The following is a 230,686-nucleotide window of genomic DNA, read 5'->3' as shown; positions in this document are numbered from 1 at the left end:
AATAAGTTTCAATGTTTTTTCCTCCTTGATTTCACTAATTGTGAATATAGTTCACTATTTATAAAAATTTTAATAGATTTTAAAAAGATTGTCAATATTATTTGTTTTCAGAAAAGATTTATTTCACAAAGACGTAATATTCTGAAATTTACATTGCGACGTTGAGAACGTATTGTCCAATAGAATGAGCGTTAAGTGTATCCCGATTTGTGCACCGATATTTATTCCAAAATCCGCACATAAAATATATGAAATGAGTGGAATTTTCTAAATTTTATATATTTTTTTATTGACGAAATAGTGAATAATGGGATAAAGTTTTCTTATCGGGAACAAAGTTCACTATTTGTAGAACGCGATAAAACATTTGGGAGGAATTTATAATGACTAATGTAAGCGACATCATTATCGTAGGTGGAGGAATCGGTGGTTTAGCTGTAGCTCTATCAATCCTAGAAACTGGTAAATCAGTAGCAATATTTGAGCAAGCGCCTGAATTTGGGGAAGTTGGTGCAGGGATTCAGTTAGCACCAAATGCAATAGAAGTTTTAGATCGTTTAGGGGTAAAGGAAGAAATTTTAAAGCATGCCGTACTACCAAAACGTCTTGTCCTAAAAGATGTTTATACAGCAAAAGAGTTAGCAACTCTTGATTTAGGGGAAGGGTTCCAAAAAGAATTCGGTCAGCCATATATCGTATTGCATCGCTCTGACTTACACCGAGTTCTTTATGAAGCATGTCAAAAACGTAGTAATGTCAAATTTTTTACCAACCAATCGATTCAAATGGCAGAACAAAAGGGTGATTCAGTAACAATAGTCAACCAACATGGTGAAACGTTTACTGCAGAAGCAGTGATTGGTGCGGACGGGGTAAAATCAAATATGCGTAAGCTATTTATCGAAGATGAACCAGTAAACTCTGCGTATGTAGCTTACCGTGGAACGATTCCAATTGAAGAAGTGGCGAATAACTCCAACTTAGACTTAGATGATGTGATCATGTGGATTGGGCCAAACCTGCACTTAGTACAATATCCAGTTCGTCGTGGTGAGCTTTACAACCAAGTAGTCGTATTTAAATCATATGATGCTACTGTAGAGGACTGGGGAAATCCAGAAGAAATGACACGCCGTTTTGAAAATACTCATCCAAAAGTGCAAAACGCTTTATCTTACATTAACCGTCAATTCCGTTGGCAAATGTATGACCGTGAACCCATCGATAATTGGACTAAAGGTAACATTACATTATTAGGGGATTCTGGTCATGCCATGCTTCAATATTTAGCTCAAGGCGGTGTTCAAGCTTTCGAAGATGCGTTTGTATTAGGTGAGAAATTAAAAGAACATAAATCTTATGAAGAAGCATTTACAGCATACCAAGAGTTGCGAATTCCACGTTCTGCCATGGTACAAAAAACTGCACGTAAATGGGGCGAAATTATTCACGCTGAAGATCCAACAACCATTTCACTTCGTAACTTTATTTTCGAACAACACAAACCAACTGACTACAAGATTGTCGATTTCTTATATGGGTATCTTAAAAAAAATTATGAACGTGTTGAGTGCTAATTAACTACTTGAATAAAAACGCGTTAGAGATAACTCTAGCGCATTTTTATTCTATTTCTTATAAAACTATTGATCATTTAGGTGAGGATTTGGGAGGATGTATGATTATGACTACAGCAGTACTGAATGAAAAATTGGAAACTTTTGAAAAGTGCATCGATGAGATTGTTACGGTAGTGAAAAATACGGAAGAGGCGGCGCTTTTCATGAAACCATCTGAAAATGAATGGTCCGTCATGCAAATTGTATCTCATATTTTAGAAGCGGTTGATTTTTGGGTGACAGATTTGGAAGCCTTGCTTGTGGTTCCAGGTGCCAAATGGGGACGTAATCATGAACATGTGCGTCGTTTAGCTGCAGTAGATGAAAACGTAGTATCTCGTATCAACAAAGGTGTAGCCATCACTACACTATTAAACTTAGTACCAAAAGTAGAGGCAGCACTTGCTAAAGTTAAAGAAGGGGATTTAGTAAAAACAGCTCCAAGTTATAATCCAAACTTTGACGGAAAACCGTTATCATTTTTAGTCGACCATTTAATCGTTAAGCACGTAACCGGTCATTACCAGCAAATTCTACGTCATTTAGAAAAAGTCCGTTAAACAAATCTAAATAATAACTTCCATTAAAACTCCTGGATTTTGCAGGAGTTTTATTTTGTCAAATCTTCCATGTACCGTACTAACCTCCAATTAAATAAATGGTATAATCTCCCTATGGTATTACAAATATCAACCAGGGCGTTATGGGAGATAAAAATCTTATAAATAATTGTTTGGGAGAGGAAAAAACGGATGCCATTAGAAATTGTTCGCCATGATATTACCAAGATGAAGGTGGATGCAATTGTCAATGCTGCAAATACATCACTGAGGATGGGTGGTGGCGTTTGTGGTGCTATCTTTCGTGCAGCAGGTGTTAATGAGTTACAAAAAGCATGCGATCAAATAGGAGAATGCAAGGTTGGAGAAGCTGTATTGACAGACGGCTTTAACTTAGAAGCAAAATATATCATACATACACCTGGACCGATTTGGCAAGGTGGCTCCAATCAAGAAGCATTACTGTTAAAGGAATCTTACTATAACTCCTTAGAGCAAGCCATGACCCATCAGTGTGAATCCATCGCATTCCCGTTGATTTCGACGGGTATTTATGGTTTCCCCAAGGAGGAAGCATTACAAATTGCGGTTTCTACTATCGGCTCATTTTTATTACAGCATGACATTCTCGTTTATCTAGTCGTTTTTGATAAAAGCTCTTTCGGTTTAAGCAAGAAATTATTTACATCGATTCATCAATATATTGATGAGCATTATGTGGAAGAAATAGAAAGTATCTTTGCCCGTAATAGAGAAGAACCATACATATGGGAAAGCCAGCAAGAAATCGAAAATGTTCAGCAGGATGTGTTTAAAGAAGCTGAGTATTCCTTAGTCAACCTTTTGGACGAACTTGATGAATCTTTTTCCGAGCGGCTGCTTCGTTTTATTGATGAAAAGGGAATGACGGATGTTGAGACGTATAAACGGGCGAATATTGACCGGCGATTATTCTCCAAAATTCGGAATGAAGATGATTATTCACCGAAAAAGAAAACCACGATTGCATTTGCCGTAGCGTTAAAGTTAAATGTGGACGAAACATTGGAGCTGCTGGCTGCGGCCGGGTATACCTTGTCACGGAGCAATAAATTTGATGTGATTATTGAGTACTTTATTCAGCATGCAAATTACAATATACATGAAATCAATGAGGCCTTATTTGCTTTTGACCAGCCATTACTTGGCGCCTAAAATGTCGCTTTAGAAGCGACCATTTCGTTTTGGATTCTTGTTATCCTTTATTTATCACAAAGCAAAGGATGATAACCATGAAAAGAAATCTAACAGAATATTACAATTTTATGAAAACTATTATTCGAAACTAGATTAACTGTATAGGAATGATATAATTTGGAGGCCACCAACCATTCCTTGTTTGATTTTCCTCGTTTTCTTCACGATTAATCCTACTGTTATTTGTTTCCTTTAGTTATTTTTCTAATTTATCCTTTCTACATTTTGATACCCGTTATTCTTTTGTAAAATCCCCCTTTTTCACTTCAAAAATAGGCGGTTTTACAATTAAGTGCCGTTGGTTTAAAGTGAATGTAATCGAAGAACGGAGGTTTTGTTTATGGAAAAAAAATTAGATAAAATTCTTTCAGAACTGCAGAACACAAATGAGCTTGTTAGTAATATGAGGATAAGCCAAAACGAAATGACTACTCGGATGGAAAATCTGGAGACCAGCCAAGAAACATTAATAAAGGGTCAGGCAGAATTAACAATTGGCCAAAGAGAAATCACTTCACGGATGGAAACTTTGGAGACGGGTCAAACAGAATTGACTTCTCGGATGGAAAATCTAGAGACGGGTCAAGTAGAATTAACAAATGGTCAGAGAGAAATCACTTCACGGATGGAAACCTTGGAGACGGGTCAAGTAGAATTAACAAATGGCCAGAGAGAAATCACTTCACGGATGGAAAACTTGGAGACGGGTCAAGTAGAATTAACAAATGGCCAGAGAGAAATCACTTCACGGATGGAAAACTTGGAGACGGGTCAAGTAGAATTAACAAATGGCCAGAGAGAAATCACTTCACGGATGGAAAACTTGGAGACGGGTCAAGCAGAAATAATAGATATTATTAAACATTCTACTACATTAATAACAGAAAATGTCACTTATGTTCGTAAAGATTTGAGAACCTTTCAATCAGATGTAAACGCAGATATTGAATTGCTTTTTAATGAAGTTGCAAGTGTGAAGCGAAAAGTGAATAAACTTGAGCAATCCAATAAGTAGAAGTGATAAAACTGGAGCATACGCTGCTTCGATATTATGATAATGAAAATCTGTCGTTACTTAAGGAATTTGTGGAGGAACATAACCCGAAGGAGGAGAAACAGCAAGGATTACTCGACAATTTGTTTTGGTGGCGGCTTATTTTTCCTGATTGTTGATTTTTATCATTTCGATTATGAGGCAAGAGAAGCAATAGCCAGCTGCATACACCATCATTATGAAAAACATTTAAAAACCTCAGAGATGAAAGAGGCATTTTTCCACGTAGTTTCCGTAATGTTGCAAATAGAAAGAATGATCTTCATGCAAAATCATGAAAAATCCACTTCAAAGTAAGACTCTCCCAAAAGACCATAAATCCACAACACATCACAATCAATAAATCCTTACATTTTAGCAGAAAAAATATAGTAGTTATAATTAGTATTAATAAATACAAAATTTAACATATCGTTCATAAATTGGTAACATCTCATGGACATCCTATCATCTGTAATACCCAAACCATTTTTTAGGAGGAAGTTACATGATGAGAAGGATGAAGATGACTTGTTTTTGTGCCATGGCTTTATTGTTTGGAACGCTAGGCTCTGCCCAAGCTTTTGCAGCAACCCAGGAAAAAGAACAAGTAAAAGCAAATGAGGTACATGGTCGAGGTCATTTTAGACACGATCCCGAGTTTATTAAAAAGCAGGCCGAATCGCTGGGAATTAAAACAGATGGCAAAGATACTGAGACAATTGCCAAAGAAGTTCGGAAAGCGATGATTAAAAAGAGGGCAGAGGAGCTGGGGATTGACACAAAAGGAAAGGAGCTAGATTCATTAGCGAAAGAAGTCCATGAAACAGAAATCAAAACAGAAGCGAAAGAGTTGGGAATTTCGACTGAAGGAAAAGAACTAGGGGATATTGCCAGTGAAGTTCGTGAAACCAGCATAAAAAAAGTGGCAAAGGATTTAGGAATTTCGACAAATGGCAAAGAATTAAAGGATTTAGTCCATGAAATCCGTGAAACTCAGATTAAAAAAGAAGCGAAAGAACTGGGTATTTCTACTGATAACAAGGACCTTCGCGAAGTAGCCCATGCTGTCCGAGAAAAGCGAATTCTCCAAGCTGCAGAGAAATTGGGGATAGAAACAAAAAATAAGTCTGCGAACGAACTTTTTAAAGAAATCATGACAAATCATGCAGATAAGGTTAAGGAGTTAAATCTCTTTCCACATAAAGAAGGGAAGTTATTTTTCTTTGACCGGTTAAAAAGAAATTAGTGCTAGTTCAGGGTCATATTTCTTGAGAAACCCTTTTTTTGGAAAAACAGGCAACATCCAATTTTCTAGATGTTGCCTGTTTTTTGATTCTTACTAAGACTTATTAAAATATTTTTAAGATAATATACTGAATCAAAGTTAAAAACGCTAATAAGGAAAAATTATAGATACTGAATTTGATTAAATATTTTTTACTTTCGGTTGGATTTTCCTGTATAAATAGTTTGTAAGAAATTACACTGGCCAATGAGGCAACAATAGTCCCGAGTCCTCCAATATTCACTCCTAATAATAAAGGTTTCCAATCAGTTGTGAATTCTGCCAATAGAATGGAGGCAGGAACATTACTGATAAATTGGCTTAAAAAAATTGAACTAAAATAGACAGATGTAGTGTCTTTCATGCTTGTATTGGCAAATGCTTGTAATGTACTCGAATTGGATATATTTCCAATAAAGATAAAAAAACAGATAAAGGTTAACAGTAGTAGATAATCAACCTTTATCAATAATTTTACATTTAATATGATCACAGTCAGCAATGTAACCACGAAGGCGACCTGGTAACTGACCACTCCAAAAATTGATGCAATAATAATTGCTAGTACCAATCCCCAAACAACTGGTTTTTTCCAATCATTTAATGGCACTGGAGTCAGAACTACTTTCAAATCTCTATTTTTCATTCTTTTTATTAGGAAATAAAGAGAACTAATCCCAAGGACAGCCATGAATAGGACCGACGAAAAAAAGGGAATTGGCTTGATTCCATAATGCGAATAGATGAACAAATTTTGCGGATTTCCCATTGGAGTTAAACTACTACCAATATTGGCTGCAATGGTTTGAAAGATAATTGTCTCCATCATGGGCATTTGGGTTTTCTTACAGACAACAAGAGTCAAAGGTACAAAAGTAATCAGCGCCACATCGTTCGTGACAAACATAGAGCTAAAGAAACATAACAAAATCAGTATCGCTGAAACGGAGCGGCTATTATTACATTTATTTATGATGGCAATAGCGAATTTGTCTAGGAATCTTAGTTCTTCGAACGACTTAATGGTCAGCATCAGGCTAAATAAAATAAATAGCACTTGAAAATTGATATACTCCAGTTTTGGCGGATAAATGAAACAGCTGGTTACTGCTAATATAAGTGAGACGGTAAAGACAATGTCTTTTTTTAGGAAACCAAACTTCAGTTTAAGTCTTTTGTTTTCTTGAATTAATACAGATTGTTTCACAGGACACCACCGGTAGATGATAGAATTTCACAACTATATGATTCTACCATGTCCATTTGTGGTTGGAAATAAGAAATGCCAAAGTAATGAACCCAAAAAGTGCCTGACACCCTCAAAGTTGAATGGTGTCAGGCACTTTCTAGTTATTACTATTTTTTATTCAAACCCATTAATTTTGCTTTGCCTTCATGTAAACCTCTTCGTAAGGCTGGATTACGACAAAGCCTTCTCCTTCGAACTTCATTTGAATTGACTCGCCGCTACCTCTTCCAAAGAAAGTTTTCAAACTGATATCGGTTTGAAATTTAGGCTGAAGACTGCCTGACCAAGCTACAGTTGCATTTGGATCGGTAATCACAGGATTTCCAGGTGATACCCTTAAGGTGAGTGGTTCGTAATGGGCAGTAAAAGCAATCAATCCGCTTCCTTCACATCGAACATTAAATAAGCCTCCTGCCATCATCCCTGCAATTTTCTTCATTAGTTTAATTTCCCATTTAATACTTGGTTCAAATGCAAGTAAATCATTTCCGTTAATGTAGATGGATTCGTTTTGTAAATTTAGAATGATAATCTTCTTACCATTATCAGCGAGATATAATTTTCCTTTTCCGTTGGCTTTCATTAATGAAGCACCTTCTCCGGTCAAGGCCTTTTTGAATGCGGTTCCAAAACCGTGTTCTAGCATTCCTTCGCGGACAAATTTCATTTCCCCTTGATAAGAAACCATCGATCCCGCTTTTGCCCATACTTGCCCGTCTAAGTTTACCTCCAATATTCGAGGGGTCTCTAATTCAAAAAATCCCTGCCCCTTATCAACCTGCTCCGATTGTTTAATAAATTCTTCCATTGAGTATCTGTTCAATGCTCCCACATCCTTCCTTCCCTTTATAATAAAACTTTAGCTTTTGTTTTTCTGTAATGTATCTTTATCTTTTATACATTGATAAATATTGATTGCTAAATGAATATTAAATAATGGTTGACTATCATTCAAGTCTGTTAATAGAATTTCCTCAATTCGCTTTAAACGGTAGCTTAAAGTATTGGTGTGAATATGTAAAGAATCAGCTGTTTTCTTTATGTTTTGATTTTGGTCTAAATAAACAATCAGAGTGCTTAACAATTCGCCTTTTCTAGATTTTTCATATTGAATAAGAGGACCTAATACTTCTTGAATAAAATCGTTCAATTCTTCCTTTGAGTTTTGTAAAATAAACCTCTGAACGCCAAGGTCTGTATAACTAAGTACTCTATAATCAAAAAGATAGTTTTTGAGAAACTTAATGCACTTTGTCGCTTCTACAAATGACTCATGGACAAAAGTAAGCCCTTGCTTAATTCTTCCAATGCCAATCGATACGTCTAACTCCCTATATTTATTTATAATCTCATGTTGTAAATTCTTTGCAAGTTCTTTTGTTTCTGCAACAATATTGGACGAAGAAACTCTTGAATGAAAGGATAGTAGAGCAACAATTTGATTTTCAACCCTTACTGCCATTACTTGAGAGTTCCTCCCAAGTAATGTCTTATTGGACATATGGAGTAAATTCTTTAAAACGTGTTCGCCTAAAACCTTTTGCTCGTTTAATTTATTTTCAAAATTAATAATCATGGCAACATAGGTACGGTTAGGGTCAAAATTTAAATTTTTTGCTTTCTGAATGAGTGCTTCATCCATCTGACCAGAAAATAGCTTCGTCACGAATTCCCCTCTTAAACGCTGCTGTGTTTCAAAAACGGCTTGTTCTTTTACCAGTTCAAGTGAAATGATCGTACATGCATGTTCAAGAGCAGCGATATCCACCTCACTCATTTTTTGTTTAGAAAGGATTATTAGCCCGCCTAGAGACTTTAGTTTAGACCCAAGTGATAATACAACTAATTGATATGTTTCATCATTTAATTTTATATCGGAAACGGTATGTGAATTTTCAAGTGTTAGGATAATTTGTTTGGTATATTGTGTAATATACTCGGTCATCTCAACAGAAAATGAGGAATGGCAGGCAGAAGCCTTAAGTTCTCCTATCTCATTAAAGAGAAACATATGCTGTCCAATTGTGTTATGTATAAAATTCATAATTGATTGAATTCCTTCTCCATTTACAACAAGATTGGCTAAGTTCCTATGTATTTCTATTGAATGGGAAAGCATCCGAACTGTTTTTTCCTTTTCATAATAAAGACTGGATTTTTCTAAGGCAATCGCTGCTTGGTGGCCAATCGCTTCCAATAGATTGATATCTTCTTGTTTAAACTGCAAAGATTGTTCAAAAGAGTCCAATGTAATCACGCCAATACATTTTCCCTTTTGTAAAATAGGTGAAGAAATGACAGATGTAAAATGAAAATTACTCGGAATAGCCCGATCCAATAAATCTCTGTTATATGGAGTTAATGTAGACAGTGCTTGTTTAATTTCTACCTCATCCCAAAAAATTAGACACTTTTTTGCAGCAAAAGAAATCCCAGTCATGGATTCACCGCTCACTAGTTTAATTTGCCTAAAAATATGTGGATAAAATAATCCTTGAGCGGATTTTGCGATTAGTCGATTCTGGTTTTTGTCAAAAATCCATATAGAGCCTCCTCCAGCTGCTTCAACGACAGATATTGTTTCATTCATGATAGAATCAAAGATGGTATCAATATCTAATTTGGAATTAATAACGTTGGACACTTGGATTAAGGACTTTAGTTGTCGATGAGTTAATGTATCTTGCAACTTTCATCATCCTTACACTATGAAATTTATTATTTTACATATCAATCTATTTTTGCATTTTTTGTGTAAAACACACAAATTTTTCATAATAATATTCATGGAAATGTACATAGTATTATATTTAATAAAAGTTATATTATTATTATAAGAAAGTTATGAAAATAATAAAAGGGGGGTCAGTACATAGAAATCTAGTGAAGGTTTGATATTTGTTACAAAAAAAAGGTTAATTATGTGGAATTTTGTTGTAAAACATGTTTTTGTCGAAAATAATCGAAATATTTAGAAAGGGGTTGTAGATAAATGAATTTTGATTTAACGAAAGAACAAGAGATGATACGCAAATTAGTTCGAGATTTTGCAGATGCAGAAGTTGCTCCTGGAGCAGATGAACGTGATCGAACTGGGGAATTCCCTAAAGAAATATTTTCTAAATTATCAGAGCTAGGGATTATGGGTCTGCCTTTCTCTGAACAATACGGTGGAGGTGAAGCCGACACTGTCAGCTTTGCAATTGTCGTTGAAGAACTTAGTCGTGTTTGCGCATCAACAGGAATTACATATTCAGCCCATATTTCATTAGGGGGGGCCCCTCTTAATTTATTTGGTACGCACGAACAAAAAGAGAAATACTTAACACCAATTTGTACTGGAGAGTCTTTCGGAGCATTTGGTTTGACTGAACCGAACGCAGGCTCCGATGCAGGGGGAACCCAAACAACAGCAGTTCTTGATGGCGATGAGTGGGTCATTAACGGCTCAAAATGTTTTATTACAAATGCAAGTTATGCTAATCACCTTGCAGTGACCGCCGTAACAGACCGCTCAAAAGGAATCAACGGAATCACAGCATTTATTGTTCCTACTAATGCTCCAGGATTCACTGTGGTCAACAACTACGAAAAAATGGGTCTTCATGCCTCAAATACCACAGAACTTATCTTGGAGAATGTAAGAGTTCCGAAAGAAAATCTGCTGGGCACGATTGGAAGCGGTTACAAGCAATTTTTAGCTACTCTTGATGGCGGAAGAATTGGAATTGGTGCCATGGCTGTAGGTATTGCTCAAGGAGCATTTGAAAAATCTCTTCAATATGCAAAAGAAAGAAAACAGTTTGGAAAGAGTTTATCCAACTTCCAGGCAATCCAATTTAAATTAGCTGACATGGCAATGAATATCGAATTAGCCCGGAATATGGTTTTCAAAGCAGCTTGGTTAAAGGATCAAGGACGAGCATTTAAAAAGGAAGCCGCATATGCGAAATTATTTGCTTCGGAAATCTGCATGCGTGCATGTGATCAAGCCGTTCAAATTCATGGCGGATATGGATATATGAAGGAATATCAAGTTGAACGTTTCTTCCGTGATGCGAAACTTTTGGAAATTGGTGAAGGAACATCTGAAGTTCAACGAATGGTCATTGCCAAGCAAATTGGATGTTAAAAAATTTTTTATAGGATTGGCCATGTTAAAGGTCAATTTTGATTTTAAATCAACAGCCAAGTTTAACAGATTTATAGGAATAAATAAAATTGTTAAAGGAGCCATAACATGGATATCAGTGGAATTTTACAAGTTGTTTCAAATAGCAAACTCGTTTATCCAGATCAAGAAAAAGTCCGTTCAACCTCCATTGGGAGCAGCGAAGCTTTTCAAGAACTTCTTAAACAATCCCAAGAAGATCCTGCTACATTTTGGGATCGTGCAGCCCGTGAACTTGTTTGGTATAAACCGTGGAATGAAACCATTAGTGGACAACTCCCTGATTTTCGCTTCTTTGCCGGCGGCATTAGTAACCCGAGTGTAAATTTACTTGATCGGCATATAGAAAATGGGGCAGGAAACCGGACCGCCCTCATTTGGGAGGGGGAAAACGGGGACACCAAATTTTATACGTATAATATGCTTCTTGCTGAAGTAAATCGATTTGCAAATGTTCTTAAATCATTTGGTGTAAACAAAGGTGATTGTGTAGCTATTTATCTTCCAAACCTGGCCGAAGCCTTTATTGCCGTTTTAGCTTGTTTTCGAATTGGTGCTATTTACAATACAATTTTCTCAGGTTATTCCGAAAAATCATTGACAGACCGACTGATCAGTTTTGAGCCAAAAGTATTGGTCACTGCAGATGGAACTGAACGACGGGGTAAAGTCATTCGATTAAAAGAAAAAGTTGATAATGTTGTACCATCTATTCCATCTGTCGAAGCAGTCATTGTGGTAGACCGATTAGGTTTAGAGGTTCAAATGAACGAAGGCCGGGATTACTGGTGGCATGAGCAGACAAAAGCGGCAAGTATCGTTTGTGAACCTGAGAGAATAGAAGCTAATGAGAGCGGTATTGTGTTTTATACAAGTGGTACGACAGGTAAACCAAAAGGCGTCGTCCATTCCGGTATGGCTTTTGTCACTCAAAATTACACATATGCCAAGTATCATATGGATCACCATAATGACGATGTTTTCTGGTGTACAGCGGATATAGGCTGGTTAACCATGCATATTTGGGGAATTACTGGTGCCTTAGCAAATGGTGTAACAACCGTTGTCTTCGAAGGGGCAGTTGATTATCCAACAAAAGATCGCTTTTATCAAATCATTGAAAAATACAGGGTGAATAAACTGTTTACAGCCCCAACAGCATTAAGAATGTTAAAAAGTATGGGAGAAAAGGCATTAGAGAAATTTGATTTATCTTGCCTCGATGTCATTTCTCTTGTTGGAGAACCATTCGATCCCGAAACCTGGCATTGGACATATGAAGTTTTAGGAAAGAAAAAGGTATATATCAATAATACTTGGGGTCAAACCGAAACAGCGGGATCGCCTATAGCTGGAGCAGCTTGGCTGACGCCAATGAAACCGGGTTCCTCAGGTACGCCCTTTTTAGGTGCGGTTATGGATATTGTGGATGAAGAAGGCAATCCAGTTGAACCTGGTAGGTTAGGAAATTTGGTTATTAGAAAACCATTTCCTATGCTATGCCGGACACTTTGGAAAGAACCAGAGCGATATTACGGATCCTATTTTAGCCAAGTGGATGGCTGCTACTATGCCAGCGACCTGGCATTAATAGATGCTGATGGATATTTATGGGTAGTTGGCCGTTCCGATGACGCGTTTAATGTAGCTGGACACCGCTTAAGTACAATGGAGATGGAAAGCGCTGTACTTGAATGTACGGGTGTCACTGAATGTGCAATCATTGGAATCCCTGATGAAATAAAAGGAGAAGTTCCGCTTGTATTTGTCCGTCTGGCTGATGGCTTTAAAGGAACTGAAGAATTAAAACAACAAATAAATAATCGGATCATACAACAAATTGGTAAGATTGCAGTTCCTAAATCAATCATTTTTACCGATATGTTGCCAAAAACAGTCAGCGGGAAAATCATGCGCCGCTTATTAAAGGAAATTGTTGTATCAGGAAAGGTTAACGGCGACATTACAGGACTTGAAGATCCGGAGACCGTTGCACAAATACAAAAAATAGTTGCTGAAAAATCTTCAGTTAAATAGTGATTAATGAGAGCGAGTCATTTGTCAGGAAAATAATCGGCAAATGACTGGTTCCATAAATAGATTAGAAGTTAAAGATAAACGTATAGAATGTTGCAAAATGAATGATTAGATTTTTACATATTTCCCTAACGATATAAGGATAAGCCTTGTAACAATGCCGATGAGTTTTGAACTAACTTAATTAGAAGATAGAAAGGGTGGAAGGGATGTTGAAAAAAGTTTTAATTGCTAATCGTGGCGAAATTGCTGTTCGTGTAATGCGTACATGCAAGGCCTTAGGGATTACAACGGTTGGAGTTTACTCAGAAGCTGATACGGATGCTCCTCATGTAAAAATGGCAGATGAGGCCTATTTAATCGGAGGTTCCCGCGTAGCAGAAAGCTATTTAAATATCAATAAAATTCTAGAGGTCGCTCGTTTAACAGAAGCGGACGCTATCCACCCGGGATATGGCTTGCTTTCTGAAAATACGGACTTTGCCCACCGTTGTGAGGAAGCAGGCCTTATATTCATCGGACCTTCTCCAGAGGTTATTTCTAAAATGGGAAGTAAGATTGAATCACGCAAAGCGATGGAGGAAGCAGGTGTTCCTGTCGTTCCAGGGATTACCTACCCACTGGCAGATGCAGAGGAAGCGGTAGAAGTGGCGAATCGCATCGGTTATCCCGTTATGCTAAAAGCCTCAGCTGGCGGGGGCGGAATTGGAATGCAGGTGGTCCATAACGGAGATGAAATCCGAAAGGCATTTGAGGGGAACCAAAAGCGGGCTACTGATTTCTTTGGCGATGGAGCCATGTATATTGAAAAATTTGTTGAAAATCCAAGACATATTGAGATACAAATCTTGGCAGACGGTTTTGGAAATACAGTATACCTTTGGGAACGTGAATGTTCGATCCAGCGCCGTCATCAAAAAGTCGTTGAGGAAGCCCCATCATCGTTTATTACTGAAATAACTCGTACCAAAATGGGGGAGGCTGCAGTAAAAGCGGCGAAATCAATCGGGTATAAAAATGCAGGAACAATTGAGTTCTTAGTTGATGAAAAGCAAAATTTCTATTTTCTTGAAATGAATACCCGTTTGCAAGTGGAGCATCCGGTGACAGAAGAAATTACAGGTTTGGACTTAGTTGAACAACAATTGCAAATTGCTGCAGGTGAAGTTCTGAAATTTTCTCAAGAAGACGTAAAACGTGAGGGGCATGCAATTGAGGTTAGAATCTATGCAGAAGACCCCAAAACATTTTTCCCATCACCTGGAAAAATAACAAAATTACAGTTGCCGAACGGACCTGGAGTTCGACATGAATTAGCCATTCACGGTCAATCCGTAGTCACTCCTTTTTATGATCCAATGATTGCAAAGCTGGTTGTCAAAGGCAGCAATCGTGGGGAGGCAATAATCCGTCTGCAAGATGCATTAGCTAATTATCATATTGAAGGTATTAAAACAAATATCCCAATGCTGCAAGAGGTTATTGCCCACTCGGCATTCCAATCAGGTGATACGACAACAGACTTTGTTAACAAGTATTTAAAAACTAAAAAAGCAAATAAAGCAAAATAGGAGGAATCATCATGAGTGAAGTAATTGCAGTTATGGCAGGAAATGTATGGAAGGTATTAGTTAAAGTAGGAGATGAGGTAGAAGAGGGTCAAGATGTAGTGATTTTAGAATCGATGAAAATGGAAATTCCGATTGCCGCTGAATTCGATGGCACCGTTAAAGAAGTGAAAGTGAATGAAGGCGACTTTGTTAATGAAGGCGACGTCATTGTAGAAATTGAATAAAGCCTGGATCAAGGTGGAAAGGAGATGGAACAATGAAGTGGCCGGAAGGTGTAACCATTAAAGAGGTTGGTCCTCGTGATGGATTACAAAACGAAAAAGCTTTTATTTCAACAGAAGATAAAATCGCTTGGATTAATCAATTGTCAGAAAGTGGACTAAAACATATTGAGATTACCTCTTTTGTTAATCCAAAATGGATTCCTGCACTTTCAGATGCAGTTGCCGTTGCTGCTGGCATTACTAAAGTGCCTGGTGTAACTTATACAGCACTCGTTCCGAACCTTCAAGGTTTGGAACGAGCATTTCATGCGAACATTGATGAAGCAGCAGTGTTTATGTCAGCAAGTGAAACACATAACCTAAAAAATATTAATAAAACGATTGGCGAGACTTTCCCTGTGTTAACTGAATTGGTCAGAGAAACCATTTCGGCAGGAAAATTAAGCAGAGGTTATGTTTCGACCGTTTTCGGCTGTCCGTATGAAGGTGATGTTGATATCGATGCGGTCATAAGAGTGTCCGAATCATTATTTGACATGGGGATTGCAGAGCTGTCTCTCGGGGATACAATCGGTGTGGCAAATCCAAAGCAAGTCCAAGAAGTTTTGGAAGTTTTATTAAAAAGATTTCCAGCAGATAAATTAGCGATGCATTTTCATGATACACGAGGAACAGCTTTGGCCAACATCTTAGTATCGTTAGAAATGGGAATTACCATATTTGATTCTTCCCTTGGGGGCTTAGGAGGATGTCCTTATGCGCCTGGAGCAGCTGGAAACGTGGCAACAGACGATTTACTCTATTTGCTTCACGGGATGGGAATTCACACTGGAGCTGATCAGCAAAAACTGCTTCATGCTTCCCAATTCATTCAGGAGAAGATTGGCAGACCTCTACCTAGTAAAAGTTTTCAAGCCGCCTGTTCTCAACTAGGTGGAAAGCTTGGAAATACTGTATGAGAAAGGTGAGATCATGAGTAAAACCATATTAGTTAATAAGTTGGAAAACGGAATCGTGATGATTACTTTAAATAGGCCGGAAGCTGCTAATGCTTTATCAGTACAGATGTTAGAGGGTCTCCGCGACGCAATTCTTACATGTAAATATGATCAATCGGTCCGCTGCATAGTAATAACAGGGGCTGGGGAGAAAGCTTTTTGTGCGGGAGCTGATTTAAAAGAACGAGCTGGAATGGATCCGGTTCAGGTGAGGAAGACAGTTTCTTTGATCCGCGATAATATCAACTCTTTAGAATTATTACCCCAACCGGTCATAGCAGCTGTAAATGGCGTAGCTTTTGGCGGTGGAACTGAACTGGCGCTTGCTTGTGATATCCGCATTGCTTCTGAAACTGCGAAACTTGGTCTGACGGAAACATCTCTGGGAATTATTCCTGGTGCGGGCGGAACGCAGCGTTTACCAAGATTAGTAGGAAAGGGACGTGCCAAAGAGCTGATTTTCACTGCTAGACGAATTGATGCAGAAGAAGCCCTGGAGATTGGATTAGTAGAGTATATGGTCCCTGTTGCAAGCTTAATTGATAAAGCATTAGAAATTGCAGAACAAATTGTTCGGAATGGCCCAATCGCCGTCGCACAAGCAAAGTTCGCAATCGATAAAGGCTATGATTTGGATATAAACACCGGTCTTGCCATTGAGCAAAATGCTTATGAAGTGACGATTCCGACAAAAGATCGTTTAGAAGGATTACAAGCTTTTAAGGAGAAACGCACCCCAATATACATTGGTGAATAAGAAAACTAGATTAATAGAGGAGGAAAAATAATGACAGTGGATATGAAACCTCTACAACAAACACTGCATGATAGAGTTGATCAGATTAAAAAGGGCGGAGCGGCTAAATATCATGAAAAAAACCAAGAACAGGGAAAAATGTTCGTCCGCGATCGTTTATCATTATTATTCGATCCTGGCTTTGAACTAGAGGATGCTCTATTTGCAAACTGCATGGCGGGGGATCTTCCTGCAGACGGTGTTGTGACAGGAATGGGCAAGATTAATGGCCAGCTTGTCTGTGTGATGGCCAACGATTCAACGATCAAAGCCGGTTCTTGGGGGGCTCGGACGGTTGAGAAAATCATTCGTATCCAAGAAACGGCTGAAAAACTTCGTGTGCCATTATTATACTTGGTGGATTCAGCTGGAGCGCGGATAACGGATCAGGTGGAAATGTTCCCGGGGCGTCGTGGTGCCGGAAGAATCTTTTACAATCAAGTAAAACTTTCAGGTAAAATTCCTCAAATCTGTATTCTGTTTGGACCATCTGCTGCTGGCGGAGCCTATATTCCTGCTTTTTGCGACATTGTCATTATGGTGGACAAAAATGCATCGATGTACCTGGGATCACCGAGAATGGCCGAAATGGTAATTGGTGAGAAAGTGACCTTGGAGGAAATGGGCGGCGCTCGCATGCACTGTTCTGTTTCAGGCTGCGGTGATGTTCTTGCGAAAAATGAAGAAGATGCCATTTCAATGGCTAGAAACTATCTTTCTTATTTTCCTTCAAATTTTTCAGAGAAACCGCCAGTCCGTGAGGCTGTGGCTCCTAAACAATTGAAGAAACCATTAGAAGAACTGATTCCAGCTAATCAGAATGCTCCATTTAATATGCAGGATTTAATTAATGGGATTATTGATGAAGGCTCCTTCTTTGAGATTAAAAAACTTTTTGCTGCAGAACTAATTACAGGACTTGCCCGTATGGATGGGAAACCGGTCGGAATCATTGCCAATCAGCCGCGAATGAAAGGCGGGGTATTATTCCATGATTCAGCAGATAAGGCGGCAAAATTTATTAATCTTTGTGATGCCTTCCATATTCCACTTTTGTTCCTAGTCGATGTCCCTGGATTTATGATCGGTACAAAGGTAGAGCGGGCAGGAATCATTCGTCATGGTGCGAAAATGATTTCAGCGATGTCTGAAGCAAGTGTTCCAAAAATCTCTGTTATCGTACGTAAAGCATACGGCGCTGGTCTTTATGCAATGTGTGGCCCTGCATTTGAACCGGATGCTTGTCTTGCCTTGCCTTCTGCACAAATTGCAGTTATGGGACCAGAAGCAGCAGTTAATGCAGTTTATGCTAATAAAATTGCTGCGCTGTCTGAAGAGGAGCGTCCCGCATTCATAGAACAAAAACGTGAGGAATATAAAGAGGACATTGATATTTACAGTTTAGCTTCCGAAATGGTGATTGACGGTATTATTCCAGCAAACTCATTACGCACGGAGCTTGTAAATCGTTTTGAGGCATATTCTTCAAAATATCTTATTTTCTCAGAACGAAAGCACTCTGTATATCCGGTCTAATTTTTATCAATCAATTTCGAATATAAAAGACGTAATCTTATTAAGGAGGCGGATCCTGTGAACAATGGAAAAATAGTGAACTCCTTCGTGGAAGCAATACAAGATATTTCAGATGGCGATACAATCATCGTCGGTGGTTTCGGATTGTGTGGAATTCCGGAAAAAGCAATTCTTGCCTTAAGAGATAAAGGAACGAAAGATTTAACAATCGTTAGTAATAACTGTGGCGTTGATGATTGGGGGCTTGGTCTGCTGCTTGCAAATAAGCAAATTAAGAAAATGGTTTCATCCTATGTCGGTGAAAATAAAATTTTTGAAAAGCAGTATTTAAGCGGTGAACTTGAGGTAGAACTAGTCCCTCAAGGAACGCTTGCTGAACGAATTCGTGCCGGTGGCGCCGGAATACCTGGTTTCTATACGGCTACTGGAGTGGGAACTCCGATTGCTGAAGGAAAAGAGCACAAGGAGTTTAACGGAAGAACTTATTTATTAGAAGAGGGAATTGTCGGCGATTTCGCTCTCGTGAAAGCCTGGAAGGCCGATCCGCTTGGAAACCTTGTTTTCAAAAAAACATCACGTAACTTTAATCCATTGGCTGCAATGGCAGGAAAAATTACGATTGCAGAAGTCGAGGAAATCGTTCCGGTAGGAGATTTAAATCCGGATGAAATCCATACGCCTGGAATCTTCGTTCAACGTGTTCTGCTCGGAACAAACTATGAAAAGCGGATTGAAAGACGTACAGTTGTACATGCCAAATAGTTGGTCAATAATTTCATCCTGTTGGACGAGCTTTTACCGTTTAATAGATAAAAATGAGTGACGGACGGTTTTTTATCAAAAGTATAAGAGACAAGGAGTGAGTAGATTGAAGGATGTGCGATTAGCCATAGTAAAACGTGCGGTTCAAGAAATTCAGGATGGAATGAACGTAAATTTAGGAATTGGTATTCCAACCCTTATTGCCAATGAAATTCCAATTGAATACAACGTCTTGCTTCAATCAGAAAATGGCTTATTGGGTATCGGTCCTTATCCGATTGAAGGTACAGAAGACCCCGATCTAATAAATGCGGGAAAAGAAACGGTAACTGCTGTACCTGGCGCTTCTTTTTTCAACAGTGCTGAATCATTTGCAATGATTCGCGGCGGTCATATCGACCTTGCTATCTTAGGGGGAATGGAAGTTTCTCAAACAGGAGATTTGGCTAATTGGATGATTCCAGGGAAGATGGTCAAAGGAATGGGCGGCGCCATGGACTTAGTAAACGGCGCAAAACGTGTCGTTGTCATTATGGAACATGTGAATAAGCTCGGAAAATCAAAGGTCAAAAAAGAGTGTACACTACCCCTTACTGGAAAAGAAGTGGTGCACCGTTTAATTACTGATTTAGCTGTATTTGATTTCACTCCGGAAGGAATGGTTCTCGTGGAAACTCAGGAGGGAGTATCGGTTGAGGAGGTTATTGAAAAAACGGAGGCTTCATTTAAAATTGCTGTAAAATTACCTTAAAAAAATAGTCTCCTTAAAGAAAAAGGTATATCACCTCATAAAACGAGGAAATTATACCTTCAGTTCTTTATTTATAGGGGATGTTTTATATGAAAGCGTTGTCATAAGGGGCTAATTGGATAGGAATAATTCGAGGAGGAAGAAGAATGAATATTTATGTTATCATGAAGCGCACTTTTGATACAGAAGAAAAGATTTCTATTAAAAACGGAAAAGTGTCTGAAAACGGTGCAGAATTCATTATTAATCCTTATGATGAATATGCAGTTGAAGAAGCGATTAAGTTGCGTGAAAAACATGGTGGAGAAGTAACCGTTGTTACGGTTGGCAACGAAGATACAGAAAAACAACTTCGAACTGCTCTGGCCATGGGTGCTGATAAAGCTGTACTTATTAACGATGAGGATGTCGAAGAGGGAGATCCATTCTCTACCGCAACGATATTAGCTACTTTCCTTAAAGAAAAAGATGCAGACATTATTTTAGCTGGAAATGTAACGGTAGATGGCAGTTCCGGACAAGTAGGTCCAAGACTTGCTGAGGAACTTGGAATTACTGTCGTTACAACCATAACAAAGCTAACCGTTGATGGTGATAAAGCAATGATCGAACGTGATGTCGAAGGGGATATCGAAATTGTTGAAGCCCAGCTTCCGCTGCTTGTGACTTGTCAACAAGGTTTAAATGAACCTCGCTATCCTTCTTTACCGGGAATCATGAAGGCTAAGAAGAAGCCTCTCGAAACATTAGATTTAGATGATTTAGAGTTAGATGAAGAAGATGTTGAAGCAAAATCTAAAACTATTGAGATTTTCTTGCCATCAGGTAAAGGGGCAGGGAAAATTCTTGATGGAGATCTGAAAAAGCAAGTACAAGAACTTATTTCTTTATTAAAAACAGAAGCAAAGGTAATTTAAGGAGGCGAAACAACATGGCGAAAAAAGTTTTGGTTTTTGGTGAGGTACGTGATGGTGAAATACGAAATGTATCCTTTGAAGCGATTGCTGCTGCAAAGCAAATTTCAGATGGTGGGGAAGTAGTCGGATTACTGCTTGGTAATGATGCGAACAACCTTGCAAATAATATGATTCAGTTTGGCGCAGACCGTGTAATAATCGCTCAACATCATGATTTAGAGACCTATACATCAGATGCTTATACTCAGGCCATTATGCAAGTCATTCAGTCAGAAAATCCTCAAGGCTTTATGTTAGGGCATACTTCTATCGGAAAAGACATTTCACCAAGAATTGCTGCAAAGTTAAAGTCAGGATTAATTTCTGACGCAATCAGTCTAGAAGTAATTGGAGATCAGGTTATATTTACTCGTCCAATCTATTCTGGAAAAGCTTTTGAAAAGAAAGTGATTACGGATGGATTGGTTTTTGCAACCATTCGTCCAAATAATATTCCAGTACTAGAAAAGGAAGAATCACGTTTTGGAGAAGTCACTTCAGTTAATGTTGAGATAAAAGATTTACGCACTATAATTAAAGATGTTGTTCGTAATGCAACAAGCGGGGTTGACCTTTCAGAAGCAAAAATTATTGTTTCTGGAGGAAGAGGCGTTAAAAGTAAAGACGGATTTAAGCCCTTGCAAGAGTTGGCAGAATTGTTAGGCGGCGCAGTTGGGGCATCTCGTGGTGCCTGTGATGCGGACTATTGTGATTACTCGCTTCAAATTGGTCAAACAGGTAAAGTGGTTACACCTGACCTTTATATTGCATGTGGAATATCAGGTGCTATTCAACACATAGCAGGTATGTCTAATGCGAAAGTGATTGTAGCTATTAATAAGGATCCAGAAGCAAATATTTTCAGCATCGCTGATTATGGAATAGTGGGAGACTTATTTGAAGTTGTACCATTATTAATAGAAGAGTTTAAGAGTGTAGCTGTTTACTAGCTTCAAAGAAGTCGATTGCCAGGTATTATAAGATACAAATGACCTCAACCCTGTCAAGGTGGTAAAGCGAATCAGACAATTACAGATATAGTTTGAAAACGTTGATTATATATGATTTATTTTTCTCCTTAAGTGATTTAAACAGATGTGGATGGTGGCAGGATGATGGATTTTGCCACCATCCTGCCACCATCCACCACCATTTTTCATGCTCACTTTCTGCCCTTTAGATTTAACATAACTTTAACAACTTAAGTATTTCCGTCACTTAATTGGAATAATTCAGCATACATTTCTCCTTTACTGACATCTCCCATATATTAAATAGCATTGACGTTTATTTAGTCCTTCCTTCTTCCATTATTTTTTAAAGATAAAAATCCTTGATTTTTTTAATGACCTTATTAGTTTAATATTTAAAAATTAATTGTATGAGGTAATGTCCCAATCATAAAAAAATTACACTATTTTCAAGACAGATTATTAGGAGAGACAGATACCTATTTTTTTTTTCTGGTATTTATCCCTAGAACTATTTTCTTTATAAATTAATAATATATATTAACCTACTTATTGGAGTGATAAATATGCCGCCCAAAGATCCTAAAGATCCTAAACACCCTAAAACCCCTAAACACCCTAAACACCCTAAACCCTTAAAGAATCTCATCAAAAATCTAAATGTATATGGAATTGGAAAATTGCTTCCTTTTTCTGAATGGTTTAAAAGACAAAGAGCAAATAATGTAACTGGAGAAACTGGTTCAACCGCTGTAACTGGAGAAACTGGTTCAACCGGAGTAATTGGAGAAACTGGTTTAACCGGACTAACTGGGATTACTGGGGTAACTGGGGTAACCGGACAAAATGGAGGAACTGAAGTAACTGGGACAACAAATAAAACAGACACGACTAGGTTATCAGAATCAGACTTAGATGTTTCTCAAAGTGATCAAGAATTAATTAACTGGGTAAAAGATTTGTACAAACATTACATTGATCCAAAAAGTTAATACTTCCAAACCTTGTCTGCACTTTAGCAGGATGCTGGTATTTTTATACGGAGGATAAGATGATTTCACTTAGTTTGTGTATGATTGTTAAAAATGAAGAAAATACCCTTGAGCGATGTTTGGCATCCGTAAAAGATGTTGTTGACGAAATTATTATTGTAGATACAGGATCCACTGACCGGACTCTAGAAATTGCCCAAAGGTATACAAGTAATATCCACCATTTTCAATGGGTTGATGATTTTTCTGCCGCCCGGAATTTTGCATTTCAACAAGCGAATGAAGATTATATTTTAACAATGGATGCAGACGACATATTTTGTTATGAGGATAGAGATAAATTATTTCAATTTAAAAAAACTCTCCCATCATCCATAGATGGAGTTACAATGAAATACCTCGCTGCATTTGATGAATCGGGTAATGTTATGGTAAGTCTAAGACAGGTGAGGCTTGTAAAACGCGAAAAACAATTTAAATGGCATGGGGCAGTCCATGAATACCTTGATGTATGCGGAAATATTATTCACAGTGACATATCGGTTACCCATAAAAGAATGCATCATAATCTTGAAAGAAACTTACTTATTTATGAAGGTCGATTAAAAAAGGGGATTCCCTTTACTCCACGGGATTTATTTTACTATGCAAATGAACTGTTTGATCATGAACACTATAAAAAAGCAATTCATATCTATTTGGAATTTTTAAACACTAAAAATCATTGGATTGAAGATGAAAGAACGGCTTATGGTAAAATCGCCGATTGTTATGGAAAGCTGACTGATATTGAGAATGCGATTCGATACGCTTTAAAATCGTTTCAATTTGGACCTCCACGCCCTGAATACTGTTGTCGCATCGGATTTTTCTTTCTACAAAATGGCGATCCAAAAGCTGCACTCCACTGGTTCCAATTTGCCACAATTCTCCCCGAAGTAGACAACGGCGGGATTATTCACCACGGCTGTTCAACATGGATTCCACACTTACAGCTATGTATTTGTTATTCTAGATTAGAAGAAATCAATGAAGCCTACAAACATATAGTTTTTGCTCACTCCTTTTATCCAAACCATGAATTAATTGTAAAAAATAAATCCGTACTGGAATCTCTTTTAAAAGAAAACTCCTCTAGTTAATTCCGAGGAGTTTTCTCTCCTTACTTTTATAATATAAACCTGATTTATTGGAATTTACCTTTTCATTAAAAATATTTTAATAATCACTATCCATATTTGAAATTATCCTAGTCTATTTCTATCAAAACAAACCCTACTCGTAATTTAGGCTTTGATGGAGCAAATAGGCAGAATGATTCAATAGAGTTAATTTGGAATGATTATAGATTAATGGATGCTGCTCTTGAGGGGTCACAACCCAGACGGAAGACAATATCCTAAGAATTAGAGTTTATTTCCAAATACATTAGGAGTTTATATTAACTGTTTATACTTATATTATTCCTAAGTTGTCCTACTTAACTATTTTAAACACTACTTTATTAAAGCTACCACCAAACTCCTTATTTAGTAGGGTCTTTGCACTTACTCAGATTGGACTTTCATCAATTAGCAATTAACGGCATGCTTGGCACGCACAAAACAATGACCATCTCTTAATGAGATGGTCATTTATATGATCAGATAGATAAATTGTAAAAAAAACTCATTTGCTTATTTATCCAGGAATGTTGAATTTGACTGTTTAAAGGGATTAATGTACTTGTTCTGCAGCTTTGTGCTGCTTCCGTATTTATTGCGTGCCTTGCTTTTAATTTTCTCGCCATTTACAAAATAGTCATAACTCCATGGTTCATTCGATACTACATCACGCCCGGCTTGCTGCACTTCTTCCAGATAAGTATCTTTTATTTGATAAGCAGGGTGCGTTTTATCTGGTAGATACCATTTCAAGACAGAGTCCAATCGATTGTTGTCAAGACCGGAAAAATGGAAGAACCTTAAAGGCTGTCCGTTTACAGTAAAGTTTCTATTGGAATCATATGCGAATCTTCTTTGTGGTAAATTCCAGCAGGCAACATTATAACCAGGGTGTTTAAACAAGTGAACATCAAAAAGGCAGAGTGATAGGTCCACCCATTTTTGATCCACAAACATGCCTTCATAGGTTTTTTCATAACAATATTTTTTAGTTCGATACGCCCACCAGCGAAGAAAGCGCTCTGCTTCGTCCGATCTTCTGATCGCAAGAAAGCCGGTATTGCAAATACCATAAATAAGAGTGGTTAGTTCATTGTCTATGATGCCGTCGTCTTCCGTAATATGAGGGGTTATAAGGATAGGGTATTTGTCTAGTGCACGCATTGCCTCATCAAACGGTCCAAAGATTTTTATATCTGAATCGAGAAAGATGAATTTTTCCTCTTCAGGAAATTGATCAAATAAATGAAGAAAAAGCTTTGCTTTCACAGAAGTCACTGCCTCGAGGGCCTTATATTTAAAAATTTGTTTATAAAAGTGTGTGAATCCTATATTTTTTGCTAAAATCACACGATCGAAATACGGGCAGCTGCTTGCCAAAGGGTGAATGTTTTCTTCCACTAAACAGACCACCACTTTTGAATTCGACATGTGTGCTTTAACGGATTTTGCCATTACAATCGCTTCGGGCAAGTACCGTGTGGTTGTGACATTACATATTATCATGTAATCCCTCCTTTGTTTGTAAAAAGTTGCTTTCGCAGTCGCTACCATTCGTGCCAATCATTCCTCATGGGAATCTGTAAGTACCTTGCAAAATTCAGCAACAAACGGTTCAATCTTGTCGCCGGGTTGATAGATATCTTTCAGATAGAGGCTGCTATAGGTGAATTCATCATGAAGCGATGGACCATCAGGGATGACAAGCTCAACTGATTTTTTTAGCTGTTTCTTTGTTACCCTTTGAATTAGTTTTGCAAAAGATCGAATGCTCATGGTATCCGGACCGGGAATATGGAGTAAAGGTACTTCGTGGCATTTAGAATAGCCGTGTTCGATTACCTTACAAATATCCAGTACGGATATAAAATTCCTTGATTGGTAACCAGGCGAACGCAAAACGATTTTTCCGGTGGTAACCGCCTCTTTGCAAAATGCCAACGGAACTAACGTCCAACGCTTGCAATGAGCGAGATCAGCGGGTATGCCAAAGAAATTGCTTGGCCGGATGACTAAACCATTAATTTTATTTAAACGGGTGTACATCCGAACATAATCTTCCGCTTGCAAATGGCTTAATCCGTAATCGTTCATCGGGCAGGGGGACGATTGTTCATTGATAGTTCCTTCAGGTGTTCCAAAAACATGAAAGGTGGATAAGTAAACGAAATTTTTAATGCCGTTTTTCACGCAGAAGTCCAGTGCGGCCTTTGTTCCAGCCACGTTTTGGAATATACTTTGATATGGATTCGATTGACAAGCTACCTCATGGGCTGCTGCTGCATGAATAAATAGGTCAACTTGTTTGTTGATCAAAAGGTTTGCAAAATCTCCCGGACGATCGAGATCCAAGTGCAAATGTGCATCCGTTTGACGACTCGCTGTTACTATATCCCAGTTTTTAGATTGAAAATATTGGCAGGCAATACTACCAAAATAACCATTGCTTCCGGAGATGATCGCTCGCATGTTGGTTGCACCTCAATTATGATCGATTGTGTCGCTAAAACGAAACGGACTTGAGAAATGGTCAAATAACGGTAACTGCTGATCTCTTTTTGAAATTATAGGGTTTGGATCTGACCATGGAATCGTAAGGGATTTCCAATGTATTCCGGCATCATGTTGAGGAGAGTGCACACGTGTTGACATATAAACCATAATTGCCGGGCCGGTTTCTACATAAAACCCATGAGCTACTCCTGACGGAATGTATATAATCCCGGGTTTTTCAGAGTCCAACTGAAATATTTCATATTTACCGTAGGTAGGGGATCCGGTTCTAAGATCCACCACAACATCCATCACTTTACCCTGGAGGCAATAAATTAATTTGATATTGTCCCATGGCGGAACTTGAAAATGTAAGCCCCGTAAAACACGCTGGTTCGATATTGAATAGTAACTTTCAACGAAGTTCGTTTCTAAACCGTTTTGTGCAAATTCCTGCTGATGGAAAGTCTTGATGAAACTGCCACGGTTGTCCGTGAAATGCAATGGAATTAACTGATAACAGCCAGGAATGCTTGTTTTCTGTACCTGCATCAAAACACCTCATCTTCATAAGATACATTTATTAAGGTTGGCGGGAGGTAAAAGGGCTTACGAGATCTGACAGTGCTGGCAGTTCACGATCCTTTTTCGAGAGAATGGGATTGTCATCCGGCCACGGGATGGAAAGAGAATTCCAGCGAATCCCGCTGTCGTGAGCAGGGGAGAAAACGGTGGTCATATGGCAAAGAACGATGGCTTGTTCACTTAATACATAAAAACCATGGGCTAAACCGTGTGGAATGTAGACCATATTGGCTTTATCGGATTCCAGTATGAAGGTACTATATTGGCCGTAAGTAGGGGACCCTTTCCTCACATCAACTACGACGTCCATAACCGTCCCCGATACACAGCAAACTAATTTTGTGTGTTCTTTGGGCGGTAGCTGAAAATGCAATCCTCTCAATACTCTTTTGGAAGAAATCGAGTAATATTGTTCTTTAAAGTTGTATTCAAGTTGATGTGCTTTAAAAAAAGAGGGAATCACTGTTTTGATGAAACTACCTTGCTCATCTTTAGTGTATGCCGGAATGATTTCATAACAACCCTCGATGCATGTTTTCTCAATACGCATGGAGTCTCCCCCCTTATATTAACTCAGAGAATTCTTCTATTTGCTTAAAACAAACTTCTCTGATGTCGTTTTTTTCATGGTACGCTCGTACCCAATCCATTACTTTTTCAATCGCTTGATCAATGGTCCATTTCGGGTGCCATCCTAATTTTTCCTTTGCTTTCGAATAATCCAGTTTCAAGTAACGAGCTTCGTGGGGATGATTCCTGCTGGCTACTTCGTAATAAGCTTGATATCCCCATTTTTCGCAAATTCGCTTCACGATCCATTCAACAGGTTTCGCATCGTCGTCCCTCGGACCAAAATTCCATGATTCCGCATATGCAGGTCCTTTGAGGTAAAGTCTTTCAGCCAATAGCAGGTAACCATGGAGCGGTTCCAAGACATGCTGCCAAGGGCGGATAGACTTTGGATTGCGAATCACGATCTTTTTTCCATTTAAAAGCGCCTGTGTACAATCAGGGATCAATCGCCCCGCCGCCCAGTCACCACCGCCTATTACATTGCCAGCTCTAGCAGTAGCTATACCTACTCCATGTTGGTGATAAGTGTTCGGGTTGAAAAAAGCCTTTCGGTAGGAATCTGTAATCAGTTCGCTGCACGCCTTGCTATTGGAATATGGATCGTAACCGCCGAGCCGATCATTTTCCCTGTAGCCCCAATGCCATTCCTTATTCTCGTAACATTTGTCCGTCGTTACGTTAACCAGTGCTTTGATCCTTTTTCCGTTGTTGACGGCCTTTCTGACTGCCTCCAGAAGATAGATCGTTCCCATCACGTTGATTTCATAGGTTTCCTTAGGATCTTCATAGGAATGCCCCACAAGCGGCTGAGCAGCCATATGAAAGATAATATCGGGTTCAGTTTGTAAAATAGTTTCATACAATTGATCAAAATTGCGAATATCGCCATGCACGGAATGAACTAAGTTTTCAATCGAGCATAAATGATACAAATTAGGTTCCGTTGGCGGATTTAAAGCGAAACCGGTAACTTTTGCACCCAGCTGATGCAACCATAAGCATAACCAAGAGCCTTTGAAGCCCGTATGTCCTGTGATAAGCACTTTTTTATTGCACCAGAAACTTTTATTCACTTTGATCGATCACCTTTCTCCAAGGCGCTTGATTGGAATTCCATAATTCAGATAAATGATTCTTATCCCGAAGAGTATCCATGGGTTGCCAAAAGCCAGAATGCTTGTACGCCACAAGCTGCCCATTCTCGGATAGGGTTTCAAGCGGTTCTTTCTCCAATACCACATCGTCACCGGCTAAATAATCAAAAAATTCTGGCTGCATCACGAAAAAACCTCCATTAACCCATTGCCCGTCACCTTTCGGTTTTTCCACAAATTCCGAGACCGAACCATCCTCCGAGATATTTAAATTGCCAAAACGGCCAGCTGGCTGAACGGCGGTTACCGTTGCTATTTTTTCATGGGTGCGATGAGTGTCCACTAATTGCTGGATATTAATATCAGAGAGACCGTCCCCGTATGTCACCATAAATGGATTATTTCCGATATATTTCTGTATCCTCTTGATCCTGCCGCCTGTCATCGTATGGAGGCCGGTATCTACAAGCGTAACATTCCAAGGCTCTACGTTTTGCTGATGAATCGATATTTTTTGTTCTTGAAGATGAAACGTAACATCCGCATGGGACAAAAAATAATCGGAGAAGTATTTCTTGATTTGATCCCCTTTATATCCCAAACAGATGATAAAATCATGAAAACCATAGGATGAATATAGGTTCATGATATGCCATAATATTGGTTTATCACCAATTTCAATCATTGGCTTTGGTTTTAGTATGGTTTCTTCGCTTATCCTTGTGCCGAAGCCCCCAGCCAATATGACAACCTTCATAAAAAACCTCCTAGCTGGGCATAAGAGACGCTATTCTAGGTTTCTCTAATCCCTTGCATGATTTTGATTAAATCTTGTTTAAACTTTTGCAGTTGAAACTCATTTTTGATATATTGCAAGCCATTTTCTCTTAGTCCCATCCACGTTTTCTCATCGGTATAACATTGAATAACTTTTTGGGCAAAATCCTCCGGATCTGCACCAATCAACAAAGTATTTTCATTTAGTTCAAGCTGATCGGCTATTAAGGGAGTCACCACGCTAGGCAGGCCATGGGCAAGACTTCCAATCAATTTCAGGGGGATTCCCGATGCGTATCTTGTTGGAACAACAAATACTTTAGAGCGGTTGTATACATCCCACAGGTCTTCCATTTTCCCGCCAACTACGATATTGTCGGAAGCCAATTTCTTGATCGAATGAATATTATCTGAACCAGTCCCCACAATCCATAACTTTGCGCCAAGTGCTTCATAAACTTTAGGATAAATCTCGTTTACAAAATAGAGGATTGAATCTTCATTTGGTGATGGTGAATCAAGAAACGCCCCAACAAAAAGAATATCCTCTCGCTCTTTAAAGGGACTTGAAGTTGGATTGGTATCCATCGAAAAACTGAGCGTTTTTACGGGCTTAATCCCAAAATTTTTGATCGTTTTTCTTTCCCGATCGGATACAGCCACAACCATATCGGCTTTGCTCATTAGATCCAGTTCCCATTGAATGATGGATTTTATCTTATCCTCGCTTAGGTTTTTTCCATACAATTTCCTCCGAAGGATTTCCCGGGCCGGAGAAAAGGTTTCTGAATCATAGATCACTTTTTGTGAAGGATTGACTTTCCTTATCATATCAATGGTTTGACTCATATTGAGGGGACGGCTGATCCAAATCACATCATAACGATCCTTTTTTTTGAGAAAAAATTGCTTTAAGTTGTTCCTGTCAGAAGTTTTAATTTTTATTCCCTTCTGTTGTAAAAGATCAGTATGTGGTTGTATTTTCTTGGGATTTTGCAAGGGTAATAGAGATACCTCACAACCCATGTCGACAAGGCAATCCAAGACAAGATTGCTTCTAGGATAACCCCATCCTAATTCAGGTGCCGGAATACAATCATCTATGACCAACACCCTTATATTTTCAAGTGAATTAAATCCCATGTAAAGAATTCCTCCTAACAATTAATTGATCGACGAACCTTTACTGGAAGAGGACAATGTTTGTTTTCTCACGGAAGTGCCCGCAGTGTTAGGTTCATGCTTGTATATAGTATGACAAAACCTGTAGAGAGGATATAATCTAAAAACCTATAAAATAAAATTGTGCTTTGGGTATACAGAAGTTTTTTTAATAGAAATAGATACCCATCCATGCGTTATCTTTATGATCTGCATATGAATATTTAAGGGATGGACATGCACATCGAGTAATTATCTTGAACATCTTTGTAAAACTACTAATGTAAAGGATGATTCTTAATAGATGAAGATTATTGTATTATCAGGGGGATCGGGAAAAAGATTATGGCCGTTATCAAATGATTCAAGATCCAAACAGTTCCTGAAGATACTTCGCAACCCTAAAAATGAGCTGCAATCTATGGCCCAAAGGATGTGGACACAATTAAAGTCTGTTAAATTAGCGGATTTGTGTTTTATTGCAGCCAGCAGAGCACAAGTGGATATTATTCAAAATCAATTAGGCCCCAATATTCCCTTAATTACCGAACCCAGCCGCCGCGATACATTTCCTGCCATTGCTTTAGCCTGCAGTTATTTGTATTCCAAAGTAAAGGTCGATTTAGAAGAAGTAATCTGTGTGATACCTGTGGATCAATTCGTGGAAGAGGAGTTCTTCCACCGCATTAAAGAACTTGAGTCAATAATCAATGAAACTGGCACGGACTTAGCCTTACTGGGTGTACGCCCGACACAACCGGATGAAAGATTCGGATATATCATACCGAAAAATCAAGGGAGGGCAGAAGTAAACTATCTGCATGTAGATCGTTTTATAGAAAAGCCCAATCTGAAACTGGCGGAAGAATTGATCGAACAAAATGCCTTGTGGAACTGTGGAGTGTTTGCTTTTAAGCTAAAGCATATGATTTCTGTCATCTCGAATGAAAAATGGCCGTTAGAGTACCATAAAATGATTGACATATTCGAGAAATTACCAAAGACCAGCTTTGATTATAAAGTAGTTGAGAAAACAGGGAGTTTGATCGTTGTTCCTTATACCGGCAAATGGAAGGATTTAGGCACTTGGAACTCATTAACGGAACAGCTCGATACAAACGTTTTAGGAAAGGGATTCATTAGTCAAGACTCAAAAAACACTCATTTAATAAATGAATTGAATCTTCCAATTACGATTTTAGGCCTATCAAATGTAGTGGTGGCCGCAAGCCCTGATGGTATCCTTGTGTCCGAGAAACAAGCAAGTCCAAGAATCAAACAATTCACAGAAAACAACAATGAAAGACCCATGTATGAAGAAAGGCGTTGGGGCTGGTACAAGGTATTGGATTACACTTCTTATGAAAAGGAAGATAGCGTACTTACCAAAAAAATTAGGATCCATTCAGGTAAAAATTTAAGTTATCAAACCCACAAAAAGAGAAGTGAAGTATGGACGATTATTTCAGGAGTAGGAGAATTCGCCTTGGATGGAGATATTATCCAAATAAAAGCCGGTGATGTTTTAAAGATACCGATGGGCGCGAAGCATGCCATTAAGGCCATTACTGATGTTGAATTAATTGAGGTTCAAAGAGGAAGAGAGCTCATTGAGGAAGACATTGATCGGCTTCTGTTAAGTTGGGAGGAGATAGAGAAACATTGTCGAAGAGTATAGCTGCTATCTTTTTACGCAAAGGTTAAGTTGGAATAAAATGAATGGCTAGAACACGCCTTTATTAAAATCCCAAGAAGTATAACTAACGTTCAGTTTGCGCAACAAGAAAAAGGGATCGCTGCATTTGTCAACATCCCCAACGAAGCGTTCCCCTTTTAAATTCAGATAGGTATGGGTTTGATGGACGATATTGTGATCTTTAACTTTATATGATCATACCAAAATATTTTATTGTATATTCTTTACAGTTAATTTGTCCCTTTCAAAACAACATTCTTTCGCATTACATGAAGTACAAGCACTTCATACTAATTTACTGGGGTTTTATTGGCGATATGTAGCATGCAGGTGCAAATTTTTTGGGGAGAGATGTAAGTGAAACTGGGGATTATGTGCGGGATGCCACTAAGCGGAAAATCAACATACGCTAAATTGTTTCAGAAGCAAGGATGGGTACGTGTATCTCTTGATGATATCAGGCTTGCTTTACATGGGCAAAATTATAAAGTAGAGGCTGAACCAGTCGTTTGGGGAACCGCTGAACTTATGGTCAGGTCATTACTTAAAAGTGGTCATAAAGTGATTGTTGATACGACAAACAGAACCAAAGAACGTCGTAAAAGATGGATACAGGTCGCTAAAGAATTTGGGCTTACTTTGGAAATTTACTATGTTGACACTGACTATGAAACTTGTAAAGAACGTAACAAAGCGCAAAATCGGCTATCTAAAAATTATCTAAAGCAAATATACAAAGAATTCGAGAAACCGACTTCTGATGAAGGAACCATTATTATGGTACGTTAGCCATAAAACTATCCAAGATGTGGATAGAATCAATAAATGGACCATACATTTTTATCAAAACGGTACCATTAAAATCATGTCCCTTATTACGATTAATGGATTTCAATTAAAGAAAGTATGAAATTAAGTTTTTACTAAAAAAAGCAACGCGTTACAAGGGGGAGTTAAATGAAAAAATATCTTTCTTTTGATATAGGTGGGTCAAAAATAAAGCATGGACTCTTATTAGAGAATGGAACTATTCTTTCCAAAGATAGCTACAAAACCATGAACAATGATCTAGATATATTTTTAAAAGATATGGTAGAGACCATTAAACTGTACAAAAAAAATAATGATTTAAGTGGTGTTGCTATTAGTTTACCAGGATTTATTAATCCCAAAACAGGTTATTCCGAACGAGGGGGTGCTATTACAGCATTAGATAACCAGAATCTTAAAAAATTTTTGGAAAAAAGGTTTTCCCTGCAAGTTGAAATTGAAAATGATGGGAACTGCGCTGCATTAGCAGAAAAAATAAGTGGTAACGCAAAAAATTGTACCGATTTTATTTGTGTAGTAATTGGCACTGGTATTGCTGGGGGAATCTTTGTTGACGGGAAAATTTTGAATGGTCACAGTTTTAGAGGCGGGGAAATTGGTTTTATAATTACCCAAACTGGAAAGGATTACTATGATTTATGGAATCACACAGGTTCTACTTCTGCTTTAATTCATTCTTATAAAAATCTGAAGGGTATTGGTGAATTCGAAAACATAAAAGGGGAGACAGTTTTTAAAGAAGCTGCTAAAAGCAATTTAGTACGAAAACTACTTGATGACTGGATTAAAATCAATAGTTATGGAATTTTTAACTTAGTTGCAACTTTAAACCCACAAAAAATTTTAATTGGTGGTGGAGTGAGCGCCCAACCAGGCCTGATCGATTCTATTAACGATGGACTTGACAAGATTTATCCTTGGAGAGACATTAAAGTTCCGGTTGAAAGTTGTAAATATCAAAATGACGCAGGGATGATTGGAGCCATGTACCATTTATTACAAAAACAAGGTCGGTTACGTTACTAAATGAATGACTCCCCTGTCTTTGCGGAACTAAATAATGACTTCGTGTTTAAAAAGAGAGCCTTTCACACAATCGAGATGAAAGGCTCTTTATATTTGACTATTTTCACTTTACGACCAACCCTTATTTTACACTTTTCCAACAAACTAGCCCTTCGCTTGTTCTACAAACAAGCAGGTATCTTTCATTCTCTTTTTGATGCAGCATAATCGGTACTGCATCCTCATCAGTAATAAGATAGGGTCCTTTCCACTGGTAATCTTTAGCTGTGTTTTTACGAATCCAATAGGCGATGCCACCAGTCTCTAAACTACAAACAGCCATAAAATTCTTATCCTTATTCTCTATGAAGAGTGGTGTTCCTTTAATTCCTTTCGCAAATTTTTCAGTCTTGTTCCAGACATCACGATCAGGGTCCTTCCAGTAATGCACTAAGGACCCCCCTATTCGAACGACGATTTCTTTATAGCCAAAACTGCTTTCAAGTAACAGGGATGGTGATATGTCAACTCCAAACCAAGGATAATCTTCTGTTCTATATTGCGTTGTATATTTAATTGTTAGATGCTGAATTAACTTTCTTACGGGGTCTTCCTTATCCAAGGTGATCGGGTGGCAAAGCCAGCTTTCTTTGATATTATTTATATAGTATATTATTTCATCCAGAGTAAAATAAGGTCGATAACGAATTAATTTTGAATCTGTCTGATTAGGATATCTTTTTACTCTTAATCCTAGTTTAACAGCCATGTTTACAAAGAGGAATTCATCTGTACCGAAAGAGATTGTTTCTTGAAGCGCCTTCTTAAGTTTTTCATTTGTATCGGATTGAAGCAATGCTCTTACAAATGATCTTCTCATGATTTGGCCTACATTAAAAATACCTAAAAAAGGATTAACATCAAATAATTCCTTCCATCTTGACAGGTCCTTTTTTAGTTCTTTTCCAATGTACCAATCACTCTCAGGTACCCTTAACTTCACGGCCATATAATCTATGCCCTGCATTTGTGCTTGGACGAATTCTTCATACCCATGTCTGAAAAAAAGGGAATCCGAGTCAAGATTAATAAAATATTCATATTCGATTCCCAGCTCTTCCATCCATTCCATTGTTTCAAGAAAATATATGGTGGTATATCCCCGCTCAAGTTTTCTGCTTGTTGGGCAAACCGGTACATCTAGACCGTCACACAAATGGGGGTCTTTTCCGCCGTTGAATAAAACAATGGAACTATTCGGACAGTAGTACTTTACATTGTCAATCAATTGCTTAACCAGGTCACGGTTTTTATGAACTAAAATAGAGAAACAAATTTTACTTTTTGGGTTTCTTGTTATTTCAGTTTGTTTGATAAGGCTTTGTTGCTGATATCGTTCACTAATAATTCTCATCGTTTCTTCCTTATTTCCACTAGCTTCAATATAACGGTTCAGCAAAGCAATGTTAGCTTTACTGTTCGGATTCGAATGATAGCTGGATGAAGGATGCCACAAGTGAAATATTGAGCCCTTATAATTAACGAAATAACCACAAATGGTATTAACTGCATGAGAAAAGGCATCATCTTCCCCTCCCCAACCTATAAATCGCTCATCAAACCCTCCTACTGCTTCAAAATTCTTTCTAGGAATGATGTTAATCTTTCCAGCAAACCCATTATATAGCCAATTTACTTTATTGCATTTTTCCTTGTTAATATCGATAGGTCCTGTTGGTTCTGTTTTCAACAGGTTTCTAGTCAATTCATAAGGAACATCATAGATCTTGGTAAACGGAACAACCCATGCTGCTTTATCAAGTAATTTAATTGATTCCTCTATAATTTCACGGGTAACAACAATATCAGCATCCAATATGACAAATATATCTCTGGTTGCTTTTTTTGCGGCCATGTTTACAGCTTTTGCTTTATTCACATCATTTTCATTAATTGTTCCTATGACTATTTCCGCTTTAGGCATAACAATCGAATAATACTTTACGAGCCATTTAAAAGCGGCCTCTCTTGGTCCATTGTCTGTTTGGAATGGAATAATAATAGAAACGTTTTCAAACATTCAGCATTATCCTTTCTTATTTTTTTCATTGCAAATCAGCAATTCAGGACTTTTAAATAGGAAGTTCTTCTAGCCGTTCATTTTTATACATTACTGCTACAACATCATTTGTTAGAAGCATTCCCAATCCTTTGAATTACTGGTCCTTCTTGTACTATATATGCAGAATTTCATTATAAGTAACTGACAACGACCTACCAACAGTATTAACTGTGTGAAAGTGATCAGGTTGCCGCTTTAAATAAAGAACAGAAAAGATTTTATATGTATTAATGGAAAAAATTTTGTTCGATCGTTGAAGATGCCTATATATGTTGTACAAGTTTTCATATTATATAAAGAATGGTTTATTAATTGAGGTGATTTATTTGAAAGGAATACTCCTATGTGCAGGACGAGGAAGTAGAATGCTTCCATTTACGTTAACAACGCCAAAGACACTTTTACCAGTAGTGAACCGCCCCATGCTGGACCATAGTATTGAAAAATTGAGGGATGCAGGTGTTAACGAGATTGGGGTGGTAATCAATCCATCACAAACTCAAATTATTGAACACTTAGACGCCATGTATCCCCGTCAAAATATAAAGGTTTTTGAGCAAACAGAGCCACTTGGTGTCGCACATGCAATTCGTTCTATTCAAAAGTTTGTTGAACAGGAACCATTTGTCCTGTTACTTGCTGACAACTTATTTGTTGAACCGCTAGATAATCTAATTAGGCTTTCCGAAGAAGGAAATACTACTGTTCTTTTAGGGGAAGTTTCTAATCCCCAAGATTTTGGAATTGCATTAATTGAAAAAGGGAAAATAGTAAATCTGGAAGAGAAACCAGCAAACCCTAAAAGTAATTTGGCTATTATGGGGGCATATGTCTTCCAACCGAGCATTTTTGAAGCTATTTATAAAATTCCCCCTTCAACACGTGGTGAATACGAAATTACAGATGCGATTCAATGGCTGATTGATCAAAAACAGACAGTATGTTACGAAAAAACAAAACTACCTATCTTTGATGTCGGTACTCTTGATCGATGGCTGGAAGCAAACTCATTTCTCTTGGCAGAAACGGATTCCAGAATGTTGAAAGTAGGCACTAACACCCGTATAGAAGGCTGTAAAATAATAGGGAATGTGATAATCGGAGATGGATGTGATCTTACGGATGCTGTTATTGGTCCAAATGTAGCAATAGAGGATGGATGTATTGTCCGTAATTGTAGTATTGAAAATAGCATTTTATTAAAAAATACGTTAGTTGATACCCCTTGTTCAATAATAAATAGCATTCTTGGAAGAGAATCCATTTTACAGGGAGGAAACATTGCACAAAAAATAGTTCGGTGTATCCTTGAGGATTATTCCATGTACAAGTTTAATTAACTGTGTCAGACGCTGATAAATCGGAGTGCAGTGCGCTGATAACGGTTTAATGGGCTGGTCCATGATTACTTCCATTAAGTCCAACTAGCTTAGAGTTAATTTTAATGAACCAATTCTTATAAAAAAACTAAGGCCCCTTGTGCTACAAGGAATCAGGCTATTCTTTAAAGTTAATTCAAAAGTGAGGTGGAATGAATTTGGGAGAAAAAGCGATGTTTTTGACTAGTAGTGATATAAAGTTTATTAAATTGTGGATAGAAGGAATAGGAAGTCAAACATTTAAAAGAAGGGCAAGGTGGAATTACAACCATTATATAGGACTTTCTTACAATATAATAGGCTTTGGAATGTCCCGAGTCGTATTTGATTTAAACAATGGTTTTGCTTTAAAGGTTGCCACTAATGCAGAAGGAATTAATTGCAATAAAGTAGAGGACGTAATATACAATTTTGCCCCCCCTTCCGTGAAAAAGTACCTTGCTGAAGTCAAAGAGCATGGATATGGGTGGATTATCATGGAGAAGATGAAAAATGTTCCTGATACCGAGGAAAATAGGGAGAAGGTACTCCGCATGAAAGAAAAGTTCAAAAAATACGGAATACATGCCGGTGATATAGTGGACGAAGAGAATAAGCCGAAATGGAAAAATATCGGTATAAACGAAGAAGGTAAAATCAAAGTGGTTGATTACGGCCATTTTAATATATTTCACAATTAGGGAGAACGGAACTAAGAAATATATATTGCTAGCGTTCCTTTCGCTTTGCCTTCCGCACGTTTAATCCCCTTAAACGTCTGAAATAATGAATCTAGATTGTCTGCAGATTTTTGAACTGTTCTTTCCTTTTTCATATGCTTTCCTGTTCGTTTATCAGCCAAAATAAAAACCCCTCCTGTCGGTTAAATTAACGGAACAATAGGCGCATAAACCGAGCGCTACCCTGCGATTAAAGCAAGGCATACGTCAACGGAAATAAAAAAGGTAGAAACTCCGTTATATCAACGTTTCTACCAACATGATGACCTGTACAGGGATCGAACCTGTGACCTCAACCCTGTCAAGGTTGTGAAGTGATTCAGATAAAAACATTTATAGAATACAGCATTAAAGGGCTTACTTCAAAATGGAGTAGCCCTTTTTGGTTTTTAAAGACTTAAAAGGTTTATTTAAATTCAAAAAAGATTTGAAGTAAAACAATAACCAATGAAACTTGGTAAAAAAATTTAAGAAAATCGTGAAAAACACAACAATAATGGTTTATCACCTTAAATTAGGAATAGTAAGAGTTTTAATAGAGATACTAAAACCTGTTTGATAATTATTTATTTGGAGGGATTTTTTATGATGGATAAAGAAAATCAGTATGTTGCCGCTTCACTATCACCTAATTTGATAAATGAAATTCAATCACTAGAAGAAAAAATAAGTGAGCAAGCACAAAAAAAAGTAGTGGTTATCGCGTATGAAAATGATAATAATTAGTTAGGTAGATATCTTCAGGAGAAATAGGATAGCTATTTCTTTTTTTCAAGGTTGGAATCAAATATTCGCATAAAAAAGCTAAAACCTTCATAAATTTTGAAGGTTTTTCTCTATCTTATTCTTTTTATTTAATAAGACAGTGGTTAATTGCTATTAAAGAAAAACTTAATTTCAAAAGTTTGGTTTATTCGTGAAAATAAAGACTAGGACTTCCGTTTTAGACGTCCTAGTTTAATGAAAATTATCACTTCAGATACAAATCAGTTGGATATGCACCACTAAAACAGGCGATACAACGGCTGCTAGTATCTGCCAGATCTACATCTACAGCCTCTAATAATCCATCGGTACTTAAAAAGGCTAATGAGTCTGCTCCAATCACACTTCCCATTGCTCGTTCATGTTCATGTTTGTTAGCAAAAAGTTCTTCTTTTGTTGGCATATCCACTCCATAAAAACAAGGATTTCTTACCATAGGAGAACTAATTCGTACATGGACCTCCTTGGCACCTGCTTGACGAATCAATTGAACAATTCGCTTGCTTGTCGTTCCACGGACAATCGAATCATCAACAAGCACGACCCGCTTATCCTCGAGAATCTCACGAACAGCACTTAATTTTAGACGAACGGCCAAGTCCCGTAATTCTTGGGTTGGTTCAATAAATGAACGACCGGCATAGGGATTTTTGATGATTCCCATTTCATATGGAATTCCTGATTGTTGGGCAAAACCCATAGCTGCAGGGACACTTGATTCAGGAACAGCAACGACAACATCAGCTGGTGTGGGATGTTCTTTTGCTAAAATTTGGCCTAATTCTTTTCGGATGGATAAAACACTTCTTCCATGAATCACACTATCTGGACGAGCAAAGTAAACAAATTCAAAGGAGCAAAGGGAAACGTCCCCTTTTGCAGCAAATCTGCCTGTTTTAATTCCCGTCTCGTCAACAAGAAGCCATTCTCCCGGTTCAACATCCCTCCAGAACTTAGCATCGACCGCATTAAGTCCACATGTTTCTGACGACGCGACAATGGATTCACCAATTTTTCCGAGGCTAAGGGGACGTAAGCCATGACGATCTAGGGCAATCAGCATTTGTTTATCTGTCATGATCAGCAAAGCAAAGGAACCGTCAATCCGCTTAAGAACTTCTGGTCCAGTTTCATTAAAATATTTTTTACTGGAACGAGCTATTAGGTGAGCAATAATTTCTGTATCAGTAGTTGTCTGAAAGATGGCACCCTGTTGCTGGAGAACCTTCCGTTCGATATTGGCATTCACTAGGTTTCCGTTATGGGCAACGGCCAAATCACCCTCACTGTACTTAAAAACAAGAGGTTGTGCGTTTTGTAGTAAACTTGCCCCAGAAGTAGAATATCGTACATGACCGATGGCCATATTTCCGCTTAGTCCATCAAGGATCTCACGTGAAAATACTTGGGTAACTAATCCCATTCCCCTGTGATGCCTGAATGATTTTCCATCACTAGCGACAATTCCTGCACTCTCCTGGCCGCGATGTTGAAGTGCATGAAGTCCATAATATGTTAAATGGGCTGCTTGGGGGTGATTAAAAACTCCAAATACACCGCATTTCTCCTGCATTTCTGAATCCATATGTGTACTCCTCCCCTTGATTTCATTTAATTATTTTTGGCGAAATCAGAATTTTTATCCTTGTGATTGTCTAGTTGAACTTATATTAGCTTTGTAAATTATAGAAATTTTTTTGATTAAAAAAGTATTTGAGTGCATTTCAGGAAAACCTAAAATTATGAAGAGCTTAAAAAAGGATGAAGGAGGAAAAGTACTTTGACCGTCATTAAACCCTGCTCAACGATTGGTATCTTAGGGGGAGGCCAGCTAGGAAGAATGATTTCAATTGCTGGTAGAAATATGGGATATCGCTTCATTACTCTGGATCCGACACCTAACTCACCATGTGGACAAGTGGCAGATTTTCAAATCACAGCTCCCTATACTGAGCTCAAAGCTGTTAAAGATCTTGCCGAATCCTCAGATGTGATTACTTATGAATTTGAAAATGTAGATTCTACTATAACCTCCATTTTAGAAACTACATCCTATGTACCTCAAGGAAGCGAACTACTCAAAATAACCCAAAATCGTATCCTGGAAAAATCCACCTTAAAGTCCTTTAATGTGAGAGTAGCTCCTTTCTTAGTTATACATTCGGATAATGACATCGAAACGGCTATAGATCGTATGGGATTTCCTTACATAATGAAAACAGCTACAGGGGGTTACGATGGGAAAGGGCAATGGGTTATAAAAAGCAGGGATGACATTCCAATTGCGATTGAGGCTTGGCAAAAGGCAGGACTGGACATGATCATCGAGCAATTTATCCCGTTTAGCAAAGAAATATCCGTGATTGTTGCCCGAAATACACAAGGTCAAACAAAGACTTTCCCTGTAGTTGAAAATATCCATATTAATAATATCCTGCATCAGTCCTTCGTTCCTGCAAGAATTACCGATGAGCAAAGGATTCAAGCGGAAACTGAAGCATTAAAAATAGCTGACTCCTTACAAGTAGTAGGATTAATTGCAATCGAAATGTTCCTTACGAATGATGGTGAAATTATCGTAAATGAGTTAGCACCAAGACCTCATAATTCCGGGCATTATTCAATGGATGCATGTATTACTTCTCAATTTGAGCAGCATATTCGGGCAATATGCGGACTGCCTTTAGGAGATACTACACTTTTAAGTCCGATTATCATGGTTAATATTTTAGGTCAGCATTTAAATAAAGTGCTAGATAAAATAGAGAAGTTACCACCAACAGCCAAACTACATTTATACGGCAAAAAGGAAAGCGTAGAAAATAGGAAAATGGGTCACATTAATTTTTTAGGTTCAAATCTCGAGCAAATAGACAAGCAAATTAAGGATCTTAGAATTTGGTCATAAGGGAACGTGGATTAGAGTCGTCCTGCTAAAATCATAACCAACGAGTGAAAAGAGTGAAAAAATAATGGAAAAATTAGAACAGCTTTATGAAGGAAAAGCGAAAAAAGTGTACAAAACATCAGAACCAGGAAAGTATTGGATTGAATATAAAGATGATGCTACTGCCTTCAATGGCGAGAAAAAAGGTCAAATTGCAGGAAAAGGAACTCTAAATAATGAGATTAGTGCGATCTTCCTAAGTTTGTTAAAAGAGAAAGGCGTGGAAAATCATTTTATTAAAAAGATTTCATTAACAGAGCAGATTGTTCATCAAGTAGAGATTATCCCGATTGAGGTTGTCGTTCGAAATATTGCGGCGGGCTCCCTTGCAAAAAGGCTAGGATGGGAGGAAGGGAAAGAACTACCGGGACCCATTGTGGAATTTTACTATAAGAATGATGAATTGGGGGACCCTTTGATTAACAATGATCATATTGCCATTCTTGGACTCGCTTCAGAGATAGAATTGGTTGAACTTCGAAAACAAGCTCTAAAAATCAATGAGATTTTAAAAGAGTACCTTTCAAACAAAGATATTATCTTAGTTGATTTTAAATTAGAGTTTGGAAAAACCCCAGCAGGCACTATTATCTTAGCGGATGAAATCTCACCGGATACGTGTCGCTTTTGGGATGCCCATTCAAAGGAAAAGTTAGATAAAGACCGGTTTAGGCGGGATTTAGGGAACGTTGAGGAAGCCTATCAAGAAATACAACGGAGAATTGGGGGTAATGTCAATGTTTAAAGCAACAGTATTTGTAACCTTAAGAGAAAGTGTACTAGATCCACAAGGGAATGCCGTTCATGAGTCGTTGCATTCTCTTGGATATGATGAAGTTGGAGATGTCCGAATAGGGAAATACATGGAGCTTGAAATTAATAGCGATGATCAAAAGGCGGTAGAAGAACGCGTAAAGGATATGTGTGAGAAACTGTTAGCCAATACCGTAATTGAAGACTTTCGGTTTGATCTTACCAAGCAGGAAGGATAGGAGGGGAATAAGATGAACTTTGCTGTACTGGTTTTTCCTGGTTCAAATTGTGATGTAGATATGTATAAAGCAGTGTTAGATACGATTGAACAGTCTGTCGAATATGTATGGCATCTTGAAACGGACCTATCAAAATATGATGCAATTCTAGTTCCAGGGGGGTTCTCCTACGGGGATTATTTGCGTCCAGGGGCTGTTGCGAGCTTGTCTCCTGTTATGGAGCAGGTGAAAATAGCCGCTGAAGAAGGGAAATTGATTCTTGGTGTCTGTAATGGGTTTCAAATTCTAACAGAAGCTAATCTTTTGCCAGGTGCTTTACGAAGAAATCAACGGTTAAAATTTCATTGTGACTTCATTGATTTAATAGTAGAAAACAACCAAACTCCGTTCACATTAGACTATCAGGAAGGCGAAACGATACGTATTCCGATTGCCCATGGCGATGGTAATTATTACTGTGATCAAGAGACATTGGATGAATTAGAAAAGAACAATCAAATCGTATTCAGGTATAAAGGGACGAATCCAAATGGGTCGATTTCTGAGATTGCAGGGGTCATCAATGAGAGAGGAAATGTTTTAGGATTAATGCCCCACCCGGAACGTGCGGTTCATAAATGGCTGGGAACAGATGACGGAAAACGTATGTTTTCATCTATTTTAAGTTACTGGAGGAAACAATATGGTACAGCATAAAGAACCAACTCCTGAGCAAATCGCCCACCAGAAGGTCTATCGGGAAATGGGATTAACTGATGATGAATTTGATAAAGTAATTGAAATCCTTGGGCGGAAACCCAATTATACGGAAACCGGCATATTTAGTGTCATGTGGTCCGAGCATTGCAGTTATAAAAATTCGAAGGTTGTTCTTAAACGATTTCCGACTTCCGGCCCGCACGTCTTGCAAGGCCCTGGAGAAGGGGCAGGTATTGTTGATATCGGTGATAATCAAGCCGTCGTGTTTAAAATTGAAAGCCACAATCATCCTTCCGCCATTGAGCCTTATCAAGGTGCGGCAACGGGGGTTGGCGGGATTATTCGTGATGTGTTTTCCATGGGTGCCCGCCCGATCGCTTTATTGAACTCGCTGCGTTTTGGCGAACTTGATAACCCAAAAACGAAATATATCTTTGAAAATGTGGTCGCGGGTATTGCCGGATATGGTAACTGTATGGGCATTCCAACGGTTGGTGGGGAAATTTACTTTGATGCTTCCTATGAAGGGAATCCCCTTGTGAATGCCATGTGTGTGGGTTTAATCAACCATGATGAAATTCAAAAAGGCGTCGCTAAAGGGATTGGTAATCCTGTCATTTATGTTGGAGCCGCTACCGGCAGGGATGGAATTCATGGAGCTACCTTCGCTTCAGAAGAGTTGAGTGAAAATTCCGAAGCGAAACGTCCAGCCGTCCAAGTGGGCGATCCTTTTATGGAAAAATTGTTGCTTGAGGCCACTCTTGAATTAATCGCCTCTGGTCATGTGGTTGGGATACAAGATATGGGGGCGGCAGGGTTAACCAGCTCAAGCTCTGAAATGGCCAGTAAAGCGGGAAATGGTGTTGAATTGGACCTTGATCTCGTTCCACAGCGCGAAAAAGGAATGAATGCCTACGAAATGATGCTCTCCGAATCACAAGAAAGAATGCTGGTCGTGGCGAAAAAAGGAAAAGAAGGGGAAGTAAAAAAGATATTTGATAAATGGGGACTCCACTCTTCTGTGATCGGCAAAGTGACGGATGATAACCAACTCCGTTTACTTCACAAGGGAGAGGTCGTGGCGGAAATCCCCGCGGACAAGCTTGCAGAAGATGCGCCAGTGTATTGTAAGCCATCGAAAGAGGCGCCGTATTATGAACAATATGCATCATTAGACATAACTGCATCCATCAAAGAGCCAAAGGATTATAACTCTGTTCTGCAGCAATTGCTAGCATCACCTACGATTGCCAGTAAAGAGTGGGTATATCAACAGTATGACTATATGGTTAGAACAAATACCGCTGTCATACCTGGATCGGATGCGGCTGTAGTTGCAATCCGTGGAACACGGAAAGCCTTGGCGATGACAACGGATTGCAACGGAAGGTATGTTTATCTTGATCCGTTTGTTGGAGGAGCTATTGCGGTAGCTGAAGCGGCCCGTAATGTGGTTTGTTCGGGCGCCGAGCCTTTAGCTATTACTGATAACTTGAACTTTGGAAGTCCGGAAAAGCCGGAAATTTTCTGGCAGTTTGAAAAGGCAGCAGATGGAATTAGTGAAGCATGCCGTCAACTCAATACTCCTGTAATTGGTGGGAATGTCAGCTTATATAACGAGACAAAAGGAGAAGCTATTTTTCCAACACCAACCATTGGCATGGTAGGGTTAATTAAGGATATCGAACATATTACTACCCAAGAATTTAAAAAAGAAGGAGATTTAATTTTTTTAATTGGGGAAACCAAAGCAGAAATAGGCGGGTCGGAATACCAAAAAATAATGACAGGTAAGATCGAAGGGCGCCCGCCGCAGTTAAACCTTGATTTGGAAAAGAAGATACAAGGTTTTACGCTTAAAATGATTCAAGAAGGATTGGTGCAGTCAGCTCATGATACAGCAGAAGGCGGTTTAGCAGTTGCTTTAGCTGAAAGCTGTATAAGTGGGAAGTTGGGTGCCGAAATTCAAGTAACCGAAGAACTTCGAACAGACTTTAGCCTTTTTAGTGAATCCCAATCTCGGATCATTCTTTCCGTTGCTCCGGAAAATGCTGAGAAGATTAAGAAAATGGCGCAACAGCTGGATGTGCCACTAAAAGAAATCGGTCATGTGAAAGGTCAGGAACTTTCAATTACACATAATGGTAAGACCGTCATTTCCGGGCCGATTACTAAATTGGCAGAAGCCTGGCGGAATGCTATTCCTAACATTATGCGTTCGGGATTATTAAAAAAGCTCAACATGCAGAAAATCTCTGCAAGTTTACCGTAAAGGAGAGAAACGAATGAGTGATGCTTACCGCCAAGCTGGAGTCAATATCGATGCGGGAAATGAAGCAGTTGAACGAATGAAAAAACATGTAAAAAAAACCTTCCGGCCAGAGGTTTTAACGGGACTAGGAGGCTTTGGGGCCCTTTATAAACCAAATTTGTCGAAGATGGAAGAGCCTGTTTTTGTTTCTGGAACGGATGGAGTAGGAACCAAATTGAAAATTGCTTTTGCCATGAACAAGCATGATACGATTGGAATCGATGCGGTTGCCATGTGTGTGAATGATGTCATTGTCCAAGGGGCCGAGCCTCTTTTTTTCCTAGACTATTTAGCATGTGGTAAGATCATTCCGGAAAAAATTGAAGCGATTGTTAAGGGGATTGCAGATGGCTGTGTTCAGGCGGGGTGTTCACTAATTGGCGGGGAAACTGCCGAGATGCCGGGAATGTACCAGGATGAGGAATATGATATTGCTGGATTCACGGTAGGTATGGTTGATCAAAAACATGTTATTGATGGAACAAAAGTAAAAGAAGGCCAAACACTCATTGGGTTAACTTCAAGTGGTATACATAGCAATGGGTTTTCACTTGTCCGAAAGATTCTATTGGAGGATGCTAAACTCTCATTAGATGATTTTGTGGAGGAATTGGGGACTGAATTGGGAAAAGTGTTGCTTGAACCCACCAAAATTTATGTGAAATCGGTCCTTTCAACGATACGGAAATTTAATGTCACTGGAATGGTACATGTAACAGGCGGGGGTTTTTATGATAACATTCCACGAATTTTACCAGAAGGTTTACAGGCTGAAATTAGGGATGGATCATGGAAGGTCCCGGGGATTTTTTCCTTTATCCAACAAAAAGGTAAAATATCTGATTATGATATGTTCCGAACTTTTAATATGGGAATTGGGATGATTTTAGTGGTCGATACTGAGGACTCTCGGGGCGTTTTGGATCACTTGGAAACGTTGGGTGAAGATGCGTTTGTAATCGGTACAGTTCAAAAAGGAAACGAAGAAGTCGTATTCAAGAAGGAGTAAGTATGAAGATTGCCGTTTTTGCTTCTGGTACGGGTTCTAATTTTGTTGCGATTCTAGAATCCATAAAATCAAAAAAAATCAATAACGTTGAAGTGGGTTTACTGGTCAGTGACCGTCCTGAAGCTCTTGCAGTCCGCACGGCTATTAATGAATCAATCCCGGTTTTTTCTTTTACTGCAAAAGATTATCCAAATAAACAAGCCTATGAAGAAGAGATCCTTGAAAAGTTAACTCAACTAGAGGTTGATTTTATCGTACTGGCTGGATATATGAGACTGTTAGGTCATGTTTTACTTCATGCATTCGATCGGAAAATAATCAATGTCCACCCGTCTCTATTACCAGCTTTCGCAGGAAAAGATGCCATTGGTCAAGCGCTCGATTATGGGGTAAAGGTAACCGGAGTCACGGTCCATTTTGTGGACGAAGGAATGGATACAGGAGCGATTATCGAGCAGCGAGCCGTAATAATTGATTCGGAAGAGACCAGAGAAACATTGATAAAAAAGATTCAGGAGCAGGAGCACAAATTATTACCAGAAGTGATCCAAAGGCTGGCGAATATGGAGGCTGCGGAATGACAAGAGCATTGATTTTTAAACACTAGGAGGTAAGACGAAATGAAGGTGTTAGTCATAGGGGGAGGCGGCCGAGAGCATGCGATTGTTTGGAAACTGTCTCAAAGTCCTAAAGTTACTCAAGTTTATTGTGCTCCTGGCAATCCTGGGATTGCAGAGTTAGCAGAATGTGTTTCAATCGCTGTTTCAGAAATAGAGATATTAGCTGATTTTGCTAAAAAGGAACAAATTGATCTTACCTTTGTTGGACCTGAAGAGCCGCTCTCATTGGGTATTGTCAATTATTTTAAAGAACAGGGTTTAGCGGTATATGGACCTACAAAGGAAGCGGCATTGATTGAGGGAAGTAAGGCGTTCGCTAAAGAAATAATGATGAAGTACCAGATTCCAACAGCTAAATATTCTTCTTTTACTAACTATGAGGATGCACTCTCCTTTGTCCGCGGTGAAGGGGCACCAATCGTGATCAAAGCGGATGGTTTAGCCGCAGGAAAAGGTGTGGTTGTGGCAAAAACATTAGAAGAAGCAGAAGAAGCACTTCAAAGTATGATGCAAGAAGTTTCCTTTGGCTCGGCGGGGGCGAGGGTGGTTGTAGAGGAATTTTTGGAAGGAGAAGAATTAACCCTGCTCGCTTTTGTAAATAGGACTACTGTAAAGGCAATGGTTCCGGCACAGGACCATAAGCCGGTATATGATTTTGACAAGGGTCCTAACACTGGTGGGATGGGAACTTATGCGCCCTTACCACATATTGATCCATCAATGGTTGAGCGGATTATTCATGAAATAGTCGAACCAACGGCAAAAGCTATGGTAGAGGAAGGTTCCCCATATGAGGGAATCCTCTATACTGGTTTGATGCTGACAAAATCTGGTCCAAAGGTAATTGAATATAATGCACGATTTGGCGATCCGGAAACACAGGTAGTTCTTCCATTGCTTGAAACAGATTTACTTGATATCTTGCTGGCAAGTCTTACCGGAGAATTAGAAAATGTAGAGGTGAAATGGAAAGACAAGTCTGCTGTTTGCGTGATTATGTCTTCAGCTGGCTATCCGGGACCATACGAAAAAGGACAAGTGATCAAAGGATTGGAACATATAACTTTTCCGACTATTGCATTCCATGCTGGCACCACCGCAAAGGATGGAGAAATTCTAACAAATGGCGGGCGAGTCCTGGGGATCACTGCCATTGGCGACCATTTGCAAGAAGCGAGAGATTTGGCCTACCAATCCGTAGAAAAGGTATCTTTTATAGGTGCTCATTACCGAACAGATATAGGATCTAAGGCATTTCGTTGACTATTATTAACGTGTCATAAGCGACCCTTATGAAGGACAAATCTCTTGATGCTGCAGTGGCTTTTGTCCCTCATACCGCTTATGAAGGACAAATCTCTTGATACTGCAGTGGTTTTTGTCCTTCATACCGCTTATGAAGGACAAATCTCTTGATGCTGCAGTGGCTTTTGTCCCTCATACCGCTTATGAAGGACAAATCTCTTGATGCTGCAGTGGTTTTTGTCCTTCATACCGCTTATGAAGGACAAATCTCTTGATACTGCAGTGGTTTTTGTCCTTCATACCGCTTATGAAGGACAAATCTTTTGATACTGCGGCTACTTTTGTCTTTCATATCGTTTATGATTGATAAATCTCTTGTCCCTGTTACCACAGAAAAAGGAAGAAGACTGTAATGTCCACCCCATATGGATAAATGTGCTAAAGTGTCTTTTAATGGTGCCTGACACCCAATCTATTGAAACTGCTCTAATACACGGAAGAAATCAATTGCAAATTGGTAGAAGAGGTTTTCGGATGGTGCCAGGTCTCTATATTTTGGTGTGATGAGGCCGACTGTTCTTTTTACTTGAGGGGAGTCAATTGGTATTTTTACCGTATATCGTGGCATGGAGTCATATACTGTGCTTTCTGGTAAGAGGCATACACCAATCCCCGCTGATACCAGTCCCTTTAAGGCATCCAAATCCTCTCCCTCAGAGGTGATATTTGGTACAAATCCTGCTTCTTTGCACGCCTCTATGGCAATTTTTTGAAGAATATACCCCTGTGGAAATGAAACGAAGGATTCGTTTCGTAATTGTTTTAGTTCTATTCTTTTTCGGTCGGCAAGGGCATGGTTGGAAGGAAGCAAAGCAGAAATGTTTTCTGTAAATAGTATCTTGGTTTCAATATCAGGATCCTTAGTAGGGACAGGCCCAATAAACGCTAGATCAATTTCGCCATTTTTAACGGCATCAATTAAGTATTGATAAGAGCCTTGCTTCAAATGAAACACAACGTTTGGTTGTTTTGTTCGAAAGGCTGAGATAACGGTTGGCAGCCAATAGCTTGCTAGACTTGTTGGATATCCAATTTTAATGGTGCCTGACTGAGGGTCTAAATACTCATCCACCTTTTCTTTTGCCTCATCAATTAATTTTACCGCTTTTTTTATATGGCTTAAAAAGATCATTCCAATTTGCGTTAACTTAATGTTCCTTCCGGTTCGTTCAAATAAACGAACACCGAGCTCATCTTCTAATTTAGCAATCTGAAAACTTACGGCGGACTGTGCGACATTGAGATTTTCGGCCGCCTCGGTTACATGTTCGCGCTCAGCAACCTCCATAAAATACCTTAATTGACGTAGTTCCACCTTAAAACCCTCCATTCATATAAAAATGAGATTGATTTAATCTTAATTATATATTGTTTATATGTATAATAAAACATAAAATTACTATCATACTGATTTATCGGAAAATTAAGAACGGGGGAGATAGTAATGACATTTCATCAACTACCAAAAGCACAAGGTCTCTACCGCCCAGAATATGAACATGATGCATGTGGGATTGGATTGTATGCCCACATTAAAGGGCTCGCATCTCACGAGATTGTAAAAAAAGGACTAAGCATGCTTTGTAAACTAGATCACCGCGGCGGACAAGGAAGTGATCCATTAACAGGAGATGGCGCCGGACTTATGGTCCAGATTCCAGATGAGTTTTTCCGTAATACCCTTCAGAACGTCCAATTACCTGAAAAAGGTCGATACGGAGTAGGGATGCTTTTTTTCTCAAATAATGATTTCGAAAGGAAAAAAATAGAATCCTATATCAATTATTTGGTTGAACAAGAAGGGCAGACGGTTCTTGGATGGAGGACTGTGCCTGTCAATGCTGAAACCATCGGAGAAACAGCTAAGCAAAGCCGCCCGTATATCCGCCAAGTATTTATCGGAGCAAACGAAGAGCTTTCGGATGAATTATCTTTTGAGCGTAAATTATATATCATTAGAAAACAATCTGAGCAATGGGCTATGGAATCTGAATTACGTTTTTATTTTGCCAGCCTATCAAGCAGAACGATTGTATATAAAGGGTTATTAACACCGGAACAAGTAGATAGATTTTATCTGGATTTACAGGATGAGAGTTTTGTTTCGGCTTTTGCTTTAGTGCACTCCCGCTTTAGTACAAATACGTTCCCTAGCTGGGAACGGGCTCATCCAAACCGCTACCTAATTCATAATGGAGAAATTAATACACTTCGCGGCAACGTCCATTGGATGAAGGCGCGTGAAAAGCAATTTGTGTCGGAAGCATTTGGAGAGGACTTGCAAAAGGTGCTTCCTATCTTGGATACCGATGGAAGTGATTCGTCGATATTAGATAATGCGCTTGAGTTCTTGGTACTGGCGGGTCGTAAACCTGCTCATGCTGCTATGATGCTGATTCCTGAGCCATGGTCAGAAAACCCACATATGAACAAAGATAAAAGAGCTTTTTACGAGTATCATAGCTGCTTAATGGAACCTTGGGATGGTCCAACGGCTATTTCTTTTACGGACGGTAAACAAATAGGGGCGATTTTAGACAGGAATGGCCTACGTCCAGCTCGTTATTACGTTACGGATGATGATTATATTATTTTTTCATCAGAGGTTGGCGTCATTGATGTTGAACCGGAAAAAGTATTATATAAGGATCGTTTAAGCCCAGGGAAAATGCTGTTGATTGATTTAGAAGAAGGACGGATTATTTCCGATGAAGAAGTAAAAACGGAGATGGCTGAAGCACTTCCTTATCAGCAATGGTTGGACGAACAGCTTGTTCGTTTAAATGAAGATACATCCAACGAAGAAGAGGTTCTATCGGATTTACTCATTCGCCAGAAAGCATTTGGCTATACCTACGAAGATATTTCAAAATACTTGGTTCCAGTAGTAAATGAAGGAAAAGATCCAATTGGGGCAATGGGGAATGACATGCCATTAGCGGTTTTATCGGAGCGTGCGCAATCATTGTTTAACTATTTCAAGCAATTATTTGCTCAAGTAACCAATCCGCCCATTGACTCACTTCGTGAAGAAATTGTCACATCAACGATGACGTTATTAGGCGCTGAAGGAAATATATTACAACCCTCACCCGTAAACTGCCGTCGAATTCAACTTGATACACCGGTCATTACCAATGGTGAATTAGAGCAGTTGAAATCATTGGATTCACCTGATTTTAAGAGTAAGGTCATTGATATTCTGTTCAATGAAAATCTGGAAGGCAGTCTTGCGAGGATTTGCAAAGAGGCAGATTCCGCCATCCATGATGGTGTAAGTCTACTAATCTTATCTGACCGTCAAATGAATAACAAAGAAGCAGCGATTCCGTCGTTATTGGCAGTAAGTGCTCTTCACCAACATTTGATTCGTGAGGGTAGCAGAACGAAGGTAAGCATTATTATTGAATCGGGTGAAGTACGTGAGGTCCATCATTTGGCTGCCCTAATTGGATATGGTGTAGATGCCATCAATCCGTATCTTGCATTCGCAACCTATAAGCATGCTATCTTAGATGGAAGTTTACCGTTCACCTATGAAGAAGCGGTAGGTAAGTATGTAAAAGCAATGACTGAAGGCGTCGTAAAAGTGATGTCCAAAATGGGGATTTCAACCGTCCAAAGTTATCGCGGTGCACAAATTTTTGAAGCGGTTGGCATTAGCGGAGAAGTCATTGAACGTTATTTTACAGGAACCGTTACGCAGCTTGGCGGTATTGGATTAGATACGATTGCCGAAGAAGCAAAAATGCTCCATACAATGGCATACGCAGATTCGTATGATCAAACATTAGATTCAGGAAGTAACTTCCAGTGGAGAAAAACAGGGGAACATCATGCCTTTAACCCTGGAACGATTCATACACTGCAATGGGCTTGCCGAAAGGGCGATTACGAATTATTTAAAAAGTATTCCAATCTTGCAAATGAGGAGAGAATTGGATTCTTACGGAATTTGTTCTCATTTGATGAAACTAGAAAGTCCTTATCCTTAGACGAGGTTGAATCTGTTGATTCCATTGTCCGCCGTTTCAAAACAGGGGCGATGTCGTTTGGATCAATTAGTAAGGAAGCGCATGAAACTTTGGCGATTGCGATGAATCGCTTAGGCGGTAAAAGCAACTCGGGTGAAGGCGGGGAAGATTCACGCCGCTTTACCTTGGATGAAAATGGCGATAACCGCCGCAGCGCAGTAAAGCAAATTGCTTCCGGACGGTTCGGAGTGAAAAGTCATTATCTTGTCCATGCGGATGAGCTCCAAATTAAAATGGCACAGGGAGCAAAGCCGGGGGAAGGCGGACAGCTTCCGGGCAACAAGGTTTATCCATGGGTTGCTGATGTTCGTGGTTCCACACCAGGCGTCGGGTTGATTTCACCACCGCCGCACCATGATATTTACTCGATTGAAGATTTGGCCCAGCTGATTCATGATTTGAAAAATGCCAACCGAGATGCGCGAATCAGCGTAAAGCTTGTTTCCAAAGGTGGAGTTGGTACGATTGCTGCCGGCGTGGCCAAAGGTGCCGCCGATGTCATTGTCATCAGTGGTTATGATGGTGGAACCGGAGCATCTCCAAAAACTAGTATCCAGCACACAGGATTACCATGGGAACTGGGGCTTGCCGAAGCGCACCAAACGTTAATGCTAAATGGTTTACGCGATCGTGTTGTCCTTGAGACAGATGGTAAATTAATGACTGGAAAAGATGTGGTAATGGCTGCATTATTTGGGGCAGAGGAGTTTGCTTTTGCGACTGCACCGCTCGTCGTACTTGGATGTGTGATGATGCGCGTTTGTCATTTAGATACGTGCCCAGTTGGAATCGCCACGCAAAATCCGCAGCTTCGCAAAAAGTTTACAGGAGAAGCAGATTATATTGTCAACTATATGCGTTTTATTGCTCAAGAAGTTCGAGAACTAATGGCGGAGCTTGGCTTTAGAACATTAGACGAAATGGTCGGCCGGACGGATGTATTGAAAATGAGTGACCGTGCAAAAGCACACTGGAAAGCAAAGGATTTAGACTTAACTCCATTGCTTCATCAGCCAGAGGGTGTTCGTACATTTACAACACCACAAAATCACAAAATTGACGAGTCGCTTGATATTCAAAAAATCTTGCCGGCAGTTCAAACAGCATTACAAGATCAAATTCCAGTCGATGTGAGTTTCCCGATTACAAACGTGAACCGTGTCGTAGGTACAATCGTCGGAAGTGAAGTATCAAAGCGTTATGGCGAAGCGGGTCTGCCTGAAGACACCATTACTATGAGGTTTACAGGTTCTGCAGGGCAGAGCTTTGGAGCTTTTGTTCCGAACGGAGTGACATTAGAGATTACGGGCGACGTCAACGATTTTCTAGGAAAAGGCTTATCAGGTGGAAAATTGATTGTTAAAGCAGACGAATCTTCTAAACTATTGGCTGGTGAAAATGTAATCGCTGGGAATGTTGCCTTATACGGTGCGACAAGTGGTGAAGCGTATATAAATGGCCGTGCCGGCGAACGATTTGCGGTCCGTAATAGCGGTGTGAACGTGGTTGTCGAAGGAATTGGTGATCATGGCTGTGAATATATGACAGGCGGACGCGTTGTTATTTTAGGTGATGTAGGCAAAAACTTTGCTGCGGGAATGTCCGGTGGAATTGCGTATGTATTAGCGGATGATCAAGATGCCTTTAAGAAGTTATGTAATCAAGAGATGATTGAAATTGAGTCGTTGACGAAAAACGATGAGATTGAACTGAAGCAAATGATTCAAACTCATTTCTATTATACAAATAGTGTGAAAGCAGGTTTTGTTCTAGAAAACTGGGAAAATCATGTCAGGAAATTTAACAAAGTCATTCCTAAGGACTATAAACGCATGTTGGAGCAAATTCAAAAGCAAAAGGATGCAGGTTTAACAGAAGAAGACGCGATTATGAATGCATTTTTAGCCAATTCTTCCAAACAGAAAAATACTACAACTAAACAGCCAGAAGCTGTACTACGCTAAGGAAGGGGAGAGGAAGATGGGAAAAACAACAGGATTTATGGATTACTATCGAGAAAAAGGTAAAGAACGAAGCCCCCTAACGCGTGTAAGCGACTGGAAAGAGTATTCCCTGCCTTTTTCGGACGAAACATTAAGCAGACAAGGAGCACGGTGCATGGATTGTGCCACTCCTTTCTGCCATATGGGGATGGAAATTCAAGGAGCAACATCAGGCTGTCCGATTCATAATCTCATTCCTGAATGGAATGACTTGGTTTATCGCGGCCGATGGAAAGAAGCTCTTGAACGTTTGCTTAAAACGAATAATTTCCCGGAATTCACCGGGCGGGTATGTCCAGCGCCGTGTGAAGGTTCATGTACTTTGGCAATAACAGATCCAGCAGTAACAATTAAAAACATTGAACAAGCGATTATCGATAAAGGGTTTGAAAATGGTTGGATTACTCCTCGGATTCCAGCAAGCAGAACGGGGAAAAAAGTGGCGATTATCGGTTCTGGTCCTGCTGGATTAGCCAGTGCTGATCAACTAAACCAAGCTGGTCACTCGGTAACGGTGTTTGAACGTTCAGACCGTGCTGGTGGATTACTCATGTATGGCATTCCAAACATGAAGCTTGATAAAGAAGTCGTGGAGCGTCGAATCAGCTTATTAACCCAAGAAGGTATCAAGTTTGTTACGAATACAGAGGTTGGAAAAGATATTACTGCTGAAGAACTGCAAGCACAATTCGATTCCGTGATTATTTGTACTGGTGCTCAAAAACAGCGAGACCTAGTAATTGAAGGGCGAGAGGCGAAAGGGATTCATTACGCCATGGAATACCTGACCAAGGCGACGAAGAGTTATTTGGATACGAATTTTGAGGATGGTCAGTTTATCAATGCGGAAGGCAAGGATGTTATCGTGATTGGCGGTGGTGATACGGGAGCGGATTGTGTGGCAACCGCTTTGCGTCAAAACTGCCGAAGTGTGGTTCAGTTTGGCAAACATCCACAATTACCTGAAGCGCGTACTTCAGGAAATATGTGGCCAGCCTATCCCAATGTTTTTACCATGGACTATGCGTATAAAGAGGCAGAAGCCAAGTTTGGTGAAGACCCCCGTCAGTATTCGATCCAAACGAAGAAAATGGTGGCGGATGAAAACGGCAACTTAAAGGAACTTCACACCATTCAAATGGAAAAATTAAGAGATGATAATGGCCGATTCTATTTTAAAGAAATTCCAGGTACTGAAAAAGTATGGCCGGCACAATTTGTTTTTATTGCAATTGGGTTTGAGGGCACAGAGCAGCCGCTTTTGAATCAATTGGGTGTTAGTGCAAACAACCAAAAGATTGAAGCAGCTTATGGTGAGTATCGTACAAACGTAGAAGGTGTATTTGCTGCAGGTGATGCCAGAAGAGGGCAAAGCCTAATCGTTTGGGCAATTAACGAGGGACGTCAGGTTGCACATGAAGTGGACCGCTATTTGATGGGAAATACCTTGCTGCCTAAATAAAATGAGCAGGAGAGAATACCAGGTTTTGAAATTTTACAGTTCCGTTTTCGGGTTCTATCTTTATAAATGACTTAAGAAATGACGTGTGAATGGACACACGTCATTTTCTATTTGCAAAAATTGCGTATAAATTAAAATAAGAAACACAACTTTTCGTTGTGTTTCAATTTATCTATCGAAGTCGATCTAATAAGAAACCGCCTTTAAATCGTCTTGGCTCATATGAAATAATAAACGCATTTGGTTCAAATTTTTCGACAGTAGCTATTAGTTCATTTTCTCTATTTCTCTTTGTTAATATTTCCATTCGATAACGTTCACTGTCTCGGCCTTCTCCCGTATATAAAGTAACGCCAAAGCCATTTTTTCGTAATGTGTCTATCAAACTACTATTTTTTTCTTGTGTATTAACCGTTACGTTTATATAACCAATCGCTATTTTTTGTTCCAATTTCGTCCCAAGTATAATTCCTAACCCGAATCCAACGGCATAAACAACCATTGATATAATACTTTGATCTCCACCAAATACGAGTGAAAGGCCAAAAACATAAATCAACATTTCTGCAATACCTAGAATCGATGCTAACACTGTTATATTTTTAACCAAAAAGATTGTTCGCAGCGTGTAAATAGGTACATAAATCAATTGTAACAGTAAAATCAAAAGAATCTCTTTCACTTTGGCACCTCTATCGTCAATTTTAAATTACTTTTTATTTTATCTTTTTTTATTTAAATATAATAGTGTTATTCTTACTATCTCTTCTTATAATCCGTTAATTTACCAATCTATTGTAATTTATTTTACCTTCATACAACAAGTAGATTTAAAAAAATCTAAGCAAGAAATGCTTAAAAAGATTGTGCTAAAATAAATGAAGTGACCATTTTTACAATAATGAGGGATTATATGTATAAAATAATGATGATTGAGGATGATGAGAAAATTAGACAGATCGTCGCTGATACGTTGAAAAAATGGCAGTATGATGTGGTAGAAGTGACTAAATTTGACCAAATTCTTATGGAATTTAAACAGTCAGAACCGCATCTTGTGCTATTGGATATCAATCTTCCGATTGTTGATGGTTTTTATTGGTGCCAGCAAATACGCTCCTTTTCCAAGGTGCCGATTATATTCCTTTCATCCAGAAATCAGAATATGGATATCATTATGGCGATAAATATGGGTGGGGATGATTTTATCCAGAAGCCATTTGATTTGGATATTCTTGTCGCAAAAATCAGCGCGCTCATCCGCCGGAAATATACGTATCAGGAAGAGGAGAACATTCGATTCATCCATCGGGGCTTGAAATTAAATGTCACCAATTCAACAATTGACTATAAAGGGCAAAGCAGTGAGTTAAGCCGGAACGAATTTATTCTTTTACAATTGATGATGAGGAATATCGGGAAAATTGTGTCGCGCGAGGACTTAATGCAGGCCCTATGGAATGAGGATCAGTTCGTTGACGATAACACACTGACCGTGAATGTGAACCGGATGCGCCGAAAAATTGCTGCGCTCGGCATGGAGGAATTTATCCTCACCCGGAAAGGAATGGGGTATTTGATCGAATGACCTTCCTGCGTTATCTAACTTATGAAAAGCCTTATATTTATTTATATCTGGCTAGTTTTCTGATTTCAGCCGCGGTATTTTTTACCGATAGTAATGGCAGCTTGGCATGGGAGACATTCTTCTATGCCTTCGCCCTATCTTCGACTGCGTTACTTGGATTTTTATTATTTCGCTACCAGCAAACTGTACGTGTGATCCGACAGATGAAAAGCGAGGATGATGAAAGTTTGTCGCTGGAAGGAGAATTCGCTAGAGTTCACATCGATGAGCTTAATAGGGCGCATATCCGTGAAATGAATCGGATTCAAGAAAGGCAAAAAGATCATTATGATTTTATCGTTTCGTGGTTCCATGAAATCAAAACACCAATTGCCGTTCTTCGCTTACTGCAGCAAACCGATATGGACGCAAATAGTTTAAGGGAAGAGATTGCAAAGATTGAAAATTACGTTGATCAAGCTCTCTATTATGCCAAACTTGATAGCTTTAACCAGGATTACGATATTCAAAATTGTGACGTTATCCAGATTTTAAAAGAGATCGTTAAGGCTCATTCGAAAACCTTTTTTTCAAAAAAAATCCGTATTGACATACAGGCAGATTCACTGAAGGTTCAAAGCGATCCGAAATGGCTGCATTTTATCGTCAATCAGTTAGTGACGAATAGCTTAAAATATACCGAACATGGCGGAAAAATTACCATTTCAGCATTCGAAACTCCAAAAGAAAAACAACTTCTTATTCGAGATAATGGTATTGGCATTAGTCAAAAAGATTTGCCACGAATTTACAATCGAGGTTTTACTGGAGAGACAGGACGGACATATACGAAGTCAACAGGAATGGGGTTATATTTAGCCCAACAGTTAAGTAACAAACTAGGACATTACATTAGTTGTACATCGGAAGTGGGGGAGTACACCCAATTTATTATTCACTTCCCGATAGATAGCGATCCGTATTTAAGACTATTAGAAAACTCGCCGATTGGCGAGCCCCTAAGGGCGAAGACAGAGGAGTAGTTCGTCGAAAGCAGAGCTTTCGACTGCGATGATTATGCTCACTAAGTATTCCTAAGTGCACTTATGCCTGATAGGAAAGTTATACCTTCCTATCGGACAAAAAACAAACGATTAGTAAAATATTAAATAGCCTTAACTAATAAGAGGATATTATGTTCAATATATGAGCATATATCCTCTTTTCTTATGCGTATTTGATTTGTTACTTAGAGGTACCAATTTTATAAACTGAACACATACCGTTTTTTGTGGTGGCTATATAGGTGTTAAACCAGTAGAGAATAACCTACTGGTTTTTTTCTTTCATAATAGGTTGCTTGTTTGTGTGTACTTATTAATTTTATTATCAAGTCTTAACAGAATCTTTACACCATCCTCCAGTATCTGAACACTATCTTTATTCCAAATTCAATAAAATCAATTCAAGAAGATAAATTGATTAATTTTCCGACCGATTAGTGAAATCTGATGAAGAGTAGATAACACCGGCAGAAGGCTTGAGGAGGTGATGAGAATATCCGTTATGTATTAAAATCTGGGCTATTCTCAGGAGTAAAATATTAAATTCATTCTCGTCAAAAGGGGAAGGAGAGCAAATATATGGATTTTATTTCGATTGGACTTATTATTCTTAGCTTTGCAGTGTTTTTTGGATTTATCAAGTTCTGTGAAATCGTCATAGAGAATCAAGGGAGCGGAAAATCATGATTCTATTAATGGTCATTGTTGGTGGATTAACGGTTTATTTAATCGATGCACTTATAAATCCTGAAAGATATTAAATTTTTTTACGCGGAGGAAAACAAAATGGATTTCATTCAAATAGCCTTAGTTCTGGCTTTGGTTGTGACCTTGGCCATTCTAATGGGGCGTTATATAGCAACGGCTTTCTCCTTAGAAACAACTAAATTGGACCGGGTTTTCGGGGGAGCTGAAAGAGCAATCTATAAGATCTCTGGTATTCAACAGACAGATATGAAATGGAAGCAATATGCGAAAGCACTCTTAGTAAGTAACCTTGTTATGTTTGGTATTGGATATATCATTGTGCGCTTTCAGCACATATTGCCAGGTAATCCAAGTGAAATCGCTGCAATGGGGCCGCTTTTATCTTTTAATACCATTTCCAGTTTTTTAACGAATACGAACCTGCAGCACTATAGCGGAGAATCAGGACTATCTTATTTATCCCAAATGATGGTGATCATGTACCTTATGTTTACAACTCCTGCCACTGGTTTAGCGCTATGTATTGCTTTTTTCAGAGGCATAACCGGTCAGAGAAGCATTGGTAACTTTTATGTTGATTTAGTTCGTGCCCATACTCGTATTCTTATTCCATTATCTTTCGTAGTCGCCTTGTTCCTTGTTGGCCAGGGAGTTCCGCAAACATTGGAACCGACAGTAACTGCCAAAACGATAGAGGGTTCAGAACAGCTGATCGCTCGGGGTCCTGTCGCTGCATTAGAATCTATTAAGCACTTAGGAACGAATGGAGGAGGTTTCTTCGGAGTAAACTCTGCCCATCCATTTGAAAATCCTACACCGTTATCAAACGTAATGGAAATACTGTCTATGTTTTTGATTCCAGCTGCTTTGCCGTTTGCCTATGGTCGAATGAGCGGAAACCGGAAGCAGGGAATCATCATATTCTCTGCGATGGGGATTATGTTCATTGGGTTCTTGACGCTCGCCTACTTTAGCGAAGCCAATGGAAATCCGGCTTTGGAGAACATCGGATTATCACAGGAACATGGCAGTATGGAAGGAAAAGAAGTCAGGTTTGGTATTGCACAATCTGCACTGTTTACTGCCGTAACCACCGCTGCTACGACAGGGACGGTAAACAACATGCATGATACGCTTACACCACTAGGGGGACTTGTTCCACTGGGAGAGATGATGCTTAACTGTGTGTTTGGCGGTGACGGTGTTGGAACGATTAATATTTTAATGTATGCCATTTTAGCTGTATTCTTGGCGGGATTAATGGTTGGACGTACACCAGAATTTTTAGGACGGAAAATCGAGGCAAAGGAAATGAAACTGATAGCGATCACCATCCTGATCCATCCGTTCATCATTTTAGTTCCTTCTGCTATTGCTTTAGCTACTGAAATGGGAACCGTTGCTATTTCTAATTCTGGATTCCATGGCATTTCACAGATAGTTTATGAATTCACTTCTTCAGCAGCCAATAATGGTTCCGGATTCGAGGGATTAGGGGACAATACTCCGTTCTGGAACATTTCAACAGGTCTGGTCATGTTGTTTGGCAGATATTTCTCGATGATTGCCATGATTGCCGTAGCAGGCTCCTTGATGGCGAAAAAACCTGTACCGGAAACGCTTGGAACCTTTAAAACCGATAACAGCACATTCCTTGTTATCTTGCTCGCAACCGTATTGATCGTCGGGGCCCTAACCTTCTTCCCAGTGATTGCACTCGGACCGGTGGCCGAATGGCTGACGATACGATAATGAAAGAATACAGAATGTAAAGGAGTATTCCTATATGAACACAACGCGTAAAACTGCGGTCAGTAATGATATTGTCAGAAATGCTATAAATGATTCGTTTATCAAACTGAATCCAATGGTCATGGTAAAAAATCCTGTCATGTTTGTAGTAGAAGTTGGTTTTGTTATTACACTCCTATTGTCGATTTTTCCATCCCTTTTCGGTGAAAAATCAGACCCTTTGTTTAATGGGATAGTTTGCGGAATTTTATTTATTACGATATTATTCGCTAATTTTGCTGAAGCATTAGCGGAAGGCAGGGGGAAAGCACAGGCAGACAGTTTGAAGAAAACGAAGCAGGATGCAAAAGCGAAACGATTCCAGAGAGACGGTTCTTATCATATCGTTGATTCCGCGGAATTGCGAAAAGGCGACATCGTCCTGGTTGAAGCCGGCGAAATGATACCTGGGGACGGAGAAGTGATTGAAGGTGTCGCATCAGTAGATGAATCAGCCATAACAGGTGAATCTGCTCCAGTTATTAAAGAATCTGGCGGTGACTTCAGTTCCGTTACTGGCGGTACAAGAGTAACCAGTGACAGGATTAAAGTGAAGATTACTGCCGATCCTGGTGAATCCTTCCTGGATAGGATGATTTGCCTGGTCGAAGGGGCTAAACGTCAAAAAACACCAAATGAAATCGCGTTAAACACGCTTTTAGTCAGTCTGACTTTAATATTTTTGATTGTTTGTACAACGATTGTTCCTTTATCTTCTTATGTCAATGCAAGTATTTCCATTGCAACCTTAATTGCTTTGCTTGTTTGTTTGATTCCGACCACGATTGGGGGACTTCTTTCGGCAATAGGAATTGCCGGTATGGACCGAGTAACCCAATTTAATGTCATCGCTATGTCAGGTAAAGCAGTAGAGGCAGCAGGAGATATTAATACGATCATTCTTGATAAAACGGGTACGATTACCCACGGTAACCGGATGGCAGCAGAATTTGTTACAGTGCAACATAGTACTCAGGATGAATTAAACCGTGCGGCGATGGCTAGCTCCATTCATGATGAAACGCCTGAAGGCCGGTCGATTATCGAATTGGGCAGAAAACTAAATGCTGACGTCCCTGAGATTCGCGGCTCAGAAGGGGTAGAATTTAAAGCGGAAACCAGAATGAGTGGAACGAATTTTCTAGGCGGCCATGAAGTTCGTAAAGGTGCCGTTGACGCGATCAAAGAATATGTGAAAAAGCAAGGCGGACATATTCCTGCCGACCTCGACGAAAAAACAAAGACCATTGCAATCGAAGGCGGTACACCTTTAGCGGTAGCAGAAGGCAAACGGATCCTAGGATTAATTTATTTAAAAGATACTGTGAAACCTGGTATGAGGGAACGATTTGATGAGTTGAGAAAAATGGGGATTAAGACCGTCATGTGTACGGGAGACAATCCATTGACGGCCGCAACGATTGCAAAAGAAGCAGGTGTGGATGATTTTATTGCAGAGGCAAAGCCGGAAGATAAGATTGCTGTTATCAAAAAAGAACAATCCGAGGGGAAACTGGTGGCGATGACAGGTGACGGTACGAATGATGCACCTGCTCTTGCACAAGCCGATGTCGGTCTTGCGATGAACAGCGGAACCATGGCGGCAAAGGAAGCAGCAAATATGGTTGACCTGGACTCAGATCCAACCAAAATAATCGAAGTCGTTTCGATCGGTAAGCAGCTGTTGATGACTCGGGGAGCACTGACGACTTTTAGTATCGCAAATGATGTGGCCAAATATTTTGCCATCATTCCTGCCATGTTCATGCTGGCAATACCGGAAATGGGTGCGCTGAATATCATGAACTTGAAAACTCCGGAAAGTGCGATTCTTTCAGCTCTGATTTTTAACGCTATCATCATTCCATTGCTCATTCCATTGGCTATGAGGGGCGTTAAATATATTCCGATGAGTGCAACCAAATTGTTGAATCGTAACCTGTTTATTTATGGCTTGGGCGGAGTAGTCGTGCCGTTTATAGGCATAAAATTGATAGATATTGCTTTAAGCCTGTTTATTTAATCATACTAAACTAAAGTGGTGAGTAATAATGTTAAAAAATTTACGAATCAGCCTTGTATTATTAATTATTTGTGGTCTAGCCTATCCTATGGCTGTTACGGGCCTTTCAGCCTTGACCATGCCGGCTAAGGCTGAAGGGAGCTTAATAGAAAGTAATGGAGAGGTAGTTGGTTCGAAATTAATCGGTCAGATGTTCAAGGATCCTAAATATTTCAGCGGACGAGTTTCTTCTATTGAATACAACGCAGCTGGATCCGGATCTGGGAATTACGCCCCTTCAAATAAAGATATGATTGAACGCACAAAAAAAGATATCGAGGCTTTTCTTGCAGCTAATCCGGATGTAAAGAAAGAAGATATACCTGCAGATTTATTGACAAATTCAGGATCGGGTCTTGACCCACACATTTCGCCTTTAGCAGCAGAAATCCAAGTTCCGCGAATTGCTAAGGAAAGAGGGATTGAAGAAGAAGATCTTTATCGATTAATAAAAGTAAAAACAGAAGGCCGCCAATTAGGAATCTTTGGTGAGCCTAGGGTGAACGTTTTGGAATTAAATATGGCTCTTGATCAATTATGATGGAAACTAGGTGAAACCCTTTGAAAACATTCAGTGATATTTTAGGGTTTATAACTCCATTTTTGGTACTTTTCATATTAATCTTTATAGACATATTAAAAAAGAAAAATGATGAGTGAGCTAAAATAGTTAGAATAAAGGAGAGAAGATATCTCTCCTTATTGTTTGTTAGGCATGGAGGTGCTGGAATGAGGGAAGAGGGATTCCGGAAAAAAACACCTGAGGAAATTTTATTATCCATACAAAAAATCCGAAGAGGCCATTTAAAAATAATCCTTGGAGCAGTAAGCGGTTCGGGCAAAACCTATCACATGCTGCAGGAAGGAAATGTCTTGAAAAAACGAGGAATCGATGTGGTCATTGGCATTGTAAGTACTTCCAATCGTCCCAAAACAATAGAACAAATTGGGTGTTTAGAAATCATACCTTCCATAGCATGTACAAACAAAGGGGAAGTGAGATATGACCTGGATGTGGATGCAATCATCGCACGAAATCCAGAAGTTGTATTAGTCGATGCATTAGCTCATCGCAATCGGCCAGATGCTCAGAGGCCAACGCGCTTTGACGACATTAACTATCTCTTAAATAGAAAAATAAGTGTGATTACCACGGTCAATATTTATGAGCTTGAGGGGATGAAGGGAATAGCAGACAAAATGACTGGGGGAAAGGTGAAAGTCCATTGCATTGTCCCTGAAGATACGCTAGCTCAAGCGGACGAAGTTAAGCTGTTAGATGTAACCCCCGAAGTGATTCTAACAAGGCTTCAAGAAGGAGACATCAAGGTAGATTATGAGGAAAAGCGAGGGAGAGATAAACTCTTTCATCGGAGCAATCTCACCGTCCTGCGTGAACTCGCTCTTCGTTTTTTTGCGGGCGAGGTCAATGATGCACTTGATGAATATAGAGAAAAGCATGGAATGATCGGTCCGTCTGGGGCATCGGAAAAAATTTTAGTGACAGTGCAGTACCATTGGAATGGATCGATCCTGATTAGACGCGGCCAGCAAATTGCGAAAAGATTAGGTGGAGAGCTGCTGGTTGTTTGTTTTGCAAATAAAAATTTATCCAAGGACGAACTCACTTTCAAAAGATCTATTATGAAATTGGTTGAAAAGGTTGGAGGAGAGTTTCAGGAACTACCGTTGGAACGCGAAGCGGTTTCAGATCAAATCGTGCAATTTGCAACAGAACATAATGTGACTCGGATTGTAATGGGACAATCGAAACGGACTCGCTGGGAAGAAATTGTATATGGGTCGATTATTAATAAAATACTTCGAAAGACGAGAAATATAGATGTGTTTATTGTGGCAGACCGGGCGGAAAAAGATGGTGAACGTGTTATCCCGACAAAACAAATGAAGGAAGAGGAAGGTGGATTAAATCCATATCGTCGCCTCACGTTTAAAGAATTGGAGGAGAAAATAAATAAAATTAATCGTGGTAAGTTAAAGGTGTATATTGGAGCCGCTCCAGGGGTTGGAAAAACTTACACCATGCTGCGGGAAGCCAATGAATTAAAGAAAAAGGGCATTGATATTATTATAGGCTTATTAGAAACCCATGGAAGGAAAGAAACGCTCGAACAAGTCGGCTCCCTAGAGATCATTCCTAGGAAAATCATTCCCTATAAAGGAACAAAATTAGAGCAAATGGACACCGAAGCGATTTTAAAGCGTAATCCTGAAGTCGTGTTAGTTGATGAGCTGGCTCATACCAATGTGCCTGGAAGTAAGTATTCCAAACGATATGTGGATGTAGAGGAGATTTTAAGAGCTGGTATTTCTGTAATATCTACCATGAATATTCAACATTTAGAAAGTTTGAATGACAGTGTGGAGCAAATTACAGGTGTAAGGGTTCGGGAAACCGTGCCAGATCACATTCTAAGAACAGCAGATGAAATTGAATTAATCGATATCTCTCCCAAGTCATTGCGCGAACGTATGAAAGAAGGTCGCATTTATGCAGCCGCTAAAGTGGAGCAGGCGCTGAATAACTTTTTTAAAACCGGTAATCTTATAGCACTAAGGGAACTGGCCTTACGAGAGGTAGCTGATGATGTGGATGAACGTCTCGAGGCATTTGAAAGGAAACGAAACTTAAGGGGACCATGGCGAAAGCAGGAAGTGATTTTTGTTTGTACCAACCTGAGACATGACAGTGAAAGGCTGATTCGGCGCGGGTTTCGGATTGCATACCGTTTGAAAGCCACCTGGTATGTTTCCTATGTGAAAGACCATCATCCATTATCCCCTGAAGAGGAGCAAGTGTTTATTAAGATCCGGCAGTTGACAGAACGGCTTGGAGGGATATTTGTAATGTATGAAACTAAGGGTCGGCGTCATGTCTTTAAAAAACTGGTTAGCGAAATGAATGAAAAACAAGCAACTCAAGTCATTATTGGCCAATCTGCACGAACTCGGTGGGAGGAGATTGTGAAAGGTTCTGTTTTTCAAAGATTGCTAAGACAGGTACGGCATATGGATGTATTGGTGGTAGCAGACCAGCAAAACCAGAGATTGTAATTACGGAAGGAAAGAACGAAGATGAACATTGCATTTTTTCTTTTACCTAAATCAGAAGTAGTCCATCTAAACTATAAATGCACAATGAGACAAGCATTAGAAAAGATGGAGTTTCATAGATATTCAGCCATTCCTTTAATAAATGATGATGGTAAATATGCAGGTACTTTAACAGAAGGTGATTTGCTTTGGAAGTTAAAAAATACTCCACATTTAGATTTTGAACATACCAATCACGTCAGGATTGAAGAAATCCCGCTCCATTTACAAAACAAAGCAATATCCATAAATGAAGAAATGGAGGCTATCATCTCTAGAGCGATGGAACAAAACTTTGTCCCTGTTGTTGATGACAAAGGTATTTTTATAGGGATCATTAGAAGGAGAGAAATTATTGAATATTGTGCAAGAAATTTTTTAATTAAGAACAATTAATGGATTTTTCTTGATAAAAATTTTTCATCAATTTTAAGAAAACGCTGTTGGAATCACTAACAGCGTTTTTCCCAGGTATTTAATTTTGTAAATTTCACAATGAGATATCGAAGGGATTATTCGACATCGTTGCAATCAAACTGATAGATATGATTCTGACCGTAAGCGGTCTTTTGTGAGGTGGTAGTGATGACTAACATATCAAAAACATTTAGACCAGCATTGTTTATTTTTATTACATTGACAATTCTTTGTTGAGTTGTGTATACGTGTGTAGTAACTGGAATTGCTCAACTAATATTCCCAAACCAATCAAATGGAAGCATTGTCACGGTTACATTAAAAGATGGAACAAAGAAAGACGTAGGTTCCGAATTAATTGCACAAAAATTTACTGAACCAAAATATTTAATTGGGAGATTAATGGGTACAACAAATCTTTCTAAAACTTGTCCAAGAGCGAATTGATTGGTGGCATAAATTTGATCCAGACAACAAATCTGATATCCCGATGGATATAGTTACAGCTTCAGGTAGTGGATGCGATCCATATATTTCACCTGCAGCAGCAGAATATCAGGTGTCAAGAATTGCAAAAACAAGAGGAATAAGTGAAGATAAAGTTAGAAAAATTATCAATCAATATACTACAGACAGATTTCTCGCATTTATTGGAGAACCTGGAATAAATGTTTTAAAGGTAAATATAGCGCTTGATGGTCTACTATAAAGGATTGTGATTTCGTATGATGCAAGAAGATAAACGTCCAAATCCGGATAAGCTTTTAGATGACATACTTGAACAACAAAAGAAAGTTGGTAAACTAAAAATCTTCTTTGGCTATGCAGCAGGTGTAGGAAAAACCTATTCGATGTTAGACGAGGCAAGAGAACATTTTGGCAATGGTGTTGATGTCTTAATAGGATATGTTGAACCGCATACGAGACCAGAGACCACGCAACTTCTTGAAGGTTTGTCAATGTTACCTTCGAAAAAGATTTCTTATAAAAACATAGAGCTCAAGGAGTTTGACTTAGATGCAGCTTTAATCAGGAAGCCTGAACTCATTTTAGTGGATGGGCTTGCTCATACTAATGCTAATGGTCTTCGTAACAAGAAACGATATCAGGACATTGAGGAACTTTTGAATGCTGGTATAAATGTATATACAACCGTAAATGTCCAACATATTGAAAGCTTGAACGATATTGTTCAAGATATAACAAAAATTACTGTAAGAGAAACTGTACCAGATACCTTTTTTGATCGCGCAGATTCCGTAAAACTAATTGATATTGATCCTGTAGAATTATTAAAACGATTTGAAGAAGGAAAAATATATAGCCCTGACAGAGTTGCAATAGCTATTAATAACTTTTTTACAGTGGAAAATCTTCGACTTTTACGTGAGATAGCCATGCGGAAAGTTGCGGATAGAATCAGCCATGAGAACCTGAATACACGACGTAGTTTCGCTAAAATGGCCAATACAAAACTTTTAGTTTGTATTGGTCCCTCTCCCTCGTCAGCGAAATGCATTAGATGGACTGCGAGGACGGCTGAAGCATTTCATGCACCTTGGGTAGCTGTTTATGTAGAAAATATGGATAGTGGTCGATTTACAGAACAGCAACAAAAAACGCTTAGGATGAATATGGATTTAGCAGAGAAATTAGGTGCTGAAATTGTAACAATTAATGGAGACAATATTGCAACAGCTGTTGCAGAATATGCAATGCTATCAGGTATCACGAATATTGTGATTGGTAAGAGTCGAAATAAGAAATCATTTAAGAACGTCTTTGAAATGGATTTTGAAGACCAGCTTATATCGCTTTTACCAAGTTTGGAGATTCATATCATTCCTGATAGTAACACACCCCGGACTTATAGAAAAACGAGAAGATTTCATCTTAGTAGTCAAGTACAGTTTTTTTGGAGAGATGCTCTTAAGTCTATTGTATTATTAATGTTAGCAACTATTGTTTCAATTGAACTTCGTGCGCTTGGAATCGGTGAACAAAATGTGATAATGGTTTATATACTGTCGGTACTCGTTATCTCTAGAATCACAATAGGGTATCTCTATGGTATAGTTTCTTCATTTTTAAGTGTTCTAGCATTTAATTTCTTTTTTACTGTACCTTATTACACATTTAATGCTATTCAAGCAGGATATCCAGTTACCTTTTTCATTATGTTGTTAGTCGCATTGTTTGCAAGTGCTTTGACGGTTCGTATTAAAACACAAGCAAGACTTGCTGTAGAAAGAGAGCGTCGGACAGAGGTTCTTTATGAAATAAACAAAAAGTTGTTAGCTGCCAGAGGGCTTGATAGTATTGTGAATCTGACAAATGAATATGTAGTTAAACTGTTTAAACGAACAGTAATTTTTTATACAGAAGATCCCGAAAACGGGACAATAGGATACTTGAAGCAATTTTCAGAAGAGATAAAGGACGATATTTTACAATCTGAGAGTGAAAAAGCAGTCGCACATTGGGTATTTGTCAACCACAAACCGGCTGGAGCTGGAACTGACACACTAATGGGAGCAAAAGCTTATTATTTTCCTGTTGTATCACAAAAAAAGATACTTGGTGTAATGGGAATATCCTGTAAAAAAAACTCTCTCGATCATGATGATCGTCTTTTTTTACAAATGATTACTGCACAAGTAGCAATGGCCTTAGAACGCCAGTATTTATCAGATGAACAGCGCATAATTCTGGTAGAATCTGAAAAAGAGAAAATGAGAAGTAATCTATTGCGCGCAATCTCACATGATTTAAGAACACCCCTAACAGCTATTCTAGGTGCGAGTTCTGCCATTCTCGAAAATCAAGCATCCTTTGATGAGTCTACAAAAAACAATTTGATTGCGAACATAATAGAAGATTCCCAATGGTTAATTCGAATGGTAGAAAACTTGTTGTCTGTAACACGAATCCATGAAGGAACAATGAATGTTTCCAAATCACCGGAGGCTGCTGAGGAAATTGTTGCAGAAGCAGTAAGTCGAATTAGAAAGAGATTTCCAGAGAGCGATATTTCTGTAAAGGTACCTAATGAACTTTTAATTGTTCCCATGGATGGCACATTAATTGCACAGGTCCTGATTAATCTTCTTGAAAATGCGGTCAAACATTCACAAAACAATACAGCAATTGATGTAAATGTGAAAAAGAATAAGAATTATGCAGTAATTGAGGTAATTGATAACGGAGAAGGAATTGCTGCTGAAGATTTACCATATTTATTTACAAGTTTTGTACCAAATGGAAAGAAAAGTGCCGATTCATCAAGAGGGATGGGAATAGGACTTTCCATCTGTATGTCGATTATTAAGGCACATCAAGGTAAAATGAGTGCAGAAAATCGAAAGTCAGGTGGAGCAGTATTCAGATTTTCTTTACCACTATCATAACAATTAAATCAGGTTCAGAAATAACAGGTAAGCTAAAGAAGGGCTGTGTAAAATGGTGTATAAAACTTTGATTTTAATCGTTGAAGATGAAGCAGGTATAAGCAATTTTATTTCTGCTATATTAACTTCTAATCATTATCAAATCATAAAAACTAAAAAGGGAAATGAAGCCATTTCAATGATGGCTTCTCATTCGCCTGATTTAATTTTGTTGGACTTAGGATTGCCAGATATTGATGGAATCGAGGTTTTAAGAGCTATTAGACAATGGAGCGAGGTGCCTATTATTGTTGTATCAGCTCGTGGTCATGAACGGGAAAAAGTAGAAGCGCTTGACCTAGGTGCGGATGATTATATTACAAAACCATTTGGCACTTCAGAGTTGCTTGCTCGAATTCGGACTGCTATTAGGCGAAATAAGAAAGCTATAGAAAGTGATGATCAAAGTCTCAAAAAGTTTTGCGTTGGAGAATTTGAAATCGATTTTGAGAAACGAAAAGTTCTTATCCAAGGGAAGGAAGTTCATTTTACTCCAATTGAATACAAAATCATTACTTTGCTTTCTGAGCATGCTGGCAAAGTGTTAACACATGACTTTATCATTAAAAAAATATGGGGACCCTACAACAATGAAACGCAAGCATTACGAGTCAATATGGCAAATATCCGCAGAAAATTAGAATCAAATCCTGCTGAGCCAAAATACATTCTAACTGAAATAGGTGTTGGGTATAGAATGATAGAAAGCATTTAAAACAAGCTATGAAAATAACTTGTTTTTTTGCTTTTGAAAAAATAACACAAAGAGGCTATCGGGAAATGGGAATAAACTATGAATTACAAATTTATTTAGATCTTCTTGAGAATAATCACATGTCTGGCTAAAGTCTAAGCTGTCAAATTTTATAAAAACACCTTTGAAGCCGTAAAAACGGGCTCTTTTGACGTAAAGTTTTATTGACAAAAGATACTATTTAGTAATACTATATACTAGTAGTAAGTAACACTGAATATAAGTAACACAAAATACCCGTGTTACAGAGTACTAAAAAAATATAAGTAAAATATAAATGGAGGTAAAAAATTGGAAAATATCACTGAAATGCTGAAAGGGGTGCTTGAGGGGTGTGTGCTTGAAATCATCAGCCGTGGCGAAACTTACGGATATGAAATCACTCAACAGCTGCGAGAACTTGGCTTCATTGATGTGGTTGAGGGCACAGTTTATACGATTACCATGCGGCTAGAGAAAAACAATCTGGTGGACATCGAGAAAAAGCCATCCACTATAGGACCGCCGAGAAAATTTTACACACTGAACTCAGATGGTCAAGAGCATCTTAAGATATTTTGGAAAAAATGGAATTTCGTTTCAAGTAAAATTAACGAACTCAAAACTAATAAAATCAAAAGGAGAGAAGTAAAATGAATATTTTTGAAAAAATTATCGGAAGTCTGGATGACAAGCGGGAATGGAGGGCGATGGAGGCGCGCGCGAAGGCACTTCCAAGTGAGTACCGCAAACCTTACAAAGCTATGCAAAAATATATGTGGACTGCTGGTGGTGGTCCCACCGACTGGAAGGACAGCAGCCGTATCTTTAACGGCATTCTCGATTTCTTCGAGGAAGGTGCAGCGGAAGGCAAGAAAGTCACTGACCTTACAGGCGAGGACGTTGCTGCTTTCTGCGACGACCTAGTGAAGGATGAGCAAACTTGGAAGGATAAGTATCGCAAGAAGTTGAACGATAACATCGGGATGCTTTAGTTGAAGAAGAAAGGACATAACATATTAGTCATATAAAATATGTTATGTCCTTTATTTTATTTAACTTTTTTTAATTTAGGACTTGATAACATACCACTCACCGTGTGTTTTTTTCGCTGATAATTTTGTAGTAAATCGATGTTGATGAGAGGTAAAAGATTAGATAAGTGAATACATATAATCCCATGACGGAAAAGATAATTGTCGTTAAGGAAGGTAAATCTTTTATAATTAGGATGACGGTATAGTATAAAAGATACCAACTGTGTACCAATCCAAGTATGAGTGGCGGTAAGAATACGAACAGTAATTGCTTCCGAATAATCTCTTTTATTTCTTTATTGTCAACTCCCATTTTTCGTAGAATTGCGTAGTGTTCTCGCTCCTCTGTAGCTTCGCGCAGCTGTTTAAAGTAAATGACACTTCCTAAAGCAAACAAGGCGATGACGGCAAAAAACGCAACGGAGAACAATACTAAAGACGACGACTCTGTATTAAGGGAATACGAATCTATATAGGCTGAATAATAGGCTCCTTCTGTTTTCATCACGATATCGTAAATGTTTCGTGATACGTCATTGGCTGTCTTCGGATCTTTGATTTGATAAATTTCATAGGAAGAAAGGGTTCGATTTTCTTTTAATGACGCAAATGATTCGTCTGAAATCACGAGAACAGAAGGTTGCGGACCGGTTGACTCTTCACTCGGACTCGTTGGGACACTTAATAACGGGTAGCGGATTTTTTCGACCACATGAAATGTATGTTCTTCTAAAACGGTTATTTCAGGCTGATGACTCTTATACTTTGTCGGTTCATCTAATCCTCTTGTTAAAAGAATGGCTTCTTCACCTTCTAAATCCACCTTTTCACCAACTCCGCGTAAATCAACAATTGCTTTTAATTGTGACTCAGGGAAAAGGTAAAACTCCTCTGTGTAATATTCAGGATAGCTAAAAAACGGTTTTCGATTTGGGATTTTTTCGGTTTGAATTCCCGTAATGGTTTCATGACCAATAATTGGATGTGAGTCATTCATCATTTCTTCCATTTGTTTTTGTGTTTCAGCATCTTGCGTCGAAAAGGCAAAATGGTTTGGATATTCTTTTTTTACCACGTCAGCTTTCACGGCATAATCTACTGCAATAAAACCAACCGCAAAGATAATAACAGCACTAATTAGTGAATTAAACGTAAAGTTTATTGTATTTCCTCGGATAGAAAAGCGAAGGGAGGAAATCCATAACATTTTGTTGCCAATCAAGTAATTTTTCCTATGACTCATTTTTTGTAAAACCCAACCGGAAAACTGGCGGAAAAATAAATAAGTCCCAACAATCAATGCTGCAGTTGTCGCAATTAATGTTTCCTTTTTATGCTCTTTCCATATGTCTGTATCTCCCGAAAGAGTAATCGTGTAATAGGATCCTACTATTAGTATGATTGACAATAGTGCCAAGCCAAAAGAAAATTTAAACGGTTTGTCCATTTTTTCTTTTGCATGAAATAATTCAACTAGCTGCACACGACGGACGTTAAAATAACTTTGAATTGTAATGATAACGACTAATAAAGCGAATAACAGAATAGTTGAGACGATTGCTTCCAGGGGAAAAGCAAAAGAAATGTCCTCATTGTAGTGCATTAAGTTCATTAATACTGCACCGAAAAATTTCGATAGTAATCCTCCGATTAAGATACCACAGGATACAGAAATGGCGCTCAAGAATAACGTTTCAAAAAAAATCATTGTTGCAACTTGTCTTTCTTTCATCCCGTAAAGTAAATACATGCCAAATTCTTTTTTTCGCTGCTTCATAAAAAAGGAGTTCGCGTACAAAATAAAGAACACAATAAACAAAAAGACGGTAACCGAGGCAATGGAAATAACCATTTTATAGTTTTCTTTATTTTGAATGGCTTCTACTACGTCCTTATTATACGTTAAACCGGAAAAGGTAAAGTAAATGACAACCCCGACAAGCATGGAAATGAAATAGATGATATACAAACGGAAGTTCCGCTTCATATTCCTCCATGATAAATCAATTAAGTTCATCGCTTGTCACTCCCTATAACACTTTGAATCATTAAGAGTTTATCGAAGAATTCTTTTTCCGATTGTTCTCCTTTAAACATTTCATTGACGATTTTTCCGTCACGAAGAAAAATTACACGCTGGCAATAACTCGCAGCATACGGATCGTGGCTAATCATCAGAACCGTTGTATTAAATGTTTGATTGAGTAATTGAATTTGTTCTAAAAGTTGAGTGGCAGATCGGGAATCAAGTGCACCCGTCGGCTCATCAGCAAAGACAATCGCTGGATTGGTAATAAGCGCCCGCGCTGCAGCCGTGCGCTGCTTTTGCCCGCCGGAAATTTCAGACGGATACTGATGTAAGATCGTTTCAATATTCAACGCTTCAATCAATTTTGCTAGTCGCTGCTCCATTTCCACAACAGGTGTTTTTTGTAACGAGAGCGGCAGCAGAATATTTTCTTTCACCGTTAATGTATCAAGTAAGTTGTAATCTTGAAAAATAAATCCCATTCGTTTTTGGCGGAATTCCCGTAAGGCTTTCTTTTTCAAATTTAACATTGATTTTCCCTCAATCCAAACATCCCCGCCGTTGAAGGTGTCAATTGTTGAGAGGGTATTCATTAATGTCGTCTTCCCAGAGCCGGATGGCCCCATAATCGCGGTGAATTCCCCTTTTTCAATTGTCAAATCAATATTTTTTAAGACTTGTGTCTTACCGTAAGATTTAGATAGGTTTTTTGTTTTTATAATCGTAGTCATTGTGTATTCCTCCTTCACCACCTTACTTTACTGGCTAATGTGTCCGCCCAACCATCGATTTATCAAATTCTAAAGTGACATTTTTGTCATGTTGAGTGAAGAACCGACCAATTTTATATTCGTTTTACGCTAAAACTCATTAAAAAGAAGGATTACCAAAAGGATTTAAAATGATGTGCTGTTATTAGGTATTGTAAGCGTGAATCACTTTGTGGTTAACGAATGATAAATATTTTATAATAAATAAATGTTCGTACTTTAATCTATTTTTCTATTGATATTCCGAAGGGATATACGTTATTATAGCTAAAAAGCAAACAATTAGGAGTGGATAAGATGTTTAGTTCCTCAAATTCTAGCAAACCGAAGAAAGTGATGTTACTTGGTTCGGGAGAGCTCGGAAAAGAGACGATTATCGAGGCTCAGCGACTGGGTATGGTGACGATTGCTGTTGACCGTTATGAAAATGCCCCAGCCATGCAGGTAGCCGATCATTCTTATGTAGTCGATATGCTCGATGGAGTAGAGCTGCGAAGAGTTATCGAACTAGAAAAGCCAGATTTGGTTGTTCCAGAAATTGAGGCAATCGCAACGGAAACATTAATTGATCTTGAGAACGAAGGTTTCTGCATTGTACCAACGGCCAAATCAACTAACCTGACGATGGATCGAGAAGGAATCCGAAGATTGGCAAGCGAAGAACTGGGAATTCCTACGGCGAAATACGCATTTGCAGACACGTTGGAGGAATTAAGGAGTGCTGTACAAGAAATCGGAATTCCATGTGTAATTAAACCGATTATGAGTTCATCTGGAAAAGGACAAACCATTTGTCGTTCCTTCGAGGATGTTGAAATATCGTGGAATGAGGCAATTTCGGGTGGTAGAGGCAAAAAAGCTCGAGTGATTGTTGAAGAATTTATTCACTTTGATTCCGAAATCACGCTCTTAACGGTTCGTTCTGTCTCAGGAACAACCTATTGTGCCCCAATCGGTCATGTGCAAAAAGATGGGGATTATATTGAATCCTGGCAGCCACATGCCATGTCAGAGGAACAAATAGCAGAAGCGCAGGACATCGCAAAAAAAATCACCGATGCCTTAGGTGGATACGGACTTTTTGGAGTTGAATTATTTCTTTCGGCAAAAGGTGTTTATTTTAGTGAAGTTTCTCCCCGACCACATGATACGGGGATGGTTACTATGGCTACGCAGGATCTTTCCGAGTTTGCCCTGCACATAAGAGCCATTTTGGGTTATCCGATTCCAGGTGTTCAGTTGTTAAAACCTGGCGCTAGTCGGACGATTAAAGCAGAGAAAGAGAGCAAGGAATACCACATTGATGGAGTTGCAGACAGCTTGTCTATCCCAAATACCCAGGTAAGAATCTTTGGAAAGCCTGAAACAAAGGTGGGCCGTCGGATGGCTGTGGTCCTAAGTTCGGGGGAGTCTGTTGAAGAGGCAAGGAGTCGGGCCGAACTAGCCGGGTCAAAAATAAGTATCACGCATAGCTAAATCGCATTTTTGAAAAAGCACATTCCAAAATAGTAGGTGCCTTGGTAGAACATGACCAAGGCATCTTCTTTTTGCCCAAAGTAATAATTTAAGCAAAAAAAATAACCTATGCTAGGTTTAGATATTCCTTAATTCAGCCTTAATAGATGAATACTAGTTGAAACATGAAACAGTTAATAAATATGTCTAACAGATGATAAACGGATGGAGAATAACATTTGTTTTTCATCTTTTAAAGAAAGCAATTGGTCTTTTAGATTGAGGCGATAAACGCGCCCTTTTAAGGTTTGCAAAGCTCCATTTTTATAGTAAACAATCGTAATTAAGCCATTTTGAGTTAATTTTTTTAAGAACATTCATATCCTCCTTTATTTAGTAATGAATTGTACAATACACATTATATAATTCGTATTTTAAGAGAGTATGTAGAAGATGTTAATAATATGTTAAGTCAAGGTGTTGAATTTATAATTTTGTGGAATTGAAATAAGTGAATTATAATGAACAATGAATGTATTAGAATATGGAGGAAAAACCAATGAAATTTCCAAATGATGCGGACGGAGAGGCTTTACAAAGTCTTTATAAAGATGGTGTGAATTTTAAGAAACCACAATCAGTCGAATTTTTTGTGGCCGTGCCTGATCAAGTGACAGGTGAAAAATTATCGCAAGTACTAAAAGGAGAAGGATTCAACTGTTTCCTTGAGCAAGACGACGAAACGGATGAGTGGGCATGTTCTTGCTCGAAAAGAATGCTATTAAATTATAGTGAAATAATTAAAATGCAGAATAAATTAAATGACTTAAGTAAACCACATGGCGGTTATTCTGATGGTTGGGGCGTTTATGTAGATTAAAAAAAATTGGTGGTTCTATTTTATTTTGTTTAGTGCCTATATTTGAATATGAAAGCCCTGGGCCTAATCAATTATTTTGGAAGGTCCTAGGGCTTTTTTGTATTCATTTATCCCAAAACGTTATAAAGTGTAGATCTTGTACAACATTGCGAGTATGCTTCCTTGTTTCTTAAATTCTATGTGGAGAATGCCGTAATGCTCTTATAGAAATGCTGCCTAAACGAATCACTATGATGATAGAAATTATCGTGAGAACTACAATCATGGAGACAACACCATACCAGCCAAAACTACTATAAAATGCACCACTCGCCGTTCCTCCGATACTAGATCCCGCATAATAGAAAAATAAATATAGGGATGATGCTTGGGCTTTGTCATGAGTAGCAATTTGTCCAACCCAACCACTCGCAATCGAATGTCCAGCAAAAAAACCGTACGTAAAAATGGCAATTCCAATTACTTTTAACCATAAAGACGAATTTAACGTCATACATGCCCCGAATAATACAATAATCAAGGACAACATTAATAGTTTTCTTTTGCCGTATTGATCAGCTAGCATACCCATCCAAGTAGAGCTAAATGTTCCAACAATATACACAATAAATATAGAGCCAACTAAGGTTTGACTTAATGAATAAGGTGGAGCCATTAGTTCAAAACCAATGTAGTTATATAACGATACAAAGCATCCCATTAATAGAAATCCAGTTAAAAATAAATAAACGAGACCTGGTTCTTTAAATTGGACAAACAAAGAAGTTGCTAACTTTTTTATTTCAAATTTTCGCGGTTTAAAATGTGTAGATTTCGGTAAAATAGACCAGAAAATAAGGCTAGCAAGTAAACTAATGATTCCAATAATGGCCAATGCTACATGCCAACTAGAATAATCGGTTAAAATTCCACTAATTATTCGACCGCCCATGCCGCCAATGGAGTTCCCGCTAATGTATAACCCCATTGCCAGTCCTAAACTTTTAGGATCAATCTCCTCACCTAAGTAGGCCATCGCAACAGCTGGCAATCCCGCTAATGAAATCCCTTGTAAAATTCTAAATAAGATTAATAGATGAAAATTTGGACTAAATGCTGTTAAAATCGATAGAATCGATGAAGCAAACAAAGAAATAGTCATGACTGGTTTCCGGCCAAATACTTCTGATAAAGAACCAGCAATCAACATACTAATGGCTAAAGCGATGGTAGTAGAGGACAAGCTTAAACTGGATACAGCTGGTGAAATATGAAATTCCTTCACGATTTCCGGTAGTAATGGTTGTGTCCCCCAAAGGATAGCGAATGTATTAAAACCACCGGCAAATAAAGCAATGTTTACCATTTTAAATGTGTGTGTCCCTCGCTGAATATAGTTCATTATTGAAAAATACTCCTTTAGTTGTTGGTTTTATTAATTATCTCTACCTCATCATACTCCTCTTTTTGCATAGGTTCTAATAAAATACATTTAAGAAACTCCAAGTGGTCCCCATTCTAAAAAATGTCAATTACTCCAACGATTGTAGAAAACGTATATAATGAATTTGGACGGTTCATGTGGTCGGACATTTACGGAAAAGGGGATAAAATCAATATGTTAAGTTTTACTTTCCTCCAAACGAAAAACCAGCGGAGGAATTAGTTGCTTACATGAATGATTCAGGTTATAGTATTGGTTTTCTCGAATTGTACGCCATCCAGCCTAAACAATTTCCTTTGGTGATACACGACCCGGATATAGAGGTACAAGGTGTGACGGATAAAAACCTTGAAACTTTTCTTGAATTGCAGTATAAGCATGATTTGGAGTTGGGTTCTGAATTTGCAAATCAAAAAAGAGAATTGGCTAAACGAATTTATGAAGATAAGAATATTCAACAGCTGCTTGCCTATTATAATGGAGTTCCGGCAGGATCAGTAGATGTGATTATTACAGAAGAAACCGCAGAAATTGATGGTTTGGTGGTTGATGAAAACTTTCAGAAAAAAGGAATAGGGAGCAGGCTGCAAAAATTTGTTATGGAGAAATTTTTTGATAAGACCATCATCTTAGTAGCAGATGGTGAAGACACTCCAAGAGAAATGTATAGAAAACAAAACTATCAATATCTTGGCTTTAAATATCATGCACATAAAGTTTATGAAGATTAATTGCAGAGATGAATGTAGTAATGGAGGATTCCTATGAAAATCAAGATTAGTGATTTAAAAAAACAGTTAAACGGATATGAGCAAAAGGAATTGATTGAACTGATCGTAGCTATGTTCAAGTCAAACAAAGAGGTTCAGAACTACTTATCCAGTAAATTTCTAGGGGATGAAGTAATAGAAGTTCTATTTCAACAAACCCAGAAAAAATTGAGAATGAATTTTTTCCGGAAAGAGAATTTGGGAAACTCCAACTCGCGGAGGCTAAAAATGAAATAACCGCTTTTAAAAAGGCAACGAATGATGAGAAACGGACAGTTGACTTAATGCTTTTTTATGTGGAAATGGGTGTGAAATTTACAAATTCATATGGCGATATAAATGAAGGGTTTTACTCTAGTTTAGTGAGAATGTTTGATCAAGTAGCCATGGAATGTGATCAGGATGAAGAATTATATAAAGCATTTTCTTCAAGATTACATAGGATTATCTCTAATGTTGACCGAATTGGTTGGGGGTTCCAGGAAGCTATAATGGAGTCGTATTATTCGATTAATTGGGTTCATGATGAAGATGAGTAGGTTTTTTTATATCTAGAAACAAAAAAGTAGGTTACATAAATGGTTAAGTGAAAGAAATCAACAGAAGTGCGACAATCATTGATGAATAGAGCGGGATGAGTAATGGCAAAAAGTAAGAATAAATCGTGTGGTCCTCCTACAAGGAATCGTTATAATCGCAATGCTAGACTTCAAAATGCGAAGAAATGGGCCGAACAATACAATGGCAAAAATATCGCAAAAGGATACAGCAAATGGTTTGGCGTTGACCTTTTGTGTGCAATTAAGGAACTGGAGATATTAGGATACAAGTTTAAACAATCCTATAAGGAACAGGTGAATCAGTCATTAATCGAAAGGCAAAAACAAAATGGGAGCAATAAACGCGAAAAAGAAATGGAAAAATTATATGATAATGGTTTTGGTTCCTTCTATTTTATTTCAGATTATACATCAAATGGTTTTCAGGATGGAATTTCCTTAGCTGAAATAGAGGGACAAGAGGATCAAGGAAGGAATTTAACGGGCCAGGGCAATATACTACATTTTATTAGTGATGAAGATTTACCTTTTTGAAATATAGTTTCTAGGTATACTAGAATGTTCTTAATTATAAATATAAATAATAAAATAATAGCTTTAATAGTTCCTCACTGCTTAATTGCTCGTTCTCTTTTCCTTTTTTATCATCCATTAAAGCCCATAGGTTTATATTGATTATTTCGTGGAGGCGGTCACATGGAAACAATCCGAAATATGTTTGAGCATTTACAATGGTCTAATCAACGAATTCTTGAAACCTTGCAAAATATGGAAAGGAAGAATGAACAAATAAACAGGCTATTCTCACATATCCTTCTAGCAGAACAGGTGTGGTTTACTCGGCTAAACGGATCAGACAGTTCAAACTTGCCTATATGGGCTGATGTTAGTATAGAATCATGTGTAGAATTGGCTAACCGAAATAATCAAAACTTCAAAGAATTCCTTTCGGGTTTAACTAACCCAGCTCTCGAACAAATCGTTTCGTACAGGAACAGTAAAGGCATAGAGTTTAAGAATTCGGTAAGGGACATCTTGACCCATGTTGCACTTCATGGACAATATCACCGAGGACAGATCAATCAACTTTTAAGAGCGAATGATACCGAGCCTGTTATTTTAGACTATATTATCTTTAGGAGATAGATGTTGGAAATAAAAAGGAGTGTTGCATCGGTGTCAGGCACCATGAAACACTCCTTTTTATTTCGCTCTTTTGTAAAAAATTGTTGCTTCTTAAAATACGCTCATAGAAACACGAGATTTGCTCAGGGAAGGGGTAACTCGTTTAAAAAATCATGAATGTTCAATATTTTAAGTGTAATTTTATACAAAATTTCATTTTTTGTGATCTGACTAGTTCCCATTGAGCTCCTATTTCAGCTTCAACGGTCATTTGTCACTTCCACTACTGCCCGTTGAGCTCCTATTTCAGCTTCAACGGTCATTAGTCGCTTCCACTAGTGACCGTTGAGCTCCTATTTCAGCTTCAACGGTCATTAGTCGCTTCCACTAGTGACCGTTGGGCTTCATTTTCACCCTCAAAGGGCATTAGTCCTCTCTTACTGCTCATTTATTTATAACCACATTATTTACGAAGTCAATCTTTTTAGTCTCCATTTCCATAAGTTTATTCTCCATTTCCATAAGTTTAGTCTTTATTTCTCTTAAAATAAGATAAAGCACCCAAGGGATACCGACTATTAGAAATCCAAATAGCGGTATGGGTTCCCATTCCAGAACGGCGGAGCCTTTTCCTGTTTTTGCATATACCACTTGCGCCACGGTCCAAGTCACGACCCCAAGATAGAGAAAAAGGAGTAAAGGCTGATTTGGTCTAATCGATTTTTCTCCTCTAATTTTTTCTTCAGACATAATGATATCATAGAGCTGGCAATCGTTAAGCGCTAATTTCACAGAGTTCATCACTCCGTCTGGGAATAATCCATCCCAAATATTATGGAGAAACATGATTACAATTCAAAAAGCATCATAAACAGTAAATTAATAGGTTTAATTCAAAACAGTTGTTAGGGATCTCTCTAGCAGCTGTTTTTCTATATTAACTAAAAAGCGATGGATTGCTTAGGTTATAAACTGAAAATAATATACATATTTTTGCATAAATATGAACACGAGATTTGCCAGATTTAATAAGAATATTAGATTTAATCAGGTATATTATGAAAACGCTTACTAAAATTTCGGAATAAATATTCAAAAAATTTATAAAAAACCATTGTCAAACTATTCTTTTTTTATTATAATCGGTTTATATTAATTGATGTAATAAAATATAACATGAAATTGCGAGGTAAAGTGACATGACAAAAACATTAATTACAAACGCTCCAGGAGCTGCCACTACACTTGAACAAATTAAAGCAACAATTAACGAAAAAAGTGTTGAACTATTACACTTGCAATTTGTCGATATCGAAGGGATCCTAAAGCACGTTACAGTAACAGTTGAGCAATTGGAAGATGTTGTAGAAGGAAAAATGATGTTTGATGGTTCTTCAATTAAAGGTTTCTCACCTATTAATAAATCAGATCTTTATTTACAACCAGATTTAGCTACCTTTGCAGTTCTTCCTTGGACAGTTGAAAACGGATATGCGGAAGCAAGATTCCTATGTTCTGTAAAGAACCCAGACGGAACATTGTTTGAAGGGGACACAAGAAATGTTTTAAAGAAAACGGTGGATCGTGCTGCTGATCAAGGATACACGATTTCAGTAGGTCCTGAGTTAGAATTTTTCCTTTTTAAAACAGATGATAACGGTTATGCAACACAAGAGCTTGGTGATAAAGCAGGATATTTCGAGCCATCTCCACATGACCTTGGCGAGCGTGTTCGTTTAGAAATTTACCGTGCCTTAAAAGCAATGGGCTTTACCATTGAAGCATCACACCACGAAGTAGCAGAAGGACAACATGAAATTAACTTTAAGTATGCAGATGTATTAACAGCGGCGGACCTTTCCACTACATATAAGTGGGTCGTGAAAACTGTTGCGAAGAAGTTCGGATTACACGCAACTTTCATGCCAAAGCCAGTATTTGGAATCAATGGATCAGGTATGCATGTCAATATGTCATTCTTTAAAGGAAACGAAAATGCCTTCTTCGATCCTTCCGATGAGCTACAATTATCGGAAAAAGCTTATCAGTTCATTGCGGGTGTCCTAGAAAGCGTGAAGAGCTTTACTGCAGTAACAAACCCACTAGTAAACTCTTATAAGCGATTAGTGCCTGGCTATGAAGCTCCTTGTTATATTGCTTGGTCTGCGTCTAACCGTTCAGCGTTAATTCGTATTCCAGCAAAAAAAGGTCTTGCGACACGGGTAGAATTACGTTGTCCAGATCCATCAGCAAACCCTTACTTAACGTTTGCGGTGATTGCCTCTGCAGGTCTTGATGGAATCGAAAAAGGACTAGAAGCACCAGCTCCAATTAATGAGGATATCTTCCATATGTCAGAGGAGGAAAGAGCCTTCCGTGGTATCGATAACCTTCCTGGAAGCCTGGCAGAGTCCATTAAAGAATTAGAAGCAGGGGAGATTGCGGCTAAAACACTGGGCGAGCACGTATACAACGAGTATGTATCGATGAAGAAGTCAGAATGGGACAGCTACCGTACAGCGGTTCATGCATGGGAAATCGATAACTATCATTCGAAATTCTAATTTAAAAAGCGGGACAACAGGGCAGATAACTGCTCTAGTTGCCCGCTTTTTTGTATAGAAGTAACTGATAAGGACAGCCTCTAATGGAGGCTGTCCTCACAAAATATATCAATCCAAGTTGGCTTAATCCTGCATGCTATTTCACTTACAGTGATGCCATGCCTTCTTAAATACGCATAATCCAAAGATAAGGAATGCAAGGAAGCCAATTAAAATGATAAGGAATTTTAGAACGGTAACAATTAAACCAACTAGGCCGATTACTCCAAGCAATTGAGTCACCCACAATAATCCAAACAATAACCAAATGGCACCTGTTAAAAATCCAAGAAAAATTCCAAAAATGCCACAGGAACAATGGTTAGAACCCATCTAAGTTCACCTCCTGTCCTTGTTTGTTCACCAACAGTGTATGCGGTTTCTATTGAAGATGTTTTATGAAAATAGAAAAAAAGGCGAAAGACCTAAACCTGCCTTTTGATAAAAACACGAACATTACTTTATGAATATATTTTATAATTCGTATTTTAAATAAAAATTTTGCTTGAAATACATAAATTTGTAGGTTAATATAGTCAAATAACAAACAATACACAATGAGTGGAAAGTATTTAAAAGATTAATCCGGATTTGATATTTAAAAAAATATTATGTGAAATGGGGATGAAGAATCAGATGAAGAATCGTTGGCTTATAGCTCTTTCAGCAGTGGGGATACATATTTCGATTGGATCGGTCTATGCATGGAGTGTATTTACAAACCCATTACAGCAGCAAATGGGCTGGGGACTAAAACAGATTTCCTTTACGTTTAGTTTAGCGATTTTGTTTCTAGGATTATCCGCGGCTTTTTTAGGCCATTTTGTTGAGAAATTCGGACCTAGAGTGTCTGGAACACTAAGTTCTGTATTTTTTGGAATCGGAGTAGCTGGGGCTGGGGCAGCTGTACACTTTGAATCGTTACCATTACTCTATTTATTTTATGGTGTCATTGCGGGTATCGGCTTAGGAGTTGGCTATATTACACCAGTTTCAACCTTGGTCAAATGGTTCCCGGATCGAAGAGGATTGGCTACGGGACTTGCTATCATGGGGTTTGGCTTTGCAGCCATGATTAGCAGTCCGATTATGAATCACTTAATCCAAACATATGGCATTTCCAACACTTTTTATATTCTTGGCGGTACATATTTTCTAGTCATTTTTTGTTCCGCTCAATACCTTGCTCCACCAGCAGCAGGTTGGGTACCTAAAGGTTTTGATTCAACAGTTGAAACTTCAGGGAATAAAAAGATAAAACAGGATCTTAGACAATTAACGGCAAATGAAGCGGTAAAAACAAGACAATTTTGGGCTTTATGGATCATGCTTTTCATCAATATTACTTGTGGGATTGCCATTCTTTCCGTTGCATCACCAATGGCACAAGAGTTAGTAGGTATGACAGCCGCATCTGCTGCGACAATGGTTGGAATTATGGGGCTATTTAATGGTTCCGGACGAATTCTTTGGGCGACTATTTCTGATTACATTGGCCGACCAAATGTGTATACACTATTTTTTGCCTTCCAAATCATTGCCTTCTTTGTTTTACCAAACCTTACAGTGGGCATCATGTTTTCAATTATTGTTTATATGATCATGACCTGTTATGGGGGAGGATTCTCCTCTATACCAGCCTATATAGGTGACTTATTTGGAACTAAGCAGTTGGGGGCTATTCACGGTTACATTTTGACAGCCTGGGCTGCCGCTGGTTTAGCGGGTCCGATATTTGTCTCGTGGATTCGTGAAACAACTGGTAGCTATCAAGGTACACTACTTGTATTTTCAGGGTTGTTTATCGTGGCATTAGCAATTTCACTTTTGATAAGAGTAGATATTAAAAAATTGCGGGCTTTGAGTGAAACTCCATTGCTTAATAAAATGGATAATTTGAAGAGTAGTTGATTAGAAGGAAAAAGGAGACCTGATTCTATTTATATAAAATCAGGTCTTTTTCTATGAAAGAGTTTTTTTCAATACACGTTTGATAATTCTTGGGTGCATCAGTATGGTCATAGGACGTACCAGGTTCATTACTTTAACAAACGAATTATATATATCTTGATTTTCGGATGATAGTAGAAAAATCTTTTTTGCGTACCATTGCTGAATGGAAAGACCTACAGGCTTTTCCCCAATGGTCTCGGGATAGCGAAAATCTTCTGTAATGACCATATTCCAAATAGGGGCGATAATTTTTGCTGCTTGTTTATGAAAATTCGATGTGATTTTTAGTAGATCATGTCTTTCGTTCTGAAAGAGTTCTTGCAGCTCTAGTGCCTCTAGTATAGCAATACTCATACCTTGTCCAAAGACGGGATTAATTCTGCAAACCGTATCACCAATCAATAAAAGTCCGTCAGGCAGGCTCTTTACTTTATCAAATCGTCTCCAAACGATATGCGGTACACGATAGATTGAGGTTCGAGATAGAGGGGCTGCATCCTTTATTTCATGGTAGATATCTAATTTAGGTAATTTTTTTGTTAGCTCCATAAAGCCGTTATCATTTTTTACTACCTCTTTTTCATTTACTTCATTATGATAGCCATTTAGTGTGACAATATAACGATTTCCCTCTACCTTTGAGATGGTCCCACCTATTTTTTCATGTGGAGGGTTTGGATAAACGATTTTTATTGCCCAATCTCTTTCATCGTTCTCGGGCAGTTGAAAAGATTTACTAATGTAACTTAACCCTATTTTCACCTTTTGTTCAGGGATAGTAACACCACGTTTTTTTAGCCAGCGACTGGAAAGACTGCTCACACCACTCGCATCTATAACAAGGTTTGCAGAGAAGTTTTTTTCAGAGCCACTATTATCGATAATATCGACTCCCATTATTCGATTCTCTTCTTCATTATAAACATAGTTTTGAACCGTGTGATTATAGAGAATTTTTACGTTCGAAATACCTTTTATGTATTGTTCGATATTCCACTCTAAATGTGGGCGCGTTTGAAGTGTTGTCGTGTAATCTCCATTAAAACGTAACTTCCAGACCCCATGGTGAAACCATGCAAGTTCTTGAGTTGAATTTATTTTTACTGCGCCACTTGAATGAAATTTCTTCGTAATTCCCGGAAACAGTGCTTCAAGACCATACTCGCCTGCAAAGAGGAGCGCATGTAAGTGCTCACCTTGTGGGGCACCTTCTCTTGGAAATGGTCCCTGTGGTTCATGATCACGTTCTATAATAATTACCTCTTTGAAAAAGTCTGACACAACACGTGCTGCTAATTTCCCAGAGATGCCTCCACCAATAATAATTGCTCGTTCAAATTGTGACAATGGTTGGAACGCCTCCACTTAGTAATTTTACTTGAATATGATAGCATACAATTTTTATAGATTGTATAGCCAGGAATCAAATTGTAGTAAAGAACAGCGTTTCTTCTAAACTATTCATAAGAAGAATTTTTTAATTCATTTGGCCTAGTATTAAATAGGGATAAATTATGTGATATATTTCACAAATTGTTCAATTATAAGATGGTTAGAGGAGGGAATAGTGTTGTATATTATCACTATATTCATGTTGTTTATATTTACTAGGGGGATTACAAATGAAAAAGATATTTCAGATACTATTAACATTAGGGCTTATTATGACACCAATTTTTGCAGAAGCTCATGTGAAGTGGTTCACAAATGTGGTGCCACATAAGGAGTCTATTGAAAATATATTATCACCAATGTTTTTACTTTTAACTCTTGTGGCTGCTGTTGTATTAGCTACATTAACACTGATCATTCCGAAAATGGCTGAATGGGGACCAGTGAAAAAAATGGAGGACCGTCTCTCCAGTTTAAGAAAGTATTCTAGATATTTATTAAAATATGGAACCGCTGTTGCGCTGATGATTCAAATGGTGAATGGTACTCTATTTGCTCCAGAGTTTCTTGTTGATAGTACGATCATTACAGTATTAGCATGGGTGACAATTGGTTTCTTATTGATTCCGCATCATATTTCTACAAAAATGGGTGCTTCGATATTATTAGGGTTATTTATATATGTAACCATCCATCATGGTGTTTTCTATATGTTAGATTACGGATTTTACGTAGCCATTATTGGTGTTTTATTGGTAGGAAATACAAAACTAGAGCAAGCCGGATTTCCATTTCTGTATTTAGGGACAGGATTATCGCTTAGCTGGGTAGCGGTTGAAAAATGGGTTTATCCAAGTATGGCTTTAGATATTGTCGCAAACCACCATGTGCCAACATTTGGCTTTGAACCGAGTTTGTTTGTTGTTATGGCAGCATTTATTGAATTTGTGGTAGGTTATTTATTAGTGGTCGGTGTTTTAAACCGAGTGTTAGGTTTTGTGGTCACTGTTATTTTCATCTCAACCACAATGCTCTTTGGAATGACAGAAGTCATCGGCCATTTCATGATTCATATTGTGTTGATTATCTTTATTATTGAAGGTGTGTCATTCTATAACCCGCCAATAAAAATGCATAAAACAAAAACAGATCAATTTATCTTTGTGTTCTTAAACTTCATTTTTGTTCTAGCAACCTTTTTATTGATTTACTATCGTTTCGCATAAAACTTTAAGTATACTTAATATAAACATTAAAACGGTACTTCTTAGATTGAAGTATCGTTTTTTTATACAATTAAAGGCAACAAGGTTTTGAAGAAAACCAATATTTGTTACTATTAAAATAAGTAATCAATTTCAGATTTACACATAACGAACAATAATAATAGAAGAAAAGAGGGTTTCTATGAAATTAAACACAAAACTATGTGCAATTCTAGATATAGATTATCCGATTATTCAAGCAGGGATGGCGGGAGGACCTACGACTGTGGATCTTGTTGCCAATGTATCGAACGCTGGAGCTTTAGGGACTTTAGGTGCGGCCTATATGAAACCAGAGGAAATTCGAGCGGCTATTAGAGTAATAAAGGAACGGACAACCAATCCATTTGCGGTTAACTTATTTTGTACCAATTTGACCGATCAATATAATGGAGTGGAAGAGTCACAGAAAGTGCTTAATGGCATTAGAGAAAAGCTAGGTATGGAAACTTTAGAACACCAAGTGAAAACAAACAACTTTTTTGAGGAACAGTTTGACGTTTTAATAGAAGAAAAAGTTCCAGTCATTTCCACAGCATTTGGGGTCCTTCCGGAGGATAAAAGGGCAATCGCCAAGCAACAGAACATCATCATTACTACCATGGTAACAACCGTTCAAGAAGCACTGCTCGCTGAGAAAAATGGAGTAGATATTATCATCGCACAGGGGAGTGACGCAGGTGGTCACCGGGGAACATTTGAAGTAGAAAAGAATTCTAACGGTGCAACGGTTGGGACCTTTTCGCTTGTCCCACAGATAGTCGATGCTGTTTCTGTGCCTGTTGTTGCTGCAGGAGGCATCATGGATAGCCGCGGTTTGGTGGCTGCCTTAGCTTTGGGTGCACAGGGAGTTCAAATGGGGACCGCTTTCCTAACAACGATTGAGTCAGGGGCACACCGTGTATATAAAGAGGCACTCATCAATAGCACGGAAGAAAGTACAGTGATTACGAAAGTCTTTTCTGGTCGTCCGGCAAGGGGAATAAAAAATGCTTTTATTCAATCTTACGATAATGCAAAGATTTCCCCAGCTGATTTCCCAACACAAAATACCATGACGAATGATATCCGAAGACAGGCAGCTATGCAAAATAATCCTGACTATTTAGCACTATGGGCAGGACAAGCGACAAGACTTTTACAAAACGAAATACCTGCAAGCAATATTATCCATGATGTAGTTACAGGTGCAAAACAGTTATTATCTTCTAATGAATAACTAGCCGCATTGCACATGAATTTGCGACCATTATGACAACAGCCCAATTAATGAAAAAAATAACTAATTCGGTCAGCTGATTCTAAAAAAGCATAAAGATTCCCGATTAAAAGTTACCTGTCCGGTGTATTTCCTACCACTATGTTGATTAATATAGTAAAATAAGTTGGATAGATAATTTTTGTAACAAAGTAGAAATTCAAATGTGTGGAGGATCTAAGGTGACTTATCAACAAAATAAACGATTTAAGCTGTTTTCATTGAATTCCAATCAAAAGCTAGCAACAGAGATGGCAGAGCTTTTGGGATGCGAGTTAGGAAAATCTTCTGTGTCTCATTTCAGTGATGGAGAGATTCAAATTCATATTGAAGAAAGTGTTCGCGGCAGTGAGGTCTATGTTGTTCAATCCACATCGTACCCTGTCAATGATAATATTTTAGAACTCCTTATCATGATTGATGCTCTAAAAAGAGCTTCAGCTGGTATCATTAATGTGGTCATTCCATACTATGGATATGGACGACAAGACAGAAAGGCACGTTCACGGGAGCCAATTACAGCGAAACTAGTGGCGAATCTTTTAGAAACGACTGGAGCAGGTCGAATTCTTACAATGGACCTCCATACTTCCCAAATTCAAGGTTTCTTTGATATCCCTGTTGAACATCTATATGGTGTTCCAATCCTTGGACAGTATTTTAAGGAACAAGGTTTAGAAGATATTGTGATTGTCGCGCCACATAATGGCAGTATTGGCCGAGCAAGAAAAGTGGCCAACCTATTACACGTTCCACTTGCCCTAATCGATAAAAGAAGATTTGAAGAAAATGGTCCCCAAACCATAAATGTTATTGGTAATGTTGAGGGCAAAAATGCCATTATTATTGATGATATGATTGACACCGGTGCAACCATTTCTTTAGCAGCTAAGGCTCTAGAAGAAAATGGGGCAAAAGCAATTTATGCCGGCTGTACGCATCCTGTTTTTACAGACCGAGCGATTGAAAAAATTGAATCGTCACCAATTAAAGAATTAGTCGTGACAAATACTATTGAATTGTCTGAAGATAAAATCAGTAGTAAAATTAAAACGATTTCTGTTGCGCCTCTTCTTGTTGAGGCAATCGACCGGATTCATAATGAAAAAGCAGTTAGTCCTTTATTTGAATAAGTCATGATTTGTATATAAAGTGAAGCGCACAACTCATTCTTGATAATGAATCATATTCTGCCCAGTCTTAAACTGGGCATAATATGATTTTTGTATAAAATTAGGAGTAAGTAGAATGATCATCGAATCCTTAGATTTAATTGCGATAAAGTGAAGCGAGAGGCTGTATTTTAAAATTTGAGAAAATTCATAAAAGAAACCGTTTACTTTATTGGGCGTCGGTGGTATTATTTATTTATAACTTGTAGGACATGTTACAAAAGAGGGTAGAAAATGAATTTAAATTCCATTGATAAACAAAATGTTGTCAATATTGTTTATGAGCAACTAAAAGAAAACATAGCTAACGGTACTTGGGCGCCTGGGAGTAAGATTCCTTCTGAAACAGAATTGACGAAATCGTTTAATGTAAGCCGGGTCAGTATTCGAAGTGCAATACAGAAACTTAGGGATTTAGGTATTGTTGTTACATATCAAGGTAAAGGAACCTTTGTTTCTGAAAATATTGGTAAAAACGGAATCAATGATTTTGGCATAATCATTCATCTTAGTGAGGAACAATTCTTAGACATGATGGTATTTCGGCAGACAATTGAATACAAATGCCTAGAGTTAGCTGTTGAAAAAGCAACAGATGAAGACATAAAGAACATTGAGGAAGCTTTGAATCAAATGATTCGTTATCGTGATGATTATAATAAATATTCTGTAGCGGATTTCAATTTTCATTTAGAAATTGCAAAGGCTTCTAAGAATCAAGTTTTTGTAAAAGTAATTGATTCCATTCGAGATATTTACTATAAGTATTTAGAAGAGCTCAATCGGGTCATAGGTGTAACATTGGAAAGCATTGAAGTACACATACAAATATACCGATCTATTCAGAATAGAGATGCAGACACAGCAAAAAAGCTTCTTAGTAACGCTATGAAAGATAATATTGCCAGCATAAAAAGTATTAAAGATTAAAGAAAGTAATTTACCTCTTAAAGAGGTAATCTTTTTTAAGCTAACATGTATGACAACTAACAAGTTATCGTTTTAAAGGTCCTACAAATAATTAAATTTAAACATAAGGGGTTATAAAATGAACAATTTAGAAATTCGCGATGTAAAAGTGATTTTAACAGCTCCAGGGGGAATCGATTTAGTGGTAGTAAAGGTCGAAACAAATGAACCTGGGTTATACGGATTAGGATGTGCTACCTTTACCCAACGAATTTTTGCGGTGAAATCAGCAATTGAGGATTATTTAAAACCGTTTCTTATCGGCAAGGACCCAAGAAGAATAGAAGATATTTGGCAGTCAGCGAATGTAAGCGGATACTGGAGAAATGGTCCGATCATGAATAATGCTTTATCAGGAATTGATATGGCACTTTGGGATATAAAGGGTAAAATCGCTAACTTACCTGTCTACGAACTATTAGGTGGGAAATGTAGAGATGGTATTCCTCTATATCGACATGCAGATGGTGCGGATGAAATTGCTGTAGAAGAAAATATTATAGCGCTAATGGAAGAAGGATATCAGTATGCGCGCTGTCAAATGGGGATGTATGGTGGAAGCGGAACTACAGATAGTAGATTAATAGCAACTATGTATGAAAAGTCTTCTAGAATTGTGCCAAAACGTTCGCCAAAAGGATCATTGGCGGGATGCTATTTTGATCCTGAAGCCTATGCTAAAAGTATAGACAAATTATTTGAACACCTTCGTTCAAAAATCGGTTTTAATATGGAATTTATCCATGATATCCATGAAAGAATTCCACCTATTGAAGCCGTAAGATTAGCAAAAAGATTAGATCCTTATCATCTTTTTTTCCTAGAGGATCCTGTAGCTCCTGAAAATATTGAATGGCTTCAAATGATTAGACAACAAACTTCCACACCAATTGGAATGGGAGAATTGTTTACCAATGTAAATGAATGGAAGAGCCTGATTGCGAATCAACAAATTGATTTTATAAGATGTCATGTAAGTTCTATCGGTGGAATAACGCCGGCAAAAAAATTAGCAACATTTAGTGAATTATACGGGGTTCGAACTGCTTGGCATGGACCAGGGGATATTTCACCTGTTGGGGTTGCTGCAAATCTTCATTTAGATTTAAGTTCACCAAATTTCGGAATTCAAGAATGGACTCCATTTAATGATGCATTACAGGAAGTTTTCCCTGGATGTCCTGTAGTTGAAGAAGGTTTTGCGTATGTAAATGATAGGTCAGGTTTAGGGGTAGAAATAAATGAAGAATTGGCTAAAAAGTTCCCAGTAGCAGGTGGAATTCCATCATGGACTTTAGCTCGAACTCCAGATGGGACAGCCGTCAGACCATAAAACAAGATGCTAGAAACTATTTTAAATGCGATGTTATGAGGGATAAAAAAGGAGTGGTTGGGATGAAGGTAGGAACGTACGTATCACCAATGCAGGTAGAAATGACCGAGAGAGAGTTTCCATCTCTAAAAGCAGATGAAGCATTAATCAAAGTATCCTATGCAGGAATATGCGGAACAGACATGATGATTTTTCATGGGTTGCATCCACGAGCAAAGGCTCCATTGATACTTGGTCATGAATTTAGCGGTGTAGTTATGGAAATAGGCAAGGATCAACAGGTTAAAAAGGGTGACAGGGTGGTTGTTGAACCACTACTAAACTGTGGTAAATGTGCAGCATGCCAGGCAGGGCAGATTCATGTTTGTGAGAATTTGAGATATATAGGTATTGATCAGGACGGTGGTTTTGCTGAGTATACAACCGTTCCTGTTCACAGACTTCGTGTACTGCCGGATTCTGTCACAGAGAAAGAGGCTGCTATGATTGAGCCATTAGCTGTTGCCATTCATACAGTTCGACGCTCAAAGCTGAAAGTTGGAGATACGGTAGCCATCCTAGGAGCAGGACCGATTGGTTTGTTAATTGGAATCATAGCCGAACGTGCTGGTGCAGGAAAAATATTCATTTCTGATGTAAGTTCTATGCGTCTTCAAGTTGCAAAGGATTTGGGTTTTGAAGCAATTGATGCTAAGACTATGAACATTTCCGAAGTTGTAAAAGAATACACAAACGGAGTCAGGGCTGATATTGTCTATGAAGTAGCGGGCAACCAATTTACAGCAGATCAAATGATTGACTGTATTAAGTTCCAGGGTGAAATTGCTGTTGTGAGTGTTTACAAAAAGCCTCCTGCCATTCAATTAGCTGCAATGCATTTTCGGGAGATATCCTTAATGACAACGCGTTGCTATAGTCAGGAAGATTTTACAAAAGCTATTGAATTATTAGCACAAAACAAAATCAACCTTGACCCACTGGTTTCGCACGTTCTTAAACTAGAAGATATTCAAACTGGTTTTGATTTAATGGGAAATCCTGACCAATCATTAAAAATATTATTTCAACCATAGGAGTGGTAATGATGAACCATACATTTAATTTAACGGGAAAAGTAGCGGTTGTTACTGGTGGAACACGTGGTATTGGCCAGGGGATTGCACTTGGTCTCGCAGAGGCTGGAGCAGATATTGTCCTATTACAACGTTCCACAGATACATTCACACAAGAGAGAATTAAGGAATTTGGTGTCCGTTGTGAGATTGTTCAGTGTGACCTAGAAAATCTAGATGAAGTGAAACAAGCTATCCCAAAGGCAATTGAGGCGATGGGTTCAGTTGATATTCTAGTTAATAACGCAGGTATTCAAAGACGCTCTCCAGCTGTTGATTTTTCGGAACAAGACTGGGATGATGTTCTAACAGTAAATTTAAAAGCTGTTTGGCTCCTTTGTCAACAAGCAGGAAGACATATGCTTGAGAAAAATAGCGGTAAAATTATTAATATTGCATCTCTTGTTTCGTTTCAAGGTGGTTTGTTTGTGCCAGCTTATGCTTCCGCAAAAGGTGCAGTGGGTCAGCTCACAAAGGCACTTGCAAATGAGTGGTCTTCACAAGGAATCAATGTCAATGCAATTGTTCCTGGTTACATCGCGACCGAAATGAACACAGCGTTAATCGATGATCCTGTTCGGAGCAGGCAGATATTAGAGAGAATTCCTACAGGACGCTGGGGTAATCCAGAAGACTTCAAAGGACCTGCCGTATTTCTAGCATCTGATGCATCAAATTATGTTCATGGTCATTTGCTGGCGGTTGATGGTGGATGGCTAGGGCGTTAATCATTAACGACGGGGAAATGCACATTTGAAGTGGTAGAATAAGTGCTAGTGAGTAGGTTACCGAATTGAAGGGGAATTATCTGACAAAGGGGAGAATATTTTGAGAGCAGAAAGAAGTGTAATGCCAAGAGGAGAAACTTATCCAGTACAAACTAAAAAGACTAACATTCGCTGGATCACTGTTATTATGTTGTTTTTTGTTACTACAATTAACTATGCGGATCGAGCAACAATTTCTGTTGCAGCGACACCTTTACAAACTGATTTGGGAATAAATGCTGTCACGATGGGATTTGTCTTTTCTGCTTTTAGCTGGTCATATGCCCTGGGACAAATTCCAGGCGGCTGGCTTTTGGATAAATTCGGAACAAAGAAAGTTCTTTTCTGGAGTCTTTTTGTTTGGTCTTTCTTCACTTTATTACAAGGGTTTGTTGGTTTTTTTAATGCAGGTACAGCCATTGTAATGTTATTTGTACTTAGATTTATCGTAGGTCTTGCGGAAGCACCTTCGTTTCCCGGCAATAGCCTAGTTTCAGCGTCGTGGTTCCCGAATGATGAGCGTGCAACAGCATCATCAATTTTTAGTGCATCAGCGTTTTTTGCTATCATTGTTTTTACACCATTTATGTCTTGGATTACACAATCCTTTGGATGGGAACAGGTTTTTATTATAATGGGTGCAATTGGCATCGTGATTTCGTTTACTTGGCTAAAAGTTATTTATAGTCCCAAAGATCATCCACGTGTTAACCGCGCTGAACTGGACTATATTGAGCAGGGGGGCGGCCAATTGGATATGATGGCTAAGGGTACTAATAAAAAAAGTGGGCCAAACTGGTCACATATTAAACAGTTACTTAAAAGTCGTATGTTAATTGGCGTTTATATTGGCCAGTATTGTATTTCAACACTTACCTATTTCTTTATGACATGGTTCCCTGTTTATCTTATTCAAGAACGAGGCATGTCCATTCTCCAAGCTGGTTTTATAGCTTCTTTGCCAGGACTTAGCGGGTTTTTAGGTGGAGTATTAGGCGGTTTGTATTCTGATTATCTTTTGAAAAAAGGAAAATCACTTACTTTTGCACGAAAAACCCCGATTATTATAGGTATGATTCTTTCCAGCAGTATGATTGCTTGTAATTATACCGATGCTGAATGGCTCGTAGTGGGTATCATGGCGCTTGCATTCTTTGGTAAAGGCTTTGGACAATTAGGGTGGGCTGTAATGGCTGATAGTTCTCCAAAAGAAATTGGCGGACTAAGCGGTGGTCTCTTCAATACATTTGGTAATATTGCTGGAATTACGACACCGATTATTATTGGTTTTATTATTAGTGGAACAGGTTCTTTTAATGGAGCGTTGGTGTTTGTAGGGGTTAATGCTATTGTTGCCATGCTTAGCTACCTGTTTATTGTTGGTGATATTAAACGGATTGAGTTAACAGTTCCTGCTAAAGAAGGGATTTAATAAGGTGAGGTTTTAGATTAAGCTATACTGCAAAGCCAACTATTTTTAATAGTTGGCTTATGTATTTTGTAGGGGTGGTAGGATAGGACTAAGACCAGTTAAAAGGGTTTAGTATTAGCTGAGAAATCAGAGTCTAAATAATTTACATTGAATTTTAAAGTGCTATTATTGTAAGAGTGAATATTTTTTTAGTATCTTATATTACAACCAGGTACTAATAATACAACTTAGTTATACGGGGAACTCAAATTAAAACTACCAAGAATGGAGATTGACAATTGTGGATTTGAAATCATTAATTGCACCAGAGCATTTTAATTTAGCAAGTGAAATTTCTAAACATAACTCCGAAAAAATCGCTTTACGCTGGCAAAATGAACTCGGAGAAACGAAAACGATCACTTATGCTCAGTTAATCACAAAAGCAAACAAACTTGCTAATGGGTTAACGAAACTAGGACTAGTGAAAGGTGACAGGGTTGTCGTCATGAGCACACGTCTCATTGAATCATATGTCATTTATTTAGCTTGTTTAAAAGCAGGATTAGTCATTAGCCCTTCTTCAGAACTTTTACGAGCAAAAGATTTACTGTATCGCTTAAATCATTCAGAAGCGAAAGCCGTCATTTCTTATTCTGAGTTAATTGAAGAATTTGAAAATATAAGTGAGGAAACACCTTTTTTACAATTTAAGATTGCCTTTGGTCAGGAAGTACCCAATTGGCTTTCCTTAGAAGCGTTAGCGGCTGAGGAATCAGAAATTTTCAACGATGTCGATACGCTGAGTGAGGATTTTGCCTTTTTAGCTTATACATCCGGGACAACCGGTCAGCCTAAAGGGGTCGTTCACAGCCATGGCTGGGGCTATGCTCATTTAAGAATTGCGGCTTCCAAATGGCTGAATATTAGTGAGGACGATCTGGTTTGGGCTACTGCTTCCCCGGGGTGGCAAAAATGGGTTTGGAGTCCATTCTTATCGATTCTTGGTTCAGGAGCCACAGGATTTATCTATCATGGAAGGTTCAATCCGCACAAATATTTACGTCTTCTTCAAGATCAACAGGTAAATGTTTTATGCTGTACACCTACTGAGTACCGGATGATGGCTAAATTAGATGATCTTTCCAACTTCGATTTATCCCATTTGCATACGGCTGTATCTGCAGGTGAAGCACTTAATCGTGAAGTCATCGATGTATTTAAAGAACAATTTAAGATCCTGATACGCGATGGCTACGGACAGACAGAAAGTACATTATTGATAGCGAATTTAAATGTTAATGAGAAGAAATTAGGTTCCATGGGGCAGCCGTTGTTAGATGAATTTATTGATGTCATTGATGAAAACGGCCATCCGGCACCAATCAACCAAGTCGGAACGATTGCGATTCGAAGCGATTTCCCTGCCTTGTTTAAACAGTATTATAAAAATCCGGAGACTACCGCTGCTTCTTATCAAGGTCAATACTTTCTAACAGGTGACCGTGCAATGAAAGACGAGGAAAATTATTATTGGTTCCAAGGCCGTAAAGATGATGTCATTATCAGTTCTGGATATACGATTGGACCTTTTGAAGTAGAAGATGCATTAATGAAACATAAATCGGTTAAGGAATGTGCGGTAGTCGCTTTACCGGACCCAATCAGAGGAAACGTTGTTAAAGCATTTGTTGTGTTGAAGGATGGGATCTTCGGAACAGCGGAGTTAACCAAGGAGTTACAGGGATTTGTTAAGAAATTAACGGCTCCTTATAAGTATCCAAGGGTGATCGAATATATCGAGGCACTGCCTAAAACGGACTCGGGGAAAATTCGTCGTGTAGAACTGCGAACGCAACGATAAATGGACATTTCTGACAGAAGATAAAAACCTTTACTCACTTCCAAATCGTGGTATAATAAGCCGTATTAAAATATGGTCGGTATCTATCCAAAAATTCCATTAAAGAAGTGTTGTATAATGAATAAATTAGAACTGAATATTAGGCACAGATCGGCTTCTTTGTTAGATAAGTATTTTTCTGGAGAATCCATAGGTTACAAGAAAATATTTGCCATTATTCTTCCCATTTTCGTAGACCAGGCCTTTTTAATTATCATGAGTTTATTAAACACTGCGATGATTAGTTCGGCTGGAGTGGCTGCAGTTAGTGCCGTGAGTATGGTAGATTCATTGAATATTTTCCTAGTCAATGTATTTATTGCTGTTGCAACAGGCGGGACCGTGATTGTAGCCCAATATAAAGGGAGCGGGAATAGGGAGATGGTGTCCAAAACGGCGACACAAGCAATCACTGCCGTAACCCTATTTTCAGTTCTAATCAGTACTTTAGTCATCATTTTTCATACGCCAACCTTAAACCTATTATTTGGTAAAGCAGAAGCGGATGTATTTCAAAACGCTCGAATTTATCTCATCGGCAGCTGTCTTTCTTATCCATTCATCGCGATCTTTCAAGCTGTGACTGGCGCGTTAAGAGGTGTGGGGGAGACGAAACCCTGCTTGAATTTATCGTTAGTAATGAATTTAACCAATACGATTCTAAATCTATTATTGATTACATTCTTTCACATGGGTGTGGAAGGTCTAGTGATTTCCACGCTTTTGGCTAGATTTTTAGGAATGGCCGCTGCCTTGGTTTATGTCTTAAAATACAATGAGACCATTCGCTTCAAGTTAAAAAATGCGGTTAGAATCGATCTTTCTATTTTAAAAAAGGTCATGTTTATCGGGCTGCCTTTCGCTGCAGAACAAATCTTTTTCAATGGTGGAAAGCTGCTTACGCAAACATTTATTGTCCAGTTAGGTACTCTTTCACTTACCGTTTTTGCAATTGCCAATGTGTTAATGATGGTATATCAAATCGGACCTAACTCTATTGGAATCGCCATCGTCACTATCGTTGGGCAATGTATTGGGCGAAGGAATATTGCAGACGCGAGGAAATTTATCTTCTCGTTAATTGGTCTTTCCTCAATTATTTTTATCATCGCGGATTTCTTGCTATTGCCATTGTTTCCGTTGTTGATAAAAATGTTCAATCCACCAGAAGAGATTGTCCCTACGATATTTACACTTGTGTTAATAGCTGCAATTGCTCAGCCACTTTTGTGGTCACCAAGCTTTATCATGCCATCAGCTTTACGGGCTGCGGGGGATTCGAACTTTACTTCAATCGCTTCGCTGCTGTCGATGTGGTTGCTACGGGTCATCTTAGGTTATGTTTTAGGAATTACCTTAGGTTTTGGAATTGTCGGTGTTTGGGTTGCAATGATTGTGGAATGGGGTACTCGCGGACTCATCTTTTGCTGGCGGTTTAAAGGGAAAAAGTGGTATGCGCATAAACTGGTTTAATATTGTAAACAGACCTCCTCAAACATTTTCAATTGAGGAGGTTTTTTCATATAATCATCATAGATACATCATTGGAGGAGGACCATCTTGGTGCAAAAAGGAGTTATTTCACTGGGTGAAGCATTTGTAGACTTTATTTCAATGGATCAAACGAATACCAAATACCAGCAGCTGCTGGGCGGAGCCACCGTAAATGTGGCAGTGGGGACTAAGAGACTCGGGATTCCTGCTTATTACTTATGTAAACTAGGGAACGATGAAGTGAGTCAATTTGTTGAACAAGAATTCCAGAAAGAGCAAATTGATACCACATTTTCTGTTCACACTTCGATTAAGAAAATTTGTGGTGTATATGTACATATAAATGAAAACGGTGAGCGTTATTTTCATTCTTACGTGAATCCTACTCCAGATGAAGTATTATCTGAAGATGAATTGCGAAGGGAAGTTTTTGAAAGGGCAAAGATTTTTTATTATGGTTCAGGAACTCTTTTTCATGAAAAAGCTAGGAAGACAACAGAAAAGGCCCTATCATATGCCAAGGGTGCTGGCAATATCATCGGCTTTGATGCCAACCTTCGTTTAAAGCGTTGGGAAAGTGAGGGGCATTGTCGCCAAACCGTTTCCTCCTTCCTTAAATATGCCCATATCGTGAAACTTGCTGAAGATGAGTTGCATTTCTTAACAGAAACAGATTCAACGGATGAAGGAATCGATCTACTATCTAAATGGAAGATTCCCTACCTGTTTATTACGATGGGAAGTAAGGGAGCTTGTGCAATTTTTAAAGGAAACAAAATTTTTGCTCCTGCCCCTAAAGTGGATGCCATCGATACAACTGGTGCAGGTGATGCATTTATGTCAGCCCTCTTGTATTGCTTTCATGAAAAAGGCCAGCCAACAGGTCTATCACAATTAAAAGAGTACCTTCAATTGGCAAATAAAGTTGGAGCTGCCGCGACAACCGAAAGGGGCTCATTGTCAGTTAATATGTTATCGCAAAAAAATATTGATTGATGTCATATTTTCCTTTTTCTATAAGGTGTTCGATCTTAAAATAGCTGCCTGAGTCTTATGTAAACATAGGCTCAGGTTTTTTATTTTGATAGATAGAATTAATATAGGGTTATGGACGAATGATAATGTGAAAAAATGAAAGAAACGTAGCCAATAGAGGGTATTGACGACTGTAGCCAGGAGAAAAATGAAAGAAAGGTAGTCAATAGGGGGTATTGACGACCGAATCCAGGAAAAAAATGAAAGAAAGGTAGCCAATAGGGGGTATTGACGACCGAATCCAGGAAAAAAATGAAAGAAAGGTAGCCAATAGGGGGTATTGGCGACCGAAACTAGGAAAAAAATGAAAGAAAAGTAACCAATAGAAATAAGGGACAGCATTATTTTTTATTTTGATCATGTGCCCGTAACCAATTTTGTTGATAGCGTATCCTAAATGTTTCCGCAGTTAGGAATTTTCAAAATAATGATTAACTAATGAGACCATCTAATGTATAATGTGTAAAACAACATTTAGAGAGGTTTTGTGGACATGAACGCCTTTATAAAAGATCAAATTGAACTATTTCAAGAAAAGAATAAGAATCGGGGTTGTCTATTAGTAAGTTGCCCTGACCAGCCTGGAATTGTTGCGGCGATTTCAAAATTTTTGTTTTCCTATAATGCAAATATTATTGAATCCAGCCAATACTCTACCAACCCTGAGGGCGGCACTTTTTTCATCCGAATCGAATTTGAATGTCCGAATTTAAAGGAAAAAGCAAAAGAGATGGAGAGCCAGTTTGCTGAAATTGGCAAAGAGTTTTCCATGGAATGGAACCTTACGCACGTTTATCATGTGAAAAAAGCGGCAATCTTTGTTTCAAAAGAACTTCATTGTTTGCTTGAACTTTTATGGGAATGGCAAAGCGGTGATTTAATGGCTGATATTGCCCTTGTGATTAGTAATCATGAAACGGCAAGAGAGGTTGTCGAAGGGCTGAACATCCCGTTTTATTTCGTACCGGCCAATAAAGATATTCGTGGACAAGCCGAAGCCACCCAGCTGAAACTTCTAGAAGAGTATGAGATTGATTTCGTGGTGTTGGCCCGCTACATGCAAATCTTATCTCCAACATTTGTCGTGGAAAATCCTAACAAAATTATCAATATTCACCATTCCTTTTTACCAGCTTTCGTTGGGGCAAGACCGTATGAACGAGCATTTGGCCGCGGTGTGAAATTGATTGGTGCCACTTCTCATTATGTAACAAATGACCTCGATGAAGGACCTATTATCGAACAAGATATCAGCCGGGTCGATCACCATGATAATGTCGATAGCCTTAAAAAGATCGGTCGTAGAATTGAGAGAAGCGTTTTAGCACGAGCTGTGAAATGGCATATCGAGGACCGCATTATTGTCCATCAAAATAAAACGATTGTTTTCTAAAAAATCCCTTTGAAAGGGATTTTTTTATTGGTCTTTGAAAAATGAATTTTTCCATTTATTCAATAAAAATCTTGAACTATTCGAAAGATTGCTGAATATACATTTAAGAAAGAGCAGGGAGGGGAGAGACCTGAGTTTTCAAGCCGAACATTTATCGGAGCCAAGAAGAAGAATCGTTCATGCGATTAAAACAAGTGGTGCTTCATCCATGAGCGAACTGGCCTCATTGCTAGATATGTCCGGTGAGGCTGTCCGTCAGCATCTCCTCCATTTAGAAAGGGATGGCTGGATTGTCAGGATTTCCGAAAAGCAAAATGGCATTGGCCGGCCTCATATCCGATACCGCTTAACCTCTGCAGGTGAACATCTCTTTGAAAAAAACTATGATCACTTAACGATTGAAGTTCTTGACACGTTGGTCAAACATCTCGGAATAAATGACCTTAAAGATGTGCTTGCTGCGATGGTTGAAGAAAGGGTTCGTGAATGGGAACCAAAATTGTCGGGGCTTAGTACCTCCGAAAGAATAAAAGTGCTTAAGGATTTTTATACAAAAAATGACTCTTATATGGAAGTAGTCAAAAAGGGTAAGGATTATTACCTAATTGAGCGGAATTGTCCCTTTCATAATGTTGCTCTCGAGCGTCCTATCTTGTGCAGTGTGACCGTTTCTGTTCTGACCCAGCTACTTGGATGCAAGGTGCATAGAGAACAACGTCTTCAGAATGGGGATGGCTGCTGCGCTTTTCGAGTTCAACAAAATGAGCAAGTGAATCATAAGACACCTAGTTTAATCATCGAGGATGAACCCTCCAATACCATGTCAAAGGAATGATGTGTAATGACAAGTGATCAATATCTTTTATTATCGGAGAAATTCCCGAGCTTGTTTAAACACCATGCACAGGAAAACCATCGAAATTTAATGGATGTAAATTTTTTCAACACGGCAATTAGACAATTAATTCAATTGTGTGGGGATGATCCTGATCGAGATGGACTACAAGAAACTCCATTTAGGGTACTCAATGCATTTCTCGAGTACACGGAAGGTTATCATGAGGACCCAAAACACCATCTCGAGAAGACGTTTGATATTGAACATAAGGGATTGATTTTAGTAAAGGATATTGAGTTCTTTTCGATGTGTGAACATCATTTTGCTCCTTTTTTTGGCGTTGCCCATGTAGGTTATATCCCAAATGAGAAAATCACTGGTTTATCAAAAATTGGTCGATTGGTGGATGGGTATGCGAAAAGATTTCAAGTGCAAGAACGGCTTACAACGCAGATTGCCGCCGCGATGGAAGAGGTTTTGGCGCCAGAAGGAACAATCGTTGTCATTGAAGCCAAACACATGTGTATGTGCAGCAGGGGAACAAAAAAATCCACTACGTCCACCACAACGTCAAGCATCCATGGGGTATTTGGCGCACAAGCTGATTTACGTTCTGAATTTTTTTCATTAATAAAAAACTGAGGAGATGTGATAATGATGGAAAATCAAATTAAGATTAGTAATAATGGACCATTGCAGGTAAGTGGTGATTTTCAGATCTTTGATTCTGAGGGCAAGGAATATCCAAAAAAGGCAAAAGTGTATCTCTGCCGTTGCGGCCTTTCCAATAAAAAGCCGTTCTGTGATGGTTCACATAAAAAAGGAGGATTTGAAAGCAGTCCACGGGCCACTGAATAAGGTGTCAGGCACCACTTGATTCAGCCAGGATGGGAAACCCAATCCTGGCTTTTTTGTTTTTTTGTGTTTCCTTTATCAAGACTAGTGATTGCGGTTACAAGGAAGAGTTGATAAGATATTATTAGGTTTGTGACAGCATGAAGGAATTCAATCTACATAATAAACTCACTATATGTTGAAAGGTGGAAATTCAAATGACAACAAGCAATTTTGAAAAAATTACTGTACAAACAAATGTTCATGCGCCAGTAGAAAAAGTGTGGGAAAATTGGACAGAGCCAAAACACATCACCCAATGGAACAATGCTTCAGAAGACTGGCATACGCCAGTTGCAGAAAATGATTTAACGGTTGGTGGAAAATTCCTAACAAGAATGGAAGCAAAGGATGGCAGTTTTGGCTTTGATTTTGGTGGGATTTATGATGAAGTGAAATTACATGAGGTTATCTCATATACCATGGGGGATGGAAGAAAAGTGACTATTACCTTTAAAGGTCACGAAAACGAAACCGAGGTAATCGAAACTTTCGATGCGGAAACGACCAATCCAATTGAGATGCAACAAGCAGGTTGGCAGGCGATTTTAGATAACTTTAAAAAATATTCTGAACAATAATTAATTTCGGAAAGGGGAAAATCAGTTAAAAGCTGATTTTCCCCCTTTTTTTATGGGAATTGGTATTTTCTGCATATCCCTTATCCTTCTGGAAATACTTACAAAGGTGATGAAAAGGAGGTTAATAATATGGGAAATCAAGTAAATGGAGAGAACGAGTATTCTGAAGAAATACTAACCAACCGACAGGGACACCCCGTAACAGATAACCAAAATGTTCGGACCGTAGGAAACCGTGGACCTATGACATTAGAGAATTATGATTTCTTAGAAAAAATCAGCCATTTTGACCGCGAAAAAATTCCAGAGCGTATCGTTCATGCGCGCGGTGCTGGTGCTCATGGATATTTTGAATCGTATGGAACCATAAATGGAGAACCGATTTCGAAATATACGAGGGCGAAGGTGTTTACGAATACTGAAAAACAAACACCTGTATTTGTACGTTTTTCGTCCGTCGTTCATGGCGGGCATTCACCAGAAACATTACGCGACCCAAGAGGATTTGCGATTAAATTTTATACTGAGGATGGGAATTGGGATTTAGTAGGGAATAACTTAAAGATATTTTTTATTAGAGATCCATTAAAATTTCCTGATATGGTCCATTCCTTTAAGCCTAGTCCGGTTACAAACCTGTCAGACCCGGAAAGGATGTTTGACTTCTTATGCCAAACACCGGAATCTATGCATATGGTAACCTTTGTCTTTTCTCCGTGGGGTATTCCTGCCAACTACCGGCAAATGCAAGGCTCAGGTGTGCATGCGTATAAGTGGGTGAATGAAGAAGGAAAAGCGGTACTTGTTAAATATCATTGGGAGCCAAAACAGGGAATAAAAAATCTAAGCCAACAAGAAGCAGATGAAATTCAAAGCATGAATTATAGTCATGCGACTCAAGACTTATATGAAGCAATTGAAAAAGGCGATTATCCAGAATGGGAACTTTATGTTCAAATCATGGAAGATGGTGAGCATCCGGAACTGGATTTCGATCCACTTGATCCAACCAAGCTATGGTATAAAGAAGATTTTCCATGGCATAAAGTTGGAAGAATGGTCTTAAATAAAAATCCAGAAAATTACTTTGCTGAAGTGGAACAAGTAGCTTTTGGCACTGGTGTGCTCGTAGATGGCCTTGATTTCTCTGATGATAAATTATTACAGGGGCGTACCTACTCTTATTCTGATACCCAGCGGTACCGGGTGGGCACCAACTACTTACAGCTGCCTATCAATCGACCAAAAACTCATGTTGCGACAAACCAAGACGGGGGCCAAATGGATTATAGACAGGATTTCGGTAAGTTAAAAAATCCTCATGTTAATTATGAACCATCCCTTATTGGCGGATTAAAAGAAGCGAAGAACCCTGGTAAAGAACATCAGCCGCATGTGGAAGGGAACCTAGTGAGAGAACGAATCTCACGCGACAATAACTTTGGTCAAGCGGGTGAAACCTACCGGCGATTGAACGACTGGGAGAAGAATGAATTAATTTCAAACTTATCGGGAGCACTTGCTGCTTGTCGAAAAGAAATTCAAGACCGAATGGTGGAAATGCTGACACAATGTGATCCAGATTATGGAAAGAGGATTGCAGAAGGGATAAAGAAAGCTGGAAAAACTGTAGATTCAAAAATGGAAGATGCTGTGAAAAAAGCTCAGGAAATGGGGGAACCTTCCGATCCGTATTAATAGTGGTCGAAATAACAAAAGGGGCAACCTCCTTTTGTTATTTTAACCCCAATTGTAGTCTTAACTCTCCATTAAGCTATATCTCTTAAATTCTAGTTTCTTTGTCGTTTCTAGTTGGATTAATTCTCCTTGTTCCAATTGAATTCTTTTTGAAAATAGAGGTCCATCATATACAAAAGTATGATATTCACCCGCTTCTCCCATGGGACAAATACTAGTCTTTTGTACATCTCGCAGAAAGGTCTCATCTACAATTCTACCAAGCCAGGTGTCATTTAGAACATCCTCCCGTACTCGAATCACAATTGCTTCATACCCCGATTGGACAAACTTCCCTAAAGATTGTAGGGCTTCTTCCTTTTTCATCCATAATGGGTACAATGAGTGGATATTTGCAGCAGCCGCTACTTTTTCTCCCCATTCTCGATGTTCATCTAGATACAAATCTCCGTATGCAATCCCCGTTACATTAAATTGATTTTTCAAGTGTTCTATTGCGTTGACAAATTGACTTGTATAGTTTTCGTATGTACATTCGATAAAATGAATTGGTATGTTTAACGATTCACCTTGTAGTTTAATCATTTCCGTTCGCTCGCCATGACCAAATGTTCGCCCTAATTCTTTAGGTACAGTCGTAACCAAGCAGACTACTTCAAATCCCTGCGATACTAGGGTATCTAAAGCCATACAACAATCCTTCCCGCCACTCCACGATAAAGCAATTCTTTTGTTCAAGATTCATCCACCCTCGTTTAAGATATTTTCATCGTTTGTCATATTGCTATTTTATCATAAAAAAAAAGACAACTGAGCCCAAACGGTCTAATCCAAAAAAGCAAAATGAGGATATGATGCCCATTACACCAAATTTTCGGTCTTATCGGTAACCATAGAGAGGGTATGATGCCCGTTACACCGAATTTTTGGTCTTGGCGGTAACCATAGAGAGGGTATGATGCCCATTACACCAAATTTTCGGTCTTATCGGTAACCATAGAGAGGGTATGATGCCCGTTACACCGAATTTTCGGCCTTAGCGGTAACCATAGAGGTCCTATGATCCCCGTTATATCAATTTATCGGTCTTAGCGGTAATCATAGCGTAATAGTATTTCTCTTATGAAGCTATCACTACGAATGTGAATCCACTACATACTTTTAATTCAGTACTTATTTTCTAATGCATTTCAGATGAAAGATTTTAATTATACAATATTGAATAAATTATTTAAAAAAGTATAAATTTTATTAATTATCTGATATAACTGTACTATCAAGAAGTTTACCTCGTTTTTTATTCAAAAATGAATAATAAATGGGGTGGTAAAATTCAAGAAGGGAGGGGAATTTGTGAGTGATGAAAAAAAAGTTTGGAATGAAAGTGAAGCCATTCTTCAATCATTACAAGACGATATTTTAGTCACCGATACAGATGGGATTATTTTAAAGGTAAGCGAAGCAACCGAAGGAATTTATAATATGAAGGCGAATGAAATGGTTGGTCGATCTGTTTATGAACTTGAAAAAGAAGGGGTTTTTACACCGATTTTGACGCCGTTGGTTATTAAAGAAAAAAAGAAAATAACCCTGGTCCAAACAACCAATAATGGGGAAAAGTTACTTGTAACCGGGATTCCTGTTTTCGATCATAACGATCATTTAGTGCGGATTGTCAGTTATTCGCATGATGTTACCGAGTTACTTAACATGAAAAAATACTTAATGGACATCGAAGACGAAATGGAACGAGTGAAAAGTGAACTGGAAATGCTAAGAAATCTTCATTTTGATTCAGACGGAATGATTGCAACGAGTACAGAAATGAAAAAAGTACTCCAGCTCGCCCTGCAAGTGGCTGAAATTGATGTCAATGTATTGCTGCTAGGCGAAACAGGGGTAGGCAAATCACATATTGCGAAATTCGTTCATAAAAAAAGTTCTCGGAAAGACGGCCCTTTTATCGAAGTAAACTGCGGCGCGATCCCAGAAGCGCTGTTTGAGGCGGAGTTTTTCGGATATGAGTCAGGGGCATTTACTGGAGCCCATTCAAAAGGCAAGATTGGGCTAGCGGAGCTTGCAGAAGGCGGGACCTTATTTTTAGATGAAATTGGTGAGTTATCGTTAGTCAATCAAGTGAAAATCCTCAAATTCATTCAGGAAAAGCAATTTTACCGTGTTGGTGGAACGAAGCTGCGAACCGTTGATTTCCGTATTCTTGCCGCAACAAATCGAGACTTAGAGAAAGCAGTGGAAGAAAAAATATTTAGACATGACCTCTACTTCCGTTTAAATGTTGTACCCATTACCATCCCGCCATTAAGAAAGCGCTCAACCGATATTATCCCGTTAATTGAATACTTTTTAACGTATTTTTCTAAAAAGTATCACCGTGAACGAAGCCTTGATGAAGGTGTTTTGCATTTGTTATTTACCCAAGAATGGAAAGGAAATGTTCGTGAATTAATCAATTTAATTGAAAGACTGGTAGTTACTTCCCCGAAACAATTGATTGAAATCGAAAACCTGCCACCTCATTTTCGAAGATCTTATCCTCATGAGACGTCTGTTGATTACAATAATCGTTCATTGAATGAGATTCTGGATAGTGTGGAAAAGCAAGTGTTACTTAAGGCTAGGAAACAATACAAAACAACGATAGACATGGCAAAAGCATTAGGGATAAGTCAACCTTCTGTGTTTAGAAAAATCAGAAAGTACGGAATAGATTAAAACTGGCACAAAACTTGCACTATTTTTAGATGTGAGACGTAAACGAAGCGACCAAATAAGCATCGAAATTTCAAGGCGAAAGAAAGGAGGTTAATTATATTTATTCAGAAATAATAAAAGAAAATATTTTTAAATAATATATTATGTGTATTTTTATAGTATTATTTGTATTTTTACTTGATAGTAGAATATTAAGAAAATATATTGACATAAAGTAGGTAAATATTTATATTTATAGAATATTATTCATTTTTAAACAATTTATAAGGGATTCGGGGTGTGATATGAAAGTAACGGTGGGACCAGCTCAATATATTAGAAATAATGGTTTACTAGAAGATGCGGGTAGGTACATAAAAAACTTTGGAAAAACAGCCGCTCTTATTGGAGGCCAGATTAGTAGAGGACTTGTAGAAGATTCATTAAGAAAGAGTTTGTCAGAACACGAGATTTTATTAAAACATTCGCTTTGGTATGGTGGTGAATCATCTCAGGCGAATATCGATCGATTAGTAGCCGACCTAAAGGATGAACAGATTGATGTTCTTATTGCGACGGGTGGAGGCAAATCCATTGATACAGTTAAAGCGGTTGCCTATCAACTTAATAAACCGTTAGTTGCCATTCCAACCATCGCAGCAACCTGTGCAGCAGCCACGCCTATCGCCATCCTATATAGCAATGATGGTGAATTTATTGGGATTGAAAGAAAGTCGAAGGCACCTGAATTAGTCTTAGTAGATTCGGAAATCATCATGAATGCACCCGTTCGTTTTCTAATCGCGGGTATTGGAGATACATTGGCTAAATGGTTTGAGACGAAATCCTCAGTGAAAAAAGCGGTACCTAACATATTAAATCAGACGGCTGTTGCAATAGCAGGACAGGTTTATCAAACGTTGCTTCAAATCGGGGAAAAAGCTGTCACATCTGTTCGAACCCAAACAGTGACAAAAGAGTTAGAAGATGTCATTGATACCATTATTTTGGTCAGTGGCAGTGTCAGTGGGTATGGCGGGGATGACTGCCGAACAGCAGGAGCCCATGCTATTTATTCTGGGTTAACAATTTTTCCTGAAGTACACCATACCTATCATGGTGAAATTGTTGCCTTCGGGATTCTTGCACAGTTATGTATGGAGAATACAGGCGAGGATGAACTGAAAAAGTTAATAAGTTATTACCAGGAAGTAGGACTTCCCTTTACCTTAAAACAAATGGGAATAACGAACTTAACAGAAAGTCAGTGGCAGAAGCTTGGTGAATTTACCATTACCATCGAGGATATGGCAAATATGCCATTTGAAGTCTCGCCTGAAATGGTAATTGACGCTGTTCGCCAAGCCGACGAAATAGGAAATGGAATGTTATCAGGTGTCCTTCATTCTTAATCGTTTAAAAGAGTAACAGATATAAATCGATATTTTTAAAAACAAGGGGGAATTTGGAGTGAAAAAGTGGTTATTGGTTATTTGTTCACTGGTGTTGTTATTCGCATTAGCAGCATGTGGTAAAAAGGATGCGGCAAGTAGTGCAAAGGATGGGAAGTCGTCTGAACCATTGAAGGTGACACTGCCAACTTGGACAGGGTACGGTCCGTTATTTTTAGCAAAAGAAAAGGGCTTTTTCGAAAAGAATGGGATTGATGTGGAACTTTCCATTGTCGAAGGATTAGGAGAACGTAAACAAGCATTAGCTAGTGGGAAAATCGATGGGATGGCAACTGCGTTGGATGTACAGGTTTCCTTAGCCGCTTCTGAAATTCCAGTTCAAGTGGTTTGGTTATTAGATGATTCTTACGGCGGAGATGGGATCCTCGTAAAAAAGGGAATTAATAGTGTCAAAGATTTAAAAGGGAAACAAGTAGCATTCGAAGTTGGTTCAACAAGCCATATGTTAGCATTACAAGCATTAAAACAAGGCGGATTAACAGAAAAAGATGTACAAGTGGTGCAAATGTCTGCCGGTGATGCAGGTGCTGCCTTTGCCGCGGGTAAAGTGGATGCAGCTGTTACATGGGAGCCATGGTTATCAAAAGGGGCAGAAGCAAACGGTAAAGTTTTGTTAACAACTAAAGATTTATCTGGAATCATCGTCGATACGGTCAGCTTTAAAGAAGATGTGATCAAGAACCGTCCGAAAGATGTGAAAGCTTTTGTTAAGGCGATGGGAGAAGCCATGACTTATTGGAAAGAACATGAAAAAGAAGCCAATGAAATTATGGCTAAAGGTTTAAATATTGATGTCAAGGAATTTGAAGGAACAGTTACTGGCTTGAAATTCTTCTCGAAAGAGGATAATGAAAAGTTATTTGGAACAGAAAGTGCAAAAGGTTCCATCTATCAATCAACTGAAAATGCGATTTCGTTCTATAAGGATCAAAAACTTCTTAAAACCGAGCCAAAAGCAGAAGATGTTATCAATCCAAGTTTCCAATAATGATAAGGTTTAAGTTAGTTTAAGGATTCTCTTTAAACAGCCTGACTTATGAGATGTTTTTTTTACCTCATCAGTTAGGCTTTTTTACAAAATAGACGCATAAGAAAATAGGTGAAAAAATTGATCGCAAAATTGTTTACTCCTAATAAGGAAATACCCAAAGTGTTTTATACCTCAGCGGGCTTTATAACATTTATTATTTTTCTATTAGTTTGGTCTGTACTTAGTTACGGACAGTTCGTCAATCCTTTATTCCTACCTACTCCTACTGCAGTATTGTCTACCGCGGTGGATATGTTTGTAAATGGTCAAATTCTTTCTGATATAGGGATCAGTTTTACAAGGGTCCTGTTTGGATTTCTTGCTGCAGCCATTATTGGCATACCACTTGGGATCTTAATGGGATCACTACGGATTATGGAGGGAGCTTTTGAACCAATTATTGGTTTCATTCGTTATATGCCAGCATCTGCTTTCATTCCCTTACTGATTCTTTGGATTGGTCTTGGTGAGACAGAAAAAATGAGTGTTATTTTCCTTGGAACGTTTTTTCAGCTGACATTGATGATTATGGACGTCACGAAGAATGTTCAAAATGATTTAGTCGATGTTTCCTATACATTAGGGGCAAAGAAGGCACAAGTGTTTACAAAAGTTATCCTCCCTGCTTCTCTACCGGGAATTGTTGATACCCTCCGGATTACGTTTGGCTGGGCCTGGACGTATTTAGTGGTTGCTGAAATTGTTGGTGCATCTAGTGGTTTAGGGTATATGATCATGCAGGCTTCTCGTTTTCTGCAGCCAGATAAAATCATCGTTGGAATCTTGATTATTGGTATCCTGGGGCTGATTACAGATATTCTCTTTAAAGCCATATACAAGGCTTCGTTTTCTTGGATGAGAAAGGATGGTTTTTAAATGGTCACACCTCAATTGAAAGTTAAAGAAAGAGAAAATATAGTTGAACCAAAACGCAGTGAATCAGTTATTTCAGTAACAGCCACCCCAAAGTTAGAAATTAAAGAGGTTGGAAAAGTTTTTAAAACGAAAAAAGGAGAAACAACCGCATTGGAAAAAACCTCCTTTTCGATTGAGGAAGGGGAATTCGTCACGATTTTAGGACCTTCGGGCTGCGGGAAGTCAACCGTATTAAGGATTGTCGCTGGGTTGGAAGAAGCAACTTCCGGTCAAGTGCTCCTTGATGGGCAGGAAATCCATGGTCCGGGGCCTGATCGCGGGATGGTATTTCAATCGTACACATTATTTCCATGGTTATCAGTGAAAGACAATATTACCTTTGGGTTAAAGCTAAAGGGTGTTTCTCAAAAAGAGAGAGACGATATCGCTAGACACTACTTGCAATTAATCGGTTTAGAAGGATTTGAAAATCATTTTCCGATTCAGTTATCTGGCGGGATGAAACAACGGGTAGCGATTGCTCGAGCGTTGGCAAACGATCCAAAAATTCTATTAATGGATGAACCGTTTGGGGCATTGGATGCCCAAACACGGAACATTATGCAAGAAGTGCTCTTGAAAGCATGGGAAGAGTCGAAAAAGACGATTCTATTTATCACTCATGATGTCGATGAGTCGATCTTTTTAGCAGATTCGGTATATGTTATGACCGCAAGACCAGGGCGTTTAAAGAAAAGGATTCCGATTGCATTGGAGCGGCCAAGGGATTTCAGTGTGAAAGCGTCCGCCCAGTTTGCCGAATACAAAGAAGAATTATTGTCGTTGATTCGAGATGAAACGTTAAAAGCGATTAAGTAAAACAGCAATTTTCAGGGATAAGTATTACGAATACGGGGGTTAATGTATGGAGAACAAATGGGATCACTTGGTGAAAAATATGCCAAATCGACTGGCACCTAGCATGGCAAAGGATCATCCAAATCTACCGGTGGTAAAAGAGGAAGGCTGCTATTATTTTGGGGTGGATGGAAAGAAATATCTTGATTTTACGTCTGGGATTGCGGTAACAAATGTCGGACACCGTCATCCTAAAGTGGTCCAAGCGATTAAAGATGCAGCTGATGGATTGATGCACGGTCCTTCTGGCGTAATTATGTATGAGTCCATTTTACGATTGGCCGATGAACTCGCTGAAATTTTACCAGGAGACCTTGATTGCTTTTTCTTTGCAAATAGTGGGACGGAAGCCATCGAGGGAGCTCTTAAACTAGCAAAATATGTAACGAAACGTCCGTATGTTATTTCCTTTACCGGTTGTTTTCATGGTCGTTCGTTAGGGGCATTAAGTGTAACTACCTCTAAAAGCAAATATCGAAAATTCATGCAGCCATCTGGTCTTACCTATCAAGTACCCTATGCTAATGTTAAGGAATGTCTAGAAGGGATGGATCCAGAGACCTATGTGATTGAGAAATTAGAAAAAGATTTTGCTTCATTATTTAGTCATCAAGTAACACCGGAAGAAGTGGCCTGTGTTATATTAGAGCCGGTACTCGGTGAAGGCGGATATGTTGTTCCGCCGAAGGGCTGGTTAAAGAGAGTTCGAGAAATTTGTGACCGTCATAATATTTTACTTATTTTTGATGAAGTTCAAACCGGATTTGGCCGTACAGGTCAATGGTTCGCTGCTCAAACCTTTGATGTTACCCCTGATATTATGGCCATCGCTAAAGGAATTGCCAATGGCCTGCCGCTTAGCGCAACGGTTGCTTCCGCTGAATTAATGAAACAATGGCCGCTCGGAAGCCACGGAACGACATTTGGGGGTAATCCGATTGCTTGTTCTGTTGCACTGGCTACCTTGGAAGTGATGAAAGAGGAAAACCTTCTTGAAAACACTAGGAATATGGGGAGTTATGCTGTTCAGGAACTAGAAAAAATCAAGGAACGACACCCTGTAATAGGAAGCATCCGCGCGGTGGGCTTAATGATTGGGATTGAAATCATTGATCCAGTGACAGGTGGACCGAATGGAGAAGGATTGTTAAAAATTCTTGATCTTGCTCTTGAAAAGGGTGTACTATTCTACCTTTGCGGAAATCATGGAGAAGTCATTCGAATGATTCCACCATTAGTCGTCACCAAGGAACAAATTGATGAAGGTCTCCGTATGCTTGATGAAGCATTAACGGAGTATGAAGCGTCATTGATGCAGCCAGTTAAATAATCAATAGTAAATTTGGTCGCCAATGCTTGTTGGCGACCTGTTTTAATTAAAAAACACCCCGTTGTGCATTGAAGTCATATAATAGTCGATGGCCTTGCTTCTTGCCCTATCTAATTTTTCAGGGTTGTGAAATGAAAAATATTTTAAGATGAAGTCACTGTAGCCAAGTTTGTTTATAAGGTACAAAACATTATTGGGGATCAACATTTCTTCTGGGTTTTCTAAGTTAATCACAAATGAATAAAAGTCATTACTTTTATTATCTTTGCTATAACAAAGGAAACAAGGGTGTTTCCTATCGGAAATCATATACTTTTCTAGAATGTAGGAAGTAATTCGACCTTGGAAATGAATCATTTCTTTGGGGATTAGCGGCAAGTTCTGCCTATTTAATTCTTCTTTGGTAAGAGCTAGATTTACATATTCATTGCAATACAAGTTATATCTTCTTAGGTTCTTGACCTGATTTAGACTAGGATGTAAGTTCTTCCGTCCATAGAATGTGGTAATTCTAAATACTTTTTCAGTGTTTTCATAAGTAAAGACTATATTATTATCTATGGAGCCAATGCCAGGGGCTAACTGGTCTATTCTATAAGAACAATTTCGAAAAATTATTTCCAAAGATTTTTGCAAGGGGTCTAGACTGATTATCGGGCCAACTCTTTCGTTCCATCGGTCGAGCGCATGATTGTCTATTAAAATCGGTTTGGAAGGACAAAGGATATTTTTTGTGTCTTTATAGGTGTTCATTTGTTCATAAAGTATGTTTATATTTTTTATCTGCATGGTAAATGGATACCCTTCAGCCTTCATGATTTTTATATATTTTGGTTTTAATAAGCGATTAATAATATAACTTCTCATTTCCGCCCTCCTTTTTTGATTTTTCAGTCTACTTTAGATACCTTTATTATATCAGACACAATTAACTAATATTGGAATGTAACAAAATAAAAATTTTTTTCATGTGATCTGAATCTAAATGGACAATTCCACTTTGATGATGTAGGTTTAGGTTTATATCGAAGTGTTAAGGAGTTTTCATATGGACAGTAAAACGAAATGGAATAATAAATATAAAGAACGTATGAATGACTTAAAAGAACCTGTACCAAATCCAAGACTTGAAAACCTTTCTGTGTATTTAAATGGGGGAGATGCACTTGACCTAGCGAGTGGACTTGGGGGGAACAGTTTCTTCCTTGCACGAATGAACTATCAAGTTCAGGCCGTTGATATTTCGGATGTTGCGATTAACTTTATTAGGGAATGTGCTGCACAGAATCAACTCAAGATTCAAGCCCAAGTTTGTGATCTAACCGATTTGAATAATCCTATCTGGGCTAGCCATCATTACGACGTAGTTGTCATTTCCTATTACCTCGATCGCAAACTTTTTCCAATCGTGAAGCGCTTGATTAAAGACGGAGGTTATTTTTTTATGGAAACCTTCTATCAATCACCGAGGACCAATAGTCAAGGGGTATCTAATCAATATAAACTCCAGTCTAATGAGTTGCTGGCTGAATTTGGAGATTGGAATGTTCTCTTTTTTGAAGAAAGTGAACAAGAGGGGCGACAAACTATATTTTGTCAGAGGAAATGTTAATTTGTTATATCTATATAGTTACCTATAAATTTATTATGTAAACTTGAGTTGCATATTTGGAGTGAAGAATCTTGAGCCGTTTGTTTGCTAGTTGGTATGATTTTTTTATGAAGCCGTTGGAGAAAAAGAAGTTTAAGAGGATTCGTAAGGAACTCCTTGCAAAGGCAACGGGAAGTGTTCTTGAATTAGGGTCGGGTACTGGGATTAATTTTTCTTTATATGAGGAACCTGTTATAGTAACTGCGATAGAGCCGAGTCAGCACATGATTGAGCGGTCATTAACTAAACATGGGCAAGCAGTTGTCCCCATTGAAATCGTACAGGCAAGTGCAGAAGAACTGCCATTTGCTGCAGATACTTTTGATACCGTTGTGGCAACACTGGTATTTTGTACCATTCCAAATCCGGAAAAAGCCATTATCGAAATGAAACGTGTTTGTAAACCAGGTGGAAAGATCCTTCTATTTGAGCATGTTAAAATGCAAAATCGGTACCTATCCTCACTTCAGAACTGGCTAACTCCAGCGTGGAAAAAAATTTGTGATGGCTGCCATTTAAACAGGAACACCTTAGAGTTACTAAGGAGTAAAGATATACCTATTATTCAAGTGCAACAATATTATCGTGATTTATTTGTTTTTGCAGAAGCAGTAAATAGGAAATAGGGTCTTAAATAAAGGCTGCTACAGGTTATTTATGGTAACCAAGTTGGAGCAGCCCGTTATTTTTTAAGCCGGTGGGTCCGTATACCCTATTTTTTTAATCCTTGATATCAACATTACCATTTTCATCAATCTCGATGGTTGTATAGCTTTTAAAGGTGTTAATATTGGTGATTTCATGCGGAACGACGCTTGCAAAGCTCTCCATGTATGGCTTGTACACTTCAGGATCTTTGACGAGATGATAGAAATTTACTCTTCTTCCATCTTTCACATCTGTCATTCTCAGTAAAAAACGATCGCCAAATTGCCCCTTAAACCACTCTCTTGCTTCATCATGACTTGTAAATTTAGGCATTTGGTTAGGATCAATGGAATAATTTTGATTCATTTACACATGCACCTCTTTCCAATAAATTGCCACTTTTAATATTCCCCAATGGCGTAGAAATTATTGTGTTGTAAAAGTTTATAGAAAAATACAACAGACCATCATTCCTATGGTAAATTTAAAGAGTGAATTTTCGGTATAGAATGACTTAAACAATTGTATGGAGGATAGGTTTATGGTAGTTGTAAAATCAGTCACAATCGATGGTGAGAGTATCCAAGTTTTTAGAAACGGGATTTACATCTTTGAATCGAGCTCTGGCTTTGCCCTAGAATTGGATCTGATTGTTAGTGAGATTGTTGTAAAAAAGTATAAGTTCGTCGAAAACGTCATTGTCGAGATAGAATTAGAGGATGGTAGAATTTTCAATTCCATCATGCACGTGAAAATATTAACTGGCGGATTGCCACAAATAAATTTATTCTGTGAAATCGATGATATTCAAGACTACCAAGGTTTCAATCGGGTCAGCGAAAATGATTCTTGGTTTCCTAATATAGAAGATGGCATTACGATAGAAGAAATAAGAAAAGTCGAAATGCCCAATGAGGATGTTAGTATCAAACTAAATTTACCAATCGACCAGGTTGAATGGATTAAAAAACAAAAAAAGAAAAATTTGAATGAAATTTTTCAAAAATTAATTTATGAATATTGGGAGAAACAAAATTAAAAATAGTATGATTCTTAAGGTTGGCATTGGGATGGTGATACCGCATGGAGGAAACCAAGAAGCTACAAGAAATAGATTTATATAAACCCATTCAGGCCTATTTTGTCCGTGAAGGATATGAGGTTTACGGTGAAGTGAAAGATTGTGATATTGTTGCGGTCAAGGATGAAGAGTTAATTGTAGTCGAATTAAAGCTCACTTTAAGTGTGGACTTACTAATCCAAGCAGCCAAAAGGCAGCGGATTACAGATAAAGTTTATGTGGCAATCCCGAAACCGAAACATCGTCAGAATTCCAAAAAGTGGACAGAGAAATGCCACTTAATTCGCAGGCTGGAGCTGGGATTAATCGTTGTTTCGAGCCCAGGGAAACGCGGAAAAGCAGAAATAATATTTGATCCTTCGCCATTTAAGCATAGAAAAAACAAACTCAAACGCGAGTCAATTCTGAAGGAAATTAAGGGCCGAAGTGCAGACTACAATGTAGGAGGAAGTACTCGGACTAAGATTATGACTGCTTATAAGGAAAATTGTATCCAAATTGCTTGTTATCTTGAATATTTGGGTCCCTTGTCACCCAGGAGGTTAATTCAATTAGGAACGGGGAAAAATACCTCATCCATTCTTACGAAAAACTATTATGGTTGGTTTGAAAGAATCAAACGAGGAACCTATGTGATAACGGAAAAGGGGAAAGCAGAGTTAAAAGAATACCCGGAGTTAGTAAATTATTATTTAACTAGACTAGGTGACGAGAAAGTTACGTAAGAACATAGGACTGCCCCAAGATTTCTTGGGACAGTCTTTTACTTATTCAATACATTTAAAGCCTCATTCGTTCTTGGTCGGGTTCCCTTGAACCATTGGTAACAAAGGATAATAATCAGAATCAAATCAATGGCATCGCCTCCATAATACATTAGTAATCCGCCCGTTTTGGCTTGGTCAATCGGAACTCCCATTGGGGGAAGAGCATAAATATATTTTGAAAGGATGCCATGACATGCCCTTTCCTTTTATCTAGTCGTTTAAGTTGATGGCTAAACTTGTTGATAAAAATCTTATTTTTAATTTCTCTGCAAATTGTCAAGACTGATAAGCAGAGGGTGATTAAGATAAGGAAGGAGACATATGTATGAATAAACCTTTTGAATACCCGGAAATTTACTATAACGAAGTCATCTATTTTTTAGAAACGAAATGGAAGCGTCGACTAAGTGATCATGAGAGGCATGTTCTCATTGAAGGATATCGATTCGGCAGGCTGGTTGAGGCAGAAAATGAAATTAGAATCCTCTCAGTGAAATAATTTTTTCTGTACGATAGCTTCAAATGGCAGCTATTGCTGCCATAACGCTTAATTTATATGATTTTAAATAAACTTTGCTCACTGCAAGGTTTTTTCTCGTTTTAAGTATTGTATAATAAAGGAAGCGTTTCATTTTTTTAGATTAAATGTAACTGTGTCCGTGGTAAGCAAGTGAAGGGAGGGCAGGTGTTAAAACAGCAAAGAGATTCGCAGATTCAAAGGTTTTGAACCGATGTAAAAGTTTAAGATACATAAGGGGGAAATGGAAAGATGTCAAACTATGTGAAAATAGGTAATCTTCAAGTAGCGGATGTACTTTATCATTTTATAAACGACAACGCCCTTCCAGGAACGGGTTTGGACCGTGAGCAGTTCTGGATTGATTTTGAAGCACTCTTTGCTGATTTAACACCGATTAATAACCAACTACTGGCTCAACGAGATGACCTCCAGAATAAAATCAATGCCTGGCATAGAAGCAATAAATCCTTCCATTTTGAAAATTATCAATCTTTTTTGAAAGAAATCGGCTATTTAGAACCGGAGATGGCTGATTTTCAGATTAGCACGGAAAATGTAGATGAAGAAGTAGCCTTAAAAGCAGGGCCGCAGCTTGTCGTTCCCGTCGATAATGCCCGCTATGCCCTAAATGCAGCTAATGCTCGTTGGGGAAGCCTTTACGACGCCTTATATGGTACGGATGCGATTAGTGAAGAAGGGGGCGCTAATCGTGCAGGAGCTTACAATCCGATTCGCGGAGATAAAGTTATTGCTTTTGCAAGAGAGTTCCTTGATCAAGCCATCCCGCTCAAGCAGTTTTCCCATAAGGATGCTGTCAAATATTCGATTGTCAATGGAAGATTAGCAGTTTTACTTGGTAATGGCGCGACCGTTGGGCTTCAAGATGAATCCAAACTCTGTGGCTACCAAGGGAATTCAGGAGAGCCTTCCGCCATTTTACTGAAAAATAATGGTCTCTATTTTGAAATTCAAATCGATTCAGGCCATCCAATTGGGAATACCGATTTAGCTGGCGTTAAAGATATTTTCATAGAATCGGCTTTGACCACAATTATGGATTGTGAGGATTCCGTTGCCGCCGTGGATGCTGCGGATAAAGTGCTTGTATACTCCAATTGGCTCGGGTTGATGAAAGGTGACTTAACAGCTGCTTTTTCTAAAAATAATAAGACGGTGACACGCTCACTTCAGTCTGACCGATCTTATTTCACTCCTACTGGAGAGGAATTTGCCTTAAAAGGGCGTTCCCTCATGTTTGTCCGTATTGTCGGCCATTTAATGAAGAGTTCTGCAATCCTAGATAAGGATGGAAACGAGGTGCCAGAAGGGTTAATGGATACTGTCGTTACTAGTTTAATTGCCAAGCATTCTCTTTTGGCAAATGGTCCATATCAGAACTCTGCAAAGGGCTCGATTTATATTGTTAAACCAAAAATGCATGGGTCTAACGAAGTCGCTTTCGCCAACGAGACGTTTAATCGCGTGGAAGATATGCTTGGACTAGAGCGGAATACGCTAAAGATTGGGGTCATGGACGAAGAGCGCCGAACTTCTTTGAACTTGAAAAATTGTATTCGTGAAGTAAAGAATCGAATTGTGTTCATTAATACGGGTTTCTTGGACCGGACTGGAGATGAAATCCATACGTCGATGGAAATCGGGGCTGTTATTCGGAAAAATGAAATGAAATTTTCAACATGGCTGCAAAGCTATGAAAAATCCAATGTGTTTGTCGGACTGGCAACTGGTCTAAAGGGCCGGGCCCAGATTGGGAAAGGAATGTGGGCAATGCCGGAACTAATGGCCGAAATGCTTAAGCAAAAAATCGGTCATCTGCAAGCAGGCGGCACAACGGCATGGGTTCCTTCACCAACTGCAGCAGCCCTGCATGCGCTACATTATCATCAAATAGATGTTTCAAAGGTGCAGGCTGAGTTAGCAAAGGATATTCGGGATCTAAGAGAACAGATTTTAGCCATTCCTGTTGCTGAAAATACAAACTGGACAGCCGAGGAAATTCAGCAAGAGCTTGATAACAATGCACAGGGAATCCTAGGTTATGTTGTTCGCTGGGTAGAAATGGGGGTTGGCTGTTCGAAGGTACCGGATATTAATCATGTTGGATTGATGGAAGACCGTGCGACACTCCGTATTTCGAGCCAGCATATCGCCAACTGGCTCCACCATGGAATTTGTTCGAAGGAACAGGTACTTGGAACCTTAAAGAGAATGGCCAGGGTAGTCGACGAACAAAATGCAGGGGAGCCTGCGTACCGCCCAATGTCGGTCGATTATGATCAATCTATCGCCTTCCAAGCAGCCTGTGATTTAGTATTTAAAGGATACGATCAGCCAAACGGTTACACCGAGCCAATCTTACATCAGCGCCGTATAGAAGCAAAAGCAAAATAGGTGTCAGGCACCGCGATTAAAAGCACGAGCAACTACAAGTAACAGATGTAGTTGCTTTTTTTGATGAATGAACCTGTAAACTTATGAGAAAATTGCTTTGATACTCCGCTTAATTGATTTAGCTTATTCCAGGCTTGAGTCAATTTTCTAACGCCACGTCGATTAAGAAGATTTCCCCATCAGACTGCAGTGCATCCTTAAAGATGTTTTCAAATTCATTAAGTGTTCTCGCCCGCATACCTTTAATTCCGAAACTGGTGGCCAATTGGACAAAGTCCGGGTTTTGGAACGTTACTCCGTAGTTTTCTCCGAACTTTTTGTTCATTTGCTGCACTTCAAGTTTTAACAATGAGTCATTTAATACAATAATAATGAACGAAAGTCCGAGTCGTTTAGCTGTCTCTATTTCCGCAAAATTCATTAAAGCACCACCATCGCCGGTAATGCAAATAACTAGGTCATCTGGACAAGCAAGCTTCGCCCCAATCCCACCTGGAATGGCGATACCCATGGCAGCAAGTCCATTTGAAATGATTAACCCATTTGGCTTTTTCGGCTGATAGGTTCTCGCAATGGAAACCTTATGTGCACCGACATCCGATATCACGATCGTATCCTCTGTTGTATGAGAATCAACACAGTGGAGAACATTCTCAATCGTAAAGGAAAGAGTGCCTGACACCGGCTGATCAATTTGATATGCAGTTTTAATTTGGTCCTTTAGCTCACCGGAGGGAAGCCATGATTTCGTTGGAAGGTTGGATTGATTTATAAGTTGCAAGGTGTTTCTCATGTTTCCGACCAGCTCCACCTCAACAGGATAATATTCATTGATTTCTGCTGGTAAAGAATCGATATGTAAGACAGGGAGTTTCTTCTCATTCCAATCCTTTGGCAGTTTTTCAACAAAGTCAAAGCCGATGACAATCAGCAAATCTGCCTCTTTTAAAACAGGTAAAACTGCATCGTTCTCCTTAAATCCAAAAGTATAATAATTAAGTGGGTGTTCTTTAGGGAGCACTCCTTTTGCCATAAAACTATGGATAACAGGGGATTGAAGGGTTTCGACAAAGGCCAGAAGTTCAGGGACAGACTCTTGTCTGTTGCCCCCGTTCCCTACAATGACTAAGGGCTTTTGATGTTTATTAATCAGGGTAATGGCAGCTTCGAGTGACTTGTTAACAGGAACACATTCAGGCAAGGATGTAACGGGTAAGGGACTACCGCCGATCATTTGACTTGAAAAGTTTTCTGGTAAGGTAATGGCAACAGAACCCGGTTTCTCCATTTTTGCCATCCTAAATGCTTTTCGAATCTTCGCCGGAACTGTTTGGGATTCATTGATTTGTGTGCTCCATTTTGTTGCGGGTTCAAACATCTTCACAAGATCAATGTATTGATGGGATTCCATATGATGACGCTCCACACCTGCCTGACCAATGATAGCCACCACAGGAGAATGGTCGAGCTGGGCGCTGGCCATCCCCGTTATTAAGTTGGTGGCGCCAGGTCCAAGTGTTGACAAGCATACACCAACTTTGTTTGACAATCTTCCATACACATCGGCCATAAATGCCGCTCCTTGCTCGTGCCTGACATTTATGTATTGAATTTGTGTTGATTTGGAAAGGGAATCAACTAGGTCTAGGACCTCCGTGCCGACGATTCCAAACACATATTCTACTCCTTCGTTTTCTAAACAATGGACAAGTACATCTGTTACTTTCATCATATCCTCCTCGACAATTTGGTTGCCTATGTTTAAGTTGCCCCGATTTTTACCACTTCAACAAAACGGGTAATAATCGTTTCTTAATCAATATTCTTTCCTAAATTCCTATTTATTTTTGGCTCTGTTAATGAAATCTCCTGATATCCTATTAAAAATCACAAACGAAAAATTATATCAAAATAATTTTGTAATGATATTGTAATATTGCTGAGATGTCACTGTTACACCTATCTAGTATATTTGAACTACCAAATCACACTAGGAGGTAACAATTATGCTTAAGAAATTCATCGTAGCGTTTGTCATTATCGTTTCTTGTGGCTCTTTGTTTGCTAACATGGGTGATAAAGCGGAAGCGGCTTATTATCATACAAAAGCAATTTCGGTTGCGAAGTCTAATATTGGAATACCATATCAATGGGGCGGAATGTCACCCGGAGGATTTGATTGTTCAGGTCTTATTAAGTATTCCTATGCAAGGGCTGGAAAAAACCTAAATCGAACTGCAGCACAAATGTTCTATGGAAACGGATATCGTATTTATTCTTATATCCAACCAGGTGATTTAATGTTTTATGCTCCAACTAAGGCGAGTAAACCAACACATGTAGCGATGTATATCGGGAATGGTAAAATGATTATGGCTTCATCATCAAAAGGAGTCATGATTACCAGCACAAACAACCCATATTGGCATACAAGATACGTTGGAACAAAACGCGTTTAAAGACCATCCCTCCTAGATGGTCTTTTTTGTATACATAATTTTTATATGAAAAATTAAATCATATACTTTGTATTCTTTTCCAATCGTTTGTTATCATCAAATTAGAAAAATAAGGGAGTGAACGCTTATGACCAAACATACTCGAATTGGGAAAACAGATTTATTTGTCAATCCAATTGGTCTTGGTACTAATGCCGTTGGGGGCCATAATCTTTTTCCAAACTTGGATGAAGAAGCAGGGAGGGAGTTAGTTCGAACCGGTTTGGCTCATGGGATTAATTTCCTTGACACAGCCTATGTCTATGGTTTAGGACGATCGGAAGAAATCATCGGGGAAGTCGTGAAGGAAAGTGGGAATCGTTCAGAAATAGTCATCGCCTCCAAAGCAGCACACAAATTGATTGGGAATGAAATGGTTCTTGATAATTCACCGGCTTTTTTAAAACAAGCTGTCGAAGAGAGTTTAAAAAAGCTTCAAACCGATTACATCGATTTATTTTATATCCATTTTCCAGACCAAGATACACCGAAGGACGAAGCGGTTGGGGCATTAAAACAATTGAAGGATGAAGGAAAGATTAGAGCCATCGGGGTGTCTAATTTTTCAATTGATCAACTAAAAGAAGCTAATAAAGATGGTTATGTTGATGTCTATCAAGGGGAATATAACCTACTAAGCCGAGGTGTAGAGAGGGAATTATTTCCATACGTTACTGAACAGCAGATTTCCTTCGTTCCATTTTACCCTTTAGCATCTGGATTATTAACTGGTAAGTATTCTCGTGATACAAAAATTAATGAAAAGAACCGTAAAAGGCCGCAGTTTAAAGAAGGCGTTTTCGAACAAAATTTGGAAAAGATTGAGCGGGTTCGTAATATTGCATCGGTAAAAGGGGCGGAAGTTGCCCAAGTGATTCTTGCGTGGTATCTGTCCCGTCCATGCATTGATGTGATAATTCCTGGTGCAAAGCGAGCAGACCAAGTGCTTCATAATCTAAAAACCTTACAGATACAATTATCAGTTGAAGAGATTCAAGAAATTGATCGAATCTTCCCATCCTAAAGGAAACAAATAAAGCCGTGAACTGTGATTTTTTATCACCTTTTCACGGCTTATTTTTATTAAGAAAGGAATAATAAGAATCATTCCTTTTTTTATTGAAGCCACCGATAGGTATGTGGAAAAATTATCCTTGGTAATTTATGAGTTCGCTTACAATTATCTTAATTTTTCTTTATTTAGTGTTATGATAATAGTAATAGTTATATCGCCCTAAACACGAAGCTATTTAGTCACGAAAATCTGATATAAAAAGGAAGTCTTCGTATGAACATTAAACACAAAAAGTATCCTTTTTTTAAGCGAATTGGACGAGCATTTAAGTTGAATTTTATCAAACTGCTTCGTTCTCCAGGAGGAGCCAAAAAAGTATCGTTGGGCTTTGCGGTTGGTTTTGGCTTAGAAATGATTGTTCTTTCAACTGCTTCCCTTGTTTATATCGTATTTTTACCAATAGTTCGAATGGCAAGAGGTTCTTTGCCAGCGGCGATTATTGGAAATGTCATTGGAAAACTATCCTTCCTGCCAGTTTTACTCCTGCCGTTAGCCAAAACTATCGGTAAACTGATTTATCCAATAAACGAGAGAATCGGGCATAAGTCACCTTTTTCGTTTGAACAATTAATGCAAGGGGATTTACGCAGTGTAGTCAGTTTACTTCACGGTGGGGTCCATGTGTTAATTGGGATGACGATTTTTGGCATCATCCTTGGTATTATTTCTTACTTCTTTGTTCATTATTTTTATGAAAAAGAAAAAACGAAAAGACTTGCAAGGATTCGTGATAAACAAGCCCTTCGTAAAAATAACCTAGTTACGATTGAAGCGACGAATAATTAAGGTTTAAGTCGCTTGAGAATAATTGCTTCTAAAAGTTTCCACGGCAGCAAATTTTTTAGCTTCAGCATCGTCTTTACACCAGCACCGATGGGATACCTAAGGCTTGGTGATTGCGACTGAGAAGCAATTTTTGCTGCCAATTTTGCAACCTCGATGGGATTGCCATGCTTGGCCTTTCCGCCTTCAATTTCATGAAGTAAACTTTCCATATAGGATAGGTATGGAGACTCAGGATTGACTTCCATCCCGTCCACACTCGCCCAAATATTGGTTTGATAGGAACCAGGCTCAATTAAGGAAACGTCGATCCCAAAAGGCTTCAGCTCGAGGCGCAAGCTTTCGCTATAGCCCTCAAGTGCATGTTTGGATGCGACATATGCTGATAAGCCAGGGAATCCTAGTCTCCCACTAATGCTGCTGATGTTGATAATTCTGCCTTGTTTCCTTGCCCGCATCAATGGCAGAATCGCCTGGGTGACAGCAATCACTCCGAACAGGTTGGTTTCGAATTGACTCCTATACTCTTCAATTGAAAGCTCCTCGCTAAAACCTCCAAGGGCAAACCCGGCATTGTTTATTAATACGTCGACAGCGGGGTACTCACGGAGAATATCTTGAAAATGTTGAATGGATTCACTAGAAGTGACATCAAGCGGATGAACATGAATGAAATCCTCGACATTGTTTTCTTTAGCAAGTGTTAATAAAGGCTTTGATTTATTGATATCCCTCATGGTTGCGAGCACTGTAAAGCCTTTTACTGCTAATTCAATCACGGTTAGCACCCCGAAGCCGCTTGAAGACCCAGTTACAATCGCTGTTCGTTGTTTCATGATTTCCTCCTTGACTTTCCTTTTCTTCTATTTAATCGTAAAATGGCGAAGTTTGTATACCCAAAATCGAAAAAGGCTGTCCCAAAATCCGTGGGACAGCCTACGATTGAAATCATCCGTTATTGATTTTGATGATTTCTGAGGGTTTGTTCAGCATAAGCGACAAGACGTTTCGTCATTTCGCCGCCGACTGAACCGTTTGCTCGTGCGGTCGTATCAGCACCAAGTTGAACTCCAAACTCGTTGGCAATCTCTTCTTTCATTTGATCTAAAGCATTGTCTGCTCCAGGAACCAATAGTTTGTTTCTAGCCATGATACATCACTCCCGACGAAGTTTTTTGAGCAATGAGAAATTGCTCGTCTATAATTTAACCATCTTTGGTTCATTTCATTAACTTGGGGGATATTATTCATGAAAAGTTGTTTAAACAATATTTGAAAAGTGAGTGGTGTTTGATATGATTGAATTCCCTAAGAATCTATATTGTGAAAAATGCGGCAAGGAAACAGAGCATATGGTACGCGAAGATGCTCTAGAGATTGAATATATTTGTTCCGAATGTAACAATGAACAAGAAATTATTAAATCCTTTTTTTAAAAATAATGAAACAGGTGTGTTATGCAGAAAATAATCGTGGTTGGAGCAGGAATTCTGGGTGCATCGACAGCGTATCATCTTGCGAAATTAGGCGCAAAGGTAACAATGGTCGATCGAGCGGACCTGGGACAGGCGACTGATGCCGCAGCTGGGATTGTTTGTCCTTGGCTTTCACAGCGGCGTAACAAAGCATGGTATCAGTTAGCCAAAGGAGGAGCTCGTTATTATCCAGAATTAATTGCTCAACTAGAAGCAGATGGCGAGCAAGAGACAGGCTATCAACGGGTTGGAGCCATCAGTCTACATACAGAACTGAATAAACTAGAACAAATGGCGGAACGAGCGAGAAAACGTCGCGATGATGCACCGGAAATCGGAGAGATTACTATTCTATCACCGTCAAAAACAAAGTGTTTATTCCCACCATTAGCTGAGGAATATGGGGCTGTTCATGTGAGTGGGGGAGCACGGGTTAATGGAAGGGCATTGCGTGAGTCATTAATACGCGCCGCCACAAAATATGGAGTTACATTTCACCACGGGAATGCTTCCCTCGAGATGCTGGGGAATCAAGTAGTCGGGATTAAGATTGCAGATAAAATGCATCCTGCAGATCAGGTAATTCTAACTGCAGGTGCATGGTCTAACGAGCTTTTGAAGCCATTAGGTGTAGAGTTTTTAGTCAAACCTCAAAAAGCACAAATCATTCATCTAGAATTACCAAAGACGGATACAAGCCAATGGCCTGTAGTTATGCCGCCTCAAAATCATTACATCCTAACGTTTGAAAACGGCCGAGTTGTTGTTGGGTCGACCCATGAAAACGAGGCTGGATTTGACACGCGTGTAACAGCTGGTGGAATTCATGAGATATTAAGCAAAGCGTTAGAAACAGCGCCTGGTCTTGCAGCATGCTCGTATCTTGAAACAAGGGTTGGTTTTCGGCCGTTCACCCCAGGTTTTTTGCCTGTGATTGGGGCGTTGCCGCGATTTGAAGGAATCTATTTAGCCAATGGTCTTGGGGCTTCAGGGTTAACAAGTGGGCCGTATCTTGGTGCAGAACTAGCTAAACTAGTCGTAGGTAAACAAACAGAAATTGACCCAAAAAACTATGATGTGGATGGAGCACTTGCACCTCCTAAATAAAAATCAAAAACAGCACCCATTTGGGTGCTGAGCCTTTAATCGAACTAACCGAGACTATAATGAATAAAGCGTTTTCAAAAAACTAAGTGATGATTCCTCTGCGGAATAGTTCGCCAATCGCATGGGAACGATTTTGAACGCCAAGTTTTTTAATCGCTGTTTTTACATATTGTTTGACTGTTAATTCGCTAATTTTCATTAGATCTGCCATTTCCTTTGTGCTTTCTCCCCAAGCAATTCTGCGCATCACTTCAAGTTCTCTCTTACTTAAAAATTGTGGATCCTCCACACTATCGGATTTCTCCAGAAACCTTCCAACTTCTTTTCCATAATGAGTTAAGGAGGAGAGAAGAATTTCATCTATCCTAGAGCCTTTTATAAATTCATTCGAGCAAATATAACCGATAATTACCGAACGAAAACAGATAGGGACAACCACAACCGAATGTACACTCGAGGATGTTATGTATTTACTGCTTGTTTGCTTTAAATACTCAATTCCTGAACAATACTTCGCTTTCTTTTCATGAATCGCTGAGTAAATAATCGGCAGGGAACGGACATCATCCCGAATATCCCCAATATGTACCATACCATCAACGGTCAATAAGATAATGCCTTCACCAAGAAAGCCTAACGGGGAAAATCTAAATAAATAGGCATTCCTGACGGGATAAAGCTCCATGTAGACATCAAGAATTTTAAATAATCGTTCTTCATGGCACGTTGCTTCCTCTAATTTTTGAATTTGTTGCTGAAAGGTATACTGAGATGTCAAATTATCATCTCCTTTTTGGGGATATAACACGTCTAAAATTAGGAATATTCAAATTATACAAAAAATTGTAATCTTTAGATAGACTTTTAGGAAAATCTTTTTCTATGAAAGTTAAAAAAATCCTCATTAGGAAAGGAAGATGTTCTTTGGCCAATTTAGATCCGCAAGCAAAAGTTTATTTAGAAATGTTCAGTCAGATGCCATTGATCCAGACATTAGATGCACAAACCGTTAGAGAAATGTTTGCTTTAGCTCCTCCTGTTGAGGTAGAATTGGCGCCGCTTGCGAAGGTAGAGGACCGAATGATTCCTGTAGGCGATAATGCGGAAATCAAGGTCAGGATCTACACACCGGAAGGTCAAGGACCATTTCCACTGTTTGTCTATTACCATGGCGGCGGCTGGGTAATAGGTGATCTTGAGACGGCTGATCCAAGTTGCCGAATGATTGCCAATCAAACAGAAAGAGTAGTAGTTTCTGTGGATTATAGGCTTGCACCTGAATATAAATTCCCTATCCCCGTAGAAGACTCTTATGCTGCATTAAAGTGGGTTTGTGAAAATGCTGCGGCATTAAATGGAAACGCTTCCAACTTAGTAGTTGGCGGTGATAGTGCTGGTGGGAATCTTTCTGCAGTCGTTTCGTTAATTGCCAAGGAACAAAACGGACCAGACGTTGCGGCCCAAGTTCTTATTTATCCAGTAACAGCATTAGGCTATGACACCAAATCATATGAAGAGTTTCAACAGGGCTTTGGGTTGGATCGAGACTTAATGAAATGGTTTGGCAACTACTATATTAACAATGAAGAAGATACAAAAAATAAATACATCGCGCCATTATTGGCAGACGATTTAAGCAATCTTCCGCCGGCATACGTCATTACTGCTGAAAACGATGTCCTAAGGGATGAAGGTTTAGCCTATGCTGAACGCCTAAAGCAAGCAGGGATCAAGGTTGAATCAATCATTGAAGAGGGACTTGTGCATGGTTATTTTACGAATATGGCGGTATTTCCAGAGCGGATTAAAGGATCCATTTCTAAATTCGCCAAGTTTCTAAGTGAAATTGACCAAAAGGTTGGCAGGGTTTAACGATTAATTTAGATGCTGGAGGAGGAGTATGATGAAATCTATGAAACAATCGAATCATGTTGCTAATTACGACGCTGTTGTTGTTGGGGCAGGTTTTTCAGGGTTGTATACGCTTCATCGCTTACGTGAGGCTGGTTTCTCTACCCGTGTTTTTGAGGCGGGTGATGGTGTTGGCGGTACATGGTATTGGAACCGCTATCCTGGAGCACGCTGTGACTCGGAAAGCATCTATTATAACTATACTTTTTCAGAAGAGTTATATAAGGAATGGACATGGACCTCTAGATATCCTGAGCAGCCAGAAATCCTACGATACTTAAACTTTGTTGCGACCAAGTTTGACCTCCGTCGTGATATCCAATTTAAAACACGGATTAACGCAGCACATTATAACGAAGAGTCGAATAGATGGCTGATCTATCTAAATGATGGGACGAGTGTAACTGCCAAGTTTTTTATCACGGGTGTTGGTTGTCTATCAGCCGCCAATATTCCAAACTTTAAAGGAATCCAAAATTTCAAGGGCGACTGGTACCACACTGGGCATTGGCCGCATGAAAAAGTTGATTTCAAGGGGAAGCGGGTAGGGATTATTGGAACGGGGTCGACTGGTGTGCAGGCCATCCCAGTCATCGCGCAAGAGGCCAAGCACCTTACCGTCTTTCAGCGGACACCACAGTACTGCGCTCCAGCGCGAAATCATCCTTATGACCCAGAGTACATCCGGAAGACGAAGGAAAATTTCAGCGAGATCAAACGTCAAATGCGTGAATCTCAGGGCGGCCAGCCAGTGCCAGTACCTACGAAATCAGCATTAGAAGTCACCGCCGAGGAGCGGGAGCGGGTCTACGAAGAGGCATGGGAGAAAGGTGGATTAGGACTGTTTAGCGCTTATTATGATATTACGATTAATGAAGCAGCGAACGAAACGGTGGCCGAATTTATCCGGAACAAAATCTGTCAAATCGTCGAAGACCCTAATGTAGCCGAAAAACTCCTGCCAAGCTATTTTTATGGGACAAAGCGGCCGATTATTGACACGAATTATTATGAAACGTATAACCGTGACAACGTCACATTGGTAGACGTAAAGAAGGCACCTATTGAGGAAATTATTTCTAATGGGCTCCGGACCACGGACGGGGAGTATGAACTGGACGCTCTTGTTTTTGCGACTGGATACGATGGAATGACAGGGCCATTATTGAAAATTGATATCCGCGGGAAAGACGGAGTGACACTGAAGGAGAAATGGGCAGGGGGAGCACAGACAAGAACCTATCTTGGAATTGCCAACGCTGGTTTTCCGAATATGTTCATGATTACCGGTCCAGAAAGTCCTTCTGTTCTAAGTAACATGCCTGTCTCGATTGAGCAGCATGTTGAATGGATTACTGACTGTATTGAGTATATGCAAACCCAAGGTGTGGAAACAATTGAGGCGAATGTCGACGCGGAGGAAGCATGGAGTAAGCATTGCCGGGAAGTGGCTGAATCAACGCTCTTTACGAAAACTGACTCATGGTACACCGGTGCTAATATTCCTGGGAAGCCGCGTGGATTCCTGATTTATTTAGGCGGAGTCGGCGCTTATCGCCAAAAATGTGCCGAGATTGCCGCAAATGGATATGAAGGTTTTTCATTATTGTCGTCATCACAGATGGCATCCCGTTGATTAGTCGTTACAGGAATAAAATTATCTTGAAAAAAGGGTCTTCGGACTCTTTTTTTTTGTCCCAAAATGGCAGGGAAACAATTTTATGAATCATTTGTCCATTTTTTTTAGAAAATTCAAAGACATCAGAAATAATTTATTGATTAATGGAGTGGAGAGCGGTATAATAGTCAACATATTAAATTATTCCTACCTGAATAGTGTGAATTGAAGCTGGAACGAGAATTTAGTTTACCAGTTTTATAGATTGTGGACATAAGGAGAGATTCTACATGGTTTGGACGTCTATTGCTTTTATAATTGCTTTTTTCTTTGCGATGAATATTGGAGCAAGCGGGACGGCAGCATCGATGGGGTCAGCCTATGGTGCAGACGCCATAAAGAGTAAGCGCCTGGCCATGGTGTTAGTGGCACTAGCTGCTTTTCTAGGGGCAGTGCTGGGCGGCGGAGAGGTAGTTAAAACGATTGGCGAGGGAATTATTCCTTCCAATCTCCTAACGATTAAATTAGTCGTTCTAATCCTTGCTGGAGCTACATTGACATTATTTATTGCAAATATTATTGGAATTCCCCTATCGACAAGTGAGGTTACCGTTGGATCGATCGTAGGAGCTGGGGTAGCTTTTAAAAGTTTGTACATAAATAATCTGTTGGTGATTGTTTTATTTTGGGTGGTTGTTCCGATTGTTTCTTTTCTAATTACGTTTTTTCTTGGAAAAATCATTTCCGCGGCTGAGAAACGCTGGATTGGTCTAACGAGAAACGGCAAATGGAAAAAATGGCTGGCAATTTTACTTGTCGCGGGGGGCTGTTTAGAGGCTTTTTCGGCTGGGATGAATAATGTCGCTAATGCTGTTGGGCCATTGGTTGGGGCAGGGATGATTTCCACCACTAAAGGAATCTGGATTGGCGGGCTCTTCGTTTCAATCGGAGCTATTTTACTAGGTAACAGGGTTCTTGAAACGAATGGGAAGAAGATTACTAGACTGTCTTTACTGGAAGGAAGTGCGGTTTCCTTTACAGGAGGAACCTTGGTTATAGTGTCATCCTTATTTGGACTCCCGATACCGTTGACACAAGTAACGACTTGTGGAATTTTGGGTGTTGGAGCTTCCCAAAAGGGGTTTGGCATTTGGCAGAAATCTATTATTCAGAGAATTCTTAAAGTCTGGCTTATTTCACCTCTTGCTTCGCTTGTAATTTCTTATATTCTGGTGAATTTGTTAGTAGAGATTAATATTTATAATATCATTATCATTTTAAGCACATTGATCGCAACCGTGGGAGCGTTCAGTCTTTCAGCCAACATCCGCAAGGAGAACAGTACCATTCATGATGATGGTGGTGGAATATAAATGATCGATTTTTAGAAAACTCTGTTGGTATCCATTCAACAGAGTTTTTATATTTTTTTTAATAAATAAGTTGAGATAAAATACTAGTATAAAAATAGTTGTGTAAACGAACTGAACCATTTAGAAAATTTTTTTACATACAGTAACAATTATGGGGAAAGGAATGAAATTCGTTATGGAGATAAAAAAGGTTTCTATCATTGGTTTAGGGGCATTAGGAATTCTATATGGACATCATTTATCAAAGAAAATGCCAAAAGCAGATATATGTATCATCGCAGATCAGGAGCGTATCCATCGATATGAATATGAACATGTTTTCTGTAATGGGGAACGCTGCGATTTCACTTACCTGACACCCGATGAATCATGCGAGGCGGCAGATTTGCTGATTTTCACGGTGAAATTTGATGGTTTAAAAGATGCGATTCAATCGGTTATGCATCATGTGGGTGAGCAGACGATTATATTATCTGCGTTAAATGGAATTTCCAGCGAGGCTTTGATTGGAGAAATCTATGGGGATGAACATATTTTATATTGTGTTGCCCAAGGAATGGATGCCGTTAAAGTGGGAAATCAGCTCACCTATGACCATATGGGTATCCTTTGTTTTGGAGAACGAGAACCTGGGGTAATTTCTGATAAAGTAAAGCGTGTTTCCGCATTTTTTGATAAAGTAGAACTTCCCTATGAGATTGAAACGAATATGGTGAAGCGTCAATGGGGTAAGTTTATGTTAAATGTAGGGGTCAATCAAACGGTGGCCGTCTATGAGAGTAATTATGGAGAGATTCAGCGTGATGGAGAAGCACGAAAGATAATGATTGGAGCGATGAGAGAGGTCATCAAGCTTTCTGAAAACGCAGGAATTCATCTAACAGAAGCTGATTTAGACTATTGGCTAAGTGTATTGGCCACCTTAAGTCCAGACGGAAAACCGTCAATGGCCCAAGATATCGAGGCTAAACGCCACAGCGAAGTAGAATTATTTGCTGGTACAGTCCTGCACCTAGCCCATCAATACGGTCTATCAACACCCATAAATCAGCAACTGTATGACCGAATTCGTATCATAGAAAGTCAATACGATGAAAATGGTGCCTGACACCCGTTTCTCAAAAATAATGGTGTCAGGCACTATTTGTTACAGAAATGTGAACTAGTCTGAATTTTTTTTGTAATTTTTATTAGCGTGGGTATGGAAGGTTTTATTCATGCTATCATAAAATATATGTAGATGCGTTAAATTCTCGAGAGAAGTGTAGGGGTCATGATGGTGGGCAAATGGACAGAAATAGGAAACTACAACTTGAGAAGAGGGTTGATGCTAATGTGGCCTTTTGACGGCAAGAAAAAGACGATGGATAAGTCAGCAAGGTCATGCTATTTTTCCGTAAAAGAGACCACAGAGGGAAATGAGTTTAAGGAATTTGTAAATAGACTGAAGGAAGTCATAAACAATACCTCTAGAGAAGTCATTTTCTTATGTGTGGGTTCCGACCGTTCAACAGGAGACTCACTAGGTCCGATAGTGGGAACGATGCTGAAAGAAACGGACCTTCCCTTCCCTGTATATGGCACCTTAGAAAAACCAGTTCATGCCTTAAATATTAACAAGATTTTGAAAGAAATTATTCAAACGCACAATGATCCGTTTATTTTGGGTATAGATGCTTGTTTGGGAGATGAGAGGCAAATTGGGTTTATTTTTTTAAAAGAAGGTTCATTAATTCCTGGAATGGCTGTCAATAAAAAGCTGCCACATGTGGGTGAATACCATATGAAGGCAGTGGTTAATTACCTAGACCCACTATCGCCCGTCAAATCTTTAAATAATACCAGATTATTTACGGTCATGACGATTGCTGAAGTGATGACAAAGATTATTACGCAAGCCGTTGTAGGAGAGGCTTCATTTGGTCATAAACCAGCTGAAAATCTTCGTAGATAGTAAAGTGCTTACAAACTATTTTTATATTGGAAATTCCGACCAAAGAATTTGATGTTTATAAATAGAGTGAGTTATAATTGGTTCAATGTATACCTAGAAAGAGGGAGAAACTGTGGGGAATAATTGGGCCGAGGAAGATTTAATATCCTTACGCGAAAGGGTCTTTATTCATATCAAGGACCTTATTTTAGAGGGTGAATTTAAGACAGGTGATCGTTTAGTGGAACGGGAATTAGCTGAACGATTAAATATTAGCAGGACACCTATTCGTGAAGCGTTATTTAGATTAGAATCTCAAGGGTTTGTCAAAACTGTTCCAAGAAAAGGTGTTATTGTAGCTGATATTTCTGAAAAGGAAATTATTGAAGTATTTACAATTCTTTCATCGCTTGAAGTTTTGGCAGCCAAATTAGCTGTTCAGAAGTTGGACGATGAAACCAAAAGTAAGTTCGTCGAGTACAGTAAAAGGGTGGAAGATTGTTTACAGCATAAAAATGATCAAGATTTCTCCAATTTACATGGTGATTTGAATCATCTCTTATACAGCTCGGCAAAAAATGCCAAGCTCTATGAAATATTAAGCGGCTTATCGGATTATATTCGCGCCTTTGCCAAGACAGGGTATAAAAATCCGGGCCGTCCAGTACAGTCGATGGAAGAACACTTACGAATTATGGAGGCTATTATTAATCAAGAACAAGAAATGGCCGAGTATTTGACGAAAATTCATATTGAAAATTCCCGAAAAGCGTATATTGAGGCAGTCACTCAAGGAAAAGAGAAGAAATAAAAAGAGAAACTCCATCCCTTTCAGGGTGGAGTTTCTCTTTTTGTCGTCAAGGTATTATACACCGATCACCACAGATGTCGTTAGGTTTTGCAACACTTTTGCAACACTCATGGCGACAATCGGGCTCGATTTAGGATTTTCCGTATATGGATTGTTTTGTATAGTGGTTTCCATTTGCCCAAAATAGCCTTTGGCTACTATGGTATGAGTGTTCATTTGAATGGTCGGGTCTACATACACTTCAACCTTCGTTTCATCAAAGCCCACACCTGCAAGGCTTAGCGCAGCGGATACATTTACATTTTGAGGAAATAATTTTGCTGCATTTCTGGCAGTGCCTTCGAAGATACAAAAAGGATCTGTAATTGTTTCTAAATCAACTTTTTCCTCCGCAATCGTTCCATACCAACTTTTAGGAGGCTTCCTTGTAATCAGAGTAATTTCATCGATTTCACCTAACACCCCAGCAGCAATACGATCCAAACCTGCGATGGCTCCTGATGGGATAATCATTTGTTTTTTGTATTTTCTAGCTGCCTCCTGTAAGGACTCATAAAAATCTCTATCTGCTAATGCACCGACGGAAAGGATAATTAAATGACTTCCCGTGGAAATGGCCTTTTCCCCATATAGTTGAAGGGCATGGTGCCCGGCTGCTTCAATGATAATATCTAAATCTTGGTTAAAAAAAACATCTTCATTCATAGTGACAGTACACTGATCTGGTGATTTGTCCAAAGCACCTAGCGGAGTTCTAACTAAAATGGATTGAAGGACGACATTTCCAGCTTGTCCTGACTCAATTAATTCGCTAACACCTTTTCCAAGTGTTCCATATCCAATGATTCCAACTTTAAGCATATTTGTTCACCTCGGGATTATATTATTTAGCTGCTATTCAAGAAAACTATCAAACTATGTATAAAAAAAATTTATTGTATACCGTATACCGATAATTTAATATATTTTAGCCGATTAAACCAATAAAATCAATAGTAATCTGATGAATATAAATAAACTTCTAAATTTTCAAAATAGTTTGCAATGGGTAGAGAATAATGGTATATTATTTTCAACCTTATAATAAACAAGGTGTACATAGTGTAAAGGGGTTGGTATTTAGTATTCCTAAAATAACATTCTACTAAAAATTAGAACATAATCTGTAAGCGCATTCAAAACGTTATGTAGAGTGATTGTTTTTAGGAAGTAGAAAAAAGGATGTTAATGAAGGTTTCTTTCATTTAGTATTCAGTTTTAAGCAGTCATTTGAAAAATCTTTTATAAAAACATGGTATACAATCTACAGTATTCAAAATATAATCTCTCGAAAATTTTTTTAATGAATCATGCCATTTTTTATCTTTTTAGGGATTAAGAAAAGAACACCAGAAGTAGAGGATATACACCATGATAAAAATCCTATTTTAACGTTTATTCCTCTCCTACGATCTTTTCCCATATTTAAAGGAAATCTTTCGCGACACGGTTTTAAACTATTTTAAAACAACGGAGGGGAAATATGGAATTAACAGCAGCCCATTGGGTCTATCTAGTTGTCACTGTAGCCGTTATTATTATCATGCTTTTTAGAAAAGGTGTTGTTTTACCACTTATAGTTGGTACCTTTATAGTAGCAGCCGTGTATAAAGGGAGCTTGATTGGCGGTTTTCAAGCCGTTTTTAATGCCAATCTCGTTGCCGCTAAGGAACTATTTAGTATTTTCCTAATCATTTCCATCATGATCGGTCTTCTTAATTCCTTGAAAGATTTAGGTGCAGATAAAAGGATGGTCGTGCCGATTCAAAAAATAATGGTAAATGGACACGTTTCTTATTTAGTGTTAATGGTTACGACGTTTGTGATTTCACTCTTTTTCTGGCCAACCCCAGCTGTTCCATTAATTTGTGCTTTATTAGTACCTGCTGCAGTAAGTGCCGGATTGCCAGTCATGACCTCAGCAATGGTTATTGTTATTGCTGGACAGGGTATGGCCCTTTCATCAGATTATATTATGCAGGTAGCCCCAATGTTAAGTGCGAAAGCAGCCGGAATTGATAAAGCCTTAGTTTCAGATAAGGCTTTCATTCTTTCTCTCATTACTGGTATTAGTGCTCTTGCGATTGTGTATGCCACACATAGAAAAGCGATTACCAAAAAATCTGTTAGTGAAAACAATAATGAAAAAGCATTCTTCCAAGTTACCGAGGAGCTTGCTGCTACAGTAGAAGAAACTGCTGAAGTAATCAAGGTAAAAGAAAAATGGGGAAAAATCTTTGCTATCATAGTGCCTTTAGCAATGCTAGGTGTAATGATTTTTATGGTCCAATCCAAAATTGGCGGTGGAGCTGGATTCGAGGGAGGCGATGGTGCTGCCTTTATCGGTGGGGTTGCTACGATTCTCTTAGTATTAGCGACGATCGCTTTTAACCGAATTCATGCACTTGATAAAATCAGCGAACATATTACGGAAGGTTTTGTATTCGCTTTCAGAGCCATGGCTCCAGTTATTCCGATTGCAGGTTACTTCTTTATGGGAAGTGGAGACTTTTCTGCGCAGATTCTTTCCTTAGGTGAAGATGCAGCTAAACCAGGCTTTCTATTTGATTTAATCCAAGCGGGTCAAAATTATATTCCTCACAGCCCAATTATTGCAGCATTTAGTATCTTAATCGTTGGTATCATTACCGGATTAGATGGTTCTGGGTTTGCTGGACTTCCGTTAACGGGTGCTCTATCTGGTGCCATTGGACCTGGAAGTCACATCGATCCTTCCGTACTTGCAGCTATTGGTCAAATGGGTGCAGTGTGGAGCGGCGGAGGTACATTGATTGCCTGGTCGTCACTTGTTGCGGTTGCAGGCTTCTTACAGATTTCACCGTTAGAGCTGGCGAGGAAGAATTTCTTCCCAGTTATTACCGGACTTTTCCTTGCAACGATCTTGGCGGTTATTATCTGGTAAATAAACTGTATTCTTCAAATTACCTTAACATTAGACTAGATAGAATTAGGGGTCGCTAATAAATAAAGGGCTATCTTAAAAGTCAGCAGCAAACTGATTTTTTAAGATAGCCTTATTATTTGTCGTTTAATTAATCGTTATCTTAAAATGACTGCCGACATAGGATGAGAGGGAGAGGGGATAGAAAATGAAACAACAAAGGATTGGTTTAGTAGGGCTCGGTAAATTAGGGACAGCCATGATGACCCATTGGGATAAAAAACAGATTGCAATTGGAGTTTATCATCCGGTGCAAAAGAAAGCAGAAAACTTTCTGAAAACGTTTCAAGGTGGCTTCAATCTAACAGAAAGTGAATTGAAGGATGTCGATATCTTAATCTTAGCATTACCCGCGACGGAGGTTATTCCATTTATCACCTCGTTAAAATTGGAAAGCCATACTTCTCATACACCTATTATCATTAATATGGCAACGAACCTTCCTACCAATCAAATAATGGTCCAGTTTCCCCACTTAAAGATCCATGGGGTCAAGTATATGGGACATTCAAAGGATTTATTGGAACATGGAAATGGATTATTTATTACAGAATCAGCGTTACCAAAAACAGTTGGAGAACTTTTTCACGAATTTGGTAAGGTAATGGTCGATAGTGAAAGTTGTTTAACGGAAGTAAACAAATTAGCGACGTATTTTGCAATAAAGGCAGCACTAACGATTGAGGCTGAATTTGTGAACAGAGGATTATCACCAGAATACCTAAAGAGAGCATTAACATCGTTAGCACCTGAAGTGATACGATCGTATAGTGAGGGAAGTCTTGGTCACTTTGCGAAAGAAATTGTAAAGGAAGTTAAAGCAGAAAAATCTACTGAAATTGCTGATCGTAAAGCCACTTAAATGGCTAAAGGTGTCAATCCATCGATTGACACCTTTTCTTCTGCACTATTATTAAGATAAAAATAATTGTAAAACAAATAGATACAACATAACACAACCGATATATATGCTTGCGAAGGAAAGATTCCAGTTCGACACCTTATAGGAGCTTTCCTTAACGATACTTGACATTAGCCCTAACGTGGCATTATATGGACCAACTAGAAAAGCAGAGACAGCCCCTGCTAACATCGCCACTGTCAAGATATGTGGAGAAATCCCAACAACCTCTGGGTTCAACCCTTCGGTCATTAATGCTAGTGATACAGCAGGATGCAGGCCTAAAAAGGCTAAAGCCAGCGGGATTAATGGCAGTAAAATCAAAAAGATCTCAACACCAGCAAAATTGATAAACTTATTGACCCAGGCATCAAGCCAGACATTTGCATGTGATATGTTAATGGTTGAGATGAAAAACCCTGCTGATAAGTAGATGAAGAATTGATCCTTCATACTTACAGAGAAGGTTTTTAAATGATTGAGCAAATGGACACCGAACTCTTTACCCTTTTTTAAGAAGAGGGACCAGGTGAACGAAAATGGGATAACCATTAATGATACTAATATTAAAAATGGATAAGGAAACTTTGATTCTACTAAAGAAATTACAACATTAAAAATGACGATCGCCAGTAGTATTTGTAAGACTCTCCTCGAACGATTGGCTGGATCGTTTGTTTCTAAGGTAGCAGCGGTTTCGTGGACGGATAGGTCCTGTTTGTTATGGATCATAATATTTGCTCTACGTGAGCCAATATACCAATCCACACCTACTCCCATGATGCTTAAAGGAATAACATATGGAAGAATCGATACCCAGCTGACTCCTGTCATCGTGATCACAATCCCGACAATCGGGGTAACAGGGGCCCAAAGTAATGGCATCGCAAATCCGCGTGTAATCGCTCTGCTCATAAACCGCTCTTTATTCTCAACGGGAATCACATCTAATGCAGGCCTAATCGAGTAATATGTCATTGGTAAGGTAGCCAGATTCATAAAAATACTAAAAAAATACGAAATGCCAGACGTGATCATATACAGTTGCCCTGAGGTTTTTACTCTCTTTGTAATCATACTTTGTATGCCGCCGCTATACCCGCCTAATTTTATAGGAATCCCTAATATCGGAATCAGCGTAAACATGGTAAGCAAGTCCAGCATCGGTCCGAAAGAGAGGATGTATTGCTGCCAAGAGGCTCCGCTAGTCGATAGTAAGACCACTCCAAATAGTAAAAATGTACCTCCTAAAACTTGAACAAATCGCTTCGCTTGAATTATGGTAACAAGGACAATCAAAAGACTTAGCGAGGAAATCAGGATACCAAGATGGAGCCCGGGTAAAAGTACAGAGAATAAATACATTAAAATAACGATAAAAAACATATATCTCAGCATATCAACACCCTATCTCTTTAAAATGGTATACCAAATATATCTTAAAAACTTGAAAATGTCACAAATTCGCCATGAATAAAGAATTAATTTGGTATTTGGTATACAAAATACTTGTTTTTTTGTTCTTGCCATTATAAAATTACAGTATCAAATAACTCATTAATAGGGGGCTTATCCATGTTTAAGTTTCTATTTAGTTCTAAAAGTGCAGCAGAAAAAGCTGAGAGAAAATTAGCTTCACTAAGAAAAACGCTTAAATTTTAACCTTACACATTCAACCGCTACGACCATGTGGCGGTTTTTTGTTTGTAGGAAATTATATAATAATCTATGGTGAATAAATTGAAATAGGTTCTCTGAATCCAGCTCCAGCGCCCAGCGGCTAGTGTACTTCGCTCTCCGCCCTACGATAAGTCAACATCGAATCGACTTGAGCTCCGTGTTTCCTTTATCTCGGTTGGAGCGCTCCAGTCCATACGCCGCTAAACGGGCGCTTGCGCTTTTTGTTTTTAAAAGTATAAAATCCGGAGAGAAATCGGTGTCTCTCCGGATTTTAACTTTATGGAGCCAGCAAATACCACGTAATTTTTTTATACGGCTGCTTCAGTTGATTTTACCAATTTGGAGTTTACAGAATCTTGACTGTTTCCAGAAGCTTTGACAATCTCATTTAATTCCTCACGAGCAGCTTCAAGAGTATCAAACTTTTCAAAAAACTTGACAGCAATCTGATTGACATATTCCTTTCCTTCATAACTCTCGAATAATTGGATTTTAATCGTTTCGTCTATAACTTCAGCAATTGTATATTTCGCCTTTAAACTATCAAAGAAATAGAAATGGTAGGTTTCAACTGGTTTTAACCCGTCGTTTTCAAGAATCGTTTGGAAAGTATCCTTATTTGTTAGTACTATATATTTCCCCATTTAGAACACTCCTTAAAGTAATTTATTTGTCCTATTCAAAACATAAATCAAGTAAGTATGCGTTTTTGTTTCCCTAAGTATCGGAACCAATGAGATTAAGTTTTTTCTGTACCCACCTCCGCGGAATATTGTATACCAAACTCTTAAGAGTATTTTATCGTATGGAATTAAAATGTTCAAGGGCATATTCTAAATATTTAAATAATTCCTTGTGTAGTTGCTAGAATAAGAGCCTAACTTCAAAAAGATTTATCTTTTTTAAAATTCTAGTTTGCTTCTCTATCCAAAAAATTGTATACTTCAGAAAAGTATCAAAATTTTTAGAAAAAACAGAAAGGGGTAACAATATGCCTAAAGTAATCCTTCATGTGGATGGAACGACAATCGAACAAGAGGTTAAAGATAATGCCAATTTAGTTGTTTTGGCTGGTACACGCCAACTTCCAAAACTAAAGTATGGCTGTGGAATGGGGCGCTGCACGAAATGTACATGTATCGTAGTGAATGGATCTGAAGGGCTGGCACCGCCGAATTGGAAAGAAGAAAAAATGCTTGGTGATAAGGTGAAAGAGGGATACCGGTTAACGTGCCAAATGACCATTAAAGAGGATATTGAAATTTCGCAAGAAAATATTTCAGTTCAGCCCCCGAAGAAGCAATCAGTTATCCAATCTTAATAGGGAATGTGTTTTTATTTTTTAAAACGGTATACAAAATACAATAAGCTTAAGTAGGTGAGTACTCATGGATTGTTATGATTTAACCAGTATGACATGGAAAGAAGTAGAAGAAGCATTGAAGACGGTTCAATTAGCTATCATACCAATCGGCGCTCATGAACAGCACGGCCCGCATATGGTTGAAAGCTGTGATGCTGTTTTAGCTGAAAGGATGGCCAAGAAACTAGGACAAAAAATGTTTCCATATGCATTGGTGACACCAACTGTTAATATGGGTGTTTCTCAGCATCATTTGAATTTTCCGGGAACGATCTCCTTGGAGCCGACCACATTAATTGCGGTGTTAAAGGATATAGTTTCATCATTGAAGCATCACGGGATTGAAAAGTTTTTATTTTTAAATTCACATGGTGGCAATCAGTCGACGCTAAATGTGGCCTCGATGATGTTATCAAAAGAACTGGATGTAGAAATCTATTATGCAAAAACGACTGCCTCTGCTAAAAAGGCAATTAAGGAAAATGTTACTTCTACCTTATTTGGTCATAGTTGTGAACGCGAAGTTTCGGAAGCGCTTTATTTAGCTCCTGAACTTGTCCGTCTCGAAAAACTAGAGAAAGGTGATATACAAGAAGAGGGTAGATGGAAGCAGCTTCGGCCTGGTAAAGCGATTCAAGGATTTTATTATTATGAAGAAATGACGAATAATGGATGCATTGGCGATGGCACAAAAGCTAGCTGGGAAATTGGCCAGCAAATCGTAGAAGAAGCATTAGATAATCTATCAAAAGAACTATACACATTGTTAGATTTGAAAGTGAATGTCTAGTAATAATCTTAGTTTTTTAAAAAAGAAAAATAATCTTTAAAAAATTCTAAAAATTATATTTACAAATAAACAATATCTTGGTAGTATAAACGTAAGGTATACCAAATCAATAGTTTCACAAAAAAAGAGAGCACTGGAAAGGGAAAAAATCCACAATCTTTTTATTTTTAAACTAACTTGGTATACAAAATATCAAATACCAATATAAGATTGGATACCTACATAAAATTAGAGGAGGAATTTCAGTTGACAGAATTATTATCTAAAGATGAATTTCGCAGACAATTAGAGGAAGCAATTAAAGGTAACCATAGCCAGAAGGCTGCATTTACAGTAGCTTGGGCAGAGGGCAAACTAGAAAGAAAACACTTTGCTAGTTGGGCTGAAAACCACTACCATTATGTAGGGCCATTCGCTGATTACTTAGCGTATATTTACCACAATACTCCACAAGATCCAAAGTTTGCAGCTGCAAAAGATTTCACTCTTCAAAATATGTATGAGGAAGAAATCGCAGCAGATCGTCACACTGATTTATTGATTCGATTTGCGGAAGCATGCGGTACGACTGCAGAAAGAATTATTGATCCTAACAATATGGCTCCAACAACATTAGGTCTTCAAAGCTGGTGTTTTGCGGTGGCAGCACGTGAGAATTTTGTTGTAGCAACTGCAGCTCTTGTTGTTGGATTAGAATCACAAGTTCCTGATATTTACCGGAAGCAAACTCCTGCTTTACGTGAAAAATACGGATTTACAGATGAAGAAATTGAATTCTTTGACTTACACATCGTTTCAGATGAGATCCATGGTGAGCGCGGATACAAAATTGTTCTTGACCACGCTGACACCCCAGAATTACAACAACGCTGCTTAGAAGTTGTTCGTACAGGAGCAAAAATGCGCCGTATGTACATGGATGGACTTTGGAAAGAGTATATTGAAAAAGATTTAGGTGCTCTTGTAGAAACAAAGTAAATAGAAAAATGGAAGCGCTATTATCGGCCGTCATATTAATCTTGTAATCTAAGGTTTAAGTGACGGCCATTTTTATAGGATCATATTTTCTAATAATTGTTGGGAACTTAATAAATGAAAAAAGGTGATAGTAGTGATTACTACAAAAGTAGAGACATTCAATAATTATATCAATGGAGAATGGCAGGAATCGGTTAGTAATAAAACATTTTTTAGTGTGAACCCGGCAAATACCGAAGATCTTGTAGGTGAATTCCAAGCTTCAAATGAACAGGATGTAAAACTAGCGATTGAAGCGGCCAAGAATGCGTTTCCTAGCTGGTCCCAAACAGCTCCATCCAAACGTGCAGCGATCTTAAATCAAGCTGCCAGTATTCTCGAGCAAAATGTTGCCTCTTTGGCAGAAGAGTTAACAAGGGAAGAAGGCAAGCATGTCGATGATGCTAAGAATGAGGTATTACGTTCTGCGCAAACCCTCCGTTATTATGCAGTAGAAGGGCAAAGTTTTACAGGGGAAACCTTTCCAAATGATGATGCAAACATGAAAGTTTCAACGGAAAGAGAACCACTCGGAGTTGTCAGTGTCATTACTCCATGGAACTTTCCGCTTTCTATTCCGGCCCGAAAAATCGCTCCCGCTTTAATCACGGGGAATACGGTTGTTTTTAAACCTTCCTCTGATACTCCATTGATTGCTTTTCGTCTAGTTGAAGCACTAGATAAGGCTGGCATTCCTAAAGGCGTGATTAACTTTGTTACGGGAAAAGCATCAGATGTCGGCGATCTATTGGTCACTCATCCAGCTGTTAGAGCTGTCACATTTACAGGTTCAACTGCGGCAGGTGAAGACATTCATAAAAAGGCAGGCTTTACAACCCGGACGCAAATGGAACTGGGCGGGAAGAACCCCCTTATTGTTATGGGTGATGCCGATCTCGACCTTGCCGCCACTTTGACGGTAAACGGGGGCTTTTCATTAACAGGGCAGGCATGTACAGGAACAAGTCGTGTTATTGTCTTGAACAGCGTAAAAGAGGCATTTGTTCAAAAACTCGTTGAAAAGACTAGCGCACTAAAAGTTGGGAATGGTTTTGAAACTGGTGTGAAAATTGGGCCGCTTGCCAACGAAAAACAATTGAAAAATGTCTTAAAGTATATTGAATTCGGTAAGGAAGATGGCGCTGAATTGGTCTATGGCGGTGAGCAAATATTATCTGGAGATTTCGAAAAAGGATACTATGTTCAGCCGGCTATTTTTACGAATGTAAAAGCGAATTCACGGATTGCAAAAGAAGAAATCTTTGGCCCGGTGGTGGCTGTGATTGAAGTAGATACATATGAAGAGGCCATCGCTGTTGCGAATGATGTCGAGTATGGTTTGTCTGCTTCGATTGTGACCAATAATCTTAAAATCGCTAATCAATTTACCAAAGATATCCAAGCGGGGACAGTTAAGGTTAATCGTACCACGACTGGAAACTTAATGAATGCACCATTTGGAGGTTTGAAAAAATCAAGTACCTCTACCTTCCGTGAATCAGGAAGAGTGGGCTTAGAGTTCTTTACGCAATTAAAAACGGTCTATATGGGCTATTAATTATAATACGATATATAAAGGAGAACCGGATATGAAGTCTGTATTAAAAATTGAACTAGAAGAAGCAAAGTTGATGATTGAGGCAGCGAAGAAAAAATCAGAAGAGATTAATGTCTTTGAAACAATCGCCATTGTTGATGATGGTGGAAACCTAATTGCGCTTGAGCGCATGAATGGCGCGCGTATTACTGGTCCAGAAATCTCGATCGCGAAAGCTTACACAGCTGCTGGCCACAAACGCTCCACCCATTTGTTTAACAAGGAACCTAATGGACCAGCGCTTCCTGGAAATGAAGCCTTCGGAATTCAACAAATGCTGCCAGGGAAGTTTGCCATTTTTGTTGGCGGGTTCCCAATTGTCGTCAATGGTGAAGTGGTAGGTGGAATTGGTGTAAGTGGCGGAAACGGAGAGCAAGATACTGCCGTGGGTACCGCAGCACTTCAAGCATTGCAAACCTATCTAGAAAGCGATGGTCTGGAAGTAATTACTGCAGCCGATATAAAAAAATAAGAAAAACCGGACCTCATTCATGTATGTTTTTCGCAGAATGAGGTCTATCTTAATCTATGCTTCTATTAAAAAAGGGGTAAAAATGTTATATTGGTATAAAAAAGGGGGAGAATCAACTGAAAACATATCTGGAGTTAGCTATTGGATTTGCCCGCACCGGTGTGACTGGGTATGGGGGCGGACCCTCGACTATACCGTTGATTGAATTTGAAGCTGTGAAAAAATACAAGTGGATGAACGAACAAGAATTTGTAGAAACCCTTGCATTAGCTAATACCTTGCCAGGACCGATTGCCACAAAAATGGCTGCATATATCGGTTACAAGGTGAAGGGGTATTTAGGGGCAACCGTGGCCATTCTTACCCACATTCTGCCTTCCATTGTTGCAATGATTGCCTTATTGGGTGTGCTTTATTCCTTTAAGGAATCACCGATTGTCAGCGGAATGGTTCAAGGGGTTACACCCGTGATTGGATTTATGTTGGTGGAGATGGCCTACCGATTTTTTCAAAATGGCCGCAAAGGCCTAGGTTTTCCAATCATGCTCACGCTTTCGATCGTTACATTAGTTATTGTTCAGTTCCTTGGAGTACATCCAGGTATCCTAATTGCGGTATTTCTCATCGCTGCCTTTATCATAGCTGATCGAAAGGAAAAAGCGGCAAAAGCTTCAGCTGAGATGCTTCTTCGGAGAAAGGAAAAAAGTTCATGATTTATTTGCATATTTTTTGGTCTTTTTTTATTGCTAATTTATTGGGATACGGCGGTGGTCCAGCAACGATACCATTAATTCAAAACGAAGTAGTCAACCATTACCATTGGATGAAGCTCTCCGAGTTTGGGGATGTCTTAGCGATCGCAAATGCCCTGCCAGGACCGATTGCCACAAAAATGGGGGGCTATATTGGTTATCAACTGGGGGGAGTTCTTGGTGCAACGATTGCTCTAATTGCAACCATCCTACCTTCTGCACTGGCCGTTATTTTACTTTTTAAATTTATCAATCTATTTAAAGGCTCTCCAAAAGTTGCGCTTATGACAAAGTCTGTTCAGCCGATTATTTTCATTTTACTTGCTGTGATGGCGTATCAATTCTTTTTAACAGCTTATGAAAAAAGTGGTCTTTTTCACTTAGTCTTATTAACTGTAGTTAGTTATTTTGCCTTAATAAAAATAAAAATGCACCCATCCCTGTTAATTGTTTGCTGCTTAGTTTATGGTGGAGTTTTTCTTTCGTAAGACGGAAAGTTTAAAAATAAATAAAATGAGCGGGTGGAAGTTATGGATTTAAGATGGGAGGAAAACAATCTTTTATCGATTCGTGAGCATGCATATAACTATTTAAAGGAAATGATTCTTGAGGGCGAATTAAAAGCGGGCGACCGGTTAATTGAACGAGAACTGGCTGGGAAATTAGGCATCAGCCGGACACCGATTCGAGAAGCCATGTTCCGCTTGGAATCCCAAGGTTTTGTAAAAACAGTTCCCAGAAAAGGTGTCGTGGTCTCGAATATATCCGAGAATGAAGTCATCGAGGTATTTACAATCCTTGCCTCATTAGAAGTCCTTGCCGTTAAATTGGCCGCGGGGCGGATGGATAAAGAAACACAACTAGAATTAGATCAAAAGATCAAAGAACTAATGATGTTAAGAGATCAAGCAGAAGAAAATTTTAATCTTGAACATATCGAAATGAATCGTCTCATTAATAAAGCATCAAAAAGCCCTAAATTATATGAGATTCTCTCAGGTCTGATTGACTATATACATATGGCTGCAAATATGGGATATGAGACACCAGGCAGAAGAAAAGAATCATTAAAAGAACATATAGATATCATGAAAGCCTTGCGAGATAAAGAAGCGGAAATGGCTGAATATTTAATGAGGATTCATATTGAAAACTCGAAAAAAGCTTATATCACTTATATTGAAAATATAAAACAAAAGCTTAACAAAAAGGAAAAGTTGATGTCCACTTGATCCATTCTAGAAAAGATTTCGGGGCGTGCTTTCATCAATGTTAATGACCACACCGTCTCCTCGATGTGGTCTAAAATTTACCTTTTTTAAAAAATGAAAAAATTTAAAATATTTATATTGTCTGATAATTTTAAATATGGTACATTGTATACCAAGAAGATAAAATAAAGGGAGGATACGAGGCATGCCAAAAATAAATTTCATTAACAGCAATAAACAATTAGAGGTACCAGAGGATTCGAATATTTTAAGGATGTCCCTTCGTTATGATGGAGAACTCCCAAATCGATGTGGTGGAGGAATTTGCGGCAACTGCGTCTTTAAAACAGAAGAAGGTGCCGAATTCCTAGATAAAGTTAAAGTTCAGGAAAGAAGAAAATTAGGGGAAGAATGGTTAAATGAAGGGTATCGTCTCGGCTGTCAAACCTTCGTAACAAACGGTGACATTTCGATTTCTTGGGATGATGCTTTTACAGAAGTGGTCAAAAAAAGAAAGCCAGATAAAATTCAAAAAGAAGTTTCAACTATTTAGTAAGCGAAGAAATAAAAATTCCTATTCGGGGTGAGATCATGTGGGCCTGTGATAAACATATGAAAGAAATTCTAACCTTCTTAGAAACTCCCCATATTAGTAAAGCTTCTTATAAAATTAAATGTTCACTATGTGATAATCACGCACTTGCAAAAATCTATTACACACATAAACCATTACATTTGAAAAAAAATAAAAAGTTACGTGCGTTTGCGTAGCATCTATAATGCCTGCCCCCCAGTACTTTAAAATTATGTAAGGTAGTGGGGAGCAGGCACGAAATCAAAAAGCGATGAGTTTATGACTCATCGTTTTTCTATGTAGTAAAATAATATAAATTAGATTCATTAACATGTTTGAGAAACACAAAAAAAGGAGAGGTGACCTGATGGAAAATAATCAGTTCGATATATGTGTGGCCCTAATCAAAAATGCAAAGAACATTGTTGTGCTTACTGGTGCCGGAGTAAGTACAGAATCAGGCATTAAGGATTTTCGTTCAAGGACTGGAGTTTATCAATTGGCACCTGAATATATTCTTTCGCTTGATTATTTTTATCAAAATCCAAAAGAGTTCTACCAATTTGCATTCGACAATCTTTATCATCCGGACGCTATGCCAAATGCAGGACATGAAATCTTGTCAAAGTGGGAAAGAGAAGGGAAAGTTTCTCATATTATTACCCAAAATATTGATGGACTTCATCAAAAAGCAGGAAGTAAAAGCGTGATTGAATTTCATGGAACAATGAAAACAGCCACTTGCTTACATTGCAATAAAAGTTACACGACCGAAGAAATGCTAAATCGTTTTCAGAACATGAATGAATTTTATATGTGTGACCATTGCGATACCCGTCAAAAGAGAGAACGTTTCATAAAACCGGATGTTGTTTTATTTGGTGGTACAGGTAAATGGTTTACGGTTGAAGGGTTTAATAAGATTTTACATACGATTGAGGAGGCAGATTGTCTATTGGTGTTAGGAACGAGTCTTAAGGTCACACCATTTTCAACATTCCCTCAATATAGAAGGAAAAGCACTCCATTGATTATAATTAATATAGGTGATACTCCATATGACACGGATCGAAATACATTCGTCATTCCTGAGTCGATTGGGAAGTCCTTGTCCCTATTGGATGAACAACTAAGCACCTGAGTTAAAAAATTAACAAAAAAAGTTGGTGGGAATGGTGAGTGAAAGTAAGCAGTATGTGTGGTATGCAAGTTATGGTTCAAATCTTAATAAGGATCGGTTCTTATGCTATATCAAGGGCGGGAGTCCAGCGGGGTCCTCAAGAGTGGAGACAGGCTGTAAAGATCAATCACTGCCGATTGCAGAGTCTTCTTTTATATTCAATTATCCGCTTTACTTTGCAAAAGAGGCAGCTGGGTGGCAATCTCAAGGTGTGGCCTTTATAGGATTAAAGCAAGGAGAGGATTCTCTCACTTATAGTAAAAAATATTTAATCACCAGCGAACAGTTTTTAGATGTGGTGAAACAGGAGAATAGTGGGAAAATCTTCGAAATAGATTTAAACGAGGTAAAAGAGAAAGGGTCAAGAATATTTCGCCACCATGCTTGGTATGGAAATATTATTTATCTTGGTGAGGGTAAGGGGTATCCCATTTTCACCTTCACTGCCCCTTGGGAACAAGATGAAGTAGAAATGAAGAAGCCATCCCATAATTATTTAGCCACTATTATTAAAGGGTTAAAAACAGACTATACGAACGAAGAAATCATTCAATATCTTCAAAATAAACCAGGTATACGAGGTTTCTATTCGGATGAAGAATTAACTAGAGTTATTGCAGACACGGAATCTTAATAGCTTACTAACGACAAAACCTTCCTAAGTGACTAGGAAGGTTTTGTGTTTATCATTATTTTGCAAAGAAATTTTCCGTATAGTAGGGTTGTGATTCATTATTAAATGCAACGCCCACCCCTAAATACTCATAACCTTTACGCAAGATATTTTCCCGGTGCCCAAGTGAGTTCATTAATCCTTCATGGGCGAAAATGCTGCTAAATTGGCCATAGGCCAGGTTTTCGCCTGCCAAATGAAAGGTGATATCGTCTTCTTTCATCCGATCAAACGGAGATTGTCCTTTAAGGTTGGTGTGATCAAAGTACTGATGGACCGCCATATCGGTGCTATGCTTGCGTGCCGTTTCGCGAACATGCTCATCCCATGTCAAAACAGGCAGTTGATGATTGACCCGTGCGGCATTTGTCAAATCAAATAACTGATATTCAAAGCCTTCTTTTAAAGCTGAATTCCCTTTTGTGTAGAAATCCGTTTTTCCCTCTTCAAAGTCTTTGTTGATCAATTGAATGGCGGTAACAGTATTATTTTCATGCTTATCATAAAAGACGGTTACATAGGTTCCCTTTACTAAAAACAAATCATTATCGCTATTTTCCTGCAGCTGATAAACGGTGAATCCTTTTTGAATTTTGGTTAAGGGCTCCCCAAGTTTTTCTCGGACGATTTTCTTCGAGCTTCCGAGTTTAATCCCGTTCGTTGAAGCAATTAAATCTTGGTTGGTATACAAACCGGCAGCTTTGTTATTTTTGTCATACATGACCATAAAGAAATCATGATAATTCTGGTGATAGCTATACCAATCCGTCCCGTATTCATTAAAGGATTTTCGGTTTGCATTTCCTAAATCATGTTCAATATCTTCTTTTAGATTGCCAATTTCAACATTATGAATTGAAAATACTTGTTCAGTAGGAATGGTCAACTCAACTTTTTCTTTCTGCTGTTGAGGTTGTTGTTTAGGAAGTGGACTATCTTTCAATTGAAAGCCTAGCTGTTTCCCTAGTTGTTGAACTTTTTCGGAAAAACTATTAAGTGTCTCTGCTATTGCAGTGTTGTCTTTGATATTTATTACAGACTGAACGGAATCAACGGTCTTTTCGATATCGCCTTTTTCCAATTTTTCGTCTATGACAGGGAGTGAAAATTTAAATAAAAGAATAAATGAGATGATTGCCAGAAATCGTACCATGTTCGTTTCCTCCATTTCTATTAGAATTGTAGCCAATTTAAAGAAAATGTATAAGTAATATGCTTGAGGGGAATGATATTTGGGTTTATTTGGAGGTTTACTGGCGGATAGGCAGTGGTTACTAGCGGATAAGTGGAAATTACTGTCGGATACGCTGTGTTTACTGGCGGATAAGCACCATTTACTGGCGATAGCATTGTTTACATCATTTAACAATCAAAAACCCCCCTACTTGTTAAGAAGGGGGCAAACTTATTTCTGTTTCCTTCGATATAAATCCATTGTTTTATAGTCTTCACCCAGCACTGTTTCCATTTCCAGCAATCGTTTTTCATGGGTTTCTTTCCGTTTTGCACTGAAAACATAACGGGCCCAATCCTTTTGATAGCCAAACGTTAATTGATTAAAGGACGCCAGCAACTCTTCATTCCGGTGTAAATACTGCTTAATATCGTCGACATGAACAATATAGTCGTCCACACATTGACTAGATTTGCTGCTAGCGGCTTTTTCCGCCTTCTTTGGAGTTGATTTCAACCCAACAACGGTAAACACATCATTTAGACTAACCATTCTGGAAAACTTAATGTCACTTCCAAGTGTATAGCCCTCTTCATCCATCGCTACTACCTCAAACAAACTGTCTCGTTCGATGTATTCTTGATATTTTGGATTTTTCTTTTTGGGATAGGCAAAGAATACATATCCATTTTTTTCGAGTAATTGATTGTTAATCACTGACTGAAGTTGCTGGGAAAATTCCTCTAAACTAAAAACGAAATTAAAGATTAGATCATATTTTTCTTTATTAGGTGATGAATCATAATCTAATCCATTCAATTCATCTAAATCTTCAGGTTTGTTAAGAACCAGTTTTCGATCATACTTATTTAAATTTAGTTTTTCAACAATCGTTTTTGGTGAGTTCATGGGTCTATCTCCTTTGTGAAATTAATCCAATACCTCAGGATTAACAAGATTTTTCGGTCGTTTCCCCGTTAGTCCTGCTTCTAAATTCTCAACAGCAAGTTTGGCCATTTTAAGTTCCGTTTCGTGGGTTGATGATCCAATATGCGGGGTCGTTACCACATTGTGAAACTGCAGCAAAGGATGATCCGTTCTGACTGGTTCAATTTGGAATACGTCTAATGCTGCTCCATGGATTTCGTTGGTTCGTAACGCTTCAATTAATGCATTTTCATCCACTGTTTTTCCGCGCGAACCGTTTACGAAAATTGCTGAATTTTTCATCAATTTAAATTCGCGTTCTCCCATTATATTTTCAGTTTCAGGTGTGAGCGGAGTCATTAAACAAACAAAATCGGATTCCATAAGTAAGGTATCAAATGAAGAGTAAACAGCGTTGTATTTTTCTTCAGCTTCAAGGTTCCGAGTGCGGTTGTAGTATAGAACGTTCATGTCAAAGCCAAAATGCCCGCGTTTTGCAATTAATGAGCCGATTTTCCCCATCCCAATAATACCTAATGTTTTATGATGAACATCAACGGCATATTCTTTCCTAGTTAGATGTTGATTCCACTTTCCTTTCTTCACGAATTGGTCTAATTCGGGGATGCGTCTTGCTGCTGCAATGAGGATGCCGAAAATCGCATCAGCCGTAGTGTCCTCAAGTACGCCTGGTGTGTTTGTGCCCATAATACCGCGCTTGGTCATCTCTTCGAGGGATAGATTATTAAAACCTGTCGAGTTATTAGAAACAATTTTTAAATTTGGAGCTCGGTCCAATAATTCTTTATCGACTGGGAGCGCGAGTCCCACAATTCCTTCAGCATTCTTAAGAGCATGCGCAAAAGCGAGGTCTGTTTTGGGATTGATCCGTTCAAAAATTTCTACGTCGAAATGATCTCTTAAACGATCTAGCGTTTCAGAGAATTCAAAGTTATAAGCAAGTATTTTTCTTTTCATAAGGAATGTGTCCTTCTCCTTCTGTATGTAGGAATATATTTCTAAAGTGACATAGAATTTTTAACGAGTCAACTATTTATATTGCTGCTTCTAATTTTTATTATGGTAAAAATTTATATAAAAAGGAATTTATTGTTTCACTTTATAACATCCTGTGTTAGAATATGTAACATTAGAATTGTTAAACAATTCACATTTTTAAAAATAAACAAAATAGGCAGGTGGTATCTTGGAAAATGAAAACCAATCCTATCGTGAACAAAAGGTTATCACGATAGGAATTGTGACAGAATTGACGGGTCTAACAAGCAGACAAATCCATTATTATGAAACACGAAAGCTTATTTTTCCAGACAGGACCCCAAATGGGACACGGAAATACTCATTTGCGGATATTGAAAGACTAATAGAAATTGCAGAAAAAATTGAAGAAGGGGTCCAAACGATGGAAATTCGCAGAGATTTCTCCAAAAAGGAAAAGCGTAAGATGATTATTGGTCAAATCAATTCCCATTTTAATCGGAACGGGCCAATAAAATAAAATTTGTAATTTGCAGGAATGAGCAGTGCTAACGGAGGCCTGCTCTTTTTTGTGTCATCGCAGATATTAATAAAAAATTTATCCTTCCAGATTTTTAATCACTTCTTTTTATCGCTATAATTAGAGTAATCAATGGAAATTTTTATAAGTGAATCATTTAAAGAAATGAAAAATAGAAGGGTGTATGTAAATGAAGTATAACTTTGATGAAGTTGTTAACCGAAGAGGAACCTATTCAATTAAATGGGATGGAGGGGAGCTTCTTAAACAGATTGGGCTGACAGAACGATATGATGAAGAAACGATTCCATTATTTACAGCGGATATGGATTTACCAGTACCCCAGCCCTTAGTAGATGCTTTACATAAGACAGTCGATCACCGAATTTTCGGCTATACTATTTTTCCAAAAGAGTATTATGAAGCCATTCAGCATTGGTTTAAAAAGAGACATGATTGGGAGATTCCGCAGGAGGAAATCAGTTTTAGTCCTGGAACCGTCCATGCCTTAAATGTGGCTGTCAAAGCTTTAACCAATCCAGGAGATGGCATCATTATCCAACGTCCCGTGTATCCACCGTTTACTTCCGCAATAGAAGCCAACGGTCGAAAAGTAGTGAATAATGCCCTTAAAGCAAATAGTGAAGGGTACTTTCAAATTGATTTTGCTGATTTTGAAGCGAAAGCAAAAGAAGAAACAACCAAAATGTTCATCTTATGCAACCCGCATAATCCAACAGGAAGAGTGTTTACTCAGGATGAATTAAGGAAATTAGCCGATATTTGTGCGGAACATGATGTCCTCATTGTTGCCGATGAAATTCATGGCGATTTAGTTCGTCGAAATCAGACGTTTATTCCAATCGCCAAGGCTTCTGAACATCGTGATCGGATTATTACTTTTACAGCAATCAATAAAACATTCAATGTCGCCGGACTTCATTGTACGAATGTGATTATCTCGAATCCAGAACTTAGAAATACTTTTAATAAGGTTATGGGTATGCACTTACCATCTCCTTTTACTGTTTCAGCTTTGATTGCTGTCTATAATGAAGGAGAAGACTGGTTAGAACAGTTGAAGGACTATATTGATGGGACCATGGAATGGGCTGTTACGTTTTTAGCGGAGAAAATGCCGAAAGTTAAGGTGAGAATTCCAGAAGGAACCTATATTTTGTGGATGGATTTTAGCGATTATGGCCTCTCTCCTGAAGAAATCCATGATCGCATTTATAACAAAGCGAATGTACTGCTTGAAGATGGAAAGATGTTTGGTGAGGAAGGGTTACAGTGGCAAAGAATTTGTATCCCGTCACCAAGACCACTTATACAGGAAGCGTTTGAAAGAATTGCAAGAGAGTTTGAAGACCTAAGATGATGGAGTAGGAAGGGAATTAGTAAGATTCTATTGAATGGTCCCCAAGTGAGAAGCAGAAGGTAACATGCTCCATAGTAGGAAGTCTGGAATATTCCAGGCTTCTTTTTATCTTTCCGCTAATTTAAAATTCTGTAGGTTTTTATATTATTTGAAAGAGAAACTTTTTGTCCTAATTTTTTTGGTGAGGAAATATATATTAGGGCGGGACAAAATATTGACATGGAGGACATCTTTTTTTGGAAATCCATTGTTTATCGCAATGGAAAAATTTTTTATCTTTTTTGTAAGCGGTTACAATAAATAGAAGGGAGGATTGTTATGAACATCCTATTATGCTGTGCTGCAGGCATGTCAACTAGCTTATTAGTAACGAAAATGGAAGCAGCAGCAAAAGCAGAAGGAATTTCTGCAAAGATATGGGCAGTAAGTGCGAATGAAGTGAATAACCATCTAGATCAAGCGGATGTGTTATTAGTAGGTCCGCAGGTTCGATATCTGCTTCCCAAATTGAAAAAAGCAGGATTAGAAAAAGGGATACCCGTTGATTTAATCAATTCGGTGCATTATGGGATGTGTAATGGGGCGGAAGTATTAAAATTTGCCAAAAATCTACTAGATTCATAACTTCACATAGGGGTGAAAAGATATGAGCAAATTTAATCAGATGTTAGAAGAGAAGGTAATGCCCGTCGCAGGCAGGATTGCAGGTCAGCGACACTTACAAGCATTGCGTGATGGAATCATTTTAACCATGCCGCTCCTCATCATTGGATCCATTTTTTTAATTTTGGGATTTTTACCTATTGATGGATATCCGGAATTTATGGCCCGCACATTCGGAGACGCCTGGTTAACTAAACTTCTATATCCTGTCAGCGCAACTTTTGACATTATGGCGCTGATTGCAGCGTTCGGTATAGCCTACCGTCTGGCTGAACAATACAAAGTCGATCCTTTGAGTGCAGGTGCCATATCTGTCGCTGCTTTTATTCTTGCCACTCCCTATTTCACGATGTTTACCCCAGAAGGAACAACAGCAGCTGTACAAGTAGGCGGCGTATTGCCAATGGCTCTCTTAGGTAGTAAAGGTTTGTTTGTTGCTATGATCCTAGCTATGTTTTCAACTGAAATTTATCGATATATTATTCAAAAAAATATTGTTATAAAAATGCCGGATGGTGTACCGCCAAGTGTCAGTAAATCATTTGTCGCTTTATTCCCAGGATTTTTAGTTATTCTTTGCGTGTGGATTATCCGTTTACTCATTGAAAACACTTCGTTTGAAAGTTTGCACAATGTTGTTGGGCAGTTGTTACAAGAACCACTTGGTGCGCTTGGTGGGACACTGATTGGTGCACTAATTGCCGTCTTCTTTGTTCAACTCTTATGGTCCACTGGATTGCATGGCGCGAGTATTGTCGGCGGCGTTATGGCACCAATTTGGTTAGCCCAAACGGACGCGAACCGCTTGGCGCTTCAAGCAGGAGATGAAATTCCAAATATCATTTCCCAACAATTCTTTGATATTTTCATTTATATGGGCGGTTCAGGTGCAACATTTGTTTTTGCTATCATGATGTTATTTATGGCGAAGAGTCAGCAATCCAAGCAATTAGGCCGTCTGGCAATCGGACCAGGAATATTCAATATTAATGAACCGATTACTTTCGGAGCCCCAATCGTTTTAAATCCACTGCTCATTATTCCATTTATTTTAACACCGTTGGCACTGACCATTACGACTTATATTGGGATGAGTACTGGTTTTGCTCCGAAGACCGCTGGTGTTGCTGTACCTTGGACGACTCCTCCTATTATCGGTGGATATCTAGCAACGGGCGGAAATATTAGAGGGGCTTTAATGCAAGTGATAAATTTAGTCGTTGCCTTTGCGATTTACTATCCATTTTTTAGAATGTGGGATAAACAAAACTTCAATGTTGAAAAAGGGTCTAGTAATTAACAATAGAATAAAAAAGGGCTTGCCATCTGGCAAGCTCTTGGCATGTATCTTAGGTGAGGGGGACAAAGATGACAAAGGAAGAATTGTACCAACTCTCATTTCAATTAATTTTGCACAGTGGAAATGCCAGAAGTCTCGCCATGGAAGCGATTTTTACTGCCAAAGAAAAAAGCTTCACTTCTGCACTGGAAAAACTATCAGAGGCTGACAGTGAAATCATTCATGCCCATCGCTTTCAAACACAATTGATTCAAGCGGAAGCGGAGGGCAAGGATTTCGACATCCCCATTATCCTAGTCCATGCGCAAGACCATTTAATGACGGCCATCACATTAATAGATTTAGCAAGAGAGATTGTTGAGATTCGCCAAGAAATGAATACTCAATAAAGTGGGAGGTTCATAGAAATTGACTAAATCGATTAAAATTACCACCATTGGCGGCGGTTCGAGTTATACTCCCGAGCTGGTGGAAGGATTGATCAAACGATACGATGAACTACCATTACGCGAACTCTGGCTTGTGGATGTCGAGGAAGGGAAAGAGAAATTAGAAATAGTTGGAAACTTAGCAAAACGTATGTTTCAAAAAGCAGGACTTCCTGTCGAAGTGCACTTAACACTCAATCGGAGAGAAGCATTAAGGGATGCTGATTTTGTGACCACACAATTCCGGGTGGGTCTCCTCGACGCGAGGGCAAAGGATGAGAGAATCCCGTTAAAGTATGGGGTACTTGGGCAAGAAACCAACGGACCGGGTGGCCTTTTTAAAGGTCTTCGCACGATTCCAGTTATTTTGGATATTGTCAAAGATATGAAGGAACTTTGTCCTGATGCGTGGCTCGTTAACTTTACCAATCCAGCAGGGATGGTGACGGAAGCGGTTCTCCGCTATAGTGACCATCGCAAGGTAGTCGGACTCTGTAATGTACCGATTGGGATGGAAATGGGTATTGCAAAACTACTAAAAGTTGAACATTCCCGTGTCCGCATTGACTTTGCCGGGTTAAATCATATGGTATACGGTCTAGATGTTTTTGTAGATGGCGTTAGTAAAAAAGACCAAGTCATCGAATTTTTAACCAACCCAGAAAATTCAAGTTTCGTAAAGAATATTCAAGGGCAGGGCTGGGAGCCTGAATTTATTAGGGCCTTAGGAGTACTGCCATGTCCTTATCACAATTATTATTATAAAAGTCGTGAAATGGTCGAAAAAGACATCAAAAATGCAGAAACGGTTGGAACACGTGCGGAAGTAGTGAAAAAGTTAGAAGAGGATCTTTTTGAACTTTATAAGGATCCTAATCTATCAATTAAACCTCCACAACTTGAAAAACGGGGTGGCGCTTATTACAGTGATGCTGCGGTCCGTTTAATTTCTTCAATTTATAATGACAAAGGGGATATTCAACCGGTTAATACTTTAAATAATGGTTCAATCGCGAGCATTCCTAATGATTCGGCTGTTGAGGTTAGCTGTATCATTACAAAAGAGGGCCCAAAGCCACTTGTGATGGGCGATCTCCCTGTTCCGGTCCGAGGCCTTGTTCAACAAATTAAATCATTTGAACGGGTCGCAGCCGAAGCTGCAGTAACGGGCGATTATAATCTAGCAATCCTTGCTTTAACAATCAATCCATTGGTTGCCTCAGATACCATTGCGAAACAAATCGTCGACGAAATGTTAGAAGCGCATAAGAAGTATTTACCTCAGTTTTTTAAAAATTAACAAAAGGCAGCGGATCTGCAGCCTTTTCGCTGGTAAAGAGGAGGGTATAACCGCTTGATTAAGTTAATTGTAAATGCAGATGATTTCGGGTACTCAAGAGGAATTAATTATGGGATTATCGATGCCCATAAAAATGGCATAGTTAATTCCACCACGATGATGATGAACATGCCTGGTGTGACACATGCTGTGGAGCTCGCGAAAGCAAATCCAAAACTTCAAGTTGGGATTCATCTGGTCCTAACGTGTGGAAAGCCACTTTTAACAGACGTTCCGTCACTAGTTAATGAGAATGGCAGTTTTAAACGACTTTCTGAATTCAAAGAGAAAACGGAGATTTCCCTTGACGAACTGACAAGAGAGTGGAGTGCGCAAATCGATAAGTTTCTAGAAACAGGGCTTACACCAACTCATTTTGATAGCCATCATCATGTTCATACGATTCCAGCATTTTTACCGGTGGTGCAAATGCTGGCAAATAAATACGATTTAAGTGCTAGACGTTTTTCAATGGATGCAGTAGAGGGAGTAGCTGCTTTTTCCGATGTGTTTTTACATGATTTTTATGGAGAGGGAGCGACCTGCGATTACTTTGAGAAACTGGTTACACGTGTTCATGACGGGCAAACGGTCGAAGTGATGTGTCATCCCGGATACCTGGATCATGAGATTTTGAGTGGTTCTTCTTATGCAGAGGATCGTGTGAGGGAGGCGGACATTCTGACTTCTATTAATCTTCCTGAAGGAATTGTGTTGATGTAGAAGTTGGTTAATACTCGAAACACGTTTAAAAACGGTTACGGTTAAAAGCGGAATGACCGTAACCCCTATTTATAAAGTGTAAAATCTATAATTTAAAAATGATTCACACTTTGTTCAATACTTCACAAACTTTTGTCGTAAATTCATGTTATGATGTATCCATAAACAAACAAGGAGTGATAAGACATGATGGTTTGTGAATGGAAAGTATTTTCTACCGATTCTGAAACTTATACCTTAGAGACATTTGAAGAAGCCGTTGGTGATGAATTTGAGGCAATGTTTTTTAAAGAAAATGAAGAAATTCCCTCCTATATTTGGACCGTAAATTACGTGATTATTGTTAAAAAGTATTCTAAGGTCCTAACCGACATTTTATTTGAAAAAATTCCCCGGAATCCAGTGTGTGAATAACCAGCTGTAGGATTAAGTGTAAAAACTTTTTTTTTAACCAATTATGTGAAAATATTCACAAACAAACACTCACCCAAGAAAATACCCGCTAAATAGATTATTTTTTTAATATAATTTGTGAAAAATTTCACAAGTAATTAATCAAATGGAGGTATTACGATGGCAGTTGTAGAAAAGGCAGTTAAAGAAAAGCAAAATGTAAAAAATATGGTGGACGTACTGGTCGAGTATGGTCTAAAAGCATTGGCTGAGTTCCGCAGCTTTGACCAAGAAACGATAAATGAAATTGTCAAAGAAATGGCTTTGGCAGGCCTTGACCAGCATATGCCGCTTGCGAAATTAGCGGTTGAAGAAACTGGAAGAGGCGTATACGAAGATAAAATCATCAAAAATATGTTTGCTACCGAATATGTCTATCATAATATCAAATACGATAAAACCGTAGGAATCATTAACGAAAATGAACATGAAGGTATGATTGAAATTGCGGAACCAGTCGGGGTTATTGCGGGAGTAACACCAGTAACCAATCCAACATCGACTACCATGTTTAAAGCACTTATTTCGATAAAAACGAGAAATCCAATTATTTTTGCCTTCCATCCATCCGCACAAAAATGCAGCAGTGAAGCGGCAAGAGTCCTAAGAGATGCAGCAATTAAGGCAGGAGCACCAGAAAATTGTATTCAATGGATTGAAACACCATCGCTCGAAGCTACTCAAGCCCTGATGAATCATACCAGAATTTCATTAATTCTTGCCACAGGCGGAGCGGGGATGGTGAAATCTGCATACAGTTCAGGTAAGCCTGCACTGGGTGTTGGGCCAGGAAATGTCCCTTGCTATATTGAAAAAACAGCGAATCTTCAACAAGCGGTAAATGACTTAATTTTATCAAAGACCTTTGACAATGGGATGATTTGTGCCTCGGAACAAGCGGTTATTGTTGATAAAGAAATTTACGATGGTGTAAAACAAGAAATGATTTCAAATAATTGTTACTTTTTAACTGAGGAAGAAAAAGCGAAGGTTGAAAAATTAGTTATAAACGAACATTCTTGTGCTGTTAACCCTGATATTGTTGGAATGGCGGCGGCTAAAATAGCTGAGATGGCTGGAGTGAAGGTTCCTAACGAAACAAAGATTCTTGTCGCAGAATTAACTAGAGTTGGCCCTGAATTCCCACTTTCAAGGGAAAAATTAAGCCCAGTTCTTGCATGCTATAAGGTAAGTAGTCTTGAAGAAGGATTAAAACGGGCCGAGGAAATGCTGGAGTTTGGCGGTTTAGGGCACTCCGCTGTTATTCATACTACCGATCAAACAGTTATTAAGGAGTTTGGACTGCGAATGAGAGCCGGACGTATTATTGTCAACGCCCCATCATCTCAAGGTGCAATTGGTGATATTTACAATGCCTATATGCCGTCATTGACCCTGGGGTGCGGTACGTATGGCGGAAATTCTGTCTCAACAAACGTGGGTACCGTTCATTTGATGAATATAAAAAAAGTGGCGAAAAGGAATATAAATATGCAGTGGTTTAAAGTACCGTCTAAAATTTATTTTGAAAAAAACTCTACACAGTACTTAGCAAAAATGCCGAAAATTTCAAAAGCCTTTATTGTCACTGACCCTGGAATGGTGAAATTAGGATATGTTGATAAAGTTCTATATTATTTAAGAAAACGTCCTGATTATGTGCATTGTGAAATCTTTTCAGAAGTAGAACCGGATCCGTCCATTGAAACAGTGATGAAGGGTGCAGAAATGATGGCAAATTTCCAACCTGATGTGATCATTGCTCTTGGCGGCGGTTCAGCAATGGATGCGGCCAAAGGAATGTGGCTGTTCTATGAACATCCAGATACCGAATTCTTTGGCTTAAAACAAAAATTCTTAGATATTCGAAAACGGATTGTCAAATATCCTAATCTTGGCCAAAGAGCGCAATTTGTTGCCATTCCTACCACATCTGGAACAGGCTCCGAGGTAACATCGTTCTCGGTAATTACTGATAAAGAAGCAAATATTAAATATCCTCTTGCGGATTATGAATTGACACCTGACGTCGCTATTATCGATCCACAGTTCGTGATGACGGTCCCTAAACACATTACGGCTGATACCGGTTTGGACGTCTTGACACACGCAATTGAAGCTTATGTGTCCTGTATGGCGAATGATTTTACAGATGGTCTCGCGATAAAAGCCATCCAACTAGTATTTGAGTACCTGCCAAGAGCCTACAAAAACGGACAGGATGAAGAAGCTCGTGAAAAGGTTCATAATGCATCAACCATTGCAGGCATGGCGTTCGCTAACGCATTTTTAGGTATTAACCATAGTCTTGCCCATAAATTGGGAGCAGAGTTCCATATTGCACACGGCCGGGCAAATGCAGTACTTATGCCGCATGTTATTCGTTATAATGCTGCAAAGCCAAAGAAATTCACTGCTTTTCCGAAGTACAACCATTTCAAAGCTGACAAACGTTATGCTGAAATCGCTAGAATACTAGGATTACCTGCAAGTACCACAGAGGAAGGTGTAGAGAGCCTGGTTCTAGCCATTATTAAATTGACACAGGAATTGGAAGTGCCAATGAGCCTTGAAGCAAATCATATAAATAAAGCTGAGTTTGAAAGCAAAGTTAACTATCTAGCAGATCGGGCTTTCGAAGACCAATGCACCACAGCAAATCCTAAGCTTCCATTAGTAACCGAATTAGCAGAAATTTACCGACAAGCCTATAAAGGAGTATAACAATCGACGCCAATGCGAAAAATCAAACTAGATGATTTTTCGTATTGGCATTTTTAATTATTGGCTGTGTTAAGGGATAATGTTGATTTTGGCACTCTGTTGATTGGAGTGGAAGGCACGAAGACTCCTGCGGGAGTACGGGGCAGGGGAGACCCCGCAGGAGCAAAGCGACGAGGAGGCTCTCCGGCACGCCCGCGGAAAGCGAAGTGCCTGAAACGGAAGTCGACAGACAAGTTTAACACAGCCAAATTTTTAGAATGAGGTGGAATTTGTGGGTTATCGAATTAAAGATGTGATGATTTCTGAAACAGAAATTAAAGCCAGAGTGAAGCTGTTAGCTGAACAAATTGAAAGTGACTTTAATCATGAGGACATTATTCTAATCGTCGTCTTAAAAGGTTCGTTTATCTTCGCTGCTGATTTGATTCGTGAGATGAAGGGGAATATTAATATTGATTTTATTTCCGTTTCTAGCTATGGGGACGAAACAGAGTCAACAGGGAAAGTAAGATTACTGAAGGACCTTGATGCCAATATTACCAATCAGAATGTCCTTGTGGTTGAGGATATTATTGACAGCGGTCTGACTTTGCATTTCTTGCGCGGCCATTTAAAAGCGCATAATCCAAAACAAATTAAAATTTGTACGCTCTTAGACAAGCCTGAAAGAAGGCGAGTAGACCTGCCCGTTGATTATGTAGGCTTTGTCATCCCAGATGAATTCATTGTCGGCTATGGGATTGACTACGCGCAAATGTACCGAAACCTACCATATATTTCAACTGTAGAGGAGTATTAGACATATTTTTATGTGGGAAATTTTGCTGATATTGGCAAGAATGATATACTACTACTGTTAAATTTATTAAAGATGGAGGCTAAAATTATGTATACTTCTATATCTGAATTTATCCAAGAATGGAATCAAGAAGCATCCTCTACGCAAAAGGTGTTAGATGTTTTAACGGACCAATCACTTCAACAAGAAGTTTCTCCAGAAGACCGAACACTAGGGAGAATTGCTTGGCACGTGGTTGCGAGCACACCTGGAATGCTTACCGAGTTTGGCATCACTGTTGAAAATGTGGAGAATGGAGATGCGGTACCGACCTCAGCGAAAACCATTGCTGACACTTTTCGAAAGGTTACTGCTGACACAATCGACGCAGTAAAGCAGCAATGGACGGATGCATCCTTAACCGAAATGAAAAACGTGTTTGGTATGGATATGCCAAAAGGAGTGACACTCTCTCTTTTAATTAAACACATCATTCATCATCGTGGCCAAATGACAGTTCTAATGCGCCAAGCTGGTTTAAGCGTACCTGGAGTATATGGACCAGCACGGGAAGAATGGAGTCACATGGGGATGGAAGCTCCAGCCTTATAAAAGTACATACTGTTCCGCTTAAACACAAGTTAAAACGCAAATCATCAAAAATACCCTTAATGCCGCCATTTTGCTGCCGCATTAAGGGTATTTTTTTCATAGAAGCAAGCTAGTTTAACTCTATCATCATGCTAGCAGGATGATAGTTCGTTGTTGACTGCATCTAGCAGTGGCAAAATATCTATCGATGGATGTATTTCAAAAGAACTACTAAACAAAATGGTTTAATAAATTTAACAAATTTACTAGTATTTTCTACAAAATTCATCAAATTTATCTGAATTGAGCGTTAGCTTACTATATTAAATCTGCTATTATTTTGGTAAAATACGAATAAGAAAAAAAATATACATACGACAAAAGATTATTTGTAACTAATCGATTGCTAGATGATAAAAATCTATGATTTTTTTTAATAGTGAGGCAAATAATAATTAACGGATGATAAGTAGGAGGAATAATATGTGGGATTTTGACATGGATATAGATCAAGTAGCTAGAATAAAAGTAATTGGTGTTGGCGGCGGCGGGAATAATGCTGTCAATCGGATGATTGAAGGCGGAGTTCAAGGTGTCGAATTTATTGCTGTCAATACAGATGCCCAAGCTCTAAATCTATCAAAAGCAGAAATTAAAATGCAAATTGGGGCACAATTGACAAGAGGATTAGGTGCTGGCGCTAATCCTGAAGTCGGCAGAAAAGCGGTTGAAGAAAGCAGAAGGCAGCTGGAGGACGTATTAAAAGGAGCCGACATGGTGTTCGTCACTGCTGGGATGGGTGGAGGTACTGGAACTGGTGCTGCACCTGCGATTGCAGAAATCTCTCGTGCCCTTGGTGCTTTGACAATTGGCGTTGTGACCCGTCCGTTTGGATTTGAGGGACGTAAACGTGCCTCAAATGCAGCAAGTGGAATTGAATTAATGAGTCAAGCAGTTGATACGTTAATCATAGTTCCAAATGATCGCCTATTGCAAATTGTTGATAAAAGAACGCCGATGATTGAAGCGTTCAGAGAAGCGGATAATGTTCTTCGTCAAGGTGTTCAAGGGATTTCTGACTTAATAGCTGTTCCTGGATTAATAAATCTGGATTTTGCTGATGTTAAGACCATTATGAGTAATCAAGGGACAGCTTTAATGGGTATTGGTGTTGCAAAAGGTGATGGACGCGCGGTAGAGGCAGCCAAAAAGGCAATTTCCAGTCCATTATTAGAAACGTCGATTGACGGAGCACAAGGGATTCTTATGAATATAACTGGTGGGAAAGATTTAAGTCTATATGAAGTGCAAGAGGCAGCGGACCTTGTCGCTTCAGCAGCAGATAAAGATTTAAATATGATTTTTGGTTCGATTATTAACGAAAATTTTAAAAATGAAATCATGATCACAGTCATTGCTACTGGGTTTGTTGATAAATTGGCACGAACCACTAGGCCTTCTTCTCCTATTCAAAAAGAAGGACCATCAAGAAGTCAGGTCCAATCCCAGCCAAAACAAGAACAAGTGAATCATGAAGAGCCTTCGCATGATTATGGAAGTTATGGACAGGATACAGAGGAGTCTATTGACATTCCGACGTTTTTGCGTAACCGAAACAGAAGAAATAGATAACATTTCCTAAAATTCTGGCGCAATGAGGACAGTGTGTCGTGACAAAAAGCCAAGCTTTGGAAGAGTGTCGCGGTATGCTGTATCATTGCGCCATATATTTTATTTAAATGGTGGAGTTACCATGCATTCATTGGGAAAAATCAGAATTTTAACAGATTTTAATGGGTTAAATCATTAAAACCGACTTGACTTATAGGAATAGTAAAACTATTATTATATTAATCATTTTTTGACTGAAAATTGTGTACTGTAAGAATTGTTATAACAAGTCATGATAAATAAATGATCACGATAAGTTAATAATCCTTTGTGAGGTGGATTTTAGTGCAACTTCAAGTATTGAATAGTCCTTTTAATCAGGAACAAGCAGAGCTCCTAAACCGAATACTGCCTACGTTGACAGAATCACAAAAAGTCTGGTTGAGCGGTTTTTTGGCAGCAGCCCAATTTTCTTCGATTTCGGGGTCTGGAAATGTCCAAGTATCTGAACAAACGGGAGCAATCACAGCTCCGGCCATTTCAAAAGATGTAACCATCCTTTTTGGTTCACAGTCGGGTAACGCTCAGGGGCTTGCTAAGAAAGCAGGAAAGACGCTTGAAGCAGCTGGTTTCCAAGTAACTGTTATATCAATGAGTGATTTTAAACCTAACAATTTGAAAAAGGTTGAAAATCTGCTGATTGTTGCTAGTACCCATGGCGAGGGCACTCCGCCAGATAATGCCATTGCTTTTCATGAGTTTCTGCATGGAAAACGGGCCCCGAAACTAGAGCATCTTCGCTTCTCGGTTTTGGCACTGGGTGACAGTTCGTATGAATTTTTCTGTCAAACAGGAAAAGACTTTGATGCACGCATGGAAGAACTAGGCGGTACAAGACTTTACCCGCGTTTTGACTGCGACCTTGATTACGATGAACCAGCATCTGAATGGCTTGCAGGTGTGCTTAGTAATTTAAAAGAAGCAGACGCCGGCAGCCAAGTTCCAGTTCATGAACAGGTATCTCAAGTAGTAGAATCAACGTATTCAAGATCAAATCCGTTTAAAGCCGAAGTACTAGAAAACATCAATCTGAACGGGCGAGGTTCAAATAAAGAAACACACCACCTTGAGTTGTCGCTTGAAGGATCCGGACTCACCTTTGAACCAGGGGATAGTCTAGGAATCTATCCGGAAAATGACCCCGCTCTTGTAAACTTATTATTGGAGGAAATGAACTGGGATCCAGAACAACAGGTGACTGTAAATAAAAAGGGAGAAAGCCTCCCTCTTAAAGTTGCACTTTCCTCACATTTTGAAATTACAACGTTAACGAAACCGTTGATTGAGAAGGCAGCCCGCCTTACTGGAAATGAAAATTTACAGGAACTGCTCTCACCAGGTAATGAAGAGAAATTAAAAACTTATTTGGATGGACGTGACTTGCTTGACTTAGTAAGGGATTTTACTCCTTGGATTGGATCGGCACAAGAGTTTGTCTCCATACTTCGGAAAATGCCATCCCGACTGTATTCGATTTCGAGCAGCTTAACGGCAAACCCAGATGAGGTCCATTTGACTATCGGTGCTGTCCGTTATGAGGCACACGGCCGAAAACGAAATGGGGTTTGTTCCATCCAGACAGCGGAACGTTTGCAGCCAGGCGATACCGTGCCAGTATATATCCAACATAATGAAAACTTCAAGCTGCCAAATAATCCAGATGCCCCAATCATCATGGTTGGGCCAGGGACTGGTGCAGCACCATTTCGTTCCTTTATGCAAGAGCGTGAAGAAATCGGAGCTGAAGGTAAATCATGGCTATTCTTCGGGGATCAGCATTTTGTGACGGATTTCCTTTATCAAACAGAATGGCAAAAATGGCTGAAAGACGGCGTATTGTCGAAATTGGATGTAGCCTTTTCACGTGATACGGCTGAAAAAGTGTATGTACAACATCGTATGCTTGAAAACAGTAAAGAATTATTTGTATGGCTTGAAGAAGGTGCTCATCTGTACATTTGTGGGGATGAAAAACATATGGCCCATGATGTTCATAATACGTTAATTGACATTATTGAAAAAGAAGGCGGCTTGAGCCGTGAAAAAGCAGAAGAATATGTAGCCGGAATGCAGCAGCAAAAACGTTATCAGCGTGACGTATACTGATTTGGGATAGAAAGGAGTTTCACCATGGTTAATCAAATTTTAAAAGCGCCTGAAGGACCTCCAAGTGATGTGGAAGGTATTAAAGAAAGAAGTAATTATTTACGCGGGACACTAAAAGAAGTAATGCTAGACCGGATAAGTGCAGGAATTCCTGATGATGATAACCGTTTAATGAAACATCATGGCAGTTATTTGCAGGATGACCGGGACCTCCGCAATGAACGTGCCAAACAAAAACTTGAACCAGCATACCAGTTTATGCTTCGTGTTCGACTTCCTGGCGGGGTTGCTTCACCTGATCAATGGCTCGTAATGGATGACCTGGCTGATAAATATGGTAATGGAACTTTGAAACTGACTACCCGTGAAACGTTCCAAATGCATGGGATATTAAAGTGGAATATGAAAAGTACGATTCAGGGAATTCATAATGCACTTATGGATACCATTGCGGCTTGCGGTGACGTGAACCGAAACGTAATGTGTTCTTCGAATCCGTACCAATCTGAGATTCATGCCGAAATATATGAATGGTCGAAAAAATTGAGCAACGATTTACTGCCACGCACAAGAGCGTATCACGAAATTTGGCTGGACGAAGAAAAAGTAGCCGGAACACCTGAAATTGAAGAAGTGGAACCAATGTATGGTCCACTTTACTTACCTCGGAAGTTTAAAATTGGAATTGCTGTGCCACCTGGTAATGATATTGATGTTTTTTCACAGGACCTTGGTTTTATTGCGATTGTTGAGGATGGAAAATTAATTGGGTTTAACGTGGCGATTGGCGGCGGAATGGGAATGTCGCACGGGGACACAGCCACTTATCCTCAACTTGCAAAGGTTATTGGTTTCTGTAAACCTGATCAATTATACGATATTGCTGAAAAAACAATTACCATTCAAAGGGACTACGGTAACCGTTCCGTCCGAAAAAATGCTCGTTTCAAGTATACAGTAGATCGACTTGGTCTAGAAAATGTTAAAGCAGAATTGGAACATCGTCTTGGTTGGAGTTTAGATGAAGCAAAACCATACCAGTTTGACCATAACGGCGACCGTTATGGATGGGTTAAGGGCGTTAAGGGAAAATGGCATTTTACTCTGTTTATTGAGAATGGTCGTGTCGCTGACTTTAATGATTACAAGCTTAAGACAGGGTTGCGTGAAATTGCCAAAATCCATACCGGTGATTTCCACCTAACGGGTAATCAGAACGTAATTATCGCTAATGTCTCCACTCAGAATAAGAAAAAAATTAACGAACTTATTGAGCAATATGGTTTAACTGATGGTGAGCATTATTCAGCATTGCGCCGTAGCTCAATGGCATGCGTAGCTCTTCCTACATGCGGTTTAGCTATGGCAGAGGCAGAGCGCTATTTACCAACGTTAATTAATAAAATTGAAAACATTGTCGATGAAAATGGTCTTCGCGACAAGGAAATTACCATCCGAATGACGGGTTGTCCGAATGGCTGTGCCCGACATGCACTTGGGGAAATTGGGTTTATCGGGAAAGCACCAGGTAAATACAATATGTATCTTGGTGCCGCTCATGATGGCAGCCGTTTAAGCAAAATGTTCAGAGAGAACATCGGCGAGGAAGAAATTTTAAGTGAGCTTCGAGTTTTACTTTCTCGTTATGCCAAAGAACGAGAAGAAGAGGAGCACTTTGGTGATTTTGTAATTCGCGCCGGCATCATTAAAGCTACGACTGATGGGACCAATTTTCACGATTAATCAAATGAAAAAAAGACAGGCGAGCCCTGTCTTTTTTTTCGCTTTAATAAAAGGAAGAAAGCAATTAAAAAAGGCAAACATGTCTAAACACGTTTGCCTTTCACTATATATTGATGTATTAATAAACGATAAAGTTATCCGCGTCTTCCGCCTCTACCGCCGCGTTTTGTTTCAGTGCTGCGTTTTAAGGTAGATAGATTCTCTTCACTAGACTTTAAAAACTTCGCAATTTTATCTTCGAAATTTTCCTTTGGTTTAAAATTACTCTTTGCACGGAAATCTTTAGAACGGTTATCTACTCTTCCCTGGCGTGGTGGGCGTTGGGAATAAGATGAGGTTTGTCCTTCGGGCTTATCTATAGCTTTTTTGATGGACAAGGCAGTCTTTCCGTCCTTCTCACTAATTACTTTAACTTCAATTTGGTCGCCAACCTTTAAATGGTCATTAACGTCTTTTACATAGCTGTCAGCTACCTCACTGATATGAACTAATCCTGTTGTGCCACCAGGCAATTCTACGAATGCCCCAAAACTAGTGATGCCTGTTACTTTACCTTGTACCTTAGTACCTACCTCGATTGACATAAAAAAATGTTCCTCCTCAATAATGTTACAACCACCTCATTATAACAAATAGATAGGGATAATATCAATTCTTTCATCAAGTGCCTGACACCTTTTTTTGCCACACCCCTCTTTTTTTAAGTTTATAGATAGGTGATATGGAAAAGATTATAATGATTTCCATTTTTAGTAACTTACTATTGTGGAATAGGAAAGGAGTGACGTGACATTGTCAGGTCCAAGTTTGAGAAAAAAAGATGCGCACTCGTCCATTCATGATGCTGCATTAAATGAGGCAATCGAATTACGAGCATTATTTCAGAAATGTCTGGAAGATGGTGACAGGGAAAAAGCCTTACAGGTAATAGAAGTTACGATTGAGCATTGGGAATCTCGTACTTTGAAACATGCCGAGGCAGAAGAGGATGGGCTATATAAAGATATTGTTGAAGCAAATCCAGATATGTTGACCACTGTAATCCAATTAACTCGTGATCATGACCTCATGCGGAGGATTGTAGATAATCTGAAAAATCTATTACAGACAGATGAACCAAATCAACGGATGGTTACATTATTAGATAGTCTGGTCATTATAGATCAAATCCATAATGAAGATGAAATGAATAAACTTCTGGTCGATGGAGAAAAATAAGCATGGAATTTTTGGGTAATACAGGAAATGAGGGTGAAAATGAATAAAAGACCAGAATTAGAGGAAAAGTTATTACGTTTTGCCGCACCAGCGTTGTACCAGCAAATGGCAGACACATTTTCGAGTTATCATATCCATCCTTATGATATCCATGGAACGCTCAAAAAAAATGAATCTGGGTATGAAGTCACTTTACGGTTTTCACAATCATTTTCACAGGTAATGACAACACAAGTTAGCTTTGAACAAGCGATGGTCCCTGATGCTGAGGTTGTTCAATTTTTTGTAGAGGCTGCCGAGAAATGTAAATCACTGTTAATCTCAAATTATTACAAAATGATTAAACTATAGAGGGAGCTGACTAACCCATTGTTTTCCTTTGAAAATGATCCAATGCTTATCGACGATCGAGAGGATTTAATTGCTGTACTTAGGATGCGCTTTGGGATTATAAATGGTGAAATGATTCAGGAAATCTATGAAATTGAAGATATGAATATATTGCAGAGGCTTATTCTAGCAGCAGCAAATGCTCCCAGTTGGGAGATTTTTCTTGAGGAGTTTAAAAGCGGGGATGACTCGTTTCGATTGTTGGGTGAAGAATTTAACCCATTGGCTGATATCCTGACAAGAAGGGGTGACAGAGATGCAATCTAAAAAAAATAATCTGTTCCATTCTCTTAAACATTTAGTACGCGGTGAACGAATTAATGATGGCTGGACCGAAGTAAATCCTCGTCCACGAGATTGGGAAGAAGTTTATCGCCGTCGCTGGCAGCATGATAAAATCGTTCGTTCGACCCATGGCGTGAACTGTACGGGTTCCTGCAGTTGGAAAATTCATGTGAAGGACGGCATTATTGCTTGGGAAACCCAGCAAACAGATTACCCATCTACGGGTGATGATTTCCCCGAATACGAGCCAAGAGGATGTCCGCGTGGTGCCAGTTTTTCATGGTATACATATAGCCCCACTCGTGTGAAATACCCGTATGTGCGTGGGGATTTATTTGCTCTATGGAAGGAAGAACTTACGAGGGCAAGTAACCCGGTTGAGGCCTGGGAAAATATTGTGACAGATCCGAAGAAACGTGAACAGTACGTGAAGGCCCGCGGTAAAGGCGGGTTTGTCAGGGGAACATGGAAAGAAGTTTGCCAACTCATTGCCGCCTCAACTATTTATACGATTAAAAAATACGGACCAGATCGCATTGTGGGTTTTAGTCCCATCCCTGCGATGTCCATGGTTAGTTATTCTGGTGGAACACGATTTTTATCATTAATTGGCGGGACGATTTTAAGTTTTTATGATTGGTATGCCGATCTTCCTCCAGCCTCACCACAAGTATGGGGGGACCAGACGGATGTTCCTGAAAGTGGTGATTGGTATAACACCAAATACTTCATTATTTGGGGTACAAATATTCCGCAAACGAGAACGCCCGATGCCCATTTTATGGTGGAATCTCGCTATAACGGGACAAAAGTAGTAGGCGTTAGCCCAGACTATGCAGAATATGAAAAATTTGCAGATATGTGGCTGCCAGCCAAGGCGGGGACGGATGGTGCCCTTGCCATGGCCATGACCCATGTTATTTTAAAGGAATTTTATGTAGATAAACAAACACCCTATTTTATTGATTATGCCAAGAAATACACGGATTTGCCCTATCTTGTCCTGTTAACAAAAAAGGATGGAGGATATCGCTCCGATCGTTTCCTGCGGGCCTCTGATATTTCACAGGAGGATAAATTAGCCGAATGGAAAACCGTTGTTTGGGATGAAAATCTCAAGAATTTTGCGATCCCTAATGGCAGTCAAGGGTTTCGTTGGGATGAGGGCAACAAGTGGAATTTAGATATGACAGCAGAAGATGGATTGGAAATAGATCCGAAGCTTAGTTTTTTGGATGAAAAAGATGATGTTGCGCTAGTCGAATTCCCTTATTTTGCTGAAAAAGAGGGAGGAACGAACAAGCGTGGTGTTCCTGTGAAGAGGATGAAGGACCAAGATGGAAATGAACTGCTTGTAACGACTGTCTATGATCTCATGCTTGCTCATGTGGGAGTAAACAGAGGGTTGGAAGGAAATTATCCATCAGATTATAACGATGAAAACAATCCCTATACACCTGCTTGGCAGGAGAGTATTACCGGTGTAAACAAATCCCATGTCATCCAGGTAGCTAGAGAATTTGCTGATAACGCAGCGCGTACAAATGGGAAATCCATGATTGCCATGGGTGGTGGAACGAATCACTGGTTCCATAGTGATCAAATTTACCGTTCAATCCTAAACCTTGTTTTATTAACAGGTTCACAAGGAGTAAATGGCGGCGGCTGGGCTCATTATGTGGGACAAGAAAAAGTCCGCCCTTTGGAAGGGTTTGGGCAGATTGCGTTTGCAAATGATTGGGTGAAGTCACCCCGTTTTATGAACGGGACATCATTCTTTTATTTTGCGACGGAACAATTTCGCTATGAATATGATGCCAACGATGCCCAAACTGACTGGGGAAGCGAATATGCAAAAATGCACCCCGCTGACTTTAATGCGATGTCAGCACGCTTAGGCTGGCTGCCAAGCTTTCCACAGCTTTCGCAAAATTCATTGGAAGTAATGAAGGAAGCGAGGTCACGCACAGTTAACGACCTTGTTTTGATTGAAGATGTAGCGAAACAGTTAAAAGAAGGTAAGCTCGATTTTGCGATTGAAAATCCAAATGACCCGCGTAATTTTCCGCGTGTGTTTTTTAACTGGCGCTCGAATTTGCTTGGTGACAGTGGAAAGGGGCACGAATACTTTGTGAAACATCTAATTGGCTCAAAGGATTCCGTCCTTTCAGAGGTTGAAAACTCGTGGCAGCCAAAAGATGTGAATATTACCGAGATTCCGCCTGAAGGAAAGACTGATCTGTTTGTTAGTATGGATTTTCGCATGACCAGTTCAGGACTTTTCTCAGATATCATTCTGCCTGCCGCGACATGGTATGAAAAACATGATATCAGCAGTACAGACCTGCATCCATTTGTTCACCCATTTAATGCAGCGATTAACCCGCCATGGGATACACGAAGTGATTGGGATGCATTCAGAGAAATTGCGAAGGAATTCTCCGAACTTGCCAAGGAACATCTTCCCGCACAAGAGGACCTTATTATGTCACCGCTAGCCCATGACACGATTAATGAAATTGCCCAGCCCTTTGGAAAAGTGAAAGACTGGCGCAAAGGAGAAGTGGAAGCGGTCCCTGGAAAAACAATGCCTAACTTTACGATTTTGAAACGGGATTATCCACATGTGTATGATATGTGGATTACGGTTGGTCCTAATATTAAAAACGGATATGGAACAAAGGGTGTACGAATTCCAGGCGATAAAGTGTATAAGGAGTTAATGGACCGACTTGGACCATCTAAGCATGAAGGGATTGGAAAAGGCTATCCTGACTTATACACGGATAAAAAAGCAATCAATGCGATTCTCTTAATGTCAGGGGCTACTAACGGGAAACGGGCGGTTGAAGGCTGGAAGTCAATGGAAGCAAAAACGGGTAAAAAGCTTGCTCACATTTCAGAAGGCCGTGAGGAAGAGGACTATACGTTAGATGCATTAACCATCCAGCCCCGTCAGGCCATATCCACCCCTGTTTGGAGCGGCCTTGAGAACGATAACCGTCGTTATTCGCCATTCACAGTCAATAAGGAATACCATATTCCGTGGCATACACTCACAGGGCGGCAAAGTTTTTACCTTGATCATGAAGTTATGCTTGATTACGGCGAGGGACTTCCATTGTATATCCCGCCTATTTCTAAGGGACCATTTATTAAAGGTGAAAAGGAAGTGGAGAATCAAGGGAAATCCATTACCCTTCGTTATATGACTCCACACCAAAAGTGGGGCATTCATACCATGTTCACCGATACAACCCATATGATTCAACTGTTCCGAGGTTGGCAGGTGGTTTGGATGAATGAAGTGGATGGCGCAGAAATTGGCATTAAGGATAACGATTGGATTGAACTTTACAATCGAAATGGTGTCGTTGTCGCTAGGGCCGTCTTAACATACCGGATGCCGCGCGGGGCAGTCTATATGCACCATGCACAGGATCGAACGATGGGCGTTCCGGGTAATACGATTAATAAAACGCGCGGCGGGACACATAACAGTGTCACGAGGATTTACCCGAAAGCGACTCATATGATTGGCGGATATTCACAACTGAGCTATGGATTTAATTATTATGGACCAACAGGCAGTCAGCGAGATACATTGACGATTGTCCGACCATTAAAGGAGGTCGATTGGCTTGAAAGTTAAAGCACAAGTGGCAATGGTCATGCACCTTGATAAATGTATTGGCTGTCATACTTGTTCTGTTACGTGTAAGAATGTCTGGACCAACCGTCCTGGGATGGAGTACGTCTGGTATAACAATGTGGAAACGCGTCCAGGGCCAGGGTATCCAAAGGAATGGGAAAATACCGATCGCTATAAAGGCGGCTGGGTCCTTCGTAATGGCAGATTACATTTAAGAGCAGGCGGGCCAATCTCGAAACTGGCAAATATTTTTTACAATCCCAATATGGCAGAAATAGATGACTTTTACGAGCCGTGGACGTATGATTTTCAACATTTGCATAAAAGTCCAAAGAAAGAAAATTTACCTGTAGCCCGGCCGAAGTCAATGATTACAGGACAGTATATGGATAAACCTGAATGGGGACCAAACTGGGATGATGATTTGGCGGGCGGTAAGGAAGTAGTACCAATGGATCCCAATGTCCAAAAGCTTCAGGAACACATTGCAATGGAATATGAGAAAACGTTCATGATGTATTTACCGCGGATTTGTGAGCATTGCCTCAATCCTTCCTGTGTTGCATCTTGTCCTTCAGGCGCATTGTACAAGAGGGATGAAGACGGAATTGTACTTGTCGACCAGGATGCCTGCCGGGGCTGGCGTTTTTGTATGAATGGCTGCCCGTACCATAAGGTGTATTACAATTGGAATACCCATAAAGCAGAGAAATGTAATTTTTGCTATCCAAGGACCGAAGCAGGTCTTCCAACAATTTGCTCGGAAACCTGCGTTGGTCGTATCCGCTATATTGGAGTTGTTTTATATGATGCCGACAGGGTGAAAGAGGCGGCCTCCGTTAAGGATCCGAAGGAATTATATGAAGCACAACTTTCCGTCTTTCTAGATCCATTTGACCCAGAGGTAATTGCGGAAGCGGAAAAACAGGGAATCAATCATAGCTGGATTCAAAGTGCACAGGCATCCCCAGTCTATAAAATGGCGATGAAGTGGAAGATTGCGTTGCCGCTTCACCCTGAATATCGGACATTACCAATGGTTTGGTATGTTCCTCCGCTCAGCCCGATTATGAATCATATTACCAATGAAAATGAGTTAAGCGCGGATGGTTATATCCCTGCAGTGGATCAAATGCGGATCCCGATGGAGTATTTAGCGTCGTTATTAACAGCAGATGATACCGAGGTGATTCGCAGAGTATTGTTGAAAATGGCAGCGATGCGTGTATATATGCGTGCAAAAACAGTTGGCGGTGCAGATGAACTGAAAGTCAGCAAGCTCTTAGAAGAAGCGAAAACAACGGGCGAGGAACTTGAAGAAATGGCTCGTTTACTTGCAGTTGCCAAATATAACGAACGATTTGTCATTCCAACCGGCCGCCGTGAAATGGATGGGGATTTACATTATAAGCAGGGTTCATGCAGCATCGAAGATCTGGCTCCAGCCGAAGGAATGGTCACCTATCCATTTGAAAGAAGTGAGAGTCAATGACAAATGATGGTTCGGCTATTTTAGTCATCATGTCGAGAATATTAGATTATCCCAATGATGAATTTTTTAAAGAACGGTCAATGATTAAGGAATTTGTAAAAGCACATATTACTTCGGAGGAAATTCGAAACGAAATTGAAGCGAGGATTTTTCCTCTTTTCAAGATGGAACAAAAGGAACTGCAAGAACTATATGTAGAAACATTTGATTATAAGGAAAAAACCAGCCTTTATTTGACCGCTCATGAACTTGGAGACAGCCGGAAGCGGGGTGCTGCCTTAATTAAACTGCAAAAGCTCATTTGTGAAGGCGGCTTTGAATATGAAGGCAAGGAATTGGCTGATTACATTCCAATGCTATTAGAGCTTGTGGCCACGGCACCGGAGGAAGAAAATTTCATCAGACTTTCGCGGCGATTATCCGTTGCTATCCAGCGACTATTAAACAACCTCCCAGAGGGCAATCCTTATTACAAAGCCATTGATCTCTTGATGATGTTTGTTTTTGAGGTGCCTGGAAAAGAGGAACTTATTTTATTGGAAAATGAACGGGAGGAAGCCGATTTGGATGAACTTCCTTATCCTGTCATGTATCGTTAGTAAGTGAATGGATAGGCAGGTTTTAAAGGGGGAATTGCTCTTTGAAACCGCGTATTAAGCGGGTAATTCAGTTGCTTCTAAGTTAGTCTACGAAGGAGGTTGGAGATGGAATTCAGTTTTTGGTGGACGATTTTTCCATATATATGCGGTGCCATTCTCATCGTTGGGACATTTTATCGCTTTATTTTTCGAGGAAAAAGCTGGTATGCCCCTTCAACAGAAATTTTTGAAAAAAAATGGCTGCGTTTGGGTTCAGTCCTTTTCCATTATGGTATTATTTTTGCCTTTATTGGACATATAATGGGTGTCTTAATTCCAATTGGGTTCTATGAAGCAATAGGAGTTAGTGAACATCTTTATCATTTTGGTGCAATTGCAGGCGGTGGGGTTGCAGGACTTATGGTTGTCATCGGCCTAGTGGTCATGATTATTCGGAAGTTCTCTTTTCCAAAGGTCCGTGTTCATACGACCTTTGGTGATTATTTCACGATTGTGCTATTACTTATTATCGCGGCCATTGGCACCTACATGACCCTCATATATAGTTACACAGTGGTAGCTTACGAATATCGATTAACGATTGGTCCGTGGTTTCGGAGTTTGTTCACCTTTCAGCCGCTCTCAGAGCTTATGGTGGGGATCCCCCCCATATTCAAGGTCCATGTTGTGTTGTCATTCATACTGTTCGCATCCATTCCGTTTACACAACTCGTCCATATGTTTAGTTTTCCAGCACGCTATCCAACTCGTGCTCCGCAGCAATACCGGTCACGCGATGGGTACGATAAAAGCTAATATGGTGCCTGACACCACAAGAAACGTCTGAAAAAGCAGCCTTCGGGCTGTTTTTTGTGCGACTTGCAGGACGCTGGATTATCCTTTCAGGAAGGCGTTTAAGTTGGAAAATTCGCAAAATAAATATTAATGAAAGCGTATGCTATAATGATGGTAAAAACAACAGCAAGGGGTAATCGCTATGTTGAAAGACATTTTTATGGGCTTATCACAAAATCAATTTTTAAATAGCACAGCTAAGAAATATGGCTTAAAACTAGGGGCACAAAGCGTCGTAGCTGGTACAAATATACCTGAAGTCATTCAAAGTATTAAAGACCTGAATGCACATGGTATTTCATGTACGGTTGATAACTTAGGAGAATTTGTTTTTAAAGAAGAAGAGGCGACCCAAGCAAAAGAACAAATTCTTAACGTCATCGATGCGATTCATGAGCATAAAGTGGATGCACATATTTCCTTAAAACCAACGCAGGTAGGATTAGATATTGATTATCAATTTTGTTTAAATAATGTAAGAGAAATCGTTGATAAAGCACATCAATTTGATATTTTTGTCAATATTGATATGGAGGACTTCAAACACCTTGAACCAACCTTTAATTTATTGGACGACCTATCGTTAGAGTATAATAATGTCGGTACAGTGATTCAGTCCTATTTCCACAAAGCGCAAGAATACCTTGAAAGATATCAAAATTTCCGCATTCGTCTTGTAAAAGGTGCTTATAAAGAGTCTGCAGAAATCGCCTATCAAGATAAGAAAGATATTGATGCGAACTTTATTAAGATTGTCGAATGGCATTTGTTAAATGGGAAATTCACTTCGATTGCAACACATGATCATCGGATTATTAATCATGTGAAAGAATTTGTGAAGAAGCACGATATTCCGAATGACAAATTTGAGTTCCAAATGCTTTATGGGTTTAGAAAAGAAATGCAGTTGCAGCTGGCTAGTGAAGGCTATAACTTCTGTACGTATGTTCCTTTTGGAAATGATTGGTACGGTTATTTCATGAGACGTCTTGCCGAACGACCTCAAAACTTAAATCTTGTTGCGAAGCAAGTCTTTAACAAAAAAACGAATACCGTGCTCGGTGTTGCCGCAGGGGCGTTTTTATTAGGAAGATTGACTAAGGCAGATAAGAAAAAACGTCAGTAAAAAATTAAAGCGCATACAAGATTCATTAAGGAAATGTAAACCTCCTATCAAAGCAGATGGGAGGTTTTTGTTATTATGAGGAATTGATGAATGGAACAAGTCTGTAAAGAAAAAAAGGCACCTAGCCTTTGTTAGTTAGTTTATTAACCACAAAGGTGTCAGGCACCTGGTTTAATTGCGTTATATGAAAAATTGCTGTCATCCCACTGAAAAATTCCTTCTTGGAGTTTAATTGTTTCATCGAATGGGCGGTCAATCGGCAAATTACCTTTTTGGTGTGTTTCATCAATCATTTTATCATATTGTTGATCGAGCAGTTGCTTCTTTAGACGAAGCATGTCTAGTTTTGAAGCAACACGAAGGATTATATCAAGCGTTAGCTTCTTTTCACTAATTCCATGGGTGTTACAAATACTTGTTTGAAAGCTTTTATTGTATTGAAGCATCATATGCAAATCATTAATACACGCTACGCCAAATACCTCTTTTATTACGTCCTCATAGCGCAGCTGGGTGCCAGTTGCGAATTTAGTAATATTCTTCTCAGGATTTTCTAAGAAATAAACTGTTTCGATAAAATCTTCCATGAAAACACCCTTTCTGTTTTTCCCATACGGTCAACTGAAATATCAGTATCTTGTTAATTGTACCATATTTTCGAGGAGTTTGCTGACTTTACTCGAAATATGTAGATGTTTGTCGGGAAATATAAGAAAAAGGTTGATATGGGTATTTTTCCCTTGTTAAATTATAGATTATTATGTGAATTTTGATATAATAACATAGTCATATTTAATCAGAAAAATAATTTAATAGGAGGAAAAATGAGATTTTTAGTTAAAATTTTTATTTATGTCATGATATTAGCACTAGTTTTCCCAATGATTATTCCTAATGGAAAAGTACTTGCTGCAACATGTAAAGGTTTGACTCCATTAACAGATCCTGTGGCACTTAGAATGGATCAGGGTGAAATGGTGATTTGGGAAAATGTTCATCCCAATCTCCTTTCGGCAAAAATAAAATATGAAAAATTGCTGAAAGCCAAAGGCTGGAAGATCCAATATAAATCTGTCTATCGTCCCTATCAATATCAGAAGCACTTTTATGAAATTGTAAATGGTGTTTCGTCAAAGTGTATACGGTCGGAACGCAGTAAGCATGAATTGGGGACATTGGTTGCTAAGCCTAGTACAAAAGCACCTCATATAAGAGGAATCGCATTTGATGCCATAATCATTGATAAAAGAGGTAAGCCGTTAAATGGGTTACACTTCGTAAGTGCTTCTCTCAAAAAAGTAGCAAAGCAAGTGGGTCTAAAATTTATTAGTACAAGCAGGGATGGTGTCCATCATGAACTGATTAATACCACTATGCCAAAAGTTACTGCGAAGAGTCCGTCTCCTGTACAAAATACATATTTAGTAAAAGGGAAAATCACCATTAAAACTGGTCTGGATGTAGTAAACTTTCCATATAATTCGGCCCCTAAGATAAGCAAAGTTTTGTTGATGGAGAATGTTGAAATTGCTGCAAAATCGGGTGATTGGTATAAGATAAAATTTGGAAAAGGGGTTGGTTGGATAAAGAGTGGAACTAAAAACCTCTCCTTGCTTCCTTTGATGCCGGTCCTATCAAATCTAAAGATTCAATATGATGTTAATTTGTACGATCAACCAACTATTTCGTTGAAGCCAACAAGGTCAATCGTCCCGCAAACAGTAAAAGTAATGAGGAAAAGCGGGAATGGATGGTACTTCATTCATACGATATTTGGGGCGAAATGGATTTATATTAATCCAAAACCAGTGAATTCTCTCCAGTTAAATAAGGCGGTAAAACTATATAGCAAGCCGTCTGTATCTTCCAAGTCAAGCGGAAAAATCACTCCTCGAAAAGTAAAGGTCATCGCTGACCGAGGAGACGGCTGGTATCAAATTTCAACCAGTTCCGGTGCTAAATGGATTCAAATTACTGCTCGCTAACTCACCTATTTTGGTGAGTTTTTTCTATTATTAACTAACTATGGGACTTATTACTTACCAATATTATCATGTTGTTAGTTAATAGATTCATAAAGTATGATTATTTTTATATATAGTGATCATCCCCATATGAATGGAGAATGTTAGTGAAAAGATTGACTGCCGGGTTTCTAGCTTTTTTGCTATTATTTAACTTACTGAATATAAAAATGTCAGCAGAAAGTATAGAACCAAAGATTAAAGTGAAATTGGTTAATAATCTCGGGAATAAATCCGAGATTACTATAAAACCAGCAGGTGATTATTTTATTGAGGATTCAACTGTCAGATTAACTTCAGGAAAGTTGTATCTCGTAAAATATGATAATACTAAAATAACGTTAATCGATGGAACCCAACCTTTATATAGTGCAGAAAAAGTTAATTTATTGCCATCAAAGGAAACCGATTATTTATCTATCAATAATCGGAATTATTTAGGTTCATTTCAATTTGTCCCTGAAAGTTCAAAGTATGTTCGTCCAATTAACGAGATTTACATCGAAGATTATTTAAAAGGTGTTGTCCCTTCTGAAATGTATGCCAGTTGGAACCTTGAAGCCTTAAAAACGCAAGCCGTGGCTGCTAGAACCTATGCACTCTCCTATAAATCAGTAATCATCGATGATACGATTAATTATCAAGTATATGGTGGTTATGCTTGGAATCCCAATAGTACTGCGGCAGTGGATGAAACAAATGGGGAAGTCTTAAAGGTAAATGTCCGGCTAGTTAGTGCCGTTTTCTCTGCAAGTAATGGCGGGAAAACAGAATCGAACGCTAATGTCTGGGGTTCTTCGCCTGTCTCGTATCTATCGATTAAAGAAGATCCGTTTGATGCAAAAACTGCTTGGAAATTCTCCGTAAGTAAACAACAATTTAATCCAGATGGTTTAACATGGAGTCAAATGAAGGAAAAAGATACCAACATTACAAATATAATAAAAGCTTGGATGGCCACTCATGGCTATGCTGGAAAAGAAATTAAAATTACGGCCATTCCTGTATTAAGCTTACACACACCAACATCAGGCGGACGTGTTTCCAAAGGGAATATAACGGTTGAATTTTTAACAAAAGATAAAATTGACGAAAAGGGTGCTTATATCCCGCAAAGATTAGAATACAAAAATATTGCAGCTTCACAGATCCGAGCGATGGTTGGCAATCGTACGATGTTGAGCTATCTAGTTTCAAACTTCGTGGAAACGGATGATACAATTACTGTGTCAGGACTTGGTGATGGTCATGGCGTAGGTCTAAGTCAATGGGGTGCACAGAACCGAGCCAAGGCTGGGCAAAAATACAATGAGATTCTTGGATTTTATTATGTAGGTGCATCACTTGTAAAGGAATATGGTGACAGACCTGTACCTGTCGTAGAAAAACCAGTCGAACAAACAGAACAAACACCTGCAGTTACAACTGAACAAGCACAACCAGAATCAACGGAACAGACTACTGCAGGTGAAACTGGAGAACATCCAGAAGTTGAACCGACAGTGGAAGCTCCATTGACACCAATCAAAGACCAAACAGCTCCCACAATAAGTGAAGTTAAAGTAAATGTTGATTATACAAAAAATAAAACACTTATCAGATTTAAGACAAACGAAAAAGCCAAAGTAACGGTTTATCTTAAGGACAGCAAAGGCAAGATTTTCACCTATTTATTAAAAGATGCACTGACAGGAGCAGGGACGATTACCAAAGAATACAACAGTTATTCTTTAGCTAACGGAAAATATTATGCAGGGATTATTACCGTCGATTTAAGTAATAACAGATCTTCGGCATTGCCATCTTTTGAAGTTAAAAAAGACAAGACCGCTCCTAAATTCAGCAGCATTAAGACAAGCGTAGATAACAAAAAAAATAAAGCCCACATTACTTTTAAAACTAACGAAACCGCTAAGGTAACGGTTTATATTAAAAACAGTTCCGGTAAAATTCTAAGCTACTTGAAAAAAGATATCCTAACAAAAGCAGGGACCATTAATCAGGAATACAATACCAAATCCCTAGGTAATGGGAAATATTCGGTGGTAATGTCTGCGACGGACACAAGTAAAAATCGTTCGAGCGTGACAACTAGTTTTGTAGTTAAAAAAGTTGTCAAAACGAAAACAGGAAAAGTGACTGTGTCCCGGCTGAATGTCCGTAAATCAGCTTCCACCAAAGGCAAAGTGATTGGGTCGTTAAAGAAAAATCAAACAGTAACGATTGTTTCCACAACTGGATCATGGTATAAAATCAAATATGGTAAAATGACAGGGTATGTTTCAAAATCGTATATAAAGTAAAAAGGCAGAGACTTCTGCCTTTTTTACCTATAATGGACTTTCTTACCCCGATTTAGAATATTGTTTGTTTCCGCTTTTATTTTGCATCATGAAAAATAATCCCTAAGCCATAGCGAGTACCAGACGTCACGGTACTAACCCCATGTCTTACAGTAGTTCGATAATAGCCGCGTGTTCCTTCGATTGGACGATGGTTGGTTGGAAAAATGAGGCCTTCACCTTGTTGAAGTGTAATCACATGTCCTTGGCTTTGGGCCCGAGGCCTTTGTTCGACAAGGATAGATTCACCTCCGGTATAGTCTTTTTCCCGTTGATTTAGAACAAATAGTACTTGGAATGGAAAGTAAACCTCACCATACAAATCCTGATGCAAACAGTTGTAGCCTCCGATTTCATATTTCAGAATTAGCGGAGTGGACCGAACTTGCCCCTTGGCGTGACAATAGTCGAGAAAGTCGGACAGTTTGCTCGGATACATGGGCTCTTTTCGAAGTTGCTGTAACCAGCGGTTCGCTGCTTTGGCAAGTTCAGGGTAGAAATCCGACCGCAGTTGTTGCAGTAACGGTGGGAGAGGAGCTTGAAAGTATTTGTATTCTCCTTCCCCAAATCTATATCGTTTCATATTTATCGTGCTGCGGAAATTAGATGGGTCATCGTAAGTTTTGATCATTTCCTGGCATTGAAGCGGGTCCAATAAGGGAGGCAGCTTTGCAAATCCTTGCGTTTCTAGCAAGTGATGCAACTCATCCCAGTCTAGTGATGCAATCCTGTCAGAAATATTATTTGGCATGGGTGTTCAATCCCTTCGTGTAGGAAGGCACTTTTTCCAAATCCAACAGTTTTTCCTTCATCTCTAAACCTCCCCGAAATCCAGTGAGTTTTCCGTTCTTTCCAATCACACGATGACAAGGAACCGTGATTAAGATTGGATTGGCCCCGATGGCAGAAGCCACTGCACGAACTGACTTAGGTTTTTGGAGGATTTCAGCGATTTCCGAGTATGTGTGTGTACACCCGTAAGGAATTTCATTTAATGCGTTCCAAACAGATTGTTGAAAAGGAGTTCCGTAAAAATCGGTTGGAAAAGTAAACGACGTCCGTATTCCTTGAAAATACTCGGCGAATTGGTCAGCAAATACTTCCATTCGTTGATCATCTTGTTCCAATTGGTGGTGCGGGAACTTTCTTTGCACCCAGTCCATTAACTCCTCAAAGCCCTTATGGTCTGACCCAACATAACAAAGCCCTTCTGATGTAGCTGCGATGTACATTTCCCAAGGGCCATGAACAAATAGACTCCAATAAATTAATTTCTTATCCATAATAAAATCTCCATTCCTTATTCATATCTGATCATTTGACGATATTCCGATGGTGTATAGGATGTTATTTTTTTAAAAAGCGTGGCGAAATGAGCTGGATTTTGGATGCCTACTTCCAGGCTGATCTCGTTTATCGGTGTATCTGTTTCTTTAAGTAGCTGTTGTGCCTGCTTTATGCGTGTCTTCTGGATATATTGGATTGGGGTTACCCCCTTAATCCGCTTAAATGTGCGCTGCAAATGGTAGGGACTTCCGTGGCATATATCTGCTAAGCTTTCCAATGTTAATGGTTCTTTAAAATGCATGTCGATATACATAGCAATCTGTGCTGCCCATTCTTCATTGGGCAGATGAAGTCCGTTAGGCTTGCAGCGTTTACAAGGACGGAATTGTTCTGCCAGAGCATGTTCTGCTTTTAAAAAAATCTGGACATTATCGAATTTTGGAGCTCTAGATTTGCAGGATGGACGACAGAAGATCCTTGTAGTTTTAACCCCATAAAAAAACTGATTATCATATGAAGAATCATTGTTAATAATGGCCTGCCATCTTTCAACTGTCAGAGTATTCATATCCTTACAAATCTCCTTTTTTACATTTTTCACACTATCACTTTGATAATCAGTATACCTCTATTAAATGAGGGAAGTAAGTAATTTTGAATATAAAAGCAAGATTACAAAGATAAATGAAAGCGCTATAAAATAGTTAAAGAAATATTCACAGGATTTTAGAAGAATTTGTTATAAAATAAATATGTTAAATGTTTCACAATATAAAAAAGTCTAGGTTATTTAAAAGGAGTCCTTCTGATGGGATACAGTAAACCCGAAAAAATTATGGAAATTACCATTGAGAATGGAGTGAAAAAGTCAAATTACCCTCTATTAGGAACACTGATCTTGGGTTTTGAAGCGGGAGCCTTTATTGCTTTAGGATATTTACTCTTCATCCGTGTAACAGCAACTCTTACAGGAAATGTAGAAGGATTAAGCAGCTTGATTGGTGCCTCTGTCTTTCCAATCGGTCTTGTCCTTACCTTGTTAGCTGGTGGAGAACTGTTAACGGGGAATATGATGGCAGTTCCGATAGCTAGGATGGCAAATAAGATTAGCACCAGACAGGTGATTAATAATTGGTTCCTCGTAACGGTTAGTAACTTTGTCGGGGCCATATTTGTAGCTTACTTTTTTGGACATTTGGTTGGACTCACGGAAACAGGACCATTTTTGGAAAGAACCATTAGTATCGCTGACCATAAATTAGAAGCAACTTTCCTCCAAGCCTTTATTTCAGGGATCGGCTGTAATTGGCTCGTGGCTGCGGCTGTATGGCTTTCATATGGAGCCAATGATATGGTCGGAAAAATTACCGGTATTTGGTTTCCGACGATGGCTTTTGTCGCGATTGGTTTTCAACACGTGGTAGCTAATATGTTTGTGATTCCTGCGGCGATTTTTGCAGGCCATTTTACTTGGGTAGCCTATATAGAGAATTTTATCCCTGTTTTTCTAGGAAATGCGGTGGGTGGATCAGTATTTATCGCTATGGCCTATTGGCATGCCTATAAGAAAAATGAACTTACTATAACTGAACCAAAAGTGATTCAGCCTATTATGAAAAGTAATATTAGATAAACTTCCAATATACAGAAAAAATATATAATTCGTAAGATATTAAGCTCCTAATTATAAGGGGCTTTTTTCATGTTTGAAAACACTTATCAATCATATTGACATGTTATCGCGAATAAAATCGGAGAATGAATGGACTTCATTTGGAAGTCCAAAATCATGCATGAAAATATAGGATAAGAGGTTGGAGAAATGAAAAATCGCTCGTGGTTAATTGCTGTTTTAGTCAGTTGTAGTTTATTAGGATTGGCTGGTTGTACAGAAAAATCAGTGAAAGAAAAGGCGGTTGAAGAAAAAGTTACGGAACCAAAGGAAAATCCGGTTCAAACACCTCAGGAAGGACCCCAAAAGGAAGAAGAACCAAAACCGATAACGGTCAATGTAATGGACCCCAATACGAAATCGATAATTAAAACCTTTCTTCCAGTCGACATGGGATTTGGAACTAATAACGAAGCGTATAAAAGGGAACTAGAGAAGTGGGCAAAGGACTTGGCAAGAGGAACGGAAACTACCACTGGCTATGACCAACGAATGGTCCTCGATAAGATTGACTCAAAAGGTCAAATCATAAAAGGGAAACCAAGGATTATTTTAGAAGAATCCGAGTTGGTTGAAAAGGTGTTAACTGCATCAGCAGCGGGAGGAGATGTGGAACTGCCTCTTTATGTGACCGAGAGCGGGTATAAGCCGGAAGATGTGAAGCAATTAGGCGAAGTGGTCGTTGCAACCTATACCACCAGATTTAACAGTGGGGTAGTGGGCCGGTCAAAAAATATTGAACTGTCAGCAGATGCAATCGATAATGTCATTGTTGGAGCCGGAGATATATTCTCTTTTAACACGACAGTTGGGCCTAGTGATGCTGAACATGGCTATCAAAAAGCAAAGGAAATCGTGAATAAACAATTAGTCGACGGAATTGGCGGGGGAATTTGCCAGACTTCTTCCACCCTGTATAATTCAGTGGACCAATTAGGTGTGAGTTATATTGAAAAACATCACCATTCCTTGTCAGTAGGTTATGTCCCTGCGGGCAGAGATGCCACCGTCTCCTATGGCGGCCCAGACTTCAAATTTCAAAATACGACAGGCGCACCTTTTATCATCAAATCCATCTACAAAAAAGGATCCTTAACCATCGAAGTAAGAACATCAGCAGCCTTCCAAGCTCTGATTGCGAAACATTAACATGGTGCCTGACACCATGTGCAGTTTTTTACAAATAAAGAGGGGGGAGTGAAGAATTTATCATCGATTATGCAAAAAACCGATTAGAAATGTTGGTCGTTTAAATTACTTGTACGATTGAAAAAGCCCGCTATTATATCTTCAACGGTGAAGTTGAAGAATAATAGTGGGTTTTTTCTATTTAAGATATGGAGATATGCATATTGCTTCCAATGAAAACAAAAAATACCAAGGTTCATTCATTAAATAGTAGGAGGATTTGCATTCATGGATTGGTTTAAAAAAGCATTTATATCGTTAACCCTCGTTATATTAATCGCAGGGTTAGGAAATCTAAGTGTTGCAGCTAGCGACCTTAAAGAGTCAGAACACCCAGATCAAACGATACGTCAATCCCAGTCTGTTGAGGTTAGCAGACAAAAGCCACCAGAAACAAAGAATCAAGGCTTATCAGAAGTCTATCATGGGCACAAATCCGATCGTCCGGAAACGAAAAATCCTAAGAAGAAAAAAGCGCCTGCTGCGAATAATCGTTTCATACCGATTCAATTGTTAGGAATTAATGATTTGCACGGACAATTAAATGTAACTCGGAATGTTAACGGGAAACCAGCTGGCCGGGTAGATTATTTAGCCGCCTATTTAAAACAGCGTGAAGCAGAAAACAAAAATACACTGTTGATTCAAAATGGTGACATGGTTGGAGCCAGCCCGCCAGTTTCTGCCCTTTTACAGGACGAACCGACCATTGAAATCTTGAATAAACTTGGTTTTGATATCGGAACTGTTGGTAATCATGAATTTGATGAAGGGGTCACGGAACTGCTCCGCTTGATTAAGGGTGGATCACATCCGAAAACCGGCAATTTTGCAGGTTCAAATTTTCCATGGATTGTTGCGAATGTAATCGATGAAAAATCTGGAAAAACGATCCTGCCGCCTTACCATGTGATCAAAGTAAATGGGATGCCGATTGGCTTTATCGGTGTTGTCACTACCGAGACACCGACGGTAGTTGTCCCAAGTGGAGTGGCCGGATTAAAGTTCACTGATGAAGTAGAAGCAATCAATCGGAATGTAGCGGAATTGAAAAAACAAGGAGTAAAATCGATCGTTGTTTTAGCGCATAACCCAGGTACTTCAGGTCCAAATGGAGAGAATCCAACTGGGCAGCTGGTGGATATTGCCAATCGTGTCGACGATGAAGTAGATATCATTTTTGGCGGTCATAATCACGCCCATATGAATGCAACCATCGATAATAAGTTAGTGGTCCAATCCTATTCCTATGGCACCGCATTTTCAGATGTGGATATTGAAATTGACCCGAAAACAAAGGAGATTGTCTCAAAAACAGCAGAGATTGTAACCACCTTCCAGGAAGGGATAAAGCCAGACCCAGAGATTAAACAGATGATTGAGGGTTACGAAGCAAAAGTGGAACCTATCGTTAATCGGGTGGTTGGATCTACAGCTGAAAGCTTGACGGCTAAGCAAAATGAGCATGGAGAATCAGTCCTAGGGGATTTCATTGCAGATGCACAAAGAAATGCACTGAAAACAGAGTTCGCGTTTATGAATCCTGGCGGAATTCGAGCAGACATCGATCCTGGCGAGATTACTTGGGGAGAAGTTTACACCGTTCAGCCCTTTAATAATGACCTTGTCAAAATGACGATGACAGGGCAGCAGATTCGTGACTTGCTTAATCAGCAATGGAGTGCAACCAAGACGAACATGCTGCAAATTTCTGGTTTAACATATACTTGGGATGCGAATAAACCAATCGGTCAAAGGATAGTGAGTGTGAAACTGCCAGATGGCACAGAATTAGATCCAAATAAATCTTATTCAGTGACAGCGAATATATTCCTTTCTGGCGGCGGTGACGGATTTACCGTATTCACCCAAGCTCAAAACAAAGAAATCGGTCCTAATGACCTTGATGCGTTAATCAACTTTATCTCAGCGCAACCTAAACCCTTCACATATCGAATTCAAAATCGAATCCAAAGGGTTCAGTAAAAAAATAGGGTGTCAGGCACCAAGTGGTGCCTGACACCCATTTTCGTTTCCCTATTGTAAGGCTTCGATTGCTAAATCTTTGGCGGGAAGGAAGTCTTCGCCGGTGTCGAAGTAGGTGATATTTACTTTATCTCCTTCTTTTAAGTAGATAGCGAGTGGTGATTTTTCCGAAGAAATGATAAAGTTTTGGCGGTTGTTTAATAAGAATGAGACAATGGTGAAATCTCCGTTTTTCTCCTTATAGACTCTCATCACGGTACCGCTGATTTGTTTTTCTTGTGCTTTCGAGCTTCCGTCTACAGTGCCCTTGCCCCTTTGTAAGGCGATTTTATATTGCTTAAGGGCCTCATTTGGGGTACTGGCGTATACGGAAATTTCTGGGTTCGCTGCAGACACGATAAAGTAATTTTGCAGAAAACCATTTGAGTCTAATACAGGTGTTAACCAACTGGCTTCACCATAAAAATTGTAGAGAATCGGCATTTGCCCAAGCCATTTTTTTTCAATAAATTTCTTTTCAATGATCTGCAAGGCCCCTCGTGAATCCATATAAGATTGCTCTGGGTTTCCGGTATAGAATGTTGCTTTTCCTGTCCGTGAGTTGGTCAGCGAGTACCCGAGCATGGAATCGACACCTTCTTTAGGACTGGTAAAATCCGTAAAATAATACATCGTCCCATTTTCATCAAAGATTGGACTTACATTTGACTCAGTTCCTTCATCTGATGGGAGTTTCACGTCGGACTTGCCGAAGACACTATTCCAAAATCCATGAACAAGGTTTCCGTAATAGCTATTTTGCAAACTAACTGCTTCAGGCGAAACCGCACCATCGATAAATTCCGGGACATTTGCTAGTGAATATTCCTCCATTGCTCCATTTTTAGCGTCGACGACGACCAGTCCCTTAGCAGTAAATCCATTTCGTGCGGAAATAAACTCTCCATAAGTACGGATATAAAAGGGTTTTCCATACTCGTCAATTTCTAATTGAACATCGCCAAAGAAAATTTTCTTCGGATACTTCATGCGAATATGCCGCTCGCTATTTTTATTAAAAAAAGAGGAAGGGGTATAAATCATTTCGGACTTGATGAATTTAGGATTAGCGCTAGAATCCGTTGCACTTAAGGTAAAGTAACCAGGTGTACTGTGTCCCTTCCACCATTTAAAAAATCCGGAAAACTCAACGGGGGCAATATACACATAGTCATCGTTGAGCTTTTGAATTTGCAAGTTCCCCAGCTCATAGTAACTGGTGTTCGGTACTTGCCCAAACGCCTTTTTCATTTTGTTCCGAGCAAACTGTGGTGGAACACTGGCAGGTGTTTCTTTCTCATCAAAAGTTTGAATCTCTACCTTTTCATCCATCTTGGCAACTTCATACTTTTGATCAGCATTAAATATAAAAGCGGTTAAGAAATAAATTCCAAGGCCAAGACTTACTAGAAAGAGAAGCCCTTTGATTTTTCTTTCTGTGCCTTTGGCTAGAACGGCGCCAGCAGCAGTTAGAATGATTCCTAACGGCCATACCGAGGTAAAATTTCTATCAAAATTACTAATATAATAGAATACAAACACAGCTAGCATGAGAATCACAATAACAGCAATAAAGACGCCGATTTTTAGTTTTTTTCCTTCTTTTTTACTTGCATGGTCATGTTTAAAAATAGGTATTAGAACAAGTGACGCAGCTATCCCAATAATCAACGTAAATAGTAAAATATTTCCCACAAAAATGCCTCTTTTCGACTTGGTCTTACTTCATATACGTAGACGTAATCTAATAGGTTTCATTATTTAATAAATAATAGACTTGCAATATTTTAGCGACTATACTATTATTAATTACATTGATTCACTACATATTGTTTTAGTTTTTGAAAAACAAACTATATATTGTGTTAGCCTTAAGAGAAGATGCCCATTGTGGCTTAATAGGGAATCTGGTGTAATTCCAGAGCTGCCCCCGCAACTGTAAATGCTGACGAAATGAACAAACCACTGTATAAGATTGTCTAATATATTAGGTACTTATATGGGAAGGGTTCAAAGTAGGTAGAAGCATAAGTCAGGAGACCTGTCTTTCTTAAGATGTTTCAACTTCTTCGGGGATTGAGAAGATGGACGATGGCGACAGGAGGCAATGGATATTATTGTTTTCCTTTTGTAATGTTATCGTTTCATCCGCTCAATTACCGTTGAGCGGATTTTTTTATTATAGGGGGAAATGAAATGATGATTGAGGATCTCCGATCAGAACTTAATTACGTTTTAGAATCTATTGAACAAGTTTCTGCGAAATATCAAATTAATACACTGGAACTTAAAGAACGAATAAGCCAACTTGATGTAACTGGGCTAGAAGCAAACCAACAAGCATTAGTCTATGCCGTGAATCAAATCGCAATGGACCGGCCGGATTGGACATTTGTCGCTGCCCGTTTATATTTAAATGAATTATATGAGAAATCAGCAAAAAACCGGGGGTATAATCGAACTTTAAAATATGGTGACTTTTACCGATTAATAGAAGTATTGACTGATATCGGAATATATTCTAATGATCTTTTAAACTTATATAGTAAAGATGAAATCGACCAACTGGCAAAAGAGATAGATCCAGAAAAAGATTTTTTATTTAATTACATAGGGTTATTTTTACTAGCGGATCGCTATCTTGCCCAAGACCATAATCGAAATGTTTATGAACTTCCCCAGGAACGGTTCATGATTATTGCAATGACGATTATGAAATATGAAAAGAAGTCAGAACGCCTACATCTTGTGAAGGAAGCGTATTGGGCATTAAGTCATTTATATATGACGGTGGCTACCCCGACTTTAGCGAATGCGGGGAAAAGCTTTGGGCAGCTTTCCTCCTGCTTTATTGATACTGTAGATGATTCACTTGACGGCATCTATTTAAATAATTGGGATATTGCCCGGCTTAGTAAAGATGGCGGCGGAATTGGAATCTATTATGGTAAAGTTCGTGCCCTTGGTTCCGATATAAAGAGATTTAAAGGGAACTCATCTGGTGTGGTTCCATGGATAAGATTAGTAAATGATACAGCTGTCAGTGTTGATCAGTTAGGTCAACGTCAAGGTGCCATTGCTATTTACCTTGATTTGTTTCATAAAGATATCATGAACGGGTTTCTTGATTTGAAAACAAATAATGGGGACGAACGCCGCAAAGCCCATGATATTTTCACAGGTGTCTCCATACCCGACCTCTTTATGAAAAAGTTGGAAGAGAAAGATGAACACGGAAGAAGTATAGGACAATGGCATACATTTTGTCCCCATCAAGTAAAACAGATGATGGGCTGGAAGGATGAACAGGGGAACCTGCTTGGACTTGAGGATTTTTATGATGAAACAGATGTTAAGTATTTTACCGAGAAATATGAAGAGGCCGCAGATAATCCGCTACTTCCTCGAAAAACCTATCGTGCAATGGATATCATGACACGGATCATGGTTGCTCAATTAGAAACAGGAACCCCGTACATGTTCTATCGAGATGAAGTAAACAGGCAAAATCCAAATAAGCATGTTTTGGGCAAAGGGCGTACATCCATTTTCTGCAGTAACCTTTGTACAGAAATTGCGCAAAATATGTCTGCAACAACGATTGTTAACGAGTACCAGAATGATGAGGGCCATATCGTGATTGTGCGGAAGCCAGGTGATTTCGTAGTTTGTAATTTATCTTCTATTAATCTAGCTAAAGCAGTACCAGCGAATGTCTTAGAACGTCTCATTCGTATACAAGTAAGAATGCTCGATAACGTGATTGATTTAAATACCATATCGGTTAGACAGGCTCAGGCTACGAATGCAAGGTACAGAGCGGTCGGCCTTGGTACGTTTGGCTGGCACCACTTACTAGCACTAAAAGGGATGTACTGGGAATCCAAAGAGGCAGTTAACTATGCAGATAGTCTGTATGAGGAAATCGCGTTCCATACTATCTGTTCGTCAATGGAACTGGCTAAGGAGAAGGGGGCTTATAGCCAGTTTAGTGGTTCTGAATGGGATACTGGGGAGTATTTTGAACGGAAAGGTTACCAATCAAAAAGGTGGAATGAGTTAAAGAGAGATATAGCAATTCATGGTATAAGAAATGGTTGGTTAATGGCGATTGCACCCAACTCCTCAACGGCGAAGATAGGAGGTTCCACAGATGGAATCGATCCCATCTATTCGGTGGAATATGCAGAGGAAAAGAAGAACTTTAAATTTAAAGTGACCGCACCTGATTTAAATCATAGAACATACGAATATTATCGTCGTGCGAGACATGAATTAGATCAAATTTGGAGTATTAAACAGAATGCGGCACGCGGTCGCCATATTGATCAGGGGATTAGCTTTAACCTCTATGTTCGGCATGATATTAAAGCCAGAGATTTACTTAATCTTCATATGGAAGCTTGGAAGCAGGGTTTAAAGACTACTTATTATGTAAGGAGCACTTCGCAAACAGAAATTGACGAATGTGAGGCATGCCACAGCTAACATCTTTTTGAATAGATTGATAGGAGGAAATATTTTATGGATATTCACATACCACTGCCTAGAATTAAATTGCTAAATCCTGAGTTTCCTAATAAATCAACTGGAATTATTAACGGACAATCATCAGGTCTGCTCAACTGGAATGATATTGCCTACCCGCAGATGTACGATTTATATCAAACTTTGTTATCAAATTTTTGGAAAGCACAAGAAATTAATATGCAAGATGATATTAAGCAGTGGGATCTTCTCAGTGCAACAGAACAAGATGTTTTCCTGCGAATTAATACACAACTCGCTTCATTAGATAGCCTGCAAACACCTACCATGTGTCAAGTGATGGACTATGTAACAGATTCTAGTTTTAAAGCAATATTTGCGGTGATTGCCCAGCAGGAAGCGGTGCATAATGAATCCTATTCCTACATATTAAGTTCTCTAGTGCCAATAAATGAACAAAAAGAACGGTTCAATCAAGCAAAAAATGATCCCATCGTCCAAAAAAGAAACGAACTGATCTTAGATGCTTATGAGAGTTTCCGAGAGAATCCAACACCTCAAAACTTGTTTCAACTTGGTGTGAACTCTATAAATCTTGAAGGTATATATTTTTATGCTGGCTTTGCTTTTTTCTATCATCTTGCCCGCCAGCAAAAAATGCTAAAGACAAGTACGATGATTAGTTATATCCAACGAGATGAAATGCAGCATGCTTATTTTATGGCACAGTTTCTCCGGATTCTCTTAACAGAAAATCCGGAATTGAATACAGAAGCGAATATTGATTATGTGTATACAGCTGTTGGACATGCTGTCCAACTTGAAAAAGAATGGGCCCATGTGATTTTGAAGGATATAGAAGGGATTGAATTGAACGAGTACGAAGAATACACGGAATACCTTGCTAATAAGCGTCTCCGCCAAATTGGATTACAGAACTTATTTAAAGAGAGAGTCAACCCGATGCCTTGGATTCATATTTTCAGTGATGAAATGATGAATGAAACAAAATCCGATTTCTTTGAACAGAAGTCAAGGACATATGCTAAGGTAACACAATCCAACGGTTTCGATGAATTATGAAAATTGCAATTGTATATTGTTCTAAAACTGGAAATACAGAAGAAGTAGTACATACGATTCGGAAGTTATTTTTCGAGATAAAGATGGATGTCACTCTTTTTCGAATAGAGGAATTACAAATTAGGGACATAATCAATTACGAAGCTGTTGTAATTGGAACCTATACTTGGGGAAATGGGGAAATTCCTCACGAAATGATGGAATTATATCGTTCGTTTGAAACAATGGATGTGAAGAGGATCTTGACGGGAATCGTAGGCACAGGAGATAGTTGCTATCCGAAGTTTTGCGGCGCTGTTGATGAATTTAGAGATATGCTGTACGTGCACACAAAATTAATTGCCACCCTGAAGATTGAGGTTAGTTTGCAAAGTTATGACATTGATCGGTGTCGTAAGTTTGTTAGTATTTTTAGAGATCAGTTAAACCAGAAGCAAGCTATAGGATAGAAATTTATGTTGTTTGATTATAGTGTTAAAGCGTGATTACTTCTTGAATATTCAGAAAAAACCCTTGCAGTCAAGGGTTTTTTCTATATCCATTACTGATAAGACTGTTCTAATTCTTCAATTAAAGTGCCTACATACTTTACAGCTTTCCGGATTGGGTCGGGCTTCGACATATCAATGCCCGCATGCTTTAATAACTCAAGTGGTTTCATTGTTCCACCGGCACGGAGAACCTCGAGCCACCTATCAACTGCGGGCTGACCTTCCTCCTGAATCAGTTGAGCAATCGCAGTCGATGCCGTCAATCCAGCAGAATAGGTGTATGGATATAAGCCCATATAATAGTGCGGTTGACGCATCCATGTTAAGCTTGCCCCTTCATCGATTTCAACTGTGTCTCCCCAGAATTCTGATAGGACCGCACTGGTTACTTCCGTTAATTTTTTAGCCGTTAACGCGAGCCCATTTTCGGCAATGGCGTAGATTCTGCGTTGATATTCTGCTTCCAGCAAGTGTGTAACAAAGTTATGATAATAGGTACCTAACAATTGCAGGACAACCCAACGGCGCATTTGTTTATCCTCCGTTTTGGATAGTAAATGCTGACCTAATAACATTTCATTCATGGTAGACGGGGCTTCGATAAAATACATCGATGGACGCACATTCATGATACGCTGATTTTTATTTGCCAAAAAGAAATGTCCTGCATGGCCAAATTCGTGCGCTAAGGTGAAACAGCCGCGCATATTATTCTCCCAAGTGATAAGAATGTAGGGGTGTGAACCATAAGGGCTTGAACAAAAGGCGCCCGTTGATTTTCCTATATTATCAGCAAGATCGACCCAGCGCTCTTTAAATCCTCTTTCAATAATGCTGCTATACTCAGGTCCTATGATTTTTAGAGAATCCAGAATGATTTGACTTGCTTCTTCATAGGTTGTTTCCGGATTAAACTCAGGGTCCAATGGTGCCTTTAAGTCACAAAATAACATCTGATCCAGGCCTAAAATCCGCTTTTTTAACTGAGCGAATTTTCGCATATGAGGTGCTAGTTCTTTATAGATTATGTCAATCTGATTATTGTACATTTCAGGGGTTACCTGGTGCGGTTCAAGAAGCATATGGGTCACAGAATCATACTTTCGTAAACGTGCGAGGGTAACTTGTTTATTGACCTCTGTGGCATATGTTGCTGCCATGGTGTTGCGATATTGTTTTAGCGTTGAGACGAAAGATTGATAGGCTTGTCTGCGGACATCTGTATCAGGCGAGAATTCATAACGACTTTCAAACAATGCAAACGATACAGGTAATTCGTTTCCCTCGCCGTCTTTAATTGGAGCGAACTGCATATCCGCTAACTTTGTCATTTGATAGATTTGATATGGGGCGCCTTGTAGTTCTCCTAGTGCAGCCATTGCTTCTTCTGTTTCGGGTGACAACTTATGCTTTTTTGCTTGAAGGAGGTCAATTAAGTTTTGCCTAAATGCTGCTAGCTCAGGTTCTTCTTTGAGGTATTGTTCAACCGTTCCTTCTTCAAACGCAAGAATTTCAGAGTCAATAAATGATAAAGCAGCAATACTTCTTGTTCGTAATGCAGAAAACTTCGCCATATTTGCTTGATTTATGGAATCAGATCCATCCGCCGATTGCTTTAAACTGGCAAAGGTCCAAGCTTTTATAATCCGCATCGATAATTGTTCTTGTGCACATAAGCAATCCAATAAAAATTTAGAACTAATGTGTAATGTGCCTTTAAATCTATGAAACTGTGCAATCTGTTTTTCTATCTCTATCAATTCGGATTCCCAAGCTTCTTCTGACAAAAATAAATCATCTAGGTTCCAAGTTAAATCCTCTGGGACTTCTGCACGAGTCAGTCGTCTTTCCACCGTTTTTCCCATCAATAATCGCCTCCTATAGTCTTTCGAAATACTAAATATAATCTTATATTATTTGAAAATTAAGTCAAATGATTGTTGGTGTCAGGCACCATGTGAAAAAAGTTCATATTTCAAATATTTAGTTAATTGATTGACCTGTGAATTTTTCCAATGCTATCATATAAATGAAAGCGTTTTCTGAGAAGGAGGAGAGGTTGAATGGAAGAGATGGTTGTAAATGCAATTCAAGATGATTATCCAGATGATTTTGCCTGGTGTTATGGCTGTGGTCGTTTGAATGAAGGGGGACATCATTTTCGGACTGGCTGGCAGGGTGAGCAGACAGTAACTATTTTCACACCAGAAAAAGAGCATTTAGCACTTCCTGGTTTTGTTTATGGCGGCATTGTTGCCTCATTAATAGATTGTCATGGAACAGGGTCTGCTTCATTGGCACTCCATCAAAAAAATGGACATGAGATTGGTGATGGAGCGGAACCTCCTAGGTTCGTAACGGCTTCCTTAAATGTGAACTTTCTTAAGCCCACTCCACATGGTATACCTTTAAAAGCAATCGGTAGCGTACATGAAATACACCCTAAAAAGTTTAAGGTTGAGACAGAAGTGTATGCGAACGATATTCTATGTGCTCGTGGAGAGGTCGTCGCTGTTGTCATGCCTAAAACTTTCCTTAAATAGCTATTTACATATTCAGTTTTAGCCGTTCCTACTAATCGGAAACGGCTTTTTTTATTTATAAAGGCAACACCAAAATAAAAGTGAGTTATTCTAACATGATGTAAATCTATTTTTAAAAATCTATGTTAGAAACCATTCCACATTTACAGAAAAGATCAAAAAGATATGCCATACTGACTGTAGAGTTTTAAATTGTGACCCTACATGTAAGTAAAACAGGGTTATTTAGTCTTAAGCAAGGGGGTGAGCCGAATGGTTCGTACAATTGCTCAGTTTATCACAATTCTATTAATATATTTAACTGGAACAAGGCTCGTTGCTTGGCTTGAACTTCCTGTCCCTGGAAGTATTGTTGGTATGGCACTTTTATTTATGGCATTGGTGACAGGTGTATGTAAGCTCCAATGGGTTGAAGCTACAGCCCAACTGCATATTAAACATATTACACTTTTATTTATTCCATTTATAATAGGTGTTTGGCATTTTGCAGGGATTTTTAAAGTAGAAGGAATCAAATTAGCCATCATCCTTGCAGCGAGCAGCCTGGTTGTTCTTCTTGTGACAGCTTTTATGGCTGAGTATTTGGAAACTAAAAGGAAAAGGAGTAGTCAAAATGGGAACAATAATCTCTAATATATTACTATGTACCAGTATAACTGTAATAAGTTATGCAGCAGGAAATAAGGTATTTAAAACGTATAACAAGGCATGGTTAAATCCGTTATATACGGTAACAGTGTTCATCATGTGTTTATTGACACTTTCTCATGTACAAGTGGCCCAATATTCATCTGGAACCGGGTTATTCTCACTTTTATTAGGAACAGCCACAGTGTCACTCGCTGTTCCATTATACAAACATGTGAGAATTATTAAGAAAAATTTCCTGATTATTTTCTGGGCGGTCATGCCAGGCACATTAACAGGTGTACTATCAATTATCTTGTTGACGAAGTATTTGCACATGAATAAGGAAATTATGTTGTCGCTTATTCCAAAATCGGTCACAGCTCCAATTGCTCTGTCTATATCCCAGTCATTAGGAGGGATTCCGTCTCTGACAATTTTATTTGTCTGTATATCTGCGGTTTTTTCATTAATGATTGGTCCATTTCTTTTAAATGTAACCAGGATTAGAAGTGGAATTGCAAAGGGGTTAGCATTAGGAACATCTGCACAGGCAATTGGTGCTAATCGTGCATTTGAATGGGGAGAATTAGAAGGGGTAATGGGGAGCATTGCGATGATTACCTCCGCGTTGATCATGTCTGTTATGATCCCCCTATTTTTACAATTTTCCCTTTGAAAAATAACTTTTAATGCGAATTTATAGTCCAAAACCGTCCTTTCTAAAAACAATTTTAATGAAAATGAAATATTTCTATCCGAAACCAAAATTACCCATCCTTCGTCAAATTATATATAGAGATATATAAGGAGGCGAACGGGTGGAGGGGATTAGAAAAATGGCCGTTACCTTAGTAATCGTTTCGGTCATAGGATGTGGTCTAGTTGTCAGCAGTTTTGGTTCTGTACTTTTTCAGGAGGGGAATCCGATACCATTAATGATTTCTGCTTTAAAGCTTCACTTTTCTGATTCTGAATTTGAACTTTTCTCAAAAACAGAGAAACGAAGCAAATTTTTATCGGAAAGTAATGGAAATAGTAATTATCATGTTGTAAAAAAATATATGAAATCAAAAGGGTGGAAGTTTCAAGAACAGATGGGTTCAGGGCTTATATTTACAAAAAATGGTGAAGATGCAATCGTAGTGGTAAAACAATATTCACGGAATTACTTTATTTGGGAAATTCAACAACGCTTTTCAAATGATAAAAGCCTTACATATACAAAAACCCCTAATCCTTAGATTAGGGGTTTGCGTCTTCCGACTCCATAGAACTATAAAAAGCCTCAATCAGTTCATTAAGCTGTTCAAGTTCCTTTTTCCAAAGTGAAGCAGGGTTCTGCTTTAAAGAAAACAAAGTACTTTGAATAAGAAACTTTCTTGGGGATCTTGTATGGATGATTTCTTCTTGTATAAAATCCAAAAGTTCATTGTATTTGTTTTGTTCTTCTACATCCTGAATGCTCTTCGTTATTAACACCCTTAATGTTAAGGCTACTTTCACCAACTGAGTCAATATCTCATGATTGTTTTGTTGGCAGCCAGGGACCCATTTTTCTAAAGTTTTAGGTTCAATTAATTGCTCCCCTGATTCAGCAACTTCATCAACCATTTTAACCATTCGCGCTACACAGTAGCGGACCACACTGCTTACTTTTTCACCCGATTCATGGGCTAATCGATTGTATTGAATATTATATTGTATTATCCCCTGAAACATAATCGCACAGTCCAAGAGGAATGGTGTTTTGTCTTCGCCGAAGATGTCGATAAACCGATTGTAATACCAACGAAGCGAACTTAAACGGGCCCGTTGGATATATTGTTTGAGATCTGCGTCATTAGATGCTAATACTTCCTCGTATAGGGCAAGTAATTTATTTTTCCTATTAGAAATCATTTGTAATTCCACTTGCTTAATGAAAATCTCAATACTAGAAGGGTTCTGGCCGATTAATAAATCGTTTCGGTCCTTTTCTAGTTTCTTATAAATTGTTTTATAAATAGCGATTAATAATTCGCTTTTAGAAGAAAAATAATTATAAAATGTTCCTTTAGAAATCCCGCTATAGTCTAAAATATCCTGGATAGACGTTGCTTGGAACCCTTTTTCGATGAATAATTGATGAGCCATATTTACGACATGCAGTTTTCGGTCATTCATAAAATCACCACTTATTTCAAATTGTACTAATAGTATAAAAATATAGTACATTATTTAAAGCATGAATACAAACCCATAATTTTGCAGGTTTTTTTAATTGCAAAAATTGAACTCAGCGTATATTATTATCTAAGTGTGAAATAGGGGTATAAATATTTGAACATTTATTATAGGGGGAAACTTAATGGAACAATCCATAAAAAAGACTGCACGCCCACCGTACGGAGTTCTTGCCGTACTGATTATCGGAGCTTTTATTGCATTCTTAAATAATACATTATTAAATATAGCACTGCCTTCGATTATGACTGACTTAAAAATTGACCCATCAACTGGTCAGTGGTTGATAACCGGTTTTATGTTAGTTAATGGAATCTTGATTCCATTATCAGCATTTTTAATTCAAAAATTTTCTGTCCGTCAATTATTCCTAGCAGCTATGCTTTTATTTACGTTAGGAACCGTATTAGCCGGCTTTGCACATGCATTTCCACTGTTATTATCTGGTCGGATGATTCAGGCTTCTGGGTCAGCGATTATGATGCCGTTGTTAATGAATGTAATGTTAACGAGTTTTCCTGTTGAAAAACGTGGACTCGCAATGGGGGTTTTCGGGTTAGTATTAATGTTTGCTCCAGCAATTGGACCGACATTATCTGGTTGGATTATTGAACATTACGACTGGAGAATGCTCTTCCATTTTGTCACACCAATCGCGATTCTCGTCGTATTGATTGGCTTTTTCTTACTCAAAGATAAAAAAGATAAGGTGGATATACGTCTTGATTTCTTATCTGTGGTGTTATCAAGCATAGGTTTCGGCGGAATACTTTATGGATTTAGTTCAGCTGGTAAAGAAGGATGGGATAGTCCTCAGGTTTATGGGACGCTTGCTGTTGGGCTCATTTCATTGGTAACATTTATTTTGCGTCAATTAAGACAAGAACGGCCACTTCTTAACTTCCGGATTTATAGATACCCAATGTTTGCTTTATCTTCTGCTATATCCATGGTAGTTACAATGGCGATGTTTTCAGGGATGCTTCTTCTGCCAATTTATGTCCAAAATATTCGCGGAATTTCCCCGATAGATGCGGGTTTATTGTTGTTACCAGGGGCAGTTTTAATGGCCATTATGATGCCGATTACAGGTAAACTTTTTGATAAGTTCGGTGGTCGTGCACTAGCTATAATTGGTTTAGCGATTACAGTAATAACAAGTTATTTATTTAGTAAATTAACACTCGAAACCACATATACTCATTTAATTATTTTATACACGATTCGTATGTTAGGTTTTTCGATGATAAATATGCCAGTGACGACAAATGGTTTAAACCAGTTACCAGCACGTTTTTATCCACACGGGACAGCGATGAACAATACGATGTCGCAGGTATCTGGTGCGATAGGGACAGCGTTATTGGTAACGGTGATGACAACCCGTGCTAAAACACATGCTACTGAACTTATTGCTGCTGCTAAAAAGGCTGTACCAAATCCGTCAGTCAAAATAACAGAAGCAATGCAATTAAAAATGCAGCATGATATTCAAATGAAAGCGATGTTGGAAGGTATTAATGATGCATTCTTTGTTACCGTCTTTATCGCTGGTCTTGCATTGGTGCTAGCATTATTTATTAAACGCGCGAAGCAAGCGGAAGATCCAGGGGATGTAAAACCTTCTACACAGAAGGTAAAGGCTAAATTAGCGGAAAATTAAACATAAATGATGGGGGTGACTATAAAGTCACCTCTATTTTTTTGTTTCTTTTCGTTTTATAGTAGAATAAGGGGTACAAGGAACTGTGAAAATAAGGAGGATCATATTTGATGATAAAAGACCATATCCAACAATTCATAGATGAACAACAATCCAATCAAAAGACAGAGTCGATCACACTTTTTAAAGAAGAAAAGGAGTATGCTGAAAAAAACCAACTAGCTGCTGATCTACAACTTTCCGAACAAGATGCGAGTATTCGATTCGCCGACGCCTACATAGAGCGATGTGATAAAGAAACTGAAAACATGTTGAAGAATGAATCATCAGCATTTTTAAATGAGCGCCTTGATTACCTAAAAAAGCATAAAAATGAGTTTATTTATGTTGAATCAAATTGGTTTGATTTAATTAGCGTCGAAGCGGTTTCTTTAGAAGCAGATGATGTGTTTGGAACCTATGATGTCATGTTAGGTTTAAAGCTACAAAAGAAATTTGATAAGACCTTAAAGGAAAATTTGAATAGCCTCCTAAACGGGGATGAAGCAAAATTTGATTTAATGTTCAGTCAAGATGATGGCTTATGGAATTTGAATTTCGCCTTAAATTATGTCGAAGGTTACAAGGATGAGTTAACCATTGGTGAGGCGTTTCAGCTCATTTATCGCTTTTTATTTCAGTTGGTGGAATCGGTCGAAAGGGAGCGAAAATAAATTTAGTCAAAAACGCATGGAAGTAATTGATCCATGCGTTTTATGATTCATCTTTCTAAAAAGAGAGGAGAGATGTTAAAGGATGCGAGTCATATCCTTATGCCCGAGTAATACGGAAATTATTGAATATCTGGGATTAACACATGTATTGGTAGGAGTCGACGACTTTTCCGATTGGCCATCTTCAATCGAAAGTCTACCTAAATTGGGTCCCGATTTGTCAATTAACATGGATTTGGTTGAAGAGTTACAGCCAGATTTGGTCCTTGCTTCTTTAAGTGTTCCAGGAATGGAGAAAAATGTGGAAGCTTTACAGAGACGAGGAATTCCGCATCTTGTGCTAAATCCGCAATCACTAACAGACATTGAAAAGGATTTAAAGACAACGTCTGATGCACTAGGAGAGCATGAACGTGGAGTAGAGGCTGCCAAGCAATTTCGTTTCCGCCTTGAAAAAGTAAAACAAAGGTGCTCGAATCTTAGATACCGGCCAAGTTTGTACTGGGAGTGGTGGCCAAAACCGATTTTTACACCAGGAAAAATAAACTGGCTAACGGAGATTTCCGAGGCTGCTGGGGCAGTGAATATCTTTCAGGATGTGGATCTAGCAAGTGTTCAGACGGAATGGGAGGATGTATTAAGTCGTAAACCCGATTTCATTTGTCTTGCTTGGGTAGGAGTGAGAAAAGAAAAAATCCACAAAAGCATTGTTAAGAAGCGGGATGGATTTGAAAAACTAGGATATGAAAGTGATGATCGAATTCTAATTCTTGAGGAAGAGCTCTACTGCAGACCCTCTCCAAGGCTTATTGAGGGATTAGAAAGATTAGTAGAGTTAATCCATAAAGTTCAATGATTACCATTGTAATGTTTAGGGTTAAATGAATAAGTCTTAAGTGGATTGAAAAGGTGATTTTACAGTCAAAATGAAAAGGGAGGGTTTAGTAGCCCTCCCCAAAAATTCAACTAAATTCTTGCTCTGAAATCGAGATCGCCGAACCTGTTGAAGTATGTGCGTTTATCCATCCTAGCGAGGTTTCCGAAACATTCGTCCAATCGGGTATGACATCCTTATGCTGCTCGACCCAACTCATACAGTATTGTGGATCAATATTATAATCAAGGCACTGGGCTAAGAAAGTTCGGATGGTGTCTTGATTACAATTCTGCCATGACCCACATGTATTACTCCACACATTTTCCATTTTCGTTTGCAGTGAAACCTCATTAATAAAATTACTAAATTGGAAATCGGTTGGCATATATATTCCTCCTTTATAAAAAATTCACATTCTTAAGTATGTCCAATCTGAAAATAATTGAACAAAAATCCACCTATTAATTCAAAAAACGAATATCAAATGAGTTTTATAACTGCCTTTTTATATTTATACAAAAAGGTAAAATTATACTGATGAGGATGAATATTCTTCATTATTCCTAGAGATTGTGTAATAATCTTAATAAAGCAGTTGGGTGGATTAAAAGGAGACTAGACATGGAAAACAAAAGAAAAACAGCTTTAATACTAGGTGCTACCGGACTAGTAGGAAATGAATTGGTAAAAATCCTCATCCAACAAAAAAATTATGAAAAAATCCATTTGTTGGTACGAAGACCAATTGTAAGTCATGATCCTGCATGTGAAGTGCATGTTGTTGATTTTGAGCAACTTCATACATACCGAGAATTATTTCAGGTAACGGACGTCTTTTGCTGTTTAGGAACAACCATTAAAAAAGCAAAAAGTAAAGAAGCCTTTAGAAAAGTAGATTATGAATATCCAGTCGAAGCAGCTAAAATAGCGAATGTAAGCGAGGTAGAGAAATTTCTTATTATTACCGCAATGGGAGCAAATGCTAAATCAAGTATTTTTTATAATCGAGTGAAGGGTGAAGTTGAAGAATCTTTAGATAATTTAAGTTTACCATCTGTACATATTTTTAGGCCATCACTTTTATTAGGGGAAAGAACAGAATTTCGTTTCGGCGAAAAAATTGCCGCAAAAACAAGTGCTCTTATCAATGTACTCATGGTTGGTCCATTAGGACCTTATAAAGCCATTGAAGCTAAAAACGTTGCAACGGCAATGGCAGCAGTAGCCATAGTTGGGAAGAGTGGGATGAATATTTATCCATCGCATAAGATTGATCAAATCGCAAAAGAAAAAAATATTATTATTTAGTCTGAGAGGTAAGTATGATGGAAAAGGGTTTGACCGGAAAGCAAGTTGTTATCTGTGGATCGCGAAAAATAGAAGAAATAAGTACACTAATTGAAAAACAGGGAGGTGTTCCTCTCATTCGACCCCTTCAAGGGACAGTATTTTTAGCCGAGAAAGAAGTAGAATCAGATTTACGTGAATTCGTGGAAAATGGGGCTGATTGGGTGATTTTCACCACTGGGATTGGCTTTGAGACACTTGTGGATTTAGCAACAAAACTTGGATTAAGTGATTCATTTTTAAAGAATATTCGTGAAGCTAAGATCGCCTCGAGAGGATACAAAACACTCTCTGCTCTGAAAAAATATGATTTGAAACCACTTGTGGTCGATGTGGATGGAACAACGAAAGGATTAGCACTTGCACTCGATAACGTAGATTTCTCTGGAACGAGAGTTATGGTCCAACTCCATGGTGAAACAGCACCTGCATTAACAAAATTCTTAGAAGAGCGCGGGGCAACTGTAAAAAAGATCCTTCCTTATCAGCATATTGCACCTGAAAATGAGACAGTAGATCGGTTGATACATGAACTGCAGTTTGATAAGTGTGACGCAGTTTGCTTTACCACAGCAACCCAGGTACACTCGCTTTTTGAATATGCAAGAGAACATAATACCTATGCAGATATCGTTGCCGCTTTCAATGAAAAGGTCGTTGCCGGAGCGGTTGGGAAAGTAACCGAAGCAGCTTTAAAAGATGAGGGAATCGAAAGAATTGTGGTTCCTGAAAAGGAAAGAATGGGGGCAATGGTGGTCGAGTTAGCTAAATATTTTCTGAATTAAACAGCTTTAAGTGTACCTCCTTTACGGTTGGTACACTTTTTTTCGAAAGGACAGGGATGCAAGAATAGTAGAAAATGTCGAGAAGTTTTTACTCGAGCTGTATCAAGGATTTTATTTTTTTAAGAGAAAAGAAGTCCAATTAAACAAGTAAAATTCAAATAATCAAACCTTCCGGAGCCACCAAATAAAGTATGTAAGAAAAATTGACAATTCGATATATTATTACAATTTTTTTGGTATCATTATGTTAAATTGAAAAAGTATTCAGAAAAGAATACAAAAAAGCTTGCCCTCTGTTAAAACTTTATCTAATATTCCCTTTTAACGCTAACATACATCAATGCTCCCTCTCTGATTCTACATACTTAGGAGACATCTTACTTTTTTACATAATGGTTAATTTATTGCATGCATTATTTTACAGATTGTCAGGTGAAATGCCTATAAACAGTCTGTAAAATTAAAATAAGATGCAGAATTTTCTGCAAAATACATATATGCACAAAAGGAGTTGGTCCCTTTTTGGTAGTATTCAATTATTAAAGCGCTTACATTCCGATTCCAGTAAAAAAACAGGACAACTTTCTGCCTTCAAAAAGTTTTGAAAAATCGATATATAAATGAAGGAGGTTTCTCTATGGCGAATGATAAAATGCAGCGCATTTCCTTATCTAATCTTGAAAAGAACTTTCTAGAAGTGGAAAGTGGGCTGACAAACCGAGAGGCTGTTGAAGAATCCAATCGCTGCCTCTATTGCTATGATGCTCCGTGTATTAAAGCCTGTCCGACAGGTATTGATATTCCTACCTTTATTAAAAAAATTGCTTCAGGAAACTTATTAGGATCTGCCAAAACAATTATGTCATCCAATCCTGTCGGCGCAAGTTGTTCGCGGGTATGTCCTACTGAAGAATTATGTGAAGGGGCTTGCGTCCTAAATCACTCTACTAAACCAATTATGATTGGTAATTTACAAAGATATGCCACTGATTGGGCAATGGTAAATAATCAGACACTTTTTCAACCGGGTCAAGCCAATGGAAGAAAAGTGGCTGTCATCGGCGGGGGGCCGGCCGGACTATCCGCAGCAAGAGAACTGGCAAGGTTAGGATACGAGGTTACGATTTTCGAAGGTTCCGAGAAAGCGGGCGGTTTAAATACGTACGGAATTGTTTCTTTCCGGTTACCGCAAAGAATTTCTTTCTGGGAAGTTGAACAAGTTGAGAAATTGAATGTCGATATTCGAACTAACACGGTGGTCGGTAAGGATATATCTGTAGAAGAAATCACTGGAAAGTTTGATTATATCATCCTGGCAGTAGGTATGGCACATGTACCAAACCTTGGTGTGGAAGGTGAAAACCTAGCGGGAGTTTATGATGCAATTGAATTTGTCAAAGCAACCAAAAGCGGTCAGTTATCTGAAGACTTTGTAGGAAAACGCGTTGTTGTCATTGGGGCGGGAAATACCGCGATTGATGGGGCAACCTGTTCTGTCCGGTTAGGAGCAGAAAACGTCAAAATCCTATATCGAAGAACGGAAGAAGAAATGACCGCTTATGACTTTGAATATGAATTTGCCAAACAGGACGGTGTGGAATTCCGCTGGTTAACGGCTCCAAAACGGATTATTGGTGATGAAACTGGTAAGGTGATTGGCATTGAGTGTATCAAAATGGAACTTGGTGAGCCTGAAAAAGATGGTCGACGACGTCCAACAGCCATTGAAGGGTCAGAGCATATCCTTCCGGTCGATGCCGTGGTGAAAGCGATTGGTCAAACTAGACATCTTAACCTGATTGAAGAGTTCGGCATAGAGCATAATGGCGGGGTTGTCAAGGTCGATTCTGAAACCTTACAAACCTCCAACCCAAAAGTATTTGCATGCGGAGATGTTGTGTTTGGAAAAGGAAATGGAGACGCCATGGTCGTTACCGCTGCACAACAGGGGAAAGATGTGGCTTATGCGATTCATAAGCAATCTTCCTTCGTCGGGACGGCAAAATAATATCTCAAATGAAAATAAAGGGGAGAAAAATAGATGGCTGATTTACGTATCAATCTTGCAGGGATTAAATCTCCTAACCCGTTCTGGCTGGCTTCAGCACCGCCGACCAACTCTGGCTATCAAGTACAGAGAGCCTTTGATGCAGGATGGGGTGGGGCCGTTTGGAAAACGCTGGGCGATCCGATTCTGAATGTATCATCAAGGTTTGCAGCTGTAAGTTTTAACGGACAAAGGGTGGCAGGTTTCAATAATATTGAACTCATAACTGACAGACCTTTAGATGTTAATTTAAAAGAAATTTATGAAACGAAGAAGCGCTTCCCAAACCATGCTATCATTGCTTCGCTCATGGTTGAACCAAAGCAAGAAAAGTGGCATGAGATTGTTAAACGTGTCGAGGATGTCGGGGTGGATGGACTTGAGTTAAATTTCGGATGTCCTCACGGGATGGCCGAGCGTGGGATGGGTGCGGCTTCAGGGCAGGTACCAGCCCTAGTTGAACGCCAGACCTATTGGGCGAAGGAAGTGGCCAAGACACCTGTTATTGTAAAATTAACGCCAAATATTACCGATATTACGGCGACGGCCGAAGCGGCATGTAATGGTGGTGCTGATGCGATTTCTATGATTAATACGATTAATAGCTTGATGGGGGTCGACCTTGATTCATGGAATACCATTCCCCATGTTGCCGGAAAAGGAGCACACGGCGGTTATTGTGGACCTGCAGTAAAGCCTATTGCTTTGAATATGGTTGCAGAATGTGCAAGGCATCCACGTATTAACGTCCCAATTTCAGGGATTGGCGGGATTTCTAACTGGAAGGATGCCGTTGAGTTTATGTTGATGGGTGCCACTGGTGTACAAGTTTGTACAGCCGCTATGCACCATGGTTTCCGCATTGTCGAGGACATGATTGAAGGTCTTAGCCATTACCTCGATAGCAAAGGGATTGCTTCGGTTTCTGAAATCATTGGGAAATCCGTTCCTAGATACTCGGATTGGGGCAATTTGGATTTAAATTACAATATCGTTGCACAAATCAATACGGATGTTTGTATTAATTGTAATAAATGCCACATTGCCTGTGAAGATACTTCGCACCAATGTATCGATATGTTGAAAGACGAAAATGGGAAGAGTTACCTCAAGGTACGTGAAGAAGATTGCGTCGGCTGTAACTTATGCTCGATTGTTTGTCCGGTCGATGGAGCCATTGACATGGTGGAAGCCACGAGGGAATTAGCGCCAATGACTTGGAATGAACGTCAAGGTGCCTTAAGCGGCGTTGCCGAATGTAAAGCAGATATTATCAAATAAATTATACGGAGGGAATTACCGATGAAAAAAATAATCAAAAATGGCATCATTGTTACCGCTGCTGACACGTATCAAGGAGAAATATTGATTGAGGATGGTAAGATCACACAAATCGGCTCAAATTTATCAGCGATCGGTGCGGAAGTTATCGACGCAAAAGGCTGTTTTGTTTTTCCAGGCGGGATTGATCCACACACTCACCTCGATATGCCCTTTGGCGGAACAGTAACAAAGGATGATTTTGAATCAGGTACGATTGCAGCTGCCTTCGGCGGTACGACAACGGTTATTGATTTTTGCTTAACCAACAAGGGTGAGCCACTGAAAAATTCCATTCAAACCTGGCATGATAAATCGAAAGAAAAAGCGGTCATTGATTATGGGTTCCATTTAATGATCTCAGAAATCAATGAAGATGTCCTGGGCGAACTTCCACAGGTTATTAATGAAGAAGGTATTACCTCCTTTAAGGTATTTATGGCATACAAAAATGTATTTCAAGCGGATGATGAAACCTTGTTTAAGACCTTAATTTCCGCAAAAGAACACGGTGCCCTGGTAATGGTCCATGCAGAAAACGGCGATGTCATTGATTACTTAACGAAGAAAGCCCTCGACGAAGGGAATACTGCTCCCATATACCATGCATTAACAAGACCTCCAGAACTAGAGGGAGAAGCGACTGGACGTGCGGCAAATTTCACGGGGCTTGCTAATTCACAGTTATATGTGGTCCATGTCTCCTGTGCGGATGCAGTGGAACAAATTGCTAAAGCACGCAGTAAGGGTTTTGAAGTCTGGGGGGAAACGTGCCCTCAATATTTAGTCCTTGACCAAAGCTATTTAGAAAAACCGAATTTCGAAGGGGCAAAATATGTTTGGTCACCGCCGCTTCGAGAAAAGTGGAATCAGGATGTTTTATGGAATGCTTTAAAGAGCGGTCAACTGCAAACCATCGGCTCCGATCAGTGCTCCTTTGATTTTAAAGGGCAAAAGGATTTAGGAAGGGATGATTTTACTAAAATTCCGAATGGAGGCCCAATTATTGAGGATCGTTTGTCGGTTTTATTCTCTGAAGGGGTGAAGAAGGGCCGGATTAGTTTAAATCAATTTGTTGATATTACCTCAACAAGGAGCGCAAAGCTATTTGGTCTATTCCCGAAAAAAGGGACAATCGCTGTTGGTGCAGATGCAGACCTTGTCATTTTTGATCCGAATATTGAGCGCGTAATTTCGGCTGAAACCCACCATATGGCTGTGGATTATAACGCCTTTGAAGGAATGAAAATTACTGGGGAGCCAGTTTCCGTGTTGTCCCGTGGAGAATTTGTAGTCCGTGACAAGCAGTTTGTTGGTAAGCCAGGTTCGGGTAAATATTTGAAGCGTGAAAAATATAATAAAAGTGCGCTTGTCAACCAAAGCGAAACACTATCAATCTAATATTAATAGAATAGATTCTTAAAGGTTAGGCTGTGTTAAAGGGGATATTGTTGATTTTGGCACACTGTTGATTGGAACGGAAGGCGCGAAGACTCCTGCGGGAGTACGGGGCAGGGGAGACCCCGCAGGCCCTAAAAGCGCCGAGGAGGCTCCCCGCAACGCCCGCGGAAAGCAAAGCGCCTGGAGAGGAAATCAACAGACCAATTTAACACAGCCAAAAATTAGAAATGAAATATATGAAATAAAGGGGGAGCTTGGATGTCAGATTATCAGCAATTTTTAGATGAAAGAGATAAAATTGATTTTCTTATCCAAAAGGGGTTTCAGATCAGCGGTGTGAATGAACATCTAAACGGGGCAACTGTTGAATTTGTCCATCCAAACGGAAATGTAACCGAAATACTTAAGATTGGAACAGCTAATGCCCGTAAGTATTTTACTAGTCTATTATTTAAGCAAAACCACACCAGCTAGACCATGTGAGGAAAAAGTAAAAAAGGGGTGGGAAGGATGGAGTTTTATTTAAGATCAAAAGACAATGCCTATCCTTGTGAAGTCACAATTGATGAAGATAATGGCCGTTATACGATCAGAAAATCAGATTCGAGTGGTGAGTACTTTAACTCTGCAAAAGAATTGGTGGCTTGGATTATCGAGAATTGGCACTCTGAAGATTTTCTTGATTGTGAGGAATTTGAGTCCATGCTTAGAGAAATAAAGGTATACTTCCCGATTATCCATTAGAAATAAATGAAAGGATTGGTTGCAAGGCCAATCCTTTTTCAAGCAATATTCTGTTCATATTTTTCTAAGGAGAGCCAAATGATCAAAGACCATTTTCATTTAACAGTGGCAGATATCTTAAAGCGAAAGAATTTTGAACAAGCACATGTTATTGCTGGGGAAAAAGGTATTCAACGATTTGTCAAATGGGTTCATGTTGTCGAAGCCACGAGTATCCGTAATCTTCTTAACGGAAATGAACTTATACTTTCAACAGGGGTTGCTTGGAGGGAGAATACGGACTTATTTGTTTCGATGGTAAAAGAATTTCTTGATAACCAGGCTGCAGGCTTATGTATTGAAATGGGAACATACATGACAGAGATTCCTGTCGAAGTCATAGAAGTTGCTAATGAGCATCAATTTCCCATCATCGTTTTTTCAAAGGAAGTTCCGTTTGTACAAATCACCCAAGACATCCACTCAATAATTATTAATCAGCAATACCAGAAGATATCTGATTTAGAAAATTACTCCCAAAGCCTGAATAAGCGACTGTTAACGATTGAAAGTTATGAAGATATACTAAAATGTATGTATTCTTCTCTGGATTTACAAATTATTTTCCGTTTGAAAAATAAGGACTTTGAATTTATTCCAAACATCAACCTACTCGAACAAGAAACAATCATTCACCAGATCAAAGCATGTAAAACAGACTCATGTGAATACATTGCCTCCCAACCTATTTTCTTATTTGGGCAAGAATGTGCGGAGTTATTCATCTATTCTAAAAATCTACCCATCAGTGAATACGATGTATTGATTTTAGATCGAACTGCTACTGCGTTAGCCCAGCACTTATTACGGGATATGTATGTCGAAGAAAAAAAGCGTGTCGAGGAGTTTGAGTGGTTGTATGGCTGGCTTGAAGGTGAACATTCCCCCGAAAGTATTAGTGAATATTTTGCGCAGAATCGGGTCAAAACAAAATCCAATGAAGCTGTAGTCTTAATTACAAGGCTTATCCCCCTCAAAGAGAAAATCACACAAGATGTAACGTATCTAAAACTATTATTTCGTTCGGTCCTTGAACAGAATGGTTTTACAGTGTTTTCTGTTGAAAAAAGAAATGAAATAACGTTCATTCTTGTAAACAACCGGGCGAAAAAGAATGTAAAGGAACGAATGAAAACAGCAATTGAATCCATACTTGAATCAGAGTTTATTAGAAAACAATGTTCCGCGAAAATCATGATTGCTGCTGGAAGTTTTAGCGGGAATTTAAATGAAATACATAAAAGTTATCAAACAGCAAAAGAAACTCAGCGAATTCAGCAAAAGATGTCCAATAAAGATGACTATTATTTTTATGAAGATTTGCATTTATATCGGCTGATCTCGCAAATGAGTAAACATATCAATCTGCAAGAATTTGCTGCAGAATATTTACAGCCAGTGATTCAATATGATCAGAAATATAATGGCAAGTTGTTAGAGACGTTAAAGGTTTATTTAGAGTGCAATGGCTCAAAACAGGAGGCAGCAAGCAAACTTTTTATTGTCAGGCAAACACTGTATCATCGCTTGCAAAAACTGGAAAGCATTCTCGGTGAAGACTTTATGGAACATGAAAAACGAGTTGCCATCGAATTTATGCTGCTAGTACAAGATTATTTAACATCATCCCAATCCAGTATGAACCATAATAAATACCGAATACTAGAATAATGGCTGATAGTTGCTCATATCGTCAAAGAAATGCCCTGCCTCATTTCACAAAGTGTCTAATGAAAGCATGCTTTGGATACGAGAAAATGAGTTTAGAAGGTTTATATTATTAGAAAATTTCATAAAAAGAGATATAAATTAGGAGGTTAATATATATGACTGCAACAAAAAAGGATACGTCTGTTTTAAAAAATTTTATTAATGGTGAATGGGTTAGCGCAGGTAGCATCCAAACCCTGGATGTTCCAAATCCAGCCACAAATGAACTCCTAACCAAGGTCCCAGTGTCAACGAAGGAAGATGTAGATCTTGCGGTGACAGCAGCAAAAGCGGCGTTAAAAGAGTGGAAAAAAGTCCCTGTTCCAAAAAGAGCAAGAATTCTTTTTAAGTATCACCATTTGTTAACTGAAAACCATGAAGAATTAGCAAAATTAATTGTTTTAGAAAATGGAAAGGCGTTTAAAGAAGCGTACGGGGAGGTACAGCGCGGAATCGAGTGTGTTGAATTTGCTTCTGGTGCGCCAACGTTAATGATGGGGGAATCGTTATCGGGAATTGCCGAGGATATTGATTCTGAAATGTTCCGTTACCCTGTAGGAGTTGTCGGCGGGATCACACCCTTTAACTTTCCGATGATGGTCCCTCTTTGGATGTTCCCGCTTGCGATTGCCTGTGGAAACACATTTGTGCTCAAACCATCAGAACGTACGCCAATATTAGCTAATCGTTTAGCAGAGTTGTTTGCGGAAACTGGTGCACCTAAAGGCGTGTTAAATGTGGTCCACGGTGCCCATGATGTCGTCAATGGCTTACTTGAGCATAAGGATATTGCGGCGATTTCATTTGTAGGATCACAGCCAGTTGCCAAGTATGTTTATCAACGAGCTGCTTCGGAAGGTAAAAGGGTTCAAGCATTATCTGGTGCAAAAAATCATCATATTGTTATGCCAGACGCCGATATGGATAAGGCTGTCCAGCATATTATCAGTTCCACGTTTGGAAGTGCGGGGCAACGCTGTATGGCTTGTAGTGCGGTCGTAGTTGTCGGTGATAACGAACCATTCGTAGTTGCGCTAAAGAAAAAAGCGGATGAATTAATCATTGGAAACGGTATGGATGATGAGGTGCTATTAACACCAATTATCCGCAAGGAACATCGTGAAAAAGTTCTTGGATATATCGAAAAAGGGCTTGAAGAAGGTGCTGACTTAATTAGGGATGGACGCAGAGAGATGGATGAACTGCCTGAAGGAAATTTCTTAGGTCCTACTATTTTTGATCATGTTACACCGGAAATGTTCATCGCGAAAGAAGAACTCTTTGCACCGGTATTAAGCTTACTTCGTGCTAATAATTTAGATGAAGGATTGGAATATATCCGAAAATCAAAGTTTGGCAATGGTGCAACCATTTATACCAACAATGCTAAAGCCATCCGTCAATTCCGCGAAGAAGCAGAAGCAGGAATGCTCGGTATTAATGTTGGCGTGCCAGCAACTATGGCATTCTTCCCATTCTCGGGCTGGAAGGATTCCTTCTATGGTGATATGCATGTAAACGGAAAAGACGGAGTAAATTTCTATACACGAAAGAAAATGATTACCTCACGGTTTGAATTATAAAAGCGGAAGCACCCGTTTAGCGGCGTAGGGACTGGAGCGCTTCAACCGAGATAAAGGAAACACGAAGAGCGAAAGCGATTCGATGTTGACTTATCGTAGGGCGAAGAGCGAAGTCCACTAGCCGCTGGGTGCTGGAGCTAGATAGTTATCTAATTAGGTAGATGCACTAATAAGTATAAGTAATGGAGGGAAGAAGATGGTTCAAACAAGTCGATCGCAGGAAACTTTGTTGGAACAGGATGATAGGTATGTATGGCACTCGATGAAGCCGTATAATCCAAACGCGACGTTAGTTGCTTCAAAGGCAGAGGGTTCTTGGGTAACTGATGCTGATGGAAACCGGTATTTAGATGCGATGGCCGGCCTTTGGTGTGTGAATATTGGTTATGGAAGGACCGAATTAGCTGAAGCAGCCTATGAACAACTGAAGGAAATGGCCTATTTTCCACTATCACAAAGCCATGTTCCAGCCATAAAACTCGCAGAAAAGTTGAACAAAATGTTAGGCGATGACTATGTTATCTTTTTCTCTAACAGCGGTTCTGAGGCTAATGAAACCGCCTTTAAAATCGTTAGGCAGTACCACCAGCAAAAGGGTGAACCTAACCGTTACAAAATCGTCTCCCGCTATCGTGCTTATCACGGTAATTCGATGGGGGCACTCGCCGCGACCGGCCAGGCACAACGAAAGTACAAGTACGAACCGCTTGCACCAGGTTTTATCCATGTCTCACCACCTGATTCCTACCGGGATGATATAAATGTCAACGATCCCAAGGAACTATCCTCGGTAAAAGAAATCGATCGGACGATGACATGGGAGTTAAGTGAAACGATTGCCGCCATGATTATGGAACCGATTATTACGGGCGGCGGTGTCCTCATTCCGCCGGATGGTTATATGAAAGCCGCAAAAGAGGTATGTGAAAAACACGGGGCACTGCTCATCGTTGATGAGGTTATTTGCGGGTTTGGCCGTACCGGTAAGCCGTTCGGTTATATGAACTATGGCGTGAAGCCCGACATCATTACCATGGCAAAAGGAATTACCAGTGCCTATCTGCCGCTTTCCGCAACGGCCGTCCGCAAAGACATATACGAAGCATTTAAAGGCTCAGAAGAATATGATTACTTCCGTCATGTCAATACATTTGGCGGGAATCCAGCAGCATGTGCGCTCGCTTTAAAAAATCTTGAGATTATGGAAACCGAAAATTTATTTGACCGTTCTCGTGATTTAGGTGCAAAGCTTTTAAATGATTTGAGGAACCTTTTGCAAGACCACCCATATGTTGGCGATGTTCGTGGGAAAGGGTTACTGATAGGAATTGAATTAGTAAAGGATAAGCGTACCAAGGAACCACTTTCTAATGACCTTGTCAATCAAGTCATCGCCAACTGTAAGCAGGAAGGGATTATTATTGGAAAAAACGGGGCTACCGTAGCTGGATACAATAATGTGTTAACCCTGGCCCCACCATTAACAATCAAACAGGTGGATCTAAACTTCCTTGTAAAAACACTTACCGAATCCCTCCAGAAGATACAATAACTAAAAAATAGAGAACCCGTGTATATACAATTGTATATACATGGGTTCTTTTTTATGGGGAAAAATGAGACGATTTAATAGTTCGGCAAATTTAGCACAGAAATGTCGAAATCTTTTGATAGAATGATTGACAGATGATTTACGTCGGTTATAATTAAATTAGCAAATGTTCAATTCGACTTTACATAATTTCATGACATCGAGATGCCGATTGAACAAATGTTAACTTTTGTTTTTACAAATTGTTGTAACCGTTTACTTTTTGTGAAAATGAGTTTAATAACATTGAAAATTAGGTGAATAAAAGATGGCGGATGAAAGGATTTCGCGCTTGGTGGAAGTAGCTAAAATGTATTATCAATTAGACTACAGCCAACAGGAAATCGCGAAGAAGTTAGGTATTTCCCGCCCCACCGTCTCCAGGCTTCTGGTTCAAGCCGTTGAAGAAGGAGTAGTCCATATAAAAATATGCGATCCCGCCGAAGACGTTCAGGAATTGGCTTTGCAAATCAAGGAAAAGTTTCAATTAAAGGATTGCATTGTCGCATCGATTCCCGAATATAAGGATGAACTTATCAAGGTGAAACTGGGGGAGGTTTCCGCAGATTATTTATATAAGATTGTCAATAGCGGCGATACGATTGGGATTACCTGGGGGACAACTTTATATCAACTAGTGAAACAAATTCAACCTAAGAATGTAAAGGATGTAACAATTGTCCAGCTAAATGGTGGGGTGAGTTACTCAGAATCAAATACGTATGCATCAGAAATCGTTAATGGTCTTGCTCATGCATTTCAGACAATCCCACATTTTCTGCAGGTACCTGCCGTCGTAGACCACATTGTTGTCAAGCAGGCAATCATAGCAGACCGACATGTAAAAAGAATATTGGAACTGGGCAAACAGGCCAATATTGCCATTTTTACAGTTGGGGATCCTGGCGAACAATCAACACTCATGCATGCGGGATATTTTTTAGACAGCGACATTGAAATACTAAGGGAAAATTATACTGTCGGTGATATTTGTTCTAGATTTATTGATATCAATGGGCATATTAGTCATCAAACATTAAATGATCGGACAATTGGAATCGAACTCTCACATTTAGCGGAAAAAGAATACGGCATCCTCATTGCAGGAGGTAACAAAAAAGTCGAAGGAATCTATGGAGCGTTAAAGGGGCTTCATGCCAATGTCCTTATTACCGATCAGTATACTGCCAGGGCATTACTCGATTTTGGGGGTGAGCACCTTAATGAATAAAGATAAAATTAGAGAGCTCGTCGAAGAGGTTGTCAAAAACTCTCTTAAGAAATCTATGACAGTTCCCATTGCAGCATCTAACCGGCATATTCATTTATCCCCTGAACATGTTGAACGGTTGTTTGGACGCGGCTACGATTTAACTAAGTTAAAAGACTTGTCACAGCCCAACCAATTTGCAGCAAAGGAAACAGTCACACTTATCGGTCCGAAAGGGAGAATACAAAATGTTCGTGTCCTCGGACCTGCTAGAGGCATTACACAGGCAGAGGTATCATTATTTGATGGTTTTACCCTAGGAGTCAAGCCGCCAATTCGTAATTCTGGGGATATTAAGGGGTCAGAACCGATAACCATCCAAGGACCACGGGGGCAAATTTCCATTCATGAAGGCTTGATCTGTGCTGCTCGCCATATTCATATGCACACGAGTGATGGTGAAACATTTGGCGTTCAGGACGGGGACCTTGTTCAAGTAAAAGTGGATGGAGTCCGCGGAATCATTTTCTCAAATGTCTTAATCCGTATTTCTCCTAAATACAAGCTTGAAATGCATATTGACCTGGATGAAGCCAATGCAGCTGGAATCAAAAATGGACAATTGGGTGAAATTATTGCCGCCATAAGTCCAAATCAAGTGGGTGGGGAGTAATGCTGGTGGATGTTAAAACGCAGGTTAAACTGCTTGTCCAGCAGGTAGTGGAAGCCTACCTAAAAGAGAATATGGACACGAAGACGGATGCTCCGATTGCGATCCTATTAGGTTATCATTCTTCCAATCCAACGACTATTTTGGAAGCGGTTACCCCGCTGTTGGATACATATAACGTAACGTGGCTAATAACAAAAGAATGGCTTCCTCTAAAGGAACAAATGAAAGGGCTTTCATGCTTGTTGATAGAGGATTTGTCGCATCAGGATATGAGAGCTCTTATTGATCAATCATCTGTTCTCGTTATTCCTCAAGCATCGTATGGATTGCTTTCAAAACTAGCATTAACGGTGGATGATGAGATAGCAGTGTGGGTGGCTATCCAATATCAATTACTTGGTAAACCGATTGTCATCGCCAATAACGGTGTTGAACCAAATGTGTACCAACAAATCCATGCCCCGCATACTGTCCAGGAACGGATCCAGTCCTACATTAGGAGGATCCAAACGGATCAGGTCAAGTGGGTACCGCTCAGTAAATTGATTAAAACAGTCGATGAGCAATATGCAGCCTACCTTGATAAGCAATCTCTCATTCTAGCAAAACATATAGAAAGAGCTTATCAGGAAGGACTTAATGAAATTGAGGTTCCTGAAAAAAGCCAGGTCACTCCTTCAGCAAAAGATCTGGCAAGAGAACTAAAGATTCAAATTAAATCGACCGATTCCTCGAAAGGAGGGACGTTATGATCATTTGTAAAGTGGTAGGTTCGATTGTTTCCACCACTAAAGCAGAAAAATTAAAAGGGAAAAAACTGATGATTGTTCAGCCGCTTGATATGCAGAGCATCGAAGAGGACGGAAAACCGATCGTTGCCATAGATACAGTTGGCTCAGGTGTAGGCGAAGTGGTTTTACTTGTCAGCGGAAGTTCGGCAAGACAAACAGAAATAACAAACGGTGTCCCCGTTGACGCAGCAATTGTAGGGATTGTTGATCAAATTGAAATCCAAGGGACCTTAACCTTTAATAAAGGAGGGAACTGACCTTGCAACTGAATGAAAGCGATATCAAAAAAATGGTTGAACAGGTTCTTAGTCAACTTGGCCAAAACCAAATAGCTAACAATACCGACGCTGTCATTCCACAGGATGATGTCAAGTTAGGAGATGGCGTGTATACAACGGTTGATGAAGCAGCTGCCGCAGCTAGACTGGCCTGGGAAAAGCTTCGTAAACTTCCAGTATCGATCAGAGAAAAAATGATTGAGAACATGCGAGCGGTTAGCCGTGAGCATGCCGAAGAGCTAGCAAAGCTTGCTGTCGAGGAAACAGGTTTAGGCAGAGTGGAAGATAAGATTGCGAAAATTCTTTTGGCAACGAATAAAACACCTGGTATTGAAGACTTAGTCAGCACTGCTTATTCGGGTGATGATGGTTTGACACTTGTTGAGTATGCACCGATTGGCTTATTTGGATCCATCACGCCTTCAACCAATCCAGCCGCGACGGTCATCAATAATTCCATTTCGTTACTAGCCGCTGGCAATACGGTTGTTTACAATCCACATCCAAGTGCGAAACGTGTTTCGATTCAAACGCTTCAGCTTTTAAACCAAGCAATTGTCGCTGCGGGTGGACCTGAAAACACACTCACAACTGTGGCAGCACCTAATCTTGAAACTTCAACACAAGTCATGAATCATCCGCAGGTGGACGCGCTCGTGGTAACTGGAGGAGGACCTGTTGTAAAAGCAGCGATGGCAGTTGGTAAAAAAGTCATTGCCGCTGGACCGGGAAATCCACCAGTTGTCGTGGATGAGACAGCCATTATCTCAAAGGCCGCTGCTGATATTGTCAAGGGTGCCAGCTTTGATAACAACGTATTATGCACCGCTGAAAAAGAAATATTTGTTGTTGACAAGGTAGCCAATTCTCTGAAAGCAGAAATGGTCAAAAACGGAGCAATCGAACTTAAAGGCTTTCAATTCGAAAAACTGCTTGAGAAAGTACTTGTAAAGAAGAACGATAAGTTTTATCCAAACAGAGACTTCATTGGTAAAGACGCATCGGTGATTTTACAAGCAGCGGGTATTCAGGCAAGTCCAAATGTAAAATTAATTATCGCTGAAACCACAAAGGAACACCCATTGGTAATGACAGAAATGTTAATGCCGATCTTACCAATCGTCAGAGTGCCTGACGTAGATCGAGCAATCGAACTTGCTGTTATTGCGGAAAAAGGCAACCGGCACACAGCGATTATGCACTCGCAAAATATTACAAATCTAACCAAGATGGCACAAGAAATTCAAGCAACGATTTTTGTGAAAAATGGTCCATCTGTATCCGGATTAGGCTTTGAAAGTGAAGGATTTACCACGCTGACCATTGCGGGACCGACTGGTGAAGGATTAACCAGTGCGAAAACATTTACACGTCAGCGCCGCTGCGTTTTAGTAGATGGATTAAGAATCATATAGTGAGGTGTTAGGATATGTCGAAAGCAAAAGAAGAAAAAACAGTCACTTCACAAGAAGAGCAACTGAAAAATCAAGAAAAACCAAAATTAGAGATTACTAGAGGAGGAAATAAAATGGGTCAAGAAGCTTTAGGTATGATTGAAACAAAAGGTTTGGTAGGTGCCATTGAAGCAGCAGATGCGATGGTTAAAGCAGCAAACGTTACATTAGTTGGCAGAGAATTAGTAGGCGCAGGCATCGTGACTGTTATGGTCCGTGGGGATGTAGGTGCAGTAAAAGCGGCTACTGAAGCAGGTGCGGAAGCAGCACAGCGCGTAGGAAATCTTCTATCAGTACACGTGATTCCACGTCCTAACGGCGATGTAGAAGGTATTTTACCAAAAGCAGAATAAGGTGAATGTAAATGGAACAATCCATTGAAAGCTATATTAAAAATCTTGTCAGAGATGCCATTGGTCAAAATCTAGGCGGCTTGCAGCTCCAAAGTGATCGGCAAACCTATGTGATTGCTAATTGGAAAATGAACAAAAACCTAAATGAGACCGCTGAATTTTTTCAAAAAATAAACAGCAGTCATGACGTATCTGTGGTTATTTGTCCACCAACCCAGCTGCTATACCCGGCTCATTTATTGATCAAACAATCTGGAAAACCGATTGGATTGGGCGGTCAAAATGTTCACTGGGCCGACAAAGGGGCTTATACAGGGGAAACATCTGGCAGTATGCTGATGGATGTGGGCTGTGAATATGTCATTATTGGCCACTCAGAAAGAAGACAATATTCTTTTGAAGATGACGAGTTAGTGAACAAAAAGGTTCAGCAAGCACTCAAGTCCAGGCTTACTCCAATCATCTGTATCGGTGAAACGTTAGGACAAAAGAATGCTTTGCAAACAGAACAAGTTTTATCTAAGCAGCTTTTCGGTGCGTTGAAGGATATTGATACAGCCCATTTTATTCTTGCTTATGAACCGGTCTGGGCGATTGGAACAGGGCAGTCGGCTACTGCAGAACTGGCTCAAGAAACACATGCCTACATTCGTTCTGTTTTAAAACAAATAATAGGTCAAAAAGCGGAAAGTATTTCGATTTTATATGGCGGGTCCGCGAATGAAAGGAACGCTGCAGAATACAGTGCGATGCCAGATATTGATGGTGTACTGGTTGGCGGTGCGAGCTTAAATGCTCTCGTCTTCGATGCAATTATCAATGTATTTGCCAAAGGAGAACAAAAATCATGAAAAAAGTTGCGATAGGTTGCGACCATGGTGGATACGAACTTAAAGAAAAGCTAAAGGCCTATTTAACGGAATTAGGGTACGAATATTTAGATTATGGCTGTAAAGCAAATGAATCTGTTGATTATCCAGATATCGCTTTTCTTGTTGGCGAGACGGTAGCAACGAATGATAACTATGTAGGCATTATGATTGATGGAGTCGGCATTGGCAGCGGGATGGTATTAAATAAAATACCTGGTGTCCGTGGTGCGGTATGTTGGGACCTATCCTCTGTGATTAACAGTAAGGAGCATAATAATGCGAACGTATTATCTATCGGCGGTCAATTTATCGGTGAAGGCCTTGCCAAACTATTAGTAAAGACTTGGTTGGAAACAGAGTTTGCAGGCGGCCGTCATGATCGCCGTGTGACGAAAATTATGGAAATCGAAAGCCGTTTTCTGGGGCGGAATTAGGTCTAAATCAGAGATTCGCTCGTAAACAGTTTAGAGAGAAAAATAGGAGAGTTTAACTCAGAGTTATATAGAAAAAAAGGCAGGTTTGAAAAATGTTTGTAGCCAAAGTGATAGGAAATATGGTCTGTACACATAAAAATGACAATTTAATAGGTTTAAAGCTCCTGATTGTCCAACCAGTAGATGAGCAATTGAAGGATAAAGGCAAACCACTTGTGGCTATAGATACGATTGGACAATCAGGAGAAGGAGATCTTGTTTACTTAGCAAAAAGCAAGGAATCATCCTTACCGCTAAATAAAGATTTGGTTCCATCAGATGCTGGAATCTTAGGAATCATCGACTACTATAATGTGACCAATCGAATGGAGGAAAAATAAATGAGTAACGCATTAGGAATGATCGAAACTAAAGGTTTAGTAGGGGCAATTGAAGCAGCGGACGCCATGACAAAAGCAGCAAATGTTACTTTACTAGGCAAAGTAAATGTAGGCGGCGGATTAGTTTGTGTCATGGTTCGCGGTGATGTTGGTGCGGTTAAGGCAGCAACTGAAGCAGGTGCGGATGCAGCACAGCGTGTCGGCGAATTCTTATCTGTTCACGTGATTCCAAGACCGCATTCAGACATCGAGAAAATTCTTCCTGTTGCAAAATAATGAAACTAGCAAAAGTGGTTGGAAATGTCGTATCAACGATTAAAACACCAAGTCATCAAAATAAAAAGCTTATGGTTGTCATCCCTGTGGACGCATCTGGTAAGGATTGTGGGGATGCGATGATTGCCTTCGATCGTTTATCAGCAGGTGTTGGCGATTATGTCCTGATTCTAGAAGAAGGTGGATCGGCAAGAGACATATTAGAAGACCCTAATGGTTCTTTCGATGCTGTCATTGCCGGAATTGTTGATCGATTATAATATTGTGGGGTGAGCACGATGCAAATTGAAGCATTGGTAGAACAAATTACGAATCAAATTATGCAGCAATTGACGAATAAAGAAGCGTTGAAAGAAGTGAAGCCTTCAACTTCTGGAAATGTGACATATAAAGAAGGAACATCATCATCGATTATTACCGGGCCCTCTGTGGCTCGGATGATTGACCATACACTTTTAAAGCCTGAAGCATCCAAAGACCAAATTGTAAAGCTTTGTGAAGAAGCTAAAGAACATAAATTTGCCACTGTCTGTGTGAATCCTTACTGGGTTGCAACAGCAGCCCAAGAATTAAAAGGTTCTGGAGTAGGGATTACCACCGTTGTTGGTTTTCCACTTGGAGCAACGAGCACATTTGTTAAGAGTGCAGAAACGCGTGACGCAATTGCAAATGGCGCCACTGAAATCGACATGGTTATAAATATTGGTGCCCTAAAATCTGGCGACTTTGAGACAGTGAAAAAAGACATTGAAGGTGTTGTATTAGCGGCGAATGGTCATGCACCAGTAAAAGTCATTATTGAAACAGGCCTTCTTGAAATCGAAGAAAAGAAAAAAGCTTGTATTCTAGCAAAAATGGCTGGAGCCGCCTTCGTGAAAACGTCGACAGGATTTGGCCCTGGCTGTGCTACTGCTGAAGACATTAAACTTATGCGTGAAGCGGTCGGTCCAGAAATGGGTGTTAAAGCTTCTGCCTGTGTGAGAGATTTAGATACTGCAAGAAAGCTAATCCAAGCCGGAGCAACAAGAATTGGTGCAAGTTCTAGTATTGCGATTATAACGGGCGGCCAAGGTACTGGTTATTAAAAGTGTTGAAAATATTTAAATAGTTTAATATAATAAAATCAGCAAAATGAAATCGCTTACATAATGAGGAGGCTTACTATGAACCATATTGGACATCAACTAAAAAAAATGAGATTAAATCGTGAAATTGATATAGAAAAACTAGCTTTACTTTCAGGATTAACTGCCGGAACGATTGAAGCGATAGAAGAAGGCGAACTCGATGTTCAGGTTTCTATGTTAGCGAAGATTTCTGATGTCTTGAATTGCTCCTTCTCAATTGGTGACGTATCAATCTAATACTAATCAAAATCGCCTTTTTGGGCGATTTTTTTATTATAAAAAAAAAGACCAAGTTGGTCTTTTCAGGGGTTATCTATCTCTTCTCCTCCGAGGTCTAAAACGGAATTCGTCACTACTTTCGGGTTCAAAATAATGATTCACAACTGGAGCCGCATAAATAAAATTATTTTTCACTTTTTTAGGCGTGAAAGCCGCCTTTTCAACCTCTTTAACCTTTTCAACCTCATTTATCACATCGACCACTCGAACTTCATTCACCTGTTCTGGCAGTTCGTCCTCCACATATTCAATTTCATATAAGATAGCTTCAACTTCATTATTTAGAGGTTCAACTTCAGTACTAAAAGTTTTACCTGCATAAGTAATAGTTTCATCTTCAACTTCATTATTTAGAGCCCCAAAATCAGTACTAAAAGTTCTCAAAGTATTATTTATTGGTTTAACTTCAGCTACTGTCTCTTGTGTTTTATCAATTACCTCAATTTCTTCAATCATATCATCAACCATTTCCTCAACAGCATCATTATTTTCATCTTCATTACTTAATTCTAATTCAACATCATCAAGTACTTCATCAACTTCAACATCATCAAGTACTTCATCAACTTCAACATCATCAAGTACTTCATCAACTTCAACATCATCAAGTACTTCATCTACTTCAACATCTTCAAGTACTTCATCTACTTCAACATCTTCAAATAAAGATTGTTGTTTTACTTTCGCTATTTTTCCCAGAGCAATTGTTCTCATTATGGCAATCCCAATTATTTCATCCATTAGTGCAGTGAATTGATCGAAATCTACATTATTTTCTCCGCTGTTTTGAATGACATTTAGAAAATCCTGATGAAATAGATTAAATTCTTGTTCGAATTGCTCGCGGTCCATTTCTCGGAAAGATATCCCTTTAATCCGAATAAATCCATAAATTAATTTACTTAATACCTTTGTAACTGCTTGTAATTCCTCTTGGCTTAATTCAGAATCATTCCTTAAATAATAATGGGCATCACGTAAGGCTCGATAATAACTCTTAAAATTCCGGCTTATTTCTAAGAAATCTAAATTACTCATTAGAAATATCCCTCCATATCTAATTAATGTATAATATTTGCAATCAGCACAAATTTTCCTTTTTTATTAAGGATATGCATATAGAAGGGAATATTCTAATGAAGGTAATAAATTTTATTAAAGAATGGCAGCAAGCGTTACAGAATGAAATCCTCCATTTAAAAAAATATGGCAGTAACAAATTTCTTGTTTCCAATGGAAGGCTGCTATCCACAGAGGGATCCTATACATACTACTTCGATACCGCTTTATCGATCCGTATACCCATTGGTTCTCAGGTTCGACTCGAGTGGGGAAGTATAAAACAGAGCGGTCGAGTACTTTCTTCTGAAGGGAAGGGGGTTATGCTTGCCATGGAACAATCATTTGGAGATTTAATTCACGAAGCACAGCTTTTTCATGATCCATGGGAATTACTCGAACAGCTCATTGAACGGCTGGATGAAATGAAAAAAAATAAGCAAAAACGAATCCGAGTGAAAAGATTGATGGACCCCTCCATGCCTGCTAAGCATCCCGTTGAAAAAAGTAAAAGCAATGTTCATGAACTCGTTTTACGATCCAAATACAACCCTGTTACCTTCGTTTGGGGCCCTCCTGGAACAGGGAAAACCTATACTTTGGCCCGAGTAGCCGCTAATAAGTATTTCCAGGAAAAGAAAGTGTTAATTTTATCACATAGTAATCAAGCGGTTGATGTACTCATTCATGAGATATCAACCTTTATTCAAAAGAAAGGCCGTTTTCGTGAGGGGGATGTACTCCGCTATGGATTCAATTCAAGCGAGCAGTTTGCCGATCACAAAGCAGTTACCACTAGTCAACTTCTTCAGAAAGAAGATCCTCGGCTAGCGGAAGAGAAGGAAATGTTACTAGCGGAAAGACGGAATCTAAAGCAAGACATCGCCCGTTCTTTTAGCAAAAGGGACACGAATCAGTTGCTGGAACTAGAAACGAAAATTGCCAGAGTCCTTGAAAAAATCCGCCAAAAAGAGCTTGAATTTATTAAGGATGCGTTTATCGTGGGGACAACACTGGCCAAAGCGGCGGGTGATGCAGCAATTTATGAAAAAGAATTTGACCTTGTCATCCTGGATGAAGCTAGTATGGCATATGTCCCTCAAGCCGCTCTTGCTGCGACGCTAGGAAAGCGAGTGATTATTTGTGGGGATTTTAAACAGTTACCACCGATTGCCTCCTCCCGGGATCCCTTAGTCACCATGTGGTTAAAAGAAGATATCTTCCATCGCGCTGGTGTGGTCGACTGGGTTCGAGATGGAATGCTGCATCCGCATCTTTTTTTATTAAGAGAGCAACGGAGAATGCATCCGGATATCTCTTCTTTCACGAATCAGTATATTTACCACTCGCTTGTCGGTGATCATGAAAGTGTTTTAAAAAGTAGAAAATCAATCGTCGATCGGACACCCTTTCAAGGTATGGCCTCTGTTCTCCTTGATACAAGTCACTCAGGGATATATGGCATGACAGAAAAGGCATCGAATTCACGCATGAATATATGGCATGTATTATTGTCCTTTCAATTAATTCATGAGTCGTACGTGGCAGGGGCTCGTTCAATTGGTTATGTGACACCCTACCGCGCGCAAGCAAATTTAATGGAGTTACTGCTTACTGACTTATATGAAAAGGAACGTTCAACCGCTGACATTATTTCTGCGACCGTGCACAGATTTCAAGGCAGTGAACGGGATGTCATGATTTTTGACACGGTGGATAGTGAACCACAAACACGGGCAGGGATGCTTCTCACTGGAAAGGATAGTGAACGATTGATCAATGTGGCCATCACCAGGACAAAAGGAAAGTTCATTCATGTCAGCGATCAATCGTTTATTCGAAAACATGTGTATAATGGGAAAACACTTCGACAGCTAGTGGAACATCAAGGACGTAAGCAGCAAACAATCGGAACAAAGGATATTGGTAAATGGATAAAGAATCAGCAGTCAAGATTACAGTGGAGCCATGCACGAAAGTTAGAGAAAGTATTCAGTGACTTTCAAACAGCAAAAAAATCAATCATTCTTTCTTTACCGGACCAAACAGTTCTTTCTGAACAATGGAAGGAACAGCTGCAAAAAAGGAGCCCGTCTGTAAAATTAACGGTTTTGGCGGGGGGGCCGTGGGAAGAGCTGCAACCCAATCAGTTATTGAACATCAGCCTGCCGTTTCCATTCATTATGATCGATGAGCAGCTGTTATGGCTTGGTTTGCCATTAGAGGCTGCAAGAGGAGTCCGCCCCCCTTATATTGCGGTTAGGCTCCATTCGGAGAGAATATGTGAGTATTTACTAGGACAGTTCCAGACACTGGAGTAATCGTTTAGTGGGAATGCAAGGTATAGTTTCGCTAAATGAACTAATCAGAAAGCAGTTTGACAATATAATCTAACATAATTAGAATTAGATTATATAATCTAACTATTTTGATTGAAGGGGATACTAAATGAATGTTCCGATATCGATTTTTATTTTAGATGTAAGTAATTCTTCCACCCCAGAAATGGGGGAGAAACTTACTGTTTATTTGGATGATGTGGTGGACTGGATTACTTGTTGGACAAAGAATCTTGGTCCGATCCAAATAAAGCATCGTGCGGGAGATGAAATTATTTTTGTTGGCCCTGGATACTCAACTGCGTATACGATTGCATTTTTTGTAAGCAGGGTGTGGAAATACAAGGAGCATATGCCTTATTTCGGCTTGGCCTTTGGGGATATTGACAAAGAAGTGAAGAATGTGGACCTTGAGAAATGGATTCATCCATTGGTCAAACAAGCTAGGTATGCAAATGATTTAATTAAACAAGAAAAAAACAGAATGCTCTTTAAGTTCGAATTGGATCAGTTCTATTCAA

Annotated in this window: 219 protein-coding genes, 2 pseudogenes and 1 riboswitch (2 of these 222 cut by a window edge); of the genes and pseudogenes, 174 read left to right on the top strand and 47 right to left on the bottom strand. The window is 39.1% G+C overall.

The window, feature by feature from the left end; all coding sequences use genetic code 11:
• Positions 1–12, bottom strand: partial view of a fumarylacetoacetate hydrolase family protein gene (locus BR30_RS0126325; RefSeq protein ID WP_026567633.1) — the start only. Its footprint begins 939 nt before the window's first position; 12 of the gene's 951 nt are visible here — the first part of the coding sequence; the start codon lies at positions 10–12; the stop codon falls past the left edge of the window.
• A gap of 371 nt (positions 13–383) precedes the next feature.
• On the opposite strand from BR30_RS0126325, the gene BR30_RS0126320 reads away from it, so the two are divergent.
• The 5 genes from BR30_RS0126320 to BR30_RS35440 all read left to right on the top strand — a co-directional run bounded on the left by BR30_RS0126320 (position 384) and on the right by BR30_RS35440 (position 5,697).
• The gene (locus BR30_RS0126320) at positions 384–1,577 is read left to right on the top strand and encodes an FAD-dependent monooxygenase (protein WP_026567632.1); all 1,194 of its coding nucleotides are present in this window, start codon (positions 384–386) and stop codon (positions 1,575–1,577) included.
• 107 nt (positions 1,578–1,684) lie between these two features.
• The gene (locus BR30_RS0126315) at positions 1,685–2,179 is read left to right on the top strand and encodes a DinB family protein (RefSeq protein WP_026567631.1); all 495 of its coding nucleotides are present in this window, start codon (positions 1,685–1,687) and stop codon (positions 2,177–2,179) included.
• Between the two features lie 192 nt (positions 2,180–2,371).
• Positions 2,372–3,373 carry a macro domain-containing protein gene (locus BR30_RS0126310; protein ID WP_026567630.1) on the top strand — a complete coding sequence of 334 codons (1,002 nt, stop codon included), beginning with the start codon at positions 2,372–2,374 and terminating at the stop codon, positions 3,371–3,373.
• Between the two features lie 382 nt (positions 3,374–3,755).
• On the top strand, positions 3,756–4,430 hold the full coding sequence (locus BR30_RS0126305) for a hypothetical protein (RefSeq protein ID WP_026567629.1): 675 nt from the start codon (positions 3,756–3,758) through the stop codon (positions 4,428–4,430).
• 526 nt (positions 4,431–4,956) lie between these two features.
• On the top strand, positions 4,957–5,697 hold the full coding sequence (locus tag BR30_RS35440; protein WP_026567628.1) for a hypothetical protein: 741 nt from the start codon (positions 4,957–4,959) through the stop codon (positions 5,695–5,697).
• A gap of 103 nt (positions 5,698–5,800) precedes the next feature.
• Here BR30_RS35440 and BR30_RS0126295 read toward each other — a convergent pair whose 3' ends face one another.
• The 3 genes from BR30_RS0126295 to BR30_RS0126285 all read right to left on the bottom strand — a co-directional run bounded on the left by BR30_RS0126295 (position 5,801) and on the right by BR30_RS0126285 (position 9,674).
• On the bottom strand, positions 5,801–6,943 hold the full coding sequence (locus BR30_RS0126295) for an SLC13 family permease (protein ID WP_026567627.1): 1,143 nt from the start codon (positions 6,941–6,943) through the stop codon (positions 5,801–5,803).
• A 169-nt stretch (positions 6,944–7,112) separates the two neighbouring features.
• Positions 7,113–7,808 carry an AIM24 family protein gene (locus BR30_RS0126290; protein ID WP_026567626.1) on the bottom strand — a complete coding sequence of 232 codons (696 nt, stop codon included), beginning with the start codon at positions 7,806–7,808 and terminating at the stop codon, positions 7,113–7,115.
• Positions 7,809–7,844: 36 nt separating this feature from the next.
• Positions 7,845–9,674, bottom strand: coding sequence for a helix-turn-helix domain-containing protein (locus tag BR30_RS0126285; RefSeq protein WP_026567625.1), 1,830 nt, complete (start codon positions 9,672–9,674; stop codon positions 7,845–7,847).
• A gap of 303 nt (positions 9,675–9,977) precedes the next feature.
• Here BR30_RS0126285 and BR30_RS0126280 point away from each other — a divergent pair, with 303 nt between their 5' ends.
• From BR30_RS0126280 to BR30_RS0126220, 13 genes are all read left to right on the top strand, one after another.
• Positions 9,978–11,117, top strand: coding sequence for an acyl-CoA dehydrogenase (locus BR30_RS0126280; RefSeq protein ID WP_026567624.1), 1,140 nt, complete (start codon positions 9,978–9,980; stop codon positions 11,115–11,117).
• Positions 11,118–11,225: 108 nt separating this feature from the next.
• A complete protein-coding gene (gene acs / locus BR30_RS0126275; RefSeq protein ID WP_026567623.1) occupies positions 11,226–13,193 on the top strand; it encodes an acetate--CoA ligase in 1,968 nt (655 codons plus the stop codon).
• Between the two features lie 209 nt (positions 13,194–13,402).
• On the top strand, positions 13,403–14,764 hold the full coding sequence (locus BR30_RS0126270; protein WP_026567622.1) for an acetyl-CoA carboxylase biotin carboxylase subunit: 1,362 nt from the start codon (positions 13,403–13,405) through the stop codon (positions 14,762–14,764).
• 11 nt (positions 14,765–14,775) lie between these two features.
• Positions 14,776–14,988 carry an acetyl-CoA carboxylase biotin carboxyl carrier protein subunit gene (locus BR30_RS0126265; protein ID WP_026567621.1) on the top strand — a complete coding sequence of 71 codons (213 nt, stop codon included), beginning with the start codon at positions 14,776–14,778 and terminating at the stop codon, positions 14,986–14,988.
• Positions 14,989–15,020: 32 nt separating this feature from the next.
• Positions 15,021–15,947, top strand: a complete 927-nt coding sequence (locus tag BR30_RS0126260; protein WP_026567620.1) for a hydroxymethylglutaryl-CoA lyase — start codon at positions 15,021–15,023, stop codon at positions 15,945–15,947.
• A gap of 13 nt (positions 15,948–15,960) precedes the next feature.
• Positions 15,961–16,743 carry an enoyl-CoA hydratase gene (locus tag BR30_RS0126255; protein ID WP_026567619.1) on the top strand — a complete coding sequence of 261 codons (783 nt, stop codon included), beginning with the start codon at positions 15,961–15,963 and terminating at the stop codon, positions 16,741–16,743.
• A gap of 42 nt (positions 16,744–16,785) precedes the next feature.
• The gene (locus tag BR30_RS0126250) at positions 16,786–18,318 is read left to right on the top strand and encodes an acyl-CoA carboxylase subunit beta (protein WP_197032417.1); all 1,533 of its coding nucleotides are present in this window, start codon (positions 16,786–16,788) and stop codon (positions 18,316–18,318) included.
• Between the two features lie 72 nt (positions 18,319–18,390).
• Positions 18,391–19,080 carry a CoA transferase subunit A gene (locus tag BR30_RS0126245; RefSeq protein ID WP_442853004.1) on the top strand — a complete coding sequence of 230 codons (690 nt, stop codon included), beginning with the start codon at positions 18,391–18,393 and terminating at the stop codon, positions 19,078–19,080.
• A 106-nt stretch (positions 19,081–19,186) separates the two neighbouring features.
• On the top strand, positions 19,187–19,831 hold the full coding sequence (locus BR30_RS0126240; RefSeq protein WP_026567616.1) for a 3-oxoacid CoA-transferase subunit B: 645 nt from the start codon (positions 19,187–19,189) through the stop codon (positions 19,829–19,831).
• Positions 19,832–19,977: 146 nt separating this feature from the next.
• Entirely contained in the window at positions 19,978–20,748 is a 771-nt protein-coding gene (locus BR30_RS0126235; protein WP_026567615.1) for an electron transfer flavoprotein subunit beta/FixA family protein, read from the top strand.
• 14 nt (positions 20,749–20,762) lie between these two features.
• On the top strand, positions 20,763–21,737 hold the full coding sequence (locus BR30_RS0126230; protein ID WP_026567614.1) for an electron transfer flavoprotein subunit alpha/FixB family protein: 975 nt from the start codon (positions 20,763–20,765) through the stop codon (positions 21,735–21,737).
• A gap of 587 nt (positions 21,738–22,324) precedes the next feature.
• The gene (locus tag BR30_RS38215; RefSeq protein WP_026567613.1) at positions 22,325–22,750 is read left to right on the top strand and encodes a hypothetical protein; all 426 of its coding nucleotides are present in this window, start codon (positions 22,325–22,327) and stop codon (positions 22,748–22,750) included.
• A gap of 59 nt (positions 22,751–22,809) precedes the next feature.
• The gene (locus BR30_RS0126220) at positions 22,810–23,892 is read left to right on the top strand and encodes a tetratricopeptide repeat-containing glycosyltransferase family 2 protein (RefSeq protein ID WP_026567612.1); all 1,083 of its coding nucleotides are present in this window, start codon (positions 22,810–22,812) and stop codon (positions 23,890–23,892) included.
• Positions 23,893–24,426: 534 nt separating this feature from the next.
• Here the strand turns inward: BR30_RS0126220 and BR30_RS34605 are convergent.
• The 7 genes from BR30_RS34605 to BR30_RS0126185 are packed head-to-tail and all read right to left on the bottom strand — an operon-like array spanning position 24,427 to position 30,578.
• The gene (locus BR30_RS34605) at positions 24,427–25,419 is read right to left on the bottom strand and encodes a glycosyltransferase family protein (RefSeq protein WP_051633788.1); all 993 of its coding nucleotides are present in this window, start codon (positions 25,417–25,419) and stop codon (positions 24,427–24,429) included.
• A 57-nt stretch (positions 25,420–25,476) separates the two neighbouring features.
• Complete coding sequence (locus BR30_RS0126210) at positions 25,477–26,382, bottom strand: NAD-dependent epimerase/dehydratase family protein (protein WP_026567611.1); 906 nt, start codon at positions 26,380–26,382, stop codon at positions 25,477–25,479.
• A 12-nt stretch (positions 26,383–26,394) separates the two neighbouring features.
• Positions 26,395–26,958 (bottom strand): dTDP-4-dehydrorhamnose 3,5-epimerase family protein, encoded by a 564-nt coding sequence (locus tag BR30_RS0126205; protein ID WP_081825585.1) that lies wholly within the window; start codon positions 26,956–26,958, stop codon positions 26,395–26,397.
• Positions 26,959–26,989: 31 nt separating this feature from the next.
• Complete coding sequence (locus tag BR30_RS0126200) at positions 26,990–27,541, bottom strand: dTDP-4-dehydrorhamnose 3,5-epimerase family protein (protein WP_026567609.1); 552 nt, start codon at positions 27,539–27,541, stop codon at positions 26,990–26,992.
• Positions 27,542–27,554: 13 nt separating this feature from the next.
• A complete protein-coding gene (gene rfbG / locus BR30_RS0126195) occupies positions 27,555–28,637 on the bottom strand; it encodes a CDP-glucose 4,6-dehydratase (protein WP_026567608.1) in 1,083 nt (360 codons plus the stop codon).
• Positions 28,630–29,415: a glucose-1-phosphate cytidylyltransferase gene (gene rfbF, locus BR30_RS0126190; protein WP_026567607.1), complete on the bottom strand. Its 786-nt coding sequence runs from the start codon at positions 29,413–29,415 to the stop codon at positions 28,630–28,632. The genes rfbG and rfbF overlap by 8 nt, the downstream gene beginning before the upstream one ends.
• 35 nt (positions 29,416–29,450) lie before the next feature.
• Positions 29,451–30,578, bottom strand: coding sequence for a glycosyltransferase (locus BR30_RS0126185; protein ID WP_026567606.1), 1,128 nt, complete (start codon positions 30,576–30,578; stop codon positions 29,451–29,453).
• 322 nt (positions 30,579–30,900) lie between these two features.
• Between BR30_RS0126185 and BR30_RS0126180 the strand changes: the two genes are divergently transcribed.
• From BR30_RS0126180 to BR30_RS0126170, 3 genes are all read left to right on the top strand, one after another.
• Positions 30,901–32,274, top strand: coding sequence for a sugar phosphate nucleotidyltransferase (locus tag BR30_RS0126180; RefSeq protein ID WP_026567605.1), 1,374 nt, complete (start codon positions 30,901–30,903; stop codon positions 32,272–32,274).
• Between the two features lie 390 nt (positions 32,275–32,664).
• Complete coding sequence (locus BR30_RS0126175) at positions 32,665–33,081, top strand: ATP-binding protein (RefSeq protein WP_269320650.1); 417 nt, start codon at positions 32,665–32,667, stop codon at positions 33,079–33,081.
• Positions 33,082–33,249: 168 nt separating this feature from the next.
• Entirely contained in the window at positions 33,250–34,149 is a 900-nt protein-coding gene (locus tag BR30_RS0126170; RefSeq protein ID WP_026567603.1) for an ROK family protein, read from the top strand.
• 121 nt (positions 34,150–34,270) lie between these two features.
• Here the strand turns inward: BR30_RS0126170 and BR30_RS35435 are convergent, their stop codons facing one another.
• Positions 34,271–36,208: a glycosyltransferase family 2 protein gene (locus BR30_RS35435; protein ID WP_051633787.1), complete on the bottom strand. Its 1,938-nt coding sequence runs from the start codon at positions 36,206–36,208 to the stop codon at positions 34,271–34,273.
• A 311-nt stretch (positions 36,209–36,519) separates the two neighbouring features.
• On the opposite strand from BR30_RS35435, the gene BR30_RS0126160 reads away from it, so the two are divergent.
• Both BR30_RS0126160 and BR30_RS34595 read left to right on the top strand, forming a co-directional pair.
• Positions 36,520–37,590, top strand: coding sequence for a sugar phosphate nucleotidyltransferase (locus tag BR30_RS0126160; protein WP_081825584.1), 1,071 nt, complete (start codon positions 36,520–36,522; stop codon positions 37,588–37,590).
• A gap of 197 nt (positions 37,591–37,787) precedes the next feature.
• A complete protein-coding gene (locus tag BR30_RS34595; protein WP_051633785.1) occupies positions 37,788–38,309 on the top strand; it encodes a hypothetical protein in 522 nt (173 codons plus the stop codon).
• Positions 38,310–38,320: 11 nt separating this feature from the next.
• On the opposite strand, the gene BR30_RS36985 is transcribed toward BR30_RS34595, so the two are convergent.
• Positions 38,321–38,470, bottom strand: a complete 150-nt coding sequence (locus BR30_RS36985) for a hypothetical protein (RefSeq protein ID WP_155928846.1) — start codon at positions 38,468–38,470, stop codon at positions 38,321–38,323.
• A gap of 463 nt (positions 38,471–38,933) precedes the next feature.
• On the opposite strand from BR30_RS36985, the gene BR30_RS36980 reads away from it, so the two are divergent.
• Entirely contained in the window at positions 38,934–39,074 is a 141-nt protein-coding gene (locus BR30_RS36980) for a hypothetical protein (RefSeq protein ID WP_155928844.1), read from the top strand.
• Positions 39,075–39,318: 244 nt separating this feature from the next.
• On the opposite strand, the gene purF is transcribed toward BR30_RS36980, so the two are convergent.
• Positions 39,319–40,698: an amidophosphoribosyltransferase gene (purF, locus tag BR30_RS0126140; RefSeq protein WP_026567601.1), complete on the bottom strand. Its 1,380-nt coding sequence runs from the start codon at positions 40,696–40,698 to the stop codon at positions 39,319–39,321.
• A 195-nt stretch (positions 40,699–40,893) separates the two neighbouring features.
• Between purF and purK the strand changes: the two genes are divergently transcribed.
• The 8 genes from purK to purD all read left to right on the top strand — a co-directional run bounded on the left by purK (position 40,894) and on the right by purD (position 48,954).
• Positions 40,894–42,021, top strand: a complete 1,128-nt coding sequence (gene purK, locus BR30_RS0126135) for a 5-(carboxyamino)imidazole ribonucleotide synthase (protein ID WP_026567600.1) — start codon at positions 40,894–40,896, stop codon at positions 42,019–42,021.
• A gap of 64 nt (positions 42,022–42,085) precedes the next feature.
• Positions 42,086–42,805, top strand: a complete 720-nt coding sequence (gene purC, locus BR30_RS0126130; RefSeq protein WP_026567599.1) for a phosphoribosylaminoimidazolesuccinocarboxamide synthase — start codon at positions 42,086–42,088, stop codon at positions 42,803–42,805.
• On the top strand, positions 42,798–43,052 hold the full coding sequence (purS, locus tag BR30_RS0126125) for a phosphoribosylformylglycinamidine synthase subunit PurS (protein ID WP_026567598.1): 255 nt from the start codon (positions 42,798–42,800) through the stop codon (positions 43,050–43,052). Before purC ends, purS begins: the two co-directional genes overlap by 8 nt.
• Positions 43,053–43,064: 12 nt before the next feature.
• Positions 43,065–43,748: a phosphoribosylformylglycinamidine synthase subunit PurQ gene (purQ, locus tag BR30_RS0126120; RefSeq protein ID WP_026567597.1), complete on the top strand. Its 684-nt coding sequence runs from the start codon at positions 43,065–43,067 to the stop codon at positions 43,746–43,748.
• A complete protein-coding gene (gene purL, locus BR30_RS34590) occupies positions 43,735–46,023 on the top strand; it encodes a phosphoribosylformylglycinamidine synthase subunit PurL (RefSeq protein ID WP_051633784.1) in 2,289 nt (762 codons plus the stop codon). The genes purQ and purL overlap by 14 nt, the downstream gene beginning before the upstream one ends.
• A 13-nt stretch (positions 46,024–46,036) precedes the next feature.
• Positions 46,037–47,071 carry a phosphoribosylformylglycinamidine cyclo-ligase gene (gene purM / locus BR30_RS0126110; RefSeq protein WP_026567596.1) on the top strand — a complete coding sequence of 345 codons (1,035 nt, stop codon included), beginning with the start codon at positions 46,037–46,039 and terminating at the stop codon, positions 47,069–47,071.
• Positions 47,072–47,073: 2 nt separating this feature from the next.
• Positions 47,074–47,652 (top strand): phosphoribosylglycinamide formyltransferase, encoded by a 579-nt coding sequence (gene purN, locus BR30_RS0126105; protein WP_026567595.1) that lies wholly within the window; start codon positions 47,074–47,076, stop codon positions 47,650–47,652.
• 39 nt (positions 47,653–47,691) lie between these two features.
• Entirely contained in the window at positions 47,692–48,954 is a 1,263-nt protein-coding gene (gene purD, locus BR30_RS0126100; RefSeq protein WP_026567594.1) for a phosphoribosylamine--glycine ligase, read from the top strand.
• Between the two features lie 454 nt (positions 48,955–49,408).
• On the opposite strand, the gene BR30_RS0126095 is transcribed toward purD, so the two are convergent.
• A complete protein-coding gene (locus tag BR30_RS0126095) occupies positions 49,409–50,311 on the bottom strand; it encodes a glutamate biosynthesis transcriptional regulator GltC (RefSeq protein WP_026567593.1) in 903 nt (300 codons plus the stop codon).
• A 129-nt stretch (positions 50,312–50,440) separates the two neighbouring features.
• Here BR30_RS0126095 and gltB point away from each other — a divergent pair, with 129 nt between their 5' ends.
• Complete coding sequence (gltB, locus tag BR30_RS0126090; protein ID WP_026567592.1) at positions 50,441–54,994, top strand: glutamate synthase large subunit; 4,554 nt, start codon at positions 50,441–50,443, stop codon at positions 54,992–54,994.
• Between the two features lie 16 nt (positions 54,995–55,010).
• Positions 55,011–56,495, top strand: a complete 1,485-nt coding sequence (gene gltD, locus BR30_RS0126085) for a glutamate synthase small subunit (RefSeq protein ID WP_026567591.1) — start codon at positions 55,011–55,013, stop codon at positions 56,493–56,495.
• Between the two features lie 172 nt (positions 56,496–56,667).
• On the opposite strand, the gene BR30_RS0126080 is transcribed toward gltD, so the two are convergent.
• Positions 56,668–57,177: a DUF2179 domain-containing protein gene (locus tag BR30_RS0126080; protein ID WP_026567590.1), complete on the bottom strand. Its 510-nt coding sequence runs from the start codon at positions 57,175–57,177 to the stop codon at positions 56,668–56,670.
• 231 nt (positions 57,178–57,408) lie between these two features.
• Between BR30_RS0126080 and BR30_RS0126075 the strand changes: the two genes are divergently transcribed.
• The 14 genes from BR30_RS0126075 to BR30_RS0126020 all read left to right on the top strand — a co-directional run bounded on the left by BR30_RS0126075 (position 57,409) and on the right by BR30_RS0126020 (position 72,392).
• Positions 57,409–58,083, top strand: coding sequence for a response regulator transcription factor (locus BR30_RS0126075; protein WP_026567589.1), 675 nt, complete (start codon positions 57,409–57,411; stop codon positions 58,081–58,083).
• Positions 58,080–59,105: a sensor histidine kinase gene (locus BR30_RS34585; protein ID WP_051633783.1), complete on the top strand. Its 1,026-nt coding sequence runs from the start codon at positions 58,080–58,082 to the stop codon at positions 59,103–59,105. Before BR30_RS0126075 ends, BR30_RS34585 begins: the two co-directional genes overlap by 4 nt.
• Before the next feature lie 704 nt (positions 59,106–59,809).
• Positions 59,810–59,887, top strand: a complete 78-nt coding sequence (locus BR30_RS38940) for a potassium-transporting ATPase subunit F (RefSeq protein ID WP_081825596.1) — start codon at positions 59,810–59,812, stop codon at positions 59,885–59,887.
• Between the two features lie 25 nt (positions 59,888–59,912).
• Positions 59,913–61,586: a potassium-transporting ATPase subunit KdpA gene (gene kdpA / locus BR30_RS0126060; protein ID WP_026567588.1), complete on the top strand. Its 1,674-nt coding sequence runs from the start codon at positions 59,913–59,915 to the stop codon at positions 61,584–61,586.
• Between the two features lie 34 nt (positions 61,587–61,620).
• Positions 61,621–63,648 (top strand): potassium-transporting ATPase subunit KdpB, encoded by a 2,028-nt coding sequence (gene kdpB / locus BR30_RS0126055; protein WP_026567587.1) that lies wholly within the window; start codon positions 61,621–61,623, stop codon positions 63,646–63,648.
• Between the two features lie 28 nt (positions 63,649–63,676).
• Positions 63,677–64,228, top strand: a complete 552-nt coding sequence (kdpC, locus tag BR30_RS0126050) for a potassium-transporting ATPase subunit KdpC (RefSeq protein WP_197032408.1) — start codon at positions 63,677–63,679, stop codon at positions 64,226–64,228.
• A 188-nt stretch (positions 64,229–64,416) separates the two neighbouring features.
• The gene (locus BR30_RS38560) at positions 64,417–66,762 is read left to right on the top strand and encodes a universal stress protein (RefSeq protein WP_026567585.1); all 2,346 of its coding nucleotides are present in this window, start codon (positions 64,417–64,419) and stop codon (positions 66,760–66,762) included.
• Between the two features lie 21 nt (positions 66,763–66,783).
• On the top strand, positions 66,784–67,197 hold the full coding sequence (locus tag BR30_RS0126040) for a CBS domain-containing protein (RefSeq protein ID WP_026567584.1): 414 nt from the start codon (positions 66,784–66,786) through the stop codon (positions 67,195–67,197).
• A 261-nt stretch (positions 67,198–67,458) separates the two neighbouring features.
• Positions 67,459–67,665 (top strand): potassium-transporting ATPase subunit C, encoded by a 207-nt coding sequence (locus BR30_RS38935; RefSeq protein WP_269320649.1) that lies wholly within the window; start codon positions 67,459–67,461, stop codon positions 67,663–67,665.
• Positions 67,634–67,927: a potassium-transporting ATPase subunit C gene (locus BR30_RS38930; protein WP_442853003.1), complete on the top strand. Its 294-nt coding sequence runs from the start codon at positions 67,634–67,636 to the stop codon at positions 67,925–67,927. The genes BR30_RS38935 and BR30_RS38930 overlap by 32 nt, the downstream gene beginning before the upstream one ends.
• Before the next feature lie 19 nt (positions 67,928–67,946).
• Positions 67,947–70,625 carry a sensor histidine kinase gene (locus BR30_RS0126035; protein ID WP_197032416.1) on the top strand — a complete coding sequence of 893 codons (2,679 nt, stop codon included), beginning with the start codon at positions 67,947–67,949 and terminating at the stop codon, positions 70,623–70,625.
• A 52-nt stretch (positions 70,626–70,677) separates the two neighbouring features.
• Positions 70,678–71,379, top strand: coding sequence for a response regulator (locus BR30_RS0126030; RefSeq protein WP_026567582.1), 702 nt, complete (start codon positions 70,678–70,680; stop codon positions 71,377–71,379).
• Between the two features lie 330 nt (positions 71,380–71,709).
• Positions 71,710–72,054 carry a PadR family transcriptional regulator gene (locus tag BR30_RS0126025; RefSeq protein ID WP_026567581.1) on the top strand — a complete coding sequence of 115 codons (345 nt, stop codon included), beginning with the start codon at positions 71,710–71,712 and terminating at the stop codon, positions 72,052–72,054.
• Positions 72,051–72,392 (top strand): DUF1048 domain-containing protein, encoded by a 342-nt coding sequence (locus tag BR30_RS0126020; protein ID WP_026567580.1) that lies wholly within the window; start codon positions 72,051–72,053, stop codon positions 72,390–72,392. Before BR30_RS0126025 ends, BR30_RS0126020 begins: the two co-directional genes overlap by 4 nt.
• A gap of 97 nt (positions 72,393–72,489) precedes the next feature.
• On the opposite strand, the gene BR30_RS0126015 is transcribed toward BR30_RS0126020, so the two are convergent.
• Both BR30_RS0126015 and BR30_RS0126010 read right to left on the bottom strand, forming a co-directional pair.
• Complete coding sequence (locus BR30_RS0126015; RefSeq protein WP_026567579.1) at positions 72,490–74,451, bottom strand: ABC transporter permease; 1,962 nt, start codon at positions 74,449–74,451, stop codon at positions 72,490–72,492.
• The gene (locus BR30_RS0126010) at positions 74,448–75,194 is read right to left on the bottom strand and encodes an ABC transporter ATP-binding protein (protein WP_026567578.1); all 747 of its coding nucleotides are present in this window, start codon (positions 75,192–75,194) and stop codon (positions 74,448–74,450) included. The genes BR30_RS0126015 and BR30_RS0126010 overlap by 4 nt, the downstream gene beginning before the upstream one ends.
• A gap of 336 nt (positions 75,195–75,530) precedes the next feature.
• Here BR30_RS0126010 and purT point away from each other — a divergent pair, with 336 nt between their 5' ends.
• Positions 75,531–76,709 carry a formate-dependent phosphoribosylglycinamide formyltransferase gene (purT, locus tag BR30_RS0126005; protein WP_026567577.1) on the top strand — a complete coding sequence of 393 codons (1,179 nt, stop codon included), beginning with the start codon at positions 75,531–75,533 and terminating at the stop codon, positions 76,707–76,709.
• Positions 76,710–76,882: 173 nt separating this feature from the next.
• Here purT and BR30_RS0126000 read toward each other — a convergent pair whose 3' ends face one another.
• A complete protein-coding gene (locus BR30_RS0126000) occupies positions 76,883–77,065 on the bottom strand; it encodes a YolD-like family protein (RefSeq protein WP_026567576.1) in 183 nt (60 codons plus the stop codon).
• Between the two features lie 182 nt (positions 77,066–77,247).
• On the opposite strand from BR30_RS0126000, the gene BR30_RS0125995 reads away from it, so the two are divergent.
• The gene (locus BR30_RS0125995; RefSeq protein WP_026567575.1) at positions 77,248–77,568 is read left to right on the top strand and encodes a ribonuclease E inhibitor RraB; all 321 of its coding nucleotides are present in this window, start codon (positions 77,248–77,250) and stop codon (positions 77,566–77,568) included.
• Between the two features lie 169 nt (positions 77,569–77,737).
• Here the strand turns inward: BR30_RS0125995 and BR30_RS0125990 are convergent, their stop codons facing one another.
• Positions 77,738–78,949 carry an MFS transporter gene (locus BR30_RS0125990; RefSeq protein ID WP_026567574.1) on the bottom strand — a complete coding sequence of 404 codons (1,212 nt, stop codon included), beginning with the start codon at positions 78,947–78,949 and terminating at the stop codon, positions 77,738–77,740.
• A gap of 224 nt (positions 78,950–79,173) precedes the next feature.
• Between BR30_RS0125990 and BR30_RS38545 the strand changes: the two are divergent.
• The 6 genes and pseudogenes from BR30_RS38545 to BR30_RS0125970 form a co-directional block, all read left to right on the top strand.
• A pseudogene (locus BR30_RS38545) lies at positions 79,174–79,251 on the top strand (GNAT family N-acetyltransferase); the annotation flags it as partial.
• A 39-nt stretch (positions 79,252–79,290) separates the two neighbouring features.
• Positions 79,291–79,722 carry a GNAT family N-acetyltransferase gene (locus BR30_RS34580; protein ID WP_269320653.1) on the top strand — a complete coding sequence of 144 codons (432 nt, stop codon included), beginning with the start codon at positions 79,291–79,293 and terminating at the stop codon, positions 79,720–79,722.
• 33 nt (positions 79,723–79,755) lie between these two features.
• On the top strand, positions 79,756–79,998 hold the full coding sequence (locus BR30_RS38195) for a hypothetical protein (protein ID WP_231507813.1): 243 nt from the start codon (positions 79,756–79,758) through the stop codon (positions 79,996–79,998).
• A complete protein-coding gene (locus BR30_RS35430) occupies positions 79,908–80,300 on the top strand; it encodes a DUF6155 family protein (protein WP_331280816.1) in 393 nt (130 codons plus the stop codon). The genes BR30_RS38195 and BR30_RS35430 overlap by 91 nt, the downstream gene beginning before the upstream one ends.
• Before the next feature lie 102 nt (positions 80,301–80,402).
• Positions 80,403–80,855, top strand: coding sequence for a hypothetical protein (locus BR30_RS0125975; RefSeq protein WP_026567573.1), 453 nt, complete (start codon positions 80,403–80,405; stop codon positions 80,853–80,855).
• A gap of 162 nt (positions 80,856–81,017) precedes the next feature.
• Positions 81,018–81,467, top strand: coding sequence for a DinB family protein (locus BR30_RS0125970; RefSeq protein ID WP_026567572.1), 450 nt, complete (start codon positions 81,018–81,020; stop codon positions 81,465–81,467).
• Between the two features lie 423 nt (positions 81,468–81,890).
• Here the strand turns inward: BR30_RS0125970 and BR30_RS0125965 are convergent, their stop codons facing one another.
• Positions 81,891–82,247, bottom strand: a complete 357-nt coding sequence (locus BR30_RS0125965) for a hypothetical protein (RefSeq protein ID WP_231507812.1) — start codon at positions 82,245–82,247, stop codon at positions 81,891–81,893.
• Positions 82,248–82,645: 398 nt separating this feature from the next.
• On the opposite strand from BR30_RS0125965, the gene glnA reads away from it, so the two are divergent.
• Positions 82,646–84,010, top strand: a complete 1,365-nt coding sequence (glnA, locus tag BR30_RS0125960) for a type I glutamate--ammonia ligase (protein ID WP_026567570.1) — start codon at positions 82,646–82,648, stop codon at positions 84,008–84,010.
• Positions 84,011–84,151: 141 nt separating this feature from the next.
• On the opposite strand, the gene BR30_RS0125955 is transcribed toward glnA, so the two are convergent.
• The gene (locus BR30_RS0125955; protein WP_026567569.1) at positions 84,152–84,382 is read right to left on the bottom strand and encodes a hypothetical protein; all 231 of its coding nucleotides are present in this window, start codon (positions 84,380–84,382) and stop codon (positions 84,152–84,154) included.
• Between the two features lie 291 nt (positions 84,383–84,673).
• Here BR30_RS0125955 and BR30_RS34565 point away from each other — a divergent pair, with 291 nt between their 5' ends.
• Positions 84,674–85,960, top strand: a complete 1,287-nt coding sequence (locus tag BR30_RS34565; protein ID WP_051633781.1) for an L-lactate MFS transporter — start codon at positions 84,674–84,676, stop codon at positions 85,958–85,960.
• Between the two features lie 51 nt (positions 85,961–86,011).
• On the opposite strand, the gene BR30_RS0125945 is transcribed toward BR30_RS34565, so the two are convergent.
• Positions 86,012–87,349, bottom strand: coding sequence for an NAD(P)/FAD-dependent oxidoreductase (locus BR30_RS0125945; protein ID WP_026567568.1), 1,338 nt, complete (start codon positions 87,347–87,349; stop codon positions 86,012–86,014).
• A 275-nt stretch (positions 87,350–87,624) separates the two neighbouring features.
• Between BR30_RS0125945 and BR30_RS0125940 the strand changes: the two genes are divergently transcribed.
• The 17 genes from BR30_RS0125940 (at position 87,625) to BR30_RS0125860 (ending at position 106,517) form a co-directional block, all read left to right on the top strand.
• Positions 87,625–88,620: a DoxX family membrane protein gene (locus BR30_RS0125940; RefSeq protein ID WP_026567567.1), complete on the top strand. Its 996-nt coding sequence runs from the start codon at positions 87,625–87,627 to the stop codon at positions 88,618–88,620.
• Positions 88,621–88,801: 181 nt separating this feature from the next.
• Positions 88,802–89,878, top strand: a complete 1,077-nt coding sequence (locus BR30_RS0125935; protein WP_026567566.1) for an NAD(P)H-dependent flavin oxidoreductase — start codon at positions 88,802–88,804, stop codon at positions 89,876–89,878.
• A gap of 221 nt (positions 89,879–90,099) precedes the next feature.
• The gene (locus BR30_RS0125930) at positions 90,100–91,050 is read left to right on the top strand and encodes a ribose-phosphate diphosphokinase (protein WP_026567565.1); all 951 of its coding nucleotides are present in this window, start codon (positions 90,100–90,102) and stop codon (positions 91,048–91,050) included.
• A gap of 273 nt (positions 91,051–91,323) precedes the next feature.
• Positions 91,324–92,019 (top strand): FadR/GntR family transcriptional regulator, encoded by a 696-nt coding sequence (locus BR30_RS0125925; protein WP_026567564.1) that lies wholly within the window; start codon positions 91,324–91,326, stop codon positions 92,017–92,019.
• A 118-nt stretch (positions 92,020–92,137) separates the two neighbouring features.
• Positions 92,138–93,391, top strand: a complete 1,254-nt coding sequence (locus BR30_RS0125920; protein WP_026567563.1) for an enolase C-terminal domain-like protein — start codon at positions 92,138–92,140, stop codon at positions 93,389–93,391.
• Positions 93,346–94,464, top strand: coding sequence for a zinc-dependent alcohol dehydrogenase (locus tag BR30_RS0125915; RefSeq protein ID WP_231507811.1), 1,119 nt, complete (start codon positions 93,346–93,348; stop codon positions 94,462–94,464). The genes BR30_RS0125920 and BR30_RS0125915 overlap by 46 nt, the downstream gene beginning before the upstream one ends.
• Before the next feature lie 11 nt (positions 94,465–94,475).
• On the top strand, positions 94,476–95,231 hold the full coding sequence (gene kduD, locus BR30_RS0125910) for a 2-dehydro-3-deoxy-D-gluconate 5-dehydrogenase KduD (RefSeq protein WP_026567561.1): 756 nt from the start codon (positions 94,476–94,478) through the stop codon (positions 95,229–95,231).
• A gap of 121 nt (positions 95,232–95,352) precedes the next feature.
• On the top strand, positions 95,353–96,702 hold the full coding sequence (locus tag BR30_RS0125905) for an MFS transporter (protein ID WP_026567560.1): 1,350 nt from the start codon (positions 95,353–95,355) through the stop codon (positions 96,700–96,702).
• 277 nt (positions 96,703–96,979) lie between these two features.
• Positions 96,980–98,545, top strand: a complete 1,566-nt coding sequence (locus tag BR30_RS0125900; RefSeq protein WP_081825595.1) for an acetate--CoA ligase — start codon at positions 96,980–96,982, stop codon at positions 98,543–98,545.
• 117 nt (positions 98,546–98,662) lie between these two features.
• On the top strand, positions 98,663–100,057 hold the full coding sequence (locus BR30_RS0125895) for an MATE family efflux transporter (protein WP_026567558.1): 1,395 nt from the start codon (positions 98,663–98,665) through the stop codon (positions 100,055–100,057).
• A 90-nt stretch (positions 100,058–100,147) separates the two neighbouring features.
• Positions 100,148–101,074, top strand: coding sequence for a carbohydrate kinase family protein (locus BR30_RS0125890; protein WP_026567557.1), 927 nt, complete (start codon positions 100,148–100,150; stop codon positions 101,072–101,074).
• Between the two features lie 532 nt (positions 101,075–101,606).
• Positions 101,607–102,506 carry a formyltetrahydrofolate deformylase gene (gene purU, locus BR30_RS0125885; protein WP_026567556.1) on the top strand — a complete coding sequence of 300 codons (900 nt, stop codon included), beginning with the start codon at positions 101,607–101,609 and terminating at the stop codon, positions 102,504–102,506.
• A 34-nt stretch (positions 102,507–102,540) separates the two neighbouring features.
• Complete coding sequence (locus BR30_RS34560; RefSeq protein WP_051633778.1) at positions 102,541–103,341, top strand: helix-turn-helix transcriptional regulator; 801 nt, start codon at positions 102,541–102,543, stop codon at positions 103,339–103,341.
• Positions 103,342–103,347: 6 nt separating this feature from the next.
• Positions 103,348–103,986, top strand: a complete 639-nt coding sequence (gene folE, locus BR30_RS0125875) for a GTP cyclohydrolase I FolE (protein WP_026567555.1) — start codon at positions 103,348–103,350, stop codon at positions 103,984–103,986.
• Between the two features lie 12 nt (positions 103,987–103,998).
• Positions 103,999–104,202 (top strand): CDGSH iron-sulfur domain-containing protein, encoded by a 204-nt coding sequence (locus tag BR30_RS0125870; RefSeq protein ID WP_026567554.1) that lies wholly within the window; start codon positions 103,999–104,001, stop codon positions 104,200–104,202.
• A gap of 194 nt (positions 104,203–104,396) precedes the next feature.
• On the top strand, positions 104,397–104,819 hold the full coding sequence (locus BR30_RS0125865; protein WP_026567553.1) for an SRPBCC family protein: 423 nt from the start codon (positions 104,397–104,399) through the stop codon (positions 104,817–104,819).
• A 129-nt stretch (positions 104,820–104,948) separates the two neighbouring features.
• Entirely contained in the window at positions 104,949–106,517 is a 1,569-nt protein-coding gene (locus tag BR30_RS0125860; RefSeq protein ID WP_026567552.1) for a catalase, read from the top strand.
• 60 nt (positions 106,518–106,577) lie between these two features.
• On the opposite strand, the gene BR30_RS0125855 is transcribed toward BR30_RS0125860, so the two are convergent.
• Positions 106,578–107,255, bottom strand: a complete 678-nt coding sequence (locus BR30_RS0125855) for a Dph6-related ATP pyrophosphatase (RefSeq protein ID WP_026567551.1) — start codon at positions 107,253–107,255, stop codon at positions 106,578–106,580.
• Positions 107,256–107,870: 615 nt separating this feature from the next.
• On the opposite strand from BR30_RS0125855, the gene BR30_RS0125850 reads away from it, so the two are divergent.
• The 6 genes from BR30_RS0125850 (at position 107,871) to BR30_RS0125825 (ending at position 114,834) form a co-directional block, all read left to right on the top strand.
• Positions 107,871–109,250, top strand: coding sequence for a sigma-54 interaction domain-containing protein (locus BR30_RS0125850; protein ID WP_026567550.1), 1,380 nt, complete (start codon positions 107,871–107,873; stop codon positions 109,248–109,250).
• Between the two features lie 284 nt (positions 109,251–109,534).
• A complete protein-coding gene (locus BR30_RS0125845; protein ID WP_026567549.1) occupies positions 109,535–110,641 on the top strand; it encodes an iron-containing alcohol dehydrogenase family protein in 1,107 nt (368 codons plus the stop codon).
• Between the two features lie 58 nt (positions 110,642–110,699).
• A complete protein-coding gene (locus tag BR30_RS0125840; RefSeq protein ID WP_026567548.1) occupies positions 110,700–111,689 on the top strand; it encodes an ABC transporter substrate-binding protein in 990 nt (329 codons plus the stop codon).
• A gap of 120 nt (positions 111,690–111,809) precedes the next feature.
• A complete protein-coding gene (locus BR30_RS0125835; protein WP_026567547.1) occupies positions 111,810–112,607 on the top strand; it encodes an ABC transporter permease in 798 nt (265 codons plus the stop codon).
• On the top strand, positions 112,608–113,465 hold the full coding sequence (locus tag BR30_RS0125830) for an ABC transporter ATP-binding protein (protein WP_081825581.1): 858 nt from the start codon (positions 112,608–112,610) through the stop codon (positions 113,463–113,465). It abuts the gene before it with no gap.
• Positions 113,466–113,511: 46 nt separating this feature from the next.
• The gene (locus tag BR30_RS0125825; protein WP_026567545.1) at positions 113,512–114,834 is read left to right on the top strand and encodes an aspartate aminotransferase family protein; all 1,323 of its coding nucleotides are present in this window, start codon (positions 113,512–113,514) and stop codon (positions 114,832–114,834) included.
• 42 nt (positions 114,835–114,876) lie between these two features.
• Here BR30_RS0125825 and BR30_RS0125820 read toward each other — a convergent pair whose 3' ends face one another.
• Complete coding sequence (locus BR30_RS0125820; RefSeq protein ID WP_026567544.1) at positions 114,877–115,701, bottom strand: hypothetical protein; 825 nt, start codon at positions 115,699–115,701, stop codon at positions 114,877–114,879.
• 181 nt (positions 115,702–115,882) lie between these two features.
• On the opposite strand from BR30_RS0125820, the gene BR30_RS0125815 reads away from it, so the two are divergent.
• Positions 115,883–116,446, top strand: coding sequence for a class I SAM-dependent methyltransferase (locus BR30_RS0125815; RefSeq protein WP_026567543.1), 564 nt, complete (start codon positions 115,883–115,885; stop codon positions 116,444–116,446).
• Between the two features lie 71 nt (positions 116,447–116,517).
• The gene (locus tag BR30_RS0125810; protein ID WP_026567542.1) at positions 116,518–117,111 is read left to right on the top strand and encodes a class I SAM-dependent methyltransferase; all 594 of its coding nucleotides are present in this window, start codon (positions 116,518–116,520) and stop codon (positions 117,109–117,111) included.
• A gap of 94 nt (positions 117,112–117,205) precedes the next feature.
• On the opposite strand, the gene BR30_RS34555 is transcribed toward BR30_RS0125810, so the two are convergent.
• On the bottom strand, positions 117,206–117,499 hold the full coding sequence (locus tag BR30_RS34555) for a hypothetical protein (protein ID WP_035446129.1): 294 nt from the start codon (positions 117,497–117,499) through the stop codon (positions 117,206–117,208).
• A gap of 175 nt (positions 117,500–117,674) precedes the next feature.
• Here BR30_RS34555 and BR30_RS0125800 point away from each other — a divergent pair, with 175 nt between their 5' ends.
• Positions 117,675–118,172, top strand: coding sequence for a hypothetical protein (locus BR30_RS0125800; RefSeq protein ID WP_026567541.1), 498 nt, complete (start codon positions 117,675–117,677; stop codon positions 118,170–118,172).
• Positions 118,173–118,216: 44 nt separating this feature from the next.
• Positions 118,217–118,939 carry a DUF2161 domain-containing phosphodiesterase gene (locus BR30_RS0125795; RefSeq protein ID WP_026567540.1) on the top strand — a complete coding sequence of 241 codons (723 nt, stop codon included), beginning with the start codon at positions 118,217–118,219 and terminating at the stop codon, positions 118,937–118,939.
• Positions 118,940–118,977: 38 nt separating this feature from the next.
• On the opposite strand, the pseudogene BR30_RS38190 reads toward BR30_RS0125795, so the two are convergent.
• Positions 118,978–119,178: pseudogene (locus BR30_RS38190) on the bottom strand (hypothetical protein); the annotation flags it as partial.
• 128 nt (positions 119,179–119,306) lie between these two features.
• On the opposite strand from BR30_RS38190, the gene BR30_RS36975 reads away from it, so the two are divergent.
• Positions 119,307–119,480 (top strand): hypothetical protein, encoded by a 174-nt coding sequence (locus tag BR30_RS36975; protein WP_155928838.1) that lies wholly within the window; start codon positions 119,307–119,309, stop codon positions 119,478–119,480.
• Positions 119,481–119,750: 270 nt separating this feature from the next.
• Positions 119,751–121,913, top strand: coding sequence for a malate synthase G (locus BR30_RS0125780; RefSeq protein ID WP_026567539.1), 2,163 nt, complete (start codon positions 119,751–119,753; stop codon positions 121,911–121,913).
• Positions 121,914–122,052: 139 nt separating this feature from the next.
• Here BR30_RS0125780 and BR30_RS0125775 read toward each other — a convergent pair whose 3' ends face one another.
• Entirely contained in the window at positions 122,053–123,642 is a 1,590-nt protein-coding gene (locus BR30_RS0125775) for an acetolactate synthase large subunit (RefSeq protein WP_026567538.1), read from the bottom strand.
• A 277-nt stretch (positions 123,643–123,919) separates the two neighbouring features.
• On the opposite strand from BR30_RS0125775, the gene BR30_RS0125770 reads away from it, so the two are divergent.
• The 3 genes from BR30_RS0125770 to BR30_RS0125760 all read left to right on the top strand — a co-directional run bounded on the left by BR30_RS0125770 (position 123,920) and on the right by BR30_RS0125760 (position 126,272).
• Positions 123,920–124,372 (top strand): C40 family peptidase, encoded by a 453-nt coding sequence (locus BR30_RS0125770; RefSeq protein ID WP_026567537.1) that lies wholly within the window; start codon positions 123,920–123,922, stop codon positions 124,370–124,372.
• A 127-nt stretch (positions 124,373–124,499) separates the two neighbouring features.
• Positions 124,500–125,435, top strand: a complete 936-nt coding sequence (locus tag BR30_RS0125765) for an aldo/keto reductase (RefSeq protein WP_026567536.1) — start codon at positions 124,500–124,502, stop codon at positions 125,433–125,435.
• Positions 125,436–125,699: 264 nt separating this feature from the next.
• The gene (locus tag BR30_RS0125760) at positions 125,700–126,272 is read left to right on the top strand and encodes a DUF2062 domain-containing protein (RefSeq protein WP_026567535.1); all 573 of its coding nucleotides are present in this window, start codon (positions 125,700–125,702) and stop codon (positions 126,270–126,272) included.
• Here the strand turns inward: BR30_RS0125760 and BR30_RS0125755 are convergent.
• Both BR30_RS0125755 and BR30_RS0125750 read right to left on the bottom strand, forming a co-directional pair.
• Positions 126,269–127,105 (bottom strand): SDR family oxidoreductase, encoded by an 837-nt coding sequence (locus tag BR30_RS0125755; protein ID WP_026567534.1) that lies wholly within the window; start codon positions 127,103–127,105, stop codon positions 126,269–126,271. The two genes, BR30_RS0125760 and BR30_RS0125755, sit on opposite strands and share 4 nt — an antisense overlap.
• Positions 127,106–127,224: 119 nt before the next feature.
• Positions 127,225–127,419, bottom strand: a complete 195-nt coding sequence (locus tag BR30_RS0125750; RefSeq protein WP_026567533.1) for an alpha/beta-type small acid-soluble spore protein — start codon at positions 127,417–127,419, stop codon at positions 127,225–127,227.
• Between the two features lie 307 nt (positions 127,420–127,726).
• Here BR30_RS0125750 and BR30_RS0125740 point away from each other — a divergent pair, with 307 nt between their 5' ends.
• Positions 127,727–128,851 carry an NAD(P)/FAD-dependent oxidoreductase gene (locus tag BR30_RS0125740; protein WP_026567532.1) on the top strand — a complete coding sequence of 375 codons (1,125 nt, stop codon included), beginning with the start codon at positions 127,727–127,729 and terminating at the stop codon, positions 128,849–128,851.
• 82 nt (positions 128,852–128,933) lie between these two features.
• Here BR30_RS0125740 and BR30_RS0125735 read toward each other — a convergent pair whose 3' ends face one another.
• Entirely contained in the window at positions 128,934–129,629 is a 696-nt protein-coding gene (locus tag BR30_RS0125735; protein WP_026567531.1) for a response regulator transcription factor, read from the bottom strand.
• Between the two features lie 146 nt (positions 129,630–129,775).
• Between BR30_RS0125735 and BR30_RS0125730 the strand changes: the two genes are divergently transcribed.
• The 6 genes from BR30_RS0125730 to BR30_RS0125705 all read left to right on the top strand — a co-directional run bounded on the left by BR30_RS0125730 (position 129,776) and on the right by BR30_RS0125705 (position 136,497).
• Positions 129,776–130,723 carry an alpha/beta hydrolase gene (locus BR30_RS0125730; RefSeq protein ID WP_026567530.1) on the top strand — a complete coding sequence of 316 codons (948 nt, stop codon included), beginning with the start codon at positions 129,776–129,778 and terminating at the stop codon, positions 130,721–130,723.
• A gap of 31 nt (positions 130,724–130,754) precedes the next feature.
• The gene (locus BR30_RS0125725) at positions 130,755–132,398 is read left to right on the top strand and encodes a flavin-containing monooxygenase (protein WP_269320648.1); all 1,644 of its coding nucleotides are present in this window, start codon (positions 130,755–130,757) and stop codon (positions 132,396–132,398) included.
• A gap of 272 nt (positions 132,399–132,670) precedes the next feature.
• Positions 132,671–133,753, top strand: coding sequence for an inorganic phosphate transporter (locus tag BR30_RS0125720; RefSeq protein ID WP_026567528.1), 1,083 nt, complete (start codon positions 132,671–132,673; stop codon positions 133,751–133,753).
• 175 nt (positions 133,754–133,928) lie between these two features.
• Entirely contained in the window at positions 133,929–134,861 is a 933-nt protein-coding gene (locus BR30_RS0125715) for a ketopantoate reductase family protein (protein ID WP_026567527.1), read from the top strand.
• A gap of 171 nt (positions 134,862–135,032) precedes the next feature.
• Complete coding sequence (gene yyaC, locus BR30_RS0125710) at positions 135,033–135,707, top strand: spore protease YyaC (protein ID WP_231507810.1); 675 nt, start codon at positions 135,033–135,035, stop codon at positions 135,705–135,707.
• Between the two features lie 112 nt (positions 135,708–135,819).
• A complete protein-coding gene (locus BR30_RS0125705) occupies positions 135,820–136,497 on the top strand; it encodes a GntR family transcriptional regulator (RefSeq protein ID WP_026567525.1) in 678 nt (225 codons plus the stop codon).
• Positions 136,498–136,551: 54 nt separating this feature from the next.
• Here BR30_RS0125705 and nadX read toward each other — a convergent pair whose 3' ends face one another.
• On the bottom strand, positions 136,552–137,358 hold the full coding sequence (gene nadX / locus BR30_RS0125700; RefSeq protein WP_026567524.1) for an aspartate dehydrogenase: 807 nt from the start codon (positions 137,356–137,358) through the stop codon (positions 136,552–136,554).
• 661 nt (positions 137,359–138,019) lie between these two features.
• Here nadX and BR30_RS0125695 point away from each other — a divergent pair.
• Both BR30_RS0125695 and BR30_RS0125690 read left to right on the top strand, forming a co-directional pair.
• A complete protein-coding gene (locus BR30_RS0125695) occupies positions 138,020–139,459 on the top strand; it encodes a hypothetical protein (protein WP_026567523.1) in 1,440 nt (479 codons plus the stop codon).
• Between the two features lie 187 nt (positions 139,460–139,646).
• A complete protein-coding gene (locus tag BR30_RS0125690) occupies positions 139,647–140,360 on the top strand; it encodes an NAD(P)-binding domain-containing protein (protein WP_026567522.1) in 714 nt (237 codons plus the stop codon).
• 51 nt (positions 140,361–140,411) lie between these two features.
• Here BR30_RS0125690 and BR30_RS0125685 read toward each other — a convergent pair whose 3' ends face one another.
• Positions 140,412–141,797 (bottom strand): hypothetical protein, encoded by a 1,386-nt coding sequence (locus tag BR30_RS0125685; RefSeq protein WP_026567521.1) that lies wholly within the window; start codon positions 141,795–141,797, stop codon positions 140,412–140,414.
• 590 nt (positions 141,798–142,387) lie between these two features.
• Positions 142,388–142,723 carry a hypothetical protein gene (locus BR30_RS0125675; protein WP_026567520.1) on the bottom strand — a complete coding sequence of 112 codons (336 nt, stop codon included), beginning with the start codon at positions 142,721–142,723 and terminating at the stop codon, positions 142,388–142,390.
• Positions 142,724–143,070: 347 nt separating this feature from the next.
• Between BR30_RS0125675 and BR30_RS0125670 the strand changes: the two genes are divergently transcribed.
• From BR30_RS0125670 to BR30_RS0125615, 12 genes are all read left to right on the top strand, one after another.
• Complete coding sequence (locus BR30_RS0125670) at positions 143,071–143,400, top strand: 2Fe-2S iron-sulfur cluster-binding protein (protein WP_026567519.1); 330 nt, start codon at positions 143,071–143,073, stop codon at positions 143,398–143,400.
• Between the two features lie 67 nt (positions 143,401–143,467).
• Positions 143,468–144,232, top strand: coding sequence for a creatininase family protein (locus tag BR30_RS0125665; RefSeq protein ID WP_026567518.1), 765 nt, complete (start codon positions 143,468–143,470; stop codon positions 144,230–144,232).
• Between the two features lie 246 nt (positions 144,233–144,478).
• The gene (locus BR30_RS0125660) at positions 144,479–145,210 is read left to right on the top strand and encodes an iron-containing redox enzyme family protein (RefSeq protein WP_026567517.1); all 732 of its coding nucleotides are present in this window, start codon (positions 144,479–144,481) and stop codon (positions 145,208–145,210) included.
• Between the two features lie 133 nt (positions 145,211–145,343).
• The gene (locus tag BR30_RS0125655; RefSeq protein ID WP_035446126.1) at positions 145,344–146,807 is read left to right on the top strand and encodes an aldehyde dehydrogenase family protein; all 1,464 of its coding nucleotides are present in this window, start codon (positions 145,344–145,346) and stop codon (positions 146,805–146,807) included.
• 31 nt (positions 146,808–146,838) lie between these two features.
• Positions 146,839–147,318, top strand: a complete 480-nt coding sequence (locus BR30_RS0125650; RefSeq protein ID WP_026567515.1) for a GlcG/HbpS family heme-binding protein — start codon at positions 146,839–146,841, stop codon at positions 147,316–147,318.
• Between the two features lie 37 nt (positions 147,319–147,355).
• A complete protein-coding gene (locus BR30_RS38185; RefSeq protein WP_231507827.1) occupies positions 147,356–147,523 on the top strand; it encodes a hypothetical protein in 168 nt (55 codons plus the stop codon).
• Positions 147,447–148,031: a chromate transporter gene (locus tag BR30_RS0125645; protein ID WP_442853002.1), complete on the top strand. Its 585-nt coding sequence runs from the start codon at positions 147,447–147,449 to the stop codon at positions 148,029–148,031. Before BR30_RS38185 ends, BR30_RS0125645 begins: the two co-directional genes overlap by 77 nt.
• Positions 148,028–148,558 carry a chromate transporter gene (locus BR30_RS0125640; RefSeq protein ID WP_026567513.1) on the top strand — a complete coding sequence of 177 codons (531 nt, stop codon included), beginning with the start codon at positions 148,028–148,030 and terminating at the stop codon, positions 148,556–148,558. Before BR30_RS0125645 ends, BR30_RS0125640 begins: the two co-directional genes overlap by 4 nt.
• A 42-nt stretch (positions 148,559–148,600) precedes the next feature.
• Positions 148,601–149,302 (top strand): GntR family transcriptional regulator, encoded by a 702-nt coding sequence (locus BR30_RS0125635; protein ID WP_026567512.1) that lies wholly within the window; start codon positions 148,601–148,603, stop codon positions 149,300–149,302.
• Positions 149,303–149,486: 184 nt separating this feature from the next.
• Positions 149,487–149,834, top strand: coding sequence for a 2Fe-2S iron-sulfur cluster-binding protein (locus tag BR30_RS0125630; RefSeq protein ID WP_026567511.1), 348 nt, complete (start codon positions 149,487–149,489; stop codon positions 149,832–149,834).
• 388 nt (positions 149,835–150,222) lie between these two features.
• Positions 150,223–150,996 (top strand): NAD-dependent protein deacylase, encoded by a 774-nt coding sequence (locus BR30_RS0125620; RefSeq protein WP_026567509.1) that lies wholly within the window; start codon positions 150,223–150,225, stop codon positions 150,994–150,996.
• Positions 150,997–151,030: 34 nt separating this feature from the next.
• Positions 151,031–151,669, top strand: coding sequence for a hypothetical protein (locus BR30_RS0125615; RefSeq protein ID WP_231507808.1), 639 nt, complete (start codon positions 151,031–151,033; stop codon positions 151,667–151,669).
• Positions 151,670–151,724: 55 nt separating this feature from the next.
• Here the strand turns inward: BR30_RS0125615 and BR30_RS0125610 are convergent, their stop codons facing one another.
• The 3 genes from BR30_RS0125610 to BR30_RS0125600 all read right to left on the bottom strand — a co-directional run bounded on the left by BR30_RS0125610 (position 151,725) and on the right by BR30_RS0125600 (position 154,787).
• Positions 151,725–152,861: a CAP domain-containing protein gene (locus tag BR30_RS0125610; RefSeq protein WP_026567507.1), complete on the bottom strand. Its 1,137-nt coding sequence runs from the start codon at positions 152,859–152,861 to the stop codon at positions 151,725–151,727.
• 252 nt (positions 152,862–153,113) lie between these two features.
• Positions 153,114–153,791 carry a YdeI/OmpD-associated family protein gene (locus BR30_RS0125605; protein WP_026567506.1) on the bottom strand — a complete coding sequence of 226 codons (678 nt, stop codon included), beginning with the start codon at positions 153,789–153,791 and terminating at the stop codon, positions 153,114–153,116.
• A gap of 21 nt (positions 153,792–153,812) precedes the next feature.
• A complete protein-coding gene (locus tag BR30_RS0125600; RefSeq protein ID WP_026567505.1) occupies positions 153,813–154,787 on the bottom strand; it encodes a 2-hydroxyacid dehydrogenase in 975 nt (324 codons plus the stop codon).
• Between the two features lie 229 nt (positions 154,788–155,016).
• Here BR30_RS0125600 and BR30_RS0125595 point away from each other — a divergent pair, with 229 nt between their 5' ends.
• The 15 genes from BR30_RS0125595 to cysI all read left to right on the top strand — a co-directional run bounded on the left by BR30_RS0125595 (position 155,017) and on the right by cysI (position 171,228).
• A complete protein-coding gene (locus BR30_RS0125595) occupies positions 155,017–155,328 on the top strand; it encodes a MerR family transcriptional regulator (RefSeq protein WP_026567504.1) in 312 nt (103 codons plus the stop codon).
• Between the two features lie 190 nt (positions 155,329–155,518).
• Entirely contained in the window at positions 155,519–156,709 is a 1,191-nt protein-coding gene (locus BR30_RS0125590; RefSeq protein WP_026567503.1) for a MalY/PatB family protein, read from the top strand.
• Between the two features lie 318 nt (positions 156,710–157,027).
• Positions 157,028–157,333, top strand: a complete 306-nt coding sequence (locus BR30_RS0125580; RefSeq protein ID WP_026567501.1) for a PTS sugar transporter subunit IIB — start codon at positions 157,028–157,030, stop codon at positions 157,331–157,333.
• A gap of 22 nt (positions 157,334–157,355) precedes the next feature.
• Positions 157,356–158,672: a PTS cellobiose transporter subunit IIC gene (gene celB, locus BR30_RS0125575; RefSeq protein ID WP_026567500.1), complete on the top strand. Its 1,317-nt coding sequence runs from the start codon at positions 157,356–157,358 to the stop codon at positions 158,670–158,672.
• Between the two features lie 68 nt (positions 158,673–158,740).
• Positions 158,741–159,061 (top strand): PTS sugar transporter subunit IIA, encoded by a 321-nt coding sequence (locus BR30_RS0125570; protein WP_026567499.1) that lies wholly within the window; start codon positions 158,741–158,743, stop codon positions 159,059–159,061.
• A gap of 19 nt (positions 159,062–159,080) precedes the next feature.
• Positions 159,081–160,400 (top strand): 6-phospho-beta-glucosidase, encoded by a 1,320-nt coding sequence (locus BR30_RS0125565; protein ID WP_026567498.1) that lies wholly within the window; start codon positions 159,081–159,083, stop codon positions 160,398–160,400.
• A gap of 54 nt (positions 160,401–160,454) precedes the next feature.
• Complete coding sequence (gene chbG / locus BR30_RS0125560) at positions 160,455–161,162, top strand: chitin disaccharide deacetylase (RefSeq protein WP_026567497.1); 708 nt, start codon at positions 160,455–160,457, stop codon at positions 161,160–161,162.
• Between the two features lie 186 nt (positions 161,163–161,348).
• Positions 161,349–161,576, top strand: coding sequence for a hypothetical protein (locus BR30_RS0125555; protein WP_026567496.1), 228 nt, complete (start codon positions 161,349–161,351; stop codon positions 161,574–161,576).
• A 159-nt stretch (positions 161,577–161,735) separates the two neighbouring features.
• The gene (gene adhE, locus BR30_RS0125550) at positions 161,736–164,339 is read left to right on the top strand and encodes a bifunctional acetaldehyde-CoA/alcohol dehydrogenase (RefSeq protein WP_026567495.1); all 2,604 of its coding nucleotides are present in this window, start codon (positions 161,736–161,738) and stop codon (positions 164,337–164,339) included.
• Positions 164,340–164,399: 60 nt separating this feature from the next.
• Positions 164,400–164,600, top strand: coding sequence for a hypothetical protein (locus tag BR30_RS38180; RefSeq protein WP_155928836.1), 201 nt, complete (start codon positions 164,400–164,402; stop codon positions 164,598–164,600).
• Positions 164,601–164,610: 10 nt separating this feature from the next.
• Positions 164,611–165,138 carry a hypoxanthine phosphoribosyltransferase gene (gene hpt, locus BR30_RS0125545; RefSeq protein ID WP_155928834.1) on the top strand — a complete coding sequence of 176 codons (528 nt, stop codon included), beginning with the start codon at positions 164,611–164,613 and terminating at the stop codon, positions 165,136–165,138.
• Between the two features lie 87 nt (positions 165,139–165,225).
• Positions 165,226–165,729 (top strand): DinB family protein, encoded by a 504-nt coding sequence (locus BR30_RS0125540; protein WP_026567493.1) that lies wholly within the window; start codon positions 165,226–165,228, stop codon positions 165,727–165,729.
• Positions 165,730–166,191: 462 nt separating this feature from the next.
• Positions 166,192–167,340 carry a cell division protein FtsZ gene (gene ftsZ / locus BR30_RS0125535; protein WP_026567492.1) on the top strand — a complete coding sequence of 383 codons (1,149 nt, stop codon included), beginning with the start codon at positions 166,192–166,194 and terminating at the stop codon, positions 167,338–167,340.
• Positions 167,341–167,664: 324 nt separating this feature from the next.
• Positions 167,665–169,485: an assimilatory sulfite reductase (NADPH) flavoprotein subunit gene (locus tag BR30_RS0125530; protein WP_026567491.1), complete on the top strand. Its 1,821-nt coding sequence runs from the start codon at positions 167,665–167,667 to the stop codon at positions 169,483–169,485.
• 24 nt (positions 169,486–169,509) lie between these two features.
• On the top strand, positions 169,510–171,228 hold the full coding sequence (gene cysI / locus BR30_RS0125525; RefSeq protein ID WP_026567490.1) for an assimilatory sulfite reductase (NADPH) hemoprotein subunit: 1,719 nt from the start codon (positions 169,510–169,512) through the stop codon (positions 171,226–171,228).
• A 134-nt stretch (positions 171,229–171,362) separates the two neighbouring features.
• Here the strand turns inward: cysI and BR30_RS0125520 are convergent, their stop codons facing one another.
• Positions 171,363–171,812, bottom strand: coding sequence for a S1 domain-containing RNA-binding protein (locus BR30_RS0125520; RefSeq protein WP_026567489.1), 450 nt, complete (start codon positions 171,810–171,812; stop codon positions 171,363–171,365).
• A gap of 223 nt (positions 171,813–172,035) precedes the next feature.
• Here BR30_RS0125520 and BR30_RS0125515 point away from each other — a divergent pair, with 223 nt between their 5' ends.
• From BR30_RS0125515 to BR30_RS0125480, 8 genes are all read left to right on the top strand, one after another.
• On the top strand, positions 172,036–172,446 hold the full coding sequence (locus BR30_RS0125515) for a hemerythrin domain-containing protein (protein WP_231507807.1): 411 nt from the start codon (positions 172,036–172,038) through the stop codon (positions 172,444–172,446).
• Positions 172,447–172,485: 39 nt separating this feature from the next.
• On the top strand, positions 172,486–172,797 hold the full coding sequence (locus tag BR30_RS0125510) for a hypothetical protein (protein WP_035446122.1): 312 nt from the start codon (positions 172,486–172,488) through the stop codon (positions 172,795–172,797).
• 18 nt (positions 172,798–172,815) lie between these two features.
• Positions 172,816–173,103, top strand: coding sequence for a hypothetical protein (locus tag BR30_RS0125505; RefSeq protein ID WP_026567486.1), 288 nt, complete (start codon positions 172,816–172,818; stop codon positions 173,101–173,103).
• A complete protein-coding gene (locus tag BR30_RS0125500; RefSeq protein ID WP_026567485.1) occupies positions 173,093–176,773 on the top strand; it encodes a nitrate reductase subunit alpha in 3,681 nt (1,226 codons plus the stop codon). Before BR30_RS0125505 ends, BR30_RS0125500 begins: the two co-directional genes overlap by 11 nt.
• Entirely contained in the window at positions 176,763–178,265 is a 1,503-nt protein-coding gene (gene narH / locus BR30_RS0125495) for a nitrate reductase subunit beta (RefSeq protein WP_026567484.1), read from the top strand. The genes BR30_RS0125500 and narH overlap by 11 nt, the downstream gene beginning before the upstream one ends.
• Positions 178,262–178,864, top strand: coding sequence for a nitrate reductase molybdenum cofactor assembly chaperone (gene narJ / locus BR30_RS0125490; RefSeq protein WP_026567483.1), 603 nt, complete (start codon positions 178,262–178,264; stop codon positions 178,862–178,864). The genes narH and narJ overlap by 4 nt, the downstream gene beginning before the upstream one ends.
• 105 nt (positions 178,865–178,969) lie before the next feature.
• Entirely contained in the window at positions 178,970–179,659 is a 690-nt protein-coding gene (gene narI / locus BR30_RS0125485) for a respiratory nitrate reductase subunit gamma (RefSeq protein WP_026567482.1), read from the top strand.
• A 181-nt stretch (positions 179,660–179,840) separates the two neighbouring features.
• A complete protein-coding gene (locus BR30_RS0125480) occupies positions 179,841–180,824 on the top strand; it encodes a proline dehydrogenase family protein (protein ID WP_026567481.1) in 984 nt (327 codons plus the stop codon).
• A gap of 158 nt (positions 180,825–180,982) precedes the next feature.
• On the opposite strand, the gene BR30_RS0125475 is transcribed toward BR30_RS0125480, so the two are convergent.
• The gene (locus BR30_RS0125475; RefSeq protein ID WP_026567480.1) at positions 180,983–181,411 is read right to left on the bottom strand and encodes a hypothetical protein; all 429 of its coding nucleotides are present in this window, start codon (positions 181,409–181,411) and stop codon (positions 180,983–180,985) included.
• Positions 181,412–181,648: 237 nt separating this feature from the next.
• Here BR30_RS0125475 and BR30_RS35425 point away from each other — a divergent pair, with 237 nt between their 5' ends.
• Together BR30_RS35425 and BR30_RS35420 are read left to right on the top strand one after the other, a co-directional pair.
• Complete coding sequence (locus BR30_RS35425) at positions 181,649–182,809, top strand: M15 family metallopeptidase domain-containing protein (RefSeq protein ID WP_051633776.1); 1,161 nt, start codon at positions 181,649–181,651, stop codon at positions 182,807–182,809.
• Positions 182,810–182,955: 146 nt separating this feature from the next.
• The gene (locus tag BR30_RS35420) at positions 182,956–185,151 is read left to right on the top strand and encodes a SpoIID/LytB domain-containing protein (RefSeq protein WP_051633775.1); all 2,196 of its coding nucleotides are present in this window, start codon (positions 182,956–182,958) and stop codon (positions 185,149–185,151) included.
• A 76-nt stretch (positions 185,152–185,227) separates the two neighbouring features.
• Here the strand turns inward: BR30_RS35420 and BR30_RS0125460 are convergent, their stop codons facing one another.
• Genes BR30_RS0125460 through BR30_RS0125450 form a run of 3 tightly spaced genes read right to left on the bottom strand, consistent with a single transcriptional unit; the run spans position 185,228 to position 187,045 of the window.
• Entirely contained in the window at positions 185,228–185,941 is a 714-nt protein-coding gene (locus BR30_RS0125460) for a 2OG-Fe(II) oxygenase (RefSeq protein WP_026567479.1), read from the bottom strand.
• Positions 185,931–186,473 (bottom strand): methylated-DNA--[protein]-cysteine S-methyltransferase, encoded by a 543-nt coding sequence (locus tag BR30_RS0125455; protein WP_026567478.1) that lies wholly within the window; start codon positions 186,471–186,473, stop codon positions 185,931–185,933. Before BR30_RS0125455 ends, BR30_RS0125460 begins: the two co-directional genes overlap by 11 nt.
• Before the next feature lie 17 nt (positions 186,474–186,490).
• Positions 186,491–187,045: a bifunctional transcriptional activator/DNA repair enzyme AdaA gene (locus BR30_RS0125450; RefSeq protein ID WP_081825578.1), complete on the bottom strand. Its 555-nt coding sequence runs from the start codon at positions 187,043–187,045 to the stop codon at positions 186,491–186,493.
• Between the two features lie 240 nt (positions 187,046–187,285).
• Here BR30_RS0125450 and BR30_RS0125445 point away from each other — a divergent pair, with 240 nt between their 5' ends.
• The 3 genes from BR30_RS0125445 to BR30_RS0125435 all read left to right on the top strand — a co-directional run bounded on the left by BR30_RS0125445 (position 187,286) and on the right by BR30_RS0125435 (position 191,323).
• Positions 187,286–188,110 (top strand): formate/nitrite transporter family protein, encoded by an 825-nt coding sequence (locus BR30_RS0125445; protein WP_026567476.1) that lies wholly within the window; start codon positions 187,286–187,288, stop codon positions 188,108–188,110.
• A gap of 189 nt (positions 188,111–188,299) precedes the next feature.
• Entirely contained in the window at positions 188,300–189,298 is a 999-nt protein-coding gene (locus tag BR30_RS0125440; protein WP_026567475.1) for a VanW family protein, read from the top strand.
• 267 nt (positions 189,299–189,565) lie between these two features.
• A complete protein-coding gene (locus BR30_RS0125435) occupies positions 189,566–191,323 on the top strand; it encodes a bifunctional metallophosphatase/5'-nucleotidase (RefSeq protein WP_081825577.1) in 1,758 nt (585 codons plus the stop codon).
• A gap of 51 nt (positions 191,324–191,374) precedes the next feature.
• Here the strand turns inward: BR30_RS0125435 and BR30_RS0125430 are convergent, their stop codons facing one another.
• Positions 191,375–193,057, bottom strand: a complete 1,683-nt coding sequence (locus BR30_RS0125430) for a membrane protein (protein WP_026567473.1) — start codon at positions 193,055–193,057, stop codon at positions 191,375–191,377.
• 167 nt (positions 193,058–193,224) lie between these two features.
• A riboswitch (cobalamin riboswitch) is annotated at positions 193,225–193,424 on the top strand.
• Positions 193,425–193,561: 137 nt separating this feature from the next.
• On the opposite strand from BR30_RS0125430, the gene BR30_RS0125425 reads away from it, so the two are divergent.
• Genes BR30_RS0125425 through BR30_RS0125415 form a run of 3 tightly spaced genes read left to right on the top strand, consistent with a single transcriptional unit; the run spans position 193,562 to position 197,382 of the window.
• Positions 193,562–195,850: a ribonucleoside-diphosphate reductase subunit alpha gene (locus BR30_RS0125425; RefSeq protein ID WP_026567472.1), complete on the top strand. Its 2,289-nt coding sequence runs from the start codon at positions 193,562–193,564 to the stop codon at positions 195,848–195,850.
• A gap of 36 nt (positions 195,851–195,886) precedes the next feature.
• On the top strand, positions 195,887–196,933 hold the full coding sequence (locus BR30_RS0125420; protein WP_026567471.1) for a ribonucleotide-diphosphate reductase subunit beta: 1,047 nt from the start codon (positions 195,887–195,889) through the stop codon (positions 196,931–196,933).
• Entirely contained in the window at positions 196,930–197,382 is a 453-nt protein-coding gene (locus tag BR30_RS0125415; protein ID WP_026567470.1) for a flavodoxin domain-containing protein, read from the top strand. The genes BR30_RS0125420 and BR30_RS0125415 overlap by 4 nt, the downstream gene beginning before the upstream one ends.
• Before the next feature lie 92 nt (positions 197,383–197,474).
• On the opposite strand, the gene pepF is transcribed toward BR30_RS0125415, so the two are convergent.
• On the bottom strand, positions 197,475–199,289 hold the full coding sequence (gene pepF, locus BR30_RS0125410; protein ID WP_026567469.1) for an oligoendopeptidase F: 1,815 nt from the start codon (positions 199,287–199,289) through the stop codon (positions 197,475–197,477).
• A gap of 198 nt (positions 199,290–199,487) precedes the next feature.
• Between pepF and BR30_RS0125405 the strand changes: the two genes are divergently transcribed.
• From BR30_RS0125405 to BR30_RS34540, 4 genes are all read left to right on the top strand, one after another.
• Complete coding sequence (locus BR30_RS0125405) at positions 199,488–199,967, top strand: PaaI family thioesterase (RefSeq protein ID WP_026567468.1); 480 nt, start codon at positions 199,488–199,490, stop codon at positions 199,965–199,967.
• A 252-nt stretch (positions 199,968–200,219) separates the two neighbouring features.
• Positions 200,220–200,600: a CidA/LrgA family protein gene (locus tag BR30_RS0125400; protein WP_026567467.1), complete on the top strand. Its 381-nt coding sequence runs from the start codon at positions 200,220–200,222 to the stop codon at positions 200,598–200,600.
• Complete coding sequence (locus BR30_RS0125395; protein WP_026567466.1) at positions 200,581–201,273, top strand: LrgB family protein; 693 nt, start codon at positions 200,581–200,583, stop codon at positions 201,271–201,273. The genes BR30_RS0125400 and BR30_RS0125395 overlap by 20 nt, the downstream gene beginning before the upstream one ends.
• Before the next feature lie 142 nt (positions 201,274–201,415).
• Positions 201,416–201,838 carry a hypothetical protein gene (locus BR30_RS34540; RefSeq protein WP_051633774.1) on the top strand — a complete coding sequence of 141 codons (423 nt, stop codon included), beginning with the start codon at positions 201,416–201,418 and terminating at the stop codon, positions 201,836–201,838.
• A gap of 1 nt (position 201,839) precedes the next feature.
• On the opposite strand, the gene BR30_RS0125385 is transcribed toward BR30_RS34540, so the two are convergent.
• The gene (locus BR30_RS0125385; RefSeq protein WP_026567465.1) at positions 201,840–202,760 is read right to left on the bottom strand and encodes a TetR/AcrR family transcriptional regulator; all 921 of its coding nucleotides are present in this window, start codon (positions 202,758–202,760) and stop codon (positions 201,840–201,842) included.
• 184 nt (positions 202,761–202,944) lie between these two features.
• Here BR30_RS0125385 and BR30_RS0125380 point away from each other — a divergent pair, with 184 nt between their 5' ends.
• The 3 genes from BR30_RS0125380 to BR30_RS0125370 all read left to right on the top strand — a co-directional run bounded on the left by BR30_RS0125380 (position 202,945) and on the right by BR30_RS0125370 (position 206,052).
• Positions 202,945–204,483 (top strand): DHA2 family efflux MFS transporter permease subunit, encoded by a 1,539-nt coding sequence (locus BR30_RS0125380; RefSeq protein ID WP_026567464.1) that lies wholly within the window; start codon positions 202,945–202,947, stop codon positions 204,481–204,483.
• A 110-nt stretch (positions 204,484–204,593) separates the two neighbouring features.
• On the top strand, positions 204,594–205,196 hold the full coding sequence (locus BR30_RS0125375; RefSeq protein ID WP_026567463.1) for a hypothetical protein: 603 nt from the start codon (positions 204,594–204,596) through the stop codon (positions 205,194–205,196).
• Between the two features lie 82 nt (positions 205,197–205,278).
• Entirely contained in the window at positions 205,279–206,052 is a 774-nt protein-coding gene (locus BR30_RS0125370; protein WP_026567462.1) for a cobalamin-binding protein, read from the top strand.
• Between the two features lie 106 nt (positions 206,053–206,158).
• Here BR30_RS0125370 and BR30_RS0125365 read toward each other — a convergent pair whose 3' ends face one another.
• Positions 206,159–206,458: a hypothetical protein gene (locus tag BR30_RS0125365; RefSeq protein WP_026567461.1), complete on the bottom strand. Its 300-nt coding sequence runs from the start codon at positions 206,456–206,458 to the stop codon at positions 206,159–206,161.
• A gap of 236 nt (positions 206,459–206,694) precedes the next feature.
• Here BR30_RS0125365 and BR30_RS0125360 point away from each other — a divergent pair, with 236 nt between their 5' ends.
• From BR30_RS0125360 to BR30_RS34530, 23 genes are all read left to right on the top strand, one after another.
• On the top strand, positions 206,695–207,381 hold the full coding sequence (locus tag BR30_RS0125360) for an NAD(P)H-binding protein (protein ID WP_026567460.1): 687 nt from the start codon (positions 206,695–206,697) through the stop codon (positions 207,379–207,381).
• A gap of 17 nt (positions 207,382–207,398) precedes the next feature.
• Positions 207,399–208,205, top strand: a complete 807-nt coding sequence (locus BR30_RS0125355; protein WP_026567459.1) for a uroporphyrinogen-III synthase — start codon at positions 207,399–207,401, stop codon at positions 208,203–208,205.
• A 637-nt stretch (positions 208,206–208,842) separates the two neighbouring features.
• Entirely contained in the window at positions 208,843–210,213 is a 1,371-nt protein-coding gene (locus tag BR30_RS0125350; RefSeq protein ID WP_231507806.1) for an NAD(P)-dependent oxidoreductase, read from the top strand.
• Between the two features lie 33 nt (positions 210,214–210,246).
• Entirely contained in the window at positions 210,247–211,533 is a 1,287-nt protein-coding gene (preA, locus tag BR30_RS0125345; protein WP_026567457.1) for an NAD-dependent dihydropyrimidine dehydrogenase subunit PreA, read from the top strand.
• A gap of 21 nt (positions 211,534–211,554) precedes the next feature.
• Positions 211,555–212,973: a dihydropyrimidinase gene (hydA, locus tag BR30_RS0125340; protein WP_026567456.1), complete on the top strand. Its 1,419-nt coding sequence runs from the start codon at positions 211,555–211,557 to the stop codon at positions 212,971–212,973.
• A gap of 258 nt (positions 212,974–213,231) precedes the next feature.
• The gene (locus tag BR30_RS0125330; RefSeq protein WP_026567454.1) at positions 213,232–213,447 is read left to right on the top strand and encodes a hypothetical protein; all 216 of its coding nucleotides are present in this window, start codon (positions 213,232–213,234) and stop codon (positions 213,445–213,447) included.
• A gap of 36 nt (positions 213,448–213,483) precedes the next feature.
• On the top strand, positions 213,484–213,717 hold the full coding sequence (locus BR30_RS0125325) for a hypothetical protein (protein ID WP_026567453.1): 234 nt from the start codon (positions 213,484–213,486) through the stop codon (positions 213,715–213,717).
• A gap of 78 nt (positions 213,718–213,795) precedes the next feature.
• A complete protein-coding gene (locus tag BR30_RS0125320; RefSeq protein WP_035446117.1) occupies positions 213,796–215,427 on the top strand; it encodes a PucR family transcriptional regulator in 1,632 nt (543 codons plus the stop codon).
• A 155-nt stretch (positions 215,428–215,582) separates the two neighbouring features.
• On the top strand, positions 215,583–217,049 hold the full coding sequence (locus tag BR30_RS0125315) for a CoA-acylating methylmalonate-semialdehyde dehydrogenase (protein WP_026567451.1): 1,467 nt from the start codon (positions 215,583–215,585) through the stop codon (positions 217,047–217,049).
• 196 nt (positions 217,050–217,245) lie between these two features.
• A complete protein-coding gene (locus tag BR30_RS0125310; protein ID WP_026567450.1) occupies positions 217,246–218,601 on the top strand; it encodes an aspartate aminotransferase family protein in 1,356 nt (451 codons plus the stop codon).
• A gap of 307 nt (positions 218,602–218,908) precedes the next feature.
• Complete coding sequence (locus tag BR30_RS0125305) at positions 218,909–219,871, top strand: sugar-binding transcriptional regulator (protein WP_026567449.1); 963 nt, start codon at positions 218,909–218,911, stop codon at positions 219,869–219,871.
• Positions 219,864–220,523, top strand: a complete 660-nt coding sequence (gene pduL / locus BR30_RS34535) for a phosphate propanoyltransferase (RefSeq protein ID WP_081825576.1) — start codon at positions 219,864–219,866, stop codon at positions 220,521–220,523. The genes BR30_RS0125305 and pduL overlap by 8 nt, the downstream gene beginning before the upstream one ends.
• Before the next feature lie 5 nt (positions 220,524–220,528).
• The gene (locus BR30_RS0125295; RefSeq protein WP_155928832.1) at positions 220,529–221,275 is read left to right on the top strand and encodes a hypothetical protein; all 747 of its coding nucleotides are present in this window, start codon (positions 220,529–220,531) and stop codon (positions 221,273–221,275) included.
• Complete coding sequence (locus BR30_RS0125290; protein ID WP_026567447.1) at positions 221,272–221,571, top strand: EutN/CcmL family microcompartment protein; 300 nt, start codon at positions 221,272–221,274, stop codon at positions 221,569–221,571. The genes BR30_RS0125295 and BR30_RS0125290 overlap by 4 nt, the downstream gene beginning before the upstream one ends.
• Before the next feature lie 2 nt (positions 221,572–221,573).
• The gene (locus BR30_RS0125285) at positions 221,574–223,007 is read left to right on the top strand and encodes an aldehyde dehydrogenase family protein (RefSeq protein ID WP_026567446.1); all 1,434 of its coding nucleotides are present in this window, start codon (positions 221,574–221,576) and stop codon (positions 223,005–223,007) included.
• A gap of 113 nt (positions 223,008–223,120) precedes the next feature.
• Positions 223,121–223,399, top strand: coding sequence for a BMC domain-containing protein (locus BR30_RS0125280; RefSeq protein ID WP_026567445.1), 279 nt, complete (start codon positions 223,121–223,123; stop codon positions 223,397–223,399).
• Positions 223,400–223,410: 11 nt separating this feature from the next.
• Entirely contained in the window at positions 223,411–224,250 is an 840-nt protein-coding gene (gene tpiA / locus BR30_RS0125275; protein ID WP_081825575.1) for a triose-phosphate isomerase, read from the top strand.
• On the top strand, positions 224,247–224,705 hold the full coding sequence (gene rpiB, locus BR30_RS0125270; RefSeq protein ID WP_026567443.1) for a ribose 5-phosphate isomerase B: 459 nt from the start codon (positions 224,247–224,249) through the stop codon (positions 224,703–224,705). The genes tpiA and rpiB overlap by 4 nt, the downstream gene beginning before the upstream one ends.
• Positions 224,706–224,797: 92 nt before the next feature.
• A complete protein-coding gene (locus BR30_RS0125265) occupies positions 224,798–225,085 on the top strand; it encodes a EutN/CcmL family microcompartment protein (protein ID WP_026567442.1) in 288 nt (95 codons plus the stop codon).
• On the top strand, positions 225,086–225,361 hold the full coding sequence (locus BR30_RS0125260; protein ID WP_026567441.1) for a BMC domain-containing protein: 276 nt from the start codon (positions 225,086–225,088) through the stop codon (positions 225,359–225,361).
• The gene (locus tag BR30_RS0125255; protein ID WP_026567440.1) at positions 225,361–225,621 is read left to right on the top strand and encodes a EutN/CcmL family microcompartment protein; all 261 of its coding nucleotides are present in this window, start codon (positions 225,361–225,363) and stop codon (positions 225,619–225,621) included. The genes BR30_RS0125260 and BR30_RS0125255 overlap by 1 nt, the downstream gene beginning before the upstream one ends.
• Before the next feature lie 177 nt (positions 225,622–225,798).
• On the top strand, positions 225,799–226,446 hold the full coding sequence (gene deoC, locus BR30_RS0125250; RefSeq protein WP_035446195.1) for a deoxyribose-phosphate aldolase: 648 nt from the start codon (positions 225,799–225,801) through the stop codon (positions 226,444–226,446).
• A 78-nt stretch (positions 226,447–226,524) separates the two neighbouring features.
• Complete coding sequence (locus BR30_RS34530; RefSeq protein ID WP_035446115.1) at positions 226,525–226,725, top strand: helix-turn-helix domain-containing protein; 201 nt, start codon at positions 226,525–226,527, stop codon at positions 226,723–226,725.
• Positions 226,726–226,797: 72 nt separating this feature from the next.
• Here BR30_RS34530 and BR30_RS0125240 read toward each other — a convergent pair whose 3' ends face one another.
• A complete protein-coding gene (locus BR30_RS0125240) occupies positions 226,798–227,805 on the bottom strand; it encodes a hypothetical protein (RefSeq protein WP_026567438.1) in 1,008 nt (335 codons plus the stop codon).
• Between the two features lie 98 nt (positions 227,806–227,903).
• Here BR30_RS0125240 and BR30_RS0125235 point away from each other — a divergent pair, with 98 nt between their 5' ends.
• Both BR30_RS0125235 and BR30_RS0125230 read left to right on the top strand, forming a co-directional pair.
• On the top strand, positions 227,904–230,147 hold the full coding sequence (locus tag BR30_RS0125235) for an AAA domain-containing protein (protein ID WP_026567437.1): 2,244 nt from the start codon (positions 227,904–227,906) through the stop codon (positions 230,145–230,147).
• A gap of 127 nt (positions 230,148–230,274) precedes the next feature.
• Positions 230,275–230,686: the 5' portion of a hypothetical protein gene (locus BR30_RS0125230; RefSeq protein ID WP_026567436.1), read on the top strand. Its footprint extends 377 nt past the window's final position; 412 of the gene's 789 nt are visible here — the first part of the coding sequence; the start codon lies at positions 230,275–230,277; its stop codon lies off the right edge, out of view.

The sequence above is a fragment of the Bacillus sp. UNC41MFS5 genome (assembly GCF_000686805.1).
This window is presented reverse-complemented; position numbering and strand designations above follow the sequence as displayed.

Excerpts from the sequence above, each read along its gene's own strand:
- BR30_RS0126320 (WP_026567632.1), top strand. The coding sequence starts at position 384 with ATGACTAATGTAAGCGACATCATTATCGTAGGTGGAGGAATCGGTGGT.
- BR30_RS0126315 (WP_026567631.1), top strand. The coding sequence starts at position 1,685 with ATGACTACAGCAGTACTGAATGAAAAATTGGAAACTTTTGAAAAGTGC.
- BR30_RS0126310 (WP_026567630.1), top strand. The coding sequence starts at position 2,372 with ATGCCATTAGAAATTGTTCGCCATGATATTACCAAGATGAAGGTGGAT.
- BR30_RS0126305 (WP_026567629.1), top strand. The coding sequence starts at position 3,756 with ATGGAAAAAAAATTAGATAAAATTCTTTCAGAACTGCAGAACACAAAT.
- BR30_RS35440 (WP_026567628.1), top strand. The coding sequence starts at position 4,957 with ATGATGAGAAGGATGAAGATGACTTGTTTTTGTGCCATGGCTTTATTG.
- BR30_RS0126280 (WP_026567624.1), top strand. The coding sequence starts at position 9,978 with ATGAATTTTGATTTAACGAAAGAACAAGAGATGATACGCAAATTAGTT.
- acs (WP_026567623.1), top strand. The coding sequence starts at position 11,226 with ATGGATATCAGTGGAATTTTACAAGTTGTTTCAAATAGCAAACTCGTT.
- BR30_RS0126270 (WP_026567622.1), top strand. The coding sequence starts at position 13,403 with ATGTTGAAAAAAGTTTTAATTGCTAATCGTGGCGAAATTGCTGTTCGT.
- BR30_RS0126265 (WP_026567621.1), top strand. The coding sequence starts at position 14,776 with ATGAGTGAAGTAATTGCAGTTATGGCAGGAAATGTATGGAAGGTATTA.
- BR30_RS0126260 (WP_026567620.1), top strand. The coding sequence starts at position 15,021 with ATGAAGTGGCCGGAAGGTGTAACCATTAAAGAGGTTGGTCCTCGTGAT.
- BR30_RS0126255 (WP_026567619.1), top strand. The coding sequence starts at position 15,961 with ATGAGTAAAACCATATTAGTTAATAAGTTGGAAAACGGAATCGTGATG.
- BR30_RS0126250 (WP_197032417.1), top strand. The coding sequence starts at position 16,786 with ATGAAACCTCTACAACAAACACTGCATGATAGAGTTGATCAGATTAAA.
- BR30_RS0126235 (WP_026567615.1), top strand. The coding sequence starts at position 19,978 with ATGAATATTTATGTTATCATGAAGCGCACTTTTGATACAGAAGAAAAG.
- BR30_RS0126230 (WP_026567614.1), top strand. The coding sequence starts at position 20,763 with ATGGCGAAAAAAGTTTTGGTTTTTGGTGAGGTACGTGATGGTGAAATA.
- BR30_RS38215 (WP_026567613.1), top strand. The coding sequence starts at position 22,325 with ATGCCGCCCAAAGATCCTAAAGATCCTAAACACCCTAAAACCCCTAAA.
- BR30_RS0126220 (WP_026567612.1), top strand. The coding sequence starts at position 22,810 with ATGATTTCACTTAGTTTGTGTATGATTGTTAAAAATGAAGAAAATACC.
- BR30_RS34605 (WP_051633788.1), bottom strand. The coding sequence starts at position 25,419 with ATGATAATATGTAATGTCACAACCACACGGTACTTGCCCGAAGCGATT.
- BR30_RS0126210 (WP_026567611.1), bottom strand. The coding sequence starts at position 26,382 with ATGCGAGCGATCATCTCCGGAAGCAATGGTTATTTTGGTAGTATTGCC.
- BR30_RS0126205 (WP_081825585.1), bottom strand. The coding sequence starts at position 26,958 with ATGCAGGTACAGAAAACAAGCATTCCTGGCTGTTATCAGTTAATTCCA.
- BR30_RS0126200 (WP_026567609.1), bottom strand. The coding sequence starts at position 27,541 with ATGCGTATTGAGAAAACATGCATCGAGGGTTGTTATGAAATCATTCCG.
- rfbF (WP_026567607.1), bottom strand. The coding sequence starts at position 29,415 with ATGAAGGTTGTCATATTGGCTGGGGGCTTCGGCACAAGGATAAGCGAA.
- BR30_RS0126185 (WP_026567606.1), bottom strand. The coding sequence starts at position 30,578 with ATGGGATTTAATTCACTTGAAAATATAAGGGTGTTGGTCATAGATGAT.
- BR30_RS0126180 (WP_026567605.1), top strand. The coding sequence starts at position 30,901 with ATGAAGATTATTGTATTATCAGGGGGATCGGGAAAAAGATTATGGCCG.
- BR30_RS0126175 (WP_269320650.1), top strand. The coding sequence starts at position 32,665 with ATGTGCGGGATGCCACTAAGCGGAAAATCAACATACGCTAAATTGTTT.
- BR30_RS0126170 (WP_026567603.1), top strand. The coding sequence starts at position 33,250 with ATGAAAAAATATCTTTCTTTTGATATAGGTGGGTCAAAAATAAAGCAT.
- BR30_RS35435 (WP_051633787.1), bottom strand. The coding sequence starts at position 36,208 with ATGTTTGAAAACGTTTCTATTATTATTCCATTCCAAACAGACAATGGA.
- BR30_RS0126160 (WP_081825584.1), top strand. The coding sequence starts at position 36,520 with ATGTTGTACAAGTTTTCATATTATATAAAGAATGGTTTATTAATTGAG.
- BR30_RS36980 (WP_155928844.1), top strand. The coding sequence starts at position 38,934 with ATGATGGATAAAGAAAATCAGTATGTTGCCGCTTCACTATCACCTAAT.
- purF (WP_026567601.1), bottom strand. The coding sequence starts at position 40,698 with ATGGATTCAGAAATGCAGGAGAAATGCGGTGTATTTGGAGTTTTTAAT.
- purC (WP_026567599.1), top strand. The coding sequence starts at position 42,086 with ATGGAAAAATTAGAACAGCTTTATGAAGGAAAAGCGAAAAAAGTGTAC.
- purS (WP_026567598.1), top strand. The coding sequence starts at position 42,798 with ATGTTTAAAGCAACAGTATTTGTAACCTTAAGAGAAAGTGTACTAGAT.
- purQ (WP_026567597.1), top strand. The coding sequence starts at position 43,065 with ATGAACTTTGCTGTACTGGTTTTTCCTGGTTCAAATTGTGATGTAGAT.
- purL (WP_051633784.1), top strand. The coding sequence starts at position 43,735 with ATGGTACAGCATAAAGAACCAACTCCTGAGCAAATCGCCCACCAGAAG.
- purM (WP_026567596.1), top strand. The coding sequence starts at position 46,037 with ATGAGTGATGCTTACCGCCAAGCTGGAGTCAATATCGATGCGGGAAAT.
- purN (WP_026567595.1), top strand. The coding sequence starts at position 47,074 with ATGAAGATTGCCGTTTTTGCTTCTGGTACGGGTTCTAATTTTGTTGCG.
- purD (WP_026567594.1), top strand. The coding sequence starts at position 47,692 with ATGAAGGTGTTAGTCATAGGGGGAGGCGGCCGAGAGCATGCGATTGTT.
- gltB (WP_026567592.1), top strand. The coding sequence starts at position 50,441 with ATGACATTTCATCAACTACCAAAAGCACAAGGTCTCTACCGCCCAGAA.
- gltD (WP_026567591.1), top strand. The coding sequence starts at position 55,011 with ATGGGAAAAACAACAGGATTTATGGATTACTATCGAGAAAAAGGTAAA.
- BR30_RS0126075 (WP_026567589.1), top strand. The coding sequence starts at position 57,409 with ATGTATAAAATAATGATGATTGAGGATGATGAGAAAATTAGACAGATC.
- BR30_RS34585 (WP_051633783.1), top strand. The coding sequence starts at position 58,080 with ATGACCTTCCTGCGTTATCTAACTTATGAAAAGCCTTATATTTATTTA.
- BR30_RS38940 (WP_081825596.1), top strand. The coding sequence starts at position 59,810 with ATGATTCTATTAATGGTCATTGTTGGTGGATTAACGGTTTATTTAATC.
- kdpA (WP_026567588.1), top strand. The coding sequence starts at position 59,913 with ATGGATTTCATTCAAATAGCCTTAGTTCTGGCTTTGGTTGTGACCTTG.
- kdpB (WP_026567587.1), top strand. The coding sequence starts at position 61,621 with ATGAACACAACGCGTAAAACTGCGGTCAGTAATGATATTGTCAGAAAT.
- kdpC (WP_197032408.1), top strand. The coding sequence starts at position 63,677 with ATGTTAAAAAATTTACGAATCAGCCTTGTATTATTAATTATTTGTGGT.
- BR30_RS38560 (WP_026567585.1), top strand. The coding sequence starts at position 64,417 with ATGAGGGAAGAGGGATTCCGGAAAAAAACACCTGAGGAAATTTTATTA.
- BR30_RS0126040 (WP_026567584.1), top strand. The coding sequence starts at position 66,784 with ATGAACATTGCATTTTTTCTTTTACCTAAATCAGAAGTAGTCCATCTA.
- BR30_RS0126035 (WP_197032416.1), top strand. The coding sequence starts at position 67,947 with ATGCAAGAAGATAAACGTCCAAATCCGGATAAGCTTTTAGATGACATA.
- BR30_RS0126030 (WP_026567582.1), top strand. The coding sequence starts at position 70,678 with ATGGTGTATAAAACTTTGATTTTAATCGTTGAAGATGAAGCAGGTATA.
- BR30_RS0126020 (WP_026567580.1), top strand. The coding sequence starts at position 72,051 with ATGAATATTTTTGAAAAAATTATCGGAAGTCTGGATGACAAGCGGGAA.
- BR30_RS0126015 (WP_026567579.1), bottom strand. The coding sequence starts at position 74,451 with ATGAACTTAATTGATTTATCATGGAGGAATATGAAGCGGAACTTCCGT.
- BR30_RS0126010 (WP_026567578.1), bottom strand. The coding sequence starts at position 75,194 with ATGACTACGATTATAAAAACAAAAAACCTATCTAAATCTTACGGTAAG.
- purT (WP_026567577.1), top strand. The coding sequence starts at position 75,531 with ATGTTTAGTTCCTCAAATTCTAGCAAACCGAAGAAAGTGATGTTACTT.
- BR30_RS0126000 (WP_026567576.1), bottom strand. The coding sequence starts at position 77,065 with ATGTTCTTAAAAAAATTAACTCAAAATGGCTTAATTACGATTGTTTAC.
- BR30_RS0125995 (WP_026567575.1), top strand. The coding sequence starts at position 77,248 with ATGAAATTTCCAAATGATGCGGACGGAGAGGCTTTACAAAGTCTTTAT.
- BR30_RS0125990 (WP_026567574.1), bottom strand. The coding sequence starts at position 78,949 with ATGAACTATATTCAGCGAGGGACACACACATTTAAAATGGTAAACATT.
- BR30_RS38195 (WP_231507813.1), top strand. The coding sequence starts at position 79,756 with ATGAAAATCAAGATTAGTGATTTAAAAAAACAGTTAAACGGATATGAG.
- BR30_RS0125975 (WP_026567573.1), top strand. The coding sequence starts at position 80,403 with ATGGCAAAAAGTAAGAATAAATCGTGTGGTCCTCCTACAAGGAATCGT.
- BR30_RS0125970 (WP_026567572.1), top strand. The coding sequence starts at position 81,018 with ATGGAAACAATCCGAAATATGTTTGAGCATTTACAATGGTCTAATCAA.
- BR30_RS0125965 (WP_231507812.1), bottom strand. The coding sequence starts at position 82,247 with ATGAACTCTGTGAAATTAGCGCTTAACGATTGCCAGCTCTATGATATC.
- glnA (WP_026567570.1), top strand. The coding sequence starts at position 82,646 with ATGACAAAAACATTAATTACAAACGCTCCAGGAGCTGCCACTACACTT.
- BR30_RS0125955 (WP_026567569.1), bottom strand. The coding sequence starts at position 84,382 with ATGGGTTCTAACCATTGTTCCTGTGGCATTTTTGGAATTTTTCTTGGA.
- BR30_RS34565 (WP_051633781.1), top strand. The coding sequence starts at position 84,674 with ATGAAGAATCAGATGAAGAATCGTTGGCTTATAGCTCTTTCAGCAGTG.
- BR30_RS0125940 (WP_026567567.1), top strand. The coding sequence starts at position 87,625 with ATGAAAAAGATATTTCAGATACTATTAACATTAGGGCTTATTATGACA.
- BR30_RS0125935 (WP_026567566.1), top strand. The coding sequence starts at position 88,802 with ATGAAATTAAACACAAAACTATGTGCAATTCTAGATATAGATTATCCG.
- BR30_RS0125925 (WP_026567564.1), top strand. The coding sequence starts at position 91,324 with ATGAATTTAAATTCCATTGATAAACAAAATGTTGTCAATATTGTTTAT.
- BR30_RS0125920 (WP_026567563.1), top strand. The coding sequence starts at position 92,138 with ATGAACAATTTAGAAATTCGCGATGTAAAAGTGATTTTAACAGCTCCA.
- BR30_RS0125915 (WP_231507811.1), top strand. The coding sequence starts at position 93,346 with ATGGACTTTAGCTCGAACTCCAGATGGGACAGCCGTCAGACCATAAAA.
- kduD (WP_026567561.1), top strand. The coding sequence starts at position 94,476 with ATGAACCATACATTTAATTTAACGGGAAAAGTAGCGGTTGTTACTGGT.
- BR30_RS0125905 (WP_026567560.1), top strand. The coding sequence starts at position 95,353 with ATGCCAAGAGGAGAAACTTATCCAGTACAAACTAAAAAGACTAACATT.
- BR30_RS0125895 (WP_026567558.1), top strand. The coding sequence starts at position 98,663 with ATGAATAAATTAGAACTGAATATTAGGCACAGATCGGCTTCTTTGTTA.
- purU (WP_026567556.1), top strand. The coding sequence starts at position 101,607 with ATGAACGCCTTTATAAAAGATCAAATTGAACTATTTCAAGAAAAGAAT.
- folE (WP_026567555.1), top strand. The coding sequence starts at position 103,348 with ATGACAAGTGATCAATATCTTTTATTATCGGAGAAATTCCCGAGCTTG.
- BR30_RS0125870 (WP_026567554.1), top strand. The coding sequence starts at position 103,999 with ATGATGGAAAATCAAATTAAGATTAGTAATAATGGACCATTGCAGGTA.
- BR30_RS0125865 (WP_026567553.1), top strand. The coding sequence starts at position 104,397 with ATGACAACAAGCAATTTTGAAAAAATTACTGTACAAACAAATGTTCAT.
- BR30_RS0125860 (WP_026567552.1), top strand. The coding sequence starts at position 104,949 with ATGGGAAATCAAGTAAATGGAGAGAACGAGTATTCTGAAGAAATACTA.
- BR30_RS0125845 (WP_026567549.1), top strand. The coding sequence starts at position 109,535 with ATGAAAGTAACGGTGGGACCAGCTCAATATATTAGAAATAATGGTTTA.
- BR30_RS0125830 (WP_081825581.1), top strand. The coding sequence starts at position 112,608 with ATGGTCACACCTCAATTGAAAGTTAAAGAAAGAGAAAATATAGTTGAA.
- BR30_RS0125825 (WP_026567545.1), top strand. The coding sequence starts at position 113,512 with ATGGAGAACAAATGGGATCACTTGGTGAAAAATATGCCAAATCGACTG.
- BR30_RS0125820 (WP_026567544.1), bottom strand. The coding sequence starts at position 115,701 with ATGAGAAGTTATATTATTAATCGCTTATTAAAACCAAAATATATAAAA.
- BR30_RS0125815 (WP_026567543.1), top strand. The coding sequence starts at position 115,883 with ATGGACAGTAAAACGAAATGGAATAATAAATATAAAGAACGTATGAAT.
- BR30_RS34555 (WP_035446129.1), bottom strand. The coding sequence starts at position 117,499 with ATGAATCAAAATTATTCCATTGATCCTAACCAAATGCCTAAATTTACA.
- BR30_RS0125800 (WP_026567541.1), top strand. The coding sequence starts at position 117,675 with ATGGTAGTTGTAAAATCAGTCACAATCGATGGTGAGAGTATCCAAGTT.
- BR30_RS0125795 (WP_026567540.1), top strand. The coding sequence starts at position 118,217 with ATGGAGGAAACCAAGAAGCTACAAGAAATAGATTTATATAAACCCATT.
- BR30_RS36975 (WP_155928838.1), top strand. The coding sequence starts at position 119,307 with ATGAATAAACCTTTTGAATACCCGGAAATTTACTATAACGAAGTCATC.
- BR30_RS0125780 (WP_026567539.1), top strand. The coding sequence starts at position 119,751 with ATGTCAAACTATGTGAAAATAGGTAATCTTCAAGTAGCGGATGTACTT.
- BR30_RS0125775 (WP_026567538.1), bottom strand. The coding sequence starts at position 123,642 with ATGAAAGTAACAGATGTACTTGTCCATTGTTTAGAAAACGAAGGAGTA.
- BR30_RS0125770 (WP_026567537.1), top strand. The coding sequence starts at position 123,920 with ATGCTTAAGAAATTCATCGTAGCGTTTGTCATTATCGTTTCTTGTGGC.
- BR30_RS0125765 (WP_026567536.1), top strand. The coding sequence starts at position 124,500 with ATGACCAAACATACTCGAATTGGGAAAACAGATTTATTTGTCAATCCA.
- BR30_RS0125760 (WP_026567535.1), top strand. The coding sequence starts at position 125,700 with ATGAACATTAAACACAAAAAGTATCCTTTTTTTAAGCGAATTGGACGA.
- BR30_RS0125755 (WP_026567534.1), bottom strand. The coding sequence starts at position 127,105 with ATGAAACAACGAACAGCGATTGTAACTGGGTCTTCAAGCGGCTTCGGG.
- BR30_RS0125750 (WP_026567533.1), bottom strand. The coding sequence starts at position 127,419 with ATGGCTAGAAACAAACTATTGGTTCCTGGAGCAGACAATGCTTTAGAT.
- BR30_RS0125740 (WP_026567532.1), top strand. The coding sequence starts at position 127,727 with ATGCAGAAAATAATCGTGGTTGGAGCAGGAATTCTGGGTGCATCGACA.
- BR30_RS0125725 (WP_269320648.1), top strand. The coding sequence starts at position 130,755 with ATGAAATCTATGAAACAATCGAATCATGTTGCTAATTACGACGCTGTT.
- BR30_RS0125720 (WP_026567528.1), top strand. The coding sequence starts at position 132,671 with ATGGTTTGGACGTCTATTGCTTTTATAATTGCTTTTTTCTTTGCGATG.
- BR30_RS0125715 (WP_026567527.1), top strand. The coding sequence starts at position 133,929 with ATGGAGATAAAAAAGGTTTCTATCATTGGTTTAGGGGCATTAGGAATT.
- nadX (WP_026567524.1), bottom strand. The coding sequence starts at position 137,358 with ATGCTTAAAGTTGGAATCATTGGATATGGAACACTTGGAAAAGGTGTT.
- BR30_RS0125695 (WP_026567523.1), top strand. The coding sequence starts at position 138,020 with ATGGAATTAACAGCAGCCCATTGGGTCTATCTAGTTGTCACTGTAGCC.
- BR30_RS0125690 (WP_026567522.1), top strand. The coding sequence starts at position 139,647 with ATGAAACAACAAAGGATTGGTTTAGTAGGGCTCGGTAAATTAGGGACA.
- BR30_RS0125685 (WP_026567521.1), bottom strand. The coding sequence starts at position 141,797 with ATGCTGAGATATATGTTTTTTATCGTTATTTTAATGTATTTATTCTCT.
- BR30_RS0125675 (WP_026567520.1), bottom strand. The coding sequence starts at position 142,723 with ATGGGGAAATATATAGTACTAACAAATAAGGATACTTTCCAAACGATT.
- BR30_RS0125670 (WP_026567519.1), top strand. The coding sequence starts at position 143,071 with ATGCCTAAAGTAATCCTTCATGTGGATGGAACGACAATCGAACAAGAG.
- BR30_RS0125665 (WP_026567518.1), top strand. The coding sequence starts at position 143,468 with ATGGATTGTTATGATTTAACCAGTATGACATGGAAAGAAGTAGAAGAA.
- BR30_RS0125650 (WP_026567515.1), top strand. The coding sequence starts at position 146,839 with ATGAAGTCTGTATTAAAAATTGAACTAGAAGAAGCAAAGTTGATGATT.
- BR30_RS38185 (WP_231507827.1), top strand. The coding sequence starts at position 147,356 with ATGAGGTCTATCTTAATCTATGCTTCTATTAAAAAAGGGGTAAAAATG.
- BR30_RS0125640 (WP_026567513.1), top strand. The coding sequence starts at position 148,028 with ATGATTTATTTGCATATTTTTTGGTCTTTTTTTATTGCTAATTTATTG.
- BR30_RS0125635 (WP_026567512.1), top strand. The coding sequence starts at position 148,601 with ATGGATTTAAGATGGGAGGAAAACAATCTTTTATCGATTCGTGAGCAT.
- BR30_RS0125630 (WP_026567511.1), top strand. The coding sequence starts at position 149,487 with ATGCCAAAAATAAATTTCATTAACAGCAATAAACAATTAGAGGTACCA.
- BR30_RS0125620 (WP_026567509.1), top strand. The coding sequence starts at position 150,223 with ATGGAAAATAATCAGTTCGATATATGTGTGGCCCTAATCAAAAATGCA.
- BR30_RS0125610 (WP_026567507.1), bottom strand. The coding sequence starts at position 152,861 with ATGGTACGATTTCTGGCAATCATCTCATTTATTCTTTTATTTAAATTT.
- BR30_RS0125605 (WP_026567506.1), bottom strand. The coding sequence starts at position 153,791 with ATGAACTCACCAAAAACGATTGTTGAAAAACTAAATTTAAATAAGTAT.
- BR30_RS0125600 (WP_026567505.1), bottom strand. The coding sequence starts at position 154,787 with ATGAAAAGAAAAATACTTGCTTATAACTTTGAATTCTCTGAAACGCTA.
- BR30_RS0125590 (WP_026567503.1), top strand. The coding sequence starts at position 155,519 with ATGAAGTATAACTTTGATGAAGTTGTTAACCGAAGAGGAACCTATTCA.
- BR30_RS0125580 (WP_026567501.1), top strand. The coding sequence starts at position 157,028 with ATGAACATCCTATTATGCTGTGCTGCAGGCATGTCAACTAGCTTATTA.
- celB (WP_026567500.1), top strand. The coding sequence starts at position 157,356 with ATGAGCAAATTTAATCAGATGTTAGAAGAGAAGGTAATGCCCGTCGCA.
- BR30_RS0125570 (WP_026567499.1), top strand. The coding sequence starts at position 158,741 with ATGACAAAGGAAGAATTGTACCAACTCTCATTTCAATTAATTTTGCAC.
- BR30_RS0125555 (WP_026567496.1), top strand. The coding sequence starts at position 161,349 with ATGATGGTTTGTGAATGGAAAGTATTTTCTACCGATTCTGAAACTTAT.
- adhE (WP_026567495.1), top strand. The coding sequence starts at position 161,736 with ATGGCAGTTGTAGAAAAGGCAGTTAAAGAAAAGCAAAATGTAAAAAAT.
- BR30_RS0125540 (WP_026567493.1), top strand. The coding sequence starts at position 165,226 with ATGTATACTTCTATATCTGAATTTATCCAAGAATGGAATCAAGAAGCA.
- ftsZ (WP_026567492.1), top strand. The coding sequence starts at position 166,192 with ATGTGGGATTTTGACATGGATATAGATCAAGTAGCTAGAATAAAAGTA.
- cysI (WP_026567490.1), top strand. The coding sequence starts at position 169,510 with ATGGTTAATCAAATTTTAAAAGCGCCTGAAGGACCTCCAAGTGATGTG.
- BR30_RS0125520 (WP_026567489.1), bottom strand. The coding sequence starts at position 171,812 with ATGTCAATCGAGGTAGGTACTAAGGTACAAGGTAAAGTAACAGGCATC.
- BR30_RS0125510 (WP_035446122.1), top strand. The coding sequence starts at position 172,486 with ATGAATAAAAGACCAGAATTAGAGGAAAAGTTATTACGTTTTGCCGCA.
- BR30_RS0125500 (WP_026567485.1), top strand. The coding sequence starts at position 173,093 with ATGCAATCTAAAAAAAATAATCTGTTCCATTCTCTTAAACATTTAGTA.
- narJ (WP_026567483.1), top strand. The coding sequence starts at position 178,262 with ATGACAAATGATGGTTCGGCTATTTTAGTCATCATGTCGAGAATATTA.
- narI (WP_026567482.1), top strand. The coding sequence starts at position 178,970 with ATGGAATTCAGTTTTTGGTGGACGATTTTTCCATATATATGCGGTGCC.
- BR30_RS0125480 (WP_026567481.1), top strand. The coding sequence starts at position 179,841 with ATGTTGAAAGACATTTTTATGGGCTTATCACAAAATCAATTTTTAAAT.
- BR30_RS0125475 (WP_026567480.1), bottom strand. The coding sequence starts at position 181,411 with ATGGAAGATTTTATCGAAACAGTTTATTTCTTAGAAAATCCTGAGAAG.
- BR30_RS35425 (WP_051633776.1), top strand. The coding sequence starts at position 181,649 with ATGAGATTTTTAGTTAAAATTTTTATTTATGTCATGATATTAGCACTA.
- BR30_RS0125460 (WP_026567479.1), bottom strand. The coding sequence starts at position 185,941 with ATGCCAAATAATATTTCTGACAGGATTGCATCACTAGACTGGGATGAG.
- BR30_RS0125455 (WP_026567478.1), bottom strand. The coding sequence starts at position 186,473 with ATGGATAAGAAATTAATTTATTGGAGTCTATTTGTTCATGGCCCTTGG.
- BR30_RS0125450 (WP_081825578.1), bottom strand. The coding sequence starts at position 187,045 with ATGAATACTCTGACAGTTGAAAGATGGCAGGCCATTATTAACAATGAT.
- BR30_RS0125445 (WP_026567476.1), top strand. The coding sequence starts at position 187,286 with ATGGGATACAGTAAACCCGAAAAAATTATGGAAATTACCATTGAGAAT.
- BR30_RS0125440 (WP_026567475.1), top strand. The coding sequence starts at position 188,300 with ATGAAAAATCGCTCGTGGTTAATTGCTGTTTTAGTCAGTTGTAGTTTA.
- BR30_RS0125435 (WP_081825577.1), top strand. The coding sequence starts at position 189,566 with ATGGATTGGTTTAAAAAAGCATTTATATCGTTAACCCTCGTTATATTA.
- BR30_RS0125425 (WP_026567472.1), top strand. The coding sequence starts at position 193,562 with ATGATTGAGGATCTCCGATCAGAACTTAATTACGTTTTAGAATCTATT.
- BR30_RS0125420 (WP_026567471.1), top strand. The coding sequence starts at position 195,887 with ATGGATATTCACATACCACTGCCTAGAATTAAATTGCTAAATCCTGAG.
- BR30_RS0125415 (WP_026567470.1), top strand. The coding sequence starts at position 196,930 with ATGAAAATTGCAATTGTATATTGTTCTAAAACTGGAAATACAGAAGAA.
- pepF (WP_026567469.1), bottom strand. The coding sequence starts at position 199,289 with ATGGGAAAAACGGTGGAAAGACGACTGACTCGTGCAGAAGTCCCAGAG.
- BR30_RS0125405 (WP_026567468.1), top strand. The coding sequence starts at position 199,488 with ATGGAAGAGATGGTTGTAAATGCAATTCAAGATGATTATCCAGATGAT.
- BR30_RS0125400 (WP_026567467.1), top strand. The coding sequence starts at position 200,220 with ATGGTTCGTACAATTGCTCAGTTTATCACAATTCTATTAATATATTTA.
- BR30_RS0125395 (WP_026567466.1), top strand. The coding sequence starts at position 200,581 with ATGGGAACAATAATCTCTAATATATTACTATGTACCAGTATAACTGTA.
- BR30_RS0125385 (WP_026567465.1), bottom strand. The coding sequence starts at position 202,760 with ATGAATGACCGAAAACTGCATGTCGTAAATATGGCTCATCAATTATTC.
- BR30_RS0125380 (WP_026567464.1), top strand. The coding sequence starts at position 202,945 with ATGGAACAATCCATAAAAAAGACTGCACGCCCACCGTACGGAGTTCTT.
- BR30_RS0125375 (WP_026567463.1), top strand. The coding sequence starts at position 204,594 with ATGATAAAAGACCATATCCAACAATTCATAGATGAACAACAATCCAAT.
- BR30_RS0125370 (WP_026567462.1), top strand. The coding sequence starts at position 205,279 with ATGCGAGTCATATCCTTATGCCCGAGTAATACGGAAATTATTGAATAT.
- BR30_RS0125365 (WP_026567461.1), bottom strand. The coding sequence starts at position 206,458 with ATGCCAACCGATTTCCAATTTAGTAATTTTATTAATGAGGTTTCACTG.
- BR30_RS0125360 (WP_026567460.1), top strand. The coding sequence starts at position 206,695 with ATGGAAAACAAAAGAAAAACAGCTTTAATACTAGGTGCTACCGGACTA.
- BR30_RS0125355 (WP_026567459.1), top strand. The coding sequence starts at position 207,399 with ATGGAAAAGGGTTTGACCGGAAAGCAAGTTGTTATCTGTGGATCGCGA.
- BR30_RS0125350 (WP_231507806.1), top strand. The coding sequence starts at position 208,843 with ATGGCGAATGATAAAATGCAGCGCATTTCCTTATCTAATCTTGAAAAG.
- preA (WP_026567457.1), top strand. The coding sequence starts at position 210,247 with ATGGCTGATTTACGTATCAATCTTGCAGGGATTAAATCTCCTAACCCG.
- hydA (WP_026567456.1), top strand. The coding sequence starts at position 211,555 with ATGAAAAAAATAATCAAAAATGGCATCATTGTTACCGCTGCTGACACG.
- BR30_RS0125330 (WP_026567454.1), top strand. The coding sequence starts at position 213,232 with ATGTCAGATTATCAGCAATTTTTAGATGAAAGAGATAAAATTGATTTT.
- BR30_RS0125325 (WP_026567453.1), top strand. The coding sequence starts at position 213,484 with ATGGAGTTTTATTTAAGATCAAAAGACAATGCCTATCCTTGTGAAGTC.
- BR30_RS0125320 (WP_035446117.1), top strand. The coding sequence starts at position 213,796 with ATGATCAAAGACCATTTTCATTTAACAGTGGCAGATATCTTAAAGCGA.
- BR30_RS0125315 (WP_026567451.1), top strand. The coding sequence starts at position 215,583 with ATGACTGCAACAAAAAAGGATACGTCTGTTTTAAAAAATTTTATTAAT.
- BR30_RS0125310 (WP_026567450.1), top strand. The coding sequence starts at position 217,246 with ATGGTTCAAACAAGTCGATCGCAGGAAACTTTGTTGGAACAGGATGAT.
- BR30_RS0125305 (WP_026567449.1), top strand. The coding sequence starts at position 218,909 with ATGGCGGATGAAAGGATTTCGCGCTTGGTGGAAGTAGCTAAAATGTAT.
- pduL (WP_081825576.1), top strand. The coding sequence starts at position 219,864 with ATGAATAAAGATAAAATTAGAGAGCTCGTCGAAGAGGTTGTCAAAAAC.
- BR30_RS0125290 (WP_026567447.1), top strand. The coding sequence starts at position 221,272 with ATGATCATTTGTAAAGTGGTAGGTTCGATTGTTTCCACCACTAAAGCA.
- BR30_RS0125280 (WP_026567445.1), top strand. The coding sequence starts at position 223,121 with ATGGGTCAAGAAGCTTTAGGTATGATTGAAACAAAAGGTTTGGTAGGT.
- tpiA (WP_081825575.1), top strand. The coding sequence starts at position 223,411 with ATGGAACAATCCATTGAAAGCTATATTAAAAATCTTGTCAGAGATGCC.
- rpiB (WP_026567443.1), top strand. The coding sequence starts at position 224,247 with ATGAAAAAAGTTGCGATAGGTTGCGACCATGGTGGATACGAACTTAAA.
- BR30_RS0125265 (WP_026567442.1), top strand. The coding sequence starts at position 224,798 with ATGTTTGTAGCCAAAGTGATAGGAAATATGGTCTGTACACATAAAAAT.
- BR30_RS0125260 (WP_026567441.1), top strand. The coding sequence starts at position 225,086 with ATGAGTAACGCATTAGGAATGATCGAAACTAAAGGTTTAGTAGGGGCA.
- BR30_RS0125255 (WP_026567440.1), top strand. The coding sequence starts at position 225,361 with ATGAAACTAGCAAAAGTGGTTGGAAATGTCGTATCAACGATTAAAACA.
- deoC (WP_035446195.1), top strand. The coding sequence starts at position 225,799 with ATGATTGACCATACACTTTTAAAGCCTGAAGCATCCAAAGACCAAATT.
- BR30_RS34530 (WP_035446115.1), top strand. The coding sequence starts at position 226,525 with ATGAACCATATTGGACATCAACTAAAAAAAATGAGATTAAATCGTGAA.
- BR30_RS0125240 (WP_026567438.1), bottom strand. The coding sequence starts at position 227,805 with ATGAGTAATTTAGATTTCTTAGAAATAAGCCGGAATTTTAAGAGTTAT.
- BR30_RS0125235 (WP_026567437.1), top strand. The coding sequence starts at position 227,904 with ATGAAGGTAATAAATTTTATTAAAGAATGGCAGCAAGCGTTACAGAAT.